We start from the raw sequence: 225,585 nt of genomic DNA on the forward strand, positions 1-225,585 counted from the left end.
GACCAGCTCGGCGAGCACCGTCTCCGCGAGGTGGCGCCAGACCGGGCCCGCAGGAGCAGCAGCGCCGACCAGCACGGCCATGATCGGTGCGGCGACAGCAGCCGCTGTGATGAGGGCGGCAACCGTCCAGGCGGAGGGCAGGGCAAGCCACCCGGGCGGCGACGCATCGAGGAGTCCTGCTCTCGTACTCACGGTATCCTGGGCAAGATGAGAATGCTTCGCATTCGCGTAAGAATGCCAGGAAGAAATAGTCCGCGCCAGAGGGCGAACGCCGCCTGTTGCGAACCCTCAGCCAGCGGCGCCGCGTGCCTGCCAGTCGGCAAGCGAGATGCGCGGCATCTCGAGCCGATCGGTTGTGCGCACATAGCCGCCGGCGCCGTGCATGCGACCAATCAGGCCGAGCCTCGGCGTGTCGATGTAACACCGCGACGCGTCGAGCACGCAGGCATCGTCGATCTGGAATGCGAGCACCTCACCAAGCACGACGGCGCGGCCGGCGGCAAGGTCGACGAGCTGCAGAAGCCGACACTCCAGCGCCACGGGGCTCTCGGCGATACGGGGCGGAGCGACATGCGTGCTGGGCAGGGGTGTCAGCCCCGCCTCGACGAGCTCATTGACACCCGGTGGGAAGTCGATCGCGGTCACGTTCATCGCTCGTGCGGCTTTTTCCGGCACAAGGTTGACCACGAACTCGCCGGAGCGGCGGATATTCTCACCGGTATCCTTGAGGCCGGGCTTCTTCGGCCCGATCCCGATGCACACAACGGGCGGCGAGCCGCAGACAGCGTTAAAGAAACTGTATGGCGCCGCGTTCGGCACGCCTTCGGCGTCGAGCGTCGTCACCCAGGCGATCGGCCGCGGCACGACCGTTGACACGAGCAGTTTGTAGGTGCTCTCGGGCGAAAGTGCGGCACAATCGAACAGCATCGTACCCCCTCTGATCGTCGCGGTGTCGCCTGCGGCCCTCCGCTTGAACACGCGCGCCGCGGGTTTTAGCGGAGAGCGGAGCGACGGCAACCACCGAGCGCTTCCTTCACGTTCACGACGAATTAAAGGGATCCGCGTAACACAGCGGGGCCAAGGTCCGGTTCTGCCCGGAGGTTGCTCGGATGAAGCTGGTGATCAACCTTCCCCTCCGCCTGAAGCTCGGGCTTCTCGCAGTCATCCCGCTCCTCTTTCTCGCTGTGCTCGTCTGGAGCGTGCTTGACAAAGTCGCGGGGATTGAGACGGCGCGGGGAGACGAGACGCGTGCCCTCGCGGCCGAGCGGCGTGTCCGGGATATCGCAGTGGCTGCAGCGTCGCTCCAGGCGTTGAACCGCGCTTTGTTCTCGGCGCAGACGGCATCACAGATCGACGAGATCAGAGGGGCGGTGGTGCGCGTGCGGGATACCGCACTTGCCGAGCTGGACCAGATCGCGGAAGGTCGCGAACAGCCGACAGCCGCAACGATCGCTGCCTACCAGGAGAGTTTGCAAAGGCTCAGCGAGGCGGTTCTGCGCGCGGCCGAGCTTCGCACCCAGCTGATCGCCAAACGCGACGAAGCATTCTTCCCCTCGGCGCAAACCTTCGAACTGCGCTACGAGGCTGCTTACGCAGGTCTCGAGCTCGAGGGCCTCGAGCCGCGGACACAGGAGGAACTGCGCGGGCGTCTCGCCGCGGTGGGCACAGGAGCCGCCGAAGCAAGAATCGCTGCGCTCCGTTATCTCGCAACCGGCGACGGCGCGCAGACACAGCGCGTGCGGCGCGCTACCGCAACTGCCCGCACCCACATGCGTGGCGCGCTGACCATCGAGGTCAATCCCCGTTACCGTGGCGAGCTCGAGCAGCTCTCCGTCGCTCTGGCAAACCTTACCGACTCGGCCCTGGGACTGAGTGGCCTGACGGCAGAGCTCATCGAGCATGACAGTGCCGTCACCGCCGCGGCGATCATCGGGGTGGAGGCCACCGCTGCCGCTGTGGCCGCGACATTCGCGTCCCGAGCCGAGCAGGCCGGAGCGCGCATGGGCGCGAAGGTGGAGACGACGGGCGAGGATGTCCTCAAAATTTCTGCTGCGATCGCCGCACTTCTTCTGATGATCTCCTACCTGATCGGAGAAATGGTGGCACGACCGACGAAGCGCATCACCGGTCTTCTGCAGCGGATCGCTGAGGGCGATACGCGGTTCACGCTCGCCACGACGGTGCGGCGGGACGAGTTCGGCCGCATGGAGAAGGCCCTCGCGACGCTGCGCGAGACGGCGGAGAAGGCCTTCGCACAAGGGCAGATGCTCGACCAGCTTCCGGTCGCCGTCATGGTCGCTAACCCTCGCGACGACTTCCGCATCAGCTACATGAACGCTGAATCGCGGCGCGTTCTTGGCACGGTTGAGCATCTGCTTCCGGAGAAAGCTGATGCTCTCCTTGGCAAGAGCATCGACATCATGCACCGCCACCCGGAACGCGTGCGCACGATCCTGTCGAACCCCGCAAATCTGCCGCATCGCGCCCGCATTCGCCTCGGCCCGGAGACGATGGATCTCCGCATCAGCGCGATGACCGACCGCGGCGGGGACTATGTCGGCGCCATGCTCGTCTGGAACCTCGTCACGCAGCAGGTCAAGCTTGCCGAGGATTTCGAGGCGAGCGTCGGCCAGGTCGCCCGCCGAATGGGCGACAGCGCGGCCAGTATGAAGTCCGTCTCCGAGGCGATGAGCGAGGTCGCTTCCGAAACGGGCAAGCGTGCCGTCGCCGTCGCTGCCGCAACCGATCAGGCGGCAGCAAGTGTCCAAGCCGTAGCGGCCTCGGCCGAGGAACTTGCCGCCTCCGTGCAGGAGATCGGACGTCAGGTCGCGGAAAGCGCACGCATCGCCGCCGAAGCAGCTCGCGAGGCGGAGGCGACCGACGCGACCGTCGGCAGCCTCAGCGAGGCGGCAAGTCGGATCGGCGACGTGGTGCGCCTGATCGGCGATATCGCCGGGCAGACGAATCTGCTCGCGCTCAACGCCACAATCGAGGCGGCGCGCGCGGGCGAAGCGGGCAAAGGCTTCGCTGTCGTCGCCTCGGAGGTGAAGGCGCTGGCCGCTCAGACCGCGAAGGCGACCGAGGAGATCAGCGCCCAGATCGCGGCGATGCAGGCGGCGACCAGCCGCTCGGTCGAAGCCATCCGTGCGATCGCGGGAACGATTGCGCGGATGAACGAGATCTCTGCCGGCATCGCCGCAGCGGTCGAGGAGCAGGGCGCAGCGACGGCCGAGATCGCCCGTGCGGTGCAACAGGCTGCGTCCGGCACGAGCGAAGTCTCGGGCAGCATCGGTGCCGTCTCCTCAGCCGTCGAGCAGACAGGCGAGCAGGCTGCCCATGTCCTGTCCGCCGCGAATGCGCTGACCGCAGAGGCAGACCGGCTTTCGCACGAGGTCGAGCGTTTCCTGGCTGAGATCCAAGGGCGTTGAGGTGTCGGGTCAGGCCACGCGGTCGGGCGGCTCGCGTCCGGCGAAGAAGGCGTCGAGATTGTCGAGCGCACGGAAGCCCATCGCGTTGCGCGCCTCGAGCGTTGCGCTGCCGAGATGCGGGAGCAGGAATGTGTTGGCGCAGCCAAGATAGCGCGGATCGAGCGCGGGTTCGTTCGCATAGACATCGAGCCCGGCAGCGGCGACATGGCCGGTCCGTAGCGCCGCGATCAGCGCATCGTCATCGACAAGTGTCCCACGCCCGGAATTGACGACGATCGCGCCCCGCTTGAGCAGGGCGATCCGTTCGGCGTTGAGCCACTTCGTGAGGCCTGGACCACCGGGAGCCGTGAGTGCGAGCATGTCGACGATCCCAAGCATCGACGCCGCGTCGCTGTGGTAGATCGCTCCTCGCTCAAGCTCGGGCGCAAGCCGCCTGCGGTTGTGGTAGTGCACCTCCATCCGGAAGCCGCCCGCCATGCGCGCCACCGCGCGGCCGATCCGCCCCATGCCAAGAATGCCGAGGCGCTTGCCAGACACCTGCGTGCCCAGAAGCTGCGTCGGTGCCCAGCCTGTCCAACGCCGTTCGCGGACGAGCAGCTCTCCCTCCGAGGCACGTCTGGCTGCCCCGAGCAGGAGCAGAATGGTCAGCTCCGCTGTCGATTCCGTCAGCACATCCGGCGTGTTCGTCACGATGATCCCGCGTGCACGGGCGGCCTCAAGCGCGATGTGATCGATGCCGACCGAGAAGGTCGCGATCACGCGGATGGAGGTTGGCAGCGCGGCGATGGTGTCCTCGCCAAACGGGTCTCCGGCGGCGCAGAGGATCGCGTCCGCACCGGAGGCCATGGCGAGCAGGCGTGCGCTATCGGCTGGCACGTCCTCAGGGTTCTCGGCCACGATCGTGTAGTCGCGGCGAGCTCTGGCCATAACATCGGGCGGGAAGAGCCGGGTGAGGGCAAGCCGTGGCTTTTGTCTCTCTCGCATGCGCTACTGACTGGTCATCATGAGCGTCGCTTCCTTACCGCGATCCCCGGCTCGCGGCGAGACGTCGTGGGAGAGGAGCCGACAGGAGAGCACGTGCCGTGGTTCGAGCCACGGTGGTCGGAGTGCTTGTCTGCCTCGCGGCCTCTGAGGTGAGGGCCTGGGATGTCGGAACCACGATGCCGCGCATGGATCTGATTGACGGCACGGCCGCACCGACCCCGTACGACGCCAGTACCGATCGCTGGGTCGCGCTCCGGATCGGCGGCTCGAGGTGTTCGCCCTGCGCCGCTGAGCGGCCTTACGCGGAGGCCCTCGCCGCCGCTCATGGCATTGCGGTCTACACCGTCACGGTGCCGCCACAGGGCGGACACGTCGATGCTGAGTTACCGCGCGAGATCGAAGCCGCGGCGCGTCGCGGCGACAGGCTCCGCCGGATCATGCGCCGCGACCCTGCGGTGCCCCTGAACCCTCCGCCACCGCGGCTTCCCGTGCCGATCACCTACGTCATCGCGCCTGACCGTCGCATCGTTGCGCGCTGGTCGGGCACCGCCACTTATTCGGACAAGAAGGCGCATCCGTTCGCACCGCCGCCCACGTGGCGGGACTGGACGGAGGCGACGTTCGCCGGCGTCGGTGCGCCGCTCCCGGCAGGTCTGACTGACGAGGCACAGCGCCTGCGTGACCGGTGCTTTCCTTCCCTCTGCCGCTAAGCGGCCTTGCCGCTGCGCCGTCGGCGCGAGGCTTGCCGATGCGGCGGCGGTCCTTACGATGCGGGCACCTGGGAGGGAGGAGGGCTCGCATGGATCTTGGGCTGAGGGGCAGACGTGCTCTGGTGATGGGCGCCTCGAAGGGGCTCGGACGCGCTGTTGCCGAAGGACTCGCCGCCGAGGGGGCGACTCTGTGCGTCGCGAGCCGTGACCTCGCAGCACTTCAGACGCTCGCCGTCACCCTCTCGGCCGCGAGCGGCGCACCGGCCTATGCGATCGCGGCCGATGTGGCCGACGAGGCGGCGATGGACCGCCTTGCCGATGAAGCGGTTCTCCGCATGGGCGGGGTTGACATTCTCGTCCTCAATCACGGCGGCCCGCCGGTCGGGCCAGCACTCGAGCTCGACCTCGCCGAGCTGAAGGCTCAGTTCGCGAAGATGGTCGTGGCACCGATCCGGCTTGCGATGCGGCTTCTGCCCGGGATGCGGGAGCGCAGGTGGGGGCGGATCATCACCATCGGCTCCTCCGGCATGGTCCAGCCGCTGCCGAATATGGTGCTGTCAAACACCCTGCGTGCGGCGATCGTCGGCTGGAACAAGACGCTCGCGAACGAGGTCGCGGCCGATGGCGTGACCTGCAACATCCTTGCCCCCGGCTCGATCCTGACCGACCGGACCAAGGACACGGTGGGGTTCATGGCGAGGAAGGAGGGGATCTCCTTCGAGGAGGCGATGGCGAAGCGCGCGGCCACGATTCCCGCCGGCCGCCTCGGGACGCCTGAGGAATACGGCGCCGTCGCGACCTTCCTTGCCTCCGAGCGTGCCTCTTACATCACTGGCTCGATCGTCCGCTGTGATGGCGGCATCGTGCGCGGGTTCTGAGAGCGGGATCGTGAAGGACGCCGCGCAGATCGAGCCTGATCTCGCGCTTGCAGAGCGCCTCTTCGACGCGCTCCGCGAGGCGAGCCTCGATCCGCCCGGGGTGACCCGCGATGCCTACGGCCCAGGAGAGGAGCGCGCGCACGCCCTCTGCCTCGAGGCTGCCGAAGGCGCGGGGCTCGCGGTGAGCCGCGACTTCGCGGGCAACAGCTACGCGACGCTTGCGGAAAGCGATTCCGGGGAGCGGACGCTCATCATCGGCAGCCATCTCGATTCGGTTCCTCACGGTGGCAACTACGACGGCGCTGCCGGCGTCGTCGCCGGGCTCGCAGCACTGGCGGGTCTCGTGCGGGCCGATCGGCGCCCGCGCGGCGATGTGACGGTGATGATGACGCGCGCCGAGGAGAGCGTGTGGTTTCCGGTCTCCTTCGCCGGGGCGCGTGCCGCGCTCGGGTGCCTGCCCGTGGAGGCGCTAGCCGCGAAACGATCTGATACCGGCGACACCCTCGCCCAGCACATGCGAGCGCTCGGCTTCGAGCCGGAGGCGATCGCTGCCGGCCAGCGACATCTTGATCCTGCGCGGATCGCCGGCTTCATCGAAGCGCACATAGAACAGGGACCCGAACTCATCGAGGTCGGCCGGGCCGTCGCCGTCGTGCCGGCGATCAGCGGCGGCGACCGGTTCCGCAAGGCGCGTATCACCGGCGTCTATGCCCATGTCGGTGGTGCGCCGAAGCGGGTTCGGCGTGACGCCGTCGCTGCGCTCGGGCATATCATCGTAGGGATCAACGCCGTGTGGGATCGGCTTGACGCCGAGGGCCACCGCATCATGGCAACCTTCGGCGTGGTCGGCGTCGATCCGGCCATGGCCAGCTGGAGTCGCGTCCCAGGCGAGGCACGCTTCACCCTCGACATCCGCGGCGTCGACCTGCCCGCTCTCGCCCGGATGCGCGTGGCGCTGGACGACATCGTGGCCGAGGCCGAGTCGAAGTACGGGGTGACGGTCTCGCTCGGGCCGGACACAGGACCGCGCCCGGCATTCCTCGACCGCGATCTGCTCCAGCGACTCCGCGACTGCGCCTCGGCCCGATTCATCCCGTTCCACGAGATGCCTTCGGGGGGACGACACGACGCTCTTGCGTTTCACGAGGCCGGTGTCCCGACCGCGATGCTGTTCATCCGCAACCAGCATGGCAGCCACACTCCCGACGAGGCGATGGACCTTGCCGACTTCGCCGAAGCCGCGCGGATTCTCGCCACCCTGGCCGCGACGCACTGAACACCACGCCCTCGATGCCCGCGAAGTTGATCCAATCTCTCGATCTCGCCACCCGCTTGCCTGAGGAGCATCCGACGCTCAACTCTGGGACCATAGGCATCACCCGCGAGATAGTCAGCACGGACGAGCGCAGCGCTCGCGGGATCCTCGGCCGAGCAAGGGAAGGCGTCGAGCGCGACGTGTCTGCTGGTCACGCATGCGAGCCCTCCCTGGCGCGTGCCGGACCTGATCGGTCATCCGCCGCTGTCATGATCGGCAGCGAGTGCCACACCGTGCCGCGTCGTCGCGACCTCGACGGAACGGCCGGAGTGCCCAGGAGACCTGCGACCGTCTCCGGGCACGGACGGCCATGCTTCGCGCCTTTGCGCGATGCAACCGAGAGGGCGGTTCGCGGCAAGGACACCCCTGCACGGCGCAGCGCGAAACGGACTATGCTCTCCGACTGCCGACAGGATGCGGCAATCTTCGCCCACGCGGACACCACTCCTGGAACGATCCTTGTACGTATCGGGAAGTGCTGCCGCATCCCTGAGGAGGACATGTGCATGGAAGACGTCGCCAAAGAATGCCCCGCGCTGGCGGTTCTAGAGTCCAGGGCCTCGTGCTGATGGCCGGCGCGCGGCTTGCCGTCGACATCGGCGGAACCTTCACCGACCTCGCGCTCGAGCATGGCGGCCGCCGATGGACGGCCAAAGTTCTGACGACGCCCGCCGCCCCGGAGAAGGGCGTGCTGGAGGGCGTGGCGGCGATCCTCAAGGATGCCGGTCTCGTTCCCTCGGAAATCGGCGTTCTCGTCCATGGGACCACGCTCGCAACCAACGCGCTGATCGAGCGCAAGGGCGCACGCACGGCTCTGATCACCACTGAAGGCTTCCGCGACGTGCTCGCCCTCGGCAATGAGGCGCGCTACGACCAGTATGACCTGCAGATCGTCCTGCCCGAGCCACTTGTGCCACGGCGGCTTCGCCTCCCTGTGCCGGAACGGCTCGACAACACCGGCGCTGTGCTCAAGCCGCTCGATGAGCAGGCCGTGCGCGCGCTCGTGCCGCTGCTCAAGGCCGAGCGGATTGAGGCGATCGCGGTCGGCTTCCTGCACGCCTATGTCAATGGCGCGCACGAGCAGCGGGTGCGCGAGATCCTCGCCGAGGAGCTGCCGGGCGTTCCGGTGAGCCTCTCCTCCGAGGTCTCGCCCGAGATGCGCGAGTGGGAGCGGTTCTCGACGACGGTCGCCAACGCCTACGTGCAACCGCTGATGAGCCGCTACCTGCGAAAGCTCGAGAGGGGCTTGCGCGAGGCGGGGATGACTGCGCCGCTGTTCCTGATGCTGTCGGGCGGTGGGTTGACCACCGTCGACATCGCCTGCCGCTTCCCGATCCGCCTGGTCGAAAGCGGGCCGGCCGGGGGCGCGATCTTCGCCGCTCACATTGCGCGCGAGACCGGGCTCGCGCACGTTCTCTCCTATGACATGGGCGGAACGACCGCCAAGGTGTGCCTGATCGATCACTATCGTCCTCAGTCGTCCCGAAGCTTCGAGGTGGCGCGGGTCGGACGCTTCAAGAAGGGGTCCGGCTTGCCGTTGCGCATTCCGGTGATCGAGATGGTCGAGATCGGAGCGGGCGGTGGAAGCATCGCGCATGTGGACGGCATGGGGCGCATTGCCGTCGGCCCCGAGAGCGCCGGTGCCGACCCTGGGCCAGCCTGCTACGGCCGCGGTGGCACGAGGCCCGCCGTGACGGACGCGAACCTGGTGCTCGGTCGCTACGAGCCGACTCGGTTCGCCGGCGGCCGTCTCAAACTGTTCCCCGATGCCGCGCGGGACGCGCTCGACCGAGAGGTTGGTGCGCCGCTCGGGCTCGTCCCGGAGATGGCTGCGCTCGGCGTTGTCGAGATGGTCGACGAGAACATGGCGAACGCGGCACGCGTGCACGCGATCGAGAGCGGGAAGACCCTCAGCGGGCGTACGCTGATCGCCTTCGGCGGCGGCGGTCCGGTGCATGCCTACCGCGTCGCGGAGAAGATCGGGATCGGTTCCGTGCTCGTGCCGTCCGGTGCCGGCGTCGGCTCGGCGATTGGCTTCCTCCGTGCGCCGGTGTCCTTCGAGGTTGTCAGGAGCCTCTATCAGCGCTTCGCGACCTTCGATGTGGAGGCCGTCAATGCGCTGCTCGTCGCGATGAGCGAGGAGGCGCGGGCTGTGGTCGCGCTCGGTTCTCAAGGGGGGGAGGTTCAGGAGCGCAGACTCGCCTACATGCGCTATGTCGGGCAGGGCCATGAGATTGCCGTTCCGATCCCCTCCCGTACACTCGACCTCGACGCTGTTGCCGCCATCCGGGCGGACTACGACCGCCTCTACGCCGCATTCTACGATCGGCCGGTTCCCGGTTCCGACGTGGAGATTCTCTCGTTCTCGGTGACGGTCGCGACCGTATCGGACACCGTCATCCCCGAACCGGTCCAGCCGGACGCCGTCGAGGCGACGCCCGCGCGCCACCTGGCCGTACGCGACACGGCAACCGGAACGGTCTCGGACTGGCCCGTCTACGAGCGGTCCGCCCTTTCGCCTGGGTCGATGCTCGCCGGCCCTGCGATCATCGCCGAGGACGAGACCTCGACCTTGGTCGGGCCCGGCTGGTCGGCACGGATCGACGGGTTGGGCTACATTCGCCTCACCCGCAGCAATCCCTGAGGAGGCAGGCGATGCACCAGATGGCCGACCGCCAGCTCTCGGCGCTTGCGAGGATCCAGACCCAGGTCATGTGGAACCGGCTGATCGCGGTGGTCGAAGAGCAGGCCCAGACGATGATCCGAACAGCCTTCTCCACCACCGTGCGCGAGGCCGGCGACCTTTCGGCCGGCGTCTTCGACCTCAAGGGGAGAATGCTCGCACAGGCGGTGACGGGAACGCCCGGGCACGTGAACTCGATGATGGAGAGTGTGGCGCATTTCCTCGCGAAGTTCCCCGCCGAGACGATGCGGCCCGGCGATCACTACATCACCAACGATCCTTGGCTGGGGACAGGTCATCTTCACGACCTCACCGTCGTCACGCCTGCGTTCCTGCATGGCCGGATCGTCGGCCTCTTCGCCAACACCGCCCACATCATCGATATCGGCGGTCTCGGCATGGGGCCGGAGGCGCGTTCAGTGTTCGAGGAGGGGCTCTACATCCCGATCGTCAAGTGCTTCGAGCAAGGCCGTCCCAACGAGACCTTCTTCGACTTCATTCGGGCGGGATCACGCACGCCCATCGAGCTCGAAGGCGACATCTACTCGTTGTGTGCGTGCAATGAGGCAGGCGCGAGGCGGCTCATCGAGATGATGGAGGAGTTCGGCATGGAGGGGCTCGACCCCCTTGCCGAGGTGATCTTCGACGCGAGCTTGCGCGCAACGGAAGCGGAGATCGCGAAACTGCCGAAAGGGACCTTCCGTGCCGAGATCCGCTCCGACGGCTATGAGGCTCCGGTCACACTCGCGGCCGCGATGACGATCGGGGACAGAACGATCGAGGTCGATTTCTCGGGAACGTCGGGTCTCTCGACGCGGGGAATCAACGTTCCGCCGGCCTATTGCCGCGCCTATTCTTGTTTCGGGATCAAGGTCGTCGTCGCGCCGGATATCCCGAACAACTGGGCGTCGCTGCAGCCGTTCCGGATGAGGATTCCAGAGGGCTGCATCCTCAACGCTCCGCGGCCCTACCCGGTGGCGGTACGGCACGTCGTGGGGCAGCTCCTGCCCGATCTGATGATGGGGTGCCTCGCCCAAGCCGTCCCGGAGAGAGTTGCGGCCGAGGGGGCCTCGTGTTTGTGGAATCCGCCTTTGCGTGGCGGCACGCAGGTGTCAGGACCTGCGGCCAAGATCGAGGATTTCGAGATCATCACGTTCAACTCGGGCGGCACGGGCGCGCGCGCGACGAAGGATGGGCTCTCCGGAATCGCCTTTCCCTCTGGCGTGCGGACGATGCCCGTGGAGGCGACAGAGAATGTCGCGCCGGTTGTGTTCTGGCGGAAGGAACTTCGACCCGACAGCGCGGGTGCGGGCCGCACGCGGGGGGGCTTCGGCCAGATCCTGGAGATCGGCACCAAGGGGGACGCGGAGTTCGCCGTCAATGCCATTTTCGATCGCGTGGGGAACCCGCCGCGCGGCCGGCTCGGCGGCCGCGACGGAGCGTCGGGGGTGGTCAAGTTGAAGTCAGGAGCGGTCCTGCGCACCAAGGGCTTCCAGATCATTCCGGAGGGAGACCGGCTGGTCCTGCTTCTGCCGGGCGGGGGCGGCATGGGTGACCCGAGGGAGCGTGACTGCGAGGCGATCGCCCGAGACATCGCCGACGGGCTGATCAGCCCGGAGCGGGCGCTCGCGGATTACGGCTGGGCCGGGTGAGCGAGCGGTCGCGACGCCTGCGCGGTGCACGGCGATGCCGAGGTGCCCCGTCGCCCGCGGAGGACCAGCGCGAGGCGCGTTCGCGGCTGCCGGGCACGTTTCGGCCGGAGTGACCTAGGCCTTCATCTCAACGATCCAAGGCGAGCGAAGGCTGCGGACGGTCGGAGAGGCAATACCGCCTCTCTTCTCGCGATCAAAACAGTCGGACAATACGCGTGCGGAGCGGAGGCTGGTGGTGTGACCCTCGGCGGTATACTGCGCTCTCGGGTGAAAGGCACCGCATTCTGCGAGAGTGAGCGACTGAACCGGCGTCATTGCGGCTTCAAGACCGTCCGGTCACTGCCTCGGGGATGTCCTGGTCATCCCTTGACGGAGGCAGCCGTCACGGTGTTCACGAGCGGCCGCCCGGCGGCGAAATCCCGGATGTTGGCGAGCGTCGTCGAGGCGATCGCGCTGAGCGCCTCGCGGGTGAAGAAGGCCTGGTGGCCGGTCACCAACACATTGGGGAACATCAGCAGGCGCTGCAGCGCGTCGTCCTGGATGATCTCGGCGGAGAGATCCTCGAAGAACAGATCGGCCTCCTGTTCATAGACATCGATCGCGAGGCCGCCAAGCTGGCCGGTCTTGAGGGCGTCGATCGCGGCTTCGGTGTCGATCAGCGCGCCACGCGAGGTGTTGACCACGATCGCCCCGGGCCGGAGCAGAGCGAGGCTCTGCCGGTCGAGAAGGTAGTGCGTTTCAGGCGTGAGAGGGCAGTGCAGGGTGATGATGTCGGCGTTCGCGAGCAGTTCCGCACGGCTTGCATAGACGACGCCGATCTCCTCGAGCGCTGCCGCGCGGCGCACATCGTGCGCGAGCACATGGCAGCCGAAGCCGGTGCGCATGATCCGGGCGACGAGAGCGCCGATCCGCCCGGTGCCGATCACGCCGACCGTGCGGCCGTGGAGGTCGAATCCCAGAAGGCCGTCGAGGGAGAAATTGTTCTCGCGCGTTCGCGTGTAGGCCTTGTGGATCCGACGCACGAGCGCGAGCAGGAGCCCGACGGTGAACTCCGCGACCGCGTGCGGCGAATAGGCGGGGACGCGCACGACGGAGACGCCGTGCGCCTCGGCTGCCGCGAGATCGACGTTGTTGAAGCCGGCGCATCGAAGCGCGATCAGCCGCGTGCCGCCGCTTGCGAGCGAAGCGATCACGGACGCATCCGCCTCGTCGTTGACGAACAGGCACACCGCCGGTGAGCCCTCGGCGAGGGAGACGGTCTCCCGGGTCAGCCTCGCCTCGAGCCAGCGGAAGTCGAGGCCGGCCGTCCCTGCCTCCTCGAAGCTCCTGCGGTCATACGGCTTGGTGCTGAACATCGCGACGCGCATCCGATGGGCCTCCGTCGAGCCTTCGGGAGCCGCAAGCCTTACATGCGCGCGCCTGCCGTGTCTGCCGGCTGACGGGGTCAGCCACCCGGCTCCATCCTTCGCGTGATGGAGGCGCTGCCGGCCCTGGTCGACTTCGTCGCCCCGAGAACACGGGGGTCGAACCTGGCCAATGTCGCCCGCTCCTCCGCCAACCGCGGCGTGCGGGCGGCGCTGCCGCACATGCTCTGACTGAGCTTCGGATTCCAATCGATGATCGTGCTGGTCGGGCTTGGCCTCGCGGGCCCCTTCGCGGTGAGCCCCACGCTGCATCTCGCGCCGAGATCGAGCGGCTTGGCCTCGCTGCTCTGGCTCGCCTTCAGCGTTGCGCGTGCGGGCGCCCCGGAGCAGGGGACCGCCAGGACGCCGCTCGGCTTCCTCGACGCCGCGGCGTTGCAGCGGGTCAGCCCGAAGGCTCGGATGCTGGCGCTTGCCACAGCGAAGCAGCAGGCCTAATCCCGGCTCCTGGAGGAGTTTGACCGATGGACCACACGCTTCTGCGCGACGATGCCTGGGCCGACCTGCGCGGCGAGGTGGCGAAGCTCTGCGCGCAATTTCCCGGCGAGTACTGGAGAAAACTGGACGCCGAACGGGGCTACCCGACGGAGTTCGTCCGAGCGCTGACCGAGGCTGGGTATCTCGCGGCGCTGATCCCCGAGGAGTATGGCGGCGCTGGCCTGCCGCTCTCGGGTGCGGTGGCCATTCTCGAGGAGATCCATCGCCAGGGCTGCAACGGCGCGGCCTGCCACGCGCAGATGTACATCATGGGGACCATCCTCCGCCACGGATCGCCGGAGCAGAAGCGGACCTATTTGCCCGAGATCGCCGCCGGACGTCTGCGGCTCCAGGCCTTCGGGGTGACAGAGCCGACCTCCGGAAGTGACACGACCTCACTTCGGACGACCGCGCGACGGGAGGGGGACCGGTACATCGTCAATGGCCAGAAGGTCTGGACATCGCGAGCGGAACACTCCGACTTGATGCTCCTGCTCGCCCGCACGACGCCACGTGACCGGGTTGCGAAGAAGACGGAGGGGCTCTCGACCTTCATCGTCGACATGCGGGCGGTCCGGGGCAAGGGGCTCACCATCCGCCCGATCCGGACGATGATGAACCACAACTCCTGCGAGGTGTTCTTCGACAACATGGAGATTCCGGCTGAGAACCTGGTCGGTGAGGAGGGCAAGGGGTTCCGCTACATTCTCGACGGGATGAACGCCGAGCGCATCCTGATCGCTGCCGAATGCATTGGCGATGCGAAATGGTTCACCGAGAAATCGGTCGCCTATGCCAAGGAACGGCACGTCTTCGGCCGCCCGATCGGGCAGAACCAGGGCGTGCAGTTCCCGATCGCCCGCGCCTACGCGCAGTGGCGCGCCGCGGAGCTGATGGTCAGGGCTGCCTGCGAAAAATTCGAAGCCGGGCTCAATTGCGGGGCGGAGGCGAACATGGCGAAAATGCTCGCCGCCGAGGCCTCATGGGCGGCCGCAGAGGCGTGCGTGCAGACCCACGGCGGGTTCGGTTTCGCCGAGGAGTACGACATCGAGCGCAAGTTCCGCGAGACGCGTCTGTACCAGATTGCCCCAATCTCGACCAATCTCGTGCTCTCGTACATTGCCGAGCACGTTCTCGGCATGCCGCGGAGCTATTGATGCCTGAACTTCCGCCGCCGGGAACGTTTCTAAAGGCCAAGGGGTTCGTCACCCGCCTCATCTTCGTGGTCAACCGGCCGGCGCGGGAGCTCGAGGCAAGGATCGGCGACCACCGGGGCAGGCTCGACCGGGGCTGGAGCCTTCTGCTCCTGAAGGAGAAGGTCGCGCCGGGGGAGATTGCTCTCGCCGGATACTCTCATCTCTCAGGAGGTCGCATCGGCCCGCCGGAGCAGGGCCTCGCCCGCCAGACGGTCGAGGCAGACACCGCGGGGTTCCTCGACATGGGGCGGGTGAAGCGCTCCCTCGCCGAGAGCTTCGTGTTCGGCGGGCCGCAGCGGATCGTCAAGATCATTCCCGCCACTGGGCATGACCCGGCTATGCGCGAGCCAGACCAGTATCCCGTCGGCAGCGGCATCCCACAGTGGATCCTGCTCCCGGAGAAGACCTTCATCCTCGCAGCGACCGTCGCCCCCGGCATGACCTATCTCGGCGGCGGGCCGGACGCGGGGCCGGCGGGGTTTTGGGTCGATCCGCGCGCGGCGAATACGCTCTGAGGGCGCGCGCGGCCACTGCTCCGAAGCAAGCGAGTGCTGCGCTGACAGCCAAGCGGGAGGGAAACGCGCTTTCAGATGGTGAGGCTGGACCAGCTGCCCTCCTCGCCGGCGCATCGAGAGACTGGACTTCGGGGAAAGGACATCGACCATGCCGGCACCGAAACCGCTTGAGGGGCTGCTCGTTCTGACACTGGAACAGGCGGTGGCTGCGCCGTTCCTGTCCTGCAAGCTCGCCGATGCGGGCGCGCGGGTGATCAAGATCGAGCGGCCGGAGGGCGACTTCGCTCGTGGCTACGACGACTACGCAAAGGGCCTCTCCAGCTACTTCGTCTGGCTGAACCGCGGCAAGGAAAGTCTGGTCGCTGACATCAAGAACCCTGAGGACGCGGCGCTCCTGCATCGAATCCTCGCCCGCGCCGACGTGTTCATCCAGAACCTCGCTCCAGGCGCTGCCGCACGAGCCGGCTTCGGTTCGGCGTCCCTCCGAGAACGCTACCCTCGCCTCATCACCGTCGACATCTCAGGCTATGGCGAAGAGGGCGCCTACGCTCAGATGAAAGCCTATGACCTACTCGTGCAGGCGGAGACGGCGCTCTGTTCTGTCACCGGCAGGCCGGAGGGACCAGGCCGGGTCGGGACCTCGGTGTGCGATATTGCCTGCGGCATGGCTGCCTACGCCGGGGTGCTAGAGGCGTTGATCGAGCGAAACAGGTCCGGCCGGGGAACCGGACTTGCCGTGTCTCTGTTCGACGGCATGGCGGACTGGATGAACGTGCCGCTCCTGACTTACGAGGGCACCGGTCGCCCGCCGCCGCGCGTCGGCCTCGCTCACCCATCTGTCGCCCCATACGGAGCGTTTGCGCTCGCTGACGGCGGACAAGTGCTGATCTCGATCCAGAACGAGCGAGAATGGGTTGCGTTCTGCCGGGAGGTGCTGCGCGACCCGAGTGTCGCGACCGACGAGCGTTTCGCCTCGAACGTCGCTCGGGTGCGAAACCGTTCAGAACTCGATGCCACGATCGCGTCTGTGTTCGTGAGCCTCGACCGCGCGACCGTCACCGAGCGACTGGCTTTGGCTGGCACCGCGTACGGGTTCGTGAACGAGGTGCCCGACCTTGCGCGTCATCCTGCGCTGAGGCGGATCACGGTCGCGACGCCGAACGGCGAGATCTCCTACGCCGCTCCCCCTGTGCGATGGGCTTGCGGCGATCGGGACTATGGCGCTGTGCCGGCCATCGGCCAGCACAGCGACGCGATCAGAAGGGAGTTTGCCGGCTGATCAGGCCGGGGAAGAGGGGGGCGGCAGTGACGAGGTGTTCGGCGCCGGCGGGGGCGCGCTGCACGGGCCGGCAAGGGCCGGTGCAACAGCAAAGCTGACAAGGAGGGCGGCAGTTGCAAGGACACGCATAGTCTCGTTCCTTTTCGATGCTGGCATCTGGAGAATGCATATCTGGCATGTGCGAATCAAGGGGCGCGTCTGACCGATGGAACGCGGCTGCCAAGGGGCGTCACAACGGGGATCGGCGCGGCGCGGTAGGCATCGAGCCCCATGCCTGTGGCTCGGTTTCCGCTCGGCCCCGGCAGGATGCGTGCTGGTGCACCTGTTCCCACGGCGGCAGCCGGCCGCGCGGCCCAGACAGCGAGCTGCGCCGCACGGTATTCCTCGGCCGCAATCCGGCTTTCGTCGGGCCATGCGGCCATCACGCGGCGCTGATAGGCGATCGCGAGCTCCGGCGTGTGGGAGTGGTAGTTCGCGGCAGCCTGGAGCCAATTCTTCGACGCCTCGTGGAGTGAGACAAGGAAGCGGGCGGCATAGGCGGCGTTCTTCTGAGGGTCGAACGCATCTTCGAGAGAGGCGAAGGCATCAGGATGGTGCCGCAGGTTGACCTGCATGCAGCCGACATCGATCGACCGCACACCCTCCGCTTGGAGCCGCCTGACGGCAGCGATCGCCTCCGCCTTGGTGGCGAAGAATTGCCCACGGCCTTCGGCATTGATGGTCCAGGGCCATGGGCCGAAATTGCCGGTCACCGGATCGCGCCTGCCGCTCTCGACCCGGCCGAGAGCGGCAAGGAGTGCGTTGGGGATCCCATGCGCGCGCTCTGCCGCGCGGATTGCCGCGCGGCAGAGACGGATCGGCTCGCTGGCGAGCTGAGTGGCGGGCGCTGCGGGGAGCCCTTGGTTGGCGTACGCGCACGGCACGGCGGCCAGCAGCGCGAGCGTGACGGCGATCAGGGTCTTGAACGAGCTCATGCCGCGGGGGTTCGAGCAACGTTCGTGCCAATCCGCAGCGTGAGAGCGCGGGTTTCTGCGGTGTCAACAGAAGCTTCGAACCCATGCATCCAAAGGGGACAGGCATGCTTCTGGTGCAGTGCAAAAAAACCTTGCAGGCTTTCAGGGCACAGTCTACATTGTGCACCGCAGCATGGTCGTGAATGCGGCCTTGTTGCCTTTCTTGGACGTTTCCTCCCTAAACTTGGCCGCCCCTCGGGGCGGCCTTTTTTTCGCGTTCATCCTCGGGAAGGGCGGTCTCGAGGCAAGACGGTGTCGCCTGGGCCGAGCGCCCGCTGCATCAGCACGCTGTCCACCCAGCGGCCGAACTTAAAGCCGACGCTCCGGAGCCGCCCCGCCTCGCGAAACCCGGAGGACCTGTGGAGAGCGATCGATGCGTGGTTCCCGGAATCCTCGATCACGGCGATCATCTGTCGGTACCCCACGGCTGTCGTCTCGGCGATCAGGGCGGTGAGAAGGGACCGCCCGATACCTCGGCCTATCATTCCCAGAGCCACGTAGATCGAGTCCTCGACCGTGAAGCGATAGGCACTTCGTGGCCTGTAGAGTGCCGCGTAGGCATAGCCCACCACCTTGCCGTCAAGGTCCTCGGCGATCAGCCAGGGAAGGCCGCTGGCGAGCACGGCCTCGCGCCGCCTCGCGAGTTCCGCGAGGTCGGGCGATGTCTCCTCGAAGCTTGCGAGGCCGGTCGTGACGTGGTGGCGGTAGATGGCCGCGATGGCCGGAATGTCGGCCTCGACCGAGGCGCGGACGAGCGGGGCTTGGGCGGAAATCCGGTGCATCTCGACACCCGAGGGAGACTCGTGCCGCGAACGGGGAACGGCAGGGGAAGCGCGCGTCAGCCGCGTTCGAGCATGGCCCAGTCCGCGGTCGCAAGCGTGGCGATCACCCTCTCGAGCCGGTCGCGCAGCGCGTCGAAGCCGCCATGTCGGACGATCCGCTCCTCATCCATGTAGAGGGTTCGGGCGATTTCAATCTGCACCGCGTGGACACCGTGGTGCGGCCGCCCGTAGTGGCGCGTGACGTAGCCGCCTGCATACGGGTCGTTCCGACGCACGCTGAATCCCGCCTCGAGGAACGCCTCCTCAAGACGGCGGACCGCGCTCGGGCTCGCCGATGTGCCGTGCGCGTCGCCGAGAATGATCTCGGGCGGCCGAAGCGGCCCTTGTGCAGTCAGAGTGGGCATGGAGTGGCAGTCGATCAGAAGGCAGAGCCCGAACCGCTCCCGCGTCGCCGCAATCAGGCCTGCGAGCGCCTCGTGATAGGGCCGCCAGCAGGTGGCGATACGCTCCTCGGCCTCGGCGAAGGAGAGCTTGCGGCGATAGATCGGCTCTCCGGTCGCCACGATCCGGGCGATCGTGCCGAGCCCGGCGCCGACACGCGGCGAGGCGGCATTCACCCAAGCGGGAAGCTCGCTATCGAACATCTCCGGGTCGAGTTCCCAGGGCTCGCGGTTGGGGTCGCACCACACCCTGGGAAACAGGGCGTGGATCAACGGGCAGCCATGGCGCGGCGCGCTCTCGAACAGTTCCTCAACAAAGCTGTCCTCGCTGCGCCTTAAAGCATGTGCATCGAGCCGAGCGGCCGCCAGGAACTGCGGAGGATATCGGCGGCCGGAGTGCGGCGAGGCGAACACGAGCGGAGCGCGCTGGGGCTCCGGCATCAAGACGGCATAGGCGGCGGTTTCCACCGCGTTCGAGGTGTCGGGGCGAACCGGGAGATCCATCGCCCGCGATGAAAGCACCGCTTCCGGCCGCCTGTCACCGTGCCGGAGTACCTTGCGGGCGAGTGCCTCGCTTGCCTGGGGTGAGGCCTCCCGGTATACGCTCGCGCCGAGGGCGCGTAGCTCAGCGGGAGAGCACCACCTTGACACGGTGGGGGTCAGAGGTTCGATCCCTCTCGCGCCCACCAACGGTCGGCGCTCCCACGCTCCTTCTGCCTGCTTGACTTGGGCGTCGAGGGACCTCACCTGGGCGCCGCATGGAGCCACCCCCCCCTCCAAAGTCCGCTCGCAAGGATGACCGGTCATCGCCGGCGCCGGCCGGCGGCGGAGCAAAATCCGCCCGCGTCGCGCGCAGTGCGGCCGCGCTGCGGGAGAACCTGCGCCGCCGCAAGGTGAAGACGCGAGCCCTTGCGGGCGTGACGCGGCCCGATACCCTGGGCGGTTGAGGCCCCCGCGCCGCTCCGCTACACGCTTTCGTCGCCACGCACCCTGCCGGAGTCGCCCCTGATGGGCCTCATGCCCGACCATTGGATTCGCCGCATGGCGCTCGAGCGGGACATGATCACCCCCTTCGTTGAGAAGCAGATGCGCGAGGGGGTGATCAGCTACGGGCTGTCGTCCTATGGATACGACGCCCGCGTCGCTCCCGACTTCAAGATCTTCACCAATGTCGAGAGCGCCGTGGTCGACCCGAAAGCGTTCTCTCCCGCCTCCTTCGTCGACCGCCGGACGGATGTCTGCGTCATTCCCCCCAACAGTTTCGCCCTCGCGCACACGGTCGAGTATTTTCGCATCCCGCGCGATGTGCTGGTCATCTGTCTTGGCAAGTCGACCTATGCGCGCTGCGGCATCATCGTCAACGTCACACCGCTCGAGCCCGAGTGGGAAGGCCAGGTGACGATCGAGATCAGCAACACCACGCCGCTGCCTGCGCGGATCTACGCCAACGAAGGGATCTGCCAGTTCCTGTTCCTCAAGGGCGAGGAGCCCTGCGAAACGTCCTACGCAGACCGCGGCGGCAAATACATGCGCCAGCGCGGCGTGGCGCTGCCGAAGCTCTGAGGCCTCCGTGGACCGGATCAGGATTCGTGGCGGGCGGCCGCTCGAGGGGAGAATCCGCATCAGCGGCGCGAAGAACGCCGCGTTGCCCCTCCTGGCGGCGGGCCTGTTGACGAACGAGCGGCTCGTTCTCTCCAACGTTCCCGCGCTCGCGGACATCGCCACCATGGCATCCCTGCTCCGCACGCTCGGTGTCGCGGTCGAGCCGATCGGCAATGACGGGCGCACGCTGTCGATCGGCGGCCGCATCACGTCCTCGGAGGCACCCTACGACATCGTGCGCAAGATGCGCGCCTCGGTCCTCGTTCTCGGCCCGCTTCTGGCGCGCACCGGCCTTGCCCGGGTGTCGCTTCCGGGCGGGTGCGCCATCGGGACGAGGCCGATCGACCTCCATCTCAAGGGGCTCGAACAGCTCGGCGCCGAGATCAACCTCGAGGGAGGCTATGTCACGGCCACGGCGCCACGTGGCCTCAAGGGCGCGACCATCATCTTTCCGTTCGTCTCGGTCGGCGCGACCGAGAACCTCCTGATGGCCGCAACTTTGGCGGAGGGGACGACCGTCCTCGTCAACGCCGCGCGCGAGCCTGAGATCGGCGACCTCGCGGCCTGTCTCACCGCCATGGGGGCGCGCATCGAAGGCGTCGGCACCGACCGGCTCACCATCCATGGCGTCGCGCGCCTCGGGGGAGCGACTCACAGGATCATCCCGGATCGGATCGAGACCGGCACATATGCCTGCGCCGCCGCGATCACCGGCGGGTCGGTTCTGCTTGAAGATGCGCGCCTTGAGCATCTCGGCGCAGTCGTGCGCACGCTGCGCGAGGCGGGGGTTGAGGTGACCGAGGTGGAGGGGGGGCTCGCGGTGCGGCGGCTGAACGGGCTGCATGGGGCGGACGCGATGACTGAGCCCTATCCCGGCTTTCCGACCGACATGCAGGCGCAGTTCATGGCGTTGATGAGCGTCGCCGAGGGCGCGTCGATGGTGACCGAGACGATCTTCGAGAACCGGTTCATGCATGTCCCCGAACTGGCGCGCATGGGGGCGCGGATCGTCGTCCATGGGGCCTCGGCCATCGTCCGCGGCGTGCCCGCCCTGTCCGGTGCACCGGTGATGGCGACCGACCTTCGTGCCTCCGTGTCGCTCGTGATTGCGGGCCTCGCCGCTCGGGGGGAAACCGTGGTCCACCGCGTCTATCATCTCGATCGTGGCTATGAGCGTATCGAGGAGAAGCTCGCGGCGTGCGGCGCCGTCATCGAGCGCATTCCAGGCTGACGTCCGCGTGCGCCGATGCGGTCGCTGATCCGCACCAACCGCGACATTCGCGTCGATTTTTTCCGCGGCTTCGCCCTCTACTGCATCTTTGTCGGCCACATCCCCGATCACGCCTTCTGGGTGGCTACCATCCAGGTGCTCGGCCCCTCCGATTCGACCGAGACCTTCATCTTCCTGGCCGGTTATTCGGCCGCGATCGCCTACGGCCGCTCGCTTGACCGCTTCGGCTGGGGCTACGCCGCGACGGCGGTGCTGCTCCGGGTCTGGACACTCTATGTCGTGCACATCTTCATGTTCGTTGCCTTCGTTGCGCAGGTTTCGTGGTCGGCGGCGCGGTTCGCCAATCCCGCCTATATCGACGAGATCAACATCGGCGCGTTCCTCGAGGAGCCGCACATCGCGGTGCTCGACGCGCTGTCGCTTCGGTTTCAGCCGGCCTTCATGGACATCCTGCCGCTCTATATCGTTGTGCTCCTGCTTTTCGCCCTTGTGCTGCCGCTCTTGCGCCGGCCGCTTGCCTTGCTCGGCGTCTCGGGCGGGCTCTACCTGCTCGTCCGGCTCACCCGGTTCAATCTGCCGACCGCCCAGGGCGAGTGGTTCTTCAACCCGCTTGCCTGGCAGTTCCTCTTCATGCTCGGCGCGACCGTCGCCGCGATGCCGGAGCGCGGCCGCGCGCTGCTGCGGCGCGCCGAACCGGCCCTGTTGCCGCTCACGGTGGCGATCGCCATCGCCGGGCTCTTTATCAGCGCCGTCTGGCGGCTTCCGTTCGTATACAACACGATCCCGGAGCCGCTTGCCGCACTGATCTACACTGGGATCGACAAGTCCGGGCTGCACCCTGTTCGGCTTGCCCATTTTCTGGCGCTCGCCCATCTCGCGCAGAGGCTCGTCCGTCCCGGCGCGGCCTGGCTGCTGTCCTGGTGGGCACAGCCCTTCACCTTGCCCGGCCAGCACGGGCTTGTGGTGTTCGCGCTTGGGGTCTTCCTGTCCTTCCTCGGCCGGCTCGTGATGCAGGAATGGAACGCGAGCATCGCCACACAGGCGGTGATCGCGGCGGTCGGATGGTCCGTGTGCGTTGCCGTCTCGGCCCTGCAGGCGTGGTACGACAGCGTCGGCAAGGGCAGCGCAGGGAAGGGGGGAAGGGACGCATCCTCTCACACCCCCTTGGATGTCATGCCCCGGCCTGCTAGCGGTCAATCATGATCGGCTGCAGCAGATCGTTCGTTGCGTTCGCCGTTCTGGCCCTCGCGTCGTCAGCGTCGGCTCAGCTGGCCTCGCCCGATCAGCGCTGCGCCGCGCCGGCCGAGTTCACCACCGCTGCCGGCGCGCTGCCCAACACCGCGGCGGCGATCACGAAGCGAGGCGTCTTGCGGGTGCTGATCGTCGGGACGGGTTCCACCACCCTCGGCGGCACTTCCGCCCAGGCGGCCTTGTACACCCAGCGGCTCGAGAAGGAGCTCGCCGTTGCATTCCCGGGCGTGTCAGTGGCCGTCCAGACACGCGGCGGGAGAGCTCTGACCGCAGGCGACCTTCTTCCCATTGTCATCGAGGGTCTCGAGGCGTTCCGGCCCGACCTCCTGATCTGGCAGTCCGGCACGGTCGATGCCGTGCGCGGCATCGACCCTGACGGCTTCGGCCAGACCATCGCCGCCGGGGTCGAGAAGGCGCTCAAGCATCCTGCGGACGTGATCCTGATGGACATGCAGTTCAGCAGGTTCTCGCGCGCGGCAGTGAACTACGGGCCCTATCGGCACGGTCTCGACAGCATCGCCAATGCGCACCCGGGTGTCCTTGCCTTCCAGCGGTACGAGCTGATGCGTTTCTGGGCCGCCTCCGGGCAGATCGACGTCGAACGCGCCCCGCGGAGCGAGTGGCGGGCGCAGGCCGACCTCCTGCACGCCTGCCTCGCGCACGCGCTCGCTGAAATGATCCGTGACGGCGTCCGCCGAGCGTCGCGCTGACGGCCTGTTGTCGTCGCCGTGCGCCTCGCGCTTGTTGCGTTGCGGGAGGGGTGCTACCACGCCGCGCGTGAATGCTCCCCTATTTTGGCCCGCCCGTGGGGCGGGTGCATCCGAGGCCATCGTTCTCGCGCTGCCGAAGGGCCGACTGCTCGGCGAGCTCGGACCCCTGCTTGCGCGCGCCGGGATCGAGCCTGATCCGGACTTTGCGGATGAGAGCAGCCGCCGCCTGCGCTTCGGCACCAACGAGCGGGGTCTCGAGGTTGTCCGCGTGCGCTCGTTCGACGTCGCGACCTTCGTCGCCTTCGGCGCCGCGGCGCTCGGCGTCGTCGGCTCGGACGTTCTTGCCGAGTTCGACTATCCGGAGCTCTACGCCCCACTTGATTTGCGTCTCGGCCGTTGCCGGCTCTCGATCGCCGCTCCCGAAGCGGATGCGGCGTCGAGCGATGACGGGTCGCGCTGGAGCCAGGTTCGCGTGGCGACCAAATATCCGAACATCACTCGGCGCCACTTCGCGGCCCGCGGCGTGACGGCGGATGTGGTCCACCTTTCGGGGGCGATGGAGCTCGCCCCCTCGCTTGGCCTCTCGCGGCTGATCCTCGACCTTGTGCAGACCGGCTCGACGCTGCGCGCCAACGGGCTCGTCGAGATCGAGCATGTGGCCGATGTCTCGGCGCGGCTGATCGTCAATCGCACCGCTCTGAAGACCCGCCCCGATCTGCTCGGCGCCTGGATCGCGCGGTTCCGTGCCGCGGTGGCGGGGTGAGCTCGAGATGAACGGTCCTCGGCGCCTCGACACGAGGGAGGAGGGGTTCGAGTCGAGCTTCGCCTCCCTGCTCGCCGACCGTGTCTCGATCTCGACCGATGCCGAGGCGGCCGCCGCCGCCATCATCGCCGCCGTGCGCGCGCGCGGCGACGACGCGGTGGCGGAGTTCACGGCGCGGTTCGACCGGGTGACGCTCACGCCCGAGCGTTTCCGCGTGACGGAAGCGGAGATCGAGGCGGCCGATGCCGCGATCCCGGCCGAGCTGTCGGCTGCGCTTGACCTTGCCGCCGAGCGGATCGCTGCCTTCCACCGTGCCCAGATGCCGTCTGATGTCGCCATGCGGGACGCATCCGGCGTCGAACTCGGCCTGCGCTGGGGCGCGCTCGACAGCGTCGGGGTTTATGTCCCCGGCGGGAAGGCGGCCTACCCGTCCTCCGTTCTGATGAGCGCGATCCCCGCGCGCGTCGCCGGCGTGGAGCGGATCGCGATGGTCGTCCCTGCTCCGGAGGGCATGCTCAATCCGCTCGTGCTCGCGGCCGCCCGCCGCGCTGGCGTGACAGAGGTCTGGCGCATCGGCGGGGCCCAGGCGGTCGCTGCTCTCGCCTACGGCACGGAGACGATCAGCCCGGTCGACCGGATCGTCGGGCCGGGCAACGCCTTCGTCGCAGCCGCCAAGCGCCTCGTGTTCGGCCAGGTTGGCATCGACATGATCGCCGGCCCCTCGGAGGTGGTGGTGGTGGCCGATGGCGCGAACGACCCGCGCGTGATCGCGGTCGATCTGCTCGCCCAGGCCGAGCACGACGAAGCGGCGCAGGCGATCCTGATCACCGACGACAGGGGCTTTGGCGAGAGCGTGGCAGCGGCGGTCGAGGAGGAGCTTGCGTCCGGGCCACGGGCCGGGATCGCCGCTGCTTCCTGGCGCGCGCACGGCGCAATCATCCTCTGCCGCGATCTCGCGGAGGCGGCCGAACTGGTCAACCGCCTTGCTCCGGAGCACCTCGAGCTCGCCGTGGCGGAGCCCACCGCGCTGTTCGCGGCCATCCGGCATGCAGGCGCCGTCTTCCTGGGCCGGACCTGCCCCGAGGCGCTCGGGGACTATGTGGCCGGGCCGAACCATATCCTCCCCACGTCGCGCACGGCGCGATTCGCGTCGGGCCTGTCAGTGTTCGATTTCCTCAAGCGCACCAGCTGGGTGTCGGCCGACGAGTCGGCCCTTGCCGCCATCGGGCCAGCGGCCGTGGCGCTCGCCGAGGCCGAGGGCCTTCCCGCGCACGCGCGCTCGATCTCGCTCCGGCTCGCGGGGCGCGCTGCTTGACCCTCGCGGCGGTGCGACTCATGTTCCAAGTGCGTGGGGGCCGGCCGATGGAAGGTCGGCCCAGTGACGAATGAGGGGTGATGCCAAAGGAAGACATGATCGAGTTCGACGGCATGGTGACGGAGCTTCTGCCCAACGCCATGTTCCGGGTGAAACTGGACAACGATCACACCATCCTCGCCCACACCTCGGGCAGGATGCGGAAGAACCGCATTCGCGTGCTCGCGGGCGACCGGGTGAGGGTGGAGATGACGCCCTACGACCTCACCAAGGGGCGGATCACGTTCCGCTTCAAATAGCCGACCGGGCGGGAGAGGCCCCACCGCTCGTGCTCGCCTCCGCCTCGCCACGGCGGAGCGACCTCTTGCGCCAGCTCCGCCTCTTTCCGACCGAGATTGACCCGGCCGAGATCGACGAGACGCCGCATCCGCGCGAACTGCCCGGACAGCTTGCCGCGCGTCTTGCCCGCACGAAGGCCGAGACCGTCGCAGCCCGTCGCCCTGGCGCGTTCATCCTCGCCGCCGACACGGTTGTGGCCCTTGGTCGGCGGATCCTTCCGAAGCCCGAGACCGAGGACGAGGCGCGCGCCTACCTCGAGGCGCTCTCAGGCCGGCGGCATCGGGTGGTCGGGGGGATCGCCGTGATCGCCCCCGACGGGCGTCGGGCCGAGCGTCTCGTTGCCACGGTCGTGCGGTTCCGACGGCTCGATCGGACCGAGATCGAAAGCTACCTCGCTTCCGGAGAGTGGCGCGGCAAGGCGGGCGGCTACGCCATCCAGGGGATTGCGGCGGCGTTCATCCCATTCATCAGCGGCAGCTACTCGAACGTCGTCGGGCTTGCTCTCGCTGAGACCGCCTCGCTGCTCGCGGGTCTCGGCTATCCCGTCCCATGGCGGATGGCTGGCTCCTGATCTCGGCAAGCCCGGGAGAGCACCGCCTCGCGCGGCTGCGCGGCAACCGGCTTGTCGCCTACATGGTCGAGCGCCCAGGTCACCCAAGCTTCGTCGGCGCCCTGTTCCATGCACGCGTCGTCTCGGTCGCGCCAGGGCTTGCCGGTGCCTTTCTCGCCCTCGCCCCGGGGGTGGATGCCTTCCTTCCGGCCGAGGAGGCCGACCCCGATCGACCCGACGGCAGCCCGTCACGACCGATCGGCGCGCTTGTGCACACGGGGCAGGCGATCGCCGTGCGGGTTACCCGTGCTGCGATGGACGGAAAGGGCGCGCGCGCCACCGCCCGGATCCCGCCTGCCGACCGTGCGCGCGCCGCCTCCCTCCCACCGCCCGCCCTGGTCGAGGCAGGGCCGGATGCGATCGCACGCGCGCTCGCCACCAGCCCCGAGGTGATCGTGACGGATGACCCGGACCTCGCGGCCTCCATCCGCCACCGCTTTCCGGCTTTGCATGACCGGGTCAGGACCTCGTCGACACCTCTTTTCGAAGATGCGCTCGAGGAGGAGATCGAGGCGCTCGTTGCTCCCGAGGTCAGACTGCCGCGCGGCGGTCGGCTGCGGATCTCGCTCACCCCGGCGGTGACGGCCATAGACGTTGACACCGGGCCGACGGGCGGCGGAAGTGCGCGGGCCGAACGCGAAGCGGCCAACCGTGCCGCCATCGCGGAGGCCGCGCGCCAGGTCGCGCTTCGCTCGCTGTGCGGCCCGATCGTGCTCGACCTCGCAGGGCTGCCCGGAGGGCGGGGAGCACGCTCGGCTCTGATCGCGGAGGCGACGAAAGCCTTCGCGGCCTGGGCTTCCGATGCCTCGGTCCTCGGCTTCTCGCGCCTTGGCCTCCTCGAAATCGTGCGCCCGCGGGTTCACCCGCCGCTTCCGGAGGTGCTTGGGACGGCCGCCGAAGGCACGGTGCTCTCGCCGCTGACGCACGCGCTCGCGGCGTTCCGGGCAGCGCTGCGTCTGGCAAGACAGCCTGGCGCGGTGCCGCGTCTTGTCGCCGCACCCTCCGTGATCGCCGCCGCCCGGGCCGAAACGGGTGCGCTCGCCACCCTTGCCGTCCGGTTGGGCCATCCGCTCGCCCTCATCGAGGAGTCGAGCTTGCCTCCCGAAGCCTGGCGCGTGGAGGATTCGCGCCGATGAGAGCCAAAACAAACCGCCACGGCGTCTGCCCCATCTGCCGCCGGCCACCGCCGGAAGGAGCGGAGGCTACGCGCTTCCGCCCCTTCTGCAGCCGTCGTTGTGCTGACATCGACCTGCACCGCTGGCTGACAGGGGCCTATCGCGTGGACGGTGACCAGGCGTCAGGCGAGGAGGGGCGCGGTCACGGCGCGGCTCCGGAGACCTGAGCCGCAGGTGATGGACACGACCAAGCGCCTCGGCTATCAGACCCTGGCTGCCACGGGATGCCCAGGTAGCTCAGTTGGTAGAGCATGCGACTGAAAATCGCAGTGTCGGTGGTTCGATTCCGCCCCTGGGCACCAGCGTTTTCAAGGGGTTGGGTTGTCGTTCTCAAGCCGTTCCGGCGCGGCTTTCCCTCCGCGGACTCTTCGCGGACTCCTTTTCGTCGTCCGCCGGCACTGCCCTCGCGCGAGCGTCCGGAGGGGTTCAGGGCGCTCTCGGAGCCCTCTAGCAGCCTGTCGGATTCCCGGGGTGCCTGGAATGGGGGCCTCTGCGGTGCATGACGCAGTTCATTCCGTTCAGCCGCGACCAGGCCTTCTTGTTGCCGCCGGATGCCAGGGACTGGCTTCCGGCCGATGATGTGGCGCATTTCGTGGTGGCGGCGGTGGAGCGGGTGCCGCTTGGCGCCTTCGCGGTGCGTCCGATCCCCGGCGGCAAGCCGCAGAGTATCATCCGCGCCTGCTGCTGGCGCTGCTGATCTACGCCTACGCCAACGGCATCTTCTCCTCGTGCCGGATCGAGCGGGGGACCTATCGCGACCTCGGCGTGCGCTACGTGGCGGCGAACCTGCACCCCGACCACGACACCATCGCTGCCTTCCGTCGCGCCAACCGCGCTGCCTTCGAGGCGGCCTTCCTGCAGGTGTTGCTGCTGGCCCGCGAGAGCGGCCTGCTTCGCCTCGGCACGGTGGCGATCGACGGCACCAAGATCGACGCCAACGCCTCCAAGATCCGCTCGGTGCGCTACGACCGGGCGAAGGACCTGCGCGCCAGGCTCGCCGCCGACATCGCCGAGCTGACCGCCCGCGCCGAAGCGGCCGATGCCGAGGATCAGCCCGACCCGCAGGCGCTGCCCGCCGAGATCGCAAGGCGCGAGGCGCTGAAGGCCAAGCTGGATGCCGCCTGCGCCCGGCTGGAGGGAGCAGGCCCGCGCCGAGGCCGAGGCGAAGCAGGCCGCCGACGACGCCAAGACCGGCCGGCGCGGCCGTCCGCCCAAGCCGCCAGAGGACGACCCGCCGCCGACGCGGCAATCCAACCTCACCGATCCCGACAGCGCGCTGATGCGCCGCTCCGACGCGCATGAATACCGCCAGGCCTACAACGCCCGAGGCCCAGGTCTGCGCCGAGGGGTCGCAGTTGATCCTCGCCACCAACCTCACTGCCTGCCCCTCCGATGCGCCGAGCTTCGCCGCGACCATCCTCGGCATGAAGGACGGCCTCGGCCTGCCGACGACCGTCATCGCTGATGCCGGCTTCGCCTCCGCCGAGGCTGTTGCCGCCCTGGAGGCAAAGGGGATCGAGCCGCTGGTCGCCATCGGCCGCACCCAGCCGCACCGGCCCTACGACGTCCGCCCCCCGCCCGATCCGAAGCCGCCGCGCCGTATCAGCGAACCCTGGCGTCTGAAGATGCAGGCCAAGCTGGAGACCGAAGATGCCAAAGCCCGCTACGCCCGCCACACGCAGACCGTCGAACCCGTCTTCGGCATCATCAAGGCCGCCATCGGTTTCACCCGCTTCCGCCTCCGCAGCATCGCCAACGCCGCCGCCGAGTGGACCCTGATCGCTCTCGCCTACACCTCTGCCGCAGGCTCCATCGCCTGCAGCAGCCATGACCTCCCCACCCGACACACCAAAACATACGCCGCAGACCCAAACCCGACAGGCTGCTAGTGGAGTGATTCCAGCGAAGGTTTCCCGCGCTGGTGCGTGCCGATGATGGTGTTGGCGGGCGCGATCCGGCGGAAGGGCTTCGGGTCGGCGTTGTGGGCATTGAGATAGGCGCGGATGGCCTGGTTCAGCTCGATGACGGAGCGGAAGACGCCGCGGTTCAGGCGACGCTTTGTCAGCGTGGCGAACAAGCCCTCGACGGCGTTGATCCAGGAGGCCGAGGTCGGCGTGAAGTGGAGGTGGAAGCGGGGATGCCGGGCCAACCAGCGCTTCACCGCCTCAGTCTTGTGGGCGGCGTAGTTGTCGAGGATCAGGTGCAGGTCGAGTTCGGCAGGGGTCTGCTTGTCGATCAGCCGCAGGAAGCGGATGAACTCGGCCGCGCGGTGGCGGAGCATGCACTGGCTGATCACCGTGCCCGCCTTCACGTCGAGCGCGGCGAACAGCGTTGTCGTGCCGTGCCGCTTGTAGTCGTGCGTCATGGTGGCACCCCGGCCACGCTTCATCGGCAGTCCCGGCTGGGTGCGGTCGAGCGCCTGGATCTGGCTCTTCTCGTCCACCGACAGCACCAGGGCGTGCTCGGGCGGGTTGACGTAGAGGCCGACGATGTACCGCCCTTCGGGCGTTGCCTGCAGCCCGCGGACCTTCTCGACGAACTTCGGGTCGTTGGAGAGCTTGAAGGTCTCCACCCGGTGCGGCTTCAGGCCGTGCTCGCGCCAGATGCGGTGGATGGTGGACGGCGCCAGGCCGCTCGCCTTCCCCATCGAGCGCAACGTCCAGTGCGTCGCCGCTGGCGGGTCGCCGTGCAGCGTGCGTTCGACCACCGCGGCGATCTGCTCAGGCGAGGTGGAAGCGAAGGCGCGGCCTCGCGGGGCGTCGCGGAACAAGCCCTCGGCACCGTCGTGCATGGAGCGCGCCTGCCAGCGCCAGATCGTGGGTTTGCCTTTGCCGGTCGCCGCGCGGATCGCCATCGTGCCCGCGCCGTCCGCGGTCATCAGCACGATCCGAGCCCGCCAGACGTGGTGCCGCGAGCTCTTGCGGTCGCAGACCACGCCTCAAGCCGCTCCCGGTCGCCCGGCCGGAGCCGGACCTCAACGCCTTCCCTCATCCGCCCAGACTCCCACGTCTGGGCCAACAAGGGAATCATCAACTCGATCAAACCAGTAGCCGGCCGCCCGATGATGCCCGCCTTCCGGGTTGATCGAGAGGCGCGCATCGTCAAGGTGCTTAATGCCGCCTATCGTGCCGTGCGCGGTGAAGACCAGCCAACCGGCGCCATCACGCCCCCGGGCTTCTACGGCACCGACGCGGGTCACCTCTATGCCGAGCTCGGCATGGAGGGCGTCGTGTGCGGGCCTGGCGGGCGCTACAACACCATGCCGGACGAGCGGGTCGACATCGCGGATTTTCCCGACATGGCGCGGATCTACCTGATCTGTACGGCCGAGATCTGCGGTCTTGACGGATGAGCGAGATCGCAGCAGTCAGCGCAGGCGGCCGTCCCGTCTTGCTGCGCTTCCCCGCTTCCGAGCATGCGGCGCGGCTTGGTGCCGCCCGCGCCGAGCTGCGTCGCCGCGGCCTCGCAGCTCTCCTCGTCTTCGCCCAGGAAAGCCACTGCTACCTGACGGGCTTTGACACGGCAGGCTACGTGTTCTTCCAGGCCGGCGTCATTACCACCGACGACCGGCCAACCGTCCTGCTCACCCGCCGCCCGGATCTGCGTCAGGCCGAGGTCGCGTCGCTCTACGACGAAATCCGGATCTGGTTCGATGCCGAAGGTGCGAACCCTGCTCTGGAGCTTAGTGCGATCCTCGAAGAACTCGGCCTTAAGGGCGCTCGGATCGGTGTCGAATTCGCCACGTATGGCTTGACCGCCGCCAACGGCCGCGCGCTGGAGGCCGCACTCGCCGGCTTCTGCACGCTCGAGGACGCCTCGGACCTTGTGCGGCGCCTGCGCCTTGTGAAAAGCCCGGCCGAACTGGCCCTAATACGACGCGCCGGCACGCTCGCCGACGACGCCATCGAAGCGATGGTCGCCGCTGCCCGCCCCGGCGTGCTCGACAGCGCCGTCACCGCCGCAGGCGTTGCCGCAATGCTCACCGGCGGGGCCGACATGCCCGCGGGCGGCCCTCTGGTGAACTCCGGCCCCCGCGCTCTGTTCGGACGCGGCATCGGAGGCCCGCGCACGATCGCGCCCCAGGACCAGCTTCTGCTCGAACTCGGGGCGTCGTTCTGCCGCTACCACGCCTGCATCGAGGGCACGGTCGCCGTCGGGCCGGTCGATCCGCGCCAGCAGGCGATGATGGACATTGCCGCCGAGGCGCTCGCGCGGATCCTCGACGCCGCCCGCCCAGGCGTGACCCTCGGCACGCTCGACGACATCCACCGACGCGTGCTCGACGAGGCGGGCTTTGCCGCGGCTCGTTATTCGGCCTGCGGCTATGCCCTCGGCTGCACCTTCCGGCCCACCTGGATGGACGTGCCGCCGATGATCTACAGCGGCAATCCGCTGGTGATGGAACCGGGCATGGTGTTCTTCGTGCACGTCATGATCCCGGACACACGCACGGGCCTCGCCGCTGGCCTCGGCCAGACCTTCGCCATCTGCGACGGGGCGCCCGAGGTGTTCTCACGCCTTCCGCCCAAACTGTGGCGCATTTAGCCCTGCCGAACCTGGCCGCGATCACACCGGATCCGTTCTGACGTGTCCCACTGTGCGACGGACCCTGTCGCTCGACGTTACGCTCCCAAGGCGCGGTCGCTCCGCTGCAGTCGCTGCGGCACGTCGTGCTCTTGATCGAGCCGATTGCGTGCGTCTCGGGCCGCGCGCTCGCGCTGGGCGGACCGCGGCAGCCCGCTTCGTCTGATCGCCTCTCAAACCGGGCCGGTGGTGAAGCCGCGCCTTGGCGCGATCTGTTTCCGCGCGCGCTGCTGCCGCGGCCGAGCGTCGAACGGGGAGCTCTCCAGCACGTCAGGATCAGACGGACTGGCCCGCGCGCCCGCGCTTTCCCGCGCAGCTCAATGCCGCATCGCCCTTTCCTGGCCTCGACCGCGTGGCATCATCGCCAGCCGATGACGGTCAAGGACAGGCAGCCAGCGGACTTCGATCGGCACCAGGACGGCGTCACGGCCGAACGCCGTGTAACGCGAGGCGCCCATCCGAGCCTGGCCGCGCGCGCGTGCCCGGCCCGTATCGATCACGCCACAGGCTCGGTCGCCGGAGGCATCGCGCCGGTCAGCGCGGCGAGACCAGAGGGCTGACATGGCCTCACTCGAGGACCTCACCGCCAACACCACCGTCCGCGGCGTCCTCCCGACGGGCGTCGTCACGATCGTGAACGCACGCTGGCACGGCTCGGACGTGGTCGAGATCACCTACAAGGACGCGACGGGCAGGGTCGGCAATGAGCTCATCTTCCGCGACCGCGAGCCTGACCTCGAGCTCGTGGAGGAGGGGCGGCCCTGGAGCTTCGATGGTGACGGCGCCCTCTTCCGCCTCGTAGCGGAGGCACAGCGCATCCACCTCGCGCATCTCTTCGACCCTGTTCTGGCCGTCCACACCTCCCTCGTCGAGCCGCTGCCCCACCAGGTCACGGCCGTCTACGAGTGCATGCTGCCACGGCAGCCGCTGCGCTTCCTTCTCGCCGACGACCCGGGCGCGGGAAAGACCATCATGGCAGGGCTGCTGATCAAGGAGCTGATCGCCCGTGGCGATCTGCAGCGCTGCCTTGTCGTCTGCCCCGGCAGTTTGGCCGAGCAGTGGCAGGACGAGCTCTATCGTCGGTTCCATCTGCCCTTCGAGATCCTGACGAACGATAAGCTCGAAGCGGCGCGAACGGGCAACTGGTTTCTCGAAACCAACCTTGTGATCGCGCGGCTCGACAAGCTCGCGCGCAATGAGGATGTGCAGGCGAAGCTCCAGGCGCCTGAGTGCCGCTGGGATCTGATTGTCTGCGACGAGGCGCACAAGCTTTCCGCCACCTTCTTTGGCGGCGAGGTCAAATACACGAAGCGCTACCGTTTGGGCCAGCTGCTCTCGACCCTGACCCGGCACTTCCTGCTGATGACCGCGACCCCGCACAACGGCAAGGAGGAGGATTTCCAGCTCTTCATGGCCCTCCTCGACGGCGACCGCTTCGAAGGCCGTTTCCGCGACGGGGTGCACACCGCCGATGTCTCCGACCTCATGCGCCGCATGGTGAAGGAGAATCTCCTGAAGTTCGACGGTCGTCCGCTGTTCCCCGACCGCTTCGCCTACACCGTCCCCTACCGCCTCTCGGACGCCGAAGCCGCGCTCTACAAGGCCGTCACCGAATATGTGCGCGAGGAGTTCAACCGCGCCGAGGCGCTGGAGAACGACAAGCGCGCGGGCACCGTCGGCTTTGCCCTGACCATCCTGCAGCGGCGCCTCGCTTCCTCGCCGGAGGCCATCTACCAATCCCTTCGCCGCCGGCGGGAACGGCTGCAAAGCCGGCTGAGGGAGCTCGAGGTCCTGCAGCGCGGCGGCCAGGTGGAGAGTGCTATTGTGGCACAGGCTCCGGCGCTCGACCGTGAGGATATGGAGGACCTCGAGGACGCCTCCGATGCGGAATCGGAAGCAATCGAGGAACAGGTCCTCGACGAGGCAACCGCTGCCCGCTCCATCGGCGAGCTGCGCGTCGAGATCAAGACGCTGGAGCGCCTTGAAGGTCTTGCCCTGTCCATCCGCCGCAGCGGCGAGGACAAGAAGTGGCGCGAACTCGCCAACCTGCTCAGCGAGATTTTCACGCCCGCCGCCATCGCCAACGGCCTTGCGGAAGAGGCGGAGCCCTTCGACGCCGGCCTGCCGGTTTCGCCCAAACCTACGCCATCGCCGCGCCAGAAGCTCGTCATCTTCACCGAGCACCGCGACACGCTGAACTACCTCCAGAGCCGGATCGGCACCTTGCTCGGCCGCGCGGGCGCCGTGGTCGTCATCCATGGCGGCATGGGCCGCGAGGAACGGATGAAGGCGCAGGAAGCCTTCCGGCACGATCCCGAGGTTCAGGTGCTGATCGCCACCGATGCCGCCGGAGAGGGCATCAACCTCCAGCGCGCGCATCTGATGGTGAACTACGACTTGCCCTGGAACCCCAACCGCCTGGAACAACGCTTCGGGCGCATCCACCGCATCGGCCAGACCGAAGTCTGCCATCTCTGGAACCTCGTGGCCGAAGAGACACGGGAGGGCGACGTCTACCGCCGGCTGCTCGAGAAGCTCGAGCAGGCGCGCAACGCACTTGGCGGCCAAGTTTTCGACGTCCTCGGCAAGGTTCAGTTCGAGGGGCGGCCGCTACGCGAGCTCCTCGTGGAGGCGATCCGCTACGGCGAGCAGCCCGAGGTGCGCGCCCGCCTGAACCGGGTGGTGGAACAGGCGGTCGATCCGGCGGCACTCCGGGAGCTGGTCGAGGAGCGCGCGCTCGCGCATGACGTCATGGACGCCTCGCGCGTCCATCGCATCCGCGAGGAGATGGAACGGGCGGAGGCGCGTCGCCTACAGCCGCATTATGTCGAGGCCTTCTTCCTCGAGGCCTTCCAACGCCTCGGCGGCAGCGTGCGGCAGCGGGAGAGCCGGCGCTACGAGATCACCTATGTGCCCGCAGTCGTGCGCGGCCGCGACCGGCTGATCGGCCTCGGCGAGCCGGTGCTGCCCCGCTACGAGCGAATCGCCTTCGAGAAGGAGCTGATCGCCCCGCCCGGGGCACCGCCCGCCGCCTTCCTCTGCCCTGGCCATCCGCTGCTGGATGCGGTGACGGACATCACGCTCGAACGCCACCGCGACCTCTTGCGCCGGGGCACCGTGCTGGTGGACGAGCGGGACCTCAGCCTCAACCCGCGCGTGCTGTTCTTCTTGGAGCACGCGATCCAGGACGGCAGCCTCACCCGCAGCGGCGAGCGGCGTGTCATCTCCAAACGACTGCTCTTCGTCGAGATCGGGGCCGACGGGCTCGCGCGGCACCTGAACTACGCGCCCTATCTCGACTACCGCCCGCTGGCCGAAGGCGAACCGAGCCCCGAGGCCATCCTCGCCCGGCCAGAATGCGGCTGGCTTGCCCGCGACCTCGAAGCCAAGGCGCAGGCCCACGCGATCGCCGAGGTGGTGCCCGCGCATCTTGCTGAGGTGCGCGCCCGCAAGGTCGAGCTCCTCGACAAGACCGAGGCGGCGGTGAAGGACCGCCTGACCAAGGAGATCAGCTATTGGGACCACCGCGCCGAGCAGCTCAAGGAGCAGGAGCGCGCCGGCAAGCCCAATGCCCGGCTGAACTCGGGCGAGGCCCGGAAACGGGCGGATGAGCTGCAGGCGCGGCTGCAGCGTCGGCTGGAGGAGATCCGGCGCGAGCGCCAATTCTCTCCGCTGCCGCCCGTGGTGTTGGGCGGGCTCTTGGTGGCGCCGCTTGGGCTGATCCGAGCGATGCAGGGCCGGCCGGTACCCGATGCGCAGGCCGCCGCCGACACCCAGGCCGCCGCGGCGCGGGCGCGGGCGATCGTGATGGAGGTCGAACGCTCCCTGGGCTTCGTCCCGGTGGACCGAGAGGCGGAGAAGCTCGGCTACGACATCGAAAGCGCCATCCCCGGCACCGGCCGCCTGCGCTTCATCGAGGTGAAGGGGCGCGTGGCGGGCGCGGACACCATCACCGTGACCAAGAACGAGATCCTCACCTCGCTGAACAAGCCGGACGACTTCATCCTCGCCCTCGTCGCCTTCGAGGCGGATGGCTCGCACCAGGTGCGCTATCTGCGCCGGCCCTTCCACGGCAAGGGGCTGACCACCGATTTCGCCGGCGCCACCGTCACCTTCCCCTTCGCGCAGCTTCTCGCCGAAGCCGCGCCACCCTCCTGAGGCCGCAGATGACCGTCAAGACACGCAAGAAGCTCATCGAGGTCGCCCTGCCTTTGGAGGCGATCAACGCCGCCTCGGCGCGCGAGAAATCCATCCGCCACGGGCACCCCTCCACGCTGCATCTCTGGTGGGCGCGCCGGCCGCTGGCCGCCGCCCGCGCGGTGATCTTCGCGCAGATGGTGGATGATCCCTCCTCGGTGCCCGAGCTCTTCCCGACGGAAGCCGAGCAGGAGCGCGAACGCCAGCGCCTGTTCCGCCTGATCGAGCAGCTCGTGCAGTGGGAGAACACCACCAACGAGGACGTGTTGCAGCGCGCGCGCGACGAGATCTGGGCGTCCTGGCGGCGTGCCTGCGCCGACAATGCCGGCCATCCGCGCGCCGCGGAGCTCTTCGATCCTGACCGCCTGCCCGCCTTCCACGATCCCTTCTGCGGCGGCGGCACCCTGCCGCTCGAGGCGCAGCGGCTCGGGCTCGAGGCGCATGGGAGCGACCTCAACCCCGTGGCGGTGCTGATCACCAAGGCGATGATCGAAATCCCGCCGCGCTTCGCCGGGCAGCCGCCGGTGAACCCGAAGCGGGACCTGCACCGGCACTGGAAGGGCGCGCAGGGCCTGGCGGAGGATGTGCGCCACTACGGCCAGTGGATGCGCGACGAGGCCGAGAAGCGCATCGGCCATCTCTACCCGAAGGTCGAGATCACGCCCGCGATGGTGGCGGAGCGGCCGGACCTCAAGCCCTATCTCGGCCGGAGGCTGACGGTGATCGCCTGGCTCTGGGCGCGCACGGTGCGAAGCCCCAACCCGGCCTTTGCGGAGGTGGAGGTTCCGCTCGCCTCGAGTTTCCTGCTCTCCAGCAAGGCGGGCAAGGAGGCCTGGGTGGAGCCGGTGATCGAGGCCGCCCCCGTGCAGGACCTCGGCATGGGCGGGGGCGATCTTGTTGGCCTCGCGGAACGCGCTGCGCGGGCGAAGGGCTACCGGTTCGTGGTGCGGGTGGGGAAGCCGCCGCCGGAAGCGAAGGCCGGCACCAAGCTGGCGCGCGGGGCGAATTTTCGGTGTGTGATGTCGGGCACGCCGATTGCTGGCGACCACATCAAGGCGGAGGGTCAGGCCGGGCGGATGGGCGCGCGACTGATGGCCATCGTCGCCGAGGGCGAGCGGGGGCGTGTCTATCTCTCGCCGACGCCGGAGCATGAGGCGGCAGCGCGGCAGGCGCGGCCGGCGTGGAAGCCGGAGACGTCCCTGCCCGACGACCCGCGTGCCATCTGGTGCGTAGCCTACGGCCTGACGACCTTCGGCGATCTGTTCACCGACCGGCAGTTGGTGGCGCTGACGACCTTTTCCGATCTGGTGGGGGAGGCGATGGCGCGCATCCGCGCCGACGCCCTCGCCGCCGGCCTGCCCGACGACCCCACGCCACTGCGCGACGGCGGCACCGGCGCGACAGCCTACGCGGAGGCGGTGGGGGTGTATTTGGGCCTCAGCGTCAGCCGCCAGGCCAATCGGTTGTCAACCCTCACCTTTTGGGACGCCGGCGGGCAGAACGTTCAGCAGGTCTTCGCGCGGCAAGCGCTGCCGATGGTCTGGGATTTCGTCGAAGCCAACCCGCTGAGCGGCTCAAGCGGCAGTTTCGATGGCCAAGTTGGCTATTTGACGAACGCCGCGGCAACACTTCCCGCCCAAGGCACCGGGAGCAGCGCCCGCCAAGCCGATGCGCGCGCGATAATCAGCAACGGCCTGTGCATCATTTCGACGGATCCGCCCTACTTCGACAACATCGGCTATGCTGACCTGTCAGACTTCTTTTACGTTTGGGTCCGGCGAAGCCTGCGGGGGGTATTCCCCGAACTCCTTGGAACTATGGCCGTGCCAAAGGCCGAAGAACTTGTCGCCTCGCCCTATCGCCACGGCGGGAAGAAGGAGGCAGAGACGCTCTTCCTCGCCGGCATGTCACGGGCGATGCAGCGCTCCGCAGCCCAGTCACACCCGGCCTTTCCCGTTTCCATCTACTACGCCTTCAAGCAAGCCGAAACCGGCGCGGTGGAAGGAACCGCCAGCACAGGCTGGGAAACCTTCCTCGATGCCGTGATCCGCGCCGGCTTTGGCATCAGCGGAACTTGGCCGGTTCGGACGGAACTCGTCGGCAATCTGAAGAAGACCGTCGCCGCCCTCGCCTCCTCGATCGTCTTGGTCTGCCGCCCGCGCCCCGCCGACGCCCCCTCCGCCACCCGCCGCGAATTCCTCAGCCAGCTCAAGGCCGAACTCCCCACCGCCCTGCGCCACCTCCAGCACGGCAACATCGCGCCCGTTGACCTCGCCCAGGCCGCCATCGGCCCCGGCATGGCCGTCTTCACCCGCTACGCCCGCGTGCTGGACGCCGAAGGCAAGCCGCTCTCGGTGCGGGAGGCGCTCGCCCTGATCAACGCCACCCTCGATGAGGTTCTGGCCGAGCAGGAAGGCGATGTCGACGCCGACAGCCGCTGGGCACTCGCCTGGTTCGACCAATACGGCTTCGCGGACGGGGAGTTCGGCGTCGCCGAAACCCTCTCCAAGGCCAAGAACACCTCGGTCGCCGGCCTCGCCGAAGCCGGCATCCTGGACTCCCGCCGCGGCAAGGTGCGCCTCAAGCCGCCCGCCGAACTGCCGCCCGAGTGGGACCCCGCCACCGACCCGCGCCTGACCGCTTGGGAGAGCGTGCACCACCTCATCCGCGCCCTCGAAACGGGTGGCGAGGCCGCGGCGGCAGCGCTGGTCGCCAAACTCGGCGCCAAGGCGGAGGTCGCGCGCGACCTCGCCTACCGCCTCTATGTGATCGCCGAGCGCAAGAAGCGCGCCGCCGACGCCCTCTCCTACAACGCCCTCGTGCAGAGCTGGCCCGAGATCGCCCGCCTCGCCCGCGAGAGCGGCCCGGCGGCGCGCGACCTGTTCGAAGCCGCGGGGGGCTGATGCATGCAGATCGAAACCATCGCCATCGAGAACTACCGGCTCTTCCGCCAGGCGATCTTGCGCGACCTGCCGCGCATGTGCGTCGTCGTGGGTGCCAACGGCTCCGGCAAGTCCACCCTCTTCGACGTCTTCTCCTTCCTCAAGGATGCGCTGACCCAGAATGTGGGCACCGCCGTGGCCCGCCGAGGCGGCTTCCACGAACCGGTGAGCCGCGGGCAGCCCGGCCCGATCCGGATCGAACTCAAGTTTCGAGAAAGCGGCGGCCGGCTCGCCACCTATGAGCTGCAGGTCGCCGTGGCGGGCGGCCGGCCCGTCGTCCATCGCGAAATCCTGAAGTTCCGCCGCGGCAGCCATGGCAAGCCCTGGCATTTCGTCGATTTCTCGCGCGGCCAGGGCAGCGCGATCACCAATGAGGCCGCCTATGGCCAAGAGGGCGTCACGGAGGAGCGTGAGCCTTACGTGCTGGACGACCCCAGTGTGCTGGCCATCAAGGGCCTCGGGCAGTTCAAGGAATTCCGGGTCGTCGCGAAGTTCCGCAGCCTGATCGAAAACTGGCACATTTCCGATTTCCACATCAGCGAGGCCCGCCCGAGTGCGGAGGCGGGCTATGCCGAACATCTCTCGACGCAGGGCGAGAATATCGCCCAGGTGGCGCAATACATGTTCGAGCACCACCGAGAGCGCTTCAACCAGGTCCTGGAGGCGATGCGCCGACGCGTTCCCGGCGTCACTCGTGTGGAGGCCAAGTCGACCGAAGATGGGCGGCTCGTCCTGCGCTTCCAAGACGGCAGCTTCAAGGACCCGTTCATCGCCCGCTATGTCTCGGACGGCACGATCAAGATGTTCGCCTACCTGCTGCTCCTCTACGATCCCCGGCCTCATCCGCTGCTGGCCGTGGAGGAGCCGGAGAACCAACTATACCCAGAGCTGATGCAGGAGCTTGCCGAGGAGTTTCGCGATTACGCGCGCCGCGGCGGGCAGGTCTTCGTCTCGACCCATTCGCCAGATTTCCTCAACGGCGTGCGTCTCGACGAAATCTACTGGCTCGTCAAGCGTGAGGGCTTCACCACAGTTCGCCGAGCCTCCGATGATGAAAACCTGCGCAGCCTTGTGGAAGCGGGAGACCTCCCTAGGGCACTTTGGCGACAGGGTCTCTTCGAGGGCGCCGGGCCGCGATGAGCCGCCTAGTCTTCCTCCTCGAAGAGTATTCCATGAAGGTCTTTCTGGAATCTTTTTTGCCGCGTGTGTTTCGTGGCCTCGATTTCATTTGTATCATGCACGAGGGAAAAAGCGATCTCGAGCGGAGCATTCGAAGAAAGCTTCAGGCGTGGCGAGAGCCAGGGGCCCGCTTCATCGTCCTGCGCGACAATGACGGCGGTGATTGCGGTGCGCTGAAGCGACATCTGATTTCGCTCTGCTGCGCCAAACCCGACACGACCGTGCGGATCGCCTGCCAGGAGCTCGAGGCATGGTATCTTGGCGATCCCGAGGCGCTCTCTGCTGCCTTTGATGATGCAAACCTCGCAGGGCTCGCCAGACAGGCGCGCTTCCGTGAACCCGATAGGGTGCAGCGTCCCAGCCAGGAGCTGCAACGCCTGGTACCATCGTTCCAGAAGGTCGCCGCTGCACGGCGCATGGCAGCGGTGATGGATCCGCATCGCAACAGGTCGGAGAGCTTTCGGGCATTGATCGACGCGGTGCGGCGGTCGTCGCTGCGTTACGCAAGCTGATAGGCTGCCGCCATGGCCATCACCAACCACGAACGCGTCGGCAAGGGGATGGAGCTTCTGCGCTCAGGCCTCGCCCCCTTCGTCGAGCGCGAGATCCACGCCGCGGTGAAGGCCGGCACCGTCCGCATGGACGCCGTGCGCCGCTTCGCCGAGGACCCGATCCTCGGCCAGAAGCCGATCACGCAATGGGACGTTGCCGGCCTGCTCAAGCTGATGTGGGAGAGCTGGAACGACGTCTTCGGCCGCACCCTCGGCCGGGCGGAACGCTCGCTGGTGCAGGAGTTGCGGGACTGGCGCAACAAATGGGCGCATCAGGAGCCCTTCTCGAGCGACGACGCCGACCGCGCGCTGGATTCGGCGAGCCGCCTGCTCGCCGCCGTCTCCGCGCCGGAGGCCGACGAGGTCAGCCGCATGAAGATGGAGCTGCGCCGCCTCGTCTTTGACGAGCAGGTGCGGGGCGAGAAGCGCAAGGCCGGCGGGTCCCTGATCGAGCCCGCGGCCGCGGGCAACCTCAAGCCCTGGCGCGAGGTGGTGACGCCGCATGCCGATGTCGCCTCCGGCCGCTACCAGCAGGCGGAGTTCGCCGCCGATCTGTGGCAGGTGCATCTCGGCGAAGGCAGCGACGAATACCGCAACCCCGCCGAGTTCTTCAGGCGCACCTTCCTGACCGAGAGCCTGAGGCGGCTCCTGGTCGGCGCCGTACAGCGCCTCTCGGGCCAGGGGGGCGACCCGGTGGTGCAGCTGCAGACCAATTTCGGCGGCGGCAAGACGCACTCGATGCTGGCGCTCTACCACCTGTTCGGCGGCGCCGCACCCGGCGAGCTGGCGGGGATCGAGACCGTGCTGGCCGAGGCGGGCGTGAAGACCGTGCCGAAGGCGACGCGCGTCGTGCTGGTGGGCAACAAGATCTCGCCGGGCAATCCGGTGACCAAGCCCGACGGCACGGTGGTGCGCACGCTGTGGGGGGAACTCGCCTGGCAGCTCGGCGGTAAGCAGGCCTTCGCGCGCATCGCGCAGGACGACGAGAAGGCCACCAGCCCGGGCGATGCGCTGCGCGAGCTGTTCAACGCCTACGCCCCCTGCCTCGTTCTCGTCGACGAATGGGTCGCCTATGCGCGCCAGCTTCACGACGCGAGCGACCTCCCGGCAGGAAGCTTCGAAACCCAGTTCAGCTTCGCCCAGGCGCTGACGGAATCAGCCAAGCTCGCGAAGAACTGCCTGCTCGTCGTCTCCCTGCCCGCCTCCGATTCCGGCGGCTCACCCCACACCCAGGCGGAGGACGTTGAGGTCGGCGGCATTCGCGGCCGCGAGGCGCTCGATCGCCTGCGCAACGTCATCGGCCGTCTCGAGTCCGCCTGGCGGCCAGCCTCTGCCGAGGAGGGTTTCGAGATCGTCCGCCGCCGCCTGTTCCAGCCGATCCCTGGCGAGCTCTACAAGTATCGCGACCTCACGGCGCGCGCCTTCGCCGATCTCTACCGCGCCGAAGGCGCCGACTTCCCGCCCGAATGCCGAAGCGGCGACTACGAGAAGCGCATCCAGGCCGCCTATCCGATCCACCCTGAGATCTTCGACCGGCTCTACACGGACTGGTCCTCGCTCGTGAAGTTCCAGCGCACACGCGGCGTGCTGCGGCTGATGGCGGCGGTGATCCACAGCCTGTGGGAGAAGGGGGACCGCAGCCCCCTGATCCTGCCCTCCACCATCCCGATCGACGATCCGCGCGTGCAGTTCGAACTGACGCGCTATCTCTCCGACAACTGGGTGCCGATCATCGAGAAGGACGTCGATGGCCCGAACTCGCTGCCGCTGAAGATCGACGCGGAGGTGCCCAATCTCGGCAAGCTCTCGGCGACGCGTCGTGTGGCGCGGACGATCTACCTCGGCTCGGCGCCGACGGCTTCGGCCGCCCAGCGGGGCCTCGAGGACAGGCAGGTGAAGCTCGGCTGCGTGATGCCCGGCGAGTCGCCCGCCGTCTTCGGCGACGCGCTGCGCAGGCTCGCCGCCGCCGCCACCTATCTCTACCAGGACGGCGCGCGCGCCTGGTATGCGACGCAGCCGACGGTCACCAAGCTCGCCGAGGACCGGGCCGAACAGCTCAAGCGTGATCCTGACCAGGTGGCGGTGGAGCTCGAGAGGCGGCTGAACGCCGATCTTAGGCAACGCGGCGAATTCCCCCGCGTTCACGCCCTGCCGCGCTCGAGCGCCGATGTTCCGGACGATCTCGAGACGCGCCTTGTCGTTCTTTCCCCAGAATATGCCTACAGCAGGGAGAACGACAACGCCGCGGAGAAGGCGGCACAGGCAATCCTTGACTCGCGCGGGACTGCGCCGCGTCTGTATCGCAACACGCTCGTCTTCCTCGCCGCCGACCGGGTGCGGCTGCAGGACCTCGACGAGGCCGTGCGCAGATATCTCGCCTGGTCGTCGATCGTGGCGGAGAAGGAAACGCTCAATCTCGACCCGTACCAGGTGCGGCAGGCGGAGACGCAGAAACAGGCCGCCGACGGTGCTGTGACGGCAAGGCTGCCGGAAACCTATCAGTGGCTTCTCGTTCCCGAGCAGGCGAACCCGCAAGCGCCCGTCGCGTGGCAGGCGCTCCGTCTTTCAGGCGCTGACGCTCTCGCGGTGCGTGCCGTCAAGAAGCTGCGGAACGACGAACTCCTGGTCACGAAGCTCGGAGCCACGATCCTGCGCAAGCACCTCGACGAGGTGCCGCTGTGGCGCGGTGATCACGTGCCAGTTCGCCAGCTGGTGGACGATTTCGCGCGCTATCTCTACCTGCCGCGCCTGCGCGATCCGGAGGTGCTCTTGCAGGCGATCCGCGACGGCGTTGCTCTGCTGACCTGGAAGACCGACAGCTTCGCCTTCGCCGAAAGCCACGACGAAGCGACCGGGCGCTACCGCGGGCTGCGCGCTGGCCGGGAGGTCGCGATCACGGCAGAGGGGCCAGGGCTTGTGGTGCAGCCCGAAGTCGCGGCGCGGCAGCTCGAGGCGGAGTCGCCCCAGGCAGCAAGTGCGCTCACGCTGGCGGCTTCAACCCTCACGCCCGGCGATGCCGATGTCGGGCCACGGCCGGGGGGTGATCGCGGTCAGCAGCCGGAGGCGCCGGCACGGCTTCGGCGCTTCCACGGCTCGGTGCGGCTGGATTCGGCGCGGGTCGGCCGCGATGCGGCGCGGATCGCGGAGGAGGTCATCTCGCACTTGGTCGCCCAACTCGGCGCGGAAGTGACAGTCACCCTCGAGATCGAAGCAAAGATCCCGCATGGGGCGACGGACCAACTGGTCCGCACGGTCACCGAGAACTGTCGGACATTGAACTTTGATAGTCAGTGCTTCGAACGAGAGTGACGTTGCGTCGTTGTCGATGCCGTCGCGCGTGTGCGTGTCGGGGAGAGTTGCTTGCCAACCTGCCGGGGCAAGCGCATTTTCAGAATCGATGGCGACGTACAGGAACTCCCAGCCGATGCCACGGGAGCGGCTCTGTCCTCCACGGTTACCGGTGATGCGGTGGCCGATGCCGCCGATGCGGCCGAGCGTCTTGGTGTCGATGTGGATCAGTTCGCCCGGCCGCTCGCGCTCGTAGCGGATGATTCGGCGCAGCGGATCGAGCGCCGTGAGCCGGCCGAGACCGAGACGGCGCAACGTGACGCCAACCGTGGAGACCGGCTGGCCGAGCTGGCGGGCGATGGCAGGGCCAGGGAGGCGCTAGCGCCGCAGTGCCGCGATCTCGGCCTCTGCCGCCGCTGACAGTCGGGACGGGCTGCAGTGTCGCCGGCAGGAGCCATCGCGCAGGCCGGCCTCACCCTCGGCGGCGAAGCGGTCACGCCACTTGCGGACCGTGCGCGGGCTGGTGCCGAGCGCCGCCGCGACGGCGGCCACGGTCCAGCCTGCGGCCAGGCGCTCGACCAGCGGCAGTCGACCCTGCGGCGTCGTGGGCGCATTCTCATCGGCGTCCATCCGGGGCTCCGGCTTGGCGGTTGAAGGTCCGGCAACCACAGCCTCCAACCTCAGCCCCGAAGGGACAACCTCCGTAACAACGACAGCTAGGGGCACTCCGACCGGTCTCAGAAGCTCGGAGTGCCTGCGTACGACTCGCGGCAGCAGATCGGCAATGGTCGGCTGGGGCTGAGGCTGTTGGCCACACGGTCACATCGCGGTTCCGACCGCGGCGAGGCGGATGGGGGGACGCGCGCCTCCTGCGCGACCCGGCCCGGCGAGCGCGTGAAGCTACCCCTTGGCGATCCGGCTGCTTCTCGGGCTCCGTGGCGCGAGCGGCGGGAGCTGGAGCACCGGGACTTTGGGACACATTCGCGTGGTCGAACTTCGGACCTCGCAACATACGCGCGCGTGAGCCGCGAAGGTGGGACCTGCGGGACCGGCACTGGGACCGCACATATGCGCGCGTAGATTCCTAAAATGGGACTAAAGTGGGACCTGTGGGAGTGCCGTTGGGACCGCGCCTCGGCCAGCGCTAGGCTCCGGGCTCATAACCACCAAGTGACGGTTGCGGCGAGGTAGACGGCGCTGAGGAAGACGTCTGCGCGTCGGTCGTATCGCGTGGCGATGCGTCGGAAATCCTTGAGGCGGCAGAAGACGCGCTCGATCAGGTTTCGCTTGCGCCAGGCGCTCCGGTCGAAGGGGTGGTGCTGTTTGCGGGTGGGGTTGTTCGGGATCACCGGCAGGATGCCGCGGGCGAGGAGGAAGCTGCGGATGCCGTTGCTGTCATAGGCAGCGTCGGCGATGCAGAGCTTCGCTGACGGCCAGGGAGCAAGCAGCGCCAGTGCCACTGGCGCATCGCCGTGCTGGCCGGCGGTCAGTTCGAAACCGATCGGGCGACCAAGATGATCGGTCAGCGCGTGGATCTTGGTGGTCCGCCCGCCCCGCGGCGGGCCCCATCGCGGCTTGCCGCGATGGGTTCCCCGACCGCCCGATGGCTTGCGCGCGCTCCCCCCTTTTCCACCCCCGGCGCTGCGATGGGCCTTCACATGGCTGCTGTCGAGCAAAAGCTCGGCCGGCGGGCCGCCAGCCCTGGCGAGCGCGCGGAACACGCGCTGCCACACGCCCTTGGCTCTCCAGCGCACGAAACGGTTGTACAGCGTCTTGCGCGGGCCGTAGACAGCCGGCGCATCGACCCAACGCCCGCCAGAGCGCAGCACATGGACGATGCCGCTGATCACACGCCGGTCATCCACCCGAGGCTTGCCGCGTGTGTCCGAAGGCAGCAGCGGCGCAAGTCGCCGCATCTGCGCCTCGCTCAGAGAGACACAGATCACTCATCCCGGTTCCCCTCCATCGCCGCCAAGGGAGCCACCCCGAATCACACCAGCCCGCGTCGCTCAAAGAACTTTATGAACACATTATGGGTCCGGACCCTAGGCTCAGGACCCATTCATCTGCTTGCGGCGACGCGGGCGGGCGTGATTCTGAACGGGGCGGAGGTGCCCTCATGTCCGTCCTGTTCCTGCTCACCCCGGCGCAGATGCGGCGCATCCGGCCGCACGTCCCGCTCTCGCACGGCATCCCGCGCGTGGACGACCGGCGCGTGCTGAGCGGCATCATCTTCGTCATCCGGGGCGGCCTGCGCTGGCGCGACGCCCCGCCGGGCTACGGCCCGCACAAGACCCTCTACAACCGCTTCGTCCGCTGGAGTGTTCAGCCGCATCTTCGCCGCCCTCGCCGGCGAGGCCGGCGAGCCCGACCGCCTAATCATCGACAGCACGCACCTGAAGGCCCACCGCACCGCGGCCAGCCTCCTCAAAAGGGGGCGCCTGATCGGTGCATCGGCAGAACCAAGGGCGGGCTGAACGCCAAGCTCCACGCCGTCTGCGACAGCCAAGGCCGCCCCGTCGTCATGATGCTCTCCGCCGGGCAGATGAACGACCAGAAGGGCGCCAACATCCTCGCCCCACTCCTGCCGCCGGCGCGCGAGCTGATCGCTGACCGCGGCTACGACAGCACCCCGTTCCGCGCCGCGCTCGCCGAGCGTGGCATCGCCGCATGCATCCCGACCAAGAAGAACCGCAAGCAGCCCATCCCCTACGACAAGGCGCTCTATCGTCAGCGCCACCGCATCGAGATCGCCTTCCGCCGCCTCAAGGATTTCCGACGCATCGCCACCCGCTACGACCGATGCGCCACCATCTTCTTCGGCGCCATCACCCTCGCCGCAACCGTCACCTTCCGGCTCGGCCAATGAGTCCTGAGCCTAGAGCGGAACCCGACGTGATTGAATCGGGAGGGATTCCCAGATCAGGCGCTAAGAGTGAGTCAGACTGTCTGCCGGATGAAGCCGGCAGGGGATGCCGAGAGCGCTGTCGGTCGATCTTCGGGTTCGGGTTCTGGGGGCTGTGGCGGCAGGCGCGACGCATCGCGAGGCCGCCGAACGTTTTGGAGTGAGCGCGGCGAGCGTCAGCCGCTGGCGCAAGCGGGAGCGTGAACAGGGCGATCCGCGCCCCGGGCGGCTTGGTGGCGACCGGCGTTCGGGCCAGATCGAGGCGCGCCACGATGCGGTGATGGCCGCGCTCGGCCCAGGCAGGGACGCCACGATCGAGGAAGTCCGCGCGAGCCTGGCGGAGCAGGGCCTCGTCTTCGGCTTCGGCACGATCCAGCGCTTCTTCGCGCGCCACGCCATCACGCGTAAAGAAGACCGCGCACGCCACCGAGCAGGACCGTCCCGACGTCCTGATCCGGCGCGAAGCGTGGTTCGAAGGTCAGCTCGATCTCGATCCAGACCGGCTGGTCTTCATCGACGAGACATGGGCCTCGACCAACATGGCCCGCCGCCACGGGCGTTGCCGGCGCGGCGAGCGGCTTCGGGTCGGTGTCCCGCATGGTCATTGGAAGACGACCACCTTCGTCCACGCACTGACCATGCGCGGCTTCATCGCCCCCTGGGTGCTCGATGGGCCGATCAACCGCGACGCCTTCGAAACCTATGTGGCCAAGGTGCTGATCCCGGAACTGCGGCCTGGCGACATCGTCGTCATGGACAACCTGTCCAGCCACAAGGGGCCGCGCGTGCGCCAGATGATCGACGCAGCAGGCGCCCAACTGCGCTACCTTCCGCCCTACAGCCCCGACTTCAACCCCATCGAGAACGCCTTCGCCAAGCTCAAGGCCCTGCAGCGAAAGGCTGCCGAACGAACCATCGGCGGCCTCTGGGACGACATCGGGCGCATCCTCGACCTCTTCCATCCAGCCGAGTGCGCAAACTACTTCACCGCCGCAGGCTATCATGCAACCTGATCCGATTCCGCTCTGAACACGGCAGCGCAGCCGGAAAGCGCGGCAACACCCGGGCACCTCCGGATCACGTTACAGAACCAAAATGGTGCCCGGACAAGACGGTCGGCCCCCGGCGGCGGCGCTCAACGCAGATAGACCGCCTCGAAGGTCGCGAGCGTACGCCCGTCCTCCGCAAGCAGGGCGAGAGCGGTGCCGGAAAGCCGGAACGAGGCGGTCTCGCCAAGGGCAGCAATCAAGGCACGCTCGCGCGCCTCGAGCCCGACAGGGCAGGCCATCGTGGTCGAGGGGCCCGGGCGGAAGCGGAGCACCGTGCCGGCTGTCTCGAAACCGCCCAGCAGATGGTTGCAGCCGGCGGTGGCGGCGAAGCGCGGCGCGTCGAGCCGAAGCAGGAGGTAGGGCTCGCGTCGCCCCTCTTCCGGGTTGATGCTCTCCCCGGCAAGGCTGACGAGCCGCCAGTAGGTGTTGCGCAGGCTCGCCTGGGCTCGGGTGCGCTCGCAGGTCTCGCCCGGGCTGAGCGACAGGAAGCGTTCGACCACCACCGTCGGAGGTGTGCCCTCTCCCTCCATGCGCGGCCGGTCGGCGATCCTCGCCCCGATGCGCGCCATCAGTGCCGTGGGCAGAGCGCCCGCCTGCGGCTCCGGCCGTGCCTCGAGATAGGCGCGCTGCAGCGCGAGGAAGTCGCCCTCCATCGCAACCGGCCCGGAACGGCCGGAGGCGCAGTCGGTGAACCGTGCCGCATCGGCGAAATAGAGGAACATTCCGGGCAGCGCGAGCCGCGGCTCAAAGGGGTTGAAGTCGTGCTGACGCGTGAGCGTGTAGGGAAGGGGGCCCTCGATCGGCCTGCCTTCACGGTCGAGGAGGCGCAAGGAGCCGTTGCCGAGGATTTCGAACCGGGTCTCGGCGCCTTCGAGGACAAGCGCACGCCGATCCGGCTCCACATGCCACCGGCCGAGCCGATCCTCGGTGTGGCCGGAGCCGAGCCAGGTGCGTCGAAGCTGGAACACTTGGTCGGGCCAGAGGTCGAGCACGTGGCGTATCCCCGGTCCGCTCGCTGCCGGCAGGTCACCTGCGAAGGTTCCGGGCAGAACCAGCCCGTGCGCGCCCAGGCGCGGTTCCGCTTGGGCAGCGGTGGCAGCCGCAAGCGCAAGCGCGAGCGTGACCAGGGCAGCGATCGCGAGACGATGCATGGATGAGCCTCCGGTTCAAGACGTAGCAGGAGCGTATGGCAAGGCGCCATCGCGGCCGCACCGCCCCCCTCGCCAAGCGTTTCTCTCTGTCGCATCGTCCGACGAACCGTGGGAGAGTCGCGCAACGTCGCTCAGAGGAGATCCTCCGCATGCCGAATGCCGTTCTCGAGGCTGTCGCCGCCTGGGCAGACGAGCTCACCGCGATCCGACGCGACATCCACGCCCATCCCGAGCTCGGCAGGGAGGAGCACCGGACCGCGGCGCTGGTGGCGGCGAAGCTCCGCGAGTGGGGGGTTGATGTCACCGAGGGTGTGGGCAGGCTCGGCGTCGTCGGCACCATCACGGGCACGCACCCTGGCCAGCGGGCCATCGGTCTGCGCGCCGACATGGACGCGCTGCAGATCGAGGAAGCGACCGGCCTCCCGTGGGCCTCCACGCGGCCCGGGGTGATGCATGCCTGCGGCCATGACGGGCACACGACGATGCTGCTCGGCGCTGCCCGCTGGCTCAGCCAGAACCGTGACTTCGCGGGCACGGTGCACCTGATCTTCCAGCCGGCCGAGGAGGGGCGCGGCGGCGCGCGGGCGATGCTCGAGGACGGGCTGTTCACCCGCTTCCCCTGCGATGCCGTCTATGGCCTGCACAACAAGCCGACCATTCCGGCCGGCACCTTCGCCACCCGCAAGGGACCCGCGCTTGCCGCCGCCGACCGCTTCACCGTCACCTTCCGCGGCACCGGCGGGCATGGCGGATCCACACCGCATCTTGTGACCGACGTCACGATCGTGCAGGCGCATTTCGTGCTCGCGCTGCAGACGATCATCGGGCGGAACGTTCCGGCACTCGAGGCGGCCGTGCTCTCGGTCGGCTCGATCCATGGCGGCTCGCCCGTCTCCCCGAACGTGATGCCGGCGGAGCTCGTCGTTACCGGCACCGCGCGGAGCTACAGCCCGCGCGTGCGCGACCTGCTCGAGCGCCGGATCAGGGAGCTCGCGCAGGGGCTTGCCGTCGCCCATGGCTGCACGGCAGAGGTCGAGTACCGCCGCGGCGTCCCGGCCACGGTCAACCACGACGAGCAGACCGAAGTCGCGATGTCGGTCGCCGCACGCCTTGTCGGGGAGGAGAGACTCGACCGGGCGATGACACCGGTGGCGGGGGCGGAGGACTTCGCCCTGATGCTCGAGGCACGCCCAGGCAACTTCATATTCATCGGCGCCGGTGCCGGGCCCGACGGCACCTCGCCCAACCTCCACACCCCGCACTTCGACTTCAACGACGCGATCATCCCGCTCGGTGTCGCCTACTCGGTCGGGCTCGTGGAGCAGGAACTGGGCCTCGAGCAGAAGTAGCCACCGCTCACGCTCGTCTCAAATTGCGAGAAAGCGGACAAATGGGGGTGCCGCGCGTCGCGCGGGTGGTCTAGCATTGCGCCAAGGGTGGGGCGGCGGGATGGCCGGCACATGGCCGTCGGGGGCGCGGCGCCTCGGAAAGGTCCTGACGGGAGACGACGATGACGGAAGACGATCTTCGCGAACTAATCGGCCGTGTCCGGCGCGGCAGCCTGTCGCGGCGCGGGTTCGTTCGGCGCATGGCGGCGGTCGGCCTCACCGCGCCGATGGCGACACAGCTGCTTGCGATCGCGGGCGCCGCGCCGGCCGAAGCGCAGAGCGTTCCCGCCTATCGGCCGACACGGCGCGGCGGCGGCGCGCTCAAGATCCTCTACTGGCAGGCCTCGACCCTTCTCAACCCGCACTTCGCCGTCGGCACCACAAACCAGGATGCGAGCCGCGTGTTCTACGAGCCGCTCGCCGGCTGGGCGGCAGACGGCACGCTGCACCCGATCCTCGCCGCTGAGATCCCCTCGGTGGAGCGCGGCACGCTCGCTGCGGACGGCCGCAGCGTCACCTGGAAGCTGAAGCGGGGCGTAAAGTGGCACGACGGCCAGGACTTCTCGGCCGATGATGTGGTGTTCACCTGGGAGTATGCACGCAATCCGGCGGTCGCCAGTACCTCGGCCGGGTCATATCGGGACGTCAACGTTACCAAGGTGGACGACTACACGGTTCGAGTCGAGTTCCCGCGCCCCACACCGTTCTGGGCGGATGCCTTCGTCGCTTCGGTCGGCATGATCATCCCGCGCCACCTGTTCAAGGACTATGCGGGAGCCAACTCGCGCGACGCGCCCACCAATCTCCGCCCGGTCGGCACCGGCCCCTACAAGTTCGTCTCCTTCGCGCCGGGGGATGTGCTGCGCGGCGAAGCCAACCTCAACTATCACCTGCCGAACCGGCCGTTCTTCGACACGGTCGAGATCAAGGGCGGTGGCGATGCCGTCTCCGCCGCCCGCGCCGTGCTGCAGACCGCCGACTACGACTATGCCTGGAACCTGCAGGTCGAGGACGAGATCCTCAAGCGCCTCGAGGCGGCCGGCCGCGGGCGGGTGAACATCATCGCGGGCGGTGCGGTCGAGTTCGTGCAGCTGAACGCAACCGACCCGAACCGCGAAGTGGATGGCGAACGGTCGCACATCAGCACCGAACATCCCGCCTTCCGCGACCCCGCCGTGCGTCGGGCGATGGCGCTCTTGCTCGACCGCAAGGCGATCGAGGAATTCATCTACGGCCGCACCGGTCCCGCCACCGGCAACTTCCTCAACAATCCGCCGCGCTTCCGCTCGCCCAACACGAAGATGGAGTTCTCGATTGAGCAGGCGAACAAGGTGCTCGACGAGGCCGGCTGGGTGCGCGGCCGCGACGGCATCCGCGAGAAGGGCGGTGTGCGGCTCCGCTTCGTCTATCAGACCTCGGTGAACGCGCCGCGCCAGCGCACGCAGCAGATCTACCAGCAGGCGGCGCGACGCGCCGGCATCGAGCTTGAGCTCAAGGCGGTGACGGCGTCTGTGTTCTTCTCCTCTGACATCGCCAACCCCGACACTTTCGGCAAGTTCTACGCCGACATGCAGATGTACACGACGACGATGCCGCAGGCCGACCCGCAGCGGTTCATGAACCAGTACGTGTCGTGGGAGGTGTCGCAGAAGGCCAATTCGTGGCAGGGGCGGAACATCGTCCGCTGGCGCAACGCCGACTACGACGCCGCCTTCCGCGCCGCCGAGGCCGAGCTCGACCCGGTCAAGCGCGCGGCCCTCTTCATCCGCATGAACGACCTGATCGTCGGCTCCAACCACGTCATCCCGGTGGTGCAGCGGCCGACGGTCAGCGGCAGCCTCAACAACCTCCGTCCGGTCCTCAGCGGCTGGGATCTGACCATGTGGCTGCTGTCCGACTGGTATCGCGAGACCTGATCGGGACCTGGCCCGGCCCTGCCGTGGCGACACGGCCAGGGCCGGGCGACCCCGCCGACCTGCATCGTTCCGCGTGACGCAATACCTGATCCGCCGGCTTCTGATCGCGATCCCGAGCCTGTTCGGGATCAGCGTGATCCTGTTCATGCTGCTCGCGCTCGCGCCGGGCGACCCGTTCGAGGAGCTCGCCACCAACCCTGCCGTGCCGCCGGAGGTGCGGATGCAGCTCCGCGCGAGCCTCGGCCTCGACGACCCGATCCACGAGCGTTACATCGCCTGGCTCACCGCCATGCTGCGCGGCGAGTGGGGGTTCTCCTTCGTCAGCCGGATCGATGTCGATCAGCTGATCCTCCAGCGCCTGCCGACGACGATCCTCGTCATCGGCTCCTCGCAGGTGGTCGCTCTCCTGATCGCGCTCCCCGTCGGCGTGCTTGCCGCGACCCGCCCCTACTCGCTGTTCGACAAGGTGGCGAACACGCTTGCCTTCGTCGGGTTCTCGCTGCCGACTTTCTTCACCGGGCTGTTGCTGATCCTTCTGTTCTCGATCTATCTCGACTGGCTTCCGTTCGTGTACCGAAGCCAGATTGATGCGACCGGCTGGCGCTGGCTGTGGGAGCACATTCGCCAGGCGATCATGCCGGTGATGGTGCTCGGCCTCGCCCAAGGCGCGGCGTGGACGCGCTTCGTCCGCTCCGCCGTGCTCGACGTGATCCGTCTCGATTATGTGACCACCGCCCGGGCGAAGGGCCTGCCCGAGCAGCGCGTGATCACGCGCCACGTCGTCCGCACCGCGCTGATCCCTGTGGTCACGCTCGTCGCGCTGCAGATGCCGGCGGTCTTCGGCGGCGCGATCGTGACGGAGCAGATCTTCCGCGTGCCGGGCATCGGCTCGCTCCTGATCAGCGCGATCCTCGCCAACGACACGCCGGTGATCATGGCGGTGACCTTAGTGTTCTCCTGCCTCGTCATCTTCTTCAACCTGCTCGCCGACGTCATCTATGGCTGGCTCGACCCTCGCATCAGCTACAGCTGATCAGCCCGCCCCGGCGGTGGCGCAGCGCCCGCCCGTCTCGCTGTGGGGCGAGGCGTGGCGTCGCTTCCGCAAGCACAGGCTCGCGGTGGTGAGCGCGGTTCTGCTCTCGATTATCATCCTCGCCGTGCTTGCGGGCCCGCTGGTCTGGACCGTGCCGATCGACGAGATCGACTTCCGCGCGCGGCTGCAGGGGCCCTCCTGGGAGCATCCGTTCGGCACCGACGACTTGGGGCGCGACCTGCTCGCGCGCATGCTCTATGGCGGTCGCATCTCCCTTGCCGTCGGCTTCGCGGCGATGCTTGTCGCGGTGGTGGTCGGCGTGCTTGTCGGGTCGGTCGCCGGGATGTCGCGCGGCAGCGTCGATGCCGTGCTGATGTGGGTGACGGACCTGTTCCTCTCGCTGCCGTCGCTACCGCTCCTGCTGCTTGTGATCTACCTGTTCCGGGAACCGCTCCGGCACGCGGTCGGGCCGGAGCTCGGGATCTTCATCCTGATCGTCGCGGTGATCGGCGGCTTCAACTGGATGCAGGTGGCGCGGCTCGTGCGCGCCCAGTTCTTCTCCTTGCGCGAGAAGGAGTTCGTCGAGGCTGCGCGTGCCCTCGGCGCCTCCACGCCGCGACTCGTGTGGCGCCACATCCTGCCGAACGCTCTCGGGCCGGTGATCGTCGCCGCCACGATCGACGTCGCCGCCGCGATCATCGCCGAGAGCACGCTTTCCTTCCTCGGTCTCGGCTTCCCCCCAGACATCCCGACCTGGGGGCGACTTCTGTTCGACGCAAAGGACAATCTCGACTTCGCGCCGCACTGGGCTCTGTTCCCGGGCGGGGCCATCTTCCTCACCGTGCTCACCATCAACTTCGTCGGTGACGGGTTGCGCGACGCGCTCGACCCGCGGAGGGTGGTTTGAGCTCTGCCGCGGCCTTGGCCGCGACCGCGCCGCGCCAGGGGCTTCCGCCGCGGCTGCTCGAGATCGACGGGCTCAAAGTTCATTTCAGGACCGATGATGGCTGGGTTCGGGCGGTCGATGGCGTCTCGATCGGCATCGACCGGGGCGAGACGGTATGTGTGGTCGGCGAATCCGGCTGCGGCAAGACTGTCACGGCGATGACGGTCCTGAAGCTGATCGCCATGCCGCCCGGAAGGATCGTCGGGGGATCGATCCTCTGGCAGGGGCGCGACCTCGTGCCGCTCGCCCCTGCCGAGATGCAGAGCATACGCTCGAAGGAGATCGGCATCGTCTTCCAGGAGCCGATGACGTCGCTCAACCCGGTCTATACCGTCGGCGAACAGATCGCTGAGACGCTGCGGCAGCACGAGGGGCTCGGGCGTCGCGCCGCGCTCGACCGTGCCGCCGAGATGTTGCGCCTTGTGAAGATTCCGAATCCGCAGCGTCGTGTGCACGACTATCCGCACCAGTTCTCTGGCGGCATGCGCCAGAGGGTGATGATCGCGATGGCGCTCGCCTGCGGCCCGAAGCTTCTCATCGCCGACGAACCCACCACCGCCCTCGACGTCACCATCCAGGCGCAGATCCTCGATCTGATGGCGGAGATGAAGGAGCGCCTCAGCATGGCGGTGATGCTCATCACCCATGCCATGGGCGTGGTGGCGGAGACAGCGCAGCGCGTCGTCGTGATGTATGCCGGGAAGGTAGTGGAGGAGGCCCCCGTGGGCGCCCTGTTCGCGAACCCGAGGCACCCCTACACGCAGGGGCTGATCCGCTCGATCCCCCGCATCGACAGGGCCGCGACGCACAAGGTGAGGCTCGAGGCGATCCCCGGCACCGTGCCGAGCCTGCTCAACCCGCCCCCCGGCTGTCGCTTCGCCGCGCGCTGCCGGCATGCGACCGAGGCCTGCCGCGAGGCCGAGCCACCGCTGCGTGAGCTCGCCCCGGGGCATTTCGTGGCATGCATCCACGCATGACCGAGGCGGGACGCACAGCCATGGCCGGGCCGCTGCTCGAGGTGAAGGATCTCGTGAAGCGCTTTCCCGTGAAGGGGGGGATCCTCCGCCGCACGGTGGACGAGGTTCATGCCGTCTCGGGCGTGAGCTTCAGCCTTGGCGCCGGGGAGACGCTCGGGCTCGTCGGCGAATCCGGCTGCGGCAAGTCGACGACGGGGCGGCTGATCCTACGGCTGATCGAGCCGACATCGGGTGAGATCTGGTTCCAGGGGCGGAACATCACCGCTCTCGAGCGCACCGCGCTCGCGCCCTTGCGGCGCGACATGCAGATCATCTTCCAAGACCCGTATGCCTCGCTGAACCCGCGCATGACCGTCGGCGCGATCATCGGCGAGGCGCTCGTGATCCACAGGCTCGCCTCGACCCAGCGCGAGATCGAGGACAGGGTAGTGGAGCTGCTCGAGACGGTCGGGCTGAAGGCCGACCAGATTCGCCGCTTCCCGCATGAGTTCTCGGGCGGCCAGAGGCAGCGAATCGGCATCGCCCGCGCGCTTGCCGTCTCGCCCAAGCTGATCGTCTGCGACGAGCCGGTCTCGGCGCTTGACGTCTCGATCCAGGCGCAGGTCGTGAACCTGCTCGAGGACCTGCAGGAGAAGTTCGGCCTCAGCTACATCTTCATCGCGCACGACCTCTCCGTGGTCGAGCACATCTCCGACCGCGTGGCGGTGATGTATCTCGGCCGGATCGTCGAGAACGCCACCGCCAAGGACCTCTACACCACACCGCTCCACCCCTACACGGAAGCGCTGCTCTCGGCCGTGCCGATCCCTGACCCGACCGTGAAGCGAACGCGCATCCGGCTCGAGGGAGACGTTCCGAACCCGCTGCGCCCTCCTTCGGGCTGCCACTTCCACACGCGCTGTCCGATCGCGAAGGCGGACCCTTGCTCGACCACCGCACCGCCGCTGCGCGAGGCGCGGCCCGGCCACTGGGTGGCCTGCCACTTCCGGGGGTGAGCGCGCTTAGGCCACCTCGATGGCGAGATGGGCAAGGCAGTCGCCGCGCTCGCAGCGCGCCGGGTGCCGCTGGCACACCACGACGCCGTCGCGCTTGAAGAAGCACGGCGTGGGCGGCCGGGCCGGGTCGTCAACGTAATGGATCCGGCCGCAGAGATCGCCCCTGCGCACGCTATCGCCGATCGCGGTCGCGGGCTCGAACACGCCCCCGTCCGGTGCGTAGACGAAACAAGCCTGGTCGGGCACCTCGAACATCCGGGTCGGCCGCGGCTCGGGCGGGCCACCGGGCAGGATGCCCAGGAAGCGCAAGGTCCGGATCAGCCCCTCCTCGAGGAAGGCGAGCGCCGTTCGGTTGAGCGACCCGCCGCCGCCGAACTCTCCCCCGAGCGCAGGCACGCCGCGTCGCATCGCCGCGCCCGGTGAGTAGCGCGGGTCCGCCCCCTGACGCCAGTGAAGCGAGACGGGCGCGCCGAAGTTGCGCAACGCCGCAAGCCCGCGCGCATTCACCGCAGGGTCTGGCCCCTCGTGCGTCGAGGCGAACGGCATGTAGGCGAGCGAGCCGCCTCCCGAGTGAAGGTCGTGGAATAGATCCGCACGGGGGAACAGGACGCTGTCGACATAGTGGGCGATCTGCTGCGTCACCGTGCCGTCGGGCGAGCCGGGGAAGGAGCGGTTGAGGTTGCCGCCGTCGATCGGCGAGACTCGGGTTCCCGCCATCACGGCGGGAAGGTTCAGCGCGGGCAGGATGATGACACGGCCGCGGATCGTTTCCGGCGAGAGCTCGCGGATCAGGTTGCACAGAGCGACTTGGCCCTCGTACTCGTCGCCATGGTTGCCGGCGGTGAAAAGAGCCGTCGGCCCCTCACCGTTGCGAACAACGGCGACGGGGATGTCGATCATCCCGTAGGCCGAGCGCGTCACGGAGTGGGGCAGGTGCAGCCAATCGACCTGCTTGCCATTGCGCTCGTAGTCAATGTCCGACCAGATCCTGGTTCTCTGCTCCATGGCACGCTTCCCCCTGGCTAGCCTCATCCTTCGACGTCCCGCCGGGGGCCGCAAGCCTTCCGTTGCGGGGCCGGCCGCGAGATGCTTTCATTGCGAAGAAAAACGGGAGGCCGAGGCACCGTGCGCCTGTTCGCTGCGACGCTCGCGACCGAGAGCAACACCTTCTCGCCGTTGCCCACAAGCCTCGCCGCCTTCAGGGAGGGGGTGTTCCTCCGCCCTGGCGAGCATCCCGACGATGCGCCGCGGATGTGCACCGCGCCGCTCTTTGTCGCGCGCCGCCGCGCCGGGAAGGACGGGTTCACGCTGGTCGAGGGGAGTTGCTTCGCAGCAAGTCCCGCCGGCACGACCAACCGCGCCGACTACGAGTTCATGCGCGACGAAATCCTCGGCCAGCTCAAGGCTGCCCTGCCCGTGGACGGCGTGCTCCTCGGCCTGCACGGGGCGATGGTGGCGCACGGCTATGACGACGTCGAGGGAGACATCCTCGAACGGGTGCGCGAAATCGTCGGGCCGAAGGTGGTCATCGGCGTCGAGCTCGACCCTCACTGCCACCTGACGAAGCGGCGGGTTCAGGCCGCCGACATCACGATCCTCTACAAGGAGTTCCCGCACACCGACGTCGCCGAACGCGCCGAGGAGGTGCTCGACCTCGTGCTCGCGACGCTGCGCGGCGAGCTCAATCCCGTCACCTCCGTCTACGACTGTCGCCAGATCGGCTCGTATCCGACGACGCAGCCCCTGATGCGCGCCTTCGTCGACAAGGTGAAGGCGATGGAGGGCAAGGACGGAATCCTCTCGATCTCGATCGGCCACTGTTTCCCCTACGCCGATGTCGAGGAACTGTCGGGGCGGATCCTCGTCATCACCGACAACGACAAGGCCAAGGCCGATGCGGTCGCGACCGCGCTCGGCGAGGAGTTCGTCTCGATGCGCGGCAAGACCGCTCCGCCCTACGAGACGGTCGAGGGCGGGATCCGCAGCGCGCTGAGCCACAACGGCGCGCCGGTGGTTGTGGCCGACCCGGCGGACAATGCCGGCGGCGGTGCGCCGAGCGACAACACCACCATCCTCCGCCACCTGATCGAGACGGGTGCGGAAAGTGCTGCGCTCGCGCCGATCTGGGACCCGGTCGCGGTCCGGCTCTGCTTCGACGCTGGGCTCGGCGCGCGCTTCCCGCTCCGTTTCGGCGGCAAGATCGCCCCCACCTCCGGCCAGCCGATCGATGCGACGGTGACGGTGACGAGGCTGGCCCGCGACGCCTGGCAGAGCTTCGGGCCGACCAAGGTGCCGGTCGGCGACTGTGCCGCGATCCGCGTGGGCGGACTCGAGGTCGTCCTGATCTCGAACCGGACGCAGGCGCTCGGGCTCGAGATCTTCCGCAATGTCGGCATCGAACCGACGGAGCGGAAGCTCCTGGTGGTGAAGTCCACCAACCACTTCATGGGCGCGTTTGGCCCGATCGCCGCGAAGGTGATCTACGTTGACAGCGACGGCCCGCTCTCGCGGGACTATCGCAGGCTTCCCTACACCAAGGTCGCGCGGCCGATCTGGCCGCTCGACGAGGTCACGCATCCGGGCCTCATTCTCTAGGCACCGAGGCGCAACGGCAACAGGGAGAACCGATCGATGAAGACGACACGCAGGGCCTTGATGGGTGGCGCGGCGGCGGTGCTCGCGGCACCGGGCATCGTCCGATCGCAGCCGCGCCCGCCGGCGAACCGCACGCTTCGCGTCATCCTGCACGGCGACATCCCGACCTACGACCCGATCTGGACCACGGCCAACATGGCCGCGAACCACGGCGCGCTCGTCTATGACACGCTCTGGGGAATCGACGAGAAAGTGACGCCGCAGCCGCAGATGGTGGGCCGCTGGGGCTGGTCGGACGACAAGCTGACGCTGACAATGGAGCTCCGCGACGGGCTGAAATGGACCGACGGGACAGACGTGACTTCGCGTGACTGCGTCGCCTCGATCCGACGCTGGGCGGCGCGCGACGGCGCGGGCCAGCACATGATGCAGCGCGTGCGCGAGGTGACCACGGGGGATGCGCGCACCATCATCGTCAAGTTCCGCGAGCCCTACGGCATCGCGCTCGACGCCTTCGCCAAGACCTCGACGCCGTTCTGCTTCATGATGCGCGAGAAGGAAGCGCTGACCGACCCGATGCAGAAGATCGAGACGATCGTCGGCTCGGGCCCCTTCATCATGAACGAGCGCGAGACACGTGCCGGCACGCAGTATGTCTATGACCGCAATCCGAACTACGTCCCCCGCTCCGAGCCCGCCTCCTGGATCGCTGGCGGCAAGGTCGTTCATGTCGATCGCGTGATCATCCTCAACGTTCCTGATCCGCAGACGCAGATCGCCGCGCTGCAGGCAGGGGAGGTCGATTTCCTCGAGACCCCGTCGCTCGACAACATCCCCGAGCTCGAGGCCGACCGCAACATCAGGCTCGCGGAGCGCAACCCGCTTGGCGATGTCGGCTGGATCAGGCTGAACTTCCTCCACCCGCCTTTCAACAACGTCAAGGCGCGCCAAGCTGTGCTCTGGGCCGTGAACCAGGAGAACCACCTCAAGGCGACCTTCGTCGACCCGCGCTTCTATCGGAAATGTGGCGCCTACCTGACCTGCGGCACGCCGTTCGAGAACGACGCGAATACGGAATGGTTCACAAAGGGGCCTGACCTTGAGCGCGCCCGCCAGCTCCTGCGCGAGAGCGGCTATAAGGGCGAGCCGGTGATCCTGTTGCAGGCCACCAACATCCTCTACATGACGAATTCGGCGCAGATCCTTGCGCAGGAGCTTCGCGCCGTCGGCTTCAACATCCAGATGGTGCCGATGGACTGGTCGGGCGTGGTGCAGCGCCGGGCGGTGAAGGCGCCGCCCGACCAGGGCGGGTGGAACATCTTCCTCACCTCGGCCGACGGGCTCTCCTCCTCCAACCCGATCTGGGCGGCGGCACATGCCGCGACCGGGGAGCGTGGCTGGTTCGGCTGGCCGTCGGACGAGAAGCACGAACGCCTGCGCGACGCCTGGGTCGCCGCCCCGGACCTCGCGACGAGGCAGAAGATCGCGCGCGAGCTCCAGGCCAACGCCTGGGACTTCGTGCCGACGGTCTATTACGGCCAGTGGAAGCGGCCGATGGCGTTCCGGAGCAACACCTCCGGCTGGATCGCGACACCGGGCTGCGTGCCGTTCTGGAACGTCCGCAAGACCTGATGCGTCGCCCGAATCCGGGGCCCCTTCCCGCTGGGCGGCGGGAAGGGGCTATGGTCGCTGGAGCGCCGGCGGCGCGATGATCGCCTACATTATCCGCCGGCTGCTCGCGACCATACCGGTCATGGTGCTCGTTGCCGTGATCGTGTTCCTGCTCGTGCATCTCGCGCCCGGCGACCCCGCTAGCGTGATCGCCGGCGACAATGCGACCTCGGACCAGATCGCCGCGATCCGCGCAGCCCTCGGGCTCGACCAGCCGCTGTGGCGTCAGTTCCTCATCTGGGTGGGGCACATTCTCGAGGGCGATCTCGGCACCTCGCTGTTCTGGAACACGCCGGTCGCCGAGCTCATCCTCCAGCGCGCCGAGCCGACCATCTCTCTCGCCGCGACCACCCTTCTCCTCGCCGTTCTGATCGCGATCGCCCTCGGCGTGCTCGCGGCCTGGAAGGCCGGTTCGGGGCTCGATCGCACGGTCATGGCGGTGGCCGTCACCGGGTTCTCGGTGCCGGTCTTCGTGGTCGGTTATCTGCTCGTGTTCGTCTTCGCAATCGAGCTGCGCTGGCTCCCCGTCCAGGGCTACCGGCCGATCTCCGAAGGATTCTGGCCCTGGTTCGAGCGGCTGATCCTGCCGTCGGTCGCGCTTGGCCTCGCGTATGTCGCCCTGATCGCGCGCATCACCCGCACCGCGATGCTCGAGGTCCTCGCGGAGGACTACATCCGCACCGCCGAGGCGAAGGGTGTGGCGACCCGGCCGGTGCTGCTCAAGCACGCGCTCAAGAACGCCGCCGTGCCGATCGTGACCATCGTCGGCATCGGCGTCGCACTCCTCATCGGCGGTGTGGTGATCACCGAGACGGTGTTCAACATCCCCGGCATCGGCCGGCTCGTGGTCGATGCGATCGCGCGTCGCGACTATCCGATCATCCAGGGCGTGATCCTCGTGTTCTCGGGCATCTATGTGCTCGTGAACCTTGCCGTCGACATCTCCTACACCTTCTTCGATCCGCGGGTGCGCTACTGATGGCGGGGGCGGTCGCCGAGGTCGCGGTAGCGCCGGCCGCTGGGGGCTTCGGGCGGTTCGCGCGACGCAACCCGACGATCGTGGTCGGATCGGCGCTTCTGGTCGTGATGGTGCTCGCCGCCCTCGCCGCACCCTGGATCGCCGGTGATCCGCTCTCCGTCGCGCCGGTGAACAGGCTGAGGCCGCCCAATCTCGCGCATCTCTTCACGCCCGGAGCGGTCGATCGGTTCGGCACGGACCACCTCGGTCGCGACATGTTCGCACGCACCATCTACGGCGCGCGGGTGTCGCTCGTCGTCGGCCTCGCGGTCGCGTTCTTCTCGACGTCGATCGGTCTCGTGATCGGCCTTGTCGCGGGCTATTTCCGCCTCGTCGATGCGGTCGTGATGCGTCTGATGGACGCGCTGATGTCGATCCCCGCCATCCTGCTCGCGATCGCGCTGGTCGCGCTCACCCGCGGCGGGGTGCCGGTGGTGATCTTCGCCATCACCGTGCCCGAGATCCCGCGTGTCGTGCGGCTCGTCCGCGCTGTGGTGCTGACCGTGCGCGAGCGGCCCTTCATTGATGCCGCGATCTCCGTCGGCTCGCGCCCGAGCAAGGTGATCTTCCGCCACATCCTGCCGAACACGCTGCCGCCGCTGATCGTGCAGGCGACCTATATCTGCGCCTCCGCCATCCTCACCGAGGCCGGGCTCTCCTTCCTCGGCGCGGGCGTGCCGCCCGAGATCCCGACCTGGGGCAATATGATCGCGCAGTCGCGCCTGTTTCTCTCGCGCGCGCCATGGACGGTGTTCTTCCCCGGAGCCTGTCTCGCCATCGTGGTGCTTGCGATCAATCTCGTCGGGGACGGCCTGCGTGACCGGCTCGACCCGCGGCTCGCGCGCCGGATGCGCTGATGCAGACCACCGCACCGCTGCTTTCGGTCGAGGACCTACGGACGCATTTCTTCACGGTCGATGGTGTGACGCGCGCGGTCGACGGCGTGTCCTTCACCGTCAACCCGGGCGAGACGCTCGGCATCGTCGGCGAGTCGGGCTGCGGCAAGAGCGTGACCGCTCTCTCCATCCTTCGCCTGCTGCCGCCGCGCATCGGCCGCATCGTCGGCGGGCGGGTGGTGTTCGAGGGAACCAACCTGCTCGATCTCGACATCGAGGCGATGCGCGCGATCCGCGGCAACCGGATCGCGATGATTTTCCAGGAGCCGATGACGAGCCTGAACCCGGTGTTCACGATCGGGGAGCAGATCGCCGAGGCGGTGCGAATCCACCAGGGCGCGTCGCCCGCCGCAGCGCTCGCCCGCGCCGAGGAGATGCTCACCCTCGTGCGCATCCCCGATGCGAAGCGCCGGCTCGGCGACTATCCGCACCAGTTCTCGGGCGGCATGCGCCAGCGGGTGATGATCGCGATGGCGCTCTCCTGCAACCCGAAGCTTCTGATCGCCGATGAGCCGACGACGGCGCTCGACGTCACCGTCCAGGCGCAGATCCTCAAACTCATGCTCGAACTGAAGGAGCGCACCGGTGCGGCGGTGATGCTGATCACCCACGCGCTGCCGGTCGTTGCCGAGACGTGCCAGCGCGTGATCGTGATGTATGCGGGGCGGATCGTCGAGACGGCGTCGGTGCTCGACCTGTTCGACCGGCCGCTGCACCCGTACACGCGCGGGCTGATGGCCTCGATCCCCCGGCTCGGGCTCGCCGCACGCCAGCGTCGTCTTGCCGAGATCCCGGGCATCGTACCCGACTTGCGCAAGCCTCTGGTCGGCTGCGCCTTCGCCCCGCGCTGCCCGATCGCGGATGACCGCTGCCGCGCCGAGGCGCCGCCGCTCGCCGACCATGGCGATGGCCATCTCGCCGCCTGCTGGAAGCCGGAAGTGCTAGCATGACCGCCCCCGTGCTCGAGGTCGAGGGTCTGACGAAGCATTTCTCGGTCGAGCGCGGCATCCTGCGCCGGCCGGTCGCCTGGGTGCGGGCGGTCGACGGGGTCGATTTCGCGATCGCACCGGGAGAGACGCTCTGCCTCGTCGGCGAATCGGGCTGCGGAAAGTCGACCGTCGCGCGGCTCGTGCTCCGCCTTACCGAGCCGACCGCGGGTGCGATCCGCCTCGGCGGCACCGACATCACCGCCCTGTCCGAGGCGGAGATGGCGCCCTGGCGGCGGCGCATCCAGATGGTGTTCCAGGACCCCTATGCATCGCTGAACCCTCGGCTCCGGGTTGGGCAGATCGTCGGCGAGCCGCTCGAGAATTTCGAGCCGCTCTCGGCCTCGGAACGGGCGGAGCGCGTGGGCGAGATCCTCGCCAAGGTCGGGCTCAGGCCGGAGGCAGCGAACCGCTTCCCGTTCGAGTTTTCGGGCGGGCAGCGGCAGAGGATCGGCATCGCTCGAGCGCTTGCGCTTCGGCCCGACCTGATCGTCGCCGACGAGCCGGTCTCGGCCCTTGATGTCTCGGTTCAGGCACAGGTGCTGAACCTCCTGATGGACCTGCAGGAGGAGTTCGGGCTCGCCTTCCTTTTCGTGAGCCACGACCTTGCGGTGGTGGAACATATCGGTCACCGGATCGCGGTGATGTATCTCGGCCGGATCGTCGAGATCGGCCCCAAGGACGAGGTCTTGGGCGACCCGAAGCACCCCTACACCCAGGCGCTGATCGCCGCCGCCCCCGTGCCTGACCCGCGCGCGAAGCGCGACCGCCTCGTGCTCGAGGGCGACGTGCCGAGCCCGCTGAACCCGCCGCCCGGATGCCGGTTCCACACACGCTGTCCCTTCGTCATGCCGCGCTGCCGCGAGGAGGAGCCGCGGCTGCGCGAGGTGGGGCAGGACCATCGCGCAGCCTGTCACCTTCTGGAGGGTGGATGAGCGTCCTCGACCGGCTGGGTGTGGTCCGCCGCATCAACGCCGCTGGGACGCTCACACGCCTCGGCGGCAGGCCGATGGCGCCGGAAGTTGCGGCGGCGATGGCCGAGGTCGCAACCGTCTCGCTCGACATCGCGGACCTGCAGCAGGTGGCCGGCGATCGAATCGCCGCGCTGCTCGGGGCCGAGGCGGCGATGGTGACGACAGGCGCCTCCGCGGCGCTGACGCTCGCGGCCGCCGCCTGTCTCACCGGAAGCGATCTTGCGCGGATGGCCGCCCTTCCCTTCACCGACGCCTTCCCGAACGAGATTCTGCTGCCACGCACGCATCGGACGATGTATTCGCGCGCGCTGAGCCTCGCCGGCGCGCGGCTGATCGATCTCGGGCACAACGATCGCGGAACGGGAGCGGGAGTGCGCGGCCTCGAGGCCTGGGAGATCGATGCCGCGATCACGCCCCGCACGGCGGCTTTCGCCTTCACCGCGACGCCGGAGACGATCGCCGACCTTCCCGCCATCGCCGCGCACTGCCGCGCGCGCGGCATTCCCCTCATCGTCGATGCGGCCGCGCAGCTCCCGCCACGGGAGAACCTGCGGCGGCTGATCGCGCTCGGGGCCGATCTCGTCTGTTTCTCGGGCGGCAAGGCGATCGGCGGGCCGCAGGCCTCGGGCATCCTCGCGGGCCGAGCCGATCTCGTCGGCTCGGCGCTGGCCCAGCAGCTCGACATGGACATACGCGTCGAGGCCTGGTCGCCGCCGCCATTGCTTGCGCAGATCCTTCATGGCAGGGCGCCGCCGCACGGCATCGGCCGCGGCTTCAAGGCGGGCAAGGAGGAGATCATCGGGCTTCTCGTCGCGCTCGAGCGCTTCGTGGCCGCCGACGAGGCGGCGGAGCGGGCCTCGCTCGAGCGCCGCCTCCGTGCCATCGCGGCAGCGCTCGGCGGTCTTGTCGGCGTCGATGCCGAGCTCCTGCACGGCGGGCGTGCCCCGCAGCTTGCGATCACGCTCGAGCCGCTCGAGCGCGCCAGAGCAGCGGTCACGCGGCTGCTCGCGCACTCGCCGCCCGTGCATGTCGGCGAACGCCGCGTCGCCCAGGGCGTGCTGCTGATCGACCCGCAGGCGCTCGCGCCGGAGGACGACGCCGAGCTGGCCGCCGCCCTCCGCGCCGCGCTCGCGTTGGGCTGAGGAGTCAGCCCGGGCGCGATCGCGCGGGGGCGAGCATCCTTGTTGCGTCTGCCCCCGGCACTTGGGCGCCATGGGGCCGAGGCACTCGCTCGCGCTTCGCTCGATCGATCGTCCGCGGCGAAGCAGCCTTCCTGCCGGCGTGGGCCGAGCGTCCCTGCGGCTCAGCCTAAGATCCGACGAGAAGCCGCAGCAGATCGGCGCTGTTGCCGTTCCCCCTGAGGACCCGCGCGCCCACCTCACGGGACCGGACATCGCCGAGGGCCGGGAGCGTGCAGGCGGCGAACTTCGCCAGCAGATCGCGCTCCTCCATCGGCCGCGCCGGCATTCCCGTCGCGACCGGATTGTACCGCGCCAGACACGTCCCGTCGCGCAGCATGATGCGCAGGGTGGCGCTTTCCGAGGCGGCATCAGGGTCGAACGCATCGGGCTCGGGGCGAAGCGTGATTCGCGCCATCAGGTCCTGCGCCTCGGGCGCACGCCACGCCTCGGCTTCGAGATGATGCACCGAGAGATCGCCAAACAGGGCGATGCAGGTGAGTGCCGCCTGAAGCGAGAACTGCGCCTGCGAAACGCTCTGCGGCTTGTCGAACACGAGGCTTTCGACGACGAGGCGCGGCGCTCCGCAGTCGATCGAGATTATATCTGTGGCTGCAAGAGCGTGAGCGCGCATCAGGTCACGCAGCGCCTCGCCTGCGGCCTGGACCGCCGAACACGCAGGGAAGAGCTTGCGGGCAACGCCGGGCGAGAGCAGCCGCCACTCCGTTGCGCAAAGCGAACGGCCGATCCTCGGAGGGGCGATGTCGAGGAGAACGCACCCGCGCACGGCGGCGAAGCCGCGGGGATGCTCGATGACGTCGAGCCGGCCGTCGAGCCTGGCAGCGGCGAGGCCCGCGGCTTCTACGCCCAGGCGGGCGGCATGGCCGCAGCCGAGCGGCTTGGCGGCCGTGCCGAGCACGGCCCGATAGCCGGCTGCGAGCAACGCTGCATGGGCGATTGCGACAGCGCATCCGGCCGGATCAAGCCGCAACGCGCGTGCCGCGCCGGCGGCGGCACCGACGGCGCCGAAGAGCCCGGTCGTCCACCACCCGTCGACGTAGGTGACGTTGGTCATCGCCTCGCCAAGCGCGTAGGCGGTCTCGACACCGGCGACGAACGCGCAGCGCGCCTCGGCATCGCTGCGGCCAAGCCGAGACGACACGGCGAGCACCGCAGGCAAGACGACCGCGCTCCCATGCATGATCCCCGCATACGAGGTGTCGTCATAGTCCCATACATGCGCTGCCGTGCCGGCGAGGAACGCCGAACGCGCCGGCGCAGCACCGGCCCCTTCTTGCCCGCCTCCATCGCCGCTGCACAGAAAGGAGTTGGCGAAGCTCCGGGCCGCGACGGGGGTTGGATGGCTGAGGCCGGCGACCGCGACGCCGATCGTGTCGAGAAGGCACCGACGTGCCTCGGCATCGATCTCCGGCGGGAGGTCTGTTGGCGTCAGTGACGCGGCGAAGGCGCCGAAGCGGCGGGCGAAGCTCATGCATCGGCACGCCGGCGCAGGTCGTCGAGCGTGGCGCGTGCGATCCGAACACCGCTCGAGCGCGCGGCCGACCGGGCGGCAGTCGGCGTGCCCCGGGCACCCGCACGCCCTGGTGCCGCAGCATCGCGCCGATCAGCGCCCCGACCCGGGATGCGAAGCCGCTGCCGAGACAGTCCGGATCGATCGCGATGAAGCTTTGGCCGGTACGCGGCGGCCCCCCCTCCATGGTTGCGAAGGACGATGCCTCGAAGCCGAACTGCGCTCCGATGAGGGCGGCGGCGAGGATCTCGACCATCAGCGCCTGTCCTGCCCCCTTGTGCCCCCCGGCCGGCATCAAGCGTCCACGCAGAGCGGCTGCCGCGTCGGTCGTCGGCCTGCCGTCGGCATCGAGAGCCCAGCCCTCGGGCAGATTCGCGCCCATTTTCGCGCGCAGCATGATCTCGCCTCGCGCAACGACGCTGGAGGACTGGTCGATCACAATCGGATCCGCTCCGGCGACCGGGCAGGCAAAGGCGATCGGATTGGTTCCGAACAGCGGCGTGATGCCGCCCCACGGAGCGACGGATGCGGGTGCGTTGACGAACCCCAGGGCGACCAGCCCCTCGCGGGCGAGACGCTCGACGTGATCGCCGACGACGCCGCAGTTATACGAGTTCGTGATGCCGAGAAGTGCGATTCCGTTACGCCGCGCCGCCTCCGCGACCACCGGCAGGCCGAGGTCGATGGCGGGATGGGCGAAGCCGGTGGCCGCATCCACCACAGCGACGCCAGGCCGCGGCTGCGACAGGACGACGGGTCTTGCCCGCCCGTCCACGTTGCCGCAGGCGACGTGGTCGCAATAGGTCGGCAGGCGAAGAAGGCCATGGCTCTCGAGGCCTTGCGCCTCCGCGGCTGCCACCGATGCCGCGACAGGACGCGCGTTCGCCGGATCGGTTCCGGCGCGGCAGAGCGCGGCGAAGGCGAGACGCTCGATCTCGTCGAGAGCGATCGTTTCGGTATCGTCGGTCATGGCCGTCCTGCCGCTCAGGGAGCGTCGAAGCGGGTGAATGCACCCCGGCGCCGGTAGAGGTCCGCGTAGCGCTCAAAGGCGTCCTCATCGAGCGCGATGCCGAGCCCTGGCTTGTCCGACGGGCGCACCCCACCGTCGCGCACCAGCCAGACCGGACCGTCGACCAGGTCGTCCTCGCACCAGGTGATCAGCGACTGGGCAGACCGGTCCGCCTCCTCGCAGGCCATCCCGAAATGGCAGAGCGGGGCCCAGCCGATCCCCGTCTCGCCGTTCGAGCGAAGCCAGAACCGCCTGCCCATCGACGCAGCGATCGCCGCCATCCGCATGCAGCCGCCGATCCCGCCATCGACATTGATGTCGCCGACGAGATTGTCGATCGCTGGGTAGTGGACGATCTTTTCCGGGTCGGTGCAGTGCGTCGAGACCGGAACACCGAAATCGCGCCGCAGCCGCTGCATCCCGTCGAGTGCTACAACCGGCTCCTCGACATCGGCGAGCATGTGTCCCGCCGCAGCGAGGAAGCGCCGCGCGTCGTCAATCCGCATGCCCAGATTGGCGTCAACCGCAAGCGAAACGCTCGGCCCGACGGCCTCGTGCACCGCCGCGACGGTCTCGATATCCGTCTCCACCGGATGGCGCCCGACCTTGAACTCGAAGATCGAGGCCCCGGTGGCGGCCACCTGCTGCTTCGCAATGCCGGCCATGATCGACGGCACGTCCTCGAGCTCGTGGCCTTCCTCGAGCGCGACGGTATGGGCATAGGCAACGAACGGCGCACGCTCTCGAACCGGCCCGCCGAGCGGCGATAGAGCGGCTGGCCGGTCGCCTTGCCGAACAGGTCCCACAGAGCGATCTCGATGCCGGCGAACGCCACGGCGCCTGCCGGGTCGGCGAGATAGCCGAAATCCCGATGCGCGCCGAGGCAGAGCCGGCGGGCCGTCTCGCGGTCGAGGGCGCTCGCGCCGACGAGCCGTGGCACGAAACGTTTCGCGATCAGTCCTGATTCGGTGTCGCCTGGCGCCTCGCCATAACCGACGAGGCCGTCGCGTGTGCGCACCCGGATGATCGTCCGCGTATGGCCATAGGAACGGCCGAAGGCCCAGGCGCAAGTGCGCGTCGCGGGGATGCTAACCGGAGTGGCCTCCAGCGAGTCGATGATCATGGTGTCCTCGGGTCGATCTCGATGGCCTTGCCGAGCCAGGGAATGAGGGACCGGATCTCCGGCAGGAGCTTCGCCTCGACCGTGCGCCGCGCCCTCTCCGCGAGGGCGCGCGGCAGGTCTCCGACTTCGCCGCGATGGGCGAGCAGGGTGAGCCGTCGCGTGAGCCCCGGAGCGCTGAGCGGCATCGGCACGACGCGGTGATGCGCCACGTGCGCCTCATGCAGGCAGAGCGGGGTGGTCAGCGCCCAGCCGTGACCGTCGCCGACGGCAGCGAGCAGGGCGGAGCTCAGGTCGAACTCCATGTAGCGCGGCACGTCGAGGCCCAGGCGGCGGATATGGCGCTCGACCATCAGGCCGGTTTGCGACCGGCTCGAGTAGCGCAGGAAGGGCAGGTCGCGCGCGAGCGTGGCGAGACCCGACTGTGCCGCCGCCTCCCGGCCGCGCGGGACGGCGAGAATGAAGGGCTCGACGAGAATCGCGTGCCGCTCGATGCCGTCGACATCCTGCCGATCGTCGGCGGAGACGACGATGTCGATCTGGCGTCGGAGCAGCGCCTCACTGAGCCCTGCGGTCAGGTCCGCGAGCATCGTCGTATGCGCCGCCGCCTCGCTAAGCACCTTCGCAAGCGTCGGCCCGAGCGAGGCGGCGACAGAGTGGACGAGCCCCACGCGCACGTGCGGCAGCTTCGTGCGCGCCGACTTGAGCACGGCAGGGATGGTCTGGAACGCCTCCTCGAGGATCCGCTCCGCGCGCCGGCGCAGGGCCGCCCCTGCAGGGGTGACGCCGAGCGGCCGCATCCTGCGGTCCACCAGCGTCACGCCGAGGTTCCTCTCGAGCAGGCCGATCGTGTGCGAGACCGCCGGCTGAGTCATCCTGAAGCGGCGTGCCGCCTCGGTCATCGAGCCTGTGGTGCAGACGGCCTCGTAGACCTGCAGGGTCTTCAGGTCGAAGGGGGGGTCGCGCGAGCCCGATTTCTTCCGGCGAGGCGGTGGCATGCGGCAAGCCTAGGGCGCCTCGGTCGGGAAGGGGAACCGCCGGACGGGGTGACGGCTCGCTGCGGCCCTGCGTCGTACCGTATCGGAAACGCCCTCGCAGCCGGGCTTACAGGGGCACATCGGCGTCAAGCCCGAACTCGCCGGCCGAGGCGGTGAGCCAGTGCCACAGGTCTCCCGCCGCTGCACGCGGCCCGAGGAGATCGTAGGTGCTGCCGTCATCCCGCCGGGCGAGGTGCGCCTGAAGGTGGGTCACCCACACCGGAACGCTGTCGCCGGGCCGGAACACCCGCGGATGGAGATCGATCGAGATCCCCTTGGCGAGGCAGGCCCTGACCTTCGGACCGTGCAGCCGCAGGAGGAAGCGCCCGTCCGACTGGTCGACGATCGTTGCGTTCTCGCCGCAGGCTTCGAGAAGCGGGGCTTCCGGATCTTCCCAGCCCTCCGCGAGCACGAGCCAGCGGTCTGGCCCGGTCCAGGCGACGTCGACTCGGTTTCCGCTGACGAGGCGGCGCGGCGCGACCAGCGACTCGGCACAGCCCGCGAGCGACGCAAGCGCCGCGCGGCACCGATCGGCCCGGCCGCTTCGTGCCGTGACCAGGGCGATGGACAGGGGCCAGACCAGCCTTGCGCTGACTCCGGCCTCCCCCGCGTCCGCGCCGTAGCGGCCGGAGCGGGCGAGCCCGTGCAGCGCATGAGTCGCAAGCGAGGCGCAGTCACCCACGGAGACGGGTTCCTTCCAGATCAATGAAGCAGGCGGGAGAAACGCGAACCGGCGTGTCGCGACCGCGCACGGGGTCACAGGCGCGCACCACCGTTCCGAGCCGCGCCGTGCCGTTGGAGAGGAGGCCGAGGCCGATCCAGTGCCCGAGCGTCGGCGAATAGGCCGTGGAGGTCATGTGGCCGAGATCGTTCCCAACTGTCATCGGCGCGCCCGGCTCGAAGAAGTGTGCCCCGGCGGAGAGCACAGCGCTTCGGTCGATCGGCGCGAAGCCGCACAGGACAGGGCGGGCGGGATCAAGGAAGGCAGGGCGGAACGACAGGGTGCGGCCGATGAAATCCTTGCGGGTGGAGAGTAGCCGCGCCAGGCCGAGATCGGCGGCGGTGGTCTGTCCGTTGAGCTCACCTCCCGCGGGATGCCCTTTCTCGATCCTCAGGATCGAGAGTGCCTCTGTTCCGTACGGCATGATGCCGAACGGCGCGCCGGCTCGGCGAGCGCCGCGGCGAGCCAGTTTCCATAGCGCGCCGGCACGCTGATCTCATAGCCGCGCTCGCCGGAGAAGGAGACCCGGAAGATGCGGGCGGGAACCTCTGGCCCGAGGCGCGCCGCGCGCACGGCGAGGTATGGCAGGGCCTGATCCGACACGTCGGCTCCCCCGGCAACGATCCGCTCGAGCACGTCGCGTGATCGCGGTCCCGCAAGGGCGACCTGCGCCCACTGGTCGGTCACCGAACAGAACTGCACGTCGAGCTCCGGCCAGAGCATCGCATGGCAGTATTCCATGTGTTGCAGCACGCGTGCCGCGTTGGCGGTCGTCGTCGTGACGAACCAGCGCTCTTCGCCGAGTCGCGCGACGGTGCCGTCATCGAGAACGATGCCGTCCTCCCGGAGCATCAGGCCGTAGCGAACCCGGCCGACGGGCAGGGACGAGATCGTGTTCGCGTAGAGACGGTCAAGGAACGTTCCCGCGTCGCGACCCTGGACGTCGATCTTTCCGAGTGTCGAGACGTCGCAGAACCCGACGGCGGAGCGCACGTTCGCCGCCTCCCGCGAGGCCGACTCGAGCCAGCCGCGCTCACCCGCGCGGGGATAGTACTGCGCCCGCAGCCATGCCCCGGCCTCGACGAACACGGCGCCTGCGGCATGCGACCAGGCGTGGGTTGGCGCGAGGCGGGTCGGGCGGAAGTGCCTGCCGCGCGCGTGGCCTGGGAAGGCCCCGATTGCGACCGGTGTAAAGGGCGGGCGGAAGGTTGTCGTCCCGGCCGACTCGATCGGGCGTCCCGTCAGCTCCGCCATCAGGGCAAGCGCGGTCACGTTCGCGGTCTTCCCCTGATCCGTCGCCATGCCGAGGGTCGTGTAGCGCTTCATGTGCTCGGCGCGGCGAAACCCCTCCCGTTCGGCCAGTGCGAGATCGCGGTCGGTGACGTCATTCTGGAAATCGATGAAGCACTTCCCCCGTGCCCCGCGCACGCGCCACTGCGGCGCGTGGCTGGACGGCTCGGGCTCGGCGCGCGGTGCGGGCATGGGCCGTGCAGCATAGCCAGCGGCTTCGGCGGCGGCAGAACCGGCGGCGATCCTGTCGGCGAGGCAAAGATCGAGGCTCCACCGTCCCGAGGCGGCTCCGGCTGCATGCATGCCTACCGGGAGCTCGCCAGGGGCGAAGGCCGAAACCGGAGGGCTCCAGACAGGCTGGCAGCCTGTGTGCGAGGCGAGGTGGATGGTCGGGTTCCACCCGCCCGACATCGCGATGAGGTCGCACGCGATGGTGCTGCGGCCCGAAGGCCCGAGAATGGAGGCGGCGGTCACGCCGCGCTTCGTTCCCTCGGCCCGGATCACACAGGAGCCCTGGTGCAGGCTTGCGCCCGCGCATTCCGCAGCGTGGCGCATCACCTCGCTCGACTGAGGGCGCGGGTCGACGACCGCCGCAATCGTTGCGCCGGCATAAATGAGATCGTCGATCGTGCGTGCCGCCTCGTCTCCCGTTGCGAAGACCGTCACCCTCCCGCTAGGCAGAACGGCGAAGCGGTTGATGTAGGTGCGGACCGCTCCCGCAAGCATGACACCAGGCCGATCATTGTCGCCGAAGACGAGGGGACGCTCGATCGCCCCTGTCGCGAGAACGCTTGACCGAGCGATGACGCGCCACAGCCGCTGCCGCGGCACGAAGGGAGGCGGCTCGGCGAGATGGTCGGCGACGCGTTCGATCGCGGCGAACGTGCCGTGGTCGTAGGCCCCGAAGACGGTCGTGCGCGTGAGGATCGTCACCTCCGGCATCGAGGCGAGCTCGGCCGCGTTACGGTCGGTCCAGACCGTTCCGGCCTCGCCTTCGATGCGCATCCGTTCCAAGAGAAGCCTGCCGCCGAGCTCGAAGTCCTGCTCGCAGAGAACCACGCGCGCCCCGGCCCGCCCTGCCGCGAGGGCGGCGGCCAGCCCGGCCGGCCCGGCGCCGATCACGAGAACATCGCTGTGCAGCGTCACCTTCTCGTAGGCGTCCGGGTCGGCGAGGCCCGAGGCACGGCCGAGCCCCGCCGCACGCCTGATCAGCGGCTCGTAGACACGCGCCCGGAACGAGGCGGGCCACATGAAGGTCTTGTAGTAGAACCACGCCGCGAGGAGGGGCGAGAACCAGCCATGGACGGCACGCAGGTCGAAGGCGAGCGAGGGCCAGCGATTCTGGCTCTGCGCCGCGAGCCCGTCGTAGAGCTCGACCTCGGTCGCCCGCGTGTTCGGTTCGCGCCTCGCCCCGGTGCGCAGTTCGACGAGCGCATTCGGCTCTTCCGGCCCGGCGGAGAGCAGGCCGCGCGGGCGGTGATACTTGAACGACCGGCCGAACAACCGCACGCCGGCGGCGAGCAGGGCGGAGGCGAGGGTGTCGCCGGCGAAGCCCCGGTATGCCCTCCCGTCGAACGAGAACGCGAGCTCGCGCCGGCGGTCGATCCTTCCGCCCCCCGGTAGGCGCCTCGGTCCCGTCGTCGCGGTCATCGCCGGACCTCTGCCGCTGGGATGGCGCGGAAGACGGCGTGGGTGCGCGTGTCGCGCTCGACGATCAGGATCGCGCGGCAGCCGCCGGCATGGTGGAACACTTCGCGATGGCGGCCTGCCGGATTGTCGCGCAGGTAGACGTAGTCGATGAACGCCTCATGTCCGGCATCAGGTGCCGGACGGGCCGGATCGGCCGCACCGAGCTCGACGAACTCGTCGATCGACCGCTCGCCGCAGTAGGGGCAGGGAATGCGCATGAGCTGCCCTCGACCAGGACCGGGTGGCGTCAGTGGAGGTTCGGCATCGGGCCCTGGCCCTTCTCGTCGATGATGTGGCCGGTCGCGAACCGATCGAGACGGAAGACCGCATTCAGAGGATGTGGCTCGTTCCTGGCGATCGTGTAGGCGAAACACCACCCGGAAGCGGGTGTGGCTTTGAAGCCGCCGTAGCACCAGCCGGCGTTGAGGAAGAGGCCCTCAATCGGCGTGCGATCGATGATCGGCGAGCCGTCCATCGACATGTCCATGACGCCCCCCAGCTTCGCAGGACGCGCAGCCGTCCGAGCATCGGCATCAGCGCCATCCCCTCCTCGAAGACGTGCTCGACGGTCGCAAGCCCGCCGCGCTGGGCATAGGAGTTGTAGCCGTCGATGTCGCCGCCGAACACGAGCCCCCCCCTTGTCTGACTGGCTGATGTAGAAATGGCCGGCGCCGAAGGTCACAACCGTGTCGATCAGAGGCTTGATGCCCTCCGTGACGAACGCCTGAAGCACATAGCTCTCGATCGGCAGGCGCAACCCGGCCATGGCGGCAAGACGAGACGAATGGCCTGCGACGGCCAATCCGACACGGTTTGCAGCGATCGGGCCGCGCGTCGTCTCGACTCCGACGACACGCCCCTGCGCCGTGTTGATCCCCGTCACTTCGCAGTCCTGCACGATATCGACACCGAGACGGTCGACCGAACGCGCATATCCCCAGGCCACCGCATCGTGCCGCACAGTGCCGCCGCGCCGCTGCAACAGCCCGCCGCGGATCGGGAAGCGTGCGTTGTCGTAGTCGAGGTAGGGAACCATCCTGCGCACCGCCTCGCGGTCGAGAAGCTCGGCATCCACGCCGGCGATCCGCATGGCATTGCCGCGCCGGGCCTAGGCATCGCGCTGGGCGTCCGAGTGAAAGAGGTTGAGCACGCCGCGCTGGCTGACCATCGCGTTGTAATGGATCTCCTGCTCGAGCCCTTCCCAGAGCTTGAGCGACCACTCGTAGAAGGCGGTGTTCGCCGTAAGCAGGTAGTTCGAGCGAATGATGGTCGTGTTTCGTCCGACATTTCCTGAGCCGACATGGCGGCGCTCGAGCACGGCGACATTCGTCAGCCCGTGCTCCTTTGCGAGATAGTAGGCGGTGGCGAGGCCATGCCCGCCGCCACCGACGATCACGACGTCATACGAGGGCTTCGGTGCAGCATCGCGCCAGGCGGGCTGCCAGCCGCGATGGTCTCGAACAGCTTCACGGATAAGGGCCCAGATGGAGTAGCGGGACATCGCGCACTCGCGCGCGCGGCCGGCTCGGGCGCCAGCGGCTGAGGCTATTATGTTCAGGCGGAGCGCATGCCGAAGATAAATCCGACTCATGTCACAGGCGGTGCGCCCGGCCCGAACAATCGATGGCGACCCGTGTCCCGCGAGTTCCATAAACACGTTCGATGGATCCCACCAATCCGGGTTATCGCGCCAGCGCGCGGCGCCATGACCAGAAAGGGATGAAGAGTCAGAATCTTGCGCGAGGCCTCGTGCCCGTTTCCGGAGTGTGCGTGCGTCTCGGCCGAGGTGCCGCCGGCGCCGGTGCGCTGGTGGAAAGTTGCGGCATACTCGTCCGATCGCGCCGGCAACGGCGGCGGAAAGGGAGAGGCAGGATGATGTTCCGACGAGCGCTGTTCGGAGCCGCGGCTGCGGCGATCGCATTTGCTGGAGCGAGCGCCCAGACGAACACGCTGGAGAAGATCCGGCAGGCGGGAAAGATTGTGGTCGGCGTCAAAGCCGATTATCCGCCTTGGGGCATGCTCCATGCGCAAGGGCGCCCGCAGGGCATGGAGATCGACATGGCGCGGGATCTTGCCCGTAGGCTCGGGGTCGAGCTGGAGCTGGTAGTTGTCCTCTCCTCCAACCGGCTCGATTTCCTGCGGCAGGGACGGATCGATCTCGTTCTCGCGACGCTGACCGACACGCCGGAGCGGCGCCAGATCGTCGGCGGCATCGACCCGACCTACTATGCTGCCAGCACGGCGGTGTTCTCGCTGAAATCCGTTGGGCTCCGGCGATGGGAGGATCTCCGCGGCAAGCCGATCTGTGCGATCCAGGGGCCATGGTACAACCGGCTTGTCCAGGAACGTTACGGGGCGCAACTCATCACCTTCCCCTCGCGTCCCGAGGCCGAGGCCGCGGTTCAGGCGCGACGCTGCGTCGGATGGCTCTGGGATGAGACCGCTTTTCTTCCGTACCTGAACCAGCCGCAGTGGGCGCAGCGGGAGATGGCGCTGCCGCCAATCCAACCGGCGCCCTGGATGCTCGCGGTGCCGCTTGCGGAGCGCGATGGTCCGTACGGGAAGGCGATCTCGGCGATCGTGGAAGACTGGCACCGCACGGGGTTCCTAATCGAGCTCGAACGGAAGTGGGGGATCCCCCCAACCCAGTGGCTTGCGGACATGTACAACCGATACAAGAACACCCCGCGGCCGGGCGGCTAGCCCCGGCGCCTCCGCCAACGGCAGGCGCCGGTCGCGGGGTGGAGTGGCACAGCCTTGGATCCGATCGCGGAATTCGGCCTTTACGTCCGTGACGCCATCGGGTGGAATTCTGTCCTGCACGACGGCTTCGACCGAACACAGTTCCTGCGGGGCATCTGGACGACGGTCAGGCTCGGCTTCGCCTGCGTCGTCCTCTCAGTGGTGATCGGGGCGGTCGGCGCGCTGCTGCAGGGCGCTTCCTCGAGGCTCGCGCGTGGTGTCGCCCAAGGCTATGTGCAGTTCCTCCGGAACACGCCGCCTCTCGTTCAGCTCTACTTCTTCGATTTCGGGGTCGGGCCCCTGATGCCCGAAATCACCAACGAGTGGGGCGTGCGGCAGCCCATTCCCGGAAGTTTCGGATGGGCCGTGATCTCGCTCTCACTGTTCGCCGGGGCATACAACGTCGAGATCTTCCGCTCTGGCATCGAGGCGGTGCCCCGGTCGATGGTCGAATCGGCGGAAGCGCTCGGCTACACGCGGCTGCAGATCTTCCGCTCTGTCGTCCTGCCGCTCGGCTTCCGAATCTGCCTGCCGGCGCTCAACAACAACCTCGTCAAACTCGTGAAGACGACCTCGCAAGCCTTCGCGATCGCGGTGCCGGAGATCCTCTACGTGGCCGTGCGGATCTACACGGATCGCCTGAATGTTTGGGAGATGATGGTCGTGATGTTGCTGACCTACGTCTCGATCGTGGCTTTCCTCGTCTGGGCGATGGGCCGCTGGGAGCGGAGCTTGCGCATTCCAGGCTATTCCGTATGAGACATGGAGGGACTGCGCTCCCTGTGCTTCGGGCGCAGCGCGTCGCTCAGGCGCCCACGCTGGCCGAAGGGCTGTTCTCCGGCTGGTCGTGCGTCGCGGTCATCGCGACCTTCGCGCTGACGCTCCTCGCCCTTCCGGCTGCGGCCGCTACCGACAGCCCGACCGTCGTCGAGACGCTCCTGAAATGGCTGCCGCTGATCCTCTTCGGGCCCGTCGGGGAGTTCGGCGGCTTCGCGTTGAACACCGTGGTCAGTTTTCTGGCCATGGCGATCGGCACGGTGGCTGGGCTCTTCGTCGGGCTCGGGCAGCTTTCGCCTGCGCGCTGGATCAGGGCGATCGCATGGGCGATCACGCAGTTCTTTCGGAACTCGCCGTGGCTCGCGCTCCTGTTCTTCGTGACGTTCCTCCTTCCCTTCGAGGTGGAGCTCGGCGGGTCACGCCTTCCCTTGCCCGGGTGGATCAAGGCGACCATCGGTCTTTCGCTACCGATCATGGGCAACATGTCGGAGATCGTTCGTGGCGCGGTTCGGTCTGTTCCGCTCGCGCAGTGGGAGGCGGCCGAGGCGCTCGCCGTCACGCGCCGGGAGACCCTCTGGATGGTCATCCTGCCCCAGGTGGTCAAGCGCATGACCCCGCCCTGGATGAACTGGTATGCCATCCTAACGATGGCGACTCCGCTGATCTCGATCGTTGGCGTCGCCGACGCGATGTCACTGACCCAGGCTGCCCTCAACGCGGAAAAGCGCGATGGCCTCCTTTTGCCGATGTACGCAATGCTTCTGAGCTTCTTCTTCCTCTACTGCTATCCAATCGCGCGGCTGACGCGCCGGCTCGAGCGGCGTTTCCACGTGAGTCAGTAGGCCCCCCATGAGCTGGTCACCCGGCAGTCCGATCATCTCGATCCGCGATGTCCACAAGTCCTTCGGGCCGGTCGAGGTGCTGAAGGGGATCACGTTCGATGTCGCGAAGGGCGAGGTTGTCTGCATCATCGGGCCTTCCGGCGCCGGGACGTCAACGCTGCTGCGTCTCATCAACGCTCTTGTTCCGTTCGAACGCGGGTCCATCCGTGTCGAAGGGCAGGAGGGCAGGGATCCGAAGCTCGACAAACTCGCATTGCGCCGCAAGGTGGGCATGGTGTTTCAGCAGTACAATCTGTTACCACATCGCACCGTGCGGCAGAACGTGATGATGGCGCCGATCCATGTGCTCGGCCTCCCGCGCGCGGAGGTGGAGGAGACGGCGCGGCGCCTGCTTGCGAAGGTCAGGCTTTCGGGGAAGGAACATGCCTATCCAGGCGAGCTGTCTGGCGGGCAGCAGCAGCGTGTCGCGATCGCCCGGTCACTCGCGATGAGCCCCGACATCATGCTGTTCGACGAAGTGACCGCGGCGCTCGATCCCGAAACGAAGAAGGGGGTGCTCGTCACCATCCGCGAGCTCGCCGACGAGGGGATGACGTGCATGCTTGTGACCCACGAGATGGGCTTCGCGCGGGAGGTCGCAAACCACGTCTACTTCACCGATCACGGGGTGATCGTCGAGCATGGCTCCCCCGCCCAGTTCTTCAGGGCACCACGGGACGCCCGGACACGCGCTTTCCTCGACCAGGTGTTGTAGCTCGCGCCTCGACGTGCGCGAGGGTTGAGCGGGAGTGGGGACAGGCGAGCAGCGGTCGGCCGAGTGGGATCTGGCGTGCCTCGGCCATACGACGCCGTGGGACCGCGGAGCGCGCCGCGATCGCGGGATCCGCCCGCGGCGTGGCTCCACGGCGTGAGGCCGGGCGGGCGGTGTCTCCCGGCGTGGCTGGGGACAGGAGGCGGCCCCTAGAGCCCGCCGGTCAGGGCCGCGCGCGTCCCCTTCTGGAACGTGGCGACCGCCTTCAGCGCGTCGCGTAGCGCCGAGCGGTCGGCCTTCGCCAGCGCGGCTGTGTCGACGAGGTTTCCAGCCTCCCGCCCTGCCGCGAGATCATCGAGCTGCTGGCGAAGCAGACGCTCGACGATGATCCCGAACGCGGCGTCGAGCGCGGAGCGTTCCGATGCCGAGATGGTGCCGGCGGCGGCGAGAGTGGCAAGCCGGCCGCGCGTCGATGTCTCCTCGATCCCCTCGCGCAGCGCGAGCAGGCGCACGGAGGACACGAGCGGCATCAGCCCGTGCAACTTAAGGTCGGTGCGCCGGCCCGGCCCCTCCTCGTCATCGCGGAAGCCGCCCCAGAAGGAGAGGCCGACGGCGAATTTCGCATCCTCTGCGGCGAGTGCAGCGAGGAAAGCGGGGCGGAGGGCAAGCGCCCGCGCGAGATGCGCTCGGAGCTCGGCAGCGGGCTCGGCGGGGCCCCAGACGGGGCGGAAGTCGAACGCGATGTCGCCGAACAGGAGTGCCGCAGGCGAACGACGTTCCGTCCAGAGGGTGAACTGCTGCTTCCACTCGCTGAGCGTCTTGCGCCACAGCGGGTTGCGCGCCATCACACCCCCCTTGCAGAGCGTGAATCCGGCCCGGGCGAGGCGCGCGTTCAGGTCCTCCGCGAAGGGAATGAACCAGGCGTCCACCGCGGCGTGCAGCTCGTCCGGCCGCTCGCCTAGGATCAGACCGTTGTCCTGATCTGGGAATAGGAAGCTCTCGCCGCGACCGGCCGAGCCCATCACAAGCAGGGTGAAGGGCACGGGTGGGGGCGAGGGCGCCGCGGCCAGCGCCCGCTCGACGCAGCGCCGGTGGATATCGAGATTGATCTCAGACACGACGCCGATGACGTCGGCTGCCGGCACGCCGTCGTCGAGCAGGCTGCGCGCGAGCCCCGCCTGGGCGGAGCGTGTTTGCGCGAAGCCCTCCTCGTTGTCCTCGGCCAAAAGCGCCTCGAGGAGGTCGAGCAGGCCGCCGGAGGCGACGGCGTAGGTCTCGAAACGATGCAGCATGCCGATCGGCCTGCGGGCCGCATCGAGAACGGGGAGGTGGCGCAGGCGCCTCAGCCGCATCAGCCCGACCGCGCGCCAGAGCGGCTCGCCAGGGCCGACGCCGATCACCGGCGCGGTCATCACCGCCGAAAGCGGGGTGTCGGCCGAGACTTGGAAGGTGATCCGTCGCGCCACGTCCTGTTCGGTGACGATGCCGATCGCCGCGCCCTCTCCGTCCACCACGAGGATCGAGGATTGGCGCGCGTCAGCCATGGCAGAGACAGCGGCGGCGACAGGGGTGGTCGCCGTGAGGCAGGGCGGCGGCTGCATCGCCGCGCGCACGGTGCCGGTGAAGGCGGCGGTACGCCCGCTCATGCGCCGCGTGCAAGCAGTGCCTCGGCGAGCGCGGCAGGGTCGAAGCCGCGCTCGAGGTCCTGCTCGGCCGAGACGAGGTGCATCCTGAGCGCACCGAGAATCGACACGGTCTCCCCTTTGCGCAGGTCGGGGTGGATCGGCAGGGTTTCGAGCAGCACGGGCGCCGACTCGAGCGGAAGCTCGGTCGAGGCATGCGGGGGCGCGAGTTGAAGCCGCGCAAGACGCGCGGGCAGCGCCGCGATCCTGGCTTCCGCCTCCTCCTCGTGTTGTGGTGGCACGCCGGCGGTTTGGATCGCGCCTGCGGCGAGCGCTGCGATCGGAGCGACGAGCCGTTCCGGTTCGCGCACGTGCGGGCGGAGCCACGCCTCCGCCATGGCCACGATATCTCCTTGCGCGGCGAGATAGGTGCGCCAGCGGCAGACGGTCAGCGGTGTCGTGAAGCCGGGGTCGGCGAGCGCGCTGTGCCAGTTCACGCCGAGCTTGACTGCGCAGTAGTCGAGCACGGTCTTCTGGGCGAGATAGGCGCCGCGGGCAGCGAGGAAGGCGCCGAACCGCGCGGGATCGGCGCTTCGGCGGCGCTGCAGGACACGGGTCAGTGGCGCCAGGACGCGCACGTCGCAAACCGCTGCAAAGACCTGTAAAGCCCCAACATCGTTCACAAATCCGTTGGCGACGCGGTTGCCCCGTGCGACCAGCCTCGTGGCGTCAAGGAAAGAAGGGTTGCGCCGAGTCGCGCATCCTTGGGCGAAACGGAGAAGCGAACGTCGGTTCGCCGCCGAGGGGAGGAGAGATGGCCGAGTTCCTGAGCAGTGAAGGCACGGCGAAGGCGCATTCGCCGCACGAGGCACCGCCCAACATCGACCCGGCGACCGCGGCTGCCTACTGGAAGAAGACGTCCGGCCTGATGTGGCTGATGCTCGCGATCTGGTTCTTCGCGAGTTTCGTCGTGCGCTTGTTCGGGCCGAGTCTGAACAAGATCCACGTCTTCGGCTTCCCGTTGGGTTTCTACATGGCGGCGCAGGGGAGCCTGATCATCTTCGTCGCGCAACTTTTCTGGTTCGCGAGGCGCCAGAACCAGATCGACGAAGAGTTCGGTGTCGCCGAGGACTGAGGGAACCGCCATGGCAGCCCAGAGGGACGCCTTCCTCTCCCAGCTCAACAAGATCTACGCGGGCTATGTCGGCGGCTTCGCCGTGTTTGTGGCGGTCCTTGCCGTGCTCGAACAGCTCGGCGTGCCCGACCGGATCATCGGCTACCTGTTCGTCGTGCTGACGATCAGCGTCTACGCCTATATCGGCATTCTCAGCCGAACCATGCAGGTGAGCGAATACTACGTCGCCGGAAGGCGGGTGCCCGCGATCTACAACGGCATGGCCACCGGGTCTGACTGGATGTCGGCGGCGAGTTTCATCGGCATGGCGGGCAGCCTCTACCTGCTCGGCTATGGCGGGCTTGCCTTTATCCTCGGCTGGACCGGTGGCTACGTTCTGGTTGCCATCCTGCTCGCGCCTTATCTGCGCAAGTTCGGCCAGTACACCGTGCCGGACTTCCTCGGCGCCCGGTACGGGGGCAACGTCGCGCGATTCGTCGGGGTGATCGTGCTGATCACCGCGTCCTTCGTGTATGTGGTGGCGCAAATCGTCGGGGGCGGCATCATCACCCAGCGCTTCCTCGACGTCAGTTTCGCCCTCGCAGTGTTCATCGGGCTCGCCGGCATCCTCGTGTGCTCGATGATGGGCGGCATGCGCGCGGTGACCTGGACGCAGGTCGCCCAGTACATCGTGCTGATCATCGCCTACCTGATCCCGGCGATTCTGATGTCGGTGAAACTGACCGGCGTGCCGATCCCGCAGCTGATGTACGGCATCGCTCTCGAGCGGATCGAGGAGCTCGAGCAGGCGATGCGTGCGGCAGGTCAGGTCGTTCCCTACCACGTCGGCGCCTTCATGGACGCGCGCGGCAACTTCTCGATGCCCGCCGCGATCAACTTCTTCGCGCTGATCTTCTGCCTGATGGTCGGCACGGCCTCTCTGCCGCACATCCTGATGCGCTACTTCACCACGCCATCGGTGCGGGAGGCGCGGCAGAGCGTGGCGTGGTCTATGCTCTTCATCTTCCTCCTCTACTTCACCGCGCCCGCCTATGCTGCCTTCGCCAAGCTCGAGATCTATCAGAACGTGATCGGCAAGCCGATCGCCGAGCTGCCGGCTTGGCTGCAGAACTGGCAGCCGATGTCGCCTTACGGCGTGACATGGATCGGGGTGAACGACGCCAACCGTGACGGCATCCTTCAGTTGTCGGAGTTCCGAATCCACCCTGACGTGGTGGTGCTGGCGACCCCCGAGATCGCCGGGCTTCCCTACGTGATCGCCGGTCTTGTCGCCGCCGGCGGCCTCGCCGCCGCGCTGTCGACCGCGGATGGGCTTCTGCTCGCTCTCGCCAATGCTCTGAGCCACGACATCTACTACCGGATGATCGACCCGCAGGCGCCGACCAAGCGGCGCCTCTATGTCGCGCGGACGCTCCTGATCATCGTCGCGGTCGTGGCCGCCTACACCGCAGGACATCTCGGCGCCGACATCCTGTTCCTCGTCGCCTGGGCCTTCTCGATCGCGGCGGCGGGGCTGTTCGCGGCCCTCGTGATGGGCGTCTGGTACAAGAACACGACCAACACCGCAGCCATCCTCGCCATGTCGATCGGCTATGTCATCACCTTCGGCTATCTCATCTGGACTGAGTTCGCCGGCCTCAGCTTCATCGAGCTGTTCGGCGACAAGGCCGCGATCACAGCCGCCTATCGGCAGTATGTCGGGATCGCGGCGATCTCGGCCGAGGCGAAGGCGCCGATCCAGGCCCTGCTCGCGAACCCGGATGCGATCACCAACGGCCCATTCAGTGGCTGGCTGCTCTGGGCCGATACGGTGGTCCTGCGCAACCGCGTCACGGCGCGGCTGTGGGGAATCAACAACATCGCCGGCGGCATCTTCGGCGTGCCGATCTCCTTCCTCGTCATGTACCTGGTGAGCCAGGTCACGGCAGCGCCGTCGAAGGCGATGCAGGAGTTCGTGGAAAGCATCCGCATCCCAAAGGGCGGGGTGCGCCTCGTGGACAAGGCGCAGGCGGTCGACTGACGCTTCCGCCTGACCGTCGGACGGCAGGGCGGGGTAGAGCGATCCGCCCCGCCCTTCGCATCAGAGCCGTACGTCTCGAGACCGGCCATGGAGAGCCAGCCGCATTTCATCCTCTCCTTCCTGCCGTTCTGGCTGGTCGTCTACGGGTTCGCCGTGCTTGCCTGGACCTCGCTCGGCCGGTTCGTGCTCCAGGCGATGGTGGCTCCCGACAGCCGCAACTACATCTGGCGGTTCTCCTGTGTCCTCACCGACTGGTGGATTGTGGCCGTCCGCTTCGTCACGCCGCTCTATGTCGCGCCGATCTTCCTGCCGCTCGTCGCTGCCTTCTGGGCCTTCGCCCTGCGCTATGTGCTCTCCCTCTCGATGTTCGCGATGGGGTTGGCGCCGCGCCTCTCGACACTGCAGCCCCAGTAGCCGGCCCATGGCGCCGCAGACGCTGTTCGTGCTGACGGTCGGGCTCGCGGCGCTCGCCGGGCTTGCGCACATGCTCGGCCAGACGCTGCTCTTCGCGATCGTCTTCGCCACCGCCCCGTTCTGGTGGCCCGAGGTGTTCGGCTTCTACCCCGCCGTGCTCGCCTACGCGGCGTCGCTTGTGATCGCCACGGTGACGCTCCTTGCCGGAGGCGTGCCGGCTGCGCTGGTCGAGCGCTTCGGCGGCTACCGCGAGCCACAGGCGTTGCCGATGACGGTCTGGCTCGTCTCCGTGCTCGTGCTCACCGTCGCGGGACTCGCCTTGGGCAGAGCCTGAGAGCACACTACGGCGCTTCACGGAGCGTCGCGCCATGGAGCGGATCATCGCCGTCGCCGATCAGACGATCCGGCGCGCCTGCGGCTTCGCAGGCCTCGCCGTCGGCGCGACGATGCTCGCCCTGTCGTTCGATCTCGTTCTCGCGCTTCGTGTCGGCGCGGTGATGACCACGGGCGTCTGCGTCGTGCTGTTCGTGCAATCGCTCCGCGCCCCGCAGCAGGATGTGCGCCGGACGGAGCTCTACAGCGTGGTGGGGCGCAGCTTGACCCTGCCGCGCGAGCGGACGCAGCGGCTGCTCGGAGAGGTGCTCGCCGACCGCTATCTCTGGCACGCAGACCGCGCCGCCCTCGCCGCGCTCGGGCTGTGGTCGGGCGCTTTCCTACTCTGGCTTCTCCGCCTGCTTCGAGAGCTGCTCGCCTCGGTTCAGGCCTGAGGCTCCGACAGGTCAGCCCGTCAGCTCCGCTGTCCCGAGGCCGGTGATGGTGAGCGTCAGGGCTCCGGGCGGCAGGGGAGGCGACAGGCCGGCCGTAACCAGAACAGCGCCTGCGGGAAGATCGCCGATTTCCCGCGCCGCCTCCGCCACCTCACGCAGCGCCGCGCCGACATCGACCGTGCCGCGCCAGACGGGCGTGCCGTCCGACGTCGCGCGCGCGGGGCGTGGTGTGAGGAGCCGCTCCTCCCAGCCCGCCCGCGCTTTCCGTCCGACAACGACGAGCCCATGCCCGGCGAGGTCGGCCATGAAACCGGGCAGGTCGACCGGCCCTCGGGTGTAGCGGCTTGCGCCGATGTCCACTGCGACATGGACCGAGGCGATCCGCGCCGCCACGTCGCGCGCTGACCAGGGCTTCTCCCGTGCCGGCAGCGGCCGCGCGAGCTGCGCCACCAGCGCCGCCGTCAGGCGTGGCAGATGGAGCGGCGGTATCGCGGCGGGGGCGTGGAGAAGCCGCGCGGCGAAGACCGGGCCGGCGACCGGTGGACCCTCGATGCTCTCCGGCGGCGGAACCAGCCTGACCCCCACCGACGGCAGGCCGAGCTTTTCCCGAAGCAGCGCCGCGACCCGCTCTCCTTGGGCCGGCGTGGTAGGAGCAAGACCTGGCGGGAAGGGCGCGAGCGTCTGCCCCGAGGTGATGGCCTCGGCGAGATACTCTGCCGCCTTCCCCGCGGCCTCAGCGGAAAGCCGCGGCATCGCCGTCAGTCGAACGAGGGGAGGGCGGGGACGAGATCGTCGACGCGGAACCCGCCTTCCGGGATCGCATCGACCGGCTCGCCTGCCGGCAGCGCGGCGGTGCCGTAGAGATAGTCGGGCAGCCAGAGCGCGAGGTGGGGGAAGACGTAGAGCAGCGTCATCGAGAGGATGACGATGCCGACGAAGGGGAGACAGCCGGCGAAGATCTGCTGGATCCGCACCTGCGGCGGCGCCACGCCCTTGAGGTAGTAGGCCGCCATCGCGACGGGCGGCGTCATGAAGCTCGTCTGCAGGTTCAGGCCGACCAAGACGCCGAAGAAGATCGGGTCGATCCCGAAATTGTCGAGCAGGGGCAGGAAGATCGGCACGAAGATCAGCACGATCTCCGACCATTCGAGCGGCCAGCCGAGCAGGAAGATCACCACCTGGGCGAGGATCATGAAGCCGAGCGACGACAGGTTCAGGTGCTCGACGATCCAGGTCTCGATCACATGGTGCCCTCCGAGCCAGCCGAACACGGAGGTGAACACGTAGGCGCCGATGAACAGCCAGCACACCATCGCCGTGGTGCGCGCGGTCAGGAACACGCTCTCCTTGAGCTTGGCGAAGGTGAGCGCGCGGTAGGCGAGCGCGAGCAGGATGGCACCGAGGCTGCCCATCGCCGCCGCCTCGGACGGGGTCGCAAGGCCTGCGAGAATGGCGCCGAGCACGGCGGCGATCAGCGCCGCGAGCGGGAAGAAGCTCGTCAGCAACGCCCAGACGACCTGGGCGCCAGAGGCGGTCGCCATGTGCGCGGGAAGCTTGGGCGCCATGGAGGGGCGAAGTGTGGCGAGCCCGATCGTGTAGACCATGTAGAGCCCGGCGAGCAGGAAGCCGGGAATGAAGGCGGCGGCATAGAGCTTCACCACCGAAACGCCCGCGGTCGCGCCGTAGAGGATGAACATGATCGAGGGCGGGATGAGGATCCCGAGGCATCCGCCGGCGCAGGTGATGCCGGAGGCAAGGCGCGCGTCATAGCCTGCGCGAAGCATGGCCGGATAGGCGAGCAGGCCCATCAGCGTCACCACGGCGCCGACGATGCCGGTGGCGGTGGCGAACAGGGCGCAGGTGAGCAGGGTTGCGACCGCGAGCGCCCCGGGAAGGTTGCGCGAGGCGAGCTGCAGCGCGTGGAACAGCCGGTCGAGGATGTTGGCGCGCTCGATCACGTAGCCCATAAAGACGAACAGCGGCACCGAGATCAGCACGTCATTGGCCATCACCGCGTAGGTGCGCTGCACGAGCAGGTCGAACACCCGCGCCTCGAGGCTCAGGTAGCCGAAGCCGACCCCCATCGCCATCAGGGTGAAGGCGACCGGGAAGCCGAGGAGGACGATCAGGATGAAGCTTCCCAGCATCACCATGCCGAGGATCGGGTCGCTCATCGGGCGGCCTCCCGCGCGGCATGGTCAGCGGCAGCGGCCGCCGCCTTCTGCGCCGCGGCAAGCGCGAGCACCTGCGTCTCCATCTCCTCGACGTCGGCGAGCTTATCGGGCCAGTGCCCGGTGCGCAGCGCGATCACGCAGCGGACGATCTCGGCAAGGCCCTGAAGCAGCATCAGCGCCCCGGAGAGCGGGATCAGGAACTTGAATGGCCAAATCAGCGGCCCGTCAGGGGTCACCGAGGAGTGCTCGTTCTGCAGGAAGGAGATGTAGAAGAAGTCCCAGCCGAACCAGATCAGCGCCGCGGTGCCCGGGATGAAGAAGAGGAGGTAGAGCGGCAGGTCGATCATGGCCTGGCCGCGCGGGGAGAGGCTGCGATAGAGGAAGTCCGCCCGGACATGGCCGCCGCGCGAGAGCGTGTAGGCGCCGGCGACCATGAACAGAAGGCCATAGAGCATGTAGCTCGTGTCGTAGGCCCAGGAGGTCGGCGCCCGGAACATGTACCGGGCGAACACCTCGTAGCAGATAACGGCGGTGAGCGCGACGATCGCCCAGCCGGCGGTCTTGCCGGCCCAGGCGCTCACGCGGTCGATGCCGATCAGCAGGCGCTGCATGGCCGCTCCCCCCCGCGCTTCTCCTGACATCGAAACGCCCGCCCCGGTCTCCCGGAGCGGGCGCCCGTCCCGATCGCGGCGCGCTCAGCCGCGGGCGAAGAAGTGGTTGAAGGAGAGCACCGACGGCGCCTCGTAGCGCAGGTAGAAGGTCTGCACCCGGCGGCACCAGGCACGCTGGCTGTCGCACACCTTCTTGAAGAACGGTCCCGCGGCGGGCGACGAGGTGTCTCCCTCGAGCCTTGCGACCACCGCATCCCAGGCGCGAAGCTGCGCCTCGAGGATCGGCCGCGGCGTGGTGATCGCGCGCACCCCTTGGTTCTGCGTCATCTCGAGCAGGTCGCGCGAGTAGCGGTCCTGCTGCTTCCAGCTCATGTCCGCGGAGGCCGCCTCGGCCGAATGACGGAGAACGCCCTTCAGTTCGGCCGGCAGCGCATCGAACTTGGTCTTGTTGAACAGAACCTCGAAGGTTTCGGTACGCTGGTGGAAGCTCTGCAGCATGTAGACCTTCGCCACGTCCGGGAAGCCGAGCGCCCGGTCGGACGAGGGGTTGTTGAACTCGGCGCCGTCGATCACGCCGCGCTCGAGCGCCGGCACGATCTCGCCGCCCGGGAGCGCCACCACCGCGGCGCCGAGCTCGTTGAAGAGGTCGGTCGCGAGGCCGACGGTGCGGTATTTGAGGCCGCGGAGCTGCTCCACGCGCTCAATCGGGTTCTTGAACCAGCCGAGCGGCTGGGTCGGCATTGGCCCGGTCTGAAAGCCGACGACATTCACCTTGAGGATGTCGTTGATGAGCTCGTTGTAGAGCGCCTCGCCGCCCCCGTAGTAGAACCAGCCGAGGTACTGGTTCGCGTCGCCGAACCACGGCGGGGCAGTGCCGAACAGGCTGAACGCCTTGTTCTTGCCGAACCAGTAAGCCGAGACGCCGTGGCCGCCGTCGAGCGTACCGGCCGAGACGGCATCGAGCAGCTGGAAGGCGCCGACGACGGCACCGGCGGGCAGGAGTTCGAGCCTGAGCCGGCCGCCTCCAAGCGTGTTGACGCGGCTCACGAAGTCGGCGGCGAATTCATGGAAGATGTCGCGCTGGGGCCAAGTGCTCTGGAACCGCCATGTCATCGTCTGCGCGCGGCTCACCTGCGGCGCGGCGAGGGTCCCGGCGGCGACGGCCCCGCCGCCGAGTGCCGCGGCCGCCAGGAAGCGGCGCCGCCCCGCCGCCGGCTTGCGGCCGTTCGTCGTCTCCTTGCTCATGATCGTTCTCCTCCTCTGTTTCCGGGCGGCATGGATGGTCTCGCGTGAACGTCGTTGCCCGGTTTGGATCGGGTCTAACCACACTGGCCTGCCTTTCACAAGGCTGTCGCCGCTCCCTCTCGCCCTGCTGAACGCGCTGGCGGACCACCAGCCGCGAGCACGCAGGGCTTGCGTTCCGGGCGCGGCTTGCCGATCATTCGTGTGCGAATGATCACGGAGGAATGATGGGCGCAAGCGCCGGAGCACGCCCGGAGCCACGGCAAGAGCAGGCGATCGAGGCGCGGGCGACCGCGCCGGCCGGCTACGTGCTCGAGCGCCAGGTCGGGCACCTGTTGCGCCGCGCCCACCAGCGGCACGCGGCGCTGTTCCAGGCGATGCTCGCCGACGCACACGGGGCTGAGGCGGCGCTCACGCCGACGCAGTGGGCCGCGCTCGTCACCCTCGCGAAGCTCGGGGAGGCGACGCAGAATGCGCTCGGCCGCCTCGTCGCGATGGACCCCGCCACCACTCAAGGCGTGGTCCGCCGCCTCGTCGCGCGCGGCCTCGTCGCCCGGCACGCCGACGCCACGGACCGGCGCGTGATCCGCCTCTCCGTCACCGAAGCGGGGCGCGCCACTGTCTCCGCCGTGCTGCCGACAGCCGTCGCGATCAGCGAGGCGACGCTCGAGCCTCTCTCCGCCGAAGAGCGGCGCATCTTCCTCACCCTCCTGGAACGGATGGCCTTCCCATGAGCCCCGACGTCTTTCCCGTCGCCGAGCGCCCCGCGCCGACCGGCACCCTGTTCGTCGAGACGGTCCTGTCGGTGCACCACTGGACCGAGACGCTGTTCACGCTGACCGCGACGCGCGACCCGGCTTTCCGGTTCGAGAACGGTCAGTTCACGATGATCGGCATACCGGTCGACGGCAAGCCGCTCCTGCGTGCCTATTCGATGGTCTCCGCCAATTACGAGGAGACGCTCGAGTTCCTCTCGATCAAGGTGCCGAACGGGCCGCTCACGTCGCGGCTGATGCACATCCGCCAGGGCGACCCGCTCTTTGTCGGCCGCAAGCCCACCGGCACGCTCGTGATCGACTATCTCCTGCCGGGCCGGACCCTGTTCCTGCTCGCGACCGGCACCGGCATCGCCCCGTTCATGTCGATCATCAAGGACCCGGCGACCTATGAGCGCTTCGAGCGGATCGTGCTCACTCACACCTGTCGGCACGGCGCGGAACTCGCCTATCGCGACTGGATCACCACCGAGCTGCCGCGCCACGAGCTGCTCGGCGAGCTGGCGTCGGCGCAGCTCACCTACTACCCGACGGTGACGCGCGACGGCCCCGGGCCCTGGCGCGAGGGGAGGATCACCGACCTGATCGCCTCCGGAACGCTCTTCGACGACCTCGGCCGCGGCGGGTTCGATCCGGCGTCGGACCGGATCATGATCTGCGGCGGGCCGGAGATGCTGGCAGACTGCCGCCGGATCGCAGAGGCCGCGGGCTTCGAGGAGGGGTCCTCTGGCCGCCCGGGCACCTACGTGATCGAGAAGGCCTTCGTCGAGAAATAGGCCGCTTGGAACCGGCACGGAAACGAGGGGGGAAAGGATGGCTCTCGCCGCCGCGCACGAGAAGCAGGTCGGGAAACTTGTGGTCCGCAATGTCGGGCTGATGCTTTCGGGGCGTTTCGACGCGCCGCTGCTCGAGGCCGACACCCTCGTCGCCGAGGGAGGGCGGATCACGGCCGTCGGCCGGGAGGGAGATGTCGATACGGAAGGCGCGCGCGTGGTCATCGACGCCAAGGGCTGCGCCCTCGCGCCGGGGCTGATCGACAACCACGTCCACACCGTCTTCGGCGACTGGACCCCGCGGCAGAACCAGCTCGGTTGGATCGAGGGCTGCGTGCACGGTGGCGTGACGACGATGATCTCCGCGGGCGAGGTGCACTTGCCGGGGCGGCCGCGCGACCCGGCCGGAACGAAGGCGCTCGCGATCGTCGCCCGACGCGCGTTTGAGAATTTCCGCCCCTTGGGAATGCGCGTGATCGCCGGAGCGGTGATCCCCGAACGCGGGCTGACGGAGGCCGATTTCGCCGAGATGGCGCGCGCGGGCGTGGTTCTGATGGGCGAGATCGGCCTCGGAACGGTCACCGGCGCGGAGGAGGCGCGCGAGATGGTCGGCTGGGCGCGGGCGCACGGGATGACGACGGTGACGCATGTCGGCGGCCCGTCCGTGCCCGGCTCGAGCTATATCGGCGCGGATGTGGTGCTCGCCGCCGACAGCGATGTCGCAAGCCACATCAATGGCGGCCCGACCAGCCTCGACACGGCCCAGATCACGCGGATCTGCGAAGCGACCACCCGCGCTGTCGAGATCATCCACAACGGCAACCTGCGCACCGGCCTGTTCGCGATGCGCACCATGCTCGAGCTCGGCAAGGAGTCGCAGCTCACCATCGGCACCGACGCCCCCGCGGGCTCGGGCGTGCAGCCGCTCGGCATGCTGCGCATGGTGAGCCTCCTCTCCTCCCTCGGCGAGGTCGCGCCCGAGCGCGTCTGGGCCTGGGCGTCGGGCAATGTGGCGCGGGTGCGGCGGCTCGACACGGGGACGATCGCGCCCGGGATGAGCGCCGATTTCGTGCTGATGGACCGGCCACAAGGATCGGACGGGCGCAACGTGCTCGATGCGCTCGCCAAGGGCGATCTCGCCGGCATCGGCATGGTGGTGATCGAGGGCGTGCAGAGAATCGGCCGCAGCCGCAACACCCCGCCGGCGGAACGCGTGCCGGAGGTCGTCGTGTGAGCGGCGCGGGGCCGCAGACACTCTCGCTACTCTGGCGGCTTTCGCGCGACGAGGCCGAAACGCTTCGCGCTCGGATCGCGCTGGTCGAGCGCGCCGTGATGCGCGCAATCGGGGGCGAACCCGTCCCGGGCGGGGAGGCCGCCTGGGCGGAGGTGCTCGCCGATGCCGAGCGAGCGGCGGAGGCGGCGCGCGAGCGGACCGCGCGTCTCGCAGCCTTGCTCGGGCGTGGTGCCGCATGAGTGGGCCGATGGAGCATCCTCCCCTCGGTCCGGAGGTCGACGCTACGCCGCGGCCGCTTCCGGCCCGGATCGCGCACCGGGGCCGGTCGGTTGATCTCGAGCCGCTTCACCTCCGCCACGCCGCCGATCTCTGGCGCGCGGCCCAAGGCGCGGACGCGAGCTGGACCTATCTCGGCTACGGCCCCTTCGCCGACGAGGCGTCGATGCGCCGGCAGGTGGGCACGCTCGCCGCCCAGCACGACCCGATGTTCTTTGCGGTCCGGCCGCATCGCTCAGGGCTCGTCGAGGGCTGGCTCGCTTTCATGGAGATCTGCCCCTTCGACGGCGCGATCGAGGTCGGGCACATCTGGTTCCCGCCCTGCCTCGCGCGCACTCGCGCCGCCACGGAGGCGATGGTGCTCCTTTTCCGCCACGCGATGGACGATCTCGGCTACCGGCGGCTCGTCTGGAAATGCGACGCCCTCAACGCCCCGAGCCGGCGTGCGGCCGAACGCCTCGGTTTCGTGTATGAGGGCACGCATCGCAACCACCGGATCGTGAAAGGGCGGTCGCGCGACACGGCGTGGTATTCCATCGTCGACAGTGAGTGGCCGGCGCGGCGCGACGCCATGCTCGCCTGGCTCGACGACTCGAACTTCGACGCGAACGGCATCGCAAGACGGCCGCTCGCGTCATTCCGCGTCTAGACCGAGAGATACTGCGCCCTCACCTCCGCGGCCTCTTCGAGCGCTGCAAGCGTTCCCTGCCAGCGCACCACGCCCTTCTCGATGATCACCGCGCGATCGGCCACGCGGGCCGCGAAGTGGAGGTTCTGCTCAGAGAGAACCACGGTGAGACCTTCCGCCTTCAGGCGTCGGATCGCCTCCGCCATCTGCTCGACGATCACCGGCGCGAGGCCCTCGGAGGGCTCATCGAGAAGCACAAGGCGTGGGTTTCCCATCAGCGTGCGCGCGATCGTGAGCATCTGCTGCTCGCCGCCGCTCATCCGCCCGCCCGGCCTGTCCTGCATCCGGCCGAGATTGGGGAAGATCTCGAACAGCCGCTCGGGCGTCCAGGGAGCGAGGCCGTCGCGCGGCTTCTGGCGGCCGACCTCGAGATTCTCCATCACCGTGAGGTCGGTGAAGATCCGCCGCTCCTCCGGCACGTAGCCGAGACCGGCGCGCGCGATCTCGTGCGGCGGGCGGCCCGCCAGCTCGATGCCGTCGAACACGACCGAACTCCCCGGCGCGGGCCGGACGAGTCCGATGATCGACTTCATGGTGGTGCTCTTGCCGGCACCGTTTCGGCCGAGCAACACGAGCACCTCGCCCGCCCGCGCCTCGAGCGAGATGTCACGCAGGATATGCGCCCGGCCGTAGAAGGCGTTGAGATGCTTGACCGTGAGCATCGCTCAGTGCCCCCCGCTCGCCGCGCCCGAGCCGAGATAAACCTCGCGCACGGCCGGATCGGCGCGGATCTGCTCCGCCGTCCCTTCTGCGATCAGGTGCCCGCGGTTCATCACGATGATCCGGTCGGCATGGCCGAACACCACGTCCATGTCGTGCTCGGTGAAGAGGCAGGCGAGGCGTCTTGCCCGCACGATGCTGCGCGTGAGGTCCATCAGCGCGCTGCGCTCGCCCGGCGCCATGCCGGCGGTCGGCTCGTCCATCAAGAGAAGCTTGGGGTCGTTGGCGAGCGCGATCGCGAGCTCGAGCCGTTTGAGGTCGCCATAGGCGAGCACGCCGCAGGGCCGCTCCGCCTGCTCGAGCATGCCGACTTGCTCGAGAAGCGACTCGGCCTCCGCGCGGAACTCGGCCGCGGCACGCGACAGGAACGACCAGACTCGCCGATGATGGCTGATCAGCGCCATCTGCACGTTCTCGCGAACCGTCATCGAGGCGAAGGTGGCGGTGATCTGGAAGGTGCGCCCCACGCCGAGGCGCCAGATCGCGCGCGGGCGAAGGCCCGCGAGGCTGCGGCCCATGAGCCTCACCTCGCCGCCATCCGCCCGCAGCTGGCCGTTCACCAAGTTGAAGCAGGTGCTTTTCCCTGCGCCGTTCGGGCCGATCAGCGCGAGCATTTCCCCGGCGGCGACCGAGAAGGAGACGCCGGCCACCGCATGAACGCCGCCGAACCGTTTTTCGAGCGCGACGGCTTCGAGGACAGGCGCCGTCATGCTGCCTCGATCCCCCGTGCGCGCTCCCACCGCGCCCGCGCGAAGCCCGCGATCCCCTGCGGGAAGGCGAGCACGAGCAGCACGATTACGAGCCCGAGCGCGGCGCGCCAATAGGCCGTCGCCTGCAGGATGCCGACGAACAGGCCGTGATAAGCGATCGCGCCGACGATCGGGCCCGTCACCGTCTGCACGCCGCCGAGCAGGACCATCAGAAGAGCGTCGACCGATTTCGGAATCGAGATGTAGGTCGGGAACACGGAGCCCTTGGCGTAGGCATAGACACCGCCTGCGAGCCCGGCCGCCGCGGCGGCGATGGTGAAGGCGACGAGCCGCAGACGCGCGATGTGAAGCCCGATCGCCTCCGCGCGAAGCTCCGAGTCGCGCGCCGCCCGCAGCCCGTAGCCGAAGGGCGAGAAGATGAGCCGCCGCAACAGAAGTGTGCCGCCGATGCAGAGCGCGAGCGCGAGCCAGAGATAGGCCGCCTTGTCGGCTGCCCAAGGCGAGGGCCAGACGCCGAGTATGCCGTTGTCGCCCCCCGTGAACTCGACCCACTGGAAGGTCGCCGCCCAGACGATCTGCGCGAAGGCGAGCGTCAGCATCGCGAGATAGACGCCCGATAGTCGAACCACGAACACGCCAAACAGAAGGCCGAAGAGTCCGGCGAAGAGTGGGGCGAGCACGAGCCCGCCCTCCATCGGCATGGCGAGATAGCGCAAGCCGAGCGCGGCACCGTAGGCGCCGAGGCCGAAATAGGCCGCGTGCCCGAAGCTTACCACGCCGCCCGGCCCCATCATCAGATGCAGGCTCGCGGCGAAGAGAACGAACACCGCAAGCTCGACGAGCACGGTGAGCGCATAGGCGCCGGCCCAGAATGGCGCAGAGGCCGCGACGACAAGTGCGGCTAGGCCCGCCCAGCCAAGGAGATTTGGTGCGGGGCGGAGCACCGGCTCGACCATTCCGGCGGAGGGGCGGGCATGCGCCTGCGGCTTGCCGAGCAGACCGTAGGGGCGAACCATCAGCACCGCGGCCATGACGAGGAAGACGAGCACGAGCGTGATCTTCGGCACCAGAACGATGCCGAAGGCCTGAACCTCGGCGATCAGCAGCGAGGCGAGGAAGGCGCCCGGCACGGAGCCCATGCCGCCGACCACGACCACGACGAAGGCCTCGGCGATGATCGAGAGGTCCATCTGCAGGTTGGCCGACTGCGAGGGCAGGATCAGGGCGCCGCCGAGGCCCGCGAGAGCGGAGCCGAGGAAGAACACGCCCGAGAACAGTTTGCGCTGGTCGACGCCGAGGGCGGCGACCATCTCCCGGTCCTGTGTGGCGGCGCGCACGAGCACGCCGAACCGCGTGCGATGGAAGAGAAGCCACAGGAGGCCGAGCACGACCGGCCCGACGAAGACGAGCACGAGGTCATAGCGCGGGAAGCGCTCGCCGGCGATGTCGACGAAGGCGCGAAGCCAAGGCGGGCGCGGAAGCGGCAGGTCTTCCGGCCCCCAGAGACCGAGCGTCGCATCCTGGATCACCAGAACCACGCCGAAGGTGGCGAGAAGCTGGAACAGTTCCGGGGCGCGATAGATGCGCCGCAACAGCACGATCTCGATCAGAAGCCCGATCAACCCGACGGCGACGGCGGCCGCCAGCACGCCGAGCACGAACAGCCAGGGCTCGCGCCCGCCCCAGTCCCACAGCCCGCGCACGATCGTCCAGGCGAGATAGGCCCCGAGCATGTAGAAGCTGCCATGGGCGAAGTTCACGATGCGGGTAACACCGAAGATCACCGTGAGCCCGGACGCGATCAGGAACAGCGCCGAGGCGTTCGAGAGCCCGGTGAGCGACTGGATCAGGATGAAATCCAAGCGTTCTCTCTCCGCAAGGAAACGGCCCGCGCGGCGCCTCCGCGCGGGCCGCCCGGACGGTCCGGTTCAGGCCTGTTGTGGCCGCATCCGGCGCACCTCGTCGTCGGGGGGCAGATAGTCCTTCCCGTCGGCATAGCGCCAATCGACCATCGTGCCGCGATTGTTGCGCAAGCCCGTCTTGCCGACAAAGGCGCCGAGCGTCGACTGGTGGTCGAGCGCGCGAAACGTCACCCGCCCGAAGGGCGACTGGAAATTGAGGCCGCGCAGCGCCTCGACGAGGCGCTCGTTGTCGGTCGTGCCGGCCTTCTTCAGCGCCTCGGCGATCGCGGTGATCGTGTCGTAGCCGACCACGGTGCCGAGCCGCGGATAGTCGTTGAAGCGCGCGCGGTAGGCGTCGCGGAAGGCCACGTGCTCGGGGGTGTTGACCTGGTCCCAGGGGTAGCCGGTGACGATCCAGCCCTGCGGCGTCTCGTCCGCGAGCGGGTCGAGATACTCCGGCTCGCCGGTGAGCAGGCTGACGACAGCGCGACGCTCGAACAGTCCACGCGTGTTGCCCTGGCGGACGAAATTTGTCAGGTCCGGCCCGAAGGTGACGTTGAAGATCGCATCGGGGCGCGCCTGGGCGAGCGCCTGCACGGTCGCGCCCGCATCGATCCGCCCGAGCGCCGGCCACTGCTCGGCGACGAACTCGACATCAGGCCGCTTCGCTTGCAACAGCTGCTTGAACCACTTCACGGCCGACTGCCCGTATTCATAGTTGGGCGCGACCGTCACCCAGCGCTTCGCGGGGAGCTTCGCCGCCTCCTCCACCAGCATCGCCGCTTGCATGTAGGTCGAGGGACGGAGCCGGAAGGTGTAGCGGTTCCCCTTCTCCCACACGAGCGCGTCGGTCAACGGTTCGGAAGCGACGAACAGGCGCTTGCGCTGCAGCGCGAAGTCGGCCACCGCCAAGCCGATATGGGAGAAGAACGTTCCGGCAAGCAGGTCGACGCGCTCGTTGTCGAGGAGTTCGCCGGCAAGCCGCACCGCGTCCTGCGGCCTGCCCGCATCGTCGCGCCAGATCACCTCGAGTGGGCGGCCGAGCACGCCGCCCGCGGCGTTGATCTGCTCAACGCGCAGCTGCCAGCCGTTCCGGTACGGAACGGTGAAGGCGGGAAGCGTGGTGTAGCTGTTGATCTCGCCGATCCTGATCGGCTGCGTGCCTTGCGCGCGCACGAGCGCTGGCGCGGCGAGCGCCGCGGCCGTCGTGGCGAGGACACCCCGTCGTGTGAGTTTCATCTCGAGCCTCCTTCTGTCTCTCCAGTCTCTGCGGGCCATTCTAGCGAAGCCCGTCCTTGCCCTCGATCTGGTCGACGGTGAGCCCGCCGATCCGCGGCAGCGGCCGCCCGCTGTCGGTCACGGCCACCGCGACGAGAATCTCGTCGCGCCGCGGCGCGTCCGCCACGCGCACCTCTATCGCATCGAAATGGCTGCGCACATAGGCCGCGTCCTTGTGGCCGAGCGGAATGTCGATCGGCGTGCCCATGCCGCCGCGCTTCTTCGCGGACGGGATCAGCGCCGCCCCCTTGCCGAGCACCGCGCGCACCGGCGCGCCGAGCTTCGGGTGCAGGATCGCCGCCGCGTGCTCGAGCTCGCCGTCCTCGCCGACGATCGCTGCCTTGCCGTAGCTGTGCGCCGCCGGCCCCTCGATGCCGAGCGCGGCGACCGCGCGTTCGGCAAGCAGCCGCCCGAGCATCGCGCCGACCTCGACGAGCTCGCCGAGATCGGCGACGTAGCGGCCGGCGAAGGGGTTGCCGATCACGGCGATCGCCGCCGCCTTGCGCGTCGGCGGCTGGATGCGCTCCGAGGCCTCGCGATGAGTCTCCTCCACCGTCACCACGAGCTTGCGTATCAGCGGATCTGCCATGGCTCCGGGTCCTTCAGGCGGCGAGGGCGAGCGCCGGCGCGCCGACGATGGCGCGCCGCCCCGCGAGATGAATGATGGCGGCGCAAATCAGCCCGCGGGCGCGACACGCCTCGGCGAAGGCTGCGCCGGCCGCGATCGCGCGCTCAATCTCTGCGGGCGCGAGCAGGTCGACATCCCAGGTGATGAGCCGTTCGCCGAGATCGCTGTCGGGGTCGAGCTCGCGTGCGGGGCGGCGCACGACGGCCGGATGGCCCGGCAGGTCAACCGCGTTCGCGATCATCGTCGCGGCCACGTCGGCGGCGGCGGCGTCGCGCGCGAGCACCGTGACCGAATCGGCGATTCCGAAGGAGAAGGATCGCCCGCCCCTGCCGCGGCAGCGCCAGCCGCTGGTGGCGATGCCGCCCACACCATCCGCGGCATGAATGCGTGCGATCGCATCGAGACCGGGCGAGGCGAGATCGGCGACGATGCCGCAGCGGAACGACTGTCCGGGGGCGAGGTGGAGCGCGATGTCGCCGCCGTCGTTGACGAACGCCCGCTCAAGGCGCCGCCCCTCGAGCAGAGCGGCGAGGAGGTGATCCGCCACCGCGCCGGCGACGGCGGCCATCGGCGTGATGAACCGGCCCGCGAAGGGCAGGCAGGCCGCGTGCATCCGCCGCGCCACCGGCCCCTGTGGAGGAGGCGCCGGCAGGGGCGTGCGCAACAGCGGCAGCTCCGCGCAGAGGCGCGGCAGAACGTCTTCGAAGGCCCGCGCCGCCTGCGCATAGGCCGCCCTCACCTCCGCCTCCTCGCCCCAGGCCTTGACGATCACGTCGATCGGCCCGTGATGGAGGTGGAGCCGCCCGCCGGGCAGGACTGCGGCGATCGCGCTCATGCCGCCGGCCTCTCGAGCGGCCAGGGGTTGGCGTCGTTCCAGGCCCGTGCCGTCACGCGCGGCTCGTCCTTCAGCGAGGCGAGGGGGCGGACGCGATCGAGGTGCCCGCCCATCGCGGCATAGTCGGCAAGCGGCAGGGTGAACTCGATGGGGGCGACGAGAGCAGGGGTGGGCACGTGCCCGAACGAGCCGTCGGGCATCGCCAGCACGTCGACCATGTAGGTGATTCCGCCGCCCGGCCAGAGATAGACGGGCGCGCCGCCGGAGGTGACGCGCGTCAGCGCCGCGCGCACCGACCGGGTGAGGCGCACCGGGTTCTCGGTCACGCCCGCGCGGAGCGACCCGCCCGCCCCGGCCATGAACAGAACGGAGGTCAGCGCGGGCTCGCAATTCTCGCCGATCCGCTCGACCACGGCCGCAATGGCCGGGGGCATCGGCGCGGGCACCGGCTGCAACGACTCGTCCAACACATACCACGCCGCGTGCTCGCCGGTGGTGCTGACCATCAGCAGGCGAAGCCCGGGCCAGGCGAGCTTCGGGTCGATCCGCTCGATGATCGAAAGCGGGTCGGTGATGTCGGTTCCGCCCCAGCCGGTGCCGGGATTGGCCACCTGGAAGTAGCGGCCCGGCGTGGAGCGGCGTCCGCGCACGCGTATGCCTGAGGGACGCATGTCGAGGAAACGGCCTGCCTGGTGCTCCGTGAGAACGCCGGTGATGTGGTCATCGACCACGATCACCTCGTCGGCATGGCCGAGCCACTGGCGGGCGAAGATGCCGATCGTCGCGCTGCCGCAGCCGACGCGCATGCGCTCCTCACGCGTGCCGTTGATGATCGGCGCCTGACCGGCCTGGATCGTCAGCGTCGCGCCGCCGTCGATCGTCATCTCCACCGCGCCCTTGTTGGCGAGGGTCAGCAGCGTCTCGCAGGTGACAACCCCTTCCTTCTTGCCGCCGCCCGTGAGATGCCGCACGCCGCCGAGCGAGAGCATCTGCGAGCCGTATTCCGCCGTGGTGACATGCCCGACCTGCTCGCCGCGGACGCGCACAGGCGCGCATTCGGGGCCGATGAAGCGGTCGGTGTCGATCTTCACCTTCAGACCGCAGTAGCTGAAGATGCCCTCGGTCACCACCGTCACCATTTCGACGCCGTCGATCTCGGAGGAGACGATGAACGGGGCGGGCTTGTAGTCCGGGTAGGTCGTGCCGGCACCGATGCCGGTGACGAAGGCGGTGGCGCCCGAAAGCGCCGAGCCGTCCCACTCTGCACCGAGGAAGGGGATCACGCCGTCGCGGCCTGCGCGCGCCGCGATCACCAGCGGATCGAGCCGCACCAGCTTGCCCGACTCGTTCGCGTAACGGTCGCAGGCGCCTGTTTTCCCCGGGCGGATCCGGCAGAGCACGGGGCAGGCATCGCAGGTGACAATGCCGGCCTCGCGGTCCTTCGCGTGCGCGAGTGCCTCCGCCTCCGGCGCGTCGGTCGATTGCCTTGTTTCGGTCATCGCGCGGCTCCGGCCGCGAGCAGGGCGGCGCGCACCCGGTCGGGCGTGGCGGGAACCCGCGTCAGGCGAACCCCCGTGGCGTGATAGATCGCGCCGAGGATCGCCGGCGCGGTGGCGATCAGTGCCGGTTCGCCGATGCCCTTCGCGCCGAAGGGGCCGAGCGGGTCCGGCTCCTCGATCAGCGTGATCTCGATGGGGGGAACGTCCCCGAACGTCGGGATCAGGTAGTCGTGCAGGTTCTCGTTCCGGCCGGGGAAGAACTCCTCCATCAGGGCAAGGCCGATCCCTTGGGCGATGCCGCCATGGATCTGCCCCTCCACCTGGGTGGGGTTCACCGCGCGGCCAACATCGTGCGCGGCGAGGATCCGCAGCGGCCGCACCGTTCCGAGCTCCGTGTCCACTTCGACCATCGCCACCTGGGCCGCAAAGGCATAGGCCGCGTACGGGATGCCGCGGCCGTCGGCATCGAGCGCCGTGGTGGGCGGGTCGAACCGGCCCTCACCGACCAGAACGTCGCCGCGCTCATCCGCCGGAAGGCGGGCGAGATCGAGCGCGACCGAACGGTCGCCGTCCTCGACCACGAGGCCGCCGGGAACGGGAACGAGACGGGCCTCCGGCCCGGCATTGGCGAGCGCGAGCAGCTTACGGCGCAGATTCTCCGCGGCCGCCTTCGCCGCGTTGCCGGACACGAAGGTCTGCCGGCTAGCCGAGGTCTTGCCCGCATCGCGCGTGAGGTCCGTGTCCGCTCCGGTGATGCTGATCGCAGAGACCGGAACGCCGAGCGCGTCGGCCGCGATCTGCGCCATGATCGCGCGCGAGCCCTGGCCGATATCCATCGCCCCGGAATAGAGGGTGAACCTGCCGTCGCGCCCGACCCCGAGCGTCATCTCGGAGGGGTTCGACATCGAGGTGTTGCCGATCCCGTACCACATGCAGGCGACGCCGACGCCGTGGCGGAGGGGGCCGGAGCTGCCGCGGTTGAACGCCTCCGCCTCGGCGCGAAGCGCGCGCCAGCGCGGGGCGAGAGCCTCGAGGCAGGCGACGAGTCCCACGGCGCGGGGAAGAACCTGGCCGGTCGGCGTCACGTCGCCCGGGCGGAGCGCGTTGCGCAGCCGGAACTCGAGCGGATCGAGGCCGCACCGTTCCGCCAGCATGTCCATCAGCGCCTCGTGCGCGATCGCTGCCTGCGGCACGCCGAAACCGCGGAATGCCCCTGCCGTGGTGTCGGTGGTGTGGATCGCGGCCGAGGTGTTGAGAACGTTCGGCACGGCGTAGGGGCCGGTCGCGTGCACCGGGACGCGATTGGCCACCGTGGGGCCCCAGCTCGCATAGGCGCCCGTGTTAAAGTCGCCGTGGAAGCGGAAGGCGACGAGCTTGCCCTCGCGGTCGCACGCGGCTTCGGCGCGGATCCGGGCGGGGTGGCGCTTGGTCGTCGAGGCCATGCTCTCAGGCCGCGTATAGACGCAGCGGACGGGCTGGCCGGTCAGCCACGCGGCGACCGCGACCAGCGGCTGGAGCGAGAGGTCGAGCTTGCCGCCGAAGCCCCCGCCCGTTGCGGTCGGGATCACCCGCACCTGTTCCGGCCGGAGGCCGAGGATCAGAGCGATCTCGTCGCGGTCCATGTACGGCGTCTGGGTGCAGGCGACGATCTCGATTCGATCACCCACCCGGCGGGCGTAGCCGGCTTCGGGCTCGATATAGGCATGCTCGACGAAGCCGGTCTCGATGGTGACGGCGGCGTGGTGCGACGCTGCAGCGAGCGCCGCCGACGCATCGCCCGCCTTGACGCGCCCGCGGCAGAGCACGTTGCCCGGAGCGTGCGGGTGGAGATCAGGCGCAGTGCCCGCGAGAGCATCGAAGAAGCTTACCGGCGGCAGCACCTCCCAGGCGATTGGCAGGTCCTCGTCGCGGATCGCGGCGACCGTCTCGGCATCGCCGACGAGGGCCGCGACCGCCTCGCCGCGCATCCGCACATAGCCCGGGGCGAGCACGGGCTGGTCCTTGCCGGTCGGGTAGATACCGAACAGGTTCTGGCCCGGCACATCGGCCGCCGTGAGCACGCGGACCAAGCCGGGGAAGCGCGCGAACAGGGGCGAGAGGTCGCCGATCGTGAAGCGCGCGTGCGGGTGCGGGCTGCGCACCGCGCGCAGGGTGAGGAACGCACCGTCGGGCACCTCATCGGCACCGAAACGGTGCGTGCCCGTGACGATCGCCTCGGCATCGGGGTGGCGCAGCCGCGCACCCACTGCCTGCCCGGGGCCGGGCGAGGGGACGAAGCCGGGCGAGTCGCGGCCGACGCTGAGCACCGCCTCGACGATCTTGCGATAGCCCGTGCAGCGGCAGAGCACGCCGCCGAGCGAGTCGAGCACCTGCTGCTCGTCAGGCTGCGGCGTGCGCGCGAGAAGGTCGGCCGCCGCCATCAGCATGCCCGGCGTGCAGATGCCGCACTGCGCCGCTCCGTGCCGCGCGAAGACCTCTTGCAAGGCCGACAGGCGACCCTCCGACGCGAGCCCCTCGACGGTGGTCACATGCCGACCTGCGACCTGCCCCGCGGGAACGAGACAGGCGCAGACCTGCCGGCCGTCGAGCAGCACGGTGCAGGCGCCGCAGTCGCCCGCATTGCAGCCGATCTTGGTCCCCCGCAGCCCGAGCGTGTCGCGCAACAGGTCGGACAGCCGCGTGGCGGGCGGGACGTGCACCTCGATCTGTGCGCCGTTCAGCGTGAAGACGATCCGTTCCGCGAGCGATCTCATGCCAGCGCCTCCACCGCGCGGCGCACGAGGGTGAGCGCGGCATCGCGCCGATACTCGGCCGTCGCCCGCACGTCGTCGATCGGGGCGAGAGGGGCGAGATGCTCCGGCAGAACGAGCGCCGGATCGGGCCGCCGCCCGACGAGCGCTGCCTCGAGCGCGGGAAGGCGCACCGCCGCGGCCGAGCAGGCGCCGACCGCGACGCGCGCCGCAGCGATCGCACCGTCCGGGGCGAACTCCGCCACGGCCGCGACCATCACGATGCTGATCACGAGGTAGCGCCGGGCACCGAGCTTCAGGAACGCGGAGCGGGACGCAAGGCGCGGCCGCGGCACGGTGATCGCGGTCACCATCTCGTCCATCCGCCGTGCCGTGCGGCGATTGCCGAGCACGAAGGCGCCGACGGGCAGCCTGCGCTCGCCCGCGGCGCTTGCGAGCTCGACCGAGGCGTCGAGAGCGAGCAGGTTCGGGATTCCGTCCGCCGCCGGCGAGGCATTGCAGAGATTGCCGACGATCGTGCCGGCGTTCTGGATCTGCGCCCCGCCGACCTCGCGTGCCGCGGCCTTGAGCCCGTCGAACAGCGGCGGCAGCGGGGTGGCGAGCAGGTCAGACCAGGTGACGGCGGCTCCGATCCGCCAGCCCTGTTCCGTCTCTGCGATGCCGCGGAGCGCGTCGATCCGGGTGATGTCGAGCAGGTCATCGTCCGGCACGCGGCCGACCCGCGCGGGATAGTAGTCGGTGCCGCCAGCGAGGATCACACGCTGCCCGGCGGACAGCGCCGCCAGCGCCTCCGCCAAGGATGTCGGGCGCAGGTAGCTCCCCATCTCCTCCCCCACGCACCCTGCCGTGCGCGCGCTCCTCGCGCCGGCCTCACGGCAGATCGTTCGTGTGCATACGATCAATCGGCTCCCCCGCCTCTGTCAATCGCCGCGTGGGCTGGCCACAAGGGCGGAGACGCTCCGGGGCGCTTTCGGCGGCGCGACGGGTCGCCTAGCCTGCGCGCCGGCAGCCGGCGGCGGGAGGGGGAGGGCATGGCGCGCATCGGCTTCATCGGGCTCGGGAACATGGGAACGCCGATGGCGCGCAATCTGCTCCGCTCCGGGCATGCGCTCACGGTGTTCGACCTCGCGGCGGAGCGTGTCGGCAGGCTCGTGGCGGAAGGCGCGGTCGGGGCGAAGACCCCTCGGGAGACGATCGCCGGCGCCCACGCCGTGATCACCATGCTGCCGACGGGGCGGGAGGTGCGCTCGGTCTATGCCGGCGCGGGCGGGCTGATCGAGGCGGCACCGCCCGGCCTCCTCCTGATCGACTGCTCGACGATCGATGTCGCGACCGCCCGCGAGATGGCGCAGGCTGCCGCGGCCGCCGGTGCGTCGATGCTTGACGCCCCGGTCTCGGGCGGTGTGGCCAGCGCCGAGGCGGCGACGCTCACCTTCATGGTCGGCGGCGAGGCGGCGGCGGTCGAGCGGGCGCAGCCGATCCTCGAAGCGATGGGGAGGCGGATCATCCACGCCGGCCCCTCTGGCTCCGGCCAGGCGGCGAAGATCTGCAACAACCTGATCCTCGGCATCTCGATGATCGCGGTGGCAGAGGCCTTCGTGCTCGGGGAGAAGCTCGGCCTGTCGCACCAGGCCCTGTTCGATGTCGCCTCCACCTCCTCGGGCCAGTGCTGGTCGCTCACGAGCTACTGCCCGGTGCCGGGGCCCGTGCCGTCGAGCCCGGCGAACCGCGGCTACGCCCCTGGCTTCACCGCGGCGATGATGCTGAAGGATCTCGAGCTCGCGCGCGACGCCGCTTCGGAGGCGGGTGCAGCGGCGGAGCTCGGCACACACGCGGCCGCGCTCTATCGCCGCTTCGCGGAGGGTGGCGGGGCGCAGATGGATTTCTCCGCGATCATCACGATGCTCCGCGGCGGCTGAGACCGCTCTATGGCGGTACGGCCGTCTCGAGATCGGAATGGCAAGCGCACCTGCACCACGTCGAGTCGCGCGCCGCGCCCGCCGGGGCTCCGCTCGACTCCTCGCGCTCACGGGCTGCGCTGACGCCTTGGCTCGATGCCCCGGGTCGTCGAGGCGATCGCATCGGGGAGCGGCCGGGCGGAGGGCTGAGCGCGTGCGCTTCTCAGGGTGAGGTCGCGTCCGTCCCCAAGCGATCGAGCGCAGGGTCGAGCAAGCGCTCGGCGCTGTCGTTCCAGACATCGACGCGCCTGATCAGCCCGTCGGGGCCGACGACCATCCGGTCGATGAAGCGGTTGCCGTCGAAGCGCCGCCCGTCCGGCCAAGCCCCATGCAGCACGCCGAGGCAGTAGACGACAACGCCGCCCGTCTCCGGGTCCGGCGCGACGTCCCAGCGCTCGATGCGCTTGGCGACCTCGGCGTAGCGCGTGGCGTTGAAGCGCCCGATCTCTTGTGGTGCGGCGAAGCGCCTGCCGCCGGTGAACACGATCTCCGCTCCCGGCGCGAGGAAGGCGCTCGCTTCCGGGTCCTTCGCCATCGACAACAGAACGAAGCGCTGCACGCGCTCGAGCAGGCGCGCGTGGTCGAGGGTGTGGGGCGTGGCATCCATGCTCATCCTCCTCCGGTCGGGTCGACGAGAGCAAGCGCGTGGAGCGCGATCATTCTCTCCTCGTCGGTCGGGATCCGCAGCACGGTCACCCGCGAGCGGGGAGCGGAGAGAACCGTCTCCCCGGCGGCATTTCGTGCCGGATCAAGAACAATTCCGAGCCACTCCATTCCCTCGCACACCGCGGCGCGGACCCGGGCCGAGTTCTCGCCGATTCCTGCGGTGAAGACGAGCCCGTCGAGCCCTCCGAGCGCGGCGGCAAGCGCGCCGAGCTCCTTGCGGATGCGGTAGACGAAGTAGTCGATCGCCTGAGCCGCCGCCTCCGAGCCGGAGGCCTCGAGCGCGCGCATGTCGTTTGAGAGGCCAGAGAGGCCCTTGAGCCCGCTCTCGGTGTAGATCAGGCGCGTGAGCGCGTCCGCGTCCATGCCGCGCTCGGTCATCAGGTGGATCAGCACGCCCGGGTCGAGCTGGCCGCAGCGTGTTCCCATCGGCAGCCCGTCGACCGCCGTGAATCCCATGGTGCTGTCGATCGACCGCCCGCTTTTCAGCGCGCACATCGAGGCGCCGTTGCCGAGATGCGCAACCACGACCCGGCCGGCGGCGAGCGAGGGCCACGTCTCGGCAAGCCGCCGTGCGACATACTCGTAGGAGAGGCCGTGGAAGCCGTAGCGCCGGATCCCCTGGTCATAGAAGGCCCGCGGCAGCGCGAAGGTGTCGGCGACGAAGGGGTGGCCACGGTGAAAGGCGGTATCGAAGCAGGCGACCTGCGACACGAAGGGATAGAGCGCGGCCATCGCGTCGATCCCGGCGAGATTGTGCGGCTGGTGCAACGGCGCGAGCGGCACGAGCTTCTCGAGCGCGGCACGCACCGCGGAATCGACGATCAAGGGAGCGGCATAACCAGGCCCGCCATGGACGACGCGATGCCCGACCACGACCACCTTCCGGCCCGCGAGGAACGCCTCGAGCCAAGCGGTGGCCTCGGCGAGTGCGGTGCGATGATCGACAGGCTTGTCGCCCTTCAACGCGCGGTCGACGAGCACCGTGCCGCATGCGGCGTTCGCCCGAAACACGGGGCGGGAGCCGATTCCCTCGATCAGAAGCTCTGCCAGCGAAACGAGCTCGCGCCCCGCCTCAAACACCTCGAGCTTGATCGAGGAGGAGCCGGCATTGACGACGAGCGCAACGGGGCTCATGCGCTGGGTGCGTCATCGAGCGGCGGAACCGCACTCTGCCCGGTCGCCTTCCAATGGTTGAACAGCACGGCGAGCGCGGCTGAGGCGAGGCGGGCGCGGGCGTCGTCGGCGCGGCTCGTCAGCATCACCGGCACGGCGGCGCCGACCACGAGACCGGCACTGTCGGCATGCGCGACGAAGGTGAGGTTCTTCGCGAGCATGTTGCCCGCCTCGAGATTCGGCACAACGAGCACCTCCGCCCTGCCGGCCACCGCCGAGACGATGCCCTTGGTGCGGGCAGCGTCGATGTCGATCGCGTTGTCCATCGCGAGCGGGCCGTCCACAAGGCCGCCGGTGATCTGGCCGCGCTCGGCCATCTTGGAGAGGATCGCCGCATCGAGGCTCGAGGGGATGGCTGGGTTGACGGTCTCGACCGCGCTCATCACCGCGACCTTGGGCCTTGCGATGCCGATCGCGCGCGCGAGGTCGATCGCATTCTGCACGATGTCGGCCTTGGTCATCAGGTCGGGCGCGATGTTGATCGCCGCGTCGGTGACGAGGAGGAGGTGCGGCAGGCCCGGGGCGTCGAGCACGAAAACGTGGCTGATCCGCCGCTTGGCGCGCAGTCCGCCCTCGCGCTTGACGATCTCGGCCAAGAGCTCGTCCGAGTGCAGTGCCCCCTTCATCACCGCCCGGGCGCGATCCTCGTGCACGAGCGCGACCGCGCGTGCCGCGGCGGCATGGCTGTGCGGCGCGTCGACGAGCTCGAAGCCCGAGATGTCGATGCCTGAAGCGGCAGCGGCAGTACGGATCTTCGCCTCCGGACCGACGAGGACCGGAACGATCAGCCCGGCCCGTGCCGCCTCCGCGACACCTTCGAGGCTCGGCGCGTCGCAGGGATGGGCGACCGCTGTCGGCAGCGGCGGCAGCCCAGAGCAGGCGGCGATCAGACGGTCGAATTTCGCATGCTGGCGGAACACGAGCTCGGGCAGGGCGACATTCTCGAGCGTCGCCCGCGCGGTCGGCGCGAGCACCTCGCACACGGCCGTGGCGAGGACCTCGCCGCGCTGATTCGTGACCATGCCGTCGAACACGACGATGTTCGGCGGCCGCTTCTCACGCGCGCTGACGGTGGCGGTGAGCGTGTCGCCGACATGGGCGTGGCCGAGAAACTCGATCGACTGCGACTTGTAGAGCGTGCCCGGCCCGGGAAGCCTAGTGCCGAGCACGGCCGAGAGCAGGGCCGCGACCCACATGCTCGGTGCGACCGCGCGCTCGCTGTCGCCCTCCCCCTGCCTGCCTTCCAGATGGAGCGGGTTGAGGTTGCCCGAGGCATGCGCGAACACGACGAGATCGTTTGGCGTCAGCGTGCGCACGATCCGGGCGCTCTCGCCGGGGGTGATCTCGTCGAAGGTGCGGTTGGTCGCGGCCACCTGGTTCACCCGCCGTCGCCTCAGCGGCTCGGCAGCGCGTTGAACAGCACCATCGCGGTGAAGGCATCGCCAGGCGCGCGGCCCGGGAAGTGTCGCTGCGCGATCTCGAGGATCCCCCCCTCGCGATAGAGCCTTGCGATCGCGCGATCCGCCGCGAGGCGAAGCGCGCTCTCCCCGCGCGGCATGGCCACCGCGTAGGTCTCGAGGGTGAGAAGCCGGTCGGCGATCGCGAACTGCTCAGGCGTGGCGGTGCGGTCGCGGAGGTCGATCAGGATCTCGAGATCCGCGGCATAGGCGTCGAGCAACCCGGCGCTCAGCGCGGTCACGCCATCTCCGTGCGACGACACGTCGATCACCTGGGCCTTCAGCGCGCCGGAGGCGACCATCGCCTTCACCGCGGCTTCGGTCGTGGTGCCGGCGAGCACGCCGAGCCGACGCGGCGGGGTCTGCGGCACGCCCACACCGCCGCCGCCGAGCGGAGGAAGCGCGACCGGCCCGGGCGACAGCCGTGCCATCAGGCCCGCGCCGGTGACGAAGGTCGGGAGCGAGAAGTCGACGAGAGAGCGTCGCTCGAGCGTCACGGTGCTCGGCTCGCACAGGAGATCGACCTTCCGCTCGGCGAGCATCCGGAAGCGGTTGCCGGCATCGACCACCACGGACTCGACCGCGAGCGGCCTGCCGGCCTCGCGGCCGATCTCGGCGACGATCGCCTGGCAGATGTCGATCTGGTAGCCGACAAAGCTTCCATCCGGCCGTGCGGCCGAGAAGGGCGGCGCGTCGGACCGCACACCGAGGCGTATGCTGCCACGGGCGACGGAGTCGGCGAGCGCATCGGCGAGCGCGGGGCTGGACGCGAGCACGAGGGCGAAAACCGCGGCGGACAGGCGGCGCATCAGGTCATCTCTCCCCCCGGTAGGACGGGCGCGCCGACCTTGGGCCGGGATCCACGACCGACGCAAGCGCGACACTATGTCAGGGAGCGTGCCGCCCGTCAGGACGCGAGGGCATCGGCACCCGCGCCGCAGACGATCGCGCAGATACGTTCTCCCGGCTTCGGGCGATAGGCGCCGGCCAGCAGGGCTGCGGCCGAAGCGGCGCCAGAGAGATCGGCGGCGATGCCGTACTCCGCCCAGAGATGGCGGGCGGCGTGGGCGAGATCCTCGTCCTCGACGAGCACGACGTCGCGCACGTGCCTCCGGATCAGCTCGAAATTGGTCCGTTCGGTCCGTCGTGCGGCGAGCGTCGGCACGCGCGTGGTGACCGAGGCGAGCGTCACCACCTCGCCGGCTGCGAGCGAGTCGTGGAGGGTCGGCGCTCCGGTCGGTTCGACGCCGACGATTCGTATGTCCGGCTTGAGCGCGGCGGCGGCGGCGGCGACGCCCGCGATCAGCCCGCCGCCGCCGATCGCGACGAGCAGGGTGTCGATCTCCGGGTCGTCGGCGAGCACCTCGAGCGCGATCGTTCCTTGCCCGGCGGCGACGGCAGGGTCGGCGAACGGGTGCACGTAAGCCGCGCCCGTCTCCTCGGCGATCGCTCGTGCACGGGCGTTCGCCTCGTCCCACACCGCCCCCTCGAGGATCAGCGTCGCGCCATAGGCACGGATTCGTGCCGCCTTGTCTGAGTGGACACCGGTGGGCACCACGACGGTCGCCGCAAGCCCGGCGGCGTGGGCGGCGTAGGCGACCGCGATGCCGTGGTTTCCCCCAGAGGCGGTGACGAGCCCCCGCTGCCGCGCGTCCGGCCCGAGCAGGGTCAGCCGGCTGAAGGCGCCGCGCGCCTTGAAGCTGCCCGACACCTGGAGGCACTCGAGCTTGAGGCTCACCCGCGCGCCGGCTGCGAGCGGAAGCTGCGCCGGCTCGGCTGCCATCGACGGCGTGCGGCGCACCAACGGGGCGATCTGCGCGGCGGCGGCGCGCACGTCATCGAGGGTGATCATCAGCCGCCGAGACTAGGGGCGATCCTCCCCGGCGTGAACCGCCCTCGGCGCGTCTCAGGCGGCGGCGGCGGCCTGCGCGGCGGCATTGGGGCACTCGCCCCTGCGGCGCTTCCGCGTCTCGGTGGCATAGCGGCCGCGGCCTCGGTCGGCGGCCGAGCAGGGCTCGACGACCGTGGCGCGGTAGTCGGCCCAGTCCTGTTCCGTCATCGCGTCGATGTCGGTAACGACCCGGCCCGTGTTCTGCAGCGCCTCGTCGTACATCATCCGCGGTACCGGCACGGCGGTGGCGAAGGGGAAGTCGGGGTCGAGACGGACGGGAACGTCGGTCTTGGTCAGGCGGAGATTGGTGAAGAGCGGGCCGAACCAGCGATCGGTCTCGACGATGCCTTCATAGACCTCGTAGCCGGCCGCGCGGGGGAGATTGGCGGGCGGGCGGATCAGCAGGCTCCAGCCAGGGGCGGTGCGGGCGATCAGGCCTGACCAGATCTGCACCACGCCGGGCTCCTTGAGCGCGGCGACGAAGGGGGGAGAGAAGCCGCGCACCGGCTCCGGCGCGGCGGCGTCGAACTGTTCGGCGAAACCCGGGAACTGCGCCACGCCAAGGGGCAGAAGGCCGTGCTCCTCGCCGCCGTCCCAGGTCCAGAACACCTGGGTGCCATCCCAGACGAACGTCACGCCGACAGGGGGAAACAGATACCAGCCGAGCCCCGTCGCTGTCGTCACCGCCTCGCAGTAGCGGAAGGCGCGGGTGGGAAGCGTGCCTGCTCCCGACCGGTCGGCACGCTGGGGCGGGCGTGCGGAGGGAACAAGGCGATTGAAGGTCACCAGGGGCACGGGCTGCTTCGTCATGGGACCGTCATCCTCTCTTCCTCTGGCGGCTTCCCGGCGCTTCCTCTTGTTTGCCGGGGCCTGGGCGCCCGTTGCCGGGTCTTGGTCGTGGTGTGGCACGTCGGTGCGGGAGCGCGAGGCCCGGGGGCTCGGGAGGGGAGGGAGAGGGACGGCCCTTCGCCGCTCGGGCCTCGCGCATCAGGCGATGACGCAGCGCGTCCGACTGCGCCGCTGCGGCCATCGGGGTGATCAGACGATCGGGGCGATGCCGCCGAGGCGCACCTTGCCGTTGTCGGCGATCGTGCGCGGCAGCGGGGTGATGATGCCGCCGAGACGGACCTTGGCGGTGTCGGCCACGAGGGCGGGGAGGCGGATTCGCTTGGTCATGGTCTGTTCCTTCTCTTGCCTGTCGGGACGAGCAGATCCCGCCGACGCGACGGACGATATGCCCAGATCGAAGGAGAGTGCAAGAGAAAAATCCTATTTCGGCGCTTTTTCCTTTCGTGAAGGTATGCCGTCCTTGCAACCATCGGTATATGCGCGATCTCACGGCCCTTGACGGCGATCTCACGCGTGCGCGCAGCGCGTCCACGCTACCTAGAGCGCGGACGAGGCGGACATCCGGGCCCCTCGCCAACAAGGACATGCGATGACGAAGGACGAGCCACAGGACCTCCCGCCGGTCGCCGGCGATCCGATCCTCCTGCACGTGCTTGCCGCCGCCCAGCGCTTCGCGGCTTGGTATGCCGAGTATCTCTCGGTTGGGGCCGCTCCCGCCGGATACAGTGGACCGGCCGCGGAACAGCGCGTCGATGAGGTCGTCCGCCACTTGCAGCATGCGGTGTTCGACCTGATGGCGGCCGTGCACGCGATGAACCGCCATTGCTCGGGCCAAGCGGCGGCCTCTGAGGCGCCGAAGCGGCGGTCGCTCGCGGTGGCGCGGACGGCCGTCCACTGAGCCAGGCGGCCGGCGGCCGGGCCAGACACTCCTTCGCCAGGGCAGCAGCTCCTGGCCTGGCGGAGACCGGCAGGCGCGCGCCAGCGCCGCGCGGCCCTGACGGGGCGCGCAACAGCACAGGCCGGCTGATCGGATCGCGCGCAGAGGCGGTCGGCGCTAACACTTTCACGCGCGTCGCCGGTGGCCAGTTCGCGTCAGGATCGGATAGACTCGGGCTGTGGCTCCTGCACACAGCACATCGCGTTCCGATGCCTGACGGTCTGGCCGATCCCGCGCTCCCGCCGGCCCAGTCGGATCAGATCACGCTCCGCCTCCGCCTGATCGGCACGATGGATGCGTGGGGGCTTGCGAGCGAGCGCGTGCTGCCGCGCGTGCGTAAGACACGCGGCATTCTCGCCGTGCTTGCCCTCTCCGCCGGGCGGCCGGTTCCGCGCGCGCGTCTCACTGGCCTGTTCTGGAGCAGGCGTGACCGGGAACAGGCCCGCGCCTCGCTCAGGCAGTCGCTGCATGAGCTCGGACATGCGCTCGCTCCCTGCGGCGGGATTCTTGTCACGACCCGCGAGACGGCCCAGCTCCTGCCCGAGCGGCTCTGGGTGGACGCGACCGAGGTGCTTCGTCTCGGCGCGACCGAGCCGGCCGCACTCGACGTGATCGAGGGGACGCTGCTCGCCGACCTCGACGGGCTCGATCCGGCCTTCGACCAGTGGCTCGCTGAGGAGAGGCGGCGTTTCCGCGCCCGCGCCAGAACCCAGGCGGAGGCCCATTACAGCGCCCACGACCCGGCCGAGGTGCGGGTCGTCGCCGCCCGGCGGATCGTGCAGATCGATCCGACCTACGAGCCTGGGTGGCTTGCGCTGATCCAGGCGCTCGGCGATCTCGGCGACCGCTCCGCAGCGCTTGCCGCCTACGACCAGGCGCGCGCCGAACTCGCTCGCGTCGGCGCCGAGCCGGCGGCCGAGCTCGAGGCCACCGCGCAGCGGCTTCGGCTGGAACTCCGCGCCGCCGGCCAGCCGCGAACGGAGGTCTCCACAAGCCATCCGCCGCCGCAGCGGGCGACGGTGCGCGGCGCGCGAATCGGCGTCGCGCCCCTGAAGCTCCTCGGCACGGGCGCGGGCGAGCATCTCTCCATCGCTCTCGCCGACGAGATCACCACCGCTCTGTCGCGCCTGCGCTGGCTCTCGGTCGTCTCCTCGGCCACGCTCGCGCGTCTTCACGACCCGACCGACACCGTCGCCGCGCGGCGCGATCTCGGCCTCGACTTCCTGCTGGCAGGGAGCGTGCAGGCGGCCACCTCGCCAGAGACGGGCGCGCCGCAGGTGCGCGTGTCGCTGTCGCTGCTTGATCTCCGCGCGGAGGCGCAGGTCGTCTGGGCGCAGCGGTTCGACCGCGACGCCTCCGACATCTTCGCGCTTCAGGACGCGGTGGCCTCCGAGGTGGTCGCCCGAATCGATCCCGAGATCCTGCTGATCGAGGCGCGCCGGGCCGAGAGCAGGGTGCCCGCGCCGGCCTCCGCCTATGAGCTCCTGCTCAAGGCGATCCCGGCGATCTACCGCCTCGACCGAGTGCCCTTCATGGAGGCGGGCGTCCTGCTCGCCGCCGCGATCGCGCGCGAGCCGGACTATGCCGCGCCGCACGCCTGGTATGCCTACTGGCACATTTTCCTCGTCGGCCAGGGCTGGGCCGAGAATGCCGAGGAGGCGATGCGGACGGCGGGCGATCTCGCCACCCGCGCCATCGCGCTCGACCCGGCGGACGCGCGCGGCCTCACCATCGCGGGGCATGTGCAGGCCTACCTCCATCGCCGCCACGACCAGGCGATCGCGTTGCACGACCGTGCCCTCAGCATCAACCCGAACCTGCCGATGGCCTGGGTGTTCTCCGGTGCTGCCCACGGCTATGCCGGCCGCCATGCCGAGGCGATCCGACGGATCGAACGCTACCGCCGCCTCTCGCCGATGGACCCGCACGCCTTCCTGTTCGAGACGGGGCTGATGACGCCGCACATCCTGCAGGGCGACTACGCCGAAGCGGTGCGGATCGGCGAGGCGGTGACGGCGATGCAGCCCAATCTGACCGCCGCCTGGAAGCCCTATGCCATCGCGCTCGCACTGATGGGCCGCGACCAGGAGGCACGCGAGGCGGCGCGTCGTCTGCTCGCGCTCGAGCCAGGGTTCACGATCTCGGGCTTCCTCGCCACCACACCCTATGTGCGCCCGGAGGACCTCGCCACCCTCGCCGCCGGGCTGGAACGCGCAGGTCTGCCCAGCGGCTGAGAAGCCCCTTTGTTGCGGCGCACCATCGCCTGGGCTAGGCTGCGCCGAGGGTCGACGAAGCCCCGCCGCGCCTTCCATACACGCGCGGTGCGCCAAAACGGGAACGCCGCTTGACCGACACGCCTGACACGCCCGCACCGCCGGGCCGAACGCCGCCCGAGGCCGCCCCGGTGCTGCTCGAGGAGGAGATGCGGCGCTCCTACCTCGACTACGCGATGAGCGTGATCGTCGCGCGCGCGCTCCCGGATGTGCGCGACGGGCTGAAGCCGGTGCACCGGCGAATCCTGTTCGCGATGCACGAGGCTGGCTACGCGCATGACAAGCCGCACCGCAAGTCGGCGCGCGTCGTCGGCGACGTGATGGGGAAGTACCACCCGCATGGCGACGCGGCGATCTACGACGCCATGGTGCGCATGGCGCAGCCCTTCTCGATGCGCCTGCCGCTGATCGACGGCCAGGGCAATTTCGGCTCGATGGACGGCGACCCGCCGGCGGCAATGCGCTACACCGAGGTGCGGCTCGCCCGCGCCGCGGCCGACCTGCTCGACGGCATCGACGAGGACACGGTCGATTTCCAGCCGAACTACGACGAGACGGCCGAGGAGCCGCGCGTCCTTCCCGCCGCGTTCCCGAACCTCCTCGTCAACGGCGCCTCCGGCATCGCCGTCGGGATGGCGACCAACATCCCAACCCACAACCTCGCCGAGGTGGTGGATGCGACGATCAAGCTGATCGACGAGCCGGAGGCGGACCTCGCCGCGCTGATGGCGCTGCTTCCCGGCCCCGACTTCCCCACCGGCGGCATCATCCTCGGCCGCTCCGGCATCCGTTCCGCCTACGAGACAGGCCGCGGCTCCATCGCCGTGCGCGCCCGCGCCAGCATCGAGGAGATCCGGCGCGACCGCGAGGCGATCGTCGTTACCGAGATCCCCTACCAGGTGAACAAGGCCGACCTGCTCGAGCAGATCGCAACGCTCGTTCGCGAGAAGCGGATCGAGGGCATCAGCGACATCCGCGACGAGAGCGACCGCGACGGCGTCCGCATCGTCATCGAGCTCCGCAAGGACGCAAATGGCGAGATCGTCCTCAACCAGCTCTATCGGTACACGCGGCTGCAGGTGAGCTTCCCCGTGCAGATGCTCGCGCTCGCAGGCGGCCGGCCGGAGCAGCTCGGGCTGAAGCCGATGCTCGAAGCCTTCCTCGCCTTCCGCGAGGAGGTGGTGATCCGACGCTCGCGCTTCCGCCTCGCCCGGGCGCGGGAGCGCGCGCATGCGCTGATCGGGCTCGCGGTCGCGGTCGCCAACATCGACGAGGTGATTCGCCTCATCCGCGAGAGCGCCGATGCGGCGGCCGCGCGCGCGGCTCTGATGGGACGCGCCTGGCCGGCCGCTGAGCTCGGCCCCCTGCTCGCGCTCGTCGACGACCCCGCCAACGCGCTCGCACCCGACGGCACGCTGCGGCTGACGGAGGCGCAGGCGCGCGCGATCCTCGACCTCCGGCTGCAGCGGCTCACCGGGCTCGAGCGCGAGAAGATCGCCGAGGAGCTGCGCGGCCTCGCCGCAACGATCGAGGAGCTGCTCGGCTTGCTCTCCGCACGTCCGCGACGCCTCGCCGCCATCCGCGCCGAGCTCGAGGCGATCCGCTCCCGCTTCGCCGAGCCGCGCCGCACCGTGATCGAGGACAGCGAGAGCGGCATCGACGACGAGAGCCTGGTCGAGCCCGCACAGATGGTGGTGACGCTCACGCGCGAGGGCTTCATCAAGCGCGTGCCGCTCTCCGCCTTTCGCGCGCAGCGTCGCGGCGGTCGCGGGCGAACCGGCATGGCCACGCGCGAGGAGGATGCGGTGACGCGCATCTTCGTCGCCAACAACCTCGACGAGGTTCTGTTCTTCACCTCGCGCGGCATGGCCTATCGCCTCAAGGTCTGGCGCCTTCCGGAGGCCGCGCCGCAGGCGCGGGGGCGGAACATCCGCCAGCTCCTCGGCGGGCTCGCAGCAGACGAGAGCATCACCGCCGTGCTGCCGCTCCCGGCCGACGAGAGCCTCTGGGACAGCCACTACGCTGTGTTCGCGACCTCCGGCGGCGACGTGCGGCGCAACCGCCTCTCTGACTTCCGCAACGTGCGTCAGAACGGCCTGATCGCGATGAAGCTCGAGGAGGGCCAGAGGCTGATCGGCGTCCAAGCGGTGCGCGAGACCGACGACGTTCTTCTCGCCACGCGCCAGGGCCGTGTGATCCGCTTCGCGGTGGCCGACGAGCTGCGCGTCTTCTCAGGGCGTACCTCCACCGGCGTGCGCGGGATACGCCTCGCCCCGGGCGACGAGGTGATCAGCCTTTCGGTGCTTCGCCATGTCGAGGCCACCGCCGAGGAGCGCGCGGCCTATCTCAAGGCGGCAGCGTCGCGGCGGCGCGCCTCGAGCGAGACGGCGGAGCCTGAGGAGCCGGCGGAGGAGCCCGGGGCACAGGAGGCGGCGGCCGAGATCGTGCTCTCTCCGGAACGCTTCGCCGAGCTCGAGAGGGCGGAGGAATTCGTGCTCACCGTCACCGCCGGCGGCTACGGCAAGCGCACCTCGTCCTACGAGTATCGCATCTCCGGCCGTGGCGGCCTCGGCATCACCGGGGTGGCGTTGACGCAGAAGAACGGCATGGCGGTCACTGCCACCTTCCCGGTGCGCGACGGCGACGAGCTCATGCTCGTGACGGATGCTGGCCGCACGATCCGCCTGCCGGTGTCCGATATACGGATCGCCGGTCGCGCCACTCAGGGCGTGACGCTGTTTCGGATCGAGGAGGACGAGCACGTCGCCGCCGCCTTCCCGGTGGTCGAGGACGAGGGCGAGGAGCGTGGGGAGGATTCGGGAGGCGAGGCGTGAGCGAGCCGAGGATCGCCCTCTATCCCGGCACCTTCGACCCGGTGACGAAGGGGCATCTCGACATCATCGGCCGTGCCGCGAGGCTGTTCGATCGTCTCGTCATCGGGGTGGCGGCGAATGCCGGAAAGGGGCCGCTCTTCAGGCCCGAGGAACGGGTAGCGATGCTTGAGGCGGCGATCGCGCCGATCGCCGCGCGCAACGGCACGGTGATCGAGGTGATCGCCTTCGATTCGCTCTTGATCCATTTCGCGAAGCGGATCAAGGCTCGGGTGATCATCCGCGGGCTGCGCGCCGTTTCCGACTTCGAGTACGAGTTCCAGATGGCCGGCATGAATGCCCGTCTCGACCCAGGGGTGGAGACGGTGTTCCTGATGGCGTCGGAGGGCGTGCACTTCATCTCGAGCCGGTTCGTCAAGGAGATCGCGCGGCTTTCGGGCGACATCTCGCCCTTCGTCACGCCCGAGGTCCTTGCCGCCGTCACCGCCAAGGTCGCGGCCGAGGGAGAACCGGCGAGGCTTGCCTCGGGCTCGGGTTCGGCGCACGACTGACCGCCGATTCTTCATGGGAGGTTCCGGATGACGGCCACGCTCCGCCTCGCGCTCACAGGCGCGGTGTTCCTGATGATGGCCGCGACGGCGGACGCGCAGGCGCCGCTTCCTGACCCCGAAAACACGCTCTACATGGACCTCAGGACCGGCCGGGTCGTGATCCAGCTCAGGCCCGACCTCGCGCCGAAGCATGTCGAGCAGGTCAAGACGCTCGTGCGCCAAGGGTTCTACGACAACACGCCCTTCCATCGCGTGATCGAGGGCTTCATGGCCCAGGGCGGGGACCCGACCGGCACCGGCACTGGGCGGAGCCGCCTTCCCAACCTCCCGGCCGAGTTCACGACCCGCGCGCGGTTCCTGCGCGGCACCGTCGGGGCGGCACGGTCGCAGGACCCCAACAGCGCCAACAGCCAGTTCTTCATCATGTTCGCTCCCGGCCCATTCCTCGACGGCCAGTACACGATTTGGGGCCAGGTCATCGAAGGCATGGAGCACGTGGATGCGATCAAGCGCGGCGATCCGAACCGCAACGGACAGGTGGCGCCGCCGCCCGATCGGATCCTCAGGATGCGCGTCGCGGCCGATGTGCGCGACTGACGCGCCTCTTTTGACGCGCGGGCGAGGGCGGCCTAGAACCCGCCCGGTTGCCGCAGGGGGCCGGTAGCTCAGCGGTAGAGCACGGGACTTTTAATCTCGTGGCCGAGGGTTCGAATCCCTCCCGGCTCACCAGCGCACCTCAGGCTGCGAACCGCACCCCCTCCCGCGCGTGCCACAGGCGGCCCGCGATCACCACGCCGTCGGACACGATCCGCCTGTCACCCTCGAGATGCTCGCCCACCACGTCCTCGTAGTCGAACCGCCCCTCGAGCACGGAGAGGATCGTCGCATCCCCCGGCGCGCCGGGGCGCAGCGTGCCGAGCTCCGGGCGCCGCAGCACCCGCGCCGCATTTACGGTGGAGGTGGCAATCACCTCCTGAAGCGTCATGCCGAGGCAGAGGAATTTCGACAGCGTCGTCACCTGATCATAGGCCGGCCCGTTGATGCAGAGGGCGTGCACGTCCGACGAGATCGTGTCGGGCAGGAACCCGTTCGCGAGCATCGTCCGTGCGGTCTTGAACGAGAACGAGCCCTTGCCGTGGCCGATGTCGAACCAGACGCCGCGGTCCCGCGCGGCGAGCACTGCCTGCTTCACCGTCCCTTGCGCCGTCACCGGGGCGTTGGGGAAGGGGCGGAAGGCGTGGGTGAGCACGTCCCCCGGCCGCAGGCGGTTCACAACGTCCTCGTAGGACGGGGGCGGGTGGTCGATATGCGCCATCAGCGGCAGACCGGTCTCCTCCGCCACTTGGAGCGCGATCTCGAGCGGCGCTGTCCCCTGCGTGCCGGAGGAGTTCCTGCCGACCCGAACCTTGATGCCGACGATCACGTCGCGGTTCGCCTCCGCCACCGCAACCGCGTCGATCGGGTTCATCAGCCGAATCTCCTCGCTCTCGCCCACCATCACGCGTTGCGAGAAGCCGAAGATGCCGGCGTGCGAGACGTGCAGATAGGCGAGGATCCGCACCGCCGAGGGCTCGATCACATGCCTGCGGAAGCCCATGAAATTTCCTGGGCCCGCGCTGCCCGTGTCCACCGCCGTGGTCACGCCGGAGCTGCGCGCGAAGGCCTCCGCATCGATGCCGAGCGAGGTTCCGTGCACGTAGACATGGGTATGGAGGTCGATTAGCCCGGGCGTGACGATGTGGCCGGAGACGTCGCGCACGTCCTTGGCCCCGTCGCGGGGAATGTCCCGCGCCACGCGCGCCACGGTGCCGCCTGCGAAGGCGACGTCCATCACCCCGTCGAGGTTCTGGGACGGGTCGATCACATGCCCGCCGGCGAGGATCAGGTCGTAGCCCATGCTCGGTCCCTCATGCGTGTGCTGCGTCCTACGGACGGATGGCGACGATCGCCTCGATCTCGACCGTGATGTTGTTCGGCAGCGACCCCATGCCGACGGCAGAGCGCGCGTGCCGCCCCTCCTCCCCGAACACCGCCTCGAGAAGCTCCGAACACCCGTTGATCACCGCCGGATGGTCGCGGAAGCCGGCGGCGGCGTTGACCATGCCGAGCAGCTTGACGATCGCAGCCACACGGTCGAGCGAGCCCAAGGCGGAACGCATCACGGCGAGAAGCTGTAGCCCGACGAGACGGGCATGCTCATAGGCCTCGGCCACGCTAACGGCCGTTCCGACCTGGCCCTCGTGGTAGCCGCCGTCCGGGCGCCGCGGCCCCTGGCCGGAGAGGAACAGGAGGTCGCCCGCGCGGCGATAGGCCACGTAGCGTCCGACAGGGGCGGGCGCGGGCGGCAGGACGAGCCCGAGCCGTGCGAGCCGAGCCTCGGGCGTCTCCGTCTCCGCCATGGTGCGTCCTCCCGCGCGTCGTGCCGTCGAGGCAGCTCGGAGGCGAGGCTAGAGGGGCTTGATGCGGCTGGCAACGGACCGGGTGAGGTCGGGCGAAGGGGCTCAAGAGGGCGGCGCGCACCCTGGCGGCCGCGCTGGCGCGCCGCGCCATGCCGCTGCCATTGCCTTGCCTCGGAGCGCTGCTCATCTCGGAGGCATGCGCCCGCGCCTGATCCTGCTCGCGCTCGGCTTCGCGGCGTCGGCCTGCGCGAGCACGCCCCATGCCTGGCAGAACCCGGCCACGGGCGAGCTTGCCCCGACGGATGTGATCGACGGGTGCCTCGCCGAGGCGCAGCGCGAGGCGCATCGCAGCGTGTTCCTCTACGGCTGGTATGGCTGGGGCACGCCCTGGGTCGGCTGGCCGTGGGGCCCGCATCCTCGTGCGTGGGGTTTCGGAACCGGGCTCGGCTACACCAATCTCGCCTTCGTGCAACGCACGCAGGAGCTGATGGCGTTCTGCATGCGTCTCAAGGGCTTCGCCTGGCTCCCGGTTCGCCCGGCCACGGGTGCGGCGGTGCCTGCGCCCGACACGGCCGCGACGCAGGCAAAGCCCTGACAGCCCCGTGTGCTGACGTTTATCGGCGGAGCGCCCATAACTGGTGTGGTTGAGGTCGCGACGGAGGTCGTCGATGGTGGTGCATCGCCGCAAGCCCTGGCAGCTCCCCGAGAGCGCCATCACGCCTGAGGAGGCTGTTCTTGCCCATGCGGCGGCGAAGCGGAGCGGGCCCTCGCGCCGCGCGCTGCTCGGCGCCGCTGCCGGCCTCGGCGCTCTCGGGCTCGGCGGCGGCCCTGCCGCGCGCGCCCAAGGGCGAGACCCGATCGGCTGGTGGAACGCGCAGATCGCGAACGATCCGAGCCGCGGCCTCTACCCCGCCGCCCGGAACGACCGCTACACCCTCGACCGGCCGCTGACCGAGGCGCGCCAGGCGATCGTCTACAACAACTTCTACGAGTTCGGCTCGCACAAGGAGATCTGGCGTGCCGCACAGCGCCTCGAGACGCGCCCCTGGACGGTGACGATCGACGGCCTCGTCGCGTCGCCGAAGACGGTCGACATCGATACCCTGATCAGGGCGTTCCCGCTCGAGGAGCGTCTCTATCGCTTCCGCTGCGTCGAGGCCTGGGCGATGGCCGTGCCATGGACCGGCTTTCCGCTCGCGGCGCTGATCCGCTGGGCTGAGCCCCTGGGCGGGGCGAAATACGTGATCTTCCAGAGCTTCGAGAACCGGGCGATCGCTCCCGGCTTCCGCCAGACCTGGTATCCCTGGCCCTATGCGGATGCGTTCACGCTCGAGGAGTGCGTCAACGAGCTCGCGCTGATGGTCACAGGGATCTACGGCAAGCCGCTGCCGCCGCAGATGGGCGCGCCGATCCGCCCCATCCTGCCGTGGAAATACGGCTTCAAGCAGCCGAAATCGGTGGTTCGGATCACCTTCGTGGCGGAGCGCCCGGTCGGCTTCTGGGAGAGGCTTCAGCCCTCCGAGTACGGGTTCTGGGCCAATGTGAACCCGGATGTGCCGCACCCACGCTGGAGCCAGGCGACGGAACGCATGCTCGGCACCGGCGAACGCCGGCCGACCCTGATCTGGAACGGCTATGGCGAGCACGTGGCGCATCTCTACGCCGGGCTCGCGCACGAGCGCCTGTTCGCATGAGGCCTTCCGCCGCTCACCGTCAGGACCTGCCATGCGCGGCCTCGTGCGCGGGCTGATGGGCGTGCTCGGGGTGCTCCTCCTCGCCGCGTCGCTTTGGCCTGCCGCGCGCGAGGCGCTCGCGGCGTTCTCGGGCACGCACCGGCTGATCCCGCTGGGCCAGCTCTGGTTCGAGATCGATCCACCGAGCCTGAACTTGGCGCAGGCCGGGATCCAGCGCCATGTGGCGCCGTGGCTCTGGGAGGATGTGGTGCAGCCGCTGCTCGAGCTTCCCGCCTGGCCGGTGCTCGCTGGCCTCGGCACGGTGCTGCTCGCGCTTCGCCCGTTCCGCTCGCGCTAGATCGGGAATGGCCGGGGCGTCGTCACCGCGCGAGAGCGTGCTTCTGGTCGAGGACACGCGCGCTCTCGCCGAGCTCTACACCTCCTACCTCCGCGAGGCGCCGTGGTCGGTCGCGCACGCCGCCACGGCGGCGGAGGCGCGGGCGGCACTCGCGCGCGAGCCGGCGGATGCCGTGCTGCTCGATCTCCGCCTGCCGGATGCGGACGGGCTTGATCTCTTGCGCGAGCTGCGCTCTGCGCGGCGGCCGCCCGAGGTGATCGTGATCACGGCCAACGGCTCGGTCGCGACCGCTGTCGCCGCCATGCAGGCGGGAGCGACGGATTTCCTGGTGAAGCCCTTCCCGCAGGAGCGGCTGCTCGTCACGCTGAAGAACGCGCTCGAGCGGGCGCGACTCGCGCGCGAGGTCGAGGCGCTCAAGAGCGCGGCCGACCGCACGTCCTATTGCGGCTTCATCGGCGCGGCACCGGCGATGCAGGCGGTCTATCGCATCATCGACAACGCCGCGGCGAGCCGGGCGACGGTCTTCATCACCGGCGAGTCAGGCACCGGCAAGGAGCTCGCGGCGGAGGCGGTGCACCGGATGTCGCCGCGGCGCGACGGCCCCTTCGTCGCCATCAATTGCGCCGCGATCCCGCGCGAGCTGATCGAGAGCGAGGTGTTCGGCCATGTCCGCGGCGCCTTCACCGGAGCTGTGGCCGACCGCGCCGGGGCGGCGGCACAGGCGCACGGCGGCACGCTGTTCCTCGACGAGATCTGCGAGATGGACCTCGCGCTCCAGGGCAAGCTCCTGCGCTTCGTCCAGACCGGCGCCTACCAGCGCGTCGGCTCCCCACGCCTCGAGCAGGGGGATGTACGGTTCATCTGCGCGACGAACCGCGACCCGCTCGCCGAGGTGAAGGCCGGTCGGTTCCGCGAGGACCTCTACTATCGCCTGCACGTGATCCCGATCGAGCTGCCGCCCTTGCGCGAGCGGGGAACCGACATCGTGATGCTCGCCGAGCATTTCCTCGCCCGCTTCGCCGCGGAGGAGGGAAAGGGCTTCCGCGGTATTGCCGAGGACGCGCGTGCGGCGCTGATGGCGCATTCCTGGCCCGGCAATGTGCGCGAGCTCGAGAACGCGATCCGCACCGCCGTGGTGCTGAACGACGGGGAGCTGCTCACTGCCGCGATGCTGCCACCACGCGTGCTCTCGCGAGGATATCCCGCCCCGGCGGCGGCGCCGGAACAGCCCGCCCGCGCGCCGCAGGCCGCAGGGCGCAGTATCCGGCCGCTTGCCGAGATCGAACGGGAGGCGATCGAGCACGCCATCACCGCCTGCGGCGGCAACATCGCCCAGGCTGCTGCCGCCTTGGGGATCTCGCCGTCGACGATCTACCGCAAGCGCGCCGCCTGGGGTGGCGGCTGAGGCGTCACGCGCGTCCGCGCAGCTGCGCAAGCGCGGCATGCACGCCGCATTGCAGAACGCAAAAGGCAGAGGCCACCTCGTCGAGATTGCCGCTCCGGGCGGCGCGCTCGGCACGCAGCGCATCCTCCACAAGCCCGGCGAGACCGAAGGCTGCCGCACCGGTGGCCAGAGCATTCGCCTCCGATGCGACGGCCGCCGTACGGCCCGCATCGATCGCACGGGCGATCGCATCGATCCGGCGCAGAAGCTCGGTGCTGAAGAGGGCCGCCCGTGCGGCCCGGTGTTCTGCCCCCTCCGCCAGGGCGCTGACGTTCGCGCGCGTCTTGGAGGGGGAACCGTCGGCCATGCTCGCGAGCATCCTCTCATTCGGCGCCGCGGCGGCGCTGCCGCGGCCCGTCGTCTGGTCACTGACTTGCAAGATATGTGCTAGACGCTGCCGCAGCGCAGCATCGCTGCCGCCTTCGTGATCACCGCATGCGTCCTCTCCCACAGCCCAAGGCCGTCGAGTGCCGCGAGCGGCGTCCAGGCGAGGGCGATGCAGTCGCCGCCGGGAACCGCCTCGCCGGGGGCGGCTTTGGCCGCGAAATCGACGAGCGTGTAGTGGAACTGAACCCGCCCCGCCGCGTCGCGCGTGATCGAATCCACCACGTCGACGAGCCGAAGCGGCCCCTCCGGCGCGAGGCCGGTCTCCTCGGCGAGTTCCCGCAACGCCGCCTGTTCGACCGTCTCGCCGAGTTCCTGCCCCCCACCCGGGAGCGACCACTCGCCCGCACGCGGCGGCGACCCGCGGCGTATCAGGAGCACCGTGTCGCCTCGGAACAGGATCACCCCCACCCCGACGCGCGGATGGGTCGGATACTCGCGCCCGCTCAGGAGGGATCTCGGGCCGGCGGGGCGGCGACGTCCTCGGGCCGGTAGAGCAGGACGTCAGCCTTCCAGTCGATGAGCTGGAACGCCCAAGGCGAGAGGCGGCGGGAGAGCGCCTCTGCCTCTGCCTTCGCCTCCTCCGCGCTCTTGACCTCGTTCGGGGGATTGTCGGGCCGGGGCCGCTCCTGCCAGGCGACAGCGAACAGAGCCCAGCGTTTCTCCTCCGCCCCGACCAGCCGGACCGTGATGCCGAGCCCGTCGAAGGTCTCGAACCGCGCCTCGCCGAGCGTGGTCGCCCCGGCGAGCGAGGCGGCGGGGCGGACATCGTTGAAGGTGAGCCACTCGAGGGCGCGCGGCAGGTCGTCAACCTTCGCCTGGTCCGCCCGGAAATCCTCCGCCATCCCCTCAAGCTCGACCGACTCGAGATCGGCGCTGCGGCGGACGGCGCGCACCGGCTCCGCACCGGCCCGGTGCGTGGTCGCCGAGGCGATCCGGGAGCGACGGATGTCGAGGATCTCGCGCTCCACCCAGAGCATCGGGTCGTTGTCGGTGCGAAGCGTTCCCTCGGCGAGGAAGGTGCGCGTCTCGCCGGGCCGGCGGAGATAGATCGCTTCGGGCAGGTTGCCCGCGGTGCGGATCCGCCTGCGGCCGAGGATCGCCTCGACGATCGCGTTTCCTTGCGCGTCGAGCACGCGCAGGAGCTGGCTCGTCCCGCCCGGAACGGTCACGTCCTCGAGGCCGAGGCGCGAGAACAGCTCGGGGTTACCGGTTCGCTCCTCGATCAGCTTGAGTTCGACAAGACCGGCGAAGAGCTCACGCACCCGGTCCGGCCGGACGGGGTAGCCGCCCTTGTCGGCAAGACCCCAGACGCCGTCCGCACGGGTGAGCACGAGCGTTCCGTCGTGGCGCCTGATCTCGATGCGCACGGCCTCGGCAAGACGCGGCGCCACCCCGGGAAAGGCCGGCTCGCCAATCACCAACGCCTCGGTGCGCGGGCGCTCGCCACCCAGCAGCACCGCCGCTGCGCCGCCGGCAGCGGCCAGCGCCGCCGCGCCGAGCAGGAGAACCCCTCGCCGCGTCATGCCGGCGCCTCCAGAGGCTCCTCGGCACGCCGGGCGCGCCGGCGTATCCGCCACAGCCCGAGCAGGATCGCGACGATTGCCACCACCACGGGGACGGCGACGATGGCGGCAAGCTTCACTGTTCGCTCGAGCGCCTCGATGTCGCGGCGGAGGTCGCGCTGCACCGCGCGCAGTTCCTGCCGCGTCTCGAGGATGACGCGCCGCGCCTCCTCGATCGCCGCGCGCTGCTCCGCCGTCAACACGGCCTCGGCCCGGCTGCGCTCGGCGGCGGTCGCACCACCCTGGCGAAGCTCCCGCAGGCGACGCTCGGTCTCCTCGAGCTTGCGTGTGAGCGCCTGTTCGGTGGCGCGGTAGTTCGCCTCCGCCTGGCGCCGCATCGACTCGACAAGTTCGAAGGGTCTCCGGCTCTCGCCTCGGCTGCGCAGCCCGATCAGCGCATCGGAGCCGGCGAGATTGTCGAGCGCATTCACGATCAGCGCGCCATTGTCGGCGGTCGGCTGCGCCACCTGCTGGCCGAAGAAGTCCTGCACGCGCACCCAGAACCTGTCCTCGAGCACGTCGCTGTCGGCGATCACCACGAGGTTGGCCGTGCCCTCGCTTCGCGCGAGGTGGGGCCGCGTGCGGGTCGGCGCCTCCTCTCCCTCGGCCGGCGGGGGAGGGCCATCGGGGAAGGCGGAGGGGAGCGTGCCGCGGATCCGCGCAGCGAGGGTGAGCGCCTGCCCGCCCGGGCGGAACTCGGCGAGGATGGCTGCGGGGTTGGGGTCGTTGCGCACCTTCTCGGCCGGGATCGCCGCCGCCTCCGCGCTCGTGGTGATGAGCGGGAGGAACTCGATCGCCGCCCCCTCGCGTCGCGTCAGGAAGCCTGGGCTTCCGAACGCCACCTGGTTCAGCTCGCCCGTGACGATGTCGCCGCGCGCGATCTGGCCGGGCCCAGAGGCGACGAACCAGGCGACGTAGTCGACGGCCTGCAGACGATCCTGCGGGTTGGCGCGCACCCGAAACGCGCCGCGAAGATCGGCCGCCACCTTGTCTTTGTCGAAGCCGATTCCCCAGGCCTCGAGCAGGCGCGGCAGGTCGGAGGCGGTGTCGGTCTGCGGCCGGCCGCGCGGGTCGGGCCGGAAGGCCTGCGCCTCGGAGTGCGGATCGACGAGCAAGAGGAGCCGCCCGCCGCGCATCACGAACTGGTCGATCGCATACTGGGCGCGGAGCGAGAGGTTCTGCGGGTGCGCCACCATCAGCACCGAGATCCCCGGATCGATCTCGGCGGCATCAAGCGGCACCTCCCTCACCTCGAGGAACTGGCGCATCTGCGTCATCACCACCCAGGGCGGGGAGGGCCGCCCCCCGAGGCCGCGCATCTCGCCGTTCACCGGCAGGCCCGTCATGACGCCGATCACGGGCCGGCGCGGGTTCGACAGCTCGTAGACGAGGCGCGTGAGGTCGGCCTCGAGGAAGCGCTCGCGCTCCAGCTGGAAGAACGGGATCGTCCGCTCGTCGTCGAGCGTGTTCGAGCCGGCGAGCCCGAAATAGACCTGCTCGCCCGACCGGTCGACCGGCACGCCCTGCAGCCCGTAGGCGAGCGCACGGTCCTCGACCTCGGAGAACGGCTCCGGCTCGTAGAACTCGAGGCGAATCTTGCCGTTCGAGAGCTCGGCATATTCGCGCAGCAATTCGCGCACCCGGGTGGCGAGCCCGGCATAGAGCGGGATCTCCCGCCCGAGGCGCTGGGAGTAGTAGAGCCGGAGCGTGATCGGCTCCTCTAGGCTGCGCAGCACCGTCTTCGTGCCCTCGGAGAGGGTGTAGAGACGTTCCTCTGTCAGATCGATCCGGGCGGTCGCGAGAAACCGGTCGGCGAGCACGTTGACGGCGACGGCGAGCACGAGCGCGGCGAGGATCCCGGCCGCACCGAGCAGGCGGCGCGGCGGCGCCTTTGCGGGCGGCTTCCGTGTCACCGCTGCGTCGAGCGTCGCGTGATGGGCGGCGTCCAACATCTCACCCCGCCTTCTTGAGTTCGACGATCACCGCGTTGGCATAGAGCCAGAAGGCGATGAAGGAGGCGAAGAACACGAGGTCGCGGGCCGCGATCACGCCGCGGGTGATGCTGTCGTAGCGGCCGATCAGGCTGATCCGCCGCGCCGCTTCGAGCGCCTCCGCTGGGATCGCATCGGCGATGAAGCCCGCGACCACGGGGCTGCCGAACACGGTGAAGACGAAGCAGACGGCGGTCGCGAGAACGAAAGCGATCACCTGGTTCTTCGTCAGCGCCGACACCGCCGCGCCAACCGCGAGATAGCAACCGGCGAGCAGGAGCGAGCCCGCGTAGCCCGCGACGATCACGCCATTGTCCGGCGTGCCGAGCAGGTTGACGATCACGACAAAGGGGAAGGTGAGCGCGAGCGCGATCGCCGTGAACGCCCAGGCCGCGAGGAACTTGCCCAAGACCGCCTGCCACATCGCCACCGGCAGGGTGAGCAGGAGTTCGATCGTCCCGGTGCGCCTCTCTTCCGCCCAAAGCCGCATTGTGATCGCCGGGATGAGCAAGAGGTAGAGCCAGGGGTGGAAGGTGAAGAAGGGAGCGAGGTCGGCCTGGCCGCGCTCGAAGAAGGAGCCGACGGAGAAGGTCAACGCGCCGAGCAGGACGAGGAAAATGACGATGAACACATACGCGACGGGGGTCGCGAAATAGGCCGCAAGCTCGCGCCGCGTGATGGCAAGGAGCGTGCGCATCTCAGGCCGCCTCGCGCAGCCCGCCGGCGGCGGTCGTGATGGTGCGGAACACCTCGTCGAGCCGCCCGCGCTCGACCCAGAGCTCCGCGGGCGAGATCGAGGCGGCGGCAAGCGCCTGCCTGACCGACACCTCGATCGACTGCCCGCTGGCCGGAAGAGCCGAGACGGAGACGAGGCCATCGATCGGCGTCTCCTCCGCCTCGACGGCCGCCACGCCGGCAAGCCCCCGCAACGCGGCCATCGCCGCCGCCCGCTGCCCCGGCGGCACCCGGACCGTCACCGCATTGTGCCAGCGCGAGCGCGCCGCGAGAGCGGCCGGAGAGCCATCCGCCACCAGCCGGCCGCGGGCGATCACCACCGCGCGGGTGCAGATTGCCTCCACCTCTTCGAGGATGTGGGTGGAGATGATGATCGCCTTCTCTGACGCCATCGCGCTGATCAGCCGCCGAACCTCGTGCTTCTGGTTCGGGTCGAGCCCGTCGGTCGGCTCGTCGAGGATCAGAACCTCGGGGTCGTGGAGCAGCGCCTGGGCGAGGCCCACGCGTCGCTTGAACCCCTTCGAGAGCGCCTCGATCGGGTAGTAGATCACATCGCCGAGGCTCGTTGCCCGCATCGCCCGCTCGACGCGCGCGCGGCGTTCCGCCCCGGAGAAGCCGCGCACCGAAGCCACCCAGTCAAGGAAGGCGAGCACGGTCATGTCCGGGTAGGTCGGCGCTCCTTCGGGCAGGTAGCCGAGGCGACGCTTCACCGCGAGCGGCTCGGCAAGCACGTCGTGCCCGGCAAGCCGCGCAGTGCCGGCGGTCGGCGTGAGGAAGCCCGCAATCATCTTCATGGTGGTGGACTTGCCCGCGCCGTTCGGCCCGAGGAATCCGAGCACCTCGCCGCGCTCGACCGTCATCGAGACGTCGTCGACGGCAATCACCGGCCCGAAGCGTTTGGTGAGGCCCTCGACCTCGATCATCGCCGCCATGCGGCCTCGATCCTCTGTCTCTGCCCGAAACCGGCGGCGGATTTAGAAGCGCCGCCGCCGGCGATCAAGTCAGGACCAGGGGGTTGATTATGGCGTCAGGTGCGGGTCAAGGCGGGCTGACCGGGTCGTGATCGGCGCTTCGCCGCGTCCGGCCGGCTCGGGACGAGGGGGGAAGCGATGGACCTGCGCGAGCGCTACGTCGAGGACTACACGCCCGGCCACAGCGTGACATTCGGCGCGCGCACCGTGACCGCGGAGGAGATCATCGCCTTCGCGCGGGCCGTCGACCCGCAAGCCTTCCACCTCTCGGAGGAGGGCGGCCGATCGAGCCCCTATGGCGGGCTGATCGCCTCCGGCTGGCACACGGCGGCGCTGACCATGCGCATGCTCGTCGACACGGTCGTCTCCCGCCACGGCCTCGGCTCTCCCGGCCTCGACGAGCTCCGCTGGCTCAAGCCTGTCCGGCCCGGAGACACGCTCTCGGTGCGCGTCACTGTGCTCGAGACGCGGCAGTCCCGCTCGAAGCCCGATCGCGGCATCGTCAAGCAGCGCACCGAGGCGCTGAACCAGAACGGCGAGGTGGTGATGCTCTGGACCGGCACCATCCTCGTCCGCTGCCGCACGCCCGCCTAGCCCGACACGGCGGCGATCCGCGCCAGCGTTTCCGCCTCGCCGAGCGCGGCCGCGACGTCGAACACAGGAGGGCTCACCGTCGAGCCGGTCAGCGCAGCGCGCAGCGGCATCGCGAGATCCTTCAGCGTCACGCCGGTGGCGGCGGCGTGCGCGCGCGCGGCCGCCTCAAGCGCGGCCGGCTCCCACGCCACGCCCTCGAAGGCGCGCGCGAGCCCGCGCAGGGCGATGCGCGCCTCCGGCGTGAGCAGTGCTTGGGCCTTCGGCTCGAAGCTGAGCGGAATGGTTCTGACCAGGAACGAAGCCTGGTCAGCGAGCTCCTCGAGCGTCTGCGCACGCTCCTTCAGCGCCGGCATCAGCTTCGCCACACGCTCCGCCGTGATCGCGCCGATCGCCCCTTCGGCGCGCCGGGCGAGCCGCTCGAGCGTGAGCTTCGTCAGCCGCTCGTTGTCGGCGCGGCGTATCCAGACGCCGTTGAGGTGCCTGAGCTTGGCATAGTCGAACCGGGCCGCGCCGCGCCCGACATCGGCGAGGTCGAAGATCGCCGCCGCTTCCTCGAGCCCGATCACCTCGATGTCGCCGCGGCCCCAGCCGAGGCGGAGCAGGTAGTTCGCCACCGCCTCGGGAAGGTAGCCCTGGTCGCGGAAGTCGAGCACGCTCACCGCCCCGTGGCGCTTCGAAAGCTTCGCCCCGTCCTGGCCGTGGATCAGCGGGATGTGGGCGAAGCGCGGCGGCTCCCACCCCATCGCGCGATAGACCTGGACCTGGCGGAAGGTGTTGGTCAGGTGGTCGTCGCCGCGGATCACGTGGGTGATCCCCATGTCGTGGTCATCGACAACCACGGCGTGGAGATAGGTCGGGCGCCCGTCGCTGCGGAGCAGGATCATGTCATCGAGCTCCGCGTTGGCGACCCGGACCGTGCCCTGCACGAGGTCCTCGACCACCGTCTCGCCCTCGCGCGGCGCCTTGAGGCGTATCGCCCCGGGCACGCCGGGCGGGGCCTCCTTCGGGTCGCGGTCGCGCCAGGTGCCGTCGTAGCGCGGCGGCCGGCCTTCCGCGATCGCCCGCTCCCGCATCGCCTGCAGCTCCTCGGGCGTCTCATAGGCGTAGTAGGCCGTGCCGGCAGCCACCATCGCGCGCGCCACCTCGGCGTGGCGTGCGGCGCGCGCGCGCTGCGAGACGGGCGGCTCGTCTGGCGGAATGCCGAGCCATGCGAGGCTCTCGATGATCTGCTCGACCGCGCCGGGCACCTCGCGCGTCGTGTCCGTGTCCTCGATCCTGAGCAGGAACCGGCCGCCGGTGGCCCGCGCGAACAGCCAGTTGAAGAGAGCGGTGCGGGCGCCGCCGATGTGGAGGAACCCCGTGGGAGAGGGAGCGAAGCGCGTGACGGTTGACATGCCGGGGCCTCTACCATGCTGCCGTCGGGGCGTCAGCCCGAGCCGATGGTCGGGATCGACGCCTCCGCCTCGAACAGGTGGAGCAGGAGCCGCGCCGCCCGCCCGCGGGGTCCCTGGAGCTCGGGGTCGCGCTCGAGCAGGAGCACGGCGTCATCGCGGGCTGGCTCGATCAGGTGCCGGTGCGAGGCGGGGTCGGCAAGGCGGAAGGAGGGAAGGCCCGACTGCCTTGTGCCGAGCGTGTCGCCGCCTCCTCTGAGCTTAAGGTCTTCTTCCGCGATCGCGAACCCGTCGTCGCTCGCGCAGAGGGTCTCGATCCTCCGGCGCGCGACCTCCGACAGCGGCTCGTCATAGACGAGAATGCAGTAGGAGGCCTCCGCCCCGCGCCCGACCCGCCCGCGAAGCTGGTGCAGCTGGGCGAGGCCGAAGCGCTCGGCCTGCTCGATCACGATCACCGAGGCCTCGGGAACGTCGACCCCGACTTCGACCACGGTGGTGGCGACGAGCACTGTCTTCTCCCCCCGCGCGAAGGCCGCCATCGCCGCGTCTTTCTCCGCCCCGCGCATCCTCCCGTGCAGGAGCGCGACGCGGCCGGGGAAGTGGCGGGCGAGCCCGGCCGCGCGTGCCTCGGCGGCGGCGAGGTCGGCCGCCTCGCTGTCGGAGACGACTGGGCAGATCCAGTAGGCGCGCGCCCCCGCCGCAAGCCGCCGCCCGAGGGCCTCGACCACCTCGGCGAGCTTCGCCGCCGGCTTGGCAAGGGTGGTGACGGGTCGCCGCCCGGGCGGGCGGCCGGTGATCCGGCTCACCTCCATGTCGCCCCAGGCCGTGAGCAGGAGTGTGCGGGGGATTGGCGTGGCCGTCATCACGAGCACATCCACGGCGCGACCCTTCGCCGCGAGCATCAGCCGCTGGTGCACGCCGAACCGGTGCTGCTCGTCGATCACGGCGAGAGCGAGATCGGCGAACGCCACCTCGTCCTGGAACAGGGCGTGCGTGCCGACGGCAAGGCGCGTCCGGCCCGAGGCGAGGCCGGCGAGCGCCGCCTCGCGCGCCTTGCCCTTCTCCCGGCCCGTGAGAAGAGCGACTTCGAGCCCGGCGGCGGCGGCGAGACGGCCGATCGTCGCATGGTGCTGGCGGGCGAGGAGCTCGGTGGGCGCCATCAGGACGGCCTGCGCGCCCGCCTCGACCGCGCGCAGCATCGCAAGCAGCGCGACAAGCGTCTTGCCCGAGCCGACATCGCCCTGAAGAAGCCTTAGCATGCGACGCGGCGCGGCGAGGTCGCGGTCGATCTCGGCGAGCGCCGCCGCCTGGGCGGGGGTCAAGGCGTGGCCGAAGGCGTCGAGGGCGCGCGCGCGCAGCCGCCCGTCGCCGATCAGCGCCCGGCCGGGTTGGCTGCGGAGTGCGCGCCGCGACAGGGCAAGCGCGAGCTGCTGGGCGAACAGCTCGTCATAGGCAAGCCGCATCCGTGCCGGATGCGCGGGCGCGACCGCCGCTGCGTCCCCAGGGCGATGGCAGGCCTCGAGAGCAGCCTTCCAGGACGGCCAGCGCTCGCGTCGCACAAGCCCAGGCTCGATCCACTCGGGAAGGTCGGGGGCGCGCGCGAGCGCCGCCTCAACTGCCAGGCGCATCTCCCAGGGCCGGAGCGTGGCCGTGAGGCCCCAGACGGGCTCGATAAGCGGCAGCTCGCCCGCCCGCTCGGGCGGCAGAATGAAATCGGGGTGCGGCATGACGAGCCGGCCGCGGTCGAGCTTCAGCATCCCCGAAATCACCCGACGCGCGCCGAGGGGCAGCTGGTCGGCCCGGTGGCTGCCACGGCCGAACAGCAGGATGTCAAGGCTGCCCGACCCATCGCCGACCTCGATCACCCACGGCGCGGCGGCACTCCGCGGCGGCCGGCGTGCGGTGACGGTCACCTCGAGCGTCACCACGGCTCCGGCAGCGGCCTCGGCGATCGCCGGCCGCGCTCGCCGATCGATCACTCCGGTCGGGAGGTGCCACAGGAGGTCGAGCACACGCCCTCCGCCGGCAGCGCGGGTAAGAAGCGCCTCGCGCCTCGGGCCCACACCGGGAAGCGACCCGAGCGAGGCGAAGAGCGGGAAGAGGAGGGAGGGGCGCGTCACGGGCTGACAGGATCGTTCGCGCGCCATATATCACGTCGGGCAAAGGGGCACCCGGCAGGGGCCGCCCCCGCTACGCCTTGGACCCGGCCCCCGCGATGACCGACGCCCTTGCCGATCCACGCCGTCGACGCCTCCTGTTCCGTGCCTGCCACCGTGGCACCCACGAGACCGACCTTTTGGTCGGCGGCTTCGTCGCCGAGGCGATCGGCACACTCGACGAGTCGGAACTCGACGCGCTCGAGGCCGTGCTCGAACTGCCCGACCTCGACCTGTTCGATTGGCTGACGGGGCGCAGGCCCGTGCCGCCGGAGGTGCACTCGCCCCTGCTTGAGCGCATGGTCGCGTGGTCGCTCGCCCAGCGCGGGGTGACTGCGCCGGGGAACGGCCATGGCTGAGGGAGACGCCGCGGCCGCGCGGATCACGGTCGCCGGCTGCCCGGAGGGCTACGACGCGGTGCTCCTCGCCCGAGCGCGACAGGAGCATCGCGAGCCCCTGATACATGTCTGCCGCGACGATGCGCGGATGGCGCGGATGGCGGAGGCGCTCGCCTTCTTCGCCCCCGGCGTGCCGGTGCTGCAGTTCCCGGCCTGGGACTGCCTCCCCTACGACCGCGTCGGCCCGAACCCGGAGCTCGCGGCGCGGCGCCTCGACACGCTCACCGCCCTGCTCGAGCCGCCCGAGCGCCCCTTCATCCTCCTCACCACGGTCAACGCTCTCGTGCAGCGCGTGCCGCCGAAGGAGGCCTTCGCCAACGCCGTTCTCAAGCTTCAGCGTGGCAGCCGCACCGGGCTCGACCGGATCGTTGCCTTCCTCGAGGCGAACGGCTACAGCCGCGCCAACACCGTGATCGAGCCCGGTGAATATGCCGTGCGCGGCGGCCTGATCGACCTCTTCCCCCCCGGCCGAGAGGAGCCCGTGCGGATCGATCTCTTCGGCGACGAGATCGACGAGATCCGGAGCTTCGACCCGTTCAGCCAGCGCTCGACCGCGCGCCTCGAGACGGTGGTGCTCAAGCCCGTGAGCGAGGTGCTGCTCGACGACGACTCCGTCACACGGTTCCGCACGCGCTACCGCGAGCTGTTCGGCGCCGCGGCGGATGACCCGCTCTACGGGGCCGTCTCGGCGCGGCGTCGCCACCAGGGGATGGAGCACTGGCTTCCCCTGTTCCACGAACGGCTCGCCCCACTCACTGAGTACGTTCCGGGGGCGAGGATCTCGTTCGACCACGAGGCCGACGGGGTGCTCGAGGCTCGGCTCGAGATGATCGCGGATCATTACGCCGCACGCCGCAACCCCGAGCTGAGGCGGATGTCGGAGGGGGAACTCCCCTACAATCCGCTTCCCCCCGATGCGCTCTACCATGATGCCGCCTCCTGGTCCGCGATGCTGCGGCCGCATGCGGTCATCCGCTTCTCGCCCTTTGCGAGGCCGGAGGAGGCGGACTCGAACCGGCCCGACGGGGCAGTGATCGATGCCGGAGCGCGACCGGGCCGCGAGTTCACGGACGTGCGCGCGGCCGGGGCGAACGTGTTCGACGCGCTGGCCGAGCACGCCTCGGCGCTCGCCGGGCAGGGACGGCGGGTGATCATCGCCGCGTGGACGGCGGGGTCGCGCGAGCGGCTTGCGCATCTGCTCGCCGAGCATGGGCTTGCCGGCGCAGAACCGGTCGCCGACATCACCGCGGCCGAGGCGCTGCCGTCGGGTCGGGTCGCGCTCGCCGTGCTCGGGCTCGAGCGCGGCTTCGTCTCCGACCGGCTCGCCGTGATCGCCGAACAGGACATCCTCGGCGAGCGGATCTCCCGCCCAGCACGGCGGCGCAAGCGCGCCGACCAGTTCATCGCCGAGGCGACGGAGCTCAGCGAGGGCGATCTCGTGGTGCACATCGACCACGGCATCGGCCGCTACGAGGGCCTCGTGACGCTAACGGTGAACGGCGCAGCGCATGACTGCCTGAAGCTCGTCTACGACGGCGGCGACAAGCTGTTCGTGCCTGTCGAGAACATCGAGGTGCTCTCGCGCTACGGCGAGGGCGAGGGCGTGGCGCTCGACCGGCTCGGCGGCGTCTCCTGGCAGAACCGCAAGGCGCGGATGAAGAGCCGGATCCGCGACATGGCGGCGGCCCTGCTCAAGGTCGCGGCCGAGCGGCGGCTTCGCACCGCGCCGAGCCTGATGCCGCCCGAGGGGCTGTGGGACGAGTTCTGCGCCCGCTTCCCCTTCGCCGAGACCGAGGACCAGGCGCGCGCGATCGCCGACGTGCTCGAGGACCTCGCCTCCGGCCGGCCGATGGATCGCCTTATCTGCGGCGATGTCGGCTTCGGCAAGACGGAGGTGGCGCTGCGTGCGGCCTTCGTCGTCGCGATGTCTGGGCTTCAGGTCGCGGTGGTGGTGCCGACGACCCTGCTCGCACGCCAGCACTTCCGTCTGTTCGCGGAACGTTGCCGCGGCTTTCCGGTTCGCGTGGCGCAACTCTCTCGCATGGTGGGGGCGAAGGAGGCGGCGGAGGTCAAGCGCGGGCTCGCGGACGGGACCGTCAACATCGTCGTCGGCACCCATGCCCTGCTCGGGAAGGGGGTGGAGTTCCGCGATCTCGGCCTCGTCATCGTCGACGAGGAGCAGCATTTCGGCGTCGCCCACAAGGAGCGGCTGAAGCAGCTTCGCGCCGAGGTGCATGTCCTGACGCTGACGGCGACGCCGATCCCGCGCACGCTTCAGCTCGCGCTCACCGGCGTGCGCGAAATGAGCCTGATCGCGACCCCGCCGGTCGATCGCCTCGCCGTGCGCACCTTCATCCTGCCGTTCGACCCGGTGGTGCTGCGCGAGGCCTTGATGCGCGAGCGGTTCCGCGGCGGGCAGACCTTCTACGTGGTGCCGCGAATCGAGGACCTGCCGAAAGTGCGCAGCCGGCTCACCGAGCTCGCGCCCGAGCTCAAGGTGGCCGAGGCGCACGGGAAGCTCTCCGCGACCGAGCTCGAGCGGGTGATGACGGAATTCCAGGACGGCCGACACGACGTCCTGCTTGCGACCAACATCATCGAGAGCGGCCTCGACATGCCGGCCGTGAACACGATCGTGATCCACCGCGCCGACATGTTCGGCCTCGCCCAGCTCTACCAGCTGCGCGGACGGGTGGGGCGGGGCAAGCTGCGCGGCTATGCCTATCTCACGCTTGCGCCCGACCGGAAGCTGACGCCGACGGCGCAGAAGCGGCTCGAGGTGATGCAGGCGCTCGACAACCTCGGCGCCGGCTTCACCCTTGCAAGCCACGATCTCGACATACGCGGAGCGGGGAACCTGCTGGGCGAGGAGCAATCGGGCCATATCCGCGAAGTCGGGATCGAGCTCTATCAGCAGATGCTCGAGGAGGCGGTGGCCGAAGCGAAGGCCGGTGATGGCGGCTCGGTCGGCTCCGACCGAGACTGGACGCCGCAGATCAATCTCGGCATGGCCGTGCTGATCCCGGAACACTATGTGCGCGACCTGCCGGTTCGGCTCGGTCTCTATCGGCGCATCGGCGCGCTCGCCTCGGATGCCGAGAGCGAGGCGCTCGCGGCCGAACTCGTCGACCGGTTCGGGCCCCTGCCGCCTGAGGTTGAGAACCTGCTCACGGTGATGGCGATCAAGCGCCTCTGCCGCGAGGCCGGCGTGGAGAAGCTCGATGCCGGGCCGAAGGGCCTCGTGATCGGCTTCCGCGGCAACGCCTTCCGCGACCCGGTCGCGCTCGTCGCCTGGCTGCAGGGCCAGAAGGGGCTGGCGCGGCTGCGCACCGACCACAAGCTCGTGGTGACGCGCGACCTCGATGATGTGGCGCGCCGCGTCCGCGCAGCGCGCGAGGTGCTCGCAAGCCTCGCCGGCCTGCTTGCGACGGCGAAGGCGGCCTGAGGGGCCTCACGCCGCCGTTTCGAGGGCGGCGATGTCGAGCATCCGGTCGAGCACCTCCGGCTCCTGCGCGCCGGCGATGGCGTGGCGCTCACCGAACACGAAGCAGGGCACGCCGTTGATGCCGAGGCGGTGCGCGCGCAGGTTGTCGGCGTGGACGGCGTCGGTGCCGAACCCGGCTGGGCCGTGGATCGCGGGGTCACCCGCAAGCCCTGTCTCGGCCCAGATGGCGGCGAGCGTGGCACGGTCGCCGATGTCGCGCCCCTCGGAGAAATGCGCGGCGAACAGCGCCTCGACCAGCGCGCCGGCGCGCCCCTCGGCGGCGGCAAGCCGCACGAGCCGGTGCGCCTCCACCGTTGAGGGGGTGCGCGTGATCCGGTCGAACCGGAAGGTGATCCCCTCGCCGCGGCCGACCTCTGCGATCGCCGCGTGCAGCCGACGCGCGCGCTCCTCCCCGCCGAACTTGCGCTGCAGGTATTCCGCCCGCGCCATGCCGCGCGCGGGCATGTCCGGGTTCAGCAGGAAGGGGCGGTAGGCGATCTCGACCGCGAGATCGTGCCGGCGCGCGACGGCGCGCGCGAGGCGTCGCACGCCGATCCAGCACCACGGGCAGACGAGGTCGAACACGACCTCGACCGCAAAGCGCGCGATGCGCGGGGCGAGCATGTTCATGGGGCGAGGTATAGCCGCTCGCGGGCGGCGCGGTCACCCTCCCGCCGGGCGCTGATGGAGGTTTCGGTAACCTTCTCGCGCCATGGTCTGCCCGCAACGCTGGAGGAAGGGCAGGCCATGACGGTTCGCGGCTTCGGCATCGGCGCCAGGATCAATCTCGCCGTCGCGGTGATGGCTCTCGTCACGCTCGGCGCGCTCGGCTTCGGGCTTGCGAGCCTGCACGCTTATGACAGGACGCTCGCGGCGGTGAAGAATGCCGGCGAGCGGGCGGCGATCGCCGAGCGGCTGAACGGCCTTGTCTATGCGACCGTGATGGACAGCCGCGGCATTTACATGTCGGCCGATCTCGAGCGCGCCAAGCCCTTCGCCGCCGGGATACGCCGCTTCGTCGCCCAGATCGAGCGCGATGTTTCGGCCTGGGAGGCTCTGTTGCCCGCCGACCGGTGCGCGAGCTTCGCCCCGCTCAAGGCTGCGGCGGCCGATTTCGTTCGGCTTCGAAGCGAGCTCGCCCGCCTCGGCACGGAGGTGTCGATCGCTGAGGCGAACCGGGTCGGCAACAATGACGAGAACCGGCGCAACCGTGCCGCGTTCAACGAGGCGATCGATGCCGCCGCCAGGGCGACGGCGGCGGAGATGCAGGCCCTCGCCGCGGAGGTTCAGGGCCTGTTCCGCCGCACCGCGCTCACGCTCGGCTCTGCCGTTCTCGCCGCCCTGCTTCTGGTCGGCACCTCCGTCGTCGTGATGGTGCGGCGGTCGATCGTCCGGCCGCTCGCGGACGTCAAGGCGTCGCTCTCGGCTCTGGCCGAAGGCAGGACCGACCTCACCATCCCAGGTGCCGAGCGTCAGGATGAGATCGGCGCCCTTGCCGCGGCGGCGGAGAGTTTCCGTGCTGCCCAGGTCGCGCGTGCCGAAGCCGACGCCGCGGCGCGAGCGGCGAGCGCCGAGCGCGAGGCGCGGGCGGAGCGCATGTCTGCCGAGATCGCCCATTTCGGCAAAGCAGCGTCGGTGGTGATGGAGGCGCTCGGCAGTGCTGCCGGCTCGCTCGGCACGACGGTCGCGGCGATGCGGGCGGTAGCGGAAGCGGCGGCGACCGGCTCGACAGCAGTGGCGGGCGCGGCCGGAGCGGCCTCCTCGAACGTCCAGACCGTCGCTGCCGCCGCCGAGGAGCTCGCTGCGAGCATCGGCGAGATCACCCGCCAGGTGGCGGACGCCGGGCGGATCGCCGGCCAAGCCGTCGAGGAGGCGCGCCGCACCGACGCAACCGTTCAGGGTCTTGCCGATGCCGCGCGCAGGATCGGCGACGTGGTGCGCCTGATCGGCGACATCGCCGGGCAGACCAACCTGCTTGCCCTCAACGCGACGATCGAGGCGGCGCGTGCGGGCGAAGCAGGGAAAGGCTTCGCCGTGGTCGCCTCGGAGGTGAAGAGCCTCGCCGGCCAGACGGCGAAGGCGACCGAGGAGATCGCTGCCCAGATCGAGGCGGTGCAGGCCTCGACGCGCGAGGCGGTTGCGGCGATCGGGTCAATCGGCGGGGTGATCGATGAGCTTGCGACGATCGCCTCCTCGATCGCCGCTGCGGTGGAGGAGCAGGGCGCAGCGACGGCAGAGATCGCGCGGAACGTGCAGCAGGCAGCGGCCGGAACCGCCGAGGTCTCCGGCCGGGTTTCGGAGCTGCAGAAGGCTGGAATTGAGGCGGATCGTCAGGCGGCGGTCGTCGCCGACGCGGCCGCCGCGGTCACGGAGGCAGCGAGCCGCATGCGCGCGGAGATCGACGCCTTCCTCCACCGCCTCAAGGCCGCCTGAGAGCGGACAGCCCCGGCGCAGGCAACGGATGCCCTGCCGGGCCTAGCAAGCGGGCGGACCCTGGCGTGGCCGCCCGCTCACGGCTCCTCCCGACAGCCTCCGTCGGCGGTCAGCGCCACGCAGGCTTGCCGAGATTGACCTGGTCCTTGGTGGTCAGCGCGCCGGCGGCCGCGCCGAGAGCGCCGCCGATCACGGCTCCTTCGAGCAGGGTCGCCCCCGTCACCGCACCGACCGCGAGGCCAGCCCCAGCGCCGATCGCACCGCCGGTGAGCGCGCGGTCAGCGGTGGTGTTGCCGCAGGCGGCGACGAGAAGCGCGCCGGCGAGGGCAACAGGGCGGAAGAGGTTCATGATCGATCTCCTTAGACCATGCGATACCATGAGCGAAGTTTTCCTCACACGCCGTGGCAAGAAAAGGGCAGAACTGCGTACCGCGAACCGACACAGCTCACAATCGCTTGGGGCGCGGACCAGCGGCCTCGGGCCCGAACGCCGACACTTCTCACCCTTCCCCGGCTGCGGCACCATGCCATCCCTCAGAACCCGGAGCGCAAAAGGAGTACCGCATGGGGGCGTCATTCGCGACGGAGCGTGGTCTTCTGGCTGAGGACGAGCTCGCCCCGGTTCAGTCGAGCCACTTCCCAGCTCTCGAGGAACTCTCCCATGACGACCTCGTCGCGCTCGCCCGCTGGCTGCGCGATCGCCATGGCCGTGCGCGTGACATCATACGCGCGCGGCGGCGCGTTCAGCGCGGCAAGGCGGAGGCCCGGGGCACCGCGACGGAGAGCGCTTCCGAGCGTGGTCTCGCGGCGAAGAAGCAGGTTTTCGCCCGGGCGCTCAAGCGCGTGAACGCCCGGCTCGCCCTGCTCGCGGCCGAACGCAAGCGTGCCCACGCCGTTGCCGCCATGGAGGCTGCTCTCGCGAGACGCCGCTCTGCGCCGGTGCACCACCCGCACGCAGGGCCGGAGGCCCGCACCGGAATGGCCGCGACGCCACGCAAGACGCGGCGCGGCATCATCACGGGCGGCCGGATCGGCAGCGTCTCGCAGGCTGGCCGGGTGGCGCAGGCGGTGCGCGACGCCCGGTCGGGGGGATGACCCCGCAGCGGTCGGGCCAGGCGAGGCGACACGGCCGCGGCGGCCGAGCGAGCGACCGGCTGGGCCTGCGAGGCACGCTCGCAAGGCGCCGAGTCGGCTTCGGCGCGTGGGTGCAGCTCCGACCTCACGCCCCGGACGCCACCCTGTTCGAACCGGCGGGTGGCCGGGCCGTCCTCGCCGGGACGCGCTGAGACGGTGCGGCGACGGCGGATGTTGACCCTCGCGTTCATGGGCTTCGGCGCCGGCCTGCTTGCGCTCACCGCCTGGGCCTGGACGCCGGACCGGCCGCGCCGCCAGCTCGAGGCGCGCTGGCTTGCGAGCCCTGAGGACATGGTCACGGTCGCCGGCGAGCGCCTGCATCTCCGCGACAGCGGCCGCGACGGACCGGGGCGAGACCGTCCGGCCATCATCATGCTGCACGGCTTCGGGGCGAGCCTGCACACCTGGGAGCCCTGGGCGGCGGCTCTCGCTGACCGCTACCGGGTGATTCGCTACGACCTATCGGGCTTCGGGCTCTCGCCGCCGCGCGCGAGCGGCGACTATTCGCTCGCCGCCGACGTCGCCCAGCTCGCCGCCCTGATGGACACGCTGGGGGTCGCGCGCGCCACGCTCGTCGGCAGTTCCATGGGCGGCAAGGTGGCGTGGCATTTTGCGGCACGGTTTCCCCACCGCGTCGAGAAGCTCGTCCTGATCGCGCCCGACGGCTTCGCCCGGGCCGGCCAGCGCTACGGCGAGGCGCCTCGTGTCGGGCCCGCGCTCGCGCTGATGACAGTGTTCCTGCCAAAGCCTCTGTTGCGGGCGAACCTCGCCTCCGCCTATGCCGACCCCGCCCGGCTGACCGACCTCGTGGTGACACGCTACCATGACCTGATGCTCGCGCCCGGAGCGCGCGCGGCGATGATCGACCGCCTCCGCCAGGCTGTCCTCGAGGACCCCGCGACGCTCCTGCCGCGTCTGACGATGCCGGTGCTCCTGATATGGGGCGACCGTGACCGGCTCATTCCGGTCTCGCATGCGGAGGACTATCTTCGCCTCCTGCCCGATGCGCGGCTCGTCCGCTTTCCCGCTCTCGGCCATCTGCCGCACGAGGAGGCGCCGGAGCAGTCCCTGCCTGCGCTCGAGTCCTTCCTCGGGCGCTGAGCGGGGTTGACCGGCACCAAAGCCCGTTTCATTCTCCCGCCTCAACGAAGGGAGAAGCGGGAGGTGTCCTCATGATCGAGCTTTCGGTCAACGGCCAGCCGCGTCGGCTCGACGCCGACCCAGAGATGCCGCTCTTGTGGGCCCTGCGCGACATCCTCAACCTTACGGGGACGAAATACGGCTGCGGCATCGCCCAGTGCGGCGCCTGCACGGTTCATGTCGATGGCGAACCGGTGCGGTCCTGCGTCACGACGCTCGCCTCGGTCGCCGGCAGGAAGGTGACGACGATCGAGGGGCTCCACCCCGAGGGCAAGCACCCGGTTCAGCTTGCCTGGATCGAGGCCCAGGTGCCGCAATGCGGCTACTGCCAGTCGGGCCAGATCATGGCGGCCGCGGCGCTTCTGAAGAAGACGCCGAACCCGACCGATGCCGAGATCGACGCCGCGATGGCGGGCAATCTCTGCCGCTGCGGCACCTACCAGCGGATCCGCGCTGCCATCCGCCGCGCGGCGACGAGCTGAGGGAGGGAACGATGACAGAGCTTTCGCTCTCCCGCCGCGGCGCGCTCAAGGCCGCTTCCGCCGCTGCCGCCGCGCTCGTTCTGCCCATCTTCGCCGAGGCGCAGCAGCTTCCGAACGACCGGCTGTTCGCTCCCGCCGAACCCGGGGCGCGGATCGGGCCCCCGATCGCCTATCTGCGAATCGGCCAGGACGGTCGCGCGACCCTCTTCTCGCCGACCACCGAGTGCGGCCAGGGCACGCATACCGGGCATGCGATGATCTTCGCCGACGAGCTCGGCCTGCCGCTTGAGCATTTCACGGTCGAGGTCGGCCAGCCGGGGCCGGATTTCCGGCGAATCCAGGGCAACGAGATGAACTCGGGCGGCTCGCTTGGCACGCGCTACTGGTACGGGCCGTTCCGGAAGGTGGCCGCGCAGGCGCGCGAGATGCTGATCGCCGCCGCCGCCCGCCGCCTCGGCGTTCCGGCGGGCGAGCTCCGCGCGGCCGACGGGCGGGTGACCCATGCCGCCTCCGGCCGCTCGCTCGGGTTCGGCGAGCTCGTGGCCGAGGCAATGGCGCTGCCCGTGCCCGAGAACCCGCCGCTCAGGCCTGATAGCGAGCTCCGCTACCTGCGTCGGCCGACGGCCCGGCTCGACACGCCGGCGAAGGTGACGGGCGCGGCGAAATACGGCTCGGACGTCGTTCTTCCCGGCATGGTCTATGCGGTCGTGAAGCTCTCGCCGGTGTTCCGAGGAGAGCTCGAGAGTTTTGACCGTTCCTCGATCGCGAACATCCCCGGCATCATCGATGTCGTGCCGCTGCCGAACGGGGTGGCCGTGGTGGCGAACAGCACCTGGGCGGCGATCCGCGGGGCGAAAGCGATCTCCCTGCGGTTCAAGCCGACGCCGCATGACGGGCTCGACAGCGCCGCCTTCTCCGCCCGCATGCGCGAGGCGTTGCGCCGGCCCGGCTTCGTCAACAAGAATGACGGCGATGTCGACGCCGCGCTCGCTTCCGCCGCGCGCGTCGTCGAGGCGACCTACGAGGTGCCCTACCTCGCCCACGCCTGCATGGAGACCGACAACTGCACCGCGCGGATCAATGCCGACGGAACGGTCGAGCTCTGGCTGCCGACCCAGCACCAGGATTTCTGCCAGGGTGCGGTGGCGCGCGTGCTCGGCATTCCGCGCGAGCGAATTACGATCCACACGCAGTGGGCAGGCGGCGGGTTCGGGCGGCGCTACGGATGGGGCGCGGCGGAGCACGCCGCCGCGGTCGCCAAGGCGGTCGGCCGCCCCGTCAAGCTGATCTGGACGCGCGAGGACGAGATCGGCCAGGGCTACTATCGCCCCGCCCAGGTTGCGCATATGCGCGCAGGTCTCGACGCGCAGGGGCGCGTGATCGCCTTCCACTTCAAGGCGGCGGGACCCGGCTCGGGAACCGATCTCCGACCATATACCATCCGAAACGACTTCGACCCGACCGCCGTTCAGTCGGTCGCCGACACGCGCTATCGCTTCGGCGCCTTCCGAACCGAGTATGTGCGCGTCGACGGCCCGCCGATCCCGTGGATCTGGCGCGCCGTGGGCTCCACGCAGTGCGGCTTCTTCGTCGAGTGCTTCCTCGACGAGGTGGCGGCTGCGGCCGGCAAGGACCCGCTCGCACTGAGGCGCGAGCTGCTCGCGCATGATGCGCGCGCGCTGAACGTGCTCAACACCGCCGCCGAGAAGGGCGGCTGGGGCAAGCCCGCCCCAGCAGGTGTGCATCGTGGCATCGCCTATGTCGAGAGCTACGGCAGCTTGGTTGCGGAGGTGGCGGAGGTCTCCGTCACCAACGGCCAGGTCAAGGTGCACAAGGTCACGGTCGCGATCGACTGTGGCGAGTTCGTCAACCCAGAGACGATCGCCCAGCAGGCCGAGGGCGGGGTGGTGATGGGCCTCTCCGCGGCGCTGCACGAGGAGGTGCCGATCAAGGACGGGCGCGCCGAGGTCACCAACTTCGACGGCTACCGCATCATGCGGATCGGCGAGGCGCCGGTGGTGGAGACGCACATCATCCGCTCGGGCCAGACGATCGGCGGGGTGGGCGAGCCGCCGCTTCCGCCCGCCGCTCCGGCGATGGTCAACGCGATCTTTGCCGCCACCGGAAAGCGCGTCCGCACCCTGCCGGTGGACCGGACCGATCTGAGGACCTGATCCGCTTCCGCTCGCCGGCGCCTCCTTTTTCGGGAGGCTGCGAGAGGGCGATTCGGCTGTCAGCACGGCGATTCTCTTGCCGGCGAGCTGCACCTGTCACCATTCCGCGCGTGACGGCGGCATCGGCGCGTGGCGTCGTTACGCCTCCTCTCACGGTTGCGAAGGGAGAAGGGTGATGGAAAACGAGCCAGGCGGCCCCGACGTGCTGCCCCGCATATGGGAGCCAGACGCCAGGGTTGGCGACATGCTCCGGGGCCGAAGGGGGCTTGTGGTCGGGATCGCCAACGAGCACTCGATCGCCTTCGGCTGCGCGGCCACGCTGCGCGCCCTGGGGGCCGAGATCGGGGTCACCTATCTGAATGAGAAGGCGGAGCGCTTCGTCCGCCCGCTCGCGGAACGGCTCGAGGCGTCTCTCTGCCTGCCGCTCGATGTTGAGCGGCCGGGCGAGCTCGAAGCGGTGTTCGAGACGATCCGGCAACGCTGGGGGCGGCTTGATTTCGTGGTCCACTCGATCGCCTTCGCGCCGCGCGAGGACCTGCACGGGCGGGTGATCGACGTCTCGGCCGAGGGCTTCGCCCGGGCGATGCACATCTCCTGCTGGTCGTTCCTGCGCATGGCGCATCTCGCCGAGCCGCTGATGACGGAAGGCGGCGTGCTCGTGACGATGAGCTATTACGGGGCCGACAAGGTGGTCGAGAACTACAACATCATGGGGCCGGTAAAGGCGGCGCTTGAGGCCTCGGTGCGCTACGCGGCGAACGAGCTCGGGGCCAAGGGCATCCGCGTGTTCGCTCTCTCGCCCGGGCCGCTGAGGACACGCGCGGCGAGCGGGATCGCGCATTTCGACGAGCTGATCGAGAGGGCGAGGGAGCGCGCGCCGCAAGGCCGGCTTGTCGACATCGCCGAGGTCGGCCGTGTGTGCGCTTTCCTTGTCAGCCCCGCCTCCTCGGGCATGACCGGCGACACGATCTATGTCGATGCCGGGCTGCACAACGTCGCCTGAGCGCGAGGCGCCGGGGGGCGACGGCCTGGGCCGAGATGCCTGGCGCGCGTCTGCAAACGCGAGGCGCTGCCGTCCGGCTCGATCGCGTGTGTGGCTTCTCCGAGCCGCGCGAGATCAAGCAAGCGGCCGCGCGAGCCACACGAGCCGTGTGCGCACAAAGCCGAGCCGGCCATAGAAGTCGAGCGCGGGCCCGTTCGTTTCGTCGGCGAGGAGGGCGAGCCGGACGGCACCCTGGGCTTGCGCCCAGGCTTCCGCCGCGGCAATCAGGCGACGCCCCACCCCCTTGCCGCGATGGGCCGAGTCCACGACGACATCCTCGATCCCCGCCGAGAGGCCGCCGCAGGCGGTCGAGACCGTGAGCTGCGCCGTCGTCATGCCGATCACACGGCCCTCGCGCTCCGCCACGAGCACGACCGAGCCCTCGCGGCCGAGAAGCATCGCAAGCCCGCGCGCCTGCACCGCGGGGTCGATCGCGAAATCCGCCTCGATCGCGAACAGTTGCGCGAGCAGCCTGACCATGGCCGGGATGTCCTCGTGCGTGGCCTCGCGGAGCGTGATCTCCGTCATGTGCTCGTGAACCTCGCTCAAGCCGGAATGCGCTCGTCCGGCACCCTCGGCTCGCGCACGGCACGTCTCTCCATCCTGCCTCCTCCGGGTCCATTCCACCTCGGGATCGTGCCCCACGATGACGGCAAAGCCGCGCTCTGCTAAGGCCCGGCATCATGCGAGGGGAGCGGACAGCATGCGTCTGAGGGAGAAGGTCGCCATCGTCACGGGGGCGGCGGGCGGCATCGGCCGGGAGATCGCGCGCGCGTTCCTGCGCGAGGGGGCGAAGGTCGCGATCGCCGACCTCAAAGGCGATGTGGCGAGTGCCACGGCGGCGGAGCTCGACCCCACTGGCACGAGGGCAATCGGCGTGGCGATGGACGTGACAGACGAGGCGCAGGTGGAGGCGGGGACTGCTCATGTGGTCGAGCGGTTCGGGCGGCTCGACATTCTCGTCAGCAACGCGGGCATCCAGGTGGTCGCGCCCGTCGTCGAGTTCGCGTTCGCGGACTGGCGGCGGGTCATTGCCACGCATCTCGACGGCGCCTTCCTCACCACCCGCGCCGCGCTCAGGCAGATGTATCGTCAGAAGAGCGGCAGCATCATCTACATGGGCTCAGTGCACTCGAAGGTCGCCTCCGTCCTGAAGGCGCCGTATGTGGCGGCGAAGCACGGGCTGATTGGGCTTGCGCGCGTGGTCGCGAAGGAAGGGGCGGAGCACGGCGTGCGTGCCAACGTGATCTGCCCGGGCTTCGTGCGCACCCCTCTCGTTGAGAAGCAGATCCCCGAACAGGCCGCTCTTCTCGGCCTCACCGAGGAGGAGGTGGTTCGGAAGGTCATGCTGAAGGACACGGTGGACGGCGAGTTCACCACGCTCGCCGACGTCGCCGAATGCGCGGTGTTCTTCGCCGGGTTCGAGTCGGCCGCGCTCACCGGCCAATCGATCATCGTCAGCCACGGCTGGACGATGGAGTAGCGCCCGGCGTTCCGCTGATGCCGCCGTCGGGTGCCGCGAGCGGGCAGGTTCGGAACCCTTCGGTCGGCACGTGCCGTGCGAGGCATGACGTGGGAGATGGGTCCTGCTTGCCGTTGCGCTCATGCTCTGCCGCCCGAACGGAGCCCTTTCGCCGCGGCAGGGTTCGCCAGATCCTCTCGCTGCTGCGGGGTGTGGCAGGGCCTTTTCGTTGCCGAAAAGGAAGCAAAACACACCCCCGGGCTGAAGCGCCCGCTCAGCCTCCCGCGGCGGGGCAGGTCGGGCCGTCGCCGCGTTCGACCTGGAGCGTTGCGCGCGCAATCCCGAAGCGCGCCTTGAGCTCGGCCGCGATGCGGGAGAGGAATGCGTCGCCGGGGTGGCCGTCCGGCATCACGAGATGCGCCGTCATCTCGCTCACGGTCGTACTGTGCGCCCGGATGCGCAGGTCGTGCACCTCCGCCACACCGGGTTGCGAGGCGAGAAAGCTGCGCACCGCCGTGGCATCCACCTCAGGCGGCACGCCATCCATCGCAAGATGCAGGGCCTCGTGCAGGAGGCGGAGTGCGGTCACGGCAATGACGAGGCCGACCGCGAGCGCCACGAGAGGATCGATGACCGACCATCCTGTTGCGAGGATGACGAGAGCCGAGGCGACCACGGCGGCCGACACGGCGCCGTCCGCGGCCATGTGCAGAAAAGCGCCGCGTGCGTTGAGGTCATGCGCACCATGGCTTCGGAACAGAAGCGCTGTGCCGATGTTCACGCCGATCCCGACCGTGGCGACCACGAGCACGGGCAGGCCGGGAACCTCGGCAGGCGCGGCGAGCCGGTCGAGAGCCTCGAGCGTCACCGCCCCGACGCCGACAAGGATCGCGGCGGCGTTGAGAATGGCGGCAAGGATTGGCGCCCGGCCGAAACCATAGGTGTGCCGCGCGTCCGGCTTCAGGCGCCCTGCCGCAGCGGCGCCCCAGGCGATCAGAAGTCCGCCGACATCGGTGAGGTTGTGCGCTGCGTCGGTGAGCAGGGCGAGCGAGCCGAACCACAGCCCCGCCGCGGCCTCAAGCAACGTGTAGCCGAGATTGAGCGCGACGCCGAAGCGGAACGCCGCGCTGAGGCTGATCCCGGGCGGTGCGCCGCCGTGCCCTGCCGGATGGTTGCCGTGGTGGGAGCGTCCGATGCCCGCGCTCAAGCGGTGATCCAGCGCACCAGATCCTCGGCCTTCGGCAGGCCTCCAGCATGGACGATCTTCCCGTCCACGACGATCCCGGGTGTCGACGCGATGCCGTACCCGGCGATCTCAGCATAGTCCGTCACTTTGGTGACGGTCACGTCAACGCCAGCCTGGGCGGCGGCATCCTTCACCATCTGCACCACGGTCTCACAGCGCTTGCAGCCAGGCCCGAGCACCTTGACGTCCTTCATGGCGCGCTCTCCTCAGGCGAACAGCAGGTTGAACAGGAACCCGACCGCAAGGATACCGACACCGACCACTGCGACGAACACCGCGATCAACTTTACCGACAGCACCTTGCGGAGGATGATCATTTCCGGCAGCGAGAGCGCGATCACGCTCATCATGAAGGCGAGCACGGTGCCGAGCGCCGCCCCCTTTCCGAGCAGAGCCTCGACGACCGAAATGATGCCCGCCGCGTTGGAATACATCGGAATCCCGACGATCACGGCAGCGGGAACCGACCACCACGCTTCCTTCCCCATGATTGAGGCGAGAAGATCCTCCGGCACATAGCCGTGGATCAGCGCCCCGGCGGCGATCCCGGCGATCACCGAGTACCAGACCCGGCCGACGATCTCGCGCACGGCATCGAGCCCGGCGACCAAGCGTTCCCCCAGCGTGGGTCTTGTCCGGGGCAGATCAGCCGCTCCGGCATGGATGCGCAGCACCCACGGCTCCAGCCACGCCTCCAGTTTCAGCCTGCCGATCACCCATCCGGCGACGACGGCAAGCATCAGACCGAACGCGAGATAGGACAGCGCCACTCTCCAGCCCACCAGGGCGAACAGCAGCCCGAGGGCGACCTCGTTCACCATCGGCGCGGCAATCAGGAACGAGAAGGTGACGCCGAGTGGCACACCGGCCGAGACGAAGCCAATGAACAGAGGCACCGCGGAGCACGAGCAGAAGGGTGTCACGATGCCGAGCGCTGCGGCCATCGCATTGCCCACGCCCTCGCGCCTGCCGGCGAGGAGCGCACGCGTGCGTTCCGCCGAGAACCAGGTCCGCACGATGCCCATGCCGAACACGACCAGCGTGAGCAGCAGGAGCACTTTCGGCGCATCGTAGAAGAAGAAGGCGAGTGCCTCGCCAAGCCGGGACTGCCGTTCGACCGGGAGCAGCGAGACCACCCATTCGGAAAACGGGACAAGCTGGCTGTACAGCACAGCCCAGGCGGCGACGGCGCCCAGCGCTGCGGCCGGCCGCGCTGCCGAGACCATTTTCGCTTGGGTGGCGGCGCTCATGTCGTGACGCGCCCTCGGGCTTGGGTTTCGGTGAGGTCGAGCGCGGCGTCGATCAGGCGACGGACGGAATGCGGCATCGCGCCGTTGAGCCGGTCGCGCACAAGCTGCGCGTCGCGCCGGTCCGTCACAAGGCCTGGCTGCAGAAAGGCGGCCAGATGGCCCGACATGCGCGACTGGCTGGCGCCGAGCGCTGCGACGAGCTCGCACACGCAGCCTTCGCCCCGTCCGCGGAGAAGCCCGAGTGCGGCGAGACGCCTCGCGTCAGCACGGGCAGAGAAGATAGCGACCGGCTCCGACACCACGCCCCTTTATGCCGTATTGCGCAGATGCGCATTGACGCAGGTCAAGAGCGCAGGAGAGCGGATCGGGAGGCCATGCGGGATGTGCCGCGTGTCCGGCCGCCGAACCCATGCGGCAACGGCGGACGCGACGAGACCCCTCTCAGACCTCGGTCGGTTCGCCCTCCGCGCGCGGCATCACGCATCGGCCGCCCGCGCCGACCGGATGCCTTGCAAGGCGGAGCGTGGCATGCTTCGCGGCGCGGCCAAACTGCGGGCGGGGAGGGGCGCGGAGGCTTGGATCTTGCGCGCCGCCTTGCTGCCGACGGGGGCCCGGCGCCGCTGGGTGGCCCGGCCGTTGCGGCCCGAGGCGTGTGATCGCCCCCGCGCTCCGACCGCTGCAGAGACGGCTGCACTGACGGAGACCGTGCCGATGTTTGTTGCCGCCAATCGCTTCCGCGTCATCCCGGCCGAGACCGAACGCTTTGAGGCCGCCTGGCTGAACCGGGAGAGCCATATCCGCGAGGTGCCCGGGTTCGTGACGTTCCACCTGCTTCGGGGGCCTGCGGCCGAGGACCATGTGCTCTACTCCTCTTTCACGCTCTGGCGGTCGCGGGCGGATTTCGAGGCATGGACGCGGTCGGAGGCGTTCCGCCGCGCCCATGCCGGTGCGGGGGAGGCGAAGCCGATGACGCTCGGCCCGCCGCAGTTCGAGGGGTTCGACGTGCTGCAGACGATCGAAGCCCAGGCCGTCACGACGTGAGGCGTCCTGGGCGACCGCACGCCCCGCTTGCGGTCCGCTCGGGGCGGTGGCGGCGTTCGGCGCTGCTGCGTCGTCCAGGGTCGCCCGCCCGCTTTACATCACGGGCGGGAGGCTCTGGGTCGAGGGTGCAGGCTGACCCGCCCCGTGTCGATGCCTGGCCGCCCGCGGGCTGCGGAGACGCTGCGCCGAGGGCCCGGCGTCACCTCTCGGTCGCCGCCGGGAGATCGAGGGTCGCGACGAGGCCGGGCCCGCCGTCGCCCAGCGTCAGGGACCCGCCATAGATCGCCGCGGTCTCGACGACGATGGCGAGGCCAAAGCCCTGGCCCGGCACGCTCTCGTCCAGACGCGTGCCGTGGCGCAGCGCCGACACGCGCGCCTGTTCCGGCATACCGGGCCCGTCATCAGCGATCCGGATCCTCAGTCGCCCGACGGCGCCGTCGGCTGTCACCTGCACTCTCCCGCGCGCCCACTTGCAGGCATTGTCCATCAGGTTGCCGGCCATCTCCTCGAGGTCGCCGCGTGCGCCGGCGAAATCCGGTGCGCCCTTGGCCGAGACGGTAATCCGCACGGCACGGCCGGCATGGGCGCGCTCCAGCATGAAGGCGAGGTCGTCCAGAACCGGTGCGACCGGGCAGCGCGCGCCCGGGAGGCCGGCGACTCCGGCGATGCGCGCGCGCTGCAGATGGTGCCGCAGCTGCCGCTCCATCCGACGCGCCGCTTGCGCGATCATTCCGTCCGGGTCGCGGCCGGGCTCGGCGGCGGCATTCAGAATGGCAGCGAGCGGGGTCTTGAGGCCGTGCGCGAGGTCGCCGGCGTTGCGTCGCGCGCGCTCGACCATCGCCTCATGATGCGCGAGCAGAGCGTTCAGGTCTTCGGTCAGAGGCGCGACCTCGCTGAAGCGCGCCGGGGGAAGCCGTGCGATCCGCCCGGTGCGGATCGCCGCGATGTCGCGGCGAAGCGCGGCCAGCGGGCGGAGCCCCACCGCCACCTGCACCGTCGCCGCCGCGAGCAGCGCAAACCCGAGCAACGCCACCACCATCAGCACGGGCCGGCGTGCCGCCGCCAGCTCCGCTTCGAGCGCCGACACCGGCGCGGCGACGGCAACCTCCACCGCACCGCCGCCGCCCGGGACGCCGAAGCGGCGCGCCACACGCATGAGCGCGCCGCCATCCGGCGCGACCGCGTGATCGAGCGTGGTGTTCCACAGCGAGGGGGAGGCGAGCCGGACCGTGCCGTCCTCCTCCGCCACCTGCCAATACCAGCCCGAAAGCGGCACCGCGAACTTCGGATCGGCGGGCGGAACGGCGAGCGTGAGCTGCGCCGTCACCTCGTCTCGATCAAGCCCAGCGGCGATCGCGATGAGGTTTCCTTCGAGCCGCGCCCGGAAGCCGTCCGTGACCGCGGTGTCAAGCACGCGCCCGATGGCGAAGGCCGCCGCGCCCAGCGCCAGGACGAACGACGCAAGGCTCGCCGCGAGCAGGCGTGCGCGCAGACTGCGGATCATTCGGGCGGCGAGAGGCGCCAGCCCTCACCCCGCAGCGTCTCGATCCGGCAGGGGGCAATCTTGCGGCGGAGCCGGCTCACCAGAACCTCCATCGCGTTGAAGTCACGATCCGCGTCCTCGCCGTAGAGAGCCTCGGAGAGGTCCGTGCGGCTGACGATGCGGCCGTTCTGGTGCATCAGGTAGCCGAGGATCCGCGCCTCAAAGGCGGTGAGCTTCAGCGGCAGTCCCTCGAGCGTGAAGCTGCCTGCCACGCTGTCATAGACGAGCGGCCCGCAGACGAGTTCCGCTGATGCGTGCCCGGCGGCGCGCCGGGTGAGCGCGCGCAGGCGCAGGACGATCTCCTCCATGCGGAACGGTTTCTGCACGTAATCGTCAGCTCCGGCGCGGAAACCGGCCACCTTGTCGGCGAAGGTGTCGCGCGCGGTCAGGATCAGCACCGGGGTGGCGACGCCAGCGGCGCGCCAGGCCGTGAGCACGGATAGCCCGTCACGCCTCGGCAGGCCGAGGTCGAGCACACAGGCTGCGTAGCGCCCCTCCTCACCGCGGAAGGCGGCCTCCTCGCCGTCTGCCGCGAGGTCCACCGTGAAGCCGGCCGCCTCGAGCGCGCGGCGGAGCTGTGCCGCGAGACCCGCATCGTCCTCGACCAGGAGGACCCTCACGGCCGTCGCGCCTCGAGCATACCCTGCCCGTTCACGTCGAGCAGTGCGCCGTCCACCGCCGAGACACGGATCCGCAGCACATCCCCGCGCGGCGTCAGCCAGCGCAGCTCGTAGACCACCGGCGTCATCTCGTGGTAACGCCCGGGAACCACCTCGGCCTCGATCATTCGGCCGAGATAGCGCGCCTCGACGCGACGAACCGCCTCGGGGAGCGGCAGAAGCGGCTGCGCGCGCGCCGGCAGCGCAAGCATCAGCCCGGCGAGCAGAAGGCGGCGGTGCATCAGGAACAATGTGCATTGCGAGAGCTGAACGGCGTTTGAACGGCGGCGTTCCGGGTGGGTTCAGCCGCTGCGTGGCAGAACGGCGCCACCTGCTACGTCTCAGAGAGGAGAGATCGCACCATGACTCGCACCCCCGGGTTCGCCGCCCTTAGCCTCGCCGCCGCCCTGCTGGCCGCCCTCGCCGCCCTCGCACAGACGCCGATCGGCAGCCTGTCCTCGGGCGGGATCACGATCGAGGGTACGGTCACGGACGTTTTCGGCAACCGCTTCGTCGTCCAGGACAGCACCGGCCGCGTTCTCGTCGAGGCGGGCCCCGAGCGCCACCATCGGCTCGACATCCGCCCCGGTGAGCGGCTGCGGATCACCGGCCGGCCGGACAAAGGAGGGTTCGATGCCTTCACCATCCGGCGCGAGAACGGCACGGAAATTTTCATCCGACCTCCCTATGGCCCGCCGCCCTGGTCTGGTGGCGGTCGTCGGTCGGAGCGCGATGCCGACGGTTCGCCCCGCGTCTCCGGCATGATCACGCCGGAGGCCGTCCTCCGTGCCGTGGCGGCCGCAGGTTATCGGGCGGAGCGGGCGCCGCAGCTGGAGCGTCGCCACTATGAGGTGGTGGCGATCAATCCTCGCGGCGAGCGCGTGAAGCTCCATGTGGATTTCGAGGGACGGATCTACCGTGAGACCTGGGATCGCGGCCGCGGCTTCGGCGGCCGGCCGACCGAGACCGACGCGCGCCGCGCCGCCGAGGCGGCCGGCTATACGCTCACGGGCCCGCTCGTGCCGCATCCGCGCCATTACGAAGCGCTGGCGAAAGCGCCCGACGGGCGCGAGGTGCGGCTGCACTTGCACGCCGAGGGCATCCGCCGCGTCGAGGATCTGCGCTGACCGCCACGGGCCGCTGCCGGCGTGGCGGCCCGATGTCCCGGCTCGGCGAGCGAAGGCCGGCGCCGATCGTCCGCGATCGGTCGCCGGCCTGACCCCCCGGCCGCGGGGCGATACGGCCCAGTGACGACGGCGTGGTCGGGGTTGCGCGACGCGTGACGCGCGAGGCCCCGGCACGTTCATCACCGGAGAGAGCATCGCCGCCATCACGTCCACGGCGCCGCTGACGCGAGCGTGGGCGGGCGGGCTCGCCTCGCGGGGGGCGCGACGCTGCGTTCTCTGGTGCCCCCGGCCGGACTCGAACCAGCATGCCCGTGAGGGCAGACGATTTTGAGTCGTCCGCGTCTACCGTTCCGCCACGGGGGCGCGCGGCGCACTATACAGGCCGCGCTGCCCCGCGCCACCCCGCGGCGGCAAGCCGAGCCGATCCTTCAGGTCACGCCCACGGCGACATGGGCGGCGTAGCCCGGCCGGGCGGAGAGCCGCGCGTGATAGGCGGCAAGGGCTGGAAAGTCTGGCCGCTCGATCGGCATGTGCAGATAGCGGTAGACGTGGCAGCCGATCGGGATGTCGCCGAGCGAGAACGCCTCCCCCGCGACGAAAGGCTGGGCGGCGAGATGCTCCTCGAGAAGGCGGAACACCTCCGCCGCGCGGGCGAGGCTTTTCGCGATCACCGTCTCGTCCCGCTTCTCGGGCGGAGTTCGGTACATCTGAACGAAGGCGGGCCCAAGCGCGGCGTTCGCAGCGGTCTGCTGCCAGTCCATCCACTGGTCGGCCCGCGCCCGCGCGCGCGGGTCGTCCGGCCAGAGGGCCGTGCCCTTGCCGTAGGTGGCGGCGAGGTAGCGCAGGATCGCGTTGCTCTCCCACATCGACCAGCCGTCGGGCTCGACCAGCACGGGCACGAGCCGGTTCGGGTTGAGGGCGCGATAGGCCGGCGTGTCGAGCCCGCCGAAGGGCCCGCCGAGATCCTCGCGCACGAAGTTGAGGCCGAGCTCCGCGCAGGCCCAGAGAACCTTCATGACATTGAGCGAGTTGGCGCGGCCGAGGATGCGGCGCATCCGGCGTTCCCCCTTCATGGCATAGACCCCTGCGGATGGTGCCTGCCGCGCAACGTCCCGTCCAGCGGCAGCCTCGGCGTGCTAGCCTACGCCGCCATGCACGGCCCCGTTCCCCTCCGCCGACCGGCCGCCGGCCGGCTTGCCGCCGCGGGCGCGCTCGCGGCCGCGCTCGCGCTCGCGGTCGCGCTCGCGTCCGAACATCTCGGCGGGCTCGAGCCTTGCGCGCTCTGCCTCTGGCAGCGCTGGCCCTACTGGGGGGCGGTCGCCGCCGGCGTGCTCGCTCTCGCTCTGCCGCGCGTCGCCCTGCCGCTCGCCCTGCTCGTGATCGCGCTCTTTCTCGGCAACGCCTCTCTCGCCGCCTTCCACGCTGGCGTCGAGTGGGGCTTCTGGCCGAGCCCTCTCTCCGGCTGCGGCGCCGGGGCGACCGGCGCGGCAGGATCGGTCGAGGAGCTGATGGCGCGGATCGCCGCCGCGCCGATCGTGCGCTGCGATGAGCCCGCGATCATGATCGCCGGGCTCTCGATGGCCGGCTGGAACGCGGTCTATGCCCTTGCCGTCGGCGCCGGTCTGCTCATCTGGCTCAAGAGAACGCCGAGGACAGCATGACCATGCTCGACGCCCCCTTCACCGAACCGCCGCTCGAGACGGCGAGCCCCCGCGCGCCGGGCGACCCGACGAAACGCGAGCTCCTCGCGCGGATGATCCGGGTTGATCATGCGGGCGAATACGGGGCGGCGCGAATCTACGCCGGCCAGATCGCCGTGCTCGGCCACACCGACAAGGGGCCGATTCTTCAGCACATGAAGGAGCAGGAGCAGGTTCATCTCGACACCTTCGCCGCGGCGATCGCCGATCGCGGTGTACGCCCCTCCGCGCTCCTGCCTCTGTGGCATGTCGCGGGCTTCGCGCTCGGCGTGGGCACGGCCCTCCTCGGGTCGCGCGCGGCGATGGCCTGCACCGTCGCGGTCGAGGAGGTTATCGACGAGCACTATGCCGAGCAGGCGGCGGCGCTCGGCGAGGACGAGCGCGCCTTGCGCGACGTGATCGAGCGCTTCCGCCGCGAGGAGCTCGAGCACCGCGACATCGGCCTCGAGCACGAGGCGGAGAAGGCGCCCGGCTACCGGATCCTGACCGCGCTGATCAAGGCCGGCTGCAAGGTCGCGATCCGGCTCAGCGAGCGGGTCTGAGCTTCGCCCGACTGAACTTGCCAGACCTGCCGCCGCGCTCATGATCGGGGCGTGGCGGAGGCAGGAGCAGAACCGCGAAGCCCGCGCCTGACGGCGCTCGTCGTCGCCTCGGCGCTGTTCATGCAGAACGTCGACCAGACGGTGATCGCGACCGCGCTGCCCGCGATGGCCGCGAGCTTCGGCTCTGACGTGCTGCGGCTCTCGCTCGCGCTGACCGCCTACATGCTCTCGCTTGCGGTGTTCATTCCGGCCTCCGGCTGGGTGGCCGACCGGTTCGGGGCGCGCGAGGTGTTCCGCTCAGCGATCATCGTCTTCTGCCTCGGCTCGGCGCTGAGCGGGCTCAGCACCTCGCTGCCGCTCCTGGTCGCGGGCCGCGTGATCCAGGGCGTGGGCGGGGCCTTGATGGTTCCCGTGGGCAGGCTCGTGCTTCTGCGCACGGTGCCGAAGCAGAAGCTGGTCGATGCGATGGCCTGGCTCACGGTCCCGGCGCTGATCGGGCCGATCGTCGGCCCGCCGCTCGGGGGTCTAATCGTCACGCACGCGTCCTGGCGCTGGGTGTTCTTCCTGAACCTGCCGATGGGCGCGCTCGGCCTCGGTCTCGTCTCGCGTCTCATCCCTCCCGGCCGGCCCTCGGTGCGGCGGTCGCTTGACGGGCTCGGCCTCGCTCTCTCCGGGCTCGGCCTCGCTGGGCTGATTTTCGGCTCCGAGCTCGTCTCGCGCCCCGTGTTCGGGCGTGGCGTCGGCCTTGCCATCCTTGGGGTCGGCCTCGCCTCATGCGCGCTCTACGTGCGCCATGCGCTCAAGGTTCCGCGCCCGATCATCGACCTCAGACTCCTCTCGGTGCCGAGCTTCGGGCTGTCGGTCCACGCCGGTTCGCTGTTCCGCATCGGTGTCGGTGCCGTGCCCTTCCTTTTGCCCACGATGCTCCAGGTGGGGTTCGGGATGAGCGCTGCGGAAGCTGGGCTCGTCACCTTCTCTGCCTCGGTCGGCGCGCTCGTGATGAAGCCCGCAGCCGGGCCGCTCATCCGACGTTTCGGCTTCCGCGCGTTGCTCATCTGGAACGGAGTGGTCAGCGTCGCCACGCTCGCCGCGTGTGCCCTGTTCCGGCACGACACGCCATGGTGGGCGATGCATGCGGTTCTGGTCGCGGGCGGCTTCTTCCGAAGCCTTCAGTTCACCGCTTTCAACACGATCGCTTTCGCCGACATCCGCGAGCATCGGATGGCGGACGCCACCGGGTTCTACTCGACCATGCAGCAGGTGAGTCTCACACTCGGGGTGGTCACCGCGGCGGCGGTGCTCGAGGTGTCGATGGGGGCTGCGGGGCATGCCGCGCCGGACGCGTCGGACTTCGCCGCCGGCTTCCTCGCTGTCTCGGCCGTGATGGCGCTCTCGGTTCCCGTGCTCGCGCGGCTGCCGCGCGATGCCGGAGCAGTGCTCGCGGGCCGGCGCTAGGCGTCAGCTTTCGAGCTCGGTGTCCCAGTAGAGATAGTCGCGCCAGCTCTCGTGCAGATAGTTCGGCGGGAAGGCGCGGCCGTTCTCCTGAAGCTCCCAGCTCGTCGGCTGGCGTGGCGGGTTCCGCGGCCACATCCCGCATTCGCGCGGCAGGCGCGAGCCCTTCTTGAGGTTGCAACAGGAGCAGGCGGTGACGACGTTCTCCCACGTGGTGCGCCCGCCGCGCGAGCGCGGGATCACGTGATCGAAGGTCAGGTCCTGGGCCGGGAACTCGTCGCCGCAATACTGGCAGGTGAACCGGTCCCGCAGGAACACGTTGAACCGCGTGAAGGCCGGGCGCCGGGCCGCGGGGATGTATTCCTTCAGCGCGATCACCGAAGGCAGGCGCATCGCGAGCGAGGGCGAACGCACCTGCGCCTCGTATTCCGAGAGCACGGAGACGCGGTCCATGAACACGGCCTTGACCGCGTCCTGCCAGGACCAGACCGAGAGCGGGAAATAGGAGAGCGGCCGGAAATCGGCGTTCAGCACGAGAGCCGGGTAGTGGGACCGGGCGAGGCTTCCGCCGCCGTCGGGCAATCGAGGCTCCCCCTTCCTGGCGGCGCCCACCACATGCAGGCCCCGCCTCCCGGGGCACTACCACATGATGTGGCACGGCCGTTCGACTGCAAGGGTTATGCACAGAAGGCGAGGGGAAGTCCAGCAACCGAGGGGCCGATCACCGAAGCTTCACACGGGTGCCGCCCTGCGCGCGGCCTTAAGCCGCCGTGGGCTCAGCCCCGCTCCCGGTGCCGAGGGCGGCGCGCTAGCCTGAGACGATGGCACGAGCCCCCGTCGTCACCCGCTTCGCCCCGAGCCCGACGGGGTTTCTCCACCTGGGCCATGCCCATTCGGCGCTCTTCGCGCACCGGCTCGCGCGCGCCGCCGGCGGGCGTTTCCTGGTACGCATCGAGGATATCGACGCGACCCGCTGCCGTCCCGAATTCACGGACGCGATCCTCGAGGACCTCGCCTGGCTCGGCCTCGACTGGGACGGGCCCGTCAGGATCCAGTCGGAGCACATGCGGGAGTATGCCGATGCCATCGCCTCGCTCGAGGCGCGCGGTCTGCTCTACCCGTGCTTCTGCACCCGCGCGGCGATCGCGCGCGAGATCGCCGCGATCGGCAATGCCCCGCACGGAGCGGACGGGCCGCTCTACCCTGGCACGTGCCGCACCATCCCCCCTGCCGAGCGGGAGGCGCGGCGTGCGGCCGGCGAGCCGCACGCTCTGCGGCTCGACATGGCGGCCGCGCTTCGCGCGGTTCCAGGCCCGCTCGCCTTCGAGGAGGTGGGGGATGGGCTGGTCACAGCCGACCCGGGCCCTCTGTTCGGCGACGTGGTGCTCGCGCGCAAGGACACGCCGGCGAGCTACCATCTCTGCGTCACCCATGACGACGCGGCGCAAGGGGTGACGCTCGTGACGCGCGGGGAGGACCTCAAGCCCGCGACGCATCTGCACCGGCTTCTCCAGGCGCTGATGGGCTGGCCGGTGCCGCGTTGGCAGCATCACCGCTTGATCGCCGGTCCGGACGGGCGGCGGCTTGCCAAGCGCGACCGTGCCGCCACGTTGCGGAGCCTGCGGGAGGCCGGCCACAGCCCGGCCGCCGTTCGGGCCTTGGCCGGTTTCCCCGACTGAGGGGCGTCAGGCCGCTGCGGCTTCGGCGGGTTTCGCGTCCGCAGCCGCCGGTTCGACGTCGCGGCCCTGGGCATCCGCCGCCGCCTCCTCCTCGAGCACGCGCACGACCGCCTCGACCAGAGCCACCCGCTCGGGGCTCCAGGATGCGAAGGGATGGGCGGGCGGCGCGGGAGTCGCGAGGGCGGTCCCCGCCGCGTCCAACGGCTCCGGCTCCCGCTGAGGCTCAGCTTCCGCCGCAGCGCTCTCCTGGGCCGACGGTTCGACCGCCTCCGCAGGCTCCGGCAGCCTCGGCTCGGACCGGAGGAGTTCCAGGGCGGACGGACCGGCCGGCCGAGGGCGACGACGCGCGAGCCCTGCCCCGAGGGCGAACCCAGCGAGCAGGGCGATGGTGGCGATCAGCGGTGGGCCGAGCACGGGGTCGCGGGCGGCTGCGCCGGTCGCCGCGATCGCCTCTGCCGCGGCGTCGCGGGCGCGCTCCAGAACGGCGGAGGCGGCCTCCAAGGGGCGGCGGTGGAACGGCGCCGCCCCATCTTCCGCCCTGGCCTCGTTCCCCGCTTCGAGCAGAAGGAGGAGGGCGAGAGCCGGCACGACCACTCTGCGGAAACCGATTCCCTCCACGCTCCGCTCCACTGAATGCCGAGTGATGATCCCCAAGGCCAATGGAACGGTGGCGCGGAAACCTCACCGTTCGGTTACAGCCGCTGCCGCAGCCGCTTAGCCGCCCTGGTCGAGCCCGGCGCGCAGCCGCTCCGCCCCCCGCCCGGGCGGGATCAGCCCGAGCCTCAGGAAGAGGTCGATCAGCACAAGGGTGACGTTGAACTTGAACCGGTCGGTCTCGCGAACGGCTCTCGCCACCTCCTCGATCGGCCAGAGCTCGAACCGCGCCACCTCGTTGTCATTCGGGCGCGGGACGAAACCCTCGGGCAGGTCGAGGTCATAGACGTGCAGCGTGTCGCGCCGCATCCCACGCGCACAGCCCGGGATGTCCCAGGCCATCACGTAGCTGATCCTCGCCACCTTTCGTGCCGTGGCGGCGAGGGCAGGCGGGATCGAGGCCTCCTCGGCCGCCTCCTTCACGAGCGTCTCATCCGGCCCGAGCCCGGCCGGAATTCCTCCCGCGACGATATGGTCGAGCTTGCCGGGCTCGACCGACTTGTCCGCTGCCCGAACCGCGACCCAGAGGAAGAGCCCATCGCCGCGTCGGACGAGGCCGTTGACGTGGACCCCTTCAGCGCGGATGCCGAAGGCCGGAACCGCACAGCGGTCGAGGGTGGCGAGCGAGGGCCCGTCCGGGTCGGCGCGCACGTCGTAGAGCTCCTCCCTGGGGCGGGGGATCAGCCCGGCACGGACGAGGTCGGTGACCACCGCCTCGAGCGCCCGGGACCGGGCGTGGGGCGTCCTGAGGCGCCGCGCGAGCGACACGCCGCGCGCGTCGAAGTGGAAGTCGGCGGGGCGGAAGGTAAGGGCGCGCAGCACCTCGGGCCCGACCCAGCCGACCTGCCTCCCCCCGATCAGGAAGGGCTCGAAGCCCGCCGGAGAGGGGAGGTCGTTGCAGCGGGCGATATGCCGCCAAAAGGGCGCGATGTCGTCGGTCATGGCGCCCGAGCCTCGCACGGGCCGCTCTGGCCTGCCATGCCGCATCCAGGGATTTGCCCCCGCGCCCGGCGCACGACATAACGCTCAGTGAGAACGGAGCCATCGTGACACGACCCTCCCCGCCGCACGGCGCGGCCGCCGCGCCGCCGGTCAGGCCCCATCTCGAGACATTGCGGCAGCTTCTCCCCTATCTCTGGCCGGAGGGGGAGGTCGGCGTGCGCGCGCGCGTGGTGGCGGCTCTCGTCTCCCTCGTCCTGGCCAAGGTCGCGACCGTCTATGTTCCGGTGATCCTCGCCGCTTCGGTCGATGCGCTCTCGCCGCGCGAGGGGAGCGAGGCGGTCGCCGCCGTGCCGGTCGCGCTCGTCCTCGGCTACGGGGTGATCCGGCTTGCCGCCTCGCTGTTCCAGGAGCTGCGCGACGCGGTGTTCTCGGCTGTGGCGCAGCAGGCCGTGCGCCGCGTCGCGCATGCGACCTTCGAGCACCTGCATGCGCTGTCACTCCGCTTCCATCTCGACCGGCAGACGGGCGGGCTCGCGCGCGCGATCGAGCGCGGCACCACAGGGATCGACACGGTGCTCCGCTTCGCCCTGTTCTCGACCCTGCCCACCCTGTTCGAAATCGCGCTCGCGACGGCGGTGCTCTGGGGCGCGCTCGGCGCGGCTTACGCGGCCGTGGTCTTCGTCACCCTCGCTCTCTACGTCGGCTTCACGCTCGCCTTCACCGAATGGCGCGTGCGGTTCCGCCGCACCATGAACGAGACCGACCAGGACGCCTCGACCAAGGCGATCGACAGCCTGCTCAACTTCGAGACCGTCAAGTACTTCGGCAACGAGGCGCACGAGGCGCGCCGGTTCGACGAGGCGCTCGCGCGCTACGAGCGCGCGGCGGTGAAGAACCAGGTGACCCTCAATGCGCTCAACTTCGGCCAGGCGACGATCATCGCGCTCGGCCTCACGGTCATCATGCTGATGGCGGCGCACGGCGTCGCGGCCGGCACGCTCACGGTCGGCCAGTTCGTGATGGCCAATGTGTTCCTGATCCAGCTCTACGCGCCGCTGAACTTCCTCGGCTTCGCCTATCGCGAGATCAAGCAGGGCCTCGTCGACATGGAGGCGATGTTCCGCCTACTCTCGGTCGAGCGCGAGGTGGCGGATCCTCCCGGGGCGAAGCCGCTCGTCGTCACGGCGGGCGAGGTGCGATTTGAGAACGTGCGCTTCTCCTACCGGCCCGATCGCGGCATCCTCGACGGCGTCTCCTTCACCGTTCCTGCGGGCCGGACGGTTGCGATCGTCGGGCCGTCGGGGGCAGGAAAGAGCACGATCTCGCGCCTGCTGTTCCGCTTCTACGATCCGCAGGAAGGCCGGGTGCTGATCGACGGCCAGGACATCCGGACGGTGACGCAGGCCTCCGTCCGCGCCGCGATCGGCATCGTTCCGCAGGACACGGTGCTGTTCAACGAGACGATCGCCTACAACATCCGCTACGGCCGGATCGACGCGACCGACGCCGAGGTCGAGGAGGCGGCGCGTCTTGCCCGCATCCACGACTTCGTGATGTCGCTCCCGGAACGGTACGCCACGCGGGTGGGCGAGCGCGGCCTCAAGCTCTCGGGCGGCGAGAAGCAGCGCGTGGCGATCGCGCGCACCATCCTCAAGAACCCGCCGATCCTGCTGTTCGACGAGGCAACCAGCGCGCTCGACAGCCGAACCGAGCGGCAAATCCAGGCGAACCTGCGCGAACTTTCGCGCAACCGCACCACGATCGTGATCGCGCATCGCCTCTCGACGGTGGTCGATGCCGACGAGATCCTCGTGCTCGAGTCGGGGAAGATCGTCGAGCGCGGCAGGCACGACGCGCTGCTCGCGAAAGACGGGCTCTATGCGGCGATGTGGCGCCGCCAGGCCAAGGAGCACGACAAGACGGCGGAGGCGAGCGCCGAGGCGGCGGAGTAGACGCTCACGGCACGAGCACGAGCGCACCCGAGACCGCCCCGGCGCGCAGGCGCGCGAGCGCCTCGTTCGCCGCCTCGAGCGGCAGCGTTTCGACCGTCGTGCGCACCGGAACGCGCGGCGCAAGGCGCAGGAATTCGATCCCGTCGGCTCGGGTGAGGTTGGCGACCGAGCGGATCACCCGCTCGCCCCAGAGGTCGGCGTAAGGGAAGCCCGGGATGTCGCTCATGTGGATCCCGGCGCAGACGACCACCCCGCCACGCTCCACCGTCTTGAGCGCCGCCGGCACGAGAGCGCCGACGGGGGCGAAGATGATGGCAGCGTCGAGCGGAACCGGCGGGCTCTCGTCCGACCCGCCCGCCCAAACGGCGCCGAGGCTTCGGGCAAAGTCCTGCGCTTCCCGGTCGCCCGGGCGGGTGAAGGCGAAGACCTCGCGGCCCTCGTGGCGCGCCTCCTGGGCGACGATATGGGCCGCCGCGCCGAAGCCCCACAGGCCGAGGCGACGCGCCTCCCCCGCCATCCGCAGCGCGCGGTGGCCGATCAGCCCCGCACAGAGCAGGGGGGCGGCTTCGACATCGGTGTAGCCGTCAGGGATCGGCAGGCAGAATCGTGCATCCGCCACCGCATGCTCGGCATAGCCGCCGTCGAGGTGCCAGCCGGTGAAGCGCGCCTCCGCGCACAGGTTCTCCCGCCCCGTACGGCAGAAGTGGCAGCGGCCGCAGGTCATGCCGAGCCAGGGAATGCCCACCCGGTCCCCCACTGCGAGCGTGTCCACCCCCTCGCCGAGCGCCTCGACCCTGCCGACGATCTCATGACCGGGAACGATCTCCCGACGTTGCGGGGGGAGCTCGCCATCCACCACGTGCAGGTCGGTGCGGCAGACGGCACAGGCGGAGACCCGAACGCGCACCTGCCCCGGCCCGGGCTTCGGCACCTCGCGGCAGACGAGTCGCAGCGGGCTCCGCGGTGCATCAAGCACCATGGCGCGGGAAAGGCCGGCGCTCATTGGGCAACCATGCCATGGGTCGCCCCTCGCTGTCGCGGCGTCCGGGGGTTTATCGACCGCGTTTCCGTCCCCATGTCCCTCGCTAGGCAAGGAGGAAGGGGCATGCAGTTCGACCCCAAGGGCAATGCACCGGCTGATCTGAGCCACGCCGGCTCAGTGGTGGATCAGGCGATCGCCTACATGATGGAACAGCGCATCGGCACGCTCTCGGCCGCCTCTGCCCTGCTCGGCGGCGCGCTCGGGCTCCTGTCGCGCTCGATGAGCGACGAGGCGATCGTCCAGGTGCTCAACAACGCGATCGCCTCGGTGAAGGCGGGCGAGCTCCGCGCCGACGGGGAGGGGCAGGGCTGAGGCCCCCTCACCCGATATGCCACACTGAGCCCGTGAAGCCTGCGGCGACCACGCCGAGCCCCCCTTGCACCTGGGGGGCGTCAACGAGAGCGCGGCCGATCGCGGGAAGGCTCGTCGGCACCTCGTGTCGGCTCGTGAAATACGTCCCCCTCCCGCCGATCCCAAAGAGCTGCCATGGCCGACACTCGACCGAGACGATCTGGACGCCGACCAGGGCGGCGAAGGCGCCGACCTGGACGATCGAGAACTGGGCGCCGTGGATGTCCCTCAGCGCGAAGGTGCAGTCGAGCGGCGCGTAGGCGAGCTCGTCGATCGGCGTCGCCACAGCATCCCGGTTGCTCAGGCGCCGGACGATCTCCGACCAGGGGATGCTGAGCGTTCCGCCGATGCTTCCCCCTGCCGCCGCACCGCCAGCGAGGGCAAGGAAGAGCGGCCTCCGCCGGCCGAGCTCCGGCGCCGTGAACTGAAGGATGTAGCCGCCCGCGGCGAGAACCACGCCTCCGCCGAGCTGCGCCACGATCGCCATGCGCCACCGGCGCGACGTGGTTTCCCACCAGCCCCAACGCCCTCCGCGTCGCTGGGTGCCTCACGAACCGCCCGGCACGATACCCGAGGTTGGCAAAGAAGTGTGTGAAACGGCACACCCGATCCTGCTGCGCCGCATCTTGACCGCCAGGCGCGCCGCCGATAGCAGAGAAAGCCTCGCGCAGGCGGCATTCCGTGCCGCCGGGCCGATTTTTCGTGGAAGGAAGGGTGGCATGGCGCGTCGCTGCGGCGTCACGGGCAAGGGTGTGCTGACCGGCAACAATGTCAGCCACGCCAACAACAAGACGAGGCGCCGGTTCCTGCCGAACCTGCAGATGGCCTCGATGATGTCGGAGCTGCTCGGCACGACGATCCGCCTGCGGCTCACGCCGCGCGGGATCCGCACCATCGAGCACAATGGCGGCATCGACGCCTGGCTTCTCGGCACGCCTGACCGCAAGCTCACCGCGGAGGCCCGCGCGCTGAAGCGCCGGCTCGAGCGCGCCAAGGCCCGGAAAGCGGCCTGATGCCCTGCCGCTCGGGGCGGCACCGCCGAGGGCCCGCTTCGGCGGGCCTTTTTTCTTGCCCTGCCTGAGCAGACTGCCCGGCCCCAGGCGCGATGCTGCCCCTCTCCCCGTCCGCCCTCGTCTCCGCCCTGAACGCCCTGCCCCCCGATGCGGTCTGGGTGATGATGGTGGTCGCGGCCTTCGGGTCCGTGCTCGGCATGCTCGCCGCGTTCGGCCGCGCAGGCGTGACGGTGTTCGTCGCGGTGGCGGTGCTTGCTGCGAACCTTCAGGTGCTGAAGGTCGTTCCCTTCGTGCTCCTGCCGGGGCCGGTGGCGGAGGGGACGGTGGTGTTCGCCGCGACCTTCCTCGCCACCGACATCCTGACCGAGCACTACGGTGCGGCCGCGGCGCGTGAGGCGGTTTGGCTCGGCTTCGCCGCCCACCTTCTGATGACGGTGCTGATGCTGCTCGCGCTCGGCTACCGCCCGCTCGATGCCGAAGCGGCAGGCGAGGGCCTCGCTTGGGCCCTGCCGTTCCATGACCATCTCGCCGCCCTGTTCACGCCCGCGCCGGCTCTCTTCGCCGCCGGAATGACGAGCTATCTCGCGAGCCAGCTCCTCGACATCCGGCTCTTCCTCGCCATCCGGGCGGTGACGGGAGCCCGCGCGCTTTGGCTGCGCAACACCGCCTCGACGGCGGCGAGCGCTCTCATAGACAACACCCTGTTCTCAACGCTCGCCTTCGTCGTGTTCGCCGATACGCCGGTCGGCTGGGGCGAGCTCTGGCGAACCTACATCCTCGGCACCTGGCTCGTGCGGGTCGGGCTCGCGGTGCTCGATACGCCAGCGATGTATCTCGCGGGGCGGCTCCTGCCGGAGCGGAGGCGGTGATGAGCGTCCGCTATCCGGCGCATCGCTTCACAGTCACCGCGCGCGACCCGGCCACGCGGGCCCGCGCGGGCGTGCTCGAGACGCCGCACGGGGCGGTCGAGACGCCTGCCTTCGTGCTCTGCGCCACGCGCGGGGCGCTGAAGGCGGCGACGATGGAGGAGGCGCGCTCGCTCGGCGCCACGCTTGTGCTCGGCAACACCTATCATCTGATGCTCGCCCCTGGCGCGGAGGCGGTCGGGCGGCTCGGCGGGCTCGCGCGGATGACGGGCTGGCACGGCCCCACCCTGACCGACAGCGGCGGGTTCCAGATCTTCTCGATGGGCCATGGCGGCGTCGCTGCCGAAATCAAGGGCAGCCGCTCCGGCACGCCGGCTCCAACATTGATCCGGATCGACGAACAGGGGGCGACCTTCCGCTCCTATCTCGACGGCTCGGTGCACCAGCTCTCGCCCGAAGGGTCGCTCGCCGCCCAGGCCGCGATCGGCGCCGATCTCGTCGTCGTGCTCGACGAGTGCACTCCGTTCCACGCCACACGTGACTATGTCGAGCGCGCGCTTGCCCGAACCATGCGCTGGTCGCGCCGGTCGCTCGCTGCCTTCGACGCGGCGGGGGGGCGGGGCAGTGCCGGGCCGCAGGCGCTCATCGGCATCGCCGGCGGCCATGTGCACGAGGACCTGCGCCGGGCCGCGGCGGAGTTCGTCAACGGCGAGGACTTCTTCGGGCACGCGATCGGCGATTCCTTGGGCGGCACGCGCGAGGAGATGCACGCGATCGTCGCCTTCCAGGCGCCGCTTCTCCGCCCCGACCGGCCGATCCACCTGCTCGGCATCGGCCAGGTCGCCGACATCTGGCACGGTGTCGCGCACGGGATCGACACGTTCGACTGCGTGCACCCCACCCGGATCGCCCGCCACGGCGGGGCGCTCGTCCGCGCTGGCGTCGAGGACACAGGCGGGCGCGACCACCTCAACCTCCGCAACGCCCGCTTCCGCGACGACCCGCGCCCGATCGAGGAGGGGTGCGATTGCCCGGCATGCTCGTCGGGGCTCTCGCGTGCCTATCTGCACCACCTGCTCAAGCTTGACGAGCTCGCCGCCCTGCTCCTCATCACGCGCCACAACATCCGCTTCATGATGCGGCTGATGGCCGCGGTGCGTGCGGCGATCGCGGCCGGCAGGGTGCGCGAGGAGGCCGCCGCCTGGGGGGTCAGGCTCGGATGATCGGGGCGTTCACAGGGCTGCTTGCCTGCCAGCTCGCCGGAGAGATCGTTGTGCGCGCCACCGGGCTGCCCCTGCCCGGCCCGATCCTCGGCATGCTCCTTCTCTTTCTCTTCCTGCTCTGGCGCGGCGGTGAGGTGCCGGCGCCGCTCGCAGCCGTGGCAGACGGGCTGTTGCGTCACCTCGGCCTTCTCTTCGTCCCGGCGGGCGTGGGCGTGATCGCGCATCTCGGCCTTCTCGCCGAGGCGCTGCTCCCCATTGCGCTCGCCGTGAGCATCGGCACGCTCGTGGCGATCGCGTTCACGGGGCGGCTGATGCAAGCGCTGGCGCGGCGGTTCGGAGACGAGCGGCGATGAGCGACGGGGACGGGCTCGCGGCCCTCTGGGTCTATCTCGCGGCCGATCCGCTCGCAGCGCTCGCCGCCACGCTGCTCGCCTGGCTCGCCGGGCTGAAGGCGCACACCGCGGCCCGGGGAAGCCCGCTCGTCAACCCCGTGCTCGTCGCGGTGGTGATCCTCGCAGGCCTGTTGCTCGCGGCAGGCATTTCCTACGCGGAGTACTTCGCCGGGGCACAGTTCGTGCATTTCCTTCTCGGGCCGGCGACGGTCGCCCTCGCCGTGCCGCTCTACCGCCATTGGTCGCTCGTGCGCTCATCGACGCTTGCGATCCTCTTCTCGATGCTCGTCGGAAGCGCTTTCGCCGTCGCCGCAGCGCTCGCTCTTGGTGTCGCGTTCGGCGCACCGATGGCCGTTCTCGCCTCGCTCGCGCCGAAATCCGTCACCACGCCGGTGGCGATGGGGATCGCCGAGCGGATCGGCGGCCTGCCGTCGCTGACAGCGGTGGTGGTGATTCTTTCGGGAATTGCCGGCGCGACGCTGGGCACGGTGACGCTGAATCTGGCGCGCGTGCGTGACTGGCGCGCCCGCGGGCTTGCCATGGGCACGGCGGCGCACGGCATCGGCACCGCGCGCGCGCTTTCGGTGAACGAGACCGCGGGCGCCTTCAGCGGGCTTGCCATGGCGCTGAACGCGCTCGCCACAGCGCTCGCTCTGCCGCTTCTGTGGCGGCTGTTCGCCTCAGGATGAGGCGAGCGCCAACCGCTCGAGCCGGAACAGGACGAGAAGGTTCCGCTGCAGGAACGAGAAATTGTCGTCGGAGACGAGCAGGACATCGAGCGCGCCGTCCGCCGCCTCGGCCACCGCGAGCCCCTCGTAGTTGTCGGCAAGGAGCGGGGCCGCGAGCTCCGCAAGCACGCGCGGGGCGAGCTCGGGCAGCTCGAGCGCCCTTGCCGGGAGCCAGGCGACCCGGCAGGAGAAGCCCGCAAGTAGGCTCGCACGACGCTCGAGAACGAGCGCGCCGCCGCCCGGAAGCCCGGCGGCATCGACGGCGGCGAAGTCGGGGCTCGGGCGGTAGCGACGCTCAACCCAGGCCCTGCCGTCGCCGCTGCCGATCCAGGCCGGAGCGGTGCCGTCCTCAGCGACGGCTTCGGCGATCGCAAGCAGGCGGCCGTCGGCAAGCGCGGTCAGGCTCTCGAGCCCGGCGTTCGGCGGAAGCGCTGCGATCCCGGGAGGAGCGGGAAAGGGAAGCCCCGGCCCCTTCGGTGAGTCGAACACCCGCAGCCGGTGCCAACGCTCGAAGGCGACCAGCAGACGTCCGTCGGGCAGTCGAGCGAGCGCCTCCGCGTCGCCCTCACGGCCGGCCGAAAGGCGCCGTCCGTTGCTGTCGCGCATCGGCAGGAGTGTTGCTCCGTCGAGGCCGACGAGCCTCTCCTCCGGGTCGCGCTGCAAGCGCGCGCTGAGCCAGTGCGCCTGGTCGGTGACGGCGAGGATCGCACCATCCGGCTCGAGCAGCAGGCCCGAGAAGCCGCCGAACGCACGGTCGGGCGCGGCAAGGGCGAGCGCGCCGCGGAACAAGAGCGGCCCAATCCGGTCGAGCCCCGGATCAGCCTCCGAGAGGGGCAGGCCGCGCGCGGAGAGAGCGACCGCACCCGCCCGGGCCGCCGCAATCGCCGCCGGCGCGGCGAGAAGGGCGCGTCGTGTGAGCCTCAGGCGACCAGCGCCGCGTGCTCGGCCGCAGCCCGGTGCCAGGCCTCGGCCGCGTCCTCGTCGAACAGCTCGGCGAGCTTCTTCATCATCGTGCCGCCGAGCTCCTCGGCATCGACGATGGTCACCGCGCGCCGGTAGTAGCGCGTCACGTCATGGCCGATGCCGATGGCCGTGACCTCGACCTGACGGTCGCGCTCGATCCGGCGGATCACGTCGCGCAGGTGGCGCTCAAGATAGTTCCCGGGGTTGACCGAGAGCGTGCTGTCATCGACCGGGGCGCCATCGGAGATCACCATCAGGATACGCCGGTGTTCGGGGCGAGCGGCAAGCCGGCGCCAGGCCCACTCCAGCGCCTCGCCGTCGATGTTCTCCTTGAGAAGGCCCTCGCGGAGCATGAGCCCGAGATTGCGCCGCGCCCGGCGCCAGGGCTGGTCGGCCGCCTTGTAGATGATGTGGCGGAGGTCGTTCAGCCGGCCCGGGTTGCGGCGCTTTCCCTCCTGGACCCACTTCTCGCGGCTCTGCCCGCCCTTCCAGGCGCGGGTGGTGAAGCCGAGGATCTCGACCTTGACGCCGCAGCGCTCGAGCGTGCGGGCCAGGATATCGGCGCTCATCGCGGCGACCGTGATCGGACGGCCGCGCATCGAGCCGGAGTTGTCGATCAGAAGCGTGACCACCGTGTCGCGGAACTCGGTGTCGCGCTCGCGCTTGTAAGAGAGCGAGTGTGTGGGGTTGGCGACCACCCGGGCGAGGCGGGAGACGTCGAGCAGCCCTTCCTCGAGGTCGAACTCCCACGAGCGCGACTGCTGCGCGAGCAGACGCCGCTGCAGCCGGTTGGCGAGTTTCGACACGACTCCCTGCAGGTGCTGAAGCTGCTGGTCGAGCTGGCTGCGCAGGCGCGTGAGCTCGTCGGCATCGCACAGCTCCTCGGCGGAGACCTCCTCGTCGAACTGGCGCGTATAGGCTTCGTAGCGCGCCTGGGGTTCGCCCTGCTCGCGCTCCCTCCGGACCTGAGGCCCGGCGGGCCGATCATCCCCCTCGGCGGCCGCTCCCTCCTCCTCTTCCTGCTCGACGCTCTCCGCCGCCTGGGCCTCTCCCTCCGCCTCCTCCTCGCGGGCGCCTGGCATGCTCTCCGCCTCGGCCGACGAGCCGGCGCTCTCGGTCTCCTCGCTCTGCGCGCTTTCCTCCTGGGCTCCCTGCTCGTCCTCCCCCTGCGTGGCCTCCTGGTCGGCTTCGGCCTCCTCCTCCGCGAGGTCGAGAGCGGCAAGCAGCCGGCGCGATGCGCGGGCGAAGGCGTCCTGGTCGTCGAGCGACTCCTTGAGCCCTGAAAGCGCGTCGAGCGCCTTCTGCGGCAGGGCCTGGCGCCACAGCTCGACAATGCCGCGCGCCGCCTCCGGCAGCTTCTCGCCGGTCATCGCCTCGCGGGCGAGAAGCTCGATCGCCTTGGCGATGGGGAGCTGCTCGCGCCGCGTCATCCGGTCGAGACCGTCCGCCTCGCACTCCTCGCGAAGCCTTGCGCGCAGATTGGCGGCGACGCCCTCCATCTGCCGCGCGCCGAGCGCCTCCACCCGGGCCTGGGCGAGCAGGTCGTAGACCTCGCGCGCCTCGCGACGCTGCGGCTGGCGCCGCCCGTGCAGCGCCTCGTCGTGATGGCGGAGCCTGAGCGCCATCGCATCCGCCGCGCCCCGGATCCGCGCCCTTTCGGCCGCCGGCAGTGCCCGCGACGGCACCGGCAGCCGGGCCCGCCTGCCGGCAAGACCCGGCGGCCCCGGCTGGAAGGCGACATCGACATCGCCGCGCTTGGCAACCGCACGCAGCGCGCTCGCCGTGGCCCGGCGGAACTCCTCGGCGCGCGTGCTGTCGCGTTGGGTCGGCGGCGTGGGCATCTCGGTCGGTTCAGGCGGCGCGGCGCGGTCCCGCCCCAAGGGGAAGCTCCTCGTTGAAGCAGCGCTGGTAATACTCGGCCACGGTCGCCCGCTCCGCCTCGTCGCACTTGTTGAGGAAGGTGACGCGGAAGGCGAAGGCGACGTCGCCGAAGATCCTCGCGTTCTCCGCCCAGGTGATGACGGTGCGCGGGCTCATCACCGTCGAGATGTCGCCGTTGATGAAGCCCGCCCGCGTCAGGTCTGCGAGTGCCACCATCGCGGCGATCCGCTTCCGCGCGGCGCTGTCATTGGCCGGGATCCCGAGCTTGGCGGCGACGATCTCGGTCTCCTGCTCGTGCGGCAGATAGTTCAGGGTGGCGACGATGTTCCAGCGGTCCATCTGCCCCTGGTTGATCTGCTGCGTGCCGTGGTAGAGCCCCGTGGTGTCGCCGAGGCCCACCGTGTTCGCGGTGGCGAACAGGCGGAACGCCGGGTGCGGGCGGATCACCCGGTTCTGGTCGAGCAGCGTCAGCTTGCCCTCGACCTCGAGCACGCGCTGGATCACGAACATCACGTCCGGCCTGCCGGCGTCATACTCGTCGAACACGAGTGCGCAGGGGTGCTGCAGCGCCCAAGGCAGGATCCCTTCACGGAACTCCGTCACCTGCTTGCCGTCGCGCAGCACGATCGCATCCTTGCCGATCAGGTCGATGCGGCTGATGTGGCTGTCGAGATTGACGCGGATGCAGGGCCAGTTGAGGCGGGCGGCGACCTGCTCGATATGGGTCGACTTGCCGGTGCCGTGGTAGCCCTGGATCATCACCCGGCGATTGAAGGCGAAGCCGGCGAGGATCGCGAGCGTGGTCTCGCGGTCGAACCGGTAGGCGTCGTCGATGTCGGGCACATGCTCGGTGCGCACGCTGAAGGCCGGCACCTCCATGTCGGAGGGGAAGCCGAACACCTCGCCCGCCTTCACGGTCATGTCGGGAAGGTCGATCGCCGAGGTGGGGCGAAGGTCGGCCAACTGGGTCACCTTGTTCATGCGCGTGTCTACTCTCTCCGATAAGGCCCCAGATTAGACCCCGGCGGCGCGGTTGCGAAGGCCGGCCGCGCGCCTCACGCGCCTCGGGCCGGAAGGGCACGGATCAGCGTGGTGTAGGCGGCGTTGATGGTCTTGAGCCGGTCCTCGGCGGCCTTGTCGCCGCTGTTCGCGTCGGGGTGGAAGCGTTTGGCGAGGGCCTTGTAGGCGCGCTTGACGTCGTCGCGCGTCACCGGCCAGGCGAGCTCGAGGGTCGCGAGCGGGCCGCGCAGCTCGGCCGGCGCCTCCGGCCTGTCCTGGCGCGGGCTACGCCTGCCCCTGCCGAGGGCGTCGAACGGGTCGATGATCCGCTCGTCCGCCCCGAGGCCGAGCCGGCCGAGCGGCCAGGTCGGGCGACGCCATGTGGTGTCGCGGCGCATCTCGGCCTCGATCTCGCCCGGGCTCATGCCCTTGTAGTAGTCCCAGGCGCGGTTGTATTCGCGTACGTGGTCAAGGCAGAACCAGTAGTAGTCGGTGAGATTCCGGCGCGATTTCGGCGCCCGGAAGCCGCCATGCGCGGCGCAGCCGGGATGGTCGCAGACACGGTTCGGGTCGTCCGTCTGCGGGATCTCGGCCCGCAGTCGGGAACGGGAGGAGCCATGGCTTCGCGGTGCGCCGCTGCGCATTCGTCTCTTATGGCCACGGCTCCGGTGGGTGGCAAGGCGAAGGCGGGGAGGTGAAGCGGATGGGAGGCACACGCGCGGAGCGGATCACGGCCGCGCTTGAGGCGGGGCTTGCTCCGGCGACGGTGACCGTGGTCGATGACAGCGCCCGGCACGCAGGTCATGCAGGCAATCCCGACGGCGGAGGCGAGACGCATTATCTCGTCCATGTCGTCTCGCCGCGTTTCGCTGGCCTCGGCAGGGTGGCACGGCACCGGCTGGTCAATGGGCTTCTCGGCCCCGAGTTCGCGACCGGCCTGCATGCTCTGAGCCTTCGTCTCGAGACGCCCGAAGAGGCCGCCCGGAGGCAGCGCCCCGACGGAAAGAACGACTCGGTCTGAAGCAACGTCCCATTAAATGATCCCGGTCACACTGCGCGCACACGGAGGAGTTCCCAATGGCGCGCAGCACCCTGATCAACCGCAACATCGTCGCCGAGCGTGGCCGCACCTCGATGCGCCTGGAACCCGAGCTGTGGGACGCGCTGGCCGAGATCTGCCGCCGCGAGCGCACCACACCGTCGGAGCTCTGCCGGCGGATCGAGAGGATGGGCCTGAAGGGCGGCCGTACCTCGGCGATGCGGGTGTTCGTGCTGCAGTATTTCCGTGCCGCCGCGACGGAGGAGGGGCATATCGCCGCGGGCCACGGTATGCTCGACCATTCCCGCCCCGCCGGCAACGGGTCGGGGCGCCGCGCCACGCCGTTGCCGGCGTTCATGTCGGGAAGCGCGGCCGAATAGGTCCCGCTTCCTCTCCCTCCCAGTCCTCCCGCCTCGCTTACTCCGCCCCGGTGGTCTTCGCCGGGGCGGGCGTGCGTGTCGAGAAGGCAGGCCAGCGCCGCGCGACGACCGGCCCGTCCGCCGCGTAGGCGTGGCAGGTGTTCAGCAGGGGCGGCGGCCTGGTCGGGTCCTGCGGGCGTGAGCGACGCACCACCGAGAGCGTCTGGAAGGCCACGGTGGCCATCGGCCCGAGGAGCTCGACAAGGTGCGTGCAGCCGCGCACGCCGCCGACCACCTCCCTGACCTTCCCGCTCCAGCCTGGACCGATCCGGAGGCCGGCGAGACGCGCGAAGTTCGGCGTGACGTCGGGGCAGATCGCGTAAGGTGCGAACTCGGTGCTCGCCTCGCAGGCATGGACGACCATGTCCTCGTCCACCGTCAGGCGCATCAGCATCCCGTGCAGCTTCTCGCCCGGGCGTATCTCGCCCCGGTCCTCGTTGGCGAAGGCGTAGGTCTTCGTGTCGGCGAGCGAGGCCTCGATGTCGAAGAGCCCGTCCTCGCGGCGATAGCCCTCGATGACGATCGTGCGCGTGTGCAGCTTCTCGCGTGGCTTCGGCGGGCTCAGCGGCATCGGCCGGCGCGTCGGCGTGGGGACATGGCTTGCATATCGCACGCGCCGCGATCGGTCGCCAGCGGTCAGGGAGCGAGAAGCGCGGCAAGCGCCCGGAGGTCGGACGCCGCCTCCGCCGTCGGGTGCCGGGTCAGGAACGGCACCTGGCGCCGGATCGCCTCGGCGACGCGCGCGTCACGGCGCACCACGCCCGCGAGCGGCGGGCTCTCCTTCAGAAAGGTCTCGGAGGCCTTCCGGAGCGTTGCCCATGTGCGCTCGCCAGAGAGCTGGGAGACGGCCATGTTGACCACTACGCGCCGGTCACCGCCCGGCCGGTCGAGGGCGGCGAGCTTGAGGCAGGCATAGGCGTCGGTCAGCGCCGTCGGCTCCTCGGTGGTGACGACGAGCAGCGTGTCGGCGAACGCCGCGAGCCGCCGCGCGGTGCGGTCGAGCCCAGCACCGATGTCAAGCACCACGTGATCGTAGCCGCGGGCGCCGGAGAGTCCCGTGAGGATCGTCTCGAACTGAGACTCGGCCAGAGCGGCGAGAGCGCCCGAGCCCGAGCGCCCGGCGAGAACCGAGAATCCGGCGTCGGGCACCGGGGTGGCGAGCGCTTCCACGCGTTCGCCGCGGAGCAGGCCGGTGACATCGCGGGTGACGGAGAGGCCGATCTGCACATCGACATTGGCAAGCCCGAGATCGCCGTCGACCAGCAGAACCTGCCGGCGGCGTTCGGCGAGCGCCTGCGACAGCGAGATGGCAAGCCAGGTCTTGCCCACGCCGCCCTTGCCGGAGGCGATTGCGATCAGCCGCCCCGCCGGGCGTGGCGGAGCCTCGAAGGCCGGGGCGGCGAGAGCGGCGCGCGCGGTCATCGATTGTCCCTCCTCTCAGGCTGCGGCGCGGGTCTGGCGTGATGCGGGGGCGGCCATGAGCCGTGCGGCGAGCGCCTCCGCCGTCATCGCGCCGAGCCCGTCGGCGGCTCCCGGTCCCGTGCCGGCTTCCGCGACCGCAAGCCCGCCGGCATGGGCGGCAGCGGGGAGGGCGCCCACGCGTCGGGCGATGTCGAACCGTGTGGCGACCACGTGCCGCGCTCCTGTCTCGGCCAGAGCCTCGGCCGCCTCCGCCGCCTCGGCAGCGTCCATGCCGGCGGCGAGGACGACCGCCACCGCGGCGCCCGAGGCGGCGGCGAGAGCGGCGATCTCCTCGCGTTCTGCGGGGTCGAACGGGTCAATCCCCGCGGTGTCGATCAGCGTCGGCTCGTCCGTGCGCACGGCGAGAGCGCGCAGCACCGTCGCGGGATGGGGGGCGGCGATCAGGTCGAGGCCGAGCAGCCGGGTGAAGGCGGCGAGCTGCTCCACCGCACCCGTGCGCCGCCCGTCGGCCGCGATCACGCGCGGCGTGCGCCCGGCGAGCCGCAGGCGCGTGGCGAGCTTGGCGACGGTGAGGGTCTTGCCCGAGCCGGGCGGTCCGACCACGAGCAGGGTGCTGCCGCGCCCGAGCGGCAGCTTCTCGAACCGGAGATGGGTCGACAGCGCCGCCGCGAGATCGGGGCCTGAGGCGAGCGCGGCGCGAAGCCGCTCGGGCACGCCGTGCGCGGCGAGCGCGGCCGCGACCGCCGGGTCGCCGGCCGGGCGAACCGGCTGGAGCGGCGCGACTGGTGCGGGCTCGACCTCCGGCTCGGCGGCCGCGGTGAGCTCGATCCCCTCGGCCACCCGGCGCGTGCCCAGGATCAACGCCTCGGCGCCGAGCTCGGCGCGGGCCGCCGCCATGGCGGCGGCGGCGGTGCGGGCCCGGAAGACGCGGATTCGCATCGTCTCAGACCGTGCCCACGGTGCGGATCCGCGCGCGCGGATGGATCTCGGCCTGGCTCAGCACCGGTGTGGCGGCCCTGAAGCGCTCGACCACGGCGCGCACATGCGGCCGGAGGGCGGGGCTGACGAGCAGCACGGCCGCTTCGCCGGCGTTGGCGGCGCGGTCGATTGCCTCCCTGAGCTTCGTCATGAACTCAGTGAGACGCGAGGGCGCCATGGCGAGCTGCCTGTCCTCAGGCGGGCCGGTCATCGACTCGGCGAAGGCGCGCTCCCATTCGGGCGAGAGCGTTACCAGCGGGATGTAGCCGTTCGGCCCGGTGTGCTGTTCGCTGATCTGGCGCGCGAGCCGCACGCGCACCTGCGCCACGATCCCCGCGACCCCCCTCGCCCCGGCCGCTAGCGCCTCGGCGATCCCCTCGAGGATGGTGGGCAGGTCGCGGATCGAAACGCGCTCGGCGAGCAGGGCCTGAAGCACGCGCTGCACGCCGGCGGTGCTGATCTGCTGGGGGATCAGCTCGGCGACGAGCTTCTGGTGTTCGCGCGGCAGCTCGTCGAGAAGCTTCTGCGTCTCGGCGAAGGAGAGGAGCTCGGCCATCTGGTCACGCACGAGCTCGGTGAGGTGCGTCGTGATGACGGATGCGGGGTCGACCACGGTGTAGCCCCTCGCCGCCGCCTCGTCGGCGAGCGTGGCGTCGATCCAGGCGGCGGGGATGCCGAAGGCCGGCTCGGTGGTTTTCTCCCCAGGCAGAGCGACGGGCGCGCCCGTCGGGTCCATCGCGAGCAGCATCCCCGGGCGGACCTCGGCTCGGCCCGCCTCGAGCTCCTTGATCCGAACCACATAGGTCGTGGGCGGGAGCTGGACATTGTCCTGGATCCGAACCGGAGGAAGCAGAAATCCCATCTCGGAGGCGAGCGCGCGGCGCAGCGCGCGGATCTGCTCGGTCAGCCGCGCACCGCCTTCGGCCGTGGCGAGGCCGAGCAGGGCGTAGCCGAGCTCGAGCCGAACCGCGTCGATCCTGAGCGCCGCGGTGACCGGCTCCTCGGCAGGCGGGGCGGCGAGGGCGGGCGCCTCCGCTCCGGCGGCCGTCTCCTCGGCTCTGCGCGCCGCATCCCGGCGCGCCCAGGCAGCGGCCCCGGCGATCCCGGCGATGGCGAGGAAGGGAAGCATCGGAATGCCTGGCATCAGCGCGAGCGCGCCGGCCGCCCCGGCCGCCATCGCGAGCGGCTTCGGGGAGCCCGCGATCTCGCGCAGCACCGCTTCGTCGGTTCGGCCATCGACGCCGGCCTTGGTCACGACGATGCCGGCGGCGGTCGAGGTGATCAGCGCCGGGATCTGGCTCACCAGGCCGTCGCCGATCGTCAGCAGCGAGTAGGTGCCGATCGCGGCGGAGAAGCTCATCCCCTCGCGCGCCACACCGATCACGAGGCCGCCGATCAGGTTGATGAGGGTGATGACGAGGCCGGCGACGGCATCGCCCTTGACGAACTTGGCGGCACCGTCCATCGCGCCGAAGAACGCGCTTTCCTCCTCGAGTTCTTTGCGCCGCCTCCGCGCTCCCGCCTCGTCGATCAGCCCGGCCGAGAGGTCGGCGTCGATCGCCATCTGCTTGCCCGGCATCGCATCGAGGCTGAACCGCGCCGCCACCTCGGCGATCCGGCCCGAGCCCTTGGTGATCACGACGAAGTTCACGAGCACGAGGATCGCGAACACGATCAGCCCGATCACCACGTCGCCCCCCATCAGGAAGCCGCCGAACGCGGCGATCACCGCTCCTGCCGCCTGCGGCCCCTCGTGCCCGGCCGAGAGAATGAGCCGCGTCGAGGCGAGGTTGAGGCCGAGCCGCAGAAGCGTGGTGATCAGCAGCAGTGTCGGGAACGAGGTGAAGTCGAGCGGCCGGCGCATGAACATCGCCGTCATCAGAACAAGCACCGAGGCGGTGATCGAGAGCGCAAGCCCGAGGTCGAGCAGGAGATGCGGCAGCGGTACGACGAGGATGACGATCAGGAGCACCACCCCGATCGCCATCAGCACGTCCGGCGTGGGCACTGCGCGGCTGACGCGTGCCGCGAGCGTCGGTGCGGTCGCCTCCGCGTTCCCCTCGGCCATCGGGGACGGTCCGCTCAGGCGGGGATCCGGTCAGCCTGCGCCGGCGGCGGGACGCGCACTCCGGCGGAGCTGTATTCACGCAGCTTGTTGCGCAGCGTGCGGATCGAGATGCCGAGGATGGTTGCGGCGTGGGTGCGGTTGCCGAGACAGTGGGTGAGCGTCTCGAGGATCAGGTCGCGCTCGACGTCGGCGACGGTGCGGCCGACGAGGGCGCCGACCGCGCTCTGCCCCGCGGCCGGGGGTGCCGCCGTTTCGCGCTGGCGTGCCGCCGCCGCTGCCGCAGCCGGAACGAGCCGCTGCGCCGTCTCGTCTGCCGCCGGGGCGGCGCCGCCGAGCTCGATCGCCTCGACGTCGATCACGTCTCCGGAGGCGAGCAGGACGGCGCGGTGGATCGTGTTCTCGAGCTCGCGCACATTGCCGCGCCAGCCGTGCGCCTCAAGCATCGCCATCGCCGCGGGCGTGATCGGCCGCATCGGCAGGCCGTTCACCTCGGCGTATTTGCGGGCGAAATGGTCCGCAAGCGGTGCGATGTCGCCCGGCCGGTCGCGCAAGGCCGGCACCTGCAGCGTCACGACATTGAGGCGGAAGTAGAGGTCCTCGCGGAAGGTGCCCTTGCGCACCTCGGCGAGCAGGTCGCGGTTCGTCGTCGCGATCAGCCGCACATTGACCTTGACGGGTTCCGTGCCGCCGAGCCGGTCGACCTCGCGCTCCTGGATCGCGCGCAACAGCTTCGCCTGAAGCCGCACGTCCATCTCCGAGATCTCGTCGAGCAGGAGCGTGCCGCCATGCGCCGCCTCGAACTTGCCGATACGCCGCGCCACCGCGCCGGAGAAGGCGCCTTTCTCGTGGCCGAACAGCTCGCTTTCGAGCAGGTTGTCGGGTATCGCGGCGCAGTTGAGCGCGACGAACGGCCCGCCCGCGCGGCGGCTCTTGCGGTGGATGTGCCGTGCGAGCACCTCCTTCCCGGTGCCGCTCTCGCCCGCGATCAGGACCGACGCCTCGGAAGCGGCGACCTGCTCGGCGCGGCGGATCGTCTGCCGCATCACCGGGTCGCGGTGGATCAGCGCATGCCCGTCCGCGCCCACGGCCTCGAGGATGGCGGCGATCAGGTCGGGGTCAGGCGGGAGCGGCAGGTATTCCCGCGCGCCGGCGCGGATCGCCGCGACCGCGAGGTCGGCATCGTTACCCACGCCGCAGGCGATGACGGGGGTGGCGATCCGTTCCGCGGCCATCGCGCGCACGAGCAGCGACACGTCGAGCCTCACGTCGCACAGGACGAGGTCGATGCCGCCGCCCGCACGCAGCTGCGCGAGCGCCGCGGCGACATCGTCGGCCTGGGCGAGCCGCGCGCCGCGGGCGATGGCGATCCGCCCCGCCTGGCCGAGTTCCGCCGAGAGCGAGCCGATGATCAGGATCCGCATCCTGCGTCCCTCCTGCTGCCTTGCGGCGTCACGCGCCGCGATCCGCCTTGACGATCTCGGTCATGGTCACGCCGAGGCGGTTGTCGTCGACCATCACCACTTCGCCGCGCGCCACGAGCCGGTTGTTGACGTAGATGTCGATCGCCTCGCCGAGCTTGCGGTCGAGCTCCACCACCGCGCCGCGGCCTAGCTTCAAGAGCTGGCTCACCTGCATCGTGCTCCGCCCGAGCACGGCGGAGACCTGGACGGGAATGTCGTAGATCGCCTCGAGCTCGCGCGTGCCCGGCGCGAACGCCGCGTCCTCGCCCGGCACCGCGACCTCCGATCCGCCCGAGGAGAGATCCTCGAGCGCGACACCCTGGCCCTGTTCAGCTGCCATCTTGGTTCTCCTCAGCGCTTCCGGGCGACAGCCCGAGCTGGTGAAGGACATCGCGCGCCGCGCTCGCGAGCGCGTGCGGATCGTGCCGCGCCTCGCCCCCGGGCCAGCTGACGCGCATCTCGCCCGGGCTCATTCCGGCCGTCCCGACCACCTCGAGCCGCCCGGCGAAATCGGCCGCGGCGGCAGCGCGTGCGAGCGCGGGCTCGAGGCGTCGCGCGAGCTCCGGCTCGAGGCGGATCACGATCCGCTCGACGCCAGAGAGCCGAGCGATCAGCGCCTCGGCGAGCATCCCGCAGGTCTTTGGAGCGTGCGCGGCGGCGGCTGAGGGCAGGGCGCGGGTGACGAGGTCGAGCGTCGCCCTGGCCAGCGCCCCGGCGGCGCGTTCCGCCGCCGCCGCCGCCGCCTCGCGCGCCTCAGCAAGCCGCGCCGCGATCGCCTCGAGCGCCGCCGCCGCGCGCGCCTCTGCACTCGCCTTCGCCTCCGCTGCCGCCGCCGCGCGCCCCTCGGCGACGCCTTTGGCGCGGGCCTCGGCGAGCTCGGCGGCGGAGAAGCTCGGCGCGATCACCTCCGGCTCAGGCGGTGGCGCGGGCAGCGGAGCGCGCGACGGCGGCCCATCCTCGGCGTCGAAGTCGCGCTCGAACAGGTAGCGGCGCGGCGGCGGCCGGTCTTGGCCGCGTCGGGCCAGGGCAGACAGGGCGATCGGACGTGGCGCGGTGCTCATGTCAGTAGACGAGCTCCTCCTCGCGGCCGTCGCTGATCGTGATCTGGCCGGACGCGGCGAGATCCTTCGCAGCGGCGACGATCGCGGCCTGCGCCTCCTCGACGTCCTTGAGCCGCACCGGCCCGAGCGCGGCGATATCCTCCTTCAGCATCTTGCCCGCACGCTCGGAGAGGTTCTTGAAGAACAGGTCACGGATCGTGTCGGAGGCGCCCTTCAGCGCGAGCGCGAGCGTCTCCTTCTCGACCGCGCGCATCAGCACCTGGATGCCGGCACCGTCCACCCGGGTGAGGTCCTCGAAGGTGAACATGAGGCTCTTGATCCGCTCGGCCGCCTCGCGGTTGCGCTCCTCGAGCGCGGCGAGGAAGCGGCTTTCTGCCGAGCGGTCGAGATTGTTGAAGATGTCGGCCATCAACTCGTGCGCGTCGCGACGCTGCGTCCGCGCGAGGTTCGACATGAACTCCATCCGAAGTGTGCGTTCCACGCTCTCGAGCACGTCCTTCTGCACGCTCTCCATCCTGAGCATGCGCATCACCACCTCGAGCGCGAAGTTCTCCGGCAAAAGCTGCAGCACGCGGGCGGCGTGATCGGGCCGCACGCGCGAGAGCACCAGCGCGACCGTCTGCGGGTATTCGTTCTTGAGGTAGTTCGCGAGCAGCTGTTCGTTGACGTTGCCGAGCTTGTCCCACATCGTCCGCCCGGCTGGGCCGCGGATCTCCTCCATGATCTGCGCGACCCTGTCCTTCGGCAGGCTCTTCAAGAGCAGACGCTCGGCGCTCTCGTAGGTGCCGCGCAGGTTGCCGGTGGCCGAAATCTGGTCGGCGAACTCGACGCAGAGCCGCTCGACGACGCTTGCCGAGACCACGCCGAGGCCGGCCATCGCGGCGCTGATCTCCTTGATCTCGTCCTCGTGCATCATCGCGAACAGGCGCGCCGCCGCCTCCTCGCCGAGAGCGAGCATCAGGATCGCCGCCTTCTGCGGCCCGGTGAGGCTGCGCCAATCCTCGCGCGCTCGTGCCATCGCCACGTCTCCGCTTCCCCGACCCGACCGTCAGCTCTCCTGCGCCATCCAGCTTCGGATCACCGAGAGCGCCTCTTCTGGGTGCTTCTCGGCGAGCTCGGCGATCCGCCGGAGGCTCGAGGCGCGCATTTGCCCCTCCACCTGGCTGACATTGATCAGGCTGTCTCCCTCGAGCAGCGGGACAGCGCCGTCAGGGCCCGGCAGCGTCGCCTGGCCGCCGGGGCCGGCGAGCGCCGCCGCCGCTGCGGCCGCGGCAGGGCCGGAGAGAGCCGGCAGGCCGGAGGTGCCGGGAAGCCCCGCGAGCGCGTCGCCACCCGCAGGGCTCACCCGCTCGAGCACACGCCCGGCGAGGGGGCGCACCACGAGCAGGAGCGCGAGCAGGGCGATGACGCCGAACACCGCCGTCTCGACGATCCGCACGATCTCGGCGCGGCCGATCGGCAGGCCGAACAGCCTCTCCTCCTCGGCCACGCCTGCGTCCGCCTCGGCGAAGCGGAGGTTCACCACCTCGATCTTGTCGCCGCGCGCCTCGTCGAAGCCGACCGCGCCGCGGACGAGAGCAGTGATCTGCGCGAGTTCCTCGGCCGTGCGCGGGCGCCAGACCGGGGCGCCGCCCCCCTCGGGCCTCGCCATCGTGCCGTCGACGAGCACGGCGATCGACTGCCGACGAACCTGCGGTGCCTCGCGCACGATCTGGCGCAGGGTTCGGCCGATCTCGAAATTGGTGGTCTCCTCGGTCCGGCTCTCCTCGGTGATCGAGCCGGCGTTCTGCGGCTCGGGGTTGGGCAGGTTGTTGCCCACCGTGACGTTCTGCTGCCGCTCCTGGCCGCGGCTCTGCTCGGTGATCGAGGAGGTGGAGCGGGCCACCTGCTGGTCAGGGTCGAAGCTCTCCCGGCTCTCGGTGATCCGATCGAAGTCCATTTCGACGGTGGCCTCGACGCGCACCTTCCCCACGCCGAGCGTGCGCTCGAGCAGTTCCTCGACCGCGCGGGAGAGGCGGAGCTCATGGGCGCGACGCACCTCCTCGGCGTTGAGCGCGACACCGAGGCCCGTGACCGCCTGCCCCCCGCGCGCGAGCAGAGAGCCGCGGCTGTCGACCACGGAGATGTTGGCGGGCTTGAGCCCGGGCACGGCGGCGGCGGCGAGATGGACGATCGCCTGCACCTGCTCGCGGTCGAGCCGCTGCGGCCCCGCCATGGTCAGCACGATCGAGGCCTGCGCCTCGGCCTGCTGGCGCGCGAAGGGCTCGCGCCTGGGCAGCACGAGATGGACGCGCACCGCACGCACGCCCTGGATCTGACGGATGGTCCGCGCGAGCTCGCCCTCGAGCGCGCGCACCTGGTTGATCCCCTGCTGGAAGCTCGAGGTGGTGAGGCTGTCGGTGCGGTCGAACAGCTCGTAGCCGACCGACCCGCCCGTCGGCAGGCCTTCGGACGCAAGGGCGAGCCGCACCCGGGCGACCTGCTCGACGGGGACGAGGATCCGCCCGCCATTGCCCTCGAGCCGGTAGGGCACGCGCTGACGCTCGAGGCTCTGCACCACCGCCGCGCTGTCGCGCGTGTCGAGGTCAGCGTAGAGGAGCGCCATCGGCGGCTGGCCGGCGCGGATGGCGAGGAACACGATCAGGCCGAAGAGCCCGGCGGCAACGACACCGAGCGCCGCAATCCTCGTAGGCCCAAGCGCGCGCAGTCCCTGCAGCAGCCCGTTCACGTCCAACCCTCTCCTTCCGCTCGGTCGCCGGCGGAGCGGCGTCCTGCCGCGAGGGCGACAGTGGCGTGCGAGCCCTTACCCTCCGGTTAAAGCCCCGGCATTTTCTGCCGCGTCGGGGTCAGGGAGGGGGGGTCAGCTGTCCGGCATCACGCTGCGGATCCGGTCGGAGGGAACCGTGATGTCGCCGAGGCGAAGCTTGATCGCCCCGTCCGCTCCGCGCTCCGCCCCCGTGACGCGGCCGTAGATCGTGGTCGAGACCTTCGTCGTGCTCGTTCCCGTCTGGCCGGTGACGGTCAGCGTGTAGACCCCGTCGGGCAGGCGGCTGCCCGAGTTGTCGCGGCCATCCCAGAAGAAGCCGTGGGTGCCGGCGGTGGTCTCGCCCCGCGCGGTGCGCACCACGCGGCCGGCGGCATTGGTGATGGTGATCATCGTCTCGCTCGTCGGTCCGGAGAGCGTGTAGGTGCCGGCCGCCTCGCCGCGCTGCAGCGGCAGGGCGGAGCCGTCGACCTCCACCGTCCGCCCGATCAGGGGGGTGAGCGCGGTCAGCTGCGCCGTGCCTTGGAGCCTGATCAGGTTCTCGAGATTGCTGTTGGTCGCGAGCTGCTGCTCGACCTGGGCGAACATCACGAGCTGCTGCGTGAACTGGTTCGTGTCGAGCGGCGCGGTCGGGTCCTGGTTCTGCAGCTGCGTGGTGAGCAGCTTCAGGAAGTCCTGGAAGTTGTTGGCGATCCGCGCGCTCGCCGCCTGCTGCATTCCCTGCCGGTCGGCGATCGAGAGGACCTGCTGAACGGTGGACATGGGTCTTGCTCCTTCGCTGTGTCAGACGGCGATGTCGAGGCCGCCGGGAGCGGCCCTTCGCTGGACCGTTTCGCTTCGTGCCCGCTCGGCGTCGGCGCGCGCGTTCGCGGGCGCAGAGCCCCGGCCGTCGCCGCCTTCGCGCGCGGGCGCCTCGCCGCCGCCGCGTCCGTCACGCGCGGCGAGGTCGAAGCTGAACGCCCGCCCCTCGGCGCCGACGCCGGCCTGGGCGAGGGCGCGGTCGAGCGCTGCCTGGTCGCGCACGAGCAGAAGCAGCGTCTCGGGCCGTTCCGCCACGATGTGGATCCGCGCCTGCTGCTCGTTCTCGCTGCGCACCGAGATCTCGACCCGGCCGAGCTCGACCGGCTCGAGCGTCACGGTCACGCTTCCCGGGGAAGCGCTTGAGCCGGCGGCGAGGGTGACCACGACGGGCATGATCTGCTGCGCCGGCGCGGCTCGCGGCGCCCACTGGACGGTCTGGGCCTGCGGCGCCGGTGGCGACGTGATCGGGAGCCCCGCAAGGCCGAGCGCCGGCTGGGCGAGGGGCTGGCCGGTCGACGTCGCTGTGGCGCTGCCGGGGGGGGTGGTGTTCGCCTCTGACGGCCTCCGCACAGGCGCGGCGTTTACCTCTGGCCGAGGCGAGGACGGAGATGGCGTCGAAGACCTGAGCAGCGCCGCGCCGCCCTCCGCCACGGGGGCGTCGTCGGTCAGGGCATCGGTGCTGCCGGGCGGCCCGGCGCCGGGCGCCTCGAGCGCCTGCGCCGTCAGGGGCGCCGGCTCTGCCGGGGGCTGAGCGGCGTTGAGGGTCTCGACGGACGCTGCCGCAACGAGGGGTGAGAGGGCCGGTGCCGCCGCGCGGAGCGGACGCGGCTCCGCCGCGCGGTGGACCGCGATCTGGACGAGCGGCGGCGGCGGTGGCGCGACCGGTCGCTCGGCAGAGCGCGCTGCCGCCTCCCCGCTGGCGATGGGCGAGGGGGTGGCCTCTGCCCCGCTCGCCGCAGCCGGTGCGGCGCCTGCCGGTGCGTTTGCGGTCGGCGCCGCGGTGCGGTTCGTCAGTTGCGGTGACGGTTCGACCGCCCCCCGCGCCTGTCCCCGAGCCGTCTCGGGTATGGGCTGTTCTTTCGGCGGGCTTTCGCCCAGGTCGCGAACGCGGGTCGGAGCGGCGAGGCGTTCGGGCTGGAAGTCGCCGGCGGTCTCGGGTGCTCGGTCTGCGTCAGCATCCGGTTCGAGGGAAGCGGGAGGCGCTCCGGCCGGGTCGTTTGCCAAGGCGTCGGATGGTCTCGCTTCGGGCGTGACGCCAGCCCGCCCCGATATTGCCTCCGCCGCCTTCGCCTGTTGCGAGGCGGCCGGTGCGGCGGTTGCCGGTGGCGCGACCAGGAGCGCGGGGTCGGAGACGGGGTCGAGCCGGAGAGGCTGCGCCTGGTTTTCCTCCGCCTCGGCTTCTTTCGCCGGTCCAAGCTCGGTCGTGCCCGCAGCCTGTCCGTCCACGGGCCCGGCGAAGACCATCGCCAGCGGCAGGAGCGCGCTTGGCACGGCCAGGGCGTCCGGCTCGGCAGGCCCTGGACGCCCGATCGCTTCTCCGGGCTCCTCGGCCAGACGAGCCTCCGGGGCCTGCTCCGTCGCGGCCTCCCCGGCAGGGTCAGGCGGCGGTTCGGGGGCTGCATCGCCAAGCAGCCCGGCGAGCAGGCTCGAGAAGCTTTCGCCACCCTCTCCAGCGCGGGCGGCGTCGGGAAGGGTGGGCGGTGCAGCGGTGGCTTGGCTGATCGCGACCATCATGCGCCCGCGCCCCGCAACCCCCGGGCCAGGATCCGAACCCTTGAAGATCAGGGGCTTGAGCAAGAGCCGCCGCGTCGGCGCGACGAAACTGCCGGGCAGGTCCTGCCCTGCCCGGCAGGTCCGCACCGGGGCAGGTGGGCGCCTCCCGCGGCAGATCCGACCCGGCAGTTTCTGCCGCCCCCGGCAGGATCTGCCGGGCTGCGCAGACGCGGGCATGGGTGGGCCAGGCAGGGCAGGCCGAAATCGCGCGGCCGCTCCGGCACGTCGCTTGCTCGCCCCGTCTCCGGGTGCGTTCCCGCGCCCGGCCGAGCCGAGGGTGGGCAGGATGCCGCTGAAGGTTGTTCTCAAGCCTGGCGAGACGCTCGTGGTCAACGGCGCCGTGATCGGCTCCGGCGACCGCACCGCGACGATCTTCCTGCACAACGAGGCGCAGTTCCTGCGCGGCCGCGAGATGCTGCGCGCGGAAGAGGCCATCGGGCCGGAGCGCGCTCTCTATCTCGCGATCCAGATGGCCTATCTCGGCCAGGCGCCGGAGCGGGCGGTCCATGACGCGCTCGCCGCGCTGCGCCGCGCACGCCCCGAGGCGGTTGAGGAGATCGCGGCGATCGCGGAACTCGTCTCGATGCGCCGCCACTACCAGGCGCTGAGGCGCTGCCGCGCCCTCTTCCCGACCGCGACGGACCACGCCGCGTGACCACCCCGCCCGGCAGGGCCTGCCGGGCAGCGGGCACAGCCTGCCCGGCAACCCGGTCCCGCGCTCCCGGGCCGCATGCGGCGGAAGCCGCCTTTTTGCTTGCTTTTCCGCTCTGGCACGGCGTCTGCGTCGCGTGTGGCGACGGAACCCGGTGCGGCCATTCCCGCACGGCACAGCCTGGAGGCAGACCATGTCGCTCTTCGGTTCGATGACCACCGCGATCGGCGGGCTTACGGCGCAGTCGCGCGCGCTCGGCCACATCTCCGACAACGTGGCGAACAGCCAGACGATCGGCTTCAAGCGGATTGACACGAGCTTCGTGAGCTACATCACCTCGTCCGCGCCGCGGCTGCACACGCCGGGCAGCGTCGTGGCGCGGCCCGACTTCACCCATACCGTCCAGGGAACGATCGAGCAGACGGAGAACAAGACCGCGCTCGCCGTCGCCGGGCAGGGCTTCTTCGCGGTCGCCGCCCCGTCGGGCGAGGTCAACGGCCTGCCCACCTTCGACCCGCGGCAGTTCTACACCCGCGCCGGTGATTTCACGCTCGACCGCAACGGCTACCTCGTCAACAGCGCGGGCTACTTCCTGCAGGGCTGGAACGTCGATGCCAACACCCGCCAGGTCGACCGCACGCTGCTGCAGCCGATCCGCGTGAGCCAGCTCGTCTCGAACCCGGTCGCGACCTCGGAAATCACGCTCGCCGCCAACCTGCCGGCCAACCCGCCCGAGGGGCGCAACAGCTTCTCCTCCTCCGTCGGCATCTACGACGCCCTCGGCCAGCAGCGGACTCTCCAGCTCGAATGGACGCGCGCGGGCAACAACAACTGGCGGCTCGACGTCGTCGCTCCCGGCTCGACGCTCGACCCCGTCGGCGGCGCCGGCACCATCCCAGGCTTCGACGACCAGGCAATGAGCGCCTTCAACGTCCAGGGCACGGTGCAGCCGCAGCAGCAGCAGGACGACATCCAGATTCCCGCGACCGTAACGGCAGGCCAATTGTTCCAGGTCACGATCAACGGCATCGTCGTGAGCTACACCGCGACCGCGACCGACACGACGACAACGGTGCGCAACCAGCTGATCAGTCGAATCAACACCGACGCGGCGACCCTCGGCGTGAACGCGACGGCCCAGTCGGCGGACACGCTCCGCCTCAACGCCACCTCGATCGGCACGCCCTACACGCTCGCCGTGTCCGCGAATCTGACGGCGACCAGCGTCCAGACGAACACGCCGGCGCAGTACCAGACCGACAGCTTCACCTTCACCGGAACGGTCGGCGAGGTGGGCGACCAGTTCACGATCTCGCTCGACGGCATCACCGGCGGCTTTCCGGCCACGAAGAGCTGGACCTACACCACCACCGGCACCGAAGGCTCAATGAACTCGATCGTCAACGGCCTTGCCGCCCTGATCAACGCCGACCCCACGAGCCCCGCGATCGCGACCGTCAACGGCTCGATCCTGACACTGACGGCCAAGAGGGCCGTGCCGATCCCCTCCTGGAACGTTGTCGCCGGCCGGAGCGACATCACGGTCGGCGCGGTCGTCCCCGGCAACACCTACAGCGTGACGCTGAACGGCAACACCTATTCCTACACGGCGCTCGCCGGGGACACCGCGGACGACGTCCGCGATCAGCTGATCACCCTGATCAACACGAGCATCAGCCCGCCGCCCGCCTCCATCGTGGGGCCCGGCGTGCTGCGGATCGCGCCAGGTCTCGGCAACCCGCTCGCCGTCAGCGTCGCCGGCAACCTGACGGAGGCGACCACCGGCACGCGCACCGCCAACGGCAATATCCCCCCCCATATCCAGGTGACCTTCGGCGCGCCGGGTGACCCGACGCGCGCCGGGACGATCACCGCGCTTTCGGCGGCCAATGTCGCGGGCGGCACCGCTACCGTTCCGGCGAACCAGCTCACCGGCGACCGCGCCTATGTGGACGTGGTTCTGAACTACGGCTCCGGCCCGCAGAGGGTTCGCCTGTTCCTCGGCAGCTTCGGGCTCGCGGACGGGGTGACGCAGTTCGCCGGCGCCGACTACGCCGTGCGCAGCCTCGAGCAGAACGGCGTGCCGCAGGGAAGCTTCTCCTCGCTCGCGATCCGCGAGAACGGCGATGTCGTGATCAACTACGACAACGGCCAGAGCCGGGTGATCAACCGCATCCCCGTCGTCACCTTCAACGAGGCCGACAAGCTCGAGCGTGTGGACGGCCAGGCCTTCATGCGCACCACCGAGAGCGGTGAGGCGCGCGTTCTCGACCCCGCACGCGACGGCGCGGGCAAGCTCGTCGTCGGCTCGATCGAGCGGTCGAACGTCGACATGGCGGCCGAGTTCTCGAAGCTGATCATCGCCCAGCGCGCCTACACCGCGAACACCCGCATCGTCTCGGCCTCGGACGAGATGCTGCAGGACACGCTCAACATGAAGCGCTGAGCCCGGCGTAGGGACGGGAGGCAGCGGTGTCGCTCGACAGCGCGATCGGGATCTCGACCTCGGGCCTGCGCGCGATCTCGGCGCAGCTGAGGACGGTTTCGAACAATGTCGCCAATGCCGAGGTTCCCGGCTACACGCGCAAGACCCTGCCGACGCGCGCGGTGACGGCGGATGGCCTCGGCATCGGTGTGGGCGTCGAGCAGCCGGCGCGAGTGACCGATGCGGCCCTGCAACGGGCCGTCTGGGCGCGGGAGGCGTCCTTCGCCGCGGCCGATACGCGCGCCTCCATCCTCGCCCCGATCGAGAGCCTGCACGGCCGGCCGGAGGCGGGCGACAGCCTCGCCGGCCTGCTCGGCAAGCTTCAGCAGGGGTTCATCACCCTCGCCGCCGACCCTTCCTCGGCGAGCCTCCAGGTCGAGGTGGTGACGCAAGCCGAGACGCTTGCCGCACGGATCCGCGAGATGGCGGGCGCGGTAACCGCGGCGCGGAACCGCGCCCAGGAGGAGCTCGTCGCCGGCGTGGCGGAGGCGAACCGCCTGCTCGGCGAGGCGGGCGTGCTCACGCGCGAGATCGTCCGCCTGCGCAACGAGGTTCTGGGCACCGCCGAGCTCGAGGACAAGCGCGACGCCATCATCGGCCAGCTCTCCGCGTTGCTCGACATCCGCGTCGTGCTTAAGGAGAACGGCGAGATGCAGGCCTTCACGCGCGGCGGCCTCTCCATACCGCTTCGCCCGGACGCGTTCTCGACCCGGGGGGCGGAGCTCGGCCCGGGCGCGTTCTACGACCCTGAGGGAGGCACCGTGCCGCCACTGCTTCTCTCCGATCCGACGCGGGCGGCAGGCGCGGTCGATGTCACGCGCGGCCAGGTGGGGGGAAGGCTCGGCGCGCTCCTGTCCTTGCGCGACGAGACGCTCCCGCGTTTCACGGCGGAGCTCGACGAGTTCGCGCACAAGCTCGCGCGCCGCTTCGAGCAGCAAGGCCTGCGCCTCTTCACCGATACCTCGGGCAACGTGCCGCATGAAGGCGGCGTGGTGCCGCAGGCGCGCTACATCGGCTTCTCCTCTGAGATCCGCGTATTTGCTCTCCTGCTCGAGACCCCGCGGCTCGTGCGCGACGGCACGCACGCGATCCCTGCCGGGATCCCCGGTTTTCCGGCGACCCGCGAGGTGCAGCCGCCCTATGGCGACCCGTTCGTCCCGAACCCCGCCACCGGGCCGCAGGGCTTCGACCAGCTCATCCGTCGCATCCTCGACCACACCTTCGGCGCGACGCTCGGGCTCGGCCGGCCGCATGACCCCGCCTTCCTCATCCAGGGCCTCGGGCCGACGGGGCGCCTCTCCTCGCCCATCCCTGCGGCGGCGACGCTCTCGGCCTTCGCCTCCTCGCTCGTCGCCACCCAGACGGCCGAGCACGCCGCGGCGAAGGCCTCGGCCGAAAGCGAGCGTTCGACCCGTGACCTGCTCGCCAATCGCTATGCCGATGCGGTGGGGGTGAATCTCGACCAGGAGATGGCGCTGCTCGTGCAGCTTCAGAACGCCTACCAGGCGAATGCGCGTGTGCTCACCACCGTCCAGGCGGTGTGGGACGCGCTGCTTGCAAGCGTGCGGTAACGGGGGGCGGAGATGACGACGGTCTCGAGCTACGGCACGATCGGCCGCACGCTCACCGCGGCGCTCGCCACGCGCGACCGGCTCGATCTCCTCACCCGACAGGCCGCTACCGGGCGCGTTGCGGAGACCTTCGGCGGGCTCGCGCCGAACGCGCGCGTCTCGATCGATCTCCGTGCCGCGATCGCACGGCGCGAGTCCTACGGCCAGGCGATCGCGACGGCGGAGGCGCGGATTGCGGTGATGCAGCCCGCGCTGGGCCGGATCGGCGAGATCGCGACCGGCACCGTGCAGGCGGCGCTCGCGGCGGTGACGCAGGGGCGGAACGCCATCCCCGTGCTAGCGCAGTCGGCGCGCGAGGCGCTCGCCGAGGTGGCAGCCATGCTGAACGCCACCGCGGGCGACGAGTATGTGTTCAACGGCTCCGACGTCACCCGCCCGCCGATCCCGAACGCCGGCGCGATCCTGCAATCGGGCTTCTTCACGCAGATCCAGGCGGCCGTGCAGCAGTTCGGCCAGCCCTGGGACCATGACGCGGACCCGCTGACGCCGAACGTGCCGCGCGGAGCGACCCAGGTGCTCGCCGACACGCTCGCGATCGCCGCCTCGACCGCGCCGGGAACGACGCCCTTCTCCGCCTTCCTAGAGGGGCCGGGAGCGTCGGAGCCGCGCCTCGGCCTCGTTGCCGATGACAGCCAGCGCGTCACCTATGGCCTGCGCGCGAATGCCAACGGGCTTGCCCAGTCGCGCACTGACCCGCCGAGCACCGGCAGCTTCATCCGCGACATCCTGCGCGGGCTTGCCGTGCTCGGCTCGCTCGACGAGGACCTCGCCGCGATCGACGACCCGGCCCTTGCCGGTGACGGCATCCACGAGCTCCTGATCGGCGTCTCGCGCTCGCTCCAGTCGGCGGTCAAGACGCTCGAGGAGGAGCGCGGCGCGCTCGGGGTTGCGGAACAGCGCCTCGCGGCGTTGAAGGAGCGCCATCTCGACATGTTGGTCGTGCTCAAGGCGCAGGTGGGCAAGGTCGAGGATGTCGATCTTGCCGAGGTTTCGGCGCGGCTGCAGCTTCTGCAGACGCAGCTCGAGATGAGCTACCGGCTGATCGCCGGGCTGCGCGACCTCAACCTCGCCCGCTTCCTCTGATGGAAGATCCTGCCCCGCACCCGGCAGTTCCTGCCGGGGCGGGGCGGAGGGGGAAAATCCTGCCGGGCAGGGACTCCCGCGAGCCAGGGCAGTCTGCCGCGGGCCTGTCAAGCCATCAAGCAAGCCCCTGACTTTGAAGCGTTAACCGCCCGTTCAGATTTGTCTCGCATACAGAATGGAACGGCACGGCCTTTGCACTGTCTCGTGGCGCGCAAGGCTGCGCGGCCGACCGCCGCCCCCTCCCGCAGGACGGAGGCGGGGCGGGCGGGGCGGCGGAACCGAGTGACGCAAGGAGCAACACGGATGTCCTCGATCAACACCAACGTCACGGCGATGGCTGCCATCCGCAGCCTCTCCATGATCAACAACGCCATGTCGAAGACCCAGGCCTCGATCGAGAGCGGGCTTCGCATCAACAAGGCGAATGACGACCCTGCCGTGTTCGCGATCGCGCAGGGCATGCGCGCCGACCTCAAGGGGCTGACGGCGGTGCGCGACGGCCTCGCCTTCGGCAAGGCGACGCTGACGGTCGCGCGCGACGCCGCGACCAAGATCAGCAACGAGCTCAACACGCTGAAGCAGACGGTGACGCAGGGCCAGCAGCAGGGCCTCGACAAGGCGACCATGAACAAGCAGGTGCAGAACCTGCTCGCCAACATGCGCAGCTTCGCCGAGACGGCGACGTTCAACGGCGTGAACCTTCTGAACAACAGCGCGTCGGGCGACCGTGAGCTGCGCGTGCTGCGCGACATCACCGGCAATACGATCAGGGTCGACAACCAGGAGATCATCTCGAACACAAATAGCCTGCTCGGCCTCGATGACCTCGACGTCGACCAGGGCGGCATCCGCCTGACCTTCGCCGCTGACGTGGACTTCGACGACGGCGACGCGGTGGCGGTGACGCAGAACGGCATCGAATACGTGTTCGAGTTCAACACCAGCGCCTCGCCGACGCTCACTGCCGAAGCCTCCGACACCCGCCGCGTGATCGCCGTGGACATCGGTGACGGCACGTCCCTCACCCCCGCGGCAGAGCTCGGCCGGCTCGTGGACGCAATGAAGGCAAACGGCATCGGCGCCCGCGTGAACAGCGACGGCACGCTCGACATCTTCGGCGGCAACGTGTCGCGGGTCGGCTTCAACATCGCCGGCGGCACTCCCACGGCGGGCACGCTGGAGAAGGTGACGACTGGCGGCGTCGTGACCTGGAACGCCTTCACCGACTACAACGTCGTGGACGGCACTGCCACGGCCAGCGGCGGCAGCGCCAACATCGCCGTCATCGGCGGCACTCTGACCGGCGCGACGTGGTCGAACGCGTCCTCGGCGATCGCGACCGTCGACGAGGCGATTCGCAGGGTGAACACCATCGTCGCCGAGCTCGGCGCGCGTCTCTCCCAGGTCGAGGGCCAGCAGGAGTTCACCAAGCAGCTGACCGACTCGATCCGCGAAGGCCTCGGCGCGCTGGTGGACGCCGACCTCGCCGAGGAAAGCGCGCGGCTGACCAGCCTGCAGATCAAGCAGCAGCTGGCCATCCAGTCTCTCTCCATCGCCAACCAGCAGGGCCAGGCGCTTCTCGGCCTGTTCCGCTGACCACACCGGAAGGGGGCGCCGGCAACGGCGCCCCCGACCGCCCCGCTCCCACGCCCATGCCCGCAGAAGGCCGACCCCGATGAGCGTCGCGCGCTACACCACCGCCATGACCGCAACCCAGGGCCCGCGCGAGATCGAGCTGCGCGCCTTCCGCACCGTCAACGCCATGCTCGCAGGCGCCGGCGATGACGTGACCGCCCGAACCAAGGCGCTCGCGAAGAACTACGAGCTCTGGTCGCTGCTGCTGGCCGATCTCGTGCACCCCGACAACGGCCTGCCGCGCGACCTCAAGGCACGGCTCGTCTCCCTCGCGCTCTGGTCGCGCGAGGAGAGCGACCGTGCGATCGGCGACGCCGCGCGCAGCCTCGAACCGCTGCGCGCCGTCAACCGCGACATGATCGAGGCGCTCGAGGCGCAGGCGAAGGCCGCCTCCGCCGGGAAGCCGCCCGCACAGGAGCGGCCGGCGAGCCTCGCCGCCACGGCGTGAGCCGCCCGTGCTGAACGGTCTCGGTGCCCCGGCGGCCTGGGTGCTGCTGCAGCGCAAGGGCGAAGCGCTGCAACAGCGTTTTGAGCAGCAGCGGACGGTCGCGCGGGACGTCGAGCGGTTCCGCGAGCGCGCGCGCGAGATCGGTTCCGTCGAGGAGCTGATGCGTGACCGTCGCAGCCTGCAGTTTGTCCTCGAGGCGTTCCAGCTCGAAAGCGAGATCGACAAGCGCGGCATCATCCGCCGGCTGCTGACCGACGACCCGCAGGACGTCCGCAGCTTCGCCAACCGCATGGTCGACCCGCGCTACCGCCAGATCAACCGCGCCTTCGGCGGCATCGACGGCCCGCCGCTCGCCGACCCGCGCCTGGTCGACCGGATCGTGAACCTCACGCTCACCAACCGCTTCGAGAAGGCGCAAGGCGAGGCCAACCCCGGGCTGCGCGAGGCGCTCTATTTCAAGCGCATGATCGGGGGCGTCACAAACGTGAACCAGCTGATGAGCGACCGGGTGTTGACGGCCGTGGCGCGCGGCGCGCTAGGCCTGCCCGAGAAGTTCGGCCTCCTCTCCTTCGAGCAGCAGCGGTCGATCCTCGAGAAGCGGATCGACTTCAAGAGCTTCGCCGACCCGAAGGCGGTGGACCGTTTCGTGCAGGCCTATCTGATCAAGACGCAAGGCGCGCAGGCGCCAGCGCAGAACCCGATGCTCGTCCTGCTCGACGCGAGCGGTGGCGCGGGCGGGCTGCTCTCGTTCGTGGGAAGGAACGTGTCGTTGCGTGTCTAGCGACGGGCGAGGCCAGGATCATGCTTTGGTGCGCCGTGCTCGCCGCGTTTGTCGCCTCTCCTTTGGCCGACAACGCCTCCCCAGCGCGGACTGCGATACGACCAGCGTGTTCTGTGGCCTCGACAATCATGCCCTGGCACGACACCGGCGCGCCGGCGGAGATGGAGGCCCGTCAGGCGACGACGGCGAGCCCGTCCCTGCCGTTGCGCGGCTCACCCGTTCCGGCGGAGGGGGCCTTGTCGGGCGCGGGCGCGAGGGGAGGCGGAGCGTGGGCCTGCCCGCCTGAAAGCGCCGCCTCATAGGCCTTCAGCTTCTGCGGCGAGGGGATGGTGGTTGCGACTTCTCCCGAGTCGTCGAAGAACTCGACGACGACGAGGCCGAGCTTCATGTCGAAGCGCATGGACGGGTTCACGATGGGCGCCACGTTTCCGCCCGCCGGCGCGGGCACGGTCGTGGCCTCCACTTCCCGAAGCTGCGCCGCCGGCGCTGACCCCTTCTGGACCGGCGACGCCGCTGAGACAGGGCTGATCGCTGGCATAGGATACCTCCGCCTCGAATACTAGGAAAACGGATGAACATGGTCAAGAATGAAAAACTTAAAACGAGGTAAATGCGCAAGCGCGCATCAGATCCGCCCTAGTCATTGTCAGGTCTTCATACGATTGTCTTGCATCCCGCGCGGCCGCGCTCCGGCGTCGTCCGCTTTCTCGTGCGGCAGGCCCCGTTCTCCGGCGGGGTCCGCACTGCCCTATCGCTGGCCATCGCCAGCGGCCGGGGATAACCTTGAGTGGTCGAGAAGGAGCGGGAGTGGAGAGATGACCCTCGTGAGCGGCTTCCGGCGTGCGCTGATCGGGGCAACCATGCTCGGCGGGGTGCTGGCATGCCCGGCGGCGGAAGGGCAGACCGTCACCATCGCGGTCGGCGCGCCTATCACCTCGATCGATCCGCACTACCACAACCTCGCGCCGAACAACGCGATGGCCGAGCACATCTTCGAGCGGCTCGTGCAGACCGATGAGCGGGCGCGGCCGATGCCCGGGCTTGCCGAGAGCTGGCGCGCCATTGACGACACCACCTGGGAGTTCAGGCTTCGCTCGGGCGTGAAGTTCCACAACGGAAGCGACTTCACGGCCGATGATGTTGCCTTCACGATTGCCCGAGCACCGAACGTGCCGAACAGCCCCTCGAGCTTCGGCATCTACACGCGGGCAGTGGCCGAGGTTCAGGTGGTCGATCCGCTGACGGTCCGGTTCAGAACGCGCTCGGTCTATCCGCTTCTGCCGACCGATCTCGCCCAGATCGCGATCCTCGATCGCGAGACGCACCAGAACGCCGCGACGGAGGATTTCAACAGCGGCAAGGTCGCCTTCGGAACCGGCCCCTACCGATTCATCCGCTACGTGCCGGGCGATCGAATCGAGCTCGAGCGGAACGACAGCCACTGGGGCCCGCGCCAGCCCTGGCAGCGCGTGAACTATCGGATCGTCGTCAACGACGCGGCGCGGACGGCGGCGCTGCTCGCGGGCGATGTCGACCTGATCGACCAGGTGGCGACCACCGACATCGCCCGCCTCCGCGCCGACCCGAGGGTCTCGATCAGCGAGATCGTCGGCCTCAGGATCATCTATTTGCATCTCGATCGGTCGCGCAGCGACGGCACCCCCTTCGTGACCGGACCGAATGGCGAACCGCTCGGGCGTAACCCGCTCGACGATCTTCGCGTGCGGCGTGCGCTGTCGCTTTCGATCGACCGCGCCGCAATCGTCGAGCGCGTGATGGAGGGCGCCGCAATCCCGGCCGGCCAGTTCCTGCCAGAGGGAACCTTCGGCCACGTCCCCGGTCTCGAGGCGCCGAAATACGATCCCGAAGCTGCGCGCAGGCTTCTTGCCGAGGCCGGGTTCCCGAACGGGCTGAGGGTCACCTTGCACGGCCCATCGGACCGTTACGTGAACGATGCGCGGATCATCCAGGCGATCGGCCAGATGTGGACGCGCATCGGCATACGCACGACCGTCGAGCCGCTCCCGTGGACGACCTTCATCGCCCGCGCCGGCCGGCAGGAGTTCAGCCTGTTCCTCGTCGGCTGGGGCTCGGCGACGGGCGAGGCCTCGAGCCCTCTCCGGAGCCTGGTTGCGACCTTCGACCGCGAGAAGGGCTTCGGGGCCTCGAACCGAGGCCGCTATTCGAACAAGCAGCTCGACGCGCTGCTCGAGCGCGCGCTTGCGACCGTCGACGACGCGGCGCGCGAGAAGCTGTTGCAAGACGCGACCAGGATCGCGATCGAGGACGTCGGCATCATTCCGCTGCACATCCAGAAGAACGTTTGGGCCGCACGGCGGGGCTTCACCCATACCGCGCGGGCCGACGAGCTCACCCGCGCGATGGATGTCGCTCCCGCCCGTTGAGGCTGCCGCAGCGGTGCGCCTGGAGCCTTCCGATGCCGCGGTGCTGGCGACCGGGCTGATGGACGCGACGGTACGGCTCGAGGAGATCGCGGTCGGACCATGACCGTCTATCTCATCCGCCGCCTGATGCAGAGCGCGGTCGTCGTGCTCGCGATGACGATCATTCTCTTCCTCGGCGTCTATGCGATTGGCGACCCGGTCGAGATCCTGATCAGCCCGGACGCCGACCAGATCGAGCGTGAGCGCGCGATCGCCGCACTCGGCCTCGACCAGCCGCTCTGGCTGCAATACCTGACCTTCCTCGAGAACGCTTTGCGCGGCGACCTCGGGCGAAGCTTCGTGTTCAACGAGCCGGCACTTCGGCTGATCCTGCAGAAGATGCCGGCCACACTCGAACTTGCGCTCGCGGCCACCCTGTTCGCCGTGCTGCTCGGCCTGCCACTCGGGCTCTGGGCAGGGCTCAGGCCGGAGGCGCTGTCGAGCCGCGTGATCATGGCCGGCTCCATCCTCGGCTTCTCCCTGCCGACCTTCTGGGTGGGGCTGATGCTGATCATGGTGTTCGCGGTCGAGCTCGGCTGGCTGCCCTCCACCGGCCGCGGGCCGACGGCGGAATTCCTCGGCCTGCACTGGTCGTTCCTGACGCTCGAGGGCCTGCGGCACCTCGTGCTGCCGGCGATCAACCTCTCCCTGTTCAAGATCTCGCTCGTCATCAGGCTCACGCGTGCCGGCGTGCGCGAGACGGTGCTCATGGACTACGTGAAGTTCGCCCGTGCAAAGGGGCTCGCGCCACGGCGGGTGATCTTCGTCCACGTGCTCAAGAACATCATGATCCCGGTGCTCACGGTCACGGCGCTCGAGTTTGGCTCGACGATCGCCTTCTCGGTGGTGACGGAGAGCATTTTCGCCTGGCCCGGCATGGGCAAGCTGATCATCGACAGCATCTACGTCCTCGACCGGCCCGTGATCGTCGCCTACCTCATGATCATCGTGCTGATGTTCATCCTGCTCAATTTCGTGGTCGATGTGATGTACAGCGCGCTCGACCCGCGCGTGCGGCTTCAGGACCAGCGCGGATGACACCGCCGTCGGTGGAGAGCACGGCCCTCGGCGTGCCGCCGCGGCAAGCGGCCGCCGCACCGCGCGAGGAGACGCCGCTCCGCCGCTTTGTCTCGGATTTCGCCGAGAGCCGCCTCGCGGTCGTCGCCTTCGCCGCGTTCGTTCTGATCGTGCTCGCTGCTCTGCTCGCGCCTGTCATCGCGCCGCAGAACCCCTATGACCTTGCGCAGCTCGACATCATGGACGGGCGCTTGCCGCCCGGAAGCGTCGGCGGCGCAGGGTTCACCTACCTCCTCGGCACGGATGACCAGGGCCGCGACATGTTGAGCGGCATCCTCTACGGGCTCAGGATCAGCCTGGCCGTCGGCGCCGGCTCCGCCTTCATCGCCTTCTGTGCCGGTACGGCGCTCGGCCTCGTCGCCGCCTATTTCGGCGGCCGCACCGACACGGTGATCATGCGGCTCGTCGACCTGCAGCTCTCCTTCCCTGCCATCCTCGTTGCGCTGATGATCCTCGCCTTCCTCGGCAAGGGAATCATCAACGTCGTGATCGCGATCGTCGTCGTGGAATGGGCCTATTATGCGCGCACGGTGCGCGGCACTGCGCTCGTGGAGCGCCGGCGGGAATACATCGAGGCCGCGGCCTGCCTCGCTCTCTCGCACGCGCGGATCGTGTTCCGCCACCTTCTGCCGAACTGCCTCCCGCCCTTGATCGTAGTCGGGACGATGCAGGTCGCGCGCGCGATCGCGCTCGAAGCCACACTCTCCTTCCTCGGGCTTGGCGTGCCGGTTACCGAGCCTTCGCTCGGCCTCCTGATCGCGAACGGCTACGAGTACCTGCTGTCCGGCCGCTACTGGATCAGCTTCTATCCCGGGATCGCCCTGCTCGTGACGATCGTGGTGATCAACCTCGTCGGCGACCAGCTGCGCGACGTGCTCAATCCTCGGCTTCGCAGGTAGCGATGGCCGCAACCCTCGAGGTCCGCTCTCTCCGCGCCCACTTCTTCACCAAGGCCGGCGTGGTGAAGGCGGTGGATGACGTCTCGTTCTCGATCGGCGAGGGGCAGGTGCTCGGGCTTGTCGGCGAGAGCGTTTCGGGCAAGTCGGTCACCGGCTTCTCGATCCTCGGCCTCGTCGACCCGCCCGGGCGCGTGGTCGGCGGCGAGATCCTGTTCAAGGGCCGCGATCTGACGAAGCTGTCCGAGGAGGAATGGCGTCGCGTCCGCGGGCGCGACATTGCGATGATCTTCCAGGACCCGATGATGACGCTCAATCCGGTCCTCAGGATCGACACGCAGATGATCGAGACCGTGCTCGCGCACGAGAAGGTCAGCGAGAAGGCGGCGCGGGCGCGGGCACGCGAGGCGCTCGTCCAGGTCGGCATCCCGAGCCCGGACGAGCGCCTGCGCGCCTACCCGCACCAGTTCTCGGGCGGGATGCGGCAGCGCGTGGCGATCGCGATCGCGCTCCTGCACCGGCCGGCGCTGATCATCGCCGACGAGCCGACGACGGCGCTCGATGTCACGATCCAGGGGCAGATCCTCTATGAGGTTCAGAAGCTCTGTCGCGAGATGGGCACGAGCCTGATCTGGATCACGCACGATCTCGCGGTGGTTGCCGGCCTCGCCGACGAGATCTGCGTCATGTATGCGGGGCGGATTGTCGAGAAGGGGCCGGTCGATCAGGTGCTCGATGCGCCGCTGCATCCCTACACGAAAGGTCTGATCGGTTCGGTGCCGAGCCGGAACGTGCGCGGCCAGAAGCTCGCACAGATCCCGGGGATGACTCCCTCGCTGCTCAGCCTGCCGCCAGGCTGCGCGTTCCGGGCGCGCTGCCCGCGCGCCGATGCGGCCTGCCTTGCCGAGCCTGCGCTCACGCGCCCGCGCCCGGGGCGCGAGATACGCTGCTTCCACCCGCATCTCGTCGACGAGGTCGTCTGAGATGGGAGGGGGCGAGGAGGCGAGCGCGCCGACGGCCGGCGCGCCGGTTCCCACCCACGGCGCGGGCGCGCGCACGCCGATCCTTTCGCTGCGCGGCGTGAGCCGCGAGTTCCGCAAACCGTTCGACCTCGCCGCGCGGCTCGCGCGGCGTCTCGGCGCGGACATCCGCGAAGAAGTCGTGCATGCGGTCGATCGCGTCGATCTCGATATCTTCGCGGGCGAGGTCGTCGGCCTGGTCGGCGAAAGCGGCTGCGGCAAGTCCACGCTCGGGCGGATGGTGGCGGGAATCCTTCCCCCCACATCCGGAACGATCTTCTGGAAGGGGCGTGACCGGGCCTCGTTCCCTCCGGGAGAGGCGAAGGCCGCGAAGCTCGCCGTGCAGATGATCTTCCAGGACCCCTATGCGAGCCTCAACCCGCGGCTTCGGGTCGGCGAGATCATCGGCGAGGCGCCGCTGGTGCACGGGCTCGTCCCCGCCGCTGAGCTCGAGGCGTATGTCGACGAGCAGATGCGCCGCGCCGGGCTCGACCCCGCCTTCAAGCGTCGCTATCCGCACCAGTTCTCGGGCGGCCAGCGCCAGAGGATCGGGATCGCGCGGGCGCTCGCGGTCGGGCCCGAGTTCCTCGTCTGCGACGAGGCGGTGGCGGCGCTTGATGTCTCGATCCAGGCGCAGATCCTCAACCTGTTCATGGATCTGAGGCGCGAGCTCGGCCTCACCTATCTCTTCATCAGCCACGACCTCGGCGTGGTCGAGCACCTCTCAGACCGGGTCGTGATCATGTATCTCGGCCGGGTGGTGGAGAGCGCTCCGGCCGAGGAGGTGTTCGCGCGCCCGAACCACCCCTACACGCAGGCGCTGCTCGCCGAGGTGCCGCGAATCAGCAACCGGAAGCGCGCCTTCGCTGGAGTGAAAGGGGAGATCCCGTCGCCGCTCGCTCCTCCTGCCGGCTGCCACTTCCACCCGCGCTGCTCCCACGCCATGCCGATCTGCCGCGAGGCGGCCCCGCCGCTTCGCGAGGTCGCGCCAGGGCACCTCAGCGCCTGCCATCTGAACGACCGCCCCGCGGTCTGATCCGCGCGGGAACGACGGCCGGCCGAGCACGCGTCAGGCCGCCCGCTGCCCTGAGCGCCCTGCTGCGGCCGAGGCTTCACCGTGCGCGTGCGCCGCTTCGCCTGAGGCTCGTGGAAGCGTGTCAAACCGCTCAGAACAGGCCCTCGATCCGCCCCGCCGGATCGAGGCAAATCCCTTCCGCGGCTGGAACCTTCGGCAGGCCGGGCATGGTCATCACCTCGCCCGCGAGGGCGACGATGAAGCCCGCGCCTGCGCTGAGGCGGACGTCCCGAACCGGGAACGTGTGCCCAGTCGGCGCGCCGAGGAGGCCTGGGTCGGCCGAGAAGCTGTACTGCGTCTTCGCGACGCAAATCGGCAGATGCCCGAACCCGGCCTGCTCGTAGCCCTCGAGCTTCCGCGCCGCGGCAGGAGCGATCACCACCTCGCCCGCGCGATAGATCCGTGTCGCGATCATCCGGATCTTCTCGGCGAGCGGCATCGCGTCGGGATAGAGCGGGCGAAACGATGCCGTGCCGGCCGCGAGGCGGGCCATCACCGCGCGCGCGAGCGCCTCCGCCCCCGCCCCGCCGTCGGACCAGTGGGTGCAGAGATGCGCCTCTGCCCCCGCCGCCGCTGCCGCCCCCTTCACCGCGTCGATCTCGGCCTCCGTGTCGGTGCCGAAGCGGTTGAGCGCCACGAGAACAGGAACGCCGAAACCCGAGAGGTTCTCGATGTGGCGGACGAGATTCGCCGCCCCGCGCCGCACCGCTGCCACGTCCTCTCGGCCAAGCTCCGCCTTGGCGAGGCCGCCGTGCATCTTGAGCGCGCGCACGGTGGCGACGATTACGCCCGCAGCCGGCGCGAGCCCGCTCTGGCGGCACTTGATATCGAGGAACTTCTCAGCACCAAGGTCGCAGCCGAAGCCCGCCTCGGTGACGACCACATCGGCGAGCGAGAGGGCGGCGTGCGTCGCGATCACGCTGTTACAGCCATGAGCGATGTTTGCGAAGGGCCCGCCATGGATGAACACAGGCGTTCCCTCGAGCGTCTGGACGAGGTTCGGCGCGAGCGCGTCGCGCAGCAGAACCGCCATCGCCCCGTCCGCCTTCAGGTCGGCCGCCGTCACGAACGAGCCGTCGCGCCGGGAGCCGACCACCATGCGCCCAAGCCGCGCCTGAAGGTCGGCAAGGTCGTTCGCAAGGCAGAACACTGCCATCACCTCCGAGGCGACGGTGATGTCGAACCCGTCCTCGCGCGGATGGCCGTTCGCCGCGCCGCCCAAGCCCTGGACGATCTGGCGCAGCGCCCGGTCATTCATGTCGAGGGCGCGGCGCCAGGTGATTCGCCTCGGATCCAGGCCCAGTGCGTTGCCCCAGTGGACGTGGTTGTCGATCAACGCCGCGAGCAGGTTGTTGGCCGAGGTGATGGCGTGGAAGTCGCCGGTGAAGTGGAGGTTGATGTCCTCCATCGGCACGACCTGGGCGTAGCCGCCGCCCGTGGCGCCGCCCTTGACGCCGAAGCAGGGCCCGAGCGAGGGCTCGCGCAGGGCGGCCATCGCGCGCACGCCGATCCGACGCAGCGCGTCAGTGAGCCCAACGGTCGTCGTGGTCTTGCCTTCGCCTGCAGGCGTGGGGTTGATGCCGGTGACGAGGACGAGCTTTCCGGTGGCGGGGCGGCCAAGGATGGCCTCGAGGGCGACCTTTGCCTTGTAATTGCCGTAGGGCTCGAGCGCGTCGGCGGGAATTCCCGCCGTCGCGGCGATCTCGGCGATCGGGCGCAAGCGCGCGGCGCGCGCGATTTCGAGGTCCGACCCCTGTGCCATGGACGCTCCTCCTCAGAGGGCAACAGCCCCCGCCGCGACGCGCGCGGGGAAGGCAAGCCGGGACGACCGTCGCTACTCGGCGGCGCGTGCGAGGTCGGGGCGCAGAACGGCCCAGGCAGCGTCGAGCCCGCGCCCGAAGGCCTCGCACATCGCCGCGATCTCCTCCTCGGTGATGATCAGCGGCGGGGTGAAGGCGATCCGATCGCCAATCGCGCGCACGATCAGCCCGTTGTCCTGGCAGGCCTTCTGCACCACGAGCCCAGCCTTGCGCTCTGGCGGGAAGGGGGTGCGCCTCGCCTTGTCGGCCATCACCTCGACCCCCGCGATCAGCCCGATGCCGCGCACGTCGCCCACGAGCGGGTGGTCGCGGAACCGGCCCAAGCCCTCGAGGAAGGCGGGCGAGACGCGACGCACATGGCCGAGGATGTCGCGCTCCTCGTAGATCTTCAGCGTCTCGAGCGCGACGGCGCAGGCCACCGGATGCGCGCCATAGGTGAAGCCGTGTCCGAAGGTGCCGTTCTTGCGGCTGCCCTCGATCAGCGCGGCGTGGATACGGTCGGAGATCAGCGTGGCGCTGATCGGCTGGTAGGAGGCGGAGAGCTGCTTCGCGCAGGTGAGGATGTCGGGCTCGAGGCGGTAGGTCTCGCTGCCCCAGAGGTTGCCGGTGCGGCCGAAGCCGCAGATCACCTCGTCCGCCACCAGCATGATGTCGTGCTTCTTCAGGATCGGCTGGATCAGCTCGAAATAGCCGCGCGGCGGGGTGATGGCGCCGCCGCCGCCCTGCACGGGTTCAGCGAACATGGCGGCGATCGTCTCCCCGCCCTCGCGCTCGATCAGCGCCTCGAGCTCCGCCGCCATGCGGGCCGAGAACGCCTCCTCCGTCTCGCCCGGCTCGTGCGCGCGGTAGTAGTGCGGGTTCGAGAGGTGGAGAAACCGCCCGCCATAGGGGAGGTCGAAATCCGCGTGCATGTGCGGCTGGCCGGAGACGGAGGCGGCGGCGACCGTGTTGCCGTGATAGCCGCGGATCCGGCCGATCAGCTTCTTCTTCTGCGGCCGCCCGACCAGATTGTTGTAGTACCAGATCAGCTTGATCGCCGCGTCGTTCGCCTCCGACCCGGAGCACTGGAACAGAACGTGGTTGAGCCCCCGCGGGGCGATTGCGGTGAGCTTCTCGGCGAGCCGAACCGAGGGCTCATGCCCCTTCTGGAAGAAGGTGTGGTAGTAAGGAAGCTCGAGGAGCTGCCGGTAGGCGGCCTCGGCAAGCCGCCGCTCGGAGAAGCCGAGCGAGGCGCACCACAGCCCCGCCATCGCCTCGATGTAGCGGTTTCCCTCCGTGTCCCAGACATGGACGCCTTCGCCGCGGGCGATCAGAAGCGCGCCCTCGCGCGCATGCGCATCGAGGTCGGTCTGCTGGTGCACCACATGGGCAAGGTCGAGGGCGTGCAGGCTGTTGGCGCGCATTGTCGTGCTCCTCCGCGTCGCGGTCCGGCATAGTGTCGCGCAACCGCGCGCAGGCGGGAAGAGGCGCGGCGGAACGGTCGCCGCGCCCCTCCGGTCCTCGCCGTCCCTGGCGAGGCCCTGCCGCGTCAGCCGGACCGCATCAGCGCGTTCGTCTCGGCGACGATCCGGGCAAGCCCCGCCTCAGGCGTCAGCTCGCCGCGCATCACGAGCGTGATGACATCGCGCTGGGCGCGCCAGATCCGCACGTTGTTGCCGCCAGGGTAGCCGCCCCAGGGCCCAGCCCGGTCGGCCTGCCGCACGGCCGTGAGCGCGTTCGGGTTGGCGCGATACCACGGCCCGAGGAACTGCTCGCCGACGGCGCGGAGATTCGTCGGTAGATACCCCGTCATCTCGACGACGACCTTCTGCGCCTCGGGGCCGGTGACGAACTTGAGGAAGGTCCAGGCCGCACGCTGCTTCGCCTCCTCGCGCGCGAGGATCACCGCGGCGTTGCCGCCGGTCGGGATCCGCCCCTTCTCCTGGTCGGTGATCGGGAACACGTGGGTTCGCAGCGTGAACTTGTCGCCGACGAGCCCGGTGATCTGGGCGAGGTTGGCGGGGCTTGCCGCGTAGATGCCGATCTTGCCCGCGCCGAACTGCTGGCGTGACTGGTTCCAGTCGATCAGCTGCATCCCGCCCTCGGTGACGAAGCGGCGGAAGGTGCGAAGCGCCGCGAGACCGATCTCGTTGTCGAACCCGACCGCGCTCTCGTCCGGCGTAAGCAGCGACCCGCCGGCCTGGGTGATCATCGCCTCGAACAGCCACCCGTCCGGCCAGCCGTGCACGTCGTAAGCGATGCCGTTGATGCCCTCGGCCGGGGTGTTGATCCGGCCGGCAAGCGCGATCACCGCGTCCCACGAGGTCGGCAGGGCGTCGGGGTTGCCGCCCGCGCGCCGGACGAGGTCGATATTGTAGTAGAGGATCGGGTTCGAGGCGTTGAAGGCGAGGCCGTAGAGCCTGCCGTCAACCCGGCCCAGGGCCAGGATCCGATCGCTGTAGTTCTCGCGGCGGAACGTGTCGCCTTCGGCAGCGAGAAGCGCATCGAGCTCGATGATCTGGCCGCGGCGGGCGAGGGTCCGGGCGAGCTCCGGCAGCAGGTGGAACCCCGAGTAGAACACGTCCGGCAGCTGGTTGGTCAGCGCCTGGCGCATCACCGTCTGGTGCCCCTCGTCGTAGGAGGGGGCGGGGGCGCGGAAGGCGATCCGTATGCCCGGGTTGGCGTCCATGAACAGCTTCGCCACCGGCTCGTGGAACCGGGCGAAGGAAGGGAAACAGTAGAGGACATCGAGCGTGACCGGCGCCTGGGCCGCCGCCGGAAGGGCGGCGAACGAGCTGGCGCCGAGGGCGAGCGTGCCGAAGCGGCGACGGGTGATCCTCATCTTTGGTCTCCTGCTGGTGTTTGGGGTCGGACGACGGGTCATTTCAGGCCCGTCATGGTGATGCCCTCGATGAAGCGCCGTCGCGCCACAAGGAAGGCGAGCACGAGCGGAGCGGTGATGATGGTCGCCCCCGCCATCAGCGCGCCGTAGTTCGAGCCCGTCTCGGCATCGCGGAAATAGAGCATCCCGAGCGGCGGCGGTGCGAGGCGCGTCTCGGTGATCACGATCAGCGGCCAGTAGAGGTCGTTCCAATGCGCGACGATCGAGAAGATCGAGAAGGCGGCGATCGCAGGCAAGGCGGCGGGCACGACGAAGCGCCAGACGATCTCGAACTCGCCCACGCCGTCGAGCCGGGCCGCCTGGATGATCTCGTCGGGGAAGGACTTGAAGAACTGCCGGAACAGGAAGATCGCGAACACCGAGAGAAAGAACGGGAACATCATCGCGAAATAGGTGTCGAGCAGGCCCGTGTGCGCGAGGCCGAGATAGAGCGGCAGTGCCGGCACCTGGATCGGGATGCAGAGGGCGGCGAGCACGAGGCCGAAAAGGAGGCCGCGGCCGCGGAAGGGGAGCTTGGCGAGCGCATAGGCCGCAGGGATCGCGACCGCGAGCTGCACGACGAGAATGCCCGCGCAGACGATCACGCCGTTGAGCATGAAGCGGAGCAAGGGTGCGGTCGTGAGCGCGCGCGCGTAGTTCTCGAAGCCGATGAAGGCCGACGCTCCGAAGCCCTCGAACACCGCAGCAGCGGGCCGGAAGGACGTCAGAACCATCCACACGAAGGGCAGAAGCATCACCGCCCCGCCGAGCCCGAGAACAACCAGCGCAACGATCCGCCCAAGCATCAGTCTTGTCTTCGTCTCAATAGTGTATCCTTCGGTCGAGCGCGGCTGCCTGCAGGATCGAGAAGGCGAGGATGAAGGCGAGGAAGATCAGCGTCAGCGCCGCGGCGTAGCCGATGCGGAAATACTGGAACCCCTCGAGATAGATGACATAGAGCAGAACCTCCGACGCACCGGCGGGCCCGCCCTCCGTCAGCACCCGCACCGTGTCGAACACCTTGAAGGCGGTGATCGAGGTGGTGACGGTGACGAACATCGTCGTCGGCCCGAGCTGCGGCCATGTGACGCGGAAGAAACGGTCGATCCCGCCCGAGGCGCCGTCGAGCGCCGCCGCCTCGTAGAGGTCGCGCGGGATCGCCGAGAGGCCGGCGAGGAACAGGATCATGTTGAAGCCGACGAGCTGCCAGATGCCGATCGCGGCGAGCGTGGGCAGGACGAGGGCCGGGTCGGAGAGGAAGGCCACCTCGCCGAGACCGAGAGCGAGGGTGATCTCGCGCACCGGCCCGAGCCGCGGGTGAAGCAGGAACTGCCACACCGTCGCCATCGCGATCAGCGTCGAGGTGACGGGCAGGAAGTAGATCACCTCCCAGAGCGAGCGGCTACGGATCCGCCGGTGCACGAGAAGCGCCGCACCAAGGCCGAGCAGAACCCCGCCCGGAAGCACGATCGCGACATAGGCGAATGTGTTGGTGATCGAGCGCCGGAACACCGGATCGGCGAGCGCGCGGGAAAAGTTGTCGAGGCCGAGGAACCGGATGTCGACCGCGCCGAGAATGTAGTCGGTCAGGCTCAGCCAAATCAGCACGGAGACCGGAACGATGTAGATGAGCGCGAGCAGGAGCGCGGCGGGCGCGGCAAAGGCGTGGCCGATCCGGAGCGCGAACGGTTCAACAGGGGCAGGGGCGGCGAGGGCGAGGCTCATGCCGTCGCTCCGATTCGTGTGCGCAACGGCTCTGCGACCAGACGCCGCCCCTCCGCGTCGAAGAGAAGCGCGCGCGCCGGGTCGGGCAGAAGCCACAGGCGCTCCCCGAGCAGGCCGGCGTCTCGGGCCGCGTCATGCGCCGCCGCCGTGAGTCGGCAGACGACAGGCGTCGGTGCTGGTCCCTCGAGCGTGGCGTAGAGAAGCCACTCCGCGCCGAGATTCTCGGCGCGAGAGAGCCGCGCCGGCAGGGCACCCGGCGTGCCGTGCCGCACCGGCGTGACGGCCTCGGCGCGAAGCCCGAGAATCGCTGCATCCGGGATCGCCCGAAGCGCGAGCCGGGTGCCGGCGGCGACGAGGGCCTCATGCTCGAGCCTGACCGGTATGCAAGCAATCGGCGGCGAGCCGATGAAGGACGCCACCGCGAGTGTTCGGGGCGCGTCGTAGAGCTCCGCAGGCGTGCCGAGCTGCTCGATCCGACCCTCGAGCATCAGGGCGACGCGGTCGGACATCGTCATCGCCTCGGTCTGGTCGTGCGTCACGTAGACGAAGGTCGCGCCGAGGCGGCGGTGCAGGTCGGCAAGCTCGCCGCGCATGTGCACGCGCAACTTCGCATCGAGGTTCGACAGCGGCTCGTCCATCAGGAACGCGTCCGGCCGCCGCACCATGGCGCGGCCGAGCGCGACTCGCTGGCGCTGCCCGCCGGAGAGCTCGGCCGGCTTGCGCCCGAGCAGGCCCTCGAGCTGCAGCGCGGCCGCGACGGCCTCGACCTCGGCCATGATGCCGCGCATGATCCGCCGCCGCCGCGGCGAGAGGAGGCGCAAGAGCGGCAGACGCTCGAGAAGCGTCAGGCGCTGCATCTCGAGCGGGGTGGCGATGTTGCGCGCCACCGTCAGGTGCGGGTAGAGCGCGTAGGACTGGAACACCATCGCCACGCCGCGCTCGGATGGGCGCACCCCGTCGACTCGGCGCTGCCCGATCGTGACGCTGCCGCTGTCCTGCCGCTCGAGCCCGGCGATGATCCTCAGAAGTGTGGATTTGCCGCAGCCAGAGGGCCCGACCAGGGTGAGGAATTCGCCGTCGCGGATCGCGAGCGTGACGTCTCGCAGCACGCGCGTGCCGCCGAACGACTTGCAGATCCTCTCGAGCCCGATCGCCGCCACGCGCCGCCCCCGCCTCGCCGGGCGGGGATGCTAGTGTCTGCCTGCGTGCCGCGAATGACGCTTCGGTTGCACTTAGGTGAAAAACTGTTCCGGCCGGCGGGGCAGCCGGTCCGTCAGGGGGGCGCCTGCACCGGGCCTGCTGGCCCGGTCCAGCCCCTGAGCGCAGTCGGAGGGACGACGGGCGCGGCGCCGGGCAGGAGGGCGCACCGCGCTGTGTGCCGCCCCCCGTCCGCCACGAGACGGGCTTCGTCGGCCCATGCGTTGCGGAGGGGAGAGACGGGGAGTGATCAGAAGCCTGGGAGCGGGCGCGCAGGGTCCTTCCTGTCCGGGCGCATCGGCAATAGTGTAGGCGCGGAGTTCAGGGCGCGCTGGTGCGCTATCGTCCCGTGCCTCAAGGCACTCGCAAGCAGTACGACAGGATGTCCATGGCTCGCATGTTCCGTCCCGCCGCCGCGCTTCTCGCGGTCGGCCTCCTCGCGGCACCGCTCGTGACGCCGCCACCGGCGGTCGCACGCGGCGCGCCGGAGAGCTTCGCCGATCTGGTCGAGCGTCTTCTGCCCTCGGTCGTCAACATTCAGACGAGCCAGACCGTGCAGGCGCGCGGTGACCGGCAGGGCCCCGACGGCATGCCGCAGTTCCCGCCGGGCTCTCCGTTCGAGGAGTTCTTTCGCGAGTTCTTCGACCGCCAGCAGCGCGGCGGCGAGCGGCAGCCGCAGCGGCCACGCCGCGCCCAGAGCCTCGGCTCCGGCTTCATCATCGAGTACAGCAACGGCGAGGGCTACATCGTTACCAACAACCACGTCATCGACGGTGCCGACGAGGTGAACGTGGTGCTGACCGACAACACCACCCTGCGCGCTGAGGTGGTAGGGCGCGACCAGCGCACCGACATCGCTCTCCTGCGCGTGAAGACGGAGAAGCGGCTTCAGCCCGTTCGCTTCGGCAACAGCGAGACCCTGCGGATCGGCGACTGGGTGGTGGCGATCGGCAACCCGTTCGGGCTCGGCGGCACGGTGACGGCGGGGATCGTCTCGGCGCGGGGGCGCGACATCCGGATCGGCCCCTATGACGACTTCATCCAGACCGATGCCGCGATCAACCGCGGCAATTCCGGCGGCCCCTTGTTCAACATGGCGGGCGAGGTGGTGGGCATCAACACCGCGATCTTCTCGCCAACGGGGGGCTCGATCGGCATCGGCTTCGCGATCCCCTCCAACATCGCGACCAATGTGGTGGCGCAGCTGCGCGAGTTCGGCCGGACGCGGCGAGGCTGGCTCGGGGTGAGGATCCAGCAGGTGACGGAGGAGATCGCCGAGAGTGTCGGCCTGCCCGACGGGCCGCGTGGCGCTCTCGTCGCGGGCGTGAACGAAGGCGGCCCGGCCGACCGGGCACGGCTTCAGAACGGCGACATCGTGCTTCGCTTCGACGGGCACGAGATCCGCGAGATGCGCACCCTGCCGCGCGTCGTCGCCGAAACGCCGATCGGCAAGCAGGTGCCCGTCGTGGTCTGGCGCGCCGGCCGCGAACTAACCCTCACCGCGACCGTGGGCGAACTGCCCGAGGACACGCAGCAGGCTGCCGCCACGCCCGGGCCGCAGGACCGTGGCGGGCGGCCGGTCGAGCTGCCCGGGATCGGCATGCGTGTGGCCTCGATCACGCCCGAGCTGCGCGAGCGCTTCGGCCTCTCAGCCGAGGCCAAGGGCGTGGTCGTCGTCGAGGTTCTGCCGAACAGCCCTGCGGCGGAGCGCGGCATACGCGCAGGCGACGTCGTGGTCGAGGTTCAGCAGGAGGCGGTCTCCACCCCGGCGGAGGTGCAGCAGCGGATCGACCGTGCCCGCCAGGCCGGGCGCCGCAACGTGCTGATGCTGATCGAGAGCCAGCAGGGGCTGCGCTGGGTGCCGCTTCCCGCCGCGCCGCAGGGCGGAAACCGGGCCCCGGGCTGATTCCGCCCGGGGGCCGGGCGGCGCGGCTCAGCTGCGGCCGACGAGCTCGGCCTCCGTGTAGCCCTGCGCCCAGAGAAGGGCGGTGAGGTCGCCATGCGTGATGCGCACGCGGGCGGCGGCGGCGACCGAGGGCTTGGCGCGGAAGGCGATGCCAAGACCGGCGGCCTGGAGCATCGGCAGATCGTTCGCCCCGTCGCCGACCGCGAGCGTGGCGGCGAGCGGCAAACCCCGCGCCGCAGCCAGGCGGCGCAGGGTGGCGAGCTTCGCCCCCTTGTCGAGAATCGGCTCGACCACCCGGCCCGTGAGCACCGCCCCGTCCGTCTCGAGCTCGTTGCCCTCGTCGAGATCGAAGCCGAGCGCCGAGGCGACGTGGCGCGTGAAGAAGCGGAAGCCGCCCGAGACAAGGGCGGCATAGGCGCCGTGCGCCCGCATGGTGGCGACCAGCGTCGCGGCACCCGGCATGAAGGCGAGCCGCTCCTGCACGGCGGCGAGAGCGCGCACCGGCAGCCCTTCAAGCATCGCCACGCGCTCGCGCAGCGCCGCGGCGAAATCGAGCTCGCCGTTCATCGCCCGCGCGGTGATCGCCGCGATCCTCTCCTTCAGTCCGGCCTGGTCGGCGAGCTCGTCGAGCGTCTCGCCCACCACGATGGTGCTGTCCATGTCGGCCACAAGCAGGCGCTTGCGCCGCCCCTCCGCGGCTTGCGCGACGAGGTCGAAGGGCGCGTCACCGAGGGCGGCGCGTGCGGCCGCCTCGGCCGCCTCCGGCGCTGCCTCGGCGAACGGGATGTCGGCCGCCTCTCCCGGCTTGAGCCAGAGCGGCGCGCCGGCGAGAGCGCCGATCCCGCGCATCGCCCCGCGGACGGCATCGAGCACGGCGCGGTCGAGCAGCCCGCTCCCCGGCGGGGCGATCACGGTCAGCACCAGGTCCATCCGCCGACCATGGCGGGGCGGCGATGACGGCGCAAGACGAGCCGCCGCCGGCCCTGATCGTCGCCGGGCCGACGGCGAGCGGCAAATCCGCGCTTGCTCTCGCGCTTGCGGAACGGCTCGGCGGGGAGGTGATCAACGCCGACAGCATGCAGGTCTATCGCGACCTGAGGATCCTTACCGCTCGCCCCACGCCAGAGGAGGAAGCGCGGGTGCCGCATGCTCTCTACGGCATCCGGGACGCCGCCGAGCCGGCCTCGGCCGGCTGGTGGCGCACGGCCGCGCTCGAGGCGATGTCTCGAGCGCGGGAGGCCGGCCGCGTGCCCATCCTGTGCGGCGGCACCGGCTTGTGGCTATCGGCTCTCGTCAACGGCATCGGGGCGATCCCGCCCGTCCCCGCGGCGGTGCGGGCGGAGGCGCGCGCTCTTGCGGCCCGGATCGGCGCCCCGTCCCTGCACGCGCGGCTTGCGGCGCAGGACCCGGAGACCGCGGCGCGTCTTGAACCAGCCGACACGCAGCGGGTGATCCGCGCCTGGGAGGTGCTCGCCGCCACGGGCAAGGGGCTCTCCGCCTGGTGGGCGGAGCGTCGGGAGGCGCCGGCGCCCTGGCGCTTCGCGATGGTCCTGCTCCGCCCGCCGCGGCAGGAGCTTCGCGCGGCGATCGATGCCCGCTTCGTCGCGATGGTCAAGGCAGGCGCGCTCGAGGAGGTGCGGGCGCTCGCCGCGCGCGGGCTTGATCCGGCGCTGCCGGCGATGAAGGCGCACGGGGTGCCGAACCTGATCGCGTTCCTCGAAGGCGGGCTCCCGCTCGCGCAGGCGATCGCCGAGGCGCAGGCGATGGTGCGCCAATACGCCAAGCGCCAGGACACCTGGTTCAGGCACCAGGCGCTGGTTCCGCCCGAGCGCATGCATATGATCCATGCGCGTTTTGCGGGTCTAGCGCAACTTTCGGAACAGGAGAGGGGAAGTTTCTTTGCGTTTATTGACAGGGCGGGGTTGACGCACCGCGGCAGGCGCGCCTAGATGCCGCTCGCGGTGGCCAGGGCGCGACCCGCCCGGCCGCCGTTCGCGCTCATGAGGGGCGCGAAGGCCGGTTCGAACGGGGATGAGATCGTCATGTCCGCCATCCAGGCTTCCGCTGCCGAGGCGCCGACGGCAGAGCTGCTTCCGGGCGCGGAGATCGTCCTGCGCGCGCTCAAGGACCAGGGTGTGGAGGTCATCTTCGGCTATCCGGGCGGGGCGGTGCTGCCGATCTACGACGCCCTGTTCCAGCAGAACGCGATCCGCCACATCCTCGTCCGCCACGAACAGGCGGCGGTGCACGCGGCCGAAGGCTACGCCCGTTCTACCGGCAAGGTCGGCGTCGTGCTCGTCACCTCCGGCCCTGGCGCGACCAATGCGGTGACCGGGCTCGTCGACGCGCTGATGGACAGCATCCCGGTGGTGTGCCTCACCGGCCAGGTGCCGACGCATCTGATCGGCAACGACGCCTTCCAGGAGGCGGACACGACCGGGATCACCCGTCCCGCCACCAAGCACAACTACCTTGTCAAGGACAGCAACCAGCTCGGCCGGATCATTCACGAGGCATTCTACGTCGCCCGTTCCGGCCGCCCCGGCCCGGTGGTGGTTGACCTGCCGAAGGACATTCTGATCGGCAAGGGGCGGTACAGCGGCGTGCCGCAGGCGACGCACCGCTCCTACCGCCCCGTCACCGAGCCCGACCCGGCCGCGATCCGCACCGCTGTGGCGATGCTGAAGGCAGCCAAGCGCCCGATCGTCTATGCCGGGGGCGGGGTGATCAACTCGGGGCCGGAGGCCTCGCGGCTTCTGACCGAGTTCGTGCACCTCACCGGCTTCCCCTGCACCAACACGCTGATGGGGCTCGGCGCCTTCCCGGCCTCCGACCCGCAGTTCCTCGGCATGCTCGGCATGCACGGCACCTACGAGGCCAACCTCGCGATGCACGGCTGCGACGTGATGCTGAACATCGGCGCTCGGTTCGACGACCGCGTGACCGGACGGTTGCGCGACTTCTCGCCCAACAGCCGCAAGATCCACGCCGACATCGACCCCTCCTCGATCAACAAGAACGTGCGGGTTGATTGCGCGATCATCGGCGATGCGGCGAAGGTGCTGCGCGCCCTGATCGCCGAGTGGAAGGCCTCCGAGGCCAAGCTCGACACGGGCGCGCTCGCCGCCTGGTGGAGACAGATCGATGCATGGCGCGCGCGCGACTGCCTGCGCTACCGGCAGGCGACCGACGAGGGCGCGATCATCAAGCCGCAGTACGCGATCCAGCGTCTCTATGAACTGGTGCGCGAAACCGGCCGCGACACCTTCATCACCACCGAGGTGGGCCAGCACCAGATGTGGGCGGCGCAGTACTGGAAGTTCGAACGCCCGAACCGGTGGATGACCTCGGGCGGCCTTGGAACCATGGGCTACGGACTGCCGGCGGCGATGGGGGTGCAGATCGCGCACCCGGACGCGCTCGTAATCGACATCGCCGGCGAGGCCTCGATCCTGATGAACATCCAGGAGATGTCGACGCTCGCGCAGTACCGGCTGCCGGTGAAGGTGTTCATCCTCAACAACGAGTACATGGGGATGGTGCGGCAGTGGCAGGAGCTCCTGCACGGCGGCCGCTACTCCGAGAGCTACTCCGCGGCGCTTCCGGATTTCGTCAAGCTCGCCGAGAGCTTCCATGCGGTGGGCTTGCGCGCGACCAAGGTCGGGGAGCTCGACGGCGTGATCCGCGAGATGCTCGCGGTCGACCGTCCGGTGATCGCCGACATCTGCGTCGATCAGAAGGAGAACTGCTTCCCGATGATCCCCTCCGGCGCGGCGCACAACGAGATGATCCTCGGCCCCGACGATGAGGCGCCGAAGGGCGCCGCCCAGCCGGGGGTGACCGAGGAAGGCATGGTGCTTGTCTGAGCCGGCCGATGCTGATCTCGCCGACACTCCCCAGGAATATCGATGCGATGACGGAAGCGACGACCCGCCAGGCGGTGATGGCCGTGCTCGTGGAGAACGAGGCGGGCGTTCTCGCCCGGGTGATCGGCCTGTTCTCGGGCCGCGGCTACAACATCGACAGCCTGACCGTCGCGCCGGTGGACGAGGCGAAGAACCTCAGCCGGATCACCATCGTCACCTCCGGCACGCCGATGGTGATCGAGCAGATCAAGGCCCAGCTCGACCGGCTCGTGCCGGTGCACAAGGTGGCCGACCTCACGCTCGAGGGGCCGCACATTGCCCGCGAGATGGCGCTGATCAAGGTGGCGGGAACCGGCGAGCGGCGGGTCGAGGCCCTGCGCATCGCCGATGCCTTCCGCGCCCGTGTGGTCGATGCGACGACGGAAAGCTTCGTCTTCGAGATGACGGGGGCGACCGACAAGCTCGACGCCTTCATCGGCCTGATGCGGCCTCTGGGCCTCGTCGAGGTGAGCCGCACGGGCGTGGTCGCAATCGCGCGCGGGCCGAAGGGGATCTGACCCGCGGCGGCGGCCGCTTGCCAGCGTCACCCGCGGCCGTTAGACGGCGCGGCTCCAGGGCGAACACCACCGGATCGAGACAGGGGAGGGAGACCGATGCGCGTCTACTACGACCGCGATGCCGACGTGAACCTCATCAAGGGCAGGAAGGTCGCCGTGATCGGCTACGGCAGCCAGGGTCATGCCCACGCCAACAATCTCAAGGACAGCGGTGTCGCCGAGGTCGTGGTGGGCTTGCGCCGCGGCTCGGCTGGAGTGGCCAAGGCGGAGGGCGCCGGCTTCAAGGTGATGGACCCGGCGGATGCGGCAAAATGGGCCGATGTGGTGATGGTGCTCACCCCGGATGAAGGCCAAGGCGAGCTCTACCGCGAGAAGCTCGGCCCCAACATGAAGGAAGGCGCGGCGTTGATGTTCGCGCACGGCTTCAACATCCACTTCAACCTGATCGAGCCGCGCCCCGACATGGATGTGCTTATGGTCGCGCCGAAGGGCCCTGGCCACACGGTGCGCAGCGAGTATCAGCGCGGTGGCGGCGTGCCCTGCCTCGTGGCGGTGGCGCAGAACGCCTCCGGCAACGCGCTCGAGCTCGGCCTCTCCTACGCCTCCGCGATCGGCGGCGGCCGGGCTGGCATCATCGAAACCACTTTCAAGGAGGAGTGCGAAACCGACCTGTTCGGCGAGCAGGTGGTGCTCTGCGGCGGGCTCGTCGAGCTGATCAAGGCGGGCTATGAGACCCTCGTCGAGGCCGGTTACGCCCCCGAGATGGCGTATTTCGAGTGCCTGCACGAGGTGAAGCTGATCGTCGACCTGATCTACGAGGGCGGCATCGCCAACATGAACTACTCGATCAGCAACACCGCAGAGTACGGCGAATACGTGAGCGGGCCGCGCATCATCACCGCCGAGACCAAGGCCGAGATGAAGCGCGTGCTGGAGGACATCACCTCGGGCCGTTTCGCGCGCGAGTGGATGCTCGAGAACAAGGTGAACCAGGCCTCGTTCAAGTCGATGCGACGCAAGCTCGCCGAGCACCCGATCGAGGAGGTTGGCGAGAAGCTCCGCGCCATGATGCCCTGGATCAAGAAGAACGCGCTCGTGGACCGGAGCCGGAACTGAGCGGCGCGGGCGGGCAAGCGCAGGTCGTGGCCGGGCAGGTCGTCGCCTTCCCCCACCGCGACTGCCCGCGGCCGGAGGCGGCCGAGGGGCTCGAGCTCCTGCTCGCCGGGCCGGAGGGCGCGCGCCCCGCCACGCTTCTCTTTCTGCACGGCGCCTCCGCCGGCGCGTGGGTGTGGGCGGAGCATGCGATGCCCGCCTTCGCCCGCGCCGGCTGGCGATCTGCCGCCCTGTCGTTCCGTGGCCATGGCCGGTCTGCCGGCCGCGCCATGCTGCACGCGCTTGGCCTGCTCGATTATGCGGCCGACGTGCGTACCGCGCTCGCCGCGCTCGACGGTCCGGTCGTTCTGGTCGCGCACTCGCTCGGCGCGCTCGTGGCGCAGATGCTTCTCGGCGACCCGAGGGTCGCTGCCATCGTCATGCTCGCCCCGGTGCCGGCCGAGGGGCTCGCTGCCGTCAATGTGCGACTCCCGCTCACCGATCCGTTCCTGTGGAAGGAGGTCGCGCGCATGCCCTGGCTCGCCGGCGGCCTCGCACCGCCGGAGCGGCTTCGCCATGCGCTGTTCAGCGCGCGGCTTCCGGACGAGCGTGCGCTTGCGGTGATGGCGCGCATGCAGCCCGAGAGCCTGCGCGCTCTCGCCGAGGCGCAGTGGCCGCGCCCGGTGGCGAGCGCCCGTCTCGTCGGCACGCCCGCACTCGTGCTCGGCGCCGCGAAGGACCCGCTCGTGCCCGAGGATACGGTGCTGCGCACGGCCTGGTTCCACGGCGCCGACCGCGCCATGCTCGACCATATCGGCCACGCGATGATGCTCGATGCCGGCTGGGAGCAGCCGGTCGCGCTCGCCCTGGCCTGGCTCGAAGGGCTTTGCCTCGGGCGCTGATCAACCCTGCCGCGTCTGGTTGGTTCGCACGCGGCCCCGGGAGAGCTATGGTAAGGGCTCGGAGGAGTGCAGATGACAGTGCCTTCTACGCCACCGATGTCCCCCCCGGGTGACGGCCCCGCCGAATCGGCGGCGCCCAAGACCCCCTCGCTGATGTTCAGCTGGATGGAAGACCCGGACGCGGCCCCGAATATGCCGTGGCGGAAAGAGCTGGAACGTCGGCTGGCGGAGCGTCTCAACAAGCCTCTGGCTCAGGCCCAGGCACAGCAGCCGGCAGAGGCGGAGACCCAGCAGTCGGCCGAGGCGCAGACGCAACAGACGCTGCCGCCCAGCGCGGCGCCCAAGACCCCCTCGCTGATGTTCAGCTGGATGGAAGATCCGGACGCGGCGCTCGAGATGCCGTGGACCAAGGACTTCAGGCGTCGGTTGGCGCAGCTGATCGCAGAGCAGACGGGTCAGCCGGAAACCCAGCAGTCGGCCGAGGCGCAGACGCAACAGACGCTGCCGCCCAGCGCGGCGCCGCCGACCCGGACCTAGCCGTCCTCACCGACGCCGTCGACGAGCTCGCCCGCGCCGGGCGGCTCGACGAGGCGGACATATCGCGCCCGCGAGCGGACCCGGCCTGCGGCACGCGCAAACGCAGCGAGCCCCAGACCACGGGGCGGCCCCCCGCGCCTCAGGCGTTCCGTCGCAACACCTCGGGGTTGACCAGGAAGCCCGGGTCGATCGTGCCGTCGAACACGTCGAGGATGTTCCGCGCCGACCGCACCGCCATCTTGGCGAGGCACTCGTCGGGCGAGGCGGCGTTGTGCGGCGAGAGCACGACGTTCTCCATCGCGAACAACGGGTGGTCCTTCGGCGGCGGCTCGACCGCGAGCACATCGAGGCCGGCTGCGGCGATCCTGCCGGACCGCAGCGCCTCGACGAGCGCGGGCTCGTCCACCACGCCGCCGCGGGCGGTGTTGATCAGCCACGCGGAGGGCTTCATCAGCCTGAAGGCCTCGGCATCCACCATGCCGCGCGTGGCAGGCGTGAGCGGGCAGTGAAGCGTCAGCACGTCGATCTCGGGCAGGACGGCCTTCCAGTCGGGCGCGGGCGTGTGCCCGTCGGCGGCGATCCGCGGCGTCGGAAAGGCCGGGTCGTGCACGAACACCTTCATGCCAAAGGCTTGGCACAGCCGCGCGACGCGCGTCCCGATCCTGCCGTAGCCGATGACGAGGACCGATCGGCCGGCGAGCTCGTGCATCGGCGGCATCGGCCCGAAGCGCCAGCCGCCCGCGCGCACCCTCTGGTCGAACGCGACCGTCCGACGCGCCACCGCGAGCATCAGCATCATCGCATGCTCCGCCACCGAGAGGTCGTTGGCGCCGTTGGAGACGGCGACGGGAATGCCGCGCGCGGTGCAGGCGGCGATATCGACCGTGTCGTAGCCGACGCCGTAGCGCGCCACGACCTTCAGCTTGGGGCAGCGCTCGAGCAAAGCCTCGGTGATCGGCTCGAGCCAGACCAGGACCGCATCGGCATCCGGCGCGCGGGAGGCGAAGCGACCGTCATCGGGGCTCAGCATCTCGATCGTGAGGTCCTCGCGCTCCTCGAGCAGGGTGAGACCCGCACGGTGCAACGGGCCGGCGAGCAGGACATGCGGCATGGGCTGGCTTCCTCATCCAGGGCGTCTTTTCCCCTCCGGGGGCCGCGCATCCTGGGGCGGCGGAGGTGATCGGGCAACCACCGGCGCTTGCAGGAGGCGGCGGCGATGTGGTTATTGTCCGTCATGACCACCGGCCCGGCCCGCGCCCCTCATTTTGCCCCTCATTTTGCGCCCGCTTCGGGGCCGGCCCTGCGCGCCCTCCCTCTCGCCCTTCTGCTTCGACTTAGCCGCCCCTGGGCGTGACGCCCCCGCGCTCGCCGCGCGAGGCACCGCTCAGGGGTCACCCCGCAACGGGCCATCGTCGGCCAGTCGTCCACACGCAGGAAGAAGCGCCAGAGGTGCATGCCATGAGTGAGCAGTCCAACGCCGCGGATCAGCCCGTCATCGACCACCCTTCCTTCGGCCGTCTCGACCCGGCCCGCGTGATCGTCTTCGACACCACGCTTCGGGACGGCGAGCAGAGCCCGGGCTTCTCGATGAACCTCGAGGAGAAGCTGCGCATGGCGGAGGCGCTCGAGGATCTCGGCGTCGACGTGATGGAGGCAGGGTTCGCGATCGCCTCTCCCGGCGACTTCGAGGCGGTGAAGGCGATCGCGGCGAAGATCCAAGGTGCGGTCGTCTGCAGCCTGGCACGGTCGGCGCGTGCGGATATCGATGCCGCGGGTGAGGCGCTGAAGCCGGCCCGGCGCAAGCGGATCCACACCTTCATCAGCACCTCGCCCCTGCACATGAAGTACAAGCTGCAGATGTCGCCGGAGGCGGTGCTCGAGGCCGTCACCGCCTCTGTCACGCAGGCACGGGGCTACACCGACGATGTCGAGTGGTCGGCCGAGGACGGCTCCCGGACCGAGCCGGACTTCCTCTGCCGCTGCGTGGAGGCAGCGATCAAGGCGGGGGCGACCACGATCAACATCCCCGACACGGTGGGCTACGCCGTGCCGGAGGAGTTCGGCGCGATCTTCCGCATGCTGCGCGAGCGTGTGCCAGGGGCGGAGAGGGTGGTCCTCTCGGCCCACTGCCACAACGATCTCGGCCTTGCCGTCGCCAACACCCTCGCCGCGGTGAAGGCCGGAGCCCGCCAGATCGAATGCACCATCAACGGCGTCGGCGAGCGCGCGGGCAATGCCGCGCTCGAGGAGCTCGCGATGGCACTGCGCACGCGGCACGACGCCTTGCCCTTCACCCATGGGATCGTGACGCAGAACATCACCCGAACCTCGCGCCTGCTCGCCACCATCACCGGCTTCGACGTGCAGCCGAACAAGGCCATTGTCGGGCGGAACGCCTTTGCCCACGAGGCGGGGATCCACCAGGACGGCATGCTCAAGCACGCCGGCACCTACGAGATCATGACGCCCGAGAGTGTCGGCCTCGCCAAATCCTCGCTCGTGCTCGGCAAGCACTCGGGCCGGGCGGCGTTCCGCGACAAGCTCAAGCAGCTCGGCTATGGCGAGATCGGCGACAACGCGCTGAACGACGCCTTCCAGCGCTTCAAGCGGCTTGCGGACGCGAAGAAGGTGGTGTTCGACGAGGACATCATCGCGCTTGTCGATGACGAGGTGGTTCGGGCGCACGACGCCATACGCTTCGTCTCGCTCGAGGTCTGGGCCGGCTCGAAGGGGCCGCAGCGTGCGGTTCTCGAGCTCGACATCGACGGCGAGACGCGGATGGCGGAGGCGACCGGTGACGGGCCGGTGGACGCGACCTTCAAGGCGATCCGCTCGCTCTTTCCGCACGAGGCCGAGCTCAAGCTCTACTCGGTCGCGGCAGTGACCGAGGGCACCGACGCCCAGGCGAAGGTGACCGTCCGGCTCGAGGAGAACGGCAAGCTGGTGGACGGGCAGGGGGCGGACACCGACACGCTGGTCGCCTCCGCCCGCGCCTATGTGCACGCTCTGAACAAGCTTCTCGTCAAGCGCGCCCGGACGGCCCCGGCGGCACTCTCGGCCTGAGGGGCTGCGCGATTAGCGCGCGGCGGTCGCTCACCGGCGGGCGGGGGGCGCGCGGCAGCCGCGGACGGGCGGTTCGCCGCGTGGCGTGAGAGCCTCCGCTCCTCTCCGACCCGGTCTGCCGAGCGGCAGGATCAGCGGAGGCTCGGGTTGCGCCGGCCCTGGCCGGCCGTTCGCGGGCTGGACGAGGCAAACGTCAGTCGATGCATGCCGAGCAGATCTGATGAGCACAGGATCGACACCACCGCCCTCTCCTCCGGAACAGGATGCGGAGAGGCCACGCGAGCCCAAGCCGTTTTCCCTGCCGCTCGACTGGATGTACGACCCGGATCGCGTCCCCGAGGTGAGCTGGAGCCGGAAAGTGGACGAAGAGGTGCGCCGCCTGCTCGAGCAGGATCCGCTGCCGCCGCCGCGGACGACCCGGAGCTCGCCGAGCTCGTCGATGCGCTGAGGCGCTGAGGCGCGACGGCAGAGGGGAAAACCGGGTTGTCCTGCGCTGCGCGGGCGCTTAAACCTCTCCGCCTCCATGCGAGGGCATGACGGTGAGGACGCACGGGCGCGAGACGGCGCCTGCGGTTGGCGTCCCCCTCGCATGACGCTGCCGTCGCCGCACTGAAGGTGGCCGATCGATGCTGTCTCGCCTGCTTGGGTTCCTCTCGGCCGACATGGCCATCGACCTCGGCACCGCCAACACGCTCGTCTACGTCAAGGGGCGCGGGATCGTGCTCGACGAGCCGTCGGTCGTGGCGATCGCCGATGTGCGCGGCAAGAAGCAGGTGCTCGCCGTCGGCGAGGAGGCCAAGCAGATGCTGGGCCGCACGCCCGGGAACATCTCCGCCATCCGGCCGCTGCGCGACGGCGTGATCGCCGATTTCGAGGTGGCGGAGGAGATGATCAAGCATTTCATCCGCAAGGTGCACAACCGCCGCAGCTTCGCCTCGCCGCTGATCATCGTCTGCGTGCCATCGGGCTCAACCGCGGTCGAGCGCCGGGCGATCCAGGAGAGCGCAGAGAGCGCCGGCGCCCGCAAGGTGCTGCTGATCGAGGAGCCAATGGCGGCGGCGATCGGCGCGGGCCTGCCGGTCACCGAGCCCTCGGGCTCGATGGTGGTCGATATCGGCGGCGGCACCACCGAGGTGGCGGTCATCTCCTTGGGCGGCATCGTCTATTCCCGCTCGGTGCGCGTCGGCGGGGACAAGATGGACGAGGCGATCATCTCCTACATCCGGCGCAACCATAACCTGCTCGTCGGCGAGGCGAGCGCCGAGCGGATCAAGATCGAGATCGGCGCCGCCTGCCCGCCCGACGACATGGACAATGGGCCGGTCAAGGAGGTGAAGGGGCGCGACCTGATGAACGGCGTGCCGCGCGAGGTGATCGTGAGCCAGCGGCAGATCAGCGAGAGCCTCTCCGAGCCGGTCTCGGCCATCGTCGAGGCGGTGAAGGTCGCGCTCGAGAACACCCCGCCGGAACTTGCCGCCGACATCGTCGACAAGGGAATCGTGCTCACCGGCGGCGGAGCGCTGTTGCACCGGCTCGACCACGTGCTTCGGGAGGCGACGGGGCTTCCGGTCTCGGTCGCCGATGATGCCCTCTCCTGCGTCGCCCTCGGCACGGGCCGCGCGCTCGAGGAGATGAAGAAGCTGCGCAACGTGCTCACCTCGATGTACTGACGTGTAACTTGTTCCGGGTAGCCTGCCGCGGGGCACCCGCGGCCCTCCCGGTCGGTTGGCGAGGCGTCCTTTCGTGCACGCTGTGGCGAACAGGCAGCTGACGGGTTCGTCCACCCGGCCCTTCCGGGCCTGGAGCCGCCTGCTCGCCCCGTCGCCGCGGAGCCGGGCGTGATCAGGGTCAGCGTTCCCGTCCGGCAGGCGATCGCGCGGCTGATCCTGCCTGTCCTGATCGCGGCGAGCTTCGGTCTGATGCTTCTCGGCAAGGCGGATACGGTGATCGTCGAGCGCGCCCGCGTTGCGCTGACCGATCTGCTCGTTCCCGTCTATGGCGTGCTGTCGCGCCCCGTGGGAGCGGTGAGGGACGCGATCGAGGCGGTGCACGGCCTCGCACGGCTCCATTCGGAGAACGCCCGGCTGAGGGAAGAGAACGCGCGGCTGCGGCGCTGGTATGACGTGGCGATGGCGCTCGAGGCCGAGAACCTCGCGCTGCGGGCCGTTTTGAACGCCCCGGCCGAGCCAACCCCGGGCTTCATCACGGCACGCGTGGTGGCCGACACCGGCACCACCTATGCCCGCTCGGTCCTGCTCTTCACCGGCCCGCGCCACGCCGTGACCAAGGGCCAGGTGGCGCTCGACCAGAACGGTCTCGTCGGCCGCGTCTCCGAGGTCGGGTCGCGTTCGGCACGGGTTCTCCTCGTCACCGACATCAACAGCCGGATCCCGGTGCGGATCGAGCGCACCGGGGCGCGCGCCATCCTCGTCGGCACGAACGGGCCGGCGCCACGGCTGCAGCACTGGTCGGAAAGCGCGCCGCCGCAGCCCGGAGACCGGGTGGTCACCTCTGCCCAGGCGGGCGCCTTCCCGGCCGGGCTTCCGGTCGGCACCGTACGCGCCGGCCCTGGTGGGGTGATCGAGGTCGAGCTGGCCGCGGACCTCGACCGGCTCACCTTCGTGCGCCTGCACGATTTCGGCCTCTCCGGCATCCTGCCGCCGGAGCAGGTCGTGCCGCCGCGCCGCCGGGGCGGCAGCTGAGGCTTGCGATGGCGGTCGGGCTTCCGCGGCGGACGCTTCTGCAGCGGCTCGACCTCGCCGCGCACGAGGCAGCGCCGGCGGCGCTCACGCTCGTTCTCGTTCTTGTCTCCTTCCTGCCGCCGCTTGTGCCCGGGCAGCCTGGCCTCCTTCCCTCCGCCCTGCCGGCCTCGGTGTTCTTCTGGACGCTCTACCGCCCGAGGCTGATGGCGCCGCCGGCCGTGTTTGGCCTCGGCCTTGTGCAGGACCTCCTCTCGGCCGCCCCGCTCGGCGTCAACACGCTTCTTTCTTTGCTCCTGCACGCCGCGGTGCTGACGCAGCGTCGGGTGCTCGTGCGCCAGTCCTTCCTGATCGTCTGGGTCGCCTTCGCCCTGCTTGCCGCCGCCCTGCTCTCGCTCGGCTGGCTCCTGCGGTCGATCCTCGCGGTTGCCGTGCTGCCGCCGCTGCCGGCGGTGGTCGAGCTCGGCCTCGTCGTCTTCCTCTATCCGGCCTATTCGTGGCTGTTCATCCGGCTTGAGCGGAGCCTCGCCGCGCCATGAGGAGGCCTGGGCGGTGAAGAGGGAGCGGAGCAGGCGCGCGCTGTTCACCCGCCGCGTGTTGATGCTCGGGGCGGGCAAGACCGTGCTGCTCGGCCTGCTCACCGGCAGGCTGTGGCAGCTCCAGGTCGAGGAGAGCGAGCGCTACGCCGTGCTCGCCGAGGAGAACCGGATCTCGGTTCGCCTCCTGCCGCCGCCGCGCGGGCGTATCCTCGACCGCTTCGGCGTGCCGATCGCCGAGAACCGGATGAACTGGCGAGCCATGCTGGTCGCCGAGCGGACCGACGATGTGGCCGCGACGCTTGCCACCTTCTCCAATCTCGTGCCGCTCAGCGACCACGAGCGCGCCCGGATCGAGCGCGACGTGCGTCGGCGGCGACGTTTCGTGCCCGTGCTCGTGCGCGAGTTCCTTGACTGGGAGGACATGGCCCGGATCGAGGTGAACGCCCCCGACCTTCCGGGGATCCTCACCGATCTCGGCACGAGCCGAACCTATCCGTTCGGCGAGCCATTCGCCCATCTCGTCGGCTACGTCGCGCCGCCGGCGGAAGCGGATCTCGACGGCGACCCGATGCTCCAGCTTCCCGGGATCCGGATCGGCCGCGCCGGGCTCGAGCGCCAGCACGACCGCGTGCTTCGGGGGCGCGCCGGCAAGGTGCAGCTCGAAGTCAATGCCGTCGGACGCGTGATCCGCGAACTCGACCGTCAGGAGGGGACACCCGGCAAGACGCTCACCACCACGCTCGATGCCGGGCTCCAGCTCGCCGCAGCGAAGCGGATCGAGAACGACAGCGCCGCCGTCGTCGTGCTCGACGCGCGCAAC

The 225,585-nt window shown here is 69.8% G+C and carries 208 protein-coding genes, 4 tRNA genes and 5 pseudogenes (2 of these 217 only partly in view); 122 read left to right on the forward strand and 95 right to left on the reverse strand.

Annotated features, from left to right (window positions below):
* On the reverse strand, positions 1-192 hold the 5' end (the start) of the coding sequence (locus tag KO353_RS12855) for an ABC transporter permease (RefSeq protein WP_235691855.1). 1,473 nt of this gene lie to the left of the window's left edge; only the first 192 of its 1,665 coding nucleotides appear in the window; it begins with the start codon at positions 190-192; its stop codon lies off the left edge, out of view.
* Between the two features lie 96 nt (positions 193-288).
* Positions 289-927, reverse strand: a complete 639-nt coding sequence (locus tag KO353_RS12860; RefSeq protein WP_218285121.1) for a flavin reductase family protein — start codon at positions 925-927, stop codon at positions 289-291.
* 182 nt (positions 928-1,109) lie between these two features.
* On the opposite strand from KO353_RS12860, the gene KO353_RS16535 reads away from it, so the two are divergent.
* Positions 1,110-3,428 carry a methyl-accepting chemotaxis protein gene (locus KO353_RS16535; RefSeq protein ID WP_235691857.1) on the forward strand — a complete coding sequence of 773 codons (2,319 nt, stop codon included), beginning with the start codon at positions 1,110-1,112 and terminating at the stop codon, positions 3,426-3,428.
* 9 nt (positions 3,429-3,437) lie between these two features.
* Here the strand turns inward: KO353_RS16535 and KO353_RS12870 are convergent, their stop codons facing one another.
* Positions 3,438-4,412, reverse strand: coding sequence for a 2-hydroxyacid dehydrogenase (locus KO353_RS12870; protein ID WP_218285122.1), 975 nt, complete (start codon positions 4,410-4,412; stop codon positions 3,438-3,440).
* 185 nt (positions 4,413-4,597) lie between these two features.
* On the opposite strand from KO353_RS12870, the gene KO353_RS12875 reads away from it, so the two are divergent.
* The 5 genes from KO353_RS12875 to KO353_RS12895 all read left to right on the forward strand — a co-directional run bounded on the left by KO353_RS12875 (position 4,598) and on the right by KO353_RS12895 (position 11,650).
* A complete protein-coding gene (locus KO353_RS12875; RefSeq protein ID WP_218285124.1) occupies positions 4,598-5,122 on the forward strand; it encodes a TlpA family protein disulfide reductase in 525 nt (174 codons plus the stop codon).
* Positions 5,123-5,211: 89 nt separating this feature from the next.
* The gene (locus tag KO353_RS12880; RefSeq protein ID WP_218285126.1) at positions 5,212-6,000 is read left to right on the forward strand and encodes an SDR family oxidoreductase; all 789 of its coding nucleotides are present in this window, start codon (positions 5,212-5,214) and stop codon (positions 5,998-6,000) included.
* Between the two features lie 10 nt (positions 6,001-6,010).
* Positions 6,011-7,276: a hydantoinase/carbamoylase family amidase gene (locus KO353_RS12885; protein WP_218285128.1), complete on the forward strand. Its 1,266-nt coding sequence runs from the start codon at positions 6,011-6,013 to the stop codon at positions 7,274-7,276.
* Positions 7,277-7,883: 607 nt separating this feature from the next.
* The gene (locus tag KO353_RS12890; protein ID WP_218285130.1) at positions 7,884-9,959 is read left to right on the forward strand and encodes a hydantoinase/oxoprolinase family protein; all 2,076 of its coding nucleotides are present in this window, start codon (positions 7,884-7,886) and stop codon (positions 9,957-9,959) included.
* Positions 9,960-9,970: 11 nt separating this feature from the next.
* A complete protein-coding gene (locus KO353_RS12895; protein WP_407928196.1) occupies positions 9,971-11,650 on the forward strand; it encodes a hydantoinase B/oxoprolinase family protein in 1,680 nt (559 codons plus the stop codon).
* 359 nt (positions 11,651-12,009) lie between these two features.
* Here the strand turns inward: KO353_RS12895 and KO353_RS12900 are convergent, their stop codons facing one another.
* Positions 12,010-13,017 (reverse strand): 2-hydroxyacid dehydrogenase, encoded by a 1,008-nt coding sequence (locus KO353_RS12900; protein WP_218285132.1) that lies wholly within the window; start codon positions 13,015-13,017, stop codon positions 12,010-12,012.
* A gap of 105 nt (positions 13,018-13,122) precedes the next feature.
* Between KO353_RS12900 and KO353_RS16775 the strand changes: the two genes are divergently transcribed.
* From KO353_RS16775 to KO353_RS12920, 5 genes are all read left to right on the forward strand, one after another.
* A complete protein-coding gene (locus KO353_RS16775) occupies positions 13,123-13,245 on the forward strand; it encodes a hypothetical protein (RefSeq protein WP_268906191.1) in 123 nt (40 codons plus the stop codon).
* Between the two features lie 21 nt (positions 13,246-13,266).
* Positions 13,267-13,509, forward strand: a complete 243-nt coding sequence (locus tag KO353_RS12905) for a hypothetical protein (RefSeq protein WP_218285134.1) — start codon at positions 13,267-13,269, stop codon at positions 13,507-13,509.
* Between the two features lie 26 nt (positions 13,510-13,535).
* Positions 13,536-14,705 carry an acyl-CoA dehydrogenase family protein gene (locus tag KO353_RS12910; protein ID WP_218285136.1) on the forward strand — a complete coding sequence of 390 codons (1,170 nt, stop codon included), beginning with the start codon at positions 13,536-13,538 and terminating at the stop codon, positions 14,703-14,705.
* On the forward strand, positions 14,705-15,259 hold the full coding sequence (locus KO353_RS12915) for a hypothetical protein (RefSeq protein ID WP_218285137.1): 555 nt from the start codon (positions 14,705-14,707) through the stop codon (positions 15,257-15,259). Before KO353_RS12910 ends, KO353_RS12915 begins: the two co-directional genes overlap by 1 nt.
* A 148-nt stretch (positions 15,260-15,407) precedes the next feature.
* Positions 15,408-16,538, forward strand: coding sequence for a CaiB/BaiF CoA transferase family protein (locus KO353_RS12920; protein ID WP_218285138.1), 1,131 nt, complete (start codon positions 15,408-15,410; stop codon positions 16,536-16,538).
* A 185-nt stretch (positions 16,539-16,723) separates the two neighbouring features.
* Here KO353_RS12920 and KO353_RS12925 read toward each other — a convergent pair whose 3' ends face one another.
* The 3 genes from KO353_RS12925 to KO353_RS12935 form a co-directional block, all read right to left on the reverse strand.
* Positions 16,724-17,512, reverse strand: coding sequence for a lytic transglycosylase domain-containing protein (locus KO353_RS12925; protein WP_218285139.1), 789 nt, complete (start codon positions 17,510-17,512; stop codon positions 16,724-16,726).
* A 257-nt stretch (positions 17,513-17,769) separates the two neighbouring features.
* Positions 17,770-18,333 carry a GNAT family N-acetyltransferase gene (locus KO353_RS12930; RefSeq protein WP_218285141.1) on the reverse strand — a complete coding sequence of 188 codons (564 nt, stop codon included), beginning with the start codon at positions 18,331-18,333 and terminating at the stop codon, positions 17,770-17,772.
* 56 nt (positions 18,334-18,389) lie between these two features.
* Positions 18,390-19,277, reverse strand: a complete 888-nt coding sequence (locus KO353_RS12935) for an N-formylglutamate amidohydrolase (RefSeq protein ID WP_218285143.1) — start codon at positions 19,275-19,277, stop codon at positions 18,390-18,392.
* A gap of 110 nt (positions 19,278-19,387) precedes the next feature.
* Between KO353_RS12935 and KO353_RS12940 the strand changes: the two genes are divergently transcribed.
* The 13 genes and pseudogenes from KO353_RS12940 (at position 19,388) to KO353_RS13000 (ending at position 29,600) form a co-directional block, all read left to right on the forward strand.
* Positions 19,388-19,462, forward strand: a tRNA-Val gene (locus KO353_RS12940).
* Between the two features lie 319 nt (positions 19,463-19,781).
* Positions 19,782-20,336 carry a dCTP deaminase gene (gene dcd / locus KO353_RS12945; RefSeq protein ID WP_218285144.1) on the forward strand — a complete coding sequence of 185 codons (555 nt, stop codon included), beginning with the start codon at positions 19,782-19,784 and terminating at the stop codon, positions 20,334-20,336.
* A 7-nt stretch (positions 20,337-20,343) separates the two neighbouring features.
* The gene (gene murA / locus KO353_RS12950; RefSeq protein ID WP_218285146.1) at positions 20,344-21,606 is read left to right on the forward strand and encodes a UDP-N-acetylglucosamine 1-carboxyvinyltransferase; all 1,263 of its coding nucleotides are present in this window, start codon (positions 20,344-20,346) and stop codon (positions 21,604-21,606) included.
* A gap of 15 nt (positions 21,607-21,621) precedes the next feature.
* Positions 21,622-22,809 (forward strand): OpgC family protein, encoded by a 1,188-nt coding sequence (locus KO353_RS12955; protein ID WP_218285148.1) that lies wholly within the window; start codon positions 21,622-21,624, stop codon positions 22,807-22,809.
* Positions 22,806-23,567 (forward strand): hypothetical protein, encoded by a 762-nt coding sequence (locus KO353_RS12960; protein WP_218285149.1) that lies wholly within the window; start codon positions 22,806-22,808, stop codon positions 23,565-23,567. The genes KO353_RS12955 and KO353_RS12960 overlap by 4 nt, the downstream gene beginning before the upstream one ends.
* Positions 23,568-23,634: 67 nt before the next feature.
* Complete coding sequence (gene hisG / locus KO353_RS12965) at positions 23,635-24,330, forward strand: ATP phosphoribosyltransferase (RefSeq protein ID WP_218285150.1); 696 nt, start codon at positions 23,635-23,637, stop codon at positions 24,328-24,330.
* A 7-nt stretch (positions 24,331-24,337) separates the two neighbouring features.
* Positions 24,338-25,645, forward strand: coding sequence for a histidinol dehydrogenase (gene hisD / locus KO353_RS12970; RefSeq protein WP_218285151.1), 1,308 nt, complete (start codon positions 24,338-24,340; stop codon positions 25,643-25,645).
* Between the two features lie 80 nt (positions 25,646-25,725).
* Positions 25,726-25,944, forward strand: coding sequence for a translation initiation factor IF-1 (infA, locus tag KO353_RS12975; protein ID WP_218285152.1), 219 nt, complete (start codon positions 25,726-25,728; stop codon positions 25,942-25,944).
* A complete protein-coding gene (locus tag KO353_RS12980) occupies positions 25,941-26,555 on the forward strand; it encodes a Maf family protein (protein ID WP_218287389.1) in 615 nt (204 codons plus the stop codon). The genes infA and KO353_RS12980 overlap by 4 nt, the downstream gene beginning before the upstream one ends.
* The gene (locus KO353_RS12985; protein ID WP_218285154.1) at positions 26,534-27,730 is read left to right on the forward strand and encodes a ribonuclease E/G; all 1,197 of its coding nucleotides are present in this window, start codon (positions 26,534-26,536) and stop codon (positions 27,728-27,730) included. Before KO353_RS12980 ends, KO353_RS12985 begins: the two co-directional genes overlap by 22 nt.
* Positions 27,727-27,936 carry a DNA gyrase inhibitor YacG gene (locus tag KO353_RS12990; protein WP_218285155.1) on the forward strand — a complete coding sequence of 70 codons (210 nt, stop codon included), beginning with the start codon at positions 27,727-27,729 and terminating at the stop codon, positions 27,934-27,936. Before KO353_RS12985 ends, KO353_RS12990 begins: the two co-directional genes overlap by 4 nt.
* Before the next feature lie 59 nt (positions 27,937-27,995).
* Positions 27,996-28,071, forward strand: a tRNA-Phe gene (locus KO353_RS12995).
* 197 nt (positions 28,072-28,268) lie between these two features.
* Positions 28,269-29,600, forward strand: a pseudogene (locus tag KO353_RS13000) (transposase).
* 54 nt (positions 29,601-29,654) lie between these two features.
* On the opposite strand, the pseudogene KO353_RS13005 reads toward KO353_RS13000, so the two are convergent.
* A pseudogene (locus KO353_RS13005) lies at positions 29,655-30,760 on the reverse strand (IS630 family transposase).
* Between the two features lie 70 nt (positions 30,761-30,830).
* Here KO353_RS13005 and KO353_RS13010 point away from each other — a divergent pair.
* From KO353_RS13010 to KO353_RS13045, 8 genes are all read left to right on the forward strand, one after another.
* Entirely contained in the window at positions 30,831-31,121 is a 291-nt protein-coding gene (locus tag KO353_RS13010; RefSeq protein ID WP_218285157.1) for a M20/M25/M40 family metallo-hydrolase, read from the forward strand.
* A complete protein-coding gene (locus KO353_RS13015) occupies positions 31,118-32,314 on the forward strand; it encodes a M24 family metallopeptidase (RefSeq protein ID WP_218285159.1) in 1,197 nt (398 codons plus the stop codon). Before KO353_RS13010 ends, KO353_RS13015 begins: the two co-directional genes overlap by 4 nt.
* A gap of 600 nt (positions 32,315-32,914) precedes the next feature.
* The gene (locus KO353_RS13020; protein ID WP_218285161.1) at positions 32,915-36,511 is read left to right on the forward strand and encodes a helicase-related protein; all 3,597 of its coding nucleotides are present in this window, start codon (positions 32,915-32,917) and stop codon (positions 36,509-36,511) included.
* 8 nt (positions 36,512-36,519) lie between these two features.
* Positions 36,520-39,453: a DUF1156 domain-containing protein gene (locus KO353_RS13025; RefSeq protein WP_218285163.1), complete on the forward strand. Its 2,934-nt coding sequence runs from the start codon at positions 36,520-36,522 to the stop codon at positions 39,451-39,453.
* 3 nt (positions 39,454-39,456) lie between these two features.
* Positions 39,457-40,632: an AAA family ATPase gene (locus KO353_RS13030; protein WP_218285164.1), complete on the forward strand. Its 1,176-nt coding sequence runs from the start codon at positions 39,457-39,459 to the stop codon at positions 40,630-40,632.
* A 32-nt stretch (positions 40,633-40,664) separates the two neighbouring features.
* Positions 40,665-41,183 (forward strand): DUF4276 family protein, encoded by a 519-nt coding sequence (locus tag KO353_RS13035; protein ID WP_218285165.1) that lies wholly within the window; start codon positions 40,665-40,667, stop codon positions 41,181-41,183.
* A gap of 12 nt (positions 41,184-41,195) precedes the next feature.
* Complete coding sequence (locus tag KO353_RS13040; protein WP_218285167.1) at positions 41,196-44,531, forward strand: Swt1 family HEPN domain-containing protein; 3,336 nt, start codon at positions 41,196-41,198, stop codon at positions 44,529-44,531.
* Positions 44,532-44,582: 51 nt separating this feature from the next.
* The gene (locus tag KO353_RS13045; protein ID WP_218285169.1) at positions 44,583-44,930 is read left to right on the forward strand and encodes a hypothetical protein; all 348 of its coding nucleotides are present in this window, start codon (positions 44,583-44,585) and stop codon (positions 44,928-44,930) included.
* On the opposite strand, the gene KO353_RS13050 is transcribed toward KO353_RS13045, so the two are convergent.
* Both KO353_RS13050 and KO353_RS13055 read right to left on the reverse strand, forming a co-directional pair.
* Positions 44,889-45,140 carry a helix-turn-helix domain-containing protein gene (locus KO353_RS13050; protein ID WP_218285170.1) on the reverse strand — a complete coding sequence of 84 codons (252 nt, stop codon included), beginning with the start codon at positions 45,138-45,140 and terminating at the stop codon, positions 44,889-44,891. The two genes, KO353_RS13045 and KO353_RS13050, sit on opposite strands and share 42 nt — an antisense overlap.
* Before the next feature lie 527 nt (positions 45,141-45,667).
* On the reverse strand, positions 45,668-46,456 hold the full coding sequence (locus KO353_RS13055) for an IS5 family transposase (RefSeq protein WP_268906192.1): 789 nt from the start codon (positions 46,454-46,456) through the stop codon (positions 45,668-45,670).
* A gap of 173 nt (positions 46,457-46,629) precedes the next feature.
* Between KO353_RS13055 and KO353_RS13060 the strand changes: the two genes are divergently transcribed.
* Both KO353_RS13060 and KO353_RS13065 read left to right on the forward strand, forming a co-directional pair.
* On the forward strand, positions 46,630-47,379 hold the full coding sequence (locus KO353_RS13060) for an IS5 family transposase (RefSeq protein ID WP_235691861.1): 750 nt from the start codon (positions 46,630-46,632) through the stop codon (positions 47,377-47,379).
* 103 nt (positions 47,380-47,482) lie between these two features.
* Positions 47,483-48,428, forward strand: a protein-coding gene (locus KO353_RS13065; RefSeq protein WP_218285172.1) for an IS630 family transposase whose coding sequence is annotated in 2 segments (ribosomal slippage) — positions 47,483-47,823 and positions 47,822-48,428 — 948 coding nt in all. Because the reading frame shifts where the segments join, the coding sequence is not laid out codon by codon here.
* A gap of 122 nt (positions 48,429-48,550) precedes the next feature.
* Here KO353_RS13065 and KO353_RS13070 read toward each other — a convergent pair.
* Positions 48,551-49,615, reverse strand: a complete 1,065-nt coding sequence (locus KO353_RS13070; RefSeq protein WP_218285173.1) for an META domain-containing protein — start codon at positions 49,613-49,615, stop codon at positions 48,551-48,553.
* A 149-nt stretch (positions 49,616-49,764) separates the two neighbouring features.
* Between KO353_RS13070 and KO353_RS13075 the strand changes: the two genes are divergently transcribed.
* The 6 genes from KO353_RS13075 (at position 49,765) to KO353_RS13100 (ending at position 56,870) form a co-directional block, all read left to right on the forward strand.
* Positions 49,765-50,964 carry a M20 aminoacylase family protein gene (locus tag KO353_RS13075; protein ID WP_218285175.1) on the forward strand — a complete coding sequence of 400 codons (1,200 nt, stop codon included), beginning with the start codon at positions 49,765-49,767 and terminating at the stop codon, positions 50,962-50,964.
* A gap of 161 nt (positions 50,965-51,125) precedes the next feature.
* Entirely contained in the window at positions 51,126-52,919 is a 1,794-nt protein-coding gene (locus KO353_RS13080; protein WP_218285176.1) for a peptide ABC transporter substrate-binding protein, read from the forward strand.
* A 73-nt stretch (positions 52,920-52,992) separates the two neighbouring features.
* Positions 52,993-53,952, forward strand: a complete 960-nt coding sequence (locus KO353_RS13085; RefSeq protein ID WP_218285178.1) for an ABC transporter permease — start codon at positions 52,993-52,995, stop codon at positions 53,950-53,952.
* Between the two features lie 16 nt (positions 53,953-53,968).
* A complete protein-coding gene (locus KO353_RS13090) occupies positions 53,969-54,859 on the forward strand; it encodes an ABC transporter permease (protein ID WP_235691862.1) in 891 nt (296 codons plus the stop codon).
* Positions 54,856-55,875: an ABC transporter ATP-binding protein gene (locus tag KO353_RS13095; protein ID WP_235691863.1), complete on the forward strand. Its 1,020-nt coding sequence runs from the start codon at positions 54,856-54,858 to the stop codon at positions 55,873-55,875. Before KO353_RS13090 ends, KO353_RS13095 begins: the two co-directional genes overlap by 4 nt.
* A gap of 20 nt (positions 55,876-55,895) precedes the next feature.
* Positions 55,896-56,870, forward strand: a complete 975-nt coding sequence (locus tag KO353_RS13100) for an ABC transporter ATP-binding protein (RefSeq protein WP_218285180.1) — start codon at positions 55,896-55,898, stop codon at positions 56,868-56,870.
* Positions 56,871-56,876: 6 nt separating this feature from the next.
* On the opposite strand, the gene KO353_RS13105 is transcribed toward KO353_RS13100, so the two are convergent.
* Positions 56,877-57,875: a succinylglutamate desuccinylase/aspartoacylase family protein gene (locus KO353_RS13105; RefSeq protein WP_218285182.1), complete on the reverse strand. Its 999-nt coding sequence runs from the start codon at positions 57,873-57,875 to the stop codon at positions 56,877-56,879.
* Positions 57,876-57,995: 120 nt separating this feature from the next.
* Here KO353_RS13105 and KO353_RS13110 point away from each other — a divergent pair, with 120 nt between their 5' ends.
* The 7 genes from KO353_RS13110 (at position 57,996) to KO353_RS13140 (ending at position 66,152) form a co-directional block, all read left to right on the forward strand.
* The gene (locus KO353_RS13110; RefSeq protein WP_218285183.1) at positions 57,996-59,465 is read left to right on the forward strand and encodes a M81 family metallopeptidase; all 1,470 of its coding nucleotides are present in this window, start codon (positions 57,996-57,998) and stop codon (positions 59,463-59,465) included.
* A gap of 36 nt (positions 59,466-59,501) precedes the next feature.
* Positions 59,502-61,097, forward strand: coding sequence for an ABC transporter substrate-binding protein (locus KO353_RS13115; protein ID WP_218285184.1), 1,596 nt, complete (start codon positions 59,502-59,504; stop codon positions 61,095-61,097).
* Positions 61,098-61,173: 76 nt separating this feature from the next.
* Positions 61,174-62,115, forward strand: coding sequence for an ABC transporter permease (locus KO353_RS13120; protein ID WP_218285185.1), 942 nt, complete (start codon positions 61,174-61,176; stop codon positions 62,113-62,115).
* Positions 62,115-63,011, forward strand: coding sequence for an ABC transporter permease (locus tag KO353_RS13125; protein WP_218285186.1), 897 nt, complete (start codon positions 62,115-62,117; stop codon positions 63,009-63,011). Before KO353_RS13120 ends, KO353_RS13125 begins: the two co-directional genes overlap by 1 nt.
* Positions 63,011-64,000, forward strand: coding sequence for an ABC transporter ATP-binding protein (locus KO353_RS13130; protein ID WP_218285188.1), 990 nt, complete (start codon positions 63,011-63,013; stop codon positions 63,998-64,000). The genes KO353_RS13125 and KO353_RS13130 overlap by 1 nt, the downstream gene beginning before the upstream one ends.
* Entirely contained in the window at positions 63,997-64,971 is a 975-nt protein-coding gene (locus tag KO353_RS13135) for an ABC transporter ATP-binding protein (protein WP_218285189.1), read from the forward strand. Before KO353_RS13130 ends, KO353_RS13135 begins: the two co-directional genes overlap by 4 nt.
* Complete coding sequence (locus KO353_RS13140) at positions 64,968-66,152, forward strand: aminotransferase class V-fold PLP-dependent enzyme (protein ID WP_218285190.1); 1,185 nt, start codon at positions 64,968-64,970, stop codon at positions 66,150-66,152. The genes KO353_RS13135 and KO353_RS13140 overlap by 4 nt, the downstream gene beginning before the upstream one ends.
* Before the next feature lie 166 nt (positions 66,153-66,318).
* Here KO353_RS13140 and KO353_RS13145 read toward each other — a convergent pair whose 3' ends face one another.
* The 10 genes and pseudogenes from KO353_RS13145 to KO353_RS13180 form a co-directional block, all read right to left on the reverse strand.
* On the reverse strand, positions 66,319-67,680 hold the full coding sequence (locus KO353_RS13145) for an MmgE/PrpD family protein (protein WP_235691869.1): 1,362 nt from the start codon (positions 67,678-67,680) through the stop codon (positions 66,319-66,321).
* Between the two features lie 142 nt (positions 67,681-67,822).
* A pseudogene (locus tag KO353_RS13150) lies at positions 67,823-68,689 on the reverse strand (Ldh family oxidoreductase); the annotation flags it as partial.
* A gap of 14 nt (positions 68,690-68,703) precedes the next feature.
* Positions 68,704-69,534, reverse strand: coding sequence for a mandelate racemase/muconate lactonizing enzyme family protein (locus tag KO353_RS13155; RefSeq protein WP_235691870.1), 831 nt, complete (start codon positions 69,532-69,534; stop codon positions 68,704-68,706).
* 20 nt (positions 69,535-69,554) lie between these two features.
* A pseudogene (locus KO353_RS17095) lies at positions 69,555-69,851 on the reverse strand (hypothetical protein); the annotation flags it as partial.
* Positions 69,848-70,846, reverse strand: coding sequence for a LysR family transcriptional regulator (locus tag KO353_RS13160; RefSeq protein WP_218285194.1), 999 nt, complete (start codon positions 70,844-70,846; stop codon positions 69,848-69,850). The gene KO353_RS13160 and the pseudogene KO353_RS17095, both read right to left, overlap by 4 nt.
* Positions 70,847-70,952: 106 nt before the next feature.
* A complete protein-coding gene (locus tag KO353_RS13165) occupies positions 70,953-71,567 on the reverse strand; it encodes a sarcosine oxidase subunit gamma (protein ID WP_218285195.1) in 615 nt (204 codons plus the stop codon).
* On the reverse strand, positions 71,560-72,030 hold the full coding sequence (locus KO353_RS16540; protein WP_235691872.1) for a glycine cleavage T C-terminal barrel domain-containing protein: 471 nt from the start codon (positions 72,028-72,030) through the stop codon (positions 71,560-71,562). Before KO353_RS16540 ends, KO353_RS13165 begins: the two co-directional genes overlap by 8 nt.
* Positions 71,997-74,546, reverse strand: a complete 2,550-nt coding sequence (locus KO353_RS13170; protein ID WP_235691873.1) for a 2Fe-2S iron-sulfur cluster-binding protein — start codon at positions 74,544-74,546, stop codon at positions 71,997-71,999. Before KO353_RS13170 ends, KO353_RS16540 begins: the two co-directional genes overlap by 34 nt.
* Positions 74,543-74,803 (reverse strand): sarcosine oxidase subunit delta, encoded by a 261-nt coding sequence (locus KO353_RS13175; protein ID WP_218285197.1) that lies wholly within the window; start codon positions 74,801-74,803, stop codon positions 74,543-74,545. Before KO353_RS13175 ends, KO353_RS13170 begins: the two co-directional genes overlap by 4 nt.
* A 29-nt stretch (positions 74,804-74,832) precedes the next feature.
* A pseudogene (locus tag KO353_RS13180) lies at positions 74,833-76,236 on the reverse strand (FAD-dependent oxidoreductase).
* Between the two features lie 11 nt (positions 76,237-76,247).
* On the opposite strand from KO353_RS13180, the gene KO353_RS13185 reads away from it, so the two are divergent.
* The 4 genes from KO353_RS13185 to KO353_RS13200 are packed head-to-tail and all read left to right on the forward strand — an operon-like array spanning position 76,248 to position 79,700.
* A complete protein-coding gene (locus KO353_RS13185; protein WP_218285199.1) occupies positions 76,248-77,288 on the forward strand; it encodes a transporter substrate-binding domain-containing protein in 1,041 nt (346 codons plus the stop codon).
* 54 nt (positions 77,289-77,342) lie between these two features.
* Entirely contained in the window at positions 77,343-78,086 is a 744-nt protein-coding gene (locus KO353_RS13190) for an amino acid ABC transporter permease (protein WP_218285200.1), read from the forward strand.
* Positions 78,083-78,946 (forward strand): amino acid ABC transporter permease, encoded by an 864-nt coding sequence (locus KO353_RS13195; protein ID WP_218285202.1) that lies wholly within the window; start codon positions 78,083-78,085, stop codon positions 78,944-78,946. Before KO353_RS13190 ends, KO353_RS13195 begins: the two co-directional genes overlap by 4 nt.
* Before the next feature lie 7 nt (positions 78,947-78,953).
* Complete coding sequence (locus KO353_RS13200; protein WP_328774477.1) at positions 78,954-79,700, forward strand: amino acid ABC transporter ATP-binding protein; 747 nt, start codon at positions 78,954-78,956, stop codon at positions 79,698-79,700.
* A 206-nt stretch (positions 79,701-79,906) separates the two neighbouring features.
* On the opposite strand, the gene KO353_RS13205 is transcribed toward KO353_RS13200, so the two are convergent.
* The gene (locus KO353_RS13205; RefSeq protein ID WP_218285203.1) at positions 79,907-81,343 is read right to left on the reverse strand and encodes a DUF294 nucleotidyltransferase-like domain-containing protein; all 1,437 of its coding nucleotides are present in this window, start codon (positions 81,341-81,343) and stop codon (positions 79,907-79,909) included.
* On the reverse strand, positions 81,340-81,957 hold the full coding sequence (locus KO353_RS13210) for a hypothetical protein (RefSeq protein ID WP_218285204.1): 618 nt from the start codon (positions 81,955-81,957) through the stop codon (positions 81,340-81,342). Before KO353_RS13210 ends, KO353_RS13205 begins: the two co-directional genes overlap by 4 nt.
* 176 nt (positions 81,958-82,133) lie before the next feature.
* On the opposite strand from KO353_RS13210, the gene KO353_RS13215 reads away from it, so the two are divergent.
* The 5 genes from KO353_RS13215 to KO353_RS13235 all read left to right on the forward strand — a co-directional run bounded on the left by KO353_RS13215 (position 82,134) and on the right by KO353_RS13235 (position 85,655).
* Positions 82,134-82,454 (forward strand): DUF4212 domain-containing protein, encoded by a 321-nt coding sequence (locus KO353_RS13215; RefSeq protein WP_218285206.1) that lies wholly within the window; start codon positions 82,134-82,136, stop codon positions 82,452-82,454.
* A gap of 10 nt (positions 82,455-82,464) precedes the next feature.
* Complete coding sequence (locus KO353_RS13220; protein WP_218285207.1) at positions 82,465-84,474, forward strand: sodium:solute symporter family protein; 2,010 nt, start codon at positions 82,465-82,467, stop codon at positions 84,472-84,474.
* Between the two features lie 87 nt (positions 84,475-84,561).
* A complete protein-coding gene (locus KO353_RS13225; RefSeq protein WP_218285208.1) occupies positions 84,562-84,888 on the forward strand; it encodes a YggT family protein in 327 nt (108 codons plus the stop codon).
* Positions 84,889-84,895: 7 nt separating this feature from the next.
* On the forward strand, positions 84,896-85,222 hold the full coding sequence (locus KO353_RS13230) for a hypothetical protein (protein ID WP_218285210.1): 327 nt from the start codon (positions 84,896-84,898) through the stop codon (positions 85,220-85,222).
* Positions 85,223-85,256: 34 nt separating this feature from the next.
* Positions 85,257-85,655 (forward strand): hypothetical protein, encoded by a 399-nt coding sequence (locus tag KO353_RS13235; RefSeq protein ID WP_218285212.1) that lies wholly within the window; start codon positions 85,257-85,259, stop codon positions 85,653-85,655.
* A gap of 12 nt (positions 85,656-85,667) precedes the next feature.
* On the opposite strand, the gene KO353_RS13240 is transcribed toward KO353_RS13235, so the two are convergent.
* The 4 genes from KO353_RS13240 to KO353_RS13255 form a co-directional block, all read right to left on the reverse strand.
* On the reverse strand, positions 85,668-86,408 hold the full coding sequence (locus KO353_RS13240; protein ID WP_218285213.1) for a hypothetical protein: 741 nt from the start codon (positions 86,406-86,408) through the stop codon (positions 85,668-85,670).
* Positions 86,409-86,413: 5 nt separating this feature from the next.
* Complete coding sequence (locus tag KO353_RS13245; protein ID WP_218285215.1) at positions 86,414-87,829, reverse strand: TRAP transporter large permease; 1,416 nt, start codon at positions 87,827-87,829, stop codon at positions 86,414-86,416.
* Positions 87,826-88,440 carry a TRAP transporter small permease subunit gene (locus KO353_RS13250; protein WP_218285216.1) on the reverse strand — a complete coding sequence of 205 codons (615 nt, stop codon included), beginning with the start codon at positions 88,438-88,440 and terminating at the stop codon, positions 87,826-87,828. Before KO353_RS13250 ends, KO353_RS13245 begins: the two co-directional genes overlap by 4 nt.
* An 84-nt stretch (positions 88,441-88,524) precedes the next feature.
* Positions 88,525-89,685 (reverse strand): TRAP transporter substrate-binding protein, encoded by a 1,161-nt coding sequence (locus KO353_RS13255; RefSeq protein WP_218285217.1) that lies wholly within the window; start codon positions 89,683-89,685, stop codon positions 88,525-88,527.
* Between the two features lie 224 nt (positions 89,686-89,909).
* Between KO353_RS13255 and KO353_RS13260 the strand changes: the two genes are divergently transcribed.
* The 5 genes from KO353_RS13260 to KO353_RS13280 are packed head-to-tail and all read left to right on the forward strand — an operon-like array spanning position 89,910 to position 93,390.
* Positions 89,910-90,416 carry a MarR family winged helix-turn-helix transcriptional regulator gene (locus KO353_RS13260; RefSeq protein ID WP_218285219.1) on the forward strand — a complete coding sequence of 169 codons (507 nt, stop codon included), beginning with the start codon at positions 89,910-89,912 and terminating at the stop codon, positions 90,414-90,416.
* Positions 90,413-91,234 (forward strand): ferredoxin--NADP reductase, encoded by an 822-nt coding sequence (locus tag KO353_RS13265; RefSeq protein WP_218285220.1) that lies wholly within the window; start codon positions 90,413-90,415, stop codon positions 91,232-91,234. The genes KO353_RS13260 and KO353_RS13265 overlap by 4 nt, the downstream gene beginning before the upstream one ends.
* A 37-nt stretch (positions 91,235-91,271) precedes the next feature.
* A complete protein-coding gene (locus KO353_RS13270) occupies positions 91,272-92,465 on the forward strand; it encodes an amidohydrolase family protein (protein ID WP_218285221.1) in 1,194 nt (397 codons plus the stop codon).
* On the forward strand, positions 92,462-92,704 hold the full coding sequence (locus KO353_RS13275) for a hypothetical protein (RefSeq protein WP_218285223.1): 243 nt from the start codon (positions 92,462-92,464) through the stop codon (positions 92,702-92,704). The genes KO353_RS13270 and KO353_RS13275 overlap by 4 nt, the downstream gene beginning before the upstream one ends.
* Before the next feature lie 8 nt (positions 92,705-92,712).
* Positions 92,713-93,390 carry a GNAT family N-acetyltransferase gene (locus tag KO353_RS13280; protein ID WP_218285224.1) on the forward strand — a complete coding sequence of 226 codons (678 nt, stop codon included), beginning with the start codon at positions 92,713-92,715 and terminating at the stop codon, positions 93,388-93,390.
* Here KO353_RS13280 and KO353_RS13285 read toward each other — a convergent pair.
* From KO353_RS13285 to KO353_RS13325, 9 genes are all read right to left on the reverse strand, one after another.
* Positions 93,387-94,091 (reverse strand): ABC transporter ATP-binding protein, encoded by a 705-nt coding sequence (locus tag KO353_RS13285; protein WP_218285225.1) that lies wholly within the window; start codon positions 94,089-94,091, stop codon positions 93,387-93,389. The two genes, KO353_RS13280 and KO353_RS13285, sit on opposite strands and share 4 nt — an antisense overlap.
* 3 nt (positions 94,092-94,094) lie before the next feature.
* Complete coding sequence (locus tag KO353_RS13290) at positions 94,095-94,859, reverse strand: ABC transporter ATP-binding protein (protein WP_218285227.1); 765 nt, start codon at positions 94,857-94,859, stop codon at positions 94,095-94,097.
* On the reverse strand, positions 94,856-96,721 hold the full coding sequence (locus tag KO353_RS13295) for an ABC transporter permease (protein ID WP_218285228.1): 1,866 nt from the start codon (positions 96,719-96,721) through the stop codon (positions 94,856-94,858). Before KO353_RS13295 ends, KO353_RS13290 begins: the two co-directional genes overlap by 4 nt.
* Before the next feature lie 66 nt (positions 96,722-96,787).
* The gene (locus KO353_RS13300; RefSeq protein ID WP_218285230.1) at positions 96,788-97,999 is read right to left on the reverse strand and encodes an ABC transporter substrate-binding protein; all 1,212 of its coding nucleotides are present in this window, start codon (positions 97,997-97,999) and stop codon (positions 96,788-96,790) included.
* A gap of 40 nt (positions 98,000-98,039) precedes the next feature.
* Entirely contained in the window at positions 98,040-98,627 is a 588-nt protein-coding gene (locus KO353_RS13305; RefSeq protein ID WP_218285231.1) for an amino acid synthesis family protein, read from the reverse strand.
* Between the two features lie 13 nt (positions 98,628-98,640).
* Complete coding sequence (locus tag KO353_RS13310; RefSeq protein ID WP_218285233.1) at positions 98,641-99,501, reverse strand: UPF0280 family protein; 861 nt, start codon at positions 99,499-99,501, stop codon at positions 98,641-98,643.
* Positions 99,498-101,000 carry a 6-hydroxynicotinate reductase gene (locus KO353_RS13315; protein ID WP_218285234.1) on the reverse strand — a complete coding sequence of 501 codons (1,503 nt, stop codon included), beginning with the start codon at positions 100,998-101,000 and terminating at the stop codon, positions 99,498-99,500. Before KO353_RS13315 ends, KO353_RS13310 begins: the two co-directional genes overlap by 4 nt.
* Entirely contained in the window at positions 100,997-103,753 is a 2,757-nt protein-coding gene (locus KO353_RS13320; protein ID WP_218285236.1) for a molybdopterin-dependent oxidoreductase, read from the reverse strand. The genes KO353_RS13315 and KO353_RS13320 overlap by 4 nt, the downstream gene beginning before the upstream one ends.
* Positions 103,750-104,574: an FAD binding domain-containing protein gene (locus KO353_RS13325; RefSeq protein ID WP_218285237.1), complete on the reverse strand. Its 825-nt coding sequence runs from the start codon at positions 104,572-104,574 to the stop codon at positions 103,750-103,752. Before KO353_RS13325 ends, KO353_RS13320 begins: the two co-directional genes overlap by 4 nt.
* A gap of 207 nt (positions 104,575-104,781) precedes the next feature.
* On the opposite strand from KO353_RS13325, the gene mmsB reads away from it, so the two are divergent.
* Positions 104,782-105,669, forward strand: a complete 888-nt coding sequence (gene mmsB / locus KO353_RS13330) for a 3-hydroxyisobutyrate dehydrogenase (RefSeq protein WP_218285238.1) — start codon at positions 104,782-104,784, stop codon at positions 105,667-105,669.
* A gap of 202 nt (positions 105,670-105,871) precedes the next feature.
* Here mmsB and KO353_RS13335 read toward each other — a convergent pair whose 3' ends face one another.
* The 7 genes from KO353_RS13335 to KO353_RS13365 all read right to left on the reverse strand — a co-directional run bounded on the left by KO353_RS13335 (position 105,872) and on the right by KO353_RS13365 (position 112,071).
* Positions 105,872-106,315, reverse strand: coding sequence for a nuclear transport factor 2 family protein (locus KO353_RS13335; protein WP_218285240.1), 444 nt, complete (start codon positions 106,313-106,315; stop codon positions 105,872-105,874).
* A gap of 2 nt (positions 106,316-106,317) precedes the next feature.
* Positions 106,318-107,508, reverse strand: a complete 1,191-nt coding sequence (locus KO353_RS13340) for an acetate/propionate family kinase (protein ID WP_218285242.1) — start codon at positions 107,506-107,508, stop codon at positions 106,318-106,320.
* Positions 107,505-108,929, reverse strand: a complete 1,425-nt coding sequence (locus KO353_RS13345; RefSeq protein WP_218285243.1) for a bifunctional enoyl-CoA hydratase/phosphate acetyltransferase — start codon at positions 108,927-108,929, stop codon at positions 107,505-107,507. Before KO353_RS13345 ends, KO353_RS13340 begins: the two co-directional genes overlap by 4 nt.
* Before the next feature lie 11 nt (positions 108,930-108,940).
* Positions 108,941-109,813: an amino acid ABC transporter substrate-binding protein gene (locus KO353_RS13350; protein WP_218285247.1), complete on the reverse strand. Its 873-nt coding sequence runs from the start codon at positions 109,811-109,813 to the stop codon at positions 108,941-108,943.
* Between the two features lie 98 nt (positions 109,814-109,911).
* Positions 109,912-110,856, reverse strand: coding sequence for a threonine ammonia-lyase (locus KO353_RS13355; RefSeq protein WP_218285248.1), 945 nt, complete (start codon positions 110,854-110,856; stop codon positions 109,912-109,914).
* A gap of 54 nt (positions 110,857-110,910) precedes the next feature.
* On the reverse strand, positions 110,911-111,705 hold the full coding sequence (locus KO353_RS13360; RefSeq protein WP_218285250.1) for a DUF6065 family protein: 795 nt from the start codon (positions 111,703-111,705) through the stop codon (positions 110,911-110,913).
* Positions 111,706-111,933: 228 nt separating this feature from the next.
* Positions 111,934-112,071, reverse strand: coding sequence for a hypothetical protein (locus KO353_RS13365; protein ID WP_218285251.1), 138 nt, complete (start codon positions 112,069-112,071; stop codon positions 111,934-111,936).
* 262 nt (positions 112,072-112,333) lie between these two features.
* On the opposite strand from KO353_RS13365, the gene KO353_RS13370 reads away from it, so the two are divergent.
* The 6 genes from KO353_RS13370 to KO353_RS13395 all read left to right on the forward strand — a co-directional run bounded on the left by KO353_RS13370 (position 112,334) and on the right by KO353_RS13395 (position 119,065).
* The gene (locus KO353_RS13370) at positions 112,334-112,642 is read left to right on the forward strand and encodes a hypothetical protein (protein WP_218285253.1); all 309 of its coding nucleotides are present in this window, start codon (positions 112,334-112,336) and stop codon (positions 112,640-112,642) included.
* A gap of 248 nt (positions 112,643-112,890) precedes the next feature.
* Positions 112,891-114,915, forward strand: coding sequence for a BTAD domain-containing putative transcriptional regulator (locus KO353_RS13375; protein ID WP_218285254.1), 2,025 nt, complete (start codon positions 112,891-112,893; stop codon positions 114,913-114,915).
* Between the two features lie 110 nt (positions 114,916-115,025).
* Positions 115,026-117,788, forward strand: coding sequence for a DNA gyrase subunit A (gyrA, locus tag KO353_RS13380; RefSeq protein WP_218285255.1), 2,763 nt, complete (start codon positions 115,026-115,028; stop codon positions 117,786-117,788).
* Positions 117,785-118,336 carry a pantetheine-phosphate adenylyltransferase gene (gene coaD / locus KO353_RS13385; RefSeq protein ID WP_218285257.1) on the forward strand — a complete coding sequence of 184 codons (552 nt, stop codon included), beginning with the start codon at positions 117,785-117,787 and terminating at the stop codon, positions 118,334-118,336. The genes gyrA and coaD overlap by 4 nt, the downstream gene beginning before the upstream one ends.
* 75 nt (positions 118,337-118,411) lie before the next feature.
* Positions 118,412-118,933, forward strand: a complete 522-nt coding sequence (locus KO353_RS13390) for a peptidylprolyl isomerase (RefSeq protein ID WP_235692125.1) — start codon at positions 118,412-118,414, stop codon at positions 118,931-118,933.
* 57 nt (positions 118,934-118,990) lie between these two features.
* A tRNA-Lys gene (locus tag KO353_RS13395) sits at positions 118,991-119,065 on the forward strand.
* 7 nt (positions 119,066-119,072) lie between these two features.
* Here KO353_RS13395 and KO353_RS13400 read toward each other — a convergent pair.
* Together KO353_RS13400 and KO353_RS13405 are read right to left on the reverse strand one after the other, a co-directional pair.
* Positions 119,073-120,233: an amidohydrolase/deacetylase family metallohydrolase gene (locus KO353_RS13400; protein ID WP_218285261.1), complete on the reverse strand. Its 1,161-nt coding sequence runs from the start codon at positions 120,231-120,233 to the stop codon at positions 119,073-119,075.
* Positions 120,234-120,261: 28 nt separating this feature from the next.
* On the reverse strand, positions 120,262-120,735 hold the full coding sequence (locus KO353_RS13405) for a RidA family protein (RefSeq protein WP_218285263.1): 474 nt from the start codon (positions 120,733-120,735) through the stop codon (positions 120,262-120,264).
* A 196-nt stretch (positions 120,736-120,931) separates the two neighbouring features.
* Here KO353_RS13405 and KO353_RS13410 point away from each other — a divergent pair, with 196 nt between their 5' ends.
* The 4 genes from KO353_RS13410 (at position 120,932) to KO353_RS13425 (ending at position 124,171) form a co-directional block, all read left to right on the forward strand.
* A complete protein-coding gene (locus KO353_RS13410; RefSeq protein ID WP_218285265.1) occupies positions 120,932-121,330 on the forward strand; it encodes a hypothetical protein in 399 nt (132 codons plus the stop codon).
* Between the two features lie 73 nt (positions 121,331-121,403).
* Positions 121,404-122,429 (forward strand): protein-methionine-sulfoxide reductase catalytic subunit MsrP, encoded by a 1,026-nt coding sequence (gene msrP / locus KO353_RS13415; RefSeq protein ID WP_218285267.1) that lies wholly within the window; start codon positions 121,404-121,406, stop codon positions 122,427-122,429.
* Between the two features lie 31 nt (positions 122,430-122,460).
* Complete coding sequence (locus KO353_RS13420) at positions 122,461-122,766, forward strand: hypothetical protein (RefSeq protein WP_235691874.1); 306 nt, start codon at positions 122,461-122,463, stop codon at positions 122,764-122,766.
* A gap of 7 nt (positions 122,767-122,773) precedes the next feature.
* The gene (locus KO353_RS13425) at positions 122,774-124,171 is read left to right on the forward strand and encodes a sigma-54-dependent transcriptional regulator (RefSeq protein WP_218285268.1); all 1,398 of its coding nucleotides are present in this window, start codon (positions 122,774-122,776) and stop codon (positions 124,169-124,171) included.
* 4 nt (positions 124,172-124,175) lie between these two features.
* Here KO353_RS13425 and KO353_RS13430 read toward each other — a convergent pair whose 3' ends face one another.
* The 6 genes from KO353_RS13430 to KO353_RS13455 all read right to left on the reverse strand — a co-directional run bounded on the left by KO353_RS13430 (position 124,176) and on the right by KO353_RS13455 (position 129,817).
* Positions 124,176-124,517 (reverse strand): hypothetical protein, encoded by a 342-nt coding sequence (locus KO353_RS13430; RefSeq protein WP_218285270.1) that lies wholly within the window; start codon positions 124,515-124,517, stop codon positions 124,176-124,178.
* 80 nt (positions 124,518-124,597) lie between these two features.
* Entirely contained in the window at positions 124,598-125,005 is a 408-nt protein-coding gene (locus KO353_RS13435) for an NUDIX hydrolase (RefSeq protein ID WP_407928197.1), read from the reverse strand.
* Positions 125,006-125,040: 35 nt separating this feature from the next.
* Positions 125,041-126,120: a DUF4340 domain-containing protein gene (locus KO353_RS13440; protein WP_218285272.1), complete on the reverse strand. Its 1,080-nt coding sequence runs from the start codon at positions 126,118-126,120 to the stop codon at positions 125,041-125,043.
* Positions 126,117-128,111 carry a GldG family protein gene (locus KO353_RS13445; protein WP_218285274.1) on the reverse strand — a complete coding sequence of 665 codons (1,995 nt, stop codon included), beginning with the start codon at positions 128,109-128,111 and terminating at the stop codon, positions 126,117-126,119. The genes KO353_RS13440 and KO353_RS13445 overlap by 4 nt, the downstream gene beginning before the upstream one ends.
* A gap of 1 nt (position 128,112) precedes the next feature.
* Positions 128,113-128,847: an ABC transporter permease subunit gene (locus tag KO353_RS13450; protein WP_218285275.1), complete on the reverse strand. Its 735-nt coding sequence runs from the start codon at positions 128,845-128,847 to the stop codon at positions 128,113-128,115.
* 1 nt (position 128,848) lies between these two features.
* Complete coding sequence (locus KO353_RS13455) at positions 128,849-129,817, reverse strand: ABC transporter ATP-binding protein (protein ID WP_218285277.1); 969 nt, start codon at positions 129,815-129,817, stop codon at positions 128,849-128,851.
* A gap of 177 nt (positions 129,818-129,994) precedes the next feature.
* On the opposite strand from KO353_RS13455, the gene KO353_RS13460 reads away from it, so the two are divergent.
* Entirely contained in the window at positions 129,995-130,450 is a 456-nt protein-coding gene (locus KO353_RS13460; protein ID WP_218285279.1) for a MaoC family dehydratase, read from the forward strand.
* Here the strand turns inward: KO353_RS13460 and gltX are convergent.
* Entirely contained in the window at positions 130,447-131,844 is a 1,398-nt protein-coding gene (gene gltX, locus KO353_RS13465; protein WP_218285280.1) for a glutamate--tRNA ligase, read from the reverse strand. The two genes, KO353_RS13460 and gltX, sit on opposite strands and share 4 nt — an antisense overlap.
* Positions 131,845-131,876: 32 nt before the next feature.
* Positions 131,877-133,961 carry an ATP-dependent DNA helicase RecG gene (gene recG, locus KO353_RS13470; RefSeq protein ID WP_235691877.1) on the reverse strand — a complete coding sequence of 695 codons (2,085 nt, stop codon included), beginning with the start codon at positions 133,959-133,961 and terminating at the stop codon, positions 131,877-131,879.
* A 95-nt stretch (positions 133,962-134,056) separates the two neighbouring features.
* Between recG and KO353_RS13475 the strand changes: the two genes are divergently transcribed.
* Both KO353_RS13475 and mfd read left to right on the forward strand, forming a co-directional pair.
* Positions 134,057-134,356 carry an FAD assembly factor SdhE gene (locus tag KO353_RS13475; RefSeq protein WP_218285284.1) on the forward strand — a complete coding sequence of 100 codons (300 nt, stop codon included), beginning with the start codon at positions 134,057-134,059 and terminating at the stop codon, positions 134,354-134,356.
* Positions 134,349-137,840, forward strand: coding sequence for a transcription-repair coupling factor (mfd, locus tag KO353_RS13480; protein WP_218285286.1), 3,492 nt, complete (start codon positions 134,349-134,351; stop codon positions 137,838-137,840). The genes KO353_RS13475 and mfd overlap by 8 nt, the downstream gene beginning before the upstream one ends.
* A 6-nt stretch (positions 137,841-137,846) precedes the next feature.
* Here mfd and KO353_RS13485 read toward each other — a convergent pair whose 3' ends face one another.
* The gene (locus tag KO353_RS13485; protein WP_218285288.1) at positions 137,847-138,509 is read right to left on the reverse strand and encodes a DsbA family oxidoreductase; all 663 of its coding nucleotides are present in this window, start codon (positions 138,507-138,509) and stop codon (positions 137,847-137,849) included.
* 117 nt (positions 138,510-138,626) lie between these two features.
* Between KO353_RS13485 and KO353_RS13490 the strand changes: the two genes are divergently transcribed.
* Complete coding sequence (locus tag KO353_RS13490) at positions 138,627-140,312, forward strand: methyl-accepting chemotaxis protein (protein WP_218285290.1); 1,686 nt, start codon at positions 138,627-138,629, stop codon at positions 140,310-140,312.
* Positions 140,313-140,421: 109 nt separating this feature from the next.
* Here KO353_RS13490 and KO353_RS13495 read toward each other — a convergent pair whose 3' ends face one another.
* Positions 140,422-140,661 (reverse strand): hypothetical protein, encoded by a 240-nt coding sequence (locus KO353_RS13495; protein WP_218285292.1) that lies wholly within the window; start codon positions 140,659-140,661, stop codon positions 140,422-140,424.
* A gap of 215 nt (positions 140,662-140,876) precedes the next feature.
* Between KO353_RS13495 and KO353_RS13500 the strand changes: the two genes are divergently transcribed.
* The 5 genes from KO353_RS13500 to fabI all read left to right on the forward strand — a co-directional run bounded on the left by KO353_RS13500 (position 140,877) and on the right by fabI (position 146,245).
* The gene (locus tag KO353_RS13500) at positions 140,877-141,407 is read left to right on the forward strand and encodes a hypothetical protein (RefSeq protein WP_218285294.1); all 531 of its coding nucleotides are present in this window, start codon (positions 140,877-140,879) and stop codon (positions 141,405-141,407) included.
* Between the two features lie 210 nt (positions 141,408-141,617).
* The gene (locus KO353_RS13505) at positions 141,618-142,547 is read left to right on the forward strand and encodes an alpha/beta fold hydrolase (protein ID WP_218285296.1); all 930 of its coding nucleotides are present in this window, start codon (positions 141,618-141,620) and stop codon (positions 142,545-142,547) included.
* Positions 142,548-142,618: 71 nt separating this feature from the next.
* Positions 142,619-143,068, forward strand: a complete 450-nt coding sequence (locus KO353_RS13510) for a (2Fe-2S)-binding protein (protein WP_218285298.1) — start codon at positions 142,619-142,621, stop codon at positions 143,066-143,068.
* A gap of 11 nt (positions 143,069-143,079) precedes the next feature.
* Positions 143,080-145,242: a xanthine dehydrogenase family protein molybdopterin-binding subunit gene (locus tag KO353_RS13515; protein WP_218285300.1), complete on the forward strand. Its 2,163-nt coding sequence runs from the start codon at positions 143,080-143,082 to the stop codon at positions 145,240-145,242.
* Positions 145,243-145,486: 244 nt separating this feature from the next.
* Positions 145,487-146,245, forward strand: a complete 759-nt coding sequence (gene fabI / locus KO353_RS13520) for an enoyl-ACP reductase FabI (protein ID WP_218285301.1) — start codon at positions 145,487-145,489, stop codon at positions 146,243-146,245.
* A 114-nt stretch (positions 146,246-146,359) separates the two neighbouring features.
* Here fabI and KO353_RS13525 read toward each other — a convergent pair whose 3' ends face one another.
* Positions 146,360-146,812, reverse strand: a complete 453-nt coding sequence (locus tag KO353_RS13525; RefSeq protein WP_218285303.1) for a GNAT family N-acetyltransferase — start codon at positions 146,810-146,812, stop codon at positions 146,360-146,362.
* 175 nt (positions 146,813-146,987) lie between these two features.
* Here KO353_RS13525 and KO353_RS13530 point away from each other — a divergent pair, with 175 nt between their 5' ends.
* Entirely contained in the window at positions 146,988-147,767 is a 780-nt protein-coding gene (locus tag KO353_RS13530; RefSeq protein WP_218285305.1) for a 3-hydroxybutyrate dehydrogenase, read from the forward strand.
* Positions 147,768-148,020: 253 nt separating this feature from the next.
* Here KO353_RS13530 and KO353_RS13535 read toward each other — a convergent pair whose 3' ends face one another.
* From KO353_RS13535 to KO353_RS13550, 4 genes are read right to left on the reverse strand one after another with little or no spacing between them, the layout of a single operon-like run.
* Entirely contained in the window at positions 148,021-148,953 is a 933-nt protein-coding gene (locus KO353_RS13535) for a cation diffusion facilitator family transporter (RefSeq protein ID WP_235691878.1), read from the reverse strand.
* Entirely contained in the window at positions 148,950-149,186 is a 237-nt protein-coding gene (locus KO353_RS13540) for a thioredoxin family protein (RefSeq protein WP_218285306.1), read from the reverse strand. Before KO353_RS13540 ends, KO353_RS13535 begins: the two co-directional genes overlap by 4 nt.
* Positions 149,187-149,198: 12 nt before the next feature.
* A complete protein-coding gene (locus tag KO353_RS13545; protein WP_235691879.1) occupies positions 149,199-150,242 on the reverse strand; it encodes a permease in 1,044 nt (347 codons plus the stop codon).
* Positions 150,239-150,544 (reverse strand): metalloregulator ArsR/SmtB family transcription factor, encoded by a 306-nt coding sequence (locus KO353_RS13550; RefSeq protein WP_218285308.1) that lies wholly within the window; start codon positions 150,542-150,544, stop codon positions 150,239-150,241. Before KO353_RS13550 ends, KO353_RS13545 begins: the two co-directional genes overlap by 4 nt.
* Before the next feature lie 409 nt (positions 150,545-150,953).
* Between KO353_RS13550 and KO353_RS13555 the strand changes: the two genes are divergently transcribed.
* On the forward strand, positions 150,954-151,283 hold the full coding sequence (locus KO353_RS13555; RefSeq protein WP_218287396.1) for an antibiotic biosynthesis monooxygenase family protein: 330 nt from the start codon (positions 150,954-150,956) through the stop codon (positions 151,281-151,283).
* Between the two features lie 199 nt (positions 151,284-151,482).
* On the opposite strand, the gene KO353_RS13560 is transcribed toward KO353_RS13555, so the two are convergent.
* From KO353_RS13560 to KO353_RS13570, 3 genes are read right to left on the reverse strand one after another with little or no spacing between them, the layout of a single operon-like run.
* On the reverse strand, positions 151,483-152,787 hold the full coding sequence (locus KO353_RS13560; protein WP_218285310.1) for a sensor histidine kinase: 1,305 nt from the start codon (positions 152,785-152,787) through the stop codon (positions 151,483-151,485).
* Positions 152,784-153,446: a response regulator transcription factor gene (locus KO353_RS13565; protein ID WP_218285312.1), complete on the reverse strand. Its 663-nt coding sequence runs from the start codon at positions 153,444-153,446 to the stop codon at positions 152,784-152,786. The genes KO353_RS13560 and KO353_RS13565 overlap by 4 nt, the downstream gene beginning before the upstream one ends.
* Positions 153,443-153,727 (reverse strand): hypothetical protein, encoded by a 285-nt coding sequence (locus KO353_RS13570; protein ID WP_218285313.1) that lies wholly within the window; start codon positions 153,725-153,727, stop codon positions 153,443-153,445. The genes KO353_RS13565 and KO353_RS13570 overlap by 4 nt, the downstream gene beginning before the upstream one ends.
* A 120-nt stretch (positions 153,728-153,847) precedes the next feature.
* On the opposite strand from KO353_RS13570, the gene KO353_RS13575 reads away from it, so the two are divergent.
* A complete protein-coding gene (locus KO353_RS13575; protein WP_218285315.1) occupies positions 153,848-154,612 on the forward strand; it encodes a hypothetical protein in 765 nt (254 codons plus the stop codon).
* 277 nt (positions 154,613-154,889) lie between these two features.
* On the opposite strand, the gene KO353_RS13580 is transcribed toward KO353_RS13575, so the two are convergent.
* Positions 154,890-154,975 (reverse strand) — tRNA-Leu (locus KO353_RS13580).
* 65 nt (positions 154,976-155,040) lie between these two features.
* The gene (locus tag KO353_RS13585; protein ID WP_235691880.1) at positions 155,041-155,685 is read right to left on the reverse strand and encodes a glutathione S-transferase family protein; all 645 of its coding nucleotides are present in this window, start codon (positions 155,683-155,685) and stop codon (positions 155,041-155,043) included.
* Between the two features lie 60 nt (positions 155,686-155,745).
* On the opposite strand from KO353_RS13585, the gene KO353_RS13590 reads away from it, so the two are divergent.
* From KO353_RS13590 to KO353_RS13600, 3 genes are read left to right on the forward strand one after another with little or no spacing between them, the layout of a single operon-like run.
* Entirely contained in the window at positions 155,746-156,273 is a 528-nt protein-coding gene (locus tag KO353_RS13590) for a disulfide bond formation protein B (RefSeq protein ID WP_235691881.1), read from the forward strand.
* A complete protein-coding gene (locus KO353_RS13595; RefSeq protein WP_235691882.1) occupies positions 156,270-156,854 on the forward strand; it encodes a demethoxyubiquinone hydroxylase family protein in 585 nt (194 codons plus the stop codon). The genes KO353_RS13590 and KO353_RS13595 overlap by 4 nt, the downstream gene beginning before the upstream one ends.
* A 51-nt stretch (positions 156,855-156,905) precedes the next feature.
* A complete protein-coding gene (locus KO353_RS13600; protein ID WP_235691884.1) occupies positions 156,906-158,309 on the forward strand; it encodes an MDR family MFS transporter in 1,404 nt (467 codons plus the stop codon).
* 3 nt (positions 158,310-158,312) lie between these two features.
* Here the strand turns inward: KO353_RS13600 and KO353_RS13605 are convergent, their stop codons facing one another.
* Positions 158,313-158,888, reverse strand: a complete 576-nt coding sequence (locus KO353_RS13605) for an HNH endonuclease (protein WP_218285317.1) — start codon at positions 158,886-158,888, stop codon at positions 158,313-158,315.
* 239 nt (positions 158,889-159,127) lie between these two features.
* Between KO353_RS13605 and gluQRS the strand changes: the two genes are divergently transcribed.
* Positions 159,128-159,985: a tRNA glutamyl-Q(34) synthetase GluQRS gene (gene gluQRS / locus KO353_RS13610; protein ID WP_218285318.1), complete on the forward strand. Its 858-nt coding sequence runs from the start codon at positions 159,128-159,130 to the stop codon at positions 159,983-159,985.
* A gap of 6 nt (positions 159,986-159,991) precedes the next feature.
* Here the strand turns inward: gluQRS and KO353_RS13615 are convergent, their stop codons facing one another.
* Complete coding sequence (locus KO353_RS13615) at positions 159,992-160,603, reverse strand: hypothetical protein (RefSeq protein ID WP_218285320.1); 612 nt, start codon at positions 160,601-160,603, stop codon at positions 159,992-159,994.
* A gap of 96 nt (positions 160,604-160,699) precedes the next feature.
* Entirely contained in the window at positions 160,700-161,581 is an 882-nt protein-coding gene (locus tag KO353_RS13620) for an NUDIX hydrolase (protein WP_218285322.1), read from the reverse strand.
* Between the two features lie 104 nt (positions 161,582-161,685).
* Between KO353_RS13620 and KO353_RS13625 the strand changes: the two genes are divergently transcribed.
* Entirely contained in the window at positions 161,686-163,533 is a 1,848-nt protein-coding gene (locus KO353_RS13625; protein WP_235691886.1) for an ABCB family ABC transporter ATP-binding protein/permease, read from the forward strand.
* A 4-nt stretch (positions 163,534-163,537) separates the two neighbouring features.
* Here KO353_RS13625 and KO353_RS13630 read toward each other — a convergent pair whose 3' ends face one another.
* The gene (locus KO353_RS13630; protein WP_407928198.1) at positions 163,538-164,536 is read right to left on the reverse strand and encodes a zinc-dependent alcohol dehydrogenase family protein; all 999 of its coding nucleotides are present in this window, start codon (positions 164,534-164,536) and stop codon (positions 163,538-163,540) included.
* A 102-nt stretch (positions 164,537-164,638) separates the two neighbouring features.
* Here KO353_RS13630 and KO353_RS13635 point away from each other — a divergent pair, with 102 nt between their 5' ends.
* The gene (locus tag KO353_RS13635) at positions 164,639-164,887 is read left to right on the forward strand and encodes a hypothetical protein (RefSeq protein WP_218285323.1); all 249 of its coding nucleotides are present in this window, start codon (positions 164,639-164,641) and stop codon (positions 164,885-164,887) included.
* Between the two features lie 7 nt (positions 164,888-164,894).
* Here KO353_RS13635 and KO353_RS13640 read toward each other — a convergent pair whose 3' ends face one another.
* A complete protein-coding gene (locus tag KO353_RS13640) occupies positions 164,895-165,413 on the reverse strand; it encodes a hypothetical protein (protein WP_218285325.1) in 519 nt (172 codons plus the stop codon).
* Between the two features lie 232 nt (positions 165,414-165,645).
* Between KO353_RS13640 and rpmB the strand changes: the two genes are divergently transcribed.
* The 5 genes from rpmB to KO353_RS13665 all read left to right on the forward strand — a co-directional run bounded on the left by rpmB (position 165,646) and on the right by KO353_RS13665 (position 169,109).
* Positions 165,646-165,939 (forward strand): 50S ribosomal protein L28, encoded by a 294-nt coding sequence (gene rpmB / locus KO353_RS13645; RefSeq protein WP_218285327.1) that lies wholly within the window; start codon positions 165,646-165,648, stop codon positions 165,937-165,939.
* A gap of 92 nt (positions 165,940-166,031) precedes the next feature.
* Positions 166,032-166,808, forward strand: a complete 777-nt coding sequence (locus KO353_RS13650) for a queuosine precursor transporter (RefSeq protein ID WP_235691887.1) — start codon at positions 166,032-166,034, stop codon at positions 166,806-166,808.
* Positions 166,808-168,028 carry a tRNA guanosine(34) transglycosylase Tgt gene (gene tgt / locus KO353_RS13655; protein ID WP_218285328.1) on the forward strand — a complete coding sequence of 407 codons (1,221 nt, stop codon included), beginning with the start codon at positions 166,808-166,810 and terminating at the stop codon, positions 168,026-168,028. The genes KO353_RS13650 and tgt overlap by 1 nt, the downstream gene beginning before the upstream one ends.
* Positions 168,025-168,381 (forward strand): CidA/LrgA family protein, encoded by a 357-nt coding sequence (locus KO353_RS13660; RefSeq protein WP_218285330.1) that lies wholly within the window; start codon positions 168,025-168,027, stop codon positions 168,379-168,381. The genes tgt and KO353_RS13660 overlap by 4 nt, the downstream gene beginning before the upstream one ends.
* Positions 168,378-169,109, forward strand: coding sequence for an LrgB family protein (locus KO353_RS13665; RefSeq protein ID WP_218285331.1), 732 nt, complete (start codon positions 168,378-168,380; stop codon positions 169,107-169,109). The genes KO353_RS13660 and KO353_RS13665 overlap by 4 nt, the downstream gene beginning before the upstream one ends.
* On the opposite strand, the gene KO353_RS13670 is transcribed toward KO353_RS13665, so the two are convergent.
* The 4 genes from KO353_RS13670 to KO353_RS13685 form a co-directional block, all read right to left on the reverse strand.
* Positions 169,101-169,937, reverse strand: a complete 837-nt coding sequence (locus KO353_RS13670; RefSeq protein ID WP_218285333.1) for an esterase-like activity of phytase family protein — start codon at positions 169,935-169,937, stop codon at positions 169,101-169,103. The two genes, KO353_RS13665 and KO353_RS13670, sit on opposite strands and share 9 nt — an antisense overlap.
* A gap of 131 nt (positions 169,938-170,068) precedes the next feature.
* The gene (gene cobT / locus KO353_RS13675) at positions 170,069-171,952 is read right to left on the reverse strand and encodes a cobaltochelatase subunit CobT (RefSeq protein WP_218285335.1); all 1,884 of its coding nucleotides are present in this window, start codon (positions 171,950-171,952) and stop codon (positions 170,069-170,071) included.
* Between the two features lie 10 nt (positions 171,953-171,962).
* Positions 171,963-172,973: a cobaltochelatase subunit CobS gene (cobS, locus tag KO353_RS13680; protein ID WP_218285337.1), complete on the reverse strand. Its 1,011-nt coding sequence runs from the start codon at positions 172,971-172,973 to the stop codon at positions 171,963-171,965.
* A 74-nt stretch (positions 172,974-173,047) separates the two neighbouring features.
* Positions 173,048-173,635: a J domain-containing protein gene (locus KO353_RS13685; protein ID WP_218285339.1), complete on the reverse strand. Its 588-nt coding sequence runs from the start codon at positions 173,633-173,635 to the stop codon at positions 173,048-173,050.
* 59 nt (positions 173,636-173,694) lie between these two features.
* Here KO353_RS13685 and KO353_RS13690 point away from each other — a divergent pair, with 59 nt between their 5' ends.
* Positions 173,695-174,012 carry a BolA family protein gene (locus tag KO353_RS13690; RefSeq protein WP_218285341.1) on the forward strand — a complete coding sequence of 106 codons (318 nt, stop codon included), beginning with the start codon at positions 173,695-173,697 and terminating at the stop codon, positions 174,010-174,012.
* A gap of 56 nt (positions 174,013-174,068) precedes the next feature.
* A complete protein-coding gene (locus tag KO353_RS13695; RefSeq protein WP_218285343.1) occupies positions 174,069-174,410 on the forward strand; it encodes a ribbon-helix-helix domain-containing protein in 342 nt (113 codons plus the stop codon).
* A 37-nt stretch (positions 174,411-174,447) separates the two neighbouring features.
* Here KO353_RS13695 and KO353_RS13700 read toward each other — a convergent pair whose 3' ends face one another.
* From KO353_RS13700 to KO353_RS13750, 11 genes are all read right to left on the reverse strand, one after another.
* Positions 174,448-175,020, reverse strand: a complete 573-nt coding sequence (locus tag KO353_RS13700) for a DUF2889 domain-containing protein (RefSeq protein ID WP_218285345.1) — start codon at positions 175,018-175,020, stop codon at positions 174,448-174,450.
* 65 nt (positions 175,021-175,085) lie between these two features.
* On the reverse strand, positions 175,086-175,871 hold the full coding sequence (locus KO353_RS13705; protein ID WP_218285346.1) for a nucleotide-binding protein: 786 nt from the start codon (positions 175,869-175,871) through the stop codon (positions 175,086-175,088).
* Between the two features lie 15 nt (positions 175,872-175,886).
* Complete coding sequence (locus KO353_RS13710; RefSeq protein WP_218285347.1) at positions 175,887-176,810, reverse strand: GTP-binding protein; 924 nt, start codon at positions 176,808-176,810, stop codon at positions 175,887-175,889.
* Between the two features lie 4 nt (positions 176,811-176,814).
* Positions 176,815-178,917: a flagellar biosynthesis protein FlhA gene (gene flhA / locus KO353_RS13715; RefSeq protein WP_218285348.1), complete on the reverse strand. Its 2,103-nt coding sequence runs from the start codon at positions 178,915-178,917 to the stop codon at positions 176,815-176,817.
* 14 nt (positions 178,918-178,931) lie between these two features.
* Positions 178,932-180,338: a sigma-54 dependent transcriptional regulator gene (locus KO353_RS13720; RefSeq protein WP_218285349.1), complete on the reverse strand. Its 1,407-nt coding sequence runs from the start codon at positions 180,336-180,338 to the stop codon at positions 178,932-178,934.
* Positions 180,339-180,366: 28 nt separating this feature from the next.
* Positions 180,367-180,717, reverse strand: coding sequence for a flagellar motor switch protein FliN (gene fliN, locus KO353_RS13725; RefSeq protein WP_235691888.1), 351 nt, complete (start codon positions 180,715-180,717; stop codon positions 180,367-180,369).
* Complete coding sequence (locus KO353_RS13730) at positions 180,707-181,438, reverse strand: hypothetical protein (RefSeq protein WP_218285350.1); 732 nt, start codon at positions 181,436-181,438, stop codon at positions 180,707-180,709. Before KO353_RS13730 ends, fliN begins: the two co-directional genes overlap by 11 nt.
* Position 181,439: 1 nt before the next feature.
* Complete coding sequence (gene fliG / locus KO353_RS13735) at positions 181,440-182,456, reverse strand: flagellar motor switch protein FliG (RefSeq protein ID WP_218285351.1); 1,017 nt, start codon at positions 182,454-182,456, stop codon at positions 181,440-181,442.
* 30 nt (positions 182,457-182,486) lie between these two features.
* Positions 182,487-184,166 carry a flagellar basal-body MS-ring/collar protein FliF gene (gene fliF, locus KO353_RS13740; protein ID WP_218285352.1) on the reverse strand — a complete coding sequence of 560 codons (1,680 nt, stop codon included), beginning with the start codon at positions 184,164-184,166 and terminating at the stop codon, positions 182,487-182,489.
* Between the two features lie 132 nt (positions 184,167-184,298).
* Positions 184,299-184,964, reverse strand: a complete 666-nt coding sequence (locus tag KO353_RS13745; protein ID WP_218285353.1) for a flagellar hook assembly protein FlgD — start codon at positions 184,962-184,964, stop codon at positions 184,299-184,301.
* Between the two features lie 21 nt (positions 184,965-184,985).
* Positions 184,986-186,737 carry a flagellar hook-length control protein FliK gene (locus KO353_RS13750; protein WP_218285354.1) on the reverse strand — a complete coding sequence of 584 codons (1,752 nt, stop codon included), beginning with the start codon at positions 186,735-186,737 and terminating at the stop codon, positions 184,986-184,988.
* A gap of 325 nt (positions 186,738-187,062) precedes the next feature.
* Here KO353_RS13750 and KO353_RS13755 point away from each other — a divergent pair, with 325 nt between their 5' ends.
* From KO353_RS13755 to KO353_RS13785, 7 genes are all read left to right on the forward strand, one after another.
* A complete protein-coding gene (locus KO353_RS13755; RefSeq protein WP_218285355.1) occupies positions 187,063-187,431 on the forward strand; it encodes a flagellar biosynthesis repressor FlbT in 369 nt (122 codons plus the stop codon).
* Between the two features lie 190 nt (positions 187,432-187,621).
* Complete coding sequence (locus KO353_RS13760) at positions 187,622-189,874, forward strand: flagellar hook-basal body complex protein (protein ID WP_218285356.1); 2,253 nt, start codon at positions 187,622-187,624, stop codon at positions 189,872-189,874.
* Between the two features lie 26 nt (positions 189,875-189,900).
* Entirely contained in the window at positions 189,901-191,484 is a 1,584-nt protein-coding gene (locus tag KO353_RS13765) for a flagellar hook-associated protein FlgK (RefSeq protein ID WP_218285357.1), read from the forward strand.
* Between the two features lie 12 nt (positions 191,485-191,496).
* Positions 191,497-192,627, forward strand: coding sequence for a flagellin (locus KO353_RS13770; RefSeq protein ID WP_218285358.1), 1,131 nt, complete (start codon positions 191,497-191,499; stop codon positions 192,625-192,627).
* 303 nt (positions 192,628-192,930) lie between these two features.
* Entirely contained in the window at positions 192,931-194,223 is a 1,293-nt protein-coding gene (locus KO353_RS13775) for a flagellin (RefSeq protein WP_218285359.1), read from the forward strand.
* 79 nt (positions 194,224-194,302) lie between these two features.
* The gene (locus tag KO353_RS13780) at positions 194,303-194,710 is read left to right on the forward strand and encodes a flagellar biosynthesis regulator FlaF (RefSeq protein ID WP_218285360.1); all 408 of its coding nucleotides are present in this window, start codon (positions 194,303-194,305) and stop codon (positions 194,708-194,710) included.
* Between the two features lie 7 nt (positions 194,711-194,717).
* Positions 194,718-195,491, forward strand: coding sequence for a DUF1217 domain-containing protein (locus KO353_RS13785; protein WP_218285361.1), 774 nt, complete (start codon positions 194,718-194,720; stop codon positions 195,489-195,491).
* A 172-nt stretch (positions 195,492-195,663) separates the two neighbouring features.
* Here the strand turns inward: KO353_RS13785 and KO353_RS13790 are convergent, their stop codons facing one another.
* Positions 195,664-195,891 carry a hypothetical protein gene (locus KO353_RS13790; RefSeq protein ID WP_218285362.1) on the reverse strand — a complete coding sequence of 76 codons (228 nt, stop codon included), beginning with the start codon at positions 195,889-195,891 and terminating at the stop codon, positions 195,664-195,666.
* Positions 195,892-196,306: 415 nt separating this feature from the next.
* On the opposite strand from KO353_RS13790, the gene KO353_RS13795 reads away from it, so the two are divergent.
* From KO353_RS13795 to KO353_RS13815, 5 genes are all read left to right on the forward strand, one after another.
* The gene (locus KO353_RS13795; RefSeq protein WP_218285363.1) at positions 196,307-197,896 is read left to right on the forward strand and encodes an ABC transporter substrate-binding protein; all 1,590 of its coding nucleotides are present in this window, start codon (positions 196,307-196,309) and stop codon (positions 197,894-197,896) included.
* Positions 197,897-197,995: 99 nt separating this feature from the next.
* A complete protein-coding gene (locus KO353_RS13800; protein ID WP_218285364.1) occupies positions 197,996-198,973 on the forward strand; it encodes an ABC transporter permease in 978 nt (325 codons plus the stop codon).
* Positions 198,970-199,911: an ABC transporter permease gene (locus KO353_RS13805; RefSeq protein WP_218285365.1), complete on the forward strand. Its 942-nt coding sequence runs from the start codon at positions 198,970-198,972 to the stop codon at positions 199,909-199,911. Before KO353_RS13800 ends, KO353_RS13805 begins: the two co-directional genes overlap by 4 nt.
* A gap of 2 nt (positions 199,912-199,913) precedes the next feature.
* A complete protein-coding gene (locus KO353_RS13810; RefSeq protein ID WP_218285366.1) occupies positions 199,914-200,891 on the forward strand; it encodes an ABC transporter ATP-binding protein in 978 nt (325 codons plus the stop codon).
* A 1-nt stretch (position 200,892) separates the two neighbouring features.
* Positions 200,893-201,963: an ABC transporter ATP-binding protein gene (locus KO353_RS13815; protein ID WP_218285367.1), complete on the forward strand. Its 1,071-nt coding sequence runs from the start codon at positions 200,893-200,895 to the stop codon at positions 201,961-201,963.
* Between the two features lie 130 nt (positions 201,964-202,093).
* Here the strand turns inward: KO353_RS13815 and KO353_RS13820 are convergent, their stop codons facing one another.
* The 6 genes from KO353_RS13820 to KO353_RS13845 all read right to left on the reverse strand — a co-directional run bounded on the left by KO353_RS13820 (position 202,094) and on the right by KO353_RS13845 (position 209,567).
* Complete coding sequence (locus KO353_RS13820) at positions 202,094-203,764, reverse strand: formate--tetrahydrofolate ligase (RefSeq protein WP_218285368.1); 1,671 nt, start codon at positions 203,762-203,764, stop codon at positions 202,094-202,096.
* 72 nt (positions 203,765-203,836) lie between these two features.
* Positions 203,837-205,225 carry an aminotransferase gene (locus KO353_RS13825; RefSeq protein WP_218285369.1) on the reverse strand — a complete coding sequence of 463 codons (1,389 nt, stop codon included), beginning with the start codon at positions 205,223-205,225 and terminating at the stop codon, positions 203,837-203,839.
* 125 nt (positions 205,226-205,350) lie between these two features.
* Positions 205,351-206,643, reverse strand: a complete 1,293-nt coding sequence (locus KO353_RS13830) for an ABC transporter substrate-binding protein (protein ID WP_218285370.1) — start codon at positions 206,641-206,643, stop codon at positions 205,351-205,353.
* Positions 206,644-206,681: 38 nt separating this feature from the next.
* Complete coding sequence (locus KO353_RS13835; protein WP_218285371.1) at positions 206,682-207,488, reverse strand: carbohydrate ABC transporter permease; 807 nt, start codon at positions 207,486-207,488, stop codon at positions 206,682-206,684.
* A gap of 16 nt (positions 207,489-207,504) precedes the next feature.
* On the reverse strand, positions 207,505-208,407 hold the full coding sequence (locus KO353_RS13840) for a carbohydrate ABC transporter permease (protein WP_218285372.1): 903 nt from the start codon (positions 208,405-208,407) through the stop codon (positions 207,505-207,507).
* A complete protein-coding gene (locus KO353_RS13845; protein WP_218285373.1) occupies positions 208,404-209,567 on the reverse strand; it encodes an ABC transporter ATP-binding protein in 1,164 nt (387 codons plus the stop codon). The genes KO353_RS13840 and KO353_RS13845 overlap by 4 nt, the downstream gene beginning before the upstream one ends.
* 425 nt (positions 209,568-209,992) lie before the next feature.
* On the opposite strand from KO353_RS13845, the gene KO353_RS13850 reads away from it, so the two are divergent.
* Positions 209,993-211,510 carry a DegQ family serine endoprotease gene (locus tag KO353_RS13850; protein ID WP_218285374.1) on the forward strand — a complete coding sequence of 506 codons (1,518 nt, stop codon included), beginning with the start codon at positions 209,993-209,995 and terminating at the stop codon, positions 211,508-211,510.
* Positions 211,511-211,537: 27 nt separating this feature from the next.
* On the opposite strand, the gene serB is transcribed toward KO353_RS13850, so the two are convergent.
* A complete protein-coding gene (serB, locus tag KO353_RS13855; RefSeq protein WP_218285375.1) occupies positions 211,538-212,440 on the reverse strand; it encodes a phosphoserine phosphatase SerB in 903 nt (300 codons plus the stop codon).
* Positions 212,441-212,463: 23 nt separating this feature from the next.
* On the opposite strand from serB, the gene miaA reads away from it, so the two are divergent.
* From miaA to KO353_RS13885, 6 genes are all read left to right on the forward strand, one after another.
* Positions 212,464-213,459 carry a tRNA (adenosine(37)-N6)-dimethylallyltransferase MiaA gene (miaA, locus tag KO353_RS13860; RefSeq protein WP_218285376.1) on the forward strand — a complete coding sequence of 332 codons (996 nt, stop codon included), beginning with the start codon at positions 212,464-212,466 and terminating at the stop codon, positions 213,457-213,459.
* A 93-nt stretch (positions 213,460-213,552) separates the two neighbouring features.
* Positions 213,553-215,376, forward strand: coding sequence for an acetolactate synthase 3 large subunit (locus KO353_RS13865; RefSeq protein WP_218285377.1), 1,824 nt, complete (start codon positions 213,553-213,555; stop codon positions 215,374-215,376).
* A gap of 47 nt (positions 215,377-215,423) precedes the next feature.
* Complete coding sequence (ilvN, locus tag KO353_RS13870; protein WP_218287405.1) at positions 215,424-215,933, forward strand: acetolactate synthase small subunit; 510 nt, start codon at positions 215,424-215,426, stop codon at positions 215,931-215,933.
* Between the two features lie 96 nt (positions 215,934-216,029).
* A complete protein-coding gene (ilvC, locus tag KO353_RS13875; protein ID WP_218285378.1) occupies positions 216,030-217,049 on the forward strand; it encodes a ketol-acid reductoisomerase in 1,020 nt (339 codons plus the stop codon).
* A 26-nt stretch (positions 217,050-217,075) separates the two neighbouring features.
* A complete protein-coding gene (locus tag KO353_RS13880) occupies positions 217,076-217,927 on the forward strand; it encodes an alpha/beta hydrolase (protein WP_218285379.1) in 852 nt (283 codons plus the stop codon).
* A gap of 153 nt (positions 217,928-218,080) precedes the next feature.
* Complete coding sequence (locus KO353_RS13885; protein WP_218285380.1) at positions 218,081-218,464, forward strand: hypothetical protein; 384 nt, start codon at positions 218,081-218,083, stop codon at positions 218,462-218,464.
* A 139-nt stretch (positions 218,465-218,603) separates the two neighbouring features.
* Here the strand turns inward: KO353_RS13885 and KO353_RS13890 are convergent, their stop codons facing one another.
* Positions 218,604-219,575: a hydroxyacid dehydrogenase gene (locus KO353_RS13890; RefSeq protein ID WP_218285381.1), complete on the reverse strand. Its 972-nt coding sequence runs from the start codon at positions 219,573-219,575 to the stop codon at positions 218,604-218,606.
* Between the two features lie 347 nt (positions 219,576-219,922).
* Here KO353_RS13890 and KO353_RS13895 point away from each other — a divergent pair, with 347 nt between their 5' ends.
* The 6 genes from KO353_RS13895 to mrdA form a co-directional block, all read left to right on the forward strand.
* Positions 219,923-221,527 (forward strand): 2-isopropylmalate synthase, encoded by a 1,605-nt coding sequence (locus KO353_RS13895; RefSeq protein WP_218285382.1) that lies wholly within the window; start codon positions 219,923-219,925, stop codon positions 221,525-221,527.
* Between the two features lie 220 nt (positions 221,528-221,747).
* Positions 221,748-221,975: a hypothetical protein gene (locus tag KO353_RS13900; protein ID WP_218285383.1), complete on the forward strand. Its 228-nt coding sequence runs from the start codon at positions 221,748-221,750 to the stop codon at positions 221,973-221,975.
* 178 nt (positions 221,976-222,153) lie between these two features.
* Positions 222,154-223,197 carry a rod shape-determining protein gene (locus KO353_RS13905; RefSeq protein WP_218285384.1) on the forward strand — a complete coding sequence of 348 codons (1,044 nt, stop codon included), beginning with the start codon at positions 222,154-222,156 and terminating at the stop codon, positions 223,195-223,197.
* Positions 223,198-223,365: 168 nt separating this feature from the next.
* A complete protein-coding gene (mreC, locus tag KO353_RS13910) occupies positions 223,366-224,229 on the forward strand; it encodes a rod shape-determining protein MreC (protein WP_218285385.1) in 864 nt (287 codons plus the stop codon).
* A gap of 8 nt (positions 224,230-224,237) precedes the next feature.
* Positions 224,238-224,765: a rod shape-determining protein MreD gene (gene mreD, locus KO353_RS13915; protein ID WP_218285386.1), complete on the forward strand. Its 528-nt coding sequence runs from the start codon at positions 224,238-224,240 to the stop codon at positions 224,763-224,765.
* A gap of 13 nt (positions 224,766-224,778) precedes the next feature.
* A protein-coding gene (gene mrdA, locus KO353_RS13920; RefSeq protein WP_235691889.1) for a penicillin-binding protein 2 crosses the window boundary here: on the forward strand, positions 224,779-225,585 show its 5' portion. The gene runs 1,110 nt beyond the window's last position; 807 of the gene's 1,917 nt are visible here — the first part of the coding sequence; the start codon lies at positions 224,779-224,781; its stop codon lies beyond the right edge, outside the window.

It is taken from the genome of Elioraea tepida (assembly GCF_019203965.1).
GTDB classification, from domain to species: domain Bacteria; phylum Pseudomonadota; class Alphaproteobacteria; order Acetobacterales; family Acetobacteraceae; genus Elioraea_A; species Elioraea_A tepida.

What these genes read in the sequence shown, in the direction of transcription:
- KO353_RS12860 (WP_218285121.1), bottom strand. Translation starts at nt 927, where the DNA reads ATGCTGTTCGATTGTGCCGCACTTTCGCCCGAGAGCACCTACAAACTG.
- KO353_RS16535 (WP_235691857.1), top strand. Translation starts at nt 1,110, where the DNA reads ATGAAGCTGGTGATCAACCTTCCCCTCCGCCTGAAGCTCGGGCTTCTC.
- KO353_RS12870 (WP_218285122.1), bottom strand. Translation starts at nt 4,412, where the DNA reads ATGCGAGAGAGACAAAAGCCACGGCTTGCCCTCACCCGGCTCTTCCCG.
- KO353_RS12875 (WP_218285124.1), top strand. Translation starts at nt 4,598, where the DNA reads ATGGATCTGATTGACGGCACGGCCGCACCGACCCCGTACGACGCCAGT.
- KO353_RS12880 (WP_218285126.1), top strand. Translation starts at nt 5,212, where the DNA reads ATGGATCTTGGGCTGAGGGGCAGACGTGCTCTGGTGATGGGCGCCTCG.
- KO353_RS12890 (WP_218285130.1), top strand. Translation starts at nt 7,884, where the DNA reads ATGGCCGGCGCGCGGCTTGCCGTCGACATCGGCGGAACCTTCACCGAC.
- KO353_RS12895 (WP_407928196.1), top strand. Translation starts at nt 9,971, where the DNA reads ATGCACCAGATGGCCGACCGCCAGCTCTCGGCGCTTGCGAGGATCCAG.
- KO353_RS12900 (WP_218285132.1), bottom strand. Translation starts at nt 13,017, where the DNA reads ATGCGCGTCGCGATGTTCAGCACCAAGCCGTATGACCGCAGGAGCTTC.
- KO353_RS16775 (WP_268906191.1), top strand. Translation starts at nt 13,123, where the DNA reads ATGGAGGCGCTGCCGGCCCTGGTCGACTTCGTCGCCCCGAGAACACGG.
- KO353_RS12905 (WP_218285134.1), top strand. Translation starts at nt 13,267, where the DNA reads ATGATCGTGCTGGTCGGGCTTGGCCTCGCGGGCCCCTTCGCGGTGAGC.
- KO353_RS12910 (WP_218285136.1), top strand. Translation starts at nt 13,536, where the DNA reads ATGGACCACACGCTTCTGCGCGACGATGCCTGGGCCGACCTGCGCGGC.
- KO353_RS12915 (WP_218285137.1), top strand. Translation starts at nt 14,705, where the DNA reads ATGCCTGAACTTCCGCCGCCGGGAACGTTTCTAAAGGCCAAGGGGTTC.
- KO353_RS12920 (WP_218285138.1), top strand. Translation starts at nt 15,408, where the DNA reads ATGCCGGCACCGAAACCGCTTGAGGGGCTGCTCGTTCTGACACTGGAA.
- KO353_RS12925 (WP_218285139.1), bottom strand. Translation starts at nt 17,512, where the DNA reads ATGAGCTCGTTCAAGACCCTGATCGCCGTCACGCTCGCGCTGCTGGCC.
- KO353_RS12930 (WP_218285141.1), bottom strand. Translation starts at nt 18,333, where the DNA reads ATGCACCGGATTTCCGCCCAAGCCCCGCTCGTCCGCGCCTCGGTCGAG.
- KO353_RS12935 (WP_218285143.1), bottom strand. Translation starts at nt 19,277, where the DNA reads ATGGATCTCCCGGTTCGCCCCGACACCTCGAACGCGGTGGAAACCGCC.
- dcd (WP_218285144.1), top strand. Translation starts at nt 19,782, where the DNA reads ATGGGCCTCATGCCCGACCATTGGATTCGCCGCATGGCGCTCGAGCGG.
- KO353_RS12955 (WP_218285148.1), top strand. Translation starts at nt 21,622, where the DNA reads ATGCGGTCGCTGATCCGCACCAACCGCGACATTCGCGTCGATTTTTTC.
- KO353_RS12960 (WP_218285149.1), top strand. Translation starts at nt 22,806, where the DNA reads ATGATCGGCTGCAGCAGATCGTTCGTTGCGTTCGCCGTTCTGGCCCTC.
- hisD (WP_218285151.1), top strand. Translation starts at nt 24,338, where the DNA reads ATGAACGGTCCTCGGCGCCTCGACACGAGGGAGGAGGGGTTCGAGTCG.
- infA (WP_218285152.1), top strand. Translation starts at nt 25,726, where the DNA reads ATGCCAAAGGAAGACATGATCGAGTTCGACGGCATGGTGACGGAGCTT.
- KO353_RS12985 (WP_218285154.1), top strand. Translation starts at nt 26,534, where the DNA reads ATGGCGGATGGCTGGCTCCTGATCTCGGCAAGCCCGGGAGAGCACCGC.
- KO353_RS12990 (WP_218285155.1), top strand. Translation starts at nt 27,727, where the DNA reads ATGAGAGCCAAAACAAACCGCCACGGCGTCTGCCCCATCTGCCGCCGG.
- KO353_RS13010 (WP_218285157.1), top strand. Translation starts at nt 30,831, where the DNA reads ATGATGCCCGCCTTCCGGGTTGATCGAGAGGCGCGCATCGTCAAGGTG.
- KO353_RS13015 (WP_218285159.1), top strand. Translation starts at nt 31,118, where the DNA reads ATGAGCGAGATCGCAGCAGTCAGCGCAGGCGGCCGTCCCGTCTTGCTG.
- KO353_RS13020 (WP_218285161.1), top strand. Translation starts at nt 32,915, where the DNA reads ATGGCCTCACTCGAGGACCTCACCGCCAACACCACCGTCCGCGGCGTC.
- KO353_RS13025 (WP_218285163.1), top strand. Translation starts at nt 36,520, where the DNA reads ATGACCGTCAAGACACGCAAGAAGCTCATCGAGGTCGCCCTGCCTTTG.
- KO353_RS13030 (WP_218285164.1), top strand. Translation starts at nt 39,457, where the DNA reads ATGCAGATCGAAACCATCGCCATCGAGAACTACCGGCTCTTCCGCCAG.
- KO353_RS13035 (WP_218285165.1), top strand. Translation starts at nt 40,665, where the DNA reads ATGAAGGTCTTTCTGGAATCTTTTTTGCCGCGTGTGTTTCGTGGCCTC.
- KO353_RS13040 (WP_218285167.1), top strand. Translation starts at nt 41,196, where the DNA reads ATGGCCATCACCAACCACGAACGCGTCGGCAAGGGGATGGAGCTTCTG.
- KO353_RS13050 (WP_218285170.1), bottom strand. Translation starts at nt 45,140, where the DNA reads ATGGACGCCGATGAGAATGCGCCCACGACGCCGCAGGGTCGACTGCCG.
- KO353_RS13060 (WP_235691861.1), top strand. Translation starts at nt 46,630, where the DNA reads ATGTCCGTCCTGTTCCTGCTCACCCCGGCGCAGATGCGGCGCATCCGG.
- KO353_RS13070 (WP_218285173.1), bottom strand. Translation starts at nt 49,615, where the DNA reads ATGCATCGTCTCGCGATCGCTGCCCTGGTCACGCTCGCGCTTGCGCTT.
- KO353_RS13075 (WP_218285175.1), top strand. Translation starts at nt 49,765, where the DNA reads ATGCCGAATGCCGTTCTCGAGGCTGTCGCCGCCTGGGCAGACGAGCTC.
- KO353_RS13080 (WP_218285176.1), top strand. Translation starts at nt 51,126, where the DNA reads ATGACGGAAGACGATCTTCGCGAACTAATCGGCCGTGTCCGGCGCGGC.
- KO353_RS13100 (WP_218285180.1), top strand. Translation starts at nt 55,896, where the DNA reads ATGGCCGGGCCGCTGCTCGAGGTGAAGGATCTCGTGAAGCGCTTTCCC.
- KO353_RS13105 (WP_218285182.1), bottom strand. Translation starts at nt 57,875, where the DNA reads ATGGAGCAGAGAACCAGGATCTGGTCGGACATTGACTACGAGCGCAAT.
- KO353_RS13115 (WP_218285184.1), top strand. Translation starts at nt 59,502, where the DNA reads ATGAAGACGACACGCAGGGCCTTGATGGGTGGCGCGGCGGCGGTGCTC.
- KO353_RS13120 (WP_218285185.1), top strand. Translation starts at nt 61,174, where the DNA reads ATGATCGCCTACATTATCCGCCGGCTGCTCGCGACCATACCGGTCATG.
- KO353_RS13125 (WP_218285186.1), top strand. Translation starts at nt 62,115, where the DNA reads ATGGCGGGGGCGGTCGCCGAGGTCGCGGTAGCGCCGGCCGCTGGGGGC.
- KO353_RS13130 (WP_218285188.1), top strand. Translation starts at nt 63,011, where the DNA reads ATGCAGACCACCGCACCGCTGCTTTCGGTCGAGGACCTACGGACGCAT.
- KO353_RS13135 (WP_218285189.1), top strand. Translation starts at nt 63,997, where the DNA reads ATGACCGCCCCCGTGCTCGAGGTCGAGGGTCTGACGAAGCATTTCTCG.
- KO353_RS13140 (WP_218285190.1), top strand. Translation starts at nt 64,968, where the DNA reads ATGAGCGTCCTCGACCGGCTGGGTGTGGTCCGCCGCATCAACGCCGCT.
- KO353_RS13145 (WP_235691869.1), bottom strand. Translation starts at nt 67,680, where the DNA reads ATGAGCTTCGCCCGCCGCTTCGGCGCCTTCGCCGCGTCACTGACGCCA.
- KO353_RS13160 (WP_218285194.1), bottom strand. Translation starts at nt 70,846, where the DNA reads ATGCCACCGCCTCGCCGGAAGAAATCGGGCTCGCGCGACCCCCCCTTC.
- KO353_RS16540 (WP_235691872.1), bottom strand. Translation starts at nt 72,030, where the DNA reads ATGCCGTACGGAACAGAGGCACTCTCGATCCTGAGGATCGAGAAAGGG.
- KO353_RS13170 (WP_235691873.1), bottom strand. Translation starts at nt 74,546, where the DNA reads ATGACCGCGACGACGGGACCGAGGCGCCTACCGGGGGGCGGAAGGATC.
- KO353_RS13175 (WP_218285197.1), bottom strand. Translation starts at nt 74,803, where the DNA reads ATGCGCATTCCCTGCCCCTACTGCGGCGAGCGGTCGATCGACGAGTTC.
- KO353_RS13185 (WP_218285199.1), top strand. Translation starts at nt 76,248, where the DNA reads ATGGATCCCACCAATCCGGGTTATCGCGCCAGCGCGCGGCGCCATGAC.
- KO353_RS13195 (WP_218285202.1), top strand. Translation starts at nt 78,083, where the DNA reads ATGAGACATGGAGGGACTGCGCTCCCTGTGCTTCGGGCGCAGCGCGTC.
- KO353_RS13200 (WP_328774477.1), top strand. Translation starts at nt 78,954, where the DNA reads ATGAGCTGGTCACCCGGCAGTCCGATCATCTCGATCCGCGATGTCCAC.
- KO353_RS13205 (WP_218285203.1), bottom strand. Translation starts at nt 81,343, where the DNA reads ATGAGCGGGCGTACCGCCGCCTTCACCGGCACCGTGCGCGCGGCGATG.
- KO353_RS13215 (WP_218285206.1), top strand. Translation starts at nt 82,134, where the DNA reads ATGGCCGAGTTCCTGAGCAGTGAAGGCACGGCGAAGGCGCATTCGCCG.
- KO353_RS13220 (WP_218285207.1), top strand. Translation starts at nt 82,465, where the DNA reads ATGGCAGCCCAGAGGGACGCCTTCCTCTCCCAGCTCAACAAGATCTAC.
- KO353_RS13225 (WP_218285208.1), top strand. Translation starts at nt 84,562, where the DNA reads ATGGAGAGCCAGCCGCATTTCATCCTCTCCTTCCTGCCGTTCTGGCTG.
- KO353_RS13230 (WP_218285210.1), top strand. Translation starts at nt 84,896, where the DNA reads ATGGCGCCGCAGACGCTGTTCGTGCTGACGGTCGGGCTCGCGGCGCTC.
- KO353_RS13235 (WP_218285212.1), top strand. Translation starts at nt 85,257, where the DNA reads ATGGAGCGGATCATCGCCGTCGCCGATCAGACGATCCGGCGCGCCTGC.
- KO353_RS13240 (WP_218285213.1), bottom strand. Translation starts at nt 86,408, where the DNA reads ATGCCGCGGCTTTCCGCTGAGGCCGCGGGGAAGGCGGCAGAGTATCTC.
- KO353_RS13245 (WP_218285215.1), bottom strand. Translation starts at nt 87,829, where the DNA reads ATGAGCGACCCGATCCTCGGCATGGTGATGCTGGGAAGCTTCATCCTG.
- KO353_RS13250 (WP_218285216.1), bottom strand. Translation starts at nt 88,440, where the DNA reads ATGCAGCGCCTGCTGATCGGCATCGACCGCGTGAGCGCCTGGGCCGGC.
- KO353_RS13255 (WP_218285217.1), bottom strand. Translation starts at nt 89,685, where the DNA reads ATGAGCAAGGAGACGACGAACGGCCGCAAGCCGGCGGCGGGGCGGCGC.
- KO353_RS13260 (WP_218285219.1), top strand. Translation starts at nt 89,910, where the DNA reads ATGGGCGCAAGCGCCGGAGCACGCCCGGAGCCACGGCAAGAGCAGGCG.
- KO353_RS13265 (WP_218285220.1), top strand. Translation starts at nt 90,413, where the DNA reads ATGAGCCCCGACGTCTTTCCCGTCGCCGAGCGCCCCGCGCCGACCGGC.
- KO353_RS13270 (WP_218285221.1), top strand. Translation starts at nt 91,272, where the DNA reads ATGGCTCTCGCCGCCGCGCACGAGAAGCAGGTCGGGAAACTTGTGGTC.
- KO353_RS13280 (WP_218285224.1), top strand. Translation starts at nt 92,713, where the DNA reads ATGGAGCATCCTCCCCTCGGTCCGGAGGTCGACGCTACGCCGCGGCCG.
- KO353_RS13285 (WP_218285225.1), bottom strand. Translation starts at nt 94,091, where the DNA reads ATGCTCACGGTCAAGCATCTCAACGCCTTCTACGGCCGGGCGCATATC.
- KO353_RS13290 (WP_218285227.1), bottom strand. Translation starts at nt 94,859, where the DNA reads ATGACGGCGCCTGTCCTCGAAGCCGTCGCGCTCGAAAAACGGTTCGGC.
- KO353_RS13300 (WP_218285230.1), bottom strand. Translation starts at nt 97,999, where the DNA reads ATGAAACTCACACGACGGGGTGTCCTCGCCACGACGGCCGCGGCGCTC.
- KO353_RS13305 (WP_218285231.1), bottom strand. Translation starts at nt 98,627, where the DNA reads ATGGCAGATCCGCTGATACGCAAGCTCGTGGTGACGGTGGAGGAGACT.
- KO353_RS13310 (WP_218285233.1), bottom strand. Translation starts at nt 99,501, where the DNA reads ATGAGCGCGATCGCCGCAGTCCTGCCCGGCGGGCGGCTCCACCTCCAT.
- KO353_RS13315 (WP_218285234.1), bottom strand. Translation starts at nt 101,000, where the DNA reads ATGACCGAAACAAGGCAATCGACCGACGCGCCGGAGGCGGAGGCACTC.
- KO353_RS13320 (WP_218285236.1), bottom strand. Translation starts at nt 103,753, where the DNA reads ATGAGATCGCTCGCGGAACGGATCGTCTTCACGCTGAACGGCGCACAG.
- KO353_RS13325 (WP_218285237.1), bottom strand. Translation starts at nt 104,574, where the DNA reads ATGGGGAGCTACCTGCGCCCGACATCCTTGGCGGAGGCGCTGGCGGCG.
- mmsB (WP_218285238.1), top strand. Translation starts at nt 104,782, where the DNA reads ATGGCGCGCATCGGCTTCATCGGGCTCGGGAACATGGGAACGCCGATG.
- KO353_RS13335 (WP_218285240.1), bottom strand. Translation starts at nt 106,315, where the DNA reads ATGGATGCCACGCCCCACACCCTCGACCACGCGCGCCTGCTCGAGCGC.
- KO353_RS13340 (WP_218285242.1), bottom strand. Translation starts at nt 107,508, where the DNA reads ATGAGCCCCGTTGCGCTCGTCGTCAATGCCGGCTCCTCCTCGATCAAG.
- KO353_RS13350 (WP_218285247.1), bottom strand. Translation starts at nt 109,813, where the DNA reads ATGCGCCGCCTGTCCGCCGCGGTTTTCGCCCTCGTGCTCGCGTCCAGC.
- KO353_RS13355 (WP_218285248.1), bottom strand. Translation starts at nt 110,856, where the DNA reads ATGATCACCCTCGATGACGTGCGCGCCGCCGCCGCGCAGATCGCCCCG.
- KO353_RS13360 (WP_218285250.1), bottom strand. Translation starts at nt 111,705, where the DNA reads ATGACGAAGCAGCCCGTGCCCCTGGTGACCTTCAATCGCCTTGTTCCC.
- KO353_RS13365 (WP_218285251.1), bottom strand. Translation starts at nt 112,071, where the DNA reads ATGACCAAGCGAATCCGCCTCCCCGCCCTCGTGGCCGACACCGCCAAG.
- KO353_RS13370 (WP_218285253.1), top strand. Translation starts at nt 112,334, where the DNA reads ATGACGAAGGACGAGCCACAGGACCTCCCGCCGGTCGCCGGCGATCCG.
- KO353_RS13375 (WP_218285254.1), top strand. Translation starts at nt 112,891, where the DNA reads ATGCCTGACGGTCTGGCCGATCCCGCGCTCCCGCCGGCCCAGTCGGAT.
- KO353_RS13390 (WP_235692125.1), top strand. Translation starts at nt 118,412, where the DNA reads ATGGCCGCGACGGCGGACGCGCAGGCGCCGCTTCCTGACCCCGAAAAC.
- KO353_RS13400 (WP_218285261.1), bottom strand. Translation starts at nt 120,233, where the DNA reads ATGGGCTACGACCTGATCCTCGCCGGCGGGCATGTGATCGACCCGTCC.
- KO353_RS13405 (WP_218285263.1), bottom strand. Translation starts at nt 120,735, where the DNA reads ATGGCGGAGACGGAGACGCCCGAGGCTCGGCTCGCACGGCTCGGGCTC.
- KO353_RS13410 (WP_218285265.1), top strand. Translation starts at nt 120,932, where the DNA reads ATGCGCCCGCGCCTGATCCTGCTCGCGCTCGGCTTCGCGGCGTCGGCC.
- msrP (WP_218285267.1), top strand. Translation starts at nt 121,404, where the DNA reads ATGGTGGTGCATCGCCGCAAGCCCTGGCAGCTCCCCGAGAGCGCCATC.
- KO353_RS13420 (WP_235691874.1), top strand. Translation starts at nt 122,461, where the DNA reads ATGCGCGGCCTCGTGCGCGGGCTGATGGGCGTGCTCGGGGTGCTCCTC.
- KO353_RS13425 (WP_218285268.1), top strand. Translation starts at nt 122,774, where the DNA reads ATGGCCGGGGCGTCGTCACCGCGCGAGAGCGTGCTTCTGGTCGAGGAC.
- KO353_RS13430 (WP_218285270.1), bottom strand. Translation starts at nt 124,517, where the DNA reads ATGGCCGACGGTTCCCCCTCCAAGACGCGCGCGAACGTCAGCGCCCTG.
- KO353_RS13440 (WP_218285272.1), bottom strand. Translation starts at nt 126,120, where the DNA reads ATGACGCGGCGAGGGGTTCTCCTGCTCGGCGCGGCGGCGCTGGCCGCT.
- KO353_RS13445 (WP_218285274.1), bottom strand. Translation starts at nt 128,111, where the DNA reads ATGTTGGACGCCGCCCATCACGCGACGCTCGACGCAGCGGTGACACGG.
- KO353_RS13450 (WP_218285275.1), bottom strand. Translation starts at nt 128,847, where the DNA reads ATGCGCACGCTCCTTGCCATCACGCGGCGCGAGCTTGCGGCCTATTTC.
- KO353_RS13455 (WP_218285277.1), bottom strand. Translation starts at nt 129,817, where the DNA reads ATGGCGGCGATGATCGAGGTCGAGGGCCTCACCAAACGCTTCGGGCCG.
- KO353_RS13460 (WP_218285279.1), top strand. Translation starts at nt 129,995, where the DNA reads ATGGACCTGCGCGAGCGCTACGTCGAGGACTACACGCCCGGCCACAGC.
- gltX (WP_218285280.1), bottom strand. Translation starts at nt 131,844, where the DNA reads ATGTCAACCGTCACGCGCTTCGCTCCCTCTCCCACGGGGTTCCTCCAC.
- KO353_RS13475 (WP_218285284.1), top strand. Translation starts at nt 134,057, where the DNA reads ATGACCGACGCCCTTGCCGATCCACGCCGTCGACGCCTCCTGTTCCGT.
- mfd (WP_218285286.1), top strand. Translation starts at nt 134,349, where the DNA reads ATGGCTGAGGGAGACGCCGCGGCCGCGCGGATCACGGTCGCCGGCTGC.
- KO353_RS13485 (WP_218285288.1), bottom strand. Translation starts at nt 138,509, where the DNA reads ATGAACATGCTCGCCCCGCGCATCGCGCGCTTTGCGGTCGAGGTCGTG.
- KO353_RS13490 (WP_218285290.1), top strand. Translation starts at nt 138,627, where the DNA reads ATGACGGTTCGCGGCTTCGGCATCGGCGCCAGGATCAATCTCGCCGTC.
- KO353_RS13495 (WP_218285292.1), bottom strand. Translation starts at nt 140,661, where the DNA reads ATGAACCTCTTCCGCCCTGTTGCCCTCGCCGGCGCGCTTCTCGTCGCC.
- KO353_RS13500 (WP_218285294.1), top strand. Translation starts at nt 140,877, where the DNA reads ATGGGGGCGTCATTCGCGACGGAGCGTGGTCTTCTGGCTGAGGACGAG.
- KO353_RS13505 (WP_218285296.1), top strand. Translation starts at nt 141,618, where the DNA reads ATGTTGACCCTCGCGTTCATGGGCTTCGGCGCCGGCCTGCTTGCGCTC.
- KO353_RS13510 (WP_218285298.1), top strand. Translation starts at nt 142,619, where the DNA reads ATGATCGAGCTTTCGGTCAACGGCCAGCCGCGTCGGCTCGACGCCGAC.
- KO353_RS13515 (WP_218285300.1), top strand. Translation starts at nt 143,080, where the DNA reads ATGACAGAGCTTTCGCTCTCCCGCCGCGGCGCGCTCAAGGCCGCTTCC.
- fabI (WP_218285301.1), top strand. Translation starts at nt 145,487, where the DNA reads ATGCTCCGGGGCCGAAGGGGGCTTGTGGTCGGGATCGCCAACGAGCAC.
- KO353_RS13525 (WP_218285303.1), bottom strand. Translation starts at nt 146,812, where the DNA reads ATGACGGAGATCACGCTCCGCGAGGCCACGCACGAGGACATCCCGGCC.
- KO353_RS13530 (WP_218285305.1), top strand. Translation starts at nt 146,988, where the DNA reads ATGCGTCTGAGGGAGAAGGTCGCCATCGTCACGGGGGCGGCGGGCGGC.
- KO353_RS13540 (WP_218285306.1), bottom strand. Translation starts at nt 149,186, where the DNA reads ATGAAGGACGTCAAGGTGCTCGGGCCTGGCTGCAAGCGCTGTGAGACC.
- KO353_RS13545 (WP_235691879.1), bottom strand. Translation starts at nt 150,242, where the DNA reads ATGAGCGCCGCCACCCAAGCGAAAATGGTCTCGGCAGCGCGGCCGGCC.
- KO353_RS13555 (WP_218287396.1), top strand. Translation starts at nt 150,954, where the DNA reads ATGTTTGTTGCCGCCAATCGCTTCCGCGTCATCCCGGCCGAGACCGAA.
- KO353_RS13560 (WP_218285310.1), bottom strand. Translation starts at nt 152,787, where the DNA reads ATGATCCGCAGTCTGCGCGCACGCCTGCTCGCGGCGAGCCTTGCGTCG.
- KO353_RS13570 (WP_218285313.1), bottom strand. Translation starts at nt 153,727, where the DNA reads ATGCACCGCCGCCTTCTGCTCGCCGGGCTGATGCTTGCGCTGCCGGCG.
- KO353_RS13575 (WP_218285315.1), top strand. Translation starts at nt 153,848, where the DNA reads ATGACTCGCACCCCCGGGTTCGCCGCCCTTAGCCTCGCCGCCGCCCTG.
- KO353_RS13585 (WP_235691880.1), bottom strand. Translation starts at nt 155,685, where the DNA reads ATGAAGGGGGAACGCCGGATGCGCCGCATCCTCGGCCGCGCCAACTCG.
- KO353_RS13595 (WP_235691882.1), top strand. Translation starts at nt 156,270, where the DNA reads ATGACCATGCTCGACGCCCCCTTCACCGAACCGCCGCTCGAGACGGCG.
- gluQRS (WP_218285318.1), top strand. Translation starts at nt 159,128, where the DNA reads ATGGCACGAGCCCCCGTCGTCACCCGCTTCGCCCCGAGCCCGACGGGG.
- KO353_RS13620 (WP_218285322.1), bottom strand. Translation starts at nt 161,581, where the DNA reads ATGACCGACGACATCGCGCCCTTTTGGCGGCATATCGCCCGCTGCAAC.
- KO353_RS13630 (WP_407928198.1), bottom strand. Translation starts at nt 164,536, where the DNA reads ATGAGCGCCGGCCTTTCCCGCGCCATGGTGCTTGATGCACCGCGGAGC.
- KO353_RS13635 (WP_218285323.1), top strand. Translation starts at nt 164,639, where the DNA reads ATGCAGTTCGACCCCAAGGGCAATGCACCGGCTGATCTGAGCCACGCC.
- KO353_RS13640 (WP_218285325.1), bottom strand. Translation starts at nt 165,413, where the DNA reads ATGGCGATCGTGGCGCAGCTCGGCGGAGGCGTGGTTCTCGCCGCGGGC.
- rpmB (WP_218285327.1), top strand. Translation starts at nt 165,646, where the DNA reads ATGGCGCGTCGCTGCGGCGTCACGGGCAAGGGTGTGCTGACCGGCAAC.
- KO353_RS13650 (WP_235691887.1), top strand. Translation starts at nt 166,032, where the DNA reads ATGCTGCCCCTCTCCCCGTCCGCCCTCGTCTCCGCCCTGAACGCCCTG.
- tgt (WP_218285328.1), top strand. Translation starts at nt 166,808, where the DNA reads ATGAGCGTCCGCTATCCGGCGCATCGCTTCACAGTCACCGCGCGCGAC.
- KO353_RS13660 (WP_218285330.1), top strand. Translation starts at nt 168,025, where the DNA reads ATGATCGGGGCGTTCACAGGGCTGCTTGCCTGCCAGCTCGCCGGAGAG.
- KO353_RS13665 (WP_218285331.1), top strand. Translation starts at nt 168,378, where the DNA reads ATGAGCGACGGGGACGGGCTCGCGGCCCTCTGGGTCTATCTCGCGGCC.
- cobT (WP_218285335.1), bottom strand. Translation starts at nt 171,952, where the DNA reads ATGCCCACGCCGCCGACCCAACGCGACAGCACGCGCGCCGAGGAGTTC.
- cobS (WP_218285337.1), bottom strand. Translation starts at nt 172,973, where the DNA reads ATGAACAAGGTGACCCAGTTGGCCGACCTTCGCCCCACCTCGGCGATC.
- KO353_RS13685 (WP_218285339.1), bottom strand. Translation starts at nt 173,635, where the DNA reads ATGCGCAGCGGCGCACCGCGAAGCCATGGCTCCTCCCGTTCCCGACTG.
- KO353_RS13690 (WP_218285341.1), top strand. Translation starts at nt 173,695, where the DNA reads ATGGGAGGCACACGCGCGGAGCGGATCACGGCCGCGCTTGAGGCGGGG.
- KO353_RS13695 (WP_218285343.1), top strand. Translation starts at nt 174,069, where the DNA reads ATGGCGCGCAGCACCCTGATCAACCGCAACATCGTCGCCGAGCGTGGC.
- KO353_RS13700 (WP_218285345.1), bottom strand. Translation starts at nt 175,020, where the DNA reads ATGCCGCTGAGCCCGCCGAAGCCACGCGAGAAGCTGCACACGCGCACG.
- KO353_RS13705 (WP_218285346.1), bottom strand. Translation starts at nt 175,871, where the DNA reads ATGACCGCGCGCGCCGCTCTCGCCGCCCCGGCCTTCGAGGCTCCGCCA.
- KO353_RS13710 (WP_218285347.1), bottom strand. Translation starts at nt 176,810, where the DNA reads ATGCGAATCCGCGTCTTCCGGGCCCGCACCGCCGCCGCCGCCATGGCG.
- flhA (WP_218285348.1), bottom strand. Translation starts at nt 178,917, where the DNA reads ATGGCCGAGGGGAACGCGGAGGCGACCGCACCGACGCTCGCGGCACGC.
- KO353_RS13720 (WP_218285349.1), bottom strand. Translation starts at nt 180,338, where the DNA reads ATGCGGATCCTGATCATCGGCTCGCTCTCGGCGGAACTCGGCCAGGCG.
- fliN (WP_235691888.1), bottom strand. Translation starts at nt 180,717, where the DNA reads ATGGCAGCTGAACAGGGCCAGGGTGTCGCGCTCGAGGATCTCTCCTCG.
- KO353_RS13730 (WP_218285350.1), bottom strand. Translation starts at nt 181,438, where the DNA reads ATGAGCACCGCGCCACGTCCGATCGCCCTGTCTGCCCTGGCCCGACGC.
- fliG (WP_218285351.1), bottom strand. Translation starts at nt 182,456, where the DNA reads ATGGCACGAGCGCGCGAGGATTGGCGCAGCCTCACCGGGCCGCAGAAG.
- KO353_RS13745 (WP_218285353.1), bottom strand. Translation starts at nt 184,964, where the DNA reads ATGTCCACCGTTCAGCAGGTCCTCTCGATCGCCGACCGGCAGGGAATG.
- KO353_RS13750 (WP_218285354.1), bottom strand. Translation starts at nt 186,737, where the DNA reads ATGATGGTCGCGATCAGCCAAGCCACCGCTGCACCGCCCACCCTTCCC.
- KO353_RS13755 (WP_218285355.1), top strand. Translation starts at nt 187,063, where the DNA reads ATGCCGCTGAAGGTTGTTCTCAAGCCTGGCGAGACGCTCGTGGTCAAC.
- KO353_RS13760 (WP_218285356.1), top strand. Translation starts at nt 187,622, where the DNA reads ATGTCGCTCTTCGGTTCGATGACCACCGCGATCGGCGGGCTTACGGCG.
- KO353_RS13770 (WP_218285358.1), top strand. Translation starts at nt 191,497, where the DNA reads ATGACGACGGTCTCGAGCTACGGCACGATCGGCCGCACGCTCACCGCG.
- KO353_RS13775 (WP_218285359.1), top strand. Translation starts at nt 192,931, where the DNA reads ATGTCCTCGATCAACACCAACGTCACGGCGATGGCTGCCATCCGCAGC.
- KO353_RS13780 (WP_218285360.1), top strand. Translation starts at nt 194,303, where the DNA reads ATGAGCGTCGCGCGCTACACCACCGCCATGACCGCAACCCAGGGCCCG.
- KO353_RS13790 (WP_218285362.1), bottom strand. Translation starts at nt 195,891, where the DNA reads ATGCGCTTCGACATGAAGCTCGGCCTCGTCGTCGTCGAGTTCTTCGAC.
- KO353_RS13795 (WP_218285363.1), top strand. Translation starts at nt 196,307, where the DNA reads ATGACCCTCGTGAGCGGCTTCCGGCGTGCGCTGATCGGGGCAACCATG.
- KO353_RS13800 (WP_218285364.1), top strand. Translation starts at nt 197,996, where the DNA reads ATGACCGTCTATCTCATCCGCCGCCTGATGCAGAGCGCGGTCGTCGTG.
- KO353_RS13805 (WP_218285365.1), top strand. Translation starts at nt 198,970, where the DNA reads ATGACACCGCCGTCGGTGGAGAGCACGGCCCTCGGCGTGCCGCCGCGG.
- KO353_RS13810 (WP_218285366.1), top strand. Translation starts at nt 199,914, where the DNA reads ATGGCCGCAACCCTCGAGGTCCGCTCTCTCCGCGCCCACTTCTTCACC.
- KO353_RS13815 (WP_218285367.1), top strand. Translation starts at nt 200,893, where the DNA reads ATGGGAGGGGGCGAGGAGGCGAGCGCGCCGACGGCCGGCGCGCCGGTT.
- KO353_RS13820 (WP_218285368.1), bottom strand. Translation starts at nt 203,764, where the DNA reads ATGGCACAGGGGTCGGACCTCGAAATCGCGCGCGCCGCGCGCTTGCGC.
- KO353_RS13825 (WP_218285369.1), bottom strand. Translation starts at nt 205,225, where the DNA reads ATGCGCGCCAACAGCCTGCACGCCCTCGACCTTGCCCATGTGGTGCAC.
- KO353_RS13830 (WP_218285370.1), bottom strand. Translation starts at nt 206,643, where the DNA reads ATGAGGATCACCCGTCGCCGCTTCGGCACGCTCGCCCTCGGCGCCAGC.
- KO353_RS13835 (WP_218285371.1), bottom strand. Translation starts at nt 207,488, where the DNA reads ATGCTTGGGCGGATCGTTGCGCTGGTTGTTCTCGGGCTCGGCGGGGCG.
- KO353_RS13840 (WP_218285372.1), bottom strand. Translation starts at nt 208,407, where the DNA reads ATGAGCCTCGCCCTCGCCGCCCCTGCCCCTGTTGAACCGTTCGCGCTC.
- KO353_RS13850 (WP_218285374.1), top strand. Translation starts at nt 209,993, where the DNA reads ATGGCTCGCATGTTCCGTCCCGCCGCCGCGCTTCTCGCGGTCGGCCTC.
- serB (WP_218285375.1), bottom strand. Translation starts at nt 212,440, where the DNA reads ATGGACCTGGTGCTGACCGTGATCGCCCCGCCGGGGAGCGGGCTGCTC.
- miaA (WP_218285376.1), top strand. Translation starts at nt 212,464, where the DNA reads ATGACGGCGCAAGACGAGCCGCCGCCGGCCCTGATCGTCGCCGGGCCG.
- KO353_RS13865 (WP_218285377.1), top strand. Translation starts at nt 213,553, where the DNA reads ATGTCCGCCATCCAGGCTTCCGCTGCCGAGGCGCCGACGGCAGAGCTG.
- ilvN (WP_218287405.1), top strand. Translation starts at nt 215,424, where the DNA reads ATGACGGAAGCGACGACCCGCCAGGCGGTGATGGCCGTGCTCGTGGAG.
- ilvC (WP_218285378.1), top strand. Translation starts at nt 216,030, where the DNA reads ATGCGCGTCTACTACGACCGCGATGCCGACGTGAACCTCATCAAGGGC.
- KO353_RS13885 (WP_218285380.1), top strand. Translation starts at nt 218,081, where the DNA reads ATGTTCAGCTGGATGGAAGACCCGGACGCGGCCCCGAATATGCCGTGG.
- KO353_RS13890 (WP_218285381.1), bottom strand. Translation starts at nt 219,575, where the DNA reads ATGCCGCATGTCCTGCTCGCCGGCCCGTTGCACCGTGCGGGTCTCACC.
- KO353_RS13895 (WP_218285382.1), top strand. Translation starts at nt 219,923, where the DNA reads ATGAGTGAGCAGTCCAACGCCGCGGATCAGCCCGTCATCGACCACCCT.
- KO353_RS13900 (WP_218285383.1), top strand. Translation starts at nt 221,748, where the DNA reads ATGAGCACAGGATCGACACCACCGCCCTCTCCTCCGGAACAGGATGCG.
- KO353_RS13905 (WP_218285384.1), top strand. Translation starts at nt 222,154, where the DNA reads ATGCTGTCTCGCCTGCTTGGGTTCCTCTCGGCCGACATGGCCATCGAC.
- mreD (WP_218285386.1), top strand. Translation starts at nt 224,238, where the DNA reads ATGGCGGTCGGGCTTCCGCGGCGGACGCTTCTGCAGCGGCTCGACCTC.